Source organism: Methylobacterium brachiatum, from assembly GCF_900113845.1.
Taxonomy (GTDB): Bacteria; Pseudomonadota; Alphaproteobacteria; order Rhizobiales; family Beijerinckiaceae; genus Methylobacterium; species Methylobacterium brachiatum.
In genome coordinates, this window is sequence record NZ_FOQW01000007.1 from 168,516 (window position 1) to 336,787 (window position 168,272).

Here is a 168,272-nt window from a genome sequence, read left to right on the forward strand (position 1 = left end):
CGGATTCTCCTACGCCTTCGACATCACGCGGTCCCGGGAAGCCCAGGACGTGGCGATCGAGCGCGACGGCGCCACCGTGATCGTTGATCCGGTCTCGCTGGAATACATGTCCGGCTCGACCATCGACTTCGTGAACGACCTGATCGGCCAGTCCTTCAAGATCGAGAACCCGCTGGCGACCGCCTCCTGCGGCTGCGGCACGTCGTTCTCGCTCTGACCCGGGCGCGACGGCCCGCCGCCTCGGCGCGGCCGTTGCCCGTGTACGACACTGGAGCCGGCTCACGGCTCGTGCAGCCCATGCGCGATTGCCTCGACCGGTAAAACGCGGCACCCATGCGGCTAGCCAGCCTGAGCCGTGATCCGGACCCTCCCATGATCCATCCGAAGGTCCGATCCCGCCTGCGATCGGCTTTGGCCGCGAGCTGCGCCATCCTGTGCCTCGCCGGCGCGGCGGCGCCCGCGCCGCTGGCGGCCCAGGAAGGCGCTGCGGCGGTTCAGGACGTCACGATCACGGATGTCATGCTGCCGCTCGGCGGCACGCTGCTGCGGGCGCCGAAGCTGACGGCCAGCGGCACGCGCCTGTCCAAGGATGAGCTCGCGGCGATCCTGAAGTCGGATTCCTCCGAGCCCTGGGAGGCCCGGCTGGCCCGGCTCGATGCCGGGAGCCTGACCATCCCGGTTCTGAGTTCCGAGCACGCCGGCCCCGGCGACGACCGCCAGACCGTGACCTACCGGGACGTGGTCGCCCGCGACGTGAAAGCCGGCCGCGTCGGCGAGCTTACCGCCGCCGGCGCGACGGTCAGCGCCGTCACCGGCCCGAACCGCGGCTACGGCACCTATGGCCGGGTCCGGGCGACCGATCTCGACCTGGCGGCGCTCAACCGGCTCTACACCGTCCCGGGCGATGGCAAGGGACCGGTGCAGAAGGTCTACGGCACGATCCAGGTCTCGGACGTGACCTATTCCGACGCGCGCGGCACGACCGTGAAGATCGCGCACCTGAACGGGCGCGACCTCGGCGGCCGGCAGATCCCGGACGGCTGGAACGGCGCGTTCGAGATCGTGGCCGCAGGCTTCCAGGGGCCCAACGACCGGCGGACCTTCGCGGCCTCCGCCGCCGACCTCATCGAGGCGACGGCCCTGGGCAGCCTCGACATGCAGGGTCTGAGCGTCAGCAACACCGACCCGCAGGGCCCGGTACTGTTCGAGATCGAGCGCGCCACCTATGCCGCCGGGTCGGAATTCGGCACGGTCCTGGAGAACATGACCGTGTCGCGCGGCAGCCTGCGCGCGCATCTCGGACGTCTGGCCCTCTCGAACGTCTCGCTCGCACCGACGGTCGAGGCCCTGCGCAAGGCCGCCGCCGGATCCGAGAGCCGGCCCGGATTCAGCGACGCCGAGATGCGTAGCCTGACGCCGGCGCTGGGCGGGATGACGCTCACCGACCTGAGCATTGACCTGCCGCTGGACCCAGAGCCGCCCAAGGCGGCCCCGCAGGATCCGCGGCCGGCGACCCGTGGCCCCGCGCCGGGCAGGCCGGGCTCGGCCAAGCCCACGGAGGGCAAGATCGTGGAGGGCAAGGTCGCGGAAGCGAAGCCCGCGGAAGCCAAGGCGCCCGACGCGAAGCCCGGCGACCCGCTCGCGGTCACCATCACGCCGCCGCCCACCCGTCGCATCGCCCTGCGCGAGGCGGCCCTGTCCTTCGGCCCGCCGCAGGACGGCGTCCCGACCGCGAGCCGGCTGACCCTCACGGGCCTGAGCCTGCCGGCCGACCTGGTTGCCGGCGCCCCGATCATCGGTGCGCTGCCGGCCTACGGGTATCGCGAGCTCGACCTCGATGTCGTGGCCGACGCGGCGCTCGACGGGAAGGCCCGCGACCTGTCGCTGCGCGACGTCACCGTCACCGGCCGCGAGATCGGGACCGTCCGGCTGACCGGCACCCTGGGCGGCATCGGGCCCGAATTGTTCAACGGGACCCTGCCCGCCGCCACGATGCTGATGTTCTCCGGCAGCGCCAAGAGCCTCGACCTCACGATCGAGAATGCCGGGCTGTTCGAGCGTTTCCTGACGGCGCAATCCAAGGATTTGAGCCTCAAGCCCGACGAATTGCGCAAGGAATACGTCACCGCCAGCCTGCTCGGCGTCCCGGTGATCCTGGGCAACACCGCGGCCGCCAAGGGCATCGGCGCCGCGATGGGACAGTTCGTGATGAAGCCGGGCAAGCTCGTGCTCCACGCGAAGTCGAAGGAGCCGGCCGGCATCGGCTTCATCGATATCGGTGCGGCCCGCTCGCCGGCGGCCTTGCTCGACCGCCTCGACGTCGAGGCCAAGGCGAACTGAGCCCGGCCTAACCCTCTCGCGCGGCGGCGCCGTCTATTCCGCGATGATGCCGGGATGACGGGCGGCCAGGGCGGCCCGCGTCGCCTCGGCCCAGGCGCGGTCGCGCCGCCCGCGGGGACGGTCGAGCGGCACATCGGCCATCAGGGTGGCCGGTCGCTTGGACACCAGCAGCAGCCGGTCGGCGATGCCGATCGCCTCGGCGACGTTGTGGGTCACCATCAGGACGCTCATGCCGGCGGACTCGACCGTGTCGACCACCAGGCCGCGCAGCTCGGCGGCGGCATTGTCGTCCAGGGAGACGAAGGGCTCGTCGAGCACCAGCACCCGCGGCGCATCGGCGAGCGCGCGGGCGAGCGCCACCCGCCGCTGCATCCCGAGCGACAGCGCCTTCGGGTAGCTGCCGCGCCAGGGCGTGAGGCCGAGCTGGGCGAACAGGCCGTCGAGATCGCGTCCGCGCCGCGCCCGCGGCAGACCCAGCCGGACATTGTGCTCAACGCTGCGCCAGGGCAGCAGCCGCGGCTCCTGGAACACCATGCCGGCCTGATCGGCCCCGGAAACGCAGCCCTCGAAATCCGTGTCGAGGCCGAGCAGGATCCGCAGGGTCGTGGTCTTGCCGGCACCGGACGGGCCGATCAGGCAGACGATCTCGCCGGCGCCGACGCCGAAGCTGAGATCGCGGACCGCCTCCACCGGCTCGGCGCCCTTGGACCGATACCGCTTGGCGGCGATCGCGACCTGGAGAACGGGTTCAGCGCCAGCGGCGGACATGGGCTTCGAGCCGCTGCAGGAGGAGGACGTCGATGCCGATCATCACGGTCATGAACACGAGGCTGTAGCCGATGATGGCGGCGACATCGGTGCTCTGGACGAAGTAGTAGTTGATCGCGAATCCGACGCCGTCGGGACGGCCGAGCAGCTCGACCACCAGCACGATCTTCCAGGCGAGCGACAGGCCCGAGCGGGCCGCCGTGACCACGTAGGGCTGGAGCTGCGGCACCAGCACGTCCATCGCCCAGGTGCGCCGGTCGAACCGATAGGCGCGGGCCATCTCGTCGAGGCCCGGATCGAGGTTGCGCGCGCCCTCGCGCACGATCACCGCGACGTTCGGCAGCTTGTTGAGCACCACCGCCAGGATGGCGGCCGTCTCGGTCAGCCCGACCCAGACATAGGCCAGCACGGTGATCACCAGGGCCGGGGTGTTGAGCAGGACGAGGAGCGGCGTGTCGAGGGTCAGGTCGGCGGCCTTCGAGCGCCCGAGGGCGACGCCCAGCAGGATCCCCAGCACCATCGCCACCGCGAAGGAGATCGCCACCCGCAGCAGGGTGACCCCGACATTGTGCGCGAGGTCGCCGCGCTCGGCCTCCTCAAGGATGAAGCGCAGCACCGCCATCGGGGCCGGCAACAGCCGCGAGCCGGCCTCCAGCGCAGCGAACTGCCAGGCGGCGACAAGCACGGCGAGCGACGCGATGCGGGTCAGCGCGCCCATGCGGTCCCGGCGATCGCCATCCCGGATGCGGGGACCAGCCAGACGGGCCGCTCAGCCATTGCGGCCGGCGTCGTAGTAGAGATCCGGCGGCAGTCCGGCGCCCTTGCCGACCAGGCGGGGGCCGCCGAGGCGGGACATCACGGCGTAGAGCTTCTCGGCATCGGTGCGCTCGGCCGCCACCGGGCGGCGCGGGATGCCGGAGAGGAAATCGCGCTTGAGCGCCTCGAAGGTGGCGTCGTTCTCCGCCGCCATCAGCGGGCGCACGACCTCCCAGGTCGTGGGATCGGCCGCCAGCATCTCCTTGGCGGCGCGCGACGCCCGGGCGAATCCGGCCACCGCCTCGGGCTTCTCCTTCACGGTCGTGTCCTGGAACAGGTAGCCGATCAGGGAGACGTCGCCGGCGACGCCGAGCGCGTGCATGATGTCCTCGGCGCCGACCAGCCGGCGGAAGCCCTTGGCCTCGAGCCGCGCGCAATAGGTCCAGTAGGTCAGGGCCGCGTCCAGGGCGCCCTGTTCCAGCTTCAGGGTGATCAGCGGAGGGGCGCCGTAGGCGATCTCGGCGGCGTGCTCGAGATCGATCCCGGCGGCGTCCTTGGCCTGCGCCCGCAGCAGGAGCCAGTTCTTGTCGAGCGGCCCGCCGGCGACGCCGAAGCGCTTGCCGTCGAGGTCCTTCAGGCTCTTGATCGGGCTGTCGGCCGGCACCATCACGGCGCCCTCCGAGGTCGAGTACGGGATGAAGCGCACCGCCTGGCCGTCATTGCCGAGGCGAGCGGCCCACAGTAGGTCGCCGATGATCGTGTCGACCTGCCCGCCAATGAAGCTGATCCGCGCCGCGTCGTTGCCGGCGAGCTTGACCGCGTCGAGCTGGAAGCCGTTGGCGGTATCGAGGCCGCGGGCCTTGATCACCGCCGCCTCCCATGTGGAGGTGCCGAACGGCAGGCTCCCGAGGCGGATCACCGGCACGTCCGCCCGCGCCGCCCGCAGGCCGAGGCCGCCGAGCAGGCCGCCGGCGAGCATTGCGCGCCGTGACAGCATCACGCCTTCTCCCATCGTATTGCGCGGTCTTGAGAGATCGCAGACTTGGGCGTGGACTTGTCCTGCCGCCATTGGAAAAAGGTCATAGGGCTCGCATGGCACGCCGTCCACCGCGGCGAATTCCCTTGTGCGCTTGCGCGCCGCCGGTGCCGCGGGCACCCTTGCTCTCTAATACGAACCGAGAAGGACGAGGCGAATGAGCGAGCGGCGCGAGGGCGTTCTGGACGAGGCGACCATCGAGGCCCGGCTGAAGGCCGAGCTGCCGCATTGGCGGCTGGAGGACGGCTGGATCCGGCGGACCTACAAGACGGCGAGCTGGAAGGGCACGCTCATGGTCATCAACACCGTGGGCCACCTCGCCGAGGCCGCCTGGCACCACCCCGACCTGACGGCCTCCTATGCCTGGGTGGAGGTGCGGCTGATGAACCATGCGGCCAAGGGAATCACCGAGAAGGACTTCGCGCTCGCCAAGAAGATCGAGGAGGTCGTGTCCTGGCAGCCGGCCCTCGACGGACAGGGACTGGAGGGAACCCCGTCCGACCCGCGCTTCGCCTACATCAAGTACGACAAGTAGCCGGGCGCGCCCGGTCACTGCGGCTCCTTCACCCGGCGGCACGCGGTCTTGAGATAGGCGGACTTGCCGATCTCCTCGCGCCGCTCCGTGCGGGCGATGATCTCCTGCCAGCCCGTGGCGCAGCCGAGCTCGTTGGCGACCCGGACCTTGCGCACTTCCAGCGCCTCGGCATCGGTGCAGGCCTCCTGGGCGAGACCGTTGGCGCAGACCAGGACGACGGCGATGAAGGCGTTCATGCGGGCGGGGTTCCTCGGTTCTCGTCCCGCTTACGTGCGGGGACGGTCCGGAGTTTCCGCCTGCATCCTCTGAAACGAATCACGGTCGGCCCGCCCTGAGGGGGCGGAGGGGCGGGCCGACCGCTCACCGCAGCGTGGGGCCACGCTGCGATCGGTGTCGCCGGTCGCTCAGGCGGCTTGCGCCGGAGCCCGGTCGCGGCTCTCCGGTCGGATCCGGTAGCAGCCGACATAGAGGGCGGGCAGGAACAGCAGCGTCAGGAAGGTCGCCGCCAGGATGCCGCCGATCATCGCGAAGGCCATGGGCCCCCAGAACACCTCACGGGCGATCGGGATCAGGCCCAGGCTCGCCGCCGCGGCCGTCAGCAGGATCGGCCGCATCCGGTGGTGCGTGGCCTCGTAGACGGCATCCCAGGGCGCCATGCCCTCGGCCCGGAACTCCTCGATCTGGCTCACCAGGATCACGGCGTTGCGGATGATGATGCCGATCAGAGCCAGGATGCCCAGGATCGCCACGAAGCCCATCGGCTTGTCGAACAGCAGCAACGCCGGCACGACGCCGATCAGGCCGAGGGGCGCCACCGTGAAGACCAGCAGCATCCGGCCGACGCTCTGGAGCTGGACCATCAGCAGCAGCGCCATGGTGAGCAGCATCACCGGGACGACCGCCGCGATCGGGCCCTGGCCCTTGGCCGATTCCTCCACGGCGCCGCCGGTCTCCAGGCTGTAGCCCTCGGGCAGCGCCTTCGCGAAGGCGTCGATCCCGGGCTGCAACCCGGTGACGATGGTGGCGGGCTGCGTGGTGTCGCGGATCGTCGCCCGCACCGTCACGGTCGCCAGCCGGTTCCGACGCCAGACGATCGGCTGCTCGAGGTCGTAGCCGATCCGCGCGAAGGAGAGCAGCGGCACGACGGAGCCGTTGGCGAGGCCGACCTGAAGGGATTGCAGGGTGTCGAGCGAGGAGCGCTCGGCGGCCCGCGCCCGGCCGACCACGTTCACGAGGTAGATCGAATCGCGCACCTGCGTGATCGCCTGGCCGCCCTCGATGCCGTTGAGGATGCCGGCGATGTCCTGGCTGGTCACGCCGAGCTGGCGCGCCTTGTCCTGGAGGATCTCGACCCGCAGCACCTTGCCGGGCTCGTTCCAGTCGAAGGTCGGCACGTCGAGGCGGCGGTCGGCGGCGACGACGTTCCCGAGGTCGAGGGCGAGGCGGCGCACCGTCTCCATATCCGGCCCGCTGAGCCGGTACTGGACCGGGCGCCCGACCGGCGGCCCGAGGCTGAGCGGCTGGACGAGCACGTCGGTGCCGACGAAGTCGCGCCGCCCGATCGCCTGGAGCCGCGCCATCACTTGGTCGCGGGTCTCCAGGGATTTCGTGACGACCACGATCTGCCCGTAGAACGCGTTGGAGAGCTGCTGATCGAGGGGCAGGTAGAAGCGCACCGCGCCCTGGCCGACATAGGACGACCAGCTCGTCACGTCCGGATCGTCCTTCAGCTTCGCCTCGAACCGGTCCATCTGCGCCTTGGTCTCGGCGATGGTGGCGTTCTGCGGCAGGGTCAGGTCGACCAGCAATTCGGAGCGGTCGGAGGACGGGAAGAATTGCTGCTGGACATGGCCCATCCCGACGATCGCCACCGCCATCAGCCCCAGGCAGAGCACGACCGTGGTCCAGCGCCAGGCCATCGCGAGCCGGAGCATGGCCAGGAACAGCCGGGTCAGGAAACCGCGCTTCTCCGCATGGTGCTTCACGGTCTTCGGCAGCAGGGCGACGCCGATGAGCGGGGCAAACAGCACGGCCACCACCCATGAGACCAGCAGCGAGGCCGCCAGCACGACGAACAGGGAGTAGGTGTACTCGCCCGCCCCCGAGCCGTTGAAGCCGATCGGCAGGAAGCCCGCCACCGTCACCAGGGTACCGGTCAGCATCGGGAAGGCCGTGGAGGTGTAGGCGAAGGTCGCGGCCTTGCGCAGGGTGTCGCCCCGCTCCAGCCGGGCGACCATCATCTCGACCGTGATCATGGCGTCGTCGACCAGCAGGCCCAGCGCGATGATCAGCGCGCCGAGCGAGATGCGCTGCAGCGTCACGTCCATCATCTGCATGACGACGAAGACGATCGCGAGCACGAGCGGGATCGACACGGAGACCACCAGGCCGGCCCGCACGCCGAGGCTGACGAAGCTGACCGCCAGCACGATCACCACGGCCTCGACCAGCGCCTCGGTGAAGCCGCCGACCGCGTGCTCCACCTGCTTGGGCTGATCGGAGACCAGGTGGACGCCGACGCCCACCGGCAGCGTCGCCTCGATCCGGCGCATCTCGCCCTTCAGGGCCTCGCCGAAATGCAGAAGGTTGGCGCCGGGCCGCATGGCGATGGCGAGACCGATCGCCGGCTTGCCGTCGACCCGGAACATCGGCGCCGGCGGATCCTCGTAGCCGCGGCTGATCTCGGCGATGTCGGCGAGTCGGAAGAAGCGGTCGTTGACCCGCAGGTTCACGTCCTGGAGCGAGGCCTCCGAGGTGAAGGAGCCTGTGACCCGCAGCGACACGCGCTCCGGTCCGGCCTGAACCACGCCGGAGGCCGAGACCGCGTTCTGGGCCTGGAGCGCCTTGATCAGGGCCTGGAAATCGATGCCGTAGCCGGCGAGCTTGCGGGTCGAGAAGTCGAGATAGATCGTCTCGGCCTGGGTCCCGATCAGCTGGGTCTTGCCGATATCGGGCACCCGCAGGACCTCGGTGCGGATGCTCTCGACGTAGTCGCGCAGCTGCCGGTAGGTCAGGCCGTCGGCGGTGAACGCGTAGATGTTGCCGTAGACGTCGCCGAACTCGTCGTTGAAGAACGGCCCCTGCACGCCGTCCGGAAACTGGCCCTTGATGTCGCCGAGCCGCTTGCGGACCTGATAGAAGGCCGGCTGGACCTCGGACTTCTTCAGCGTGTCGCGGAACTGCACGAAGACCGTGGACGAGCCCGGCGTGGTGTAGCTGCGGACGTAATCCAGCGCGTTGAGCTGCTGCAATTCCTTCTCGACCCGGTCGGTGACCTGATCGAGCGTGTCCTTGATCGTCGCGCCCGGCCAGGTCGTCTGCACGACCATGGTCTTGATCGTGAATGGCGGATCCTCCTCGCGGCCGAGGCGGCTATAGGCCATCACGCCCGCGACGAGCGAGACCGCCATCAGGAACCAGACGAACGAGCGATGCCCGAGCGCCCAGTCGGAGAGGTTGAAATCCTTCACGGGAAACTCTCGTTCGACCGGCTCAACGGGCATCGTCGGTCAGGCGCACGGCCTGGCCCTCGCGTAGGGCATGGACCCCCGCGACGACGACCCGCTCGCCCGGCTCGATGCCGTCACGGATGGCGACGCGCCCGCCCTCGACCGTCTCCGGGGCGGAGGCCACAGTCACGTCGCGGCGCGTCACCGACTTGCCGTCCGGCGTCACGATCCAGACCGAACGGCGCTCACCCTCCACGAGCAAAGCGGATTCGGGCAGGAGGAAGCGGCGGGGGACCTTGCGCGTCAGCGACACGTCGATGGTCGCGCCGAGCCGGAAAGCGGGGCCCGGATTGTCCAGGGTGATCCGGATGCGCCGGGAGCGCGTCCCGGTCTCGGCGAGGGGCGCGATCTCGCGGACGCGGCCCCGGGCGGTCAATTCCGGCGCGCTCTGGAGCGAGACCGTGAACACGCCGTCGGCCGGCAGTGCGCCGACATATTGCTCCGGCACGTCCACGACGGCCTCGCGGATCTCCGGCCGGGCGACAGTGACGACGCCCTGTCCGGCGCTCAGCACCTGCCCGACTTCGGCCAGGCGTTGGGTGACGACCCCATCGAACTCGGCCTTGAGCTCGGTGTAGCCCATCTGATCCCGGGCCTTCTGGAGGCTCGCGGCGGCCTGATCGACACGCGCCCGGGCGGTGTCGCGCTTGGCGACCGCCTGATCGAGGGTCGCCTGCGAGACGTTGTTGCCCGACATCAGGCGGCGGCTGCGGGCCTCGGCGGCCTCCGCGTTCTCGGCCTGCGCGCGCGCATCGGCGAAATCGGCCTCGGCCCGCGTCAGGTCGAACCGCGTGACCACGGTGTCGAGGGCGGCCAGGCGCTGGCCCTTCTTGACGATGTCGCCGACGGTCACGTCCCGCGCGACCATGCGGCCGGGAATCTGGAACCCGAGCTGCGACTGGTAGCGCGGCTCGACCGTGCCGGCGAAGGGTCCGAACGTGATCGTGTCGCCCGGCACGGCGACCTGCGTGAGCACCGGCCGCACGGGCGCCGCGGCATCCTTGGGCTCGTCGTCGTGGCCGCCGCAGCCGCCGAGGATTGCCGCGCAGGCGGCCAGGATCAGAACCGCGCGCGTCTTCATGGGTTGCTCTCGACGAGGGCGGCCGCAACCTCCTGCCCGGGACGCAGAAATTGAATGCCCGCGATGACGACGCGCTCGCCCGGCTCGACGCCGCCCTTGAGGGCGATGACATCCGGCCCGTACCGGTCGATGTCCACGGGGCGGACCGCGACCGTCCGACGGCCGGTATCGTAGATCCAGACCGCCGGGTGCCCGTCGTAGCGATACAGCGCCGACCAGGGCAGGATCACCGCGTCGTGGGGGGCGAAGCGACCATGCCCGATGACCACGGCACCCAACCCCATGGCGGGCGGGGTGTTCTCCAGACCGATCTTCACCCGCACCGTTCCGCTCGACGCATCCACGGTCGGCGAGATCTCGCGCACGGTCCCGCGGACCGTGATCGCCGGATTCGCCTGCAGCGAGACCGTGATGGTCTTGTCCCCCGGCGGTCGCGCGGTCAGCGATTCGTAGACGTTGAACACCGCGTCCCGCGGTCCGTCCTGGGCGATGACCAGGACGGTCTGGCCGGACTGGACCACCTGGCCGACCTCGAAGCTCCGGCTCGTCACGATCCCCGCGACGCCGGCGCGCAGCTCCGTGTAGGAAAACTGCTCCTGGGCGGTGCCGAGCGCGGCCTTGGCGGAATCGACCGCGGCCTGCGTGGTCCGGACCTCCTGCTCGGCATTGTCGTAGCTCGGCCGCGTGGTGTAGCCGCCGGCCAGGAGCTGCTTCTGGCGCTCGTAAGCCATCTTGGCCTGGGTCAGCAGCGCTTCGGCCGACACCAGGGCGGCTTTGGCGTTGTCGAGATTGGCCCGCTGGGTGAGCGGCTCCAGCACCGCCAGCACCTGATCGGCCTCGACATGGTCGCCGACCTCGACCCGCCGCTCGGCGACCTTACCGTTCGTCCGGAACGAGACGTTGACCTGGGCCTGTGCCTGGATATCGCCGGTCAGGACGACCTCGGACGCGACGGAGGTGCGGCGCGCCTCGACGATTCGGACCCGGGCCAGGGACGAATCGGGCTCGTCCGCCGGTTCGGCGGCCCGGGCCGCCGACGCGAAGGTGATCGTCGCGAGCAGCAGGGCTGTGTATCGAAGAGCGATCATGAGAATCTTGCCGTCAGCCGTCGCGGCAAAATCGGGCCACCGGCGTGACGTCCTCCTACTTCATCGCTTACATACCGTCCAGTCGGTTTTTAATTTGGTGACCCATGCGCGTCAAACGACAGCGGCTGGCTGAACGGCCGGAGATCATCCTGGAGGCGGCCGACGCGGTGCTGCGCAAGGGCGGCGCGCGGGCGCTGACGATCGACGCCGTCGCGGCCGAGGCCGGGTTGAGCAAGGGCGGGGTGCTGCATCACTTCGCCTCGAAGGATGCGCTGATCCTGGCTCTCGTCGCCCGCAAGCTTGCCGCGATGCGCTTGGATATCGCCGCCTGCGAGGCGGCCATCCAGCCCGGACCGGCGCAGCTTCCGCTGGCCATGGTCGAGCATGTCCGGAAGCATTATTGCGACGAGGACGAATCCTCGCGTGCCCTGCTCCTCGCCTCGATCGAGTATCCCGAGGCCCTGAACGATTACCGTGCCTTCGTGACGGGCCAGCTCGAGCGGCTCGCCGGGATGAACAGCGCCTGCCCGGGCGAGGGTTCGGTCCTCTTCTTCGCGATCCTGGGCGTGATCATGGGCCGGACCCTCGGCTTCCACCAATTGGACAAAGCTGAGTTGGAGCCGATGTTCGAGGCGCTGGAGCGGATCGCCCGGAAGTCTGAAGGGTAAGTCCGAGCCACCGAAAGTCGCGTTGGCTCTCAAGACCCGATGGACCTTCCGCACCGGCAGCGGGATCGGCGAAGATGTCGCGATGGATCGACAGCGACCGGTGCGTAAAGCGTGCGACGGCGTCTTTACAGGATGGCCGGAACGACCGCGCACGGTAAGAGTCGTGCGTGTCGGATCGTCAGGCCATCGGACGAATGCATGGGCGTGACGATTGCCCCCGCCTCGATACCGGATCGTCATGCGCCCATGGCTCCTCCGGCTGCACAAGCGCGTTAATTGCCGTCCCGTTACTCGCCGCCAGCGTAGCGTCATGAATGAACACGTCGCGACTTCGCCTGCCGACGACCTGCGCCGTGCGGTGGCTCGGTCGCTCTACGAACATGACGGATCCGGGATCGCCGACCATCCGGCTTGGGATGGTCCGGCCCTGGACAGGGACCATCCGGGATTGCGCGAACGCTATCTCCGGCGTGCCGACGCCCTCGCGGACGGGCCCCTGGCGGGGCTGATCGCCGCCGCGGACGATCGCGCGGCGCGCGACGAGGAGCTGCGTGTCCTGCGGCGTCAGCGCATGGCGCCGGAGCGCGAGCGCGAGTTGCTCGAAGCCAACAATCGCCTCCTGGCACGCGCCCATGCGGCGGAGGCCGCCCAGGAGACTGCCGAGGCGGCTCTGGCCGTCGCGCAGCGGGAACGGGACGTCGCCCGGGAGGCGGAGGCGTTCTGGCAGCATTTCGCCTTCGACGCCGACGAACTGGCGACCCGGCGGCTGATCGAGCAGACCGATGCCCGGGCCGAGGCCGAACGCACCGCGATCCGCGAGCGGTGCCGGCGGGAGCGGGCCGAGAGCGCGCTTCGGCTATTCGCGGATCGGGCCGAGGTGATGCCGAAGGAGGGCTGGGCGTCGGAATTGACGAAGGCGAACCGCGACATCCCGCTCTGGTGGTTCCACGCCGCCCGGGTCGCGCTGGAAGCGATAGAGCCGCCGGCCAAGGCCGAACCGGACCGTTCCTGAATCAGCTCGCGATCGGTCGGCCCTCGAACACATGGCGGGACGCGCCCGACCCCTCCAGGCCGCCCACGCTTCAGGCGCGGCGCAACCGCCGCAAAACGGGAATCACGCCGCGGCCGGCCGCGCCGCATCCGCGGGCGGCTCCCGGAACAGGGCTGTGCAGCCCGAGCCGCGGTGCATGCTGAGAATCGAGGCTCGGTCGATCTCGGGATGCGCCTTCAGGACCTTCTGCACGCAGCACAGCACGCGATCGTACTGCGCGGCGTCGAAGTTCGGTTCCAGCGGGCTCACGGCGATGTAGGTCTCGACCACGAGCACGCGCTCCGCACGGTCGCGATCGACATCGACGGCGATCCAGGAGGACTTGATGAGGCTAGTGCTGGCGAGCATGGGCGTTCCTCGTTCAGCGTTGTTGCGCGGTCTTCCGCGTCGCGGAGTACCGATTTTGGCGGAATGATGGACTGCCTTGAGACGTATGCCAAGGGGGCGGGACCCGGTTCCCCCTGTGCTCTGGCCCATCCGCGTTGAGCCACAAAACTCTTGGGTCTAAGCTGATGCGCTGACCACAACCTTCGCGAGAGTTTCTTTGTACTCGCTTCCCGCTAATGGCATGTGGTATACAAACAGGAAGGCCCGCCTGACCGGGCCAAGGTGACGGAACCGCGATTCGACGGGGCCGCGTATCGGGAGGGAGTGTCGGCATGGTCCGTCCGCAAACACCAGACGCGCGTCCTCGGCCGAAGCGCCGCGCAGGCCCCAGGGTGGCGCGGCGCCCGTGAGACCGACCTGAATCGCCTCCCGACCCTGAATCCCGAAACCCGACCCGAGATCCGAGACCGACCATGAGCAAGGCCCTTGAAGGCGTCCGCATCCTGGACTTCACCCACGTTCAGTCCGGCCCGACCTGCACCCAGCTCCTGGCCTGGTTCGGAGCGGACGTGATCAAGGTCGAGCGGCCCGGGGTCGGCGACGCCACCCGCCAGCAGCTCCAGGACATTCCGGATGTGGACAGCCTCTATTTCACGATGCTGAACCACAACAAGCGCTCGCTGACGCTCGATTCGAAGAACCCGAAGGGCAAGGAGGTACTCTGGCGCCTGATCGAGGAATGCGACGTCCTCGTCGAGAACTTCGCCCCCGGGGCGCTGGCCCGGATGGGCCTGACCTGGGAGAAGATCCACGCCAAGAACCCCCGCATGATCCTGGCCTCCGTGAAGGGGTTCGGGCCCGGCCGCTACGAGGAGTGCAAGGTCTACGAGAACGTCGCGCAATGCGCCGGCGGCTCGGCCTCCACCACCGGTTTCCGGGACGGCATCCCGATGGTGACCGGCGCCCAGATCGGCGATTCCGGCACCGGCCTGCACCTGGCGCTCGGCATCGTGACGGCGCTCTACCACCGCACGCAGACCGGGCTCGGCCAGAAGGTCGACTGCGCGATGCAGGACGGCGTGCTCAACCTCTGCCGCGTGAAGCTGCGCGACCAGCAGCGCCTCGAGCACGGTCCGCTGAAGGAATACAGCCAGTTCGGCGAAGGGATCCCCTTCGGCGAGGCCGTGCCGCGCGCCGGCAACGATTCCGGCGGCGGACAGCCGGGCCGGATCCTGCGCTGCAAGGGCTGGGAGCAGGACCCGAACGCCTACATCTACGTGATCACGCAGGCCGCGGTCTGGGAGCCGATCTGCGACATCATCGGCGAGCCGGACTGGAAGACCGATCCGAACTACGCCTCCCCGAAGGCGCGCCTGCCGCATCTCAACGAGATCTTCACCCGCATCGAAGCCTGGACGATGAAGATGTCCAAGTTCGAGGCCATGGACATCCTCAACGGCCACGACATCCCGTGCGGCCCGATCCTGTCCATGAAGGAGATCGCCGCGGACGAGGCCCTGCGGGCGACCGGCACGATCGTCGAGGTCGATCACCCGACCCGCGGCCGCTACCTCTCGGTGGGCAACCCGATCAAGTTGTCGGCGAGCCCGACCGAGGTCGCGCGCTCGCCCCTGCTCGGCGAGCATAACGACGAAATCCTGCGCGACGTGCTCAAGTACTCGGCCGAGGAGGTCGAGGAAATCGCCGGGTCCGGCGCGATCGGCGCCGTCCAGAAGATCGCCGCCGAGTGAGGCCGACGGGCGATCCCGGGCCGCGCGTCCGGGATCGCCGTTACCGATCTGCACGACCACGCCGTCCAACCAGAACGAATCCGTCCCCGCTTCGGGGCCGGACGACGCCAGGGATTTCCCATGCGCATCGCCGTCATCGGTCAGCAGGATTTCGGCAAGGCCGTCCTGGACGCGTTCCTGACGCGCGGGGATACCGTGGCAGGGGTGTTCTGCGCGCCCGAGAAGGCCGGCGCCAAGCCGGACGTCCTGAAGACCGCCGCCCTTGAGAAGGGCCTCCCGGTCTTCCAGTTCCCGAGCCTGAAGAGCCCCGAGGCCGAGGCCGCGATGCGTGACCTGAATGCCGATCTCGGCATCATGGCCTACGTGCTGCAATTCGCCCCGCAGAGCTTCGTCACCATCCCGAAGCACGGGACGATCCAGTACCATCCGAGCCTGCTGCCGCGCTATCGTGGCCCGTCCTCGATCAACTGGCCGATCGCCAAGGGCGACCTGCAGACCGGGCTCACGATCTTCCGCCCCACGGACGGACTCGATGAGGGCCCGGTGATCCTGCAGAAGACCTGCGAGATCGGCGCCGACGCGACGCTGGGCGACATCTACTTCGACAACCTGTTCCCGATGGGCGTCGAGGCGATTCTGGAGGCGGCCGATCTGGTCGTCGCCGGTGAGCATATCGAGATCGACCAAGACGAGGACGCGGCGAGCTACGAGGGCTGGTTCCGGGCCGCGGAAGCCGAGATCCGCTGGTCGGCCCATGCCGACCAGATCTACAACCTGATCCGCGCGGCGAACCCGGCCCCCGGGGCCTGGACCACGCTCGACGGCAAGAAGCTCCAGATCTTCGACGCGCGCCTGCACCCGGTGCGCCGCCTCGGCGACGTGAAGGGCAAGCCCGGCGAGGTCATCGCCGTGGACGCGGACGGGTTCAGCGTCTGCGCGCAGGGCGGCCGGATCGAGATCCGCAAGGTCAAGCCGGAGGACGGCAAGAAGATCGCGGCCGCCGAGTTCGCGGCCTCCGGCGGCATCGCGCTCGGGCAGGTCCTCGGCCGCTAAGCGGGGCGGATTCGCGTTTTCCCCGCCCCATAAGGGCTACGGGCTACACGGGTCTGAAGCACAAGCGCTGTTGTAGGCTGCGACGTGCCCCCTCTCCCGTGCGGGAGAGGGTTGGGGTGAGGGACCCGGTCTTTCCGGAGAGGTCGCATCCCTCACCCTGTCCCTCTCCCGCACGGGAGAGGGGACCCGCGCCTTCTGCGCCCACGGGTTGATCACGGTTACGGTCGAAACCTGTGTAGCCCGTAGCCATAAGCGAGAGGAGAGCGCGTCACGCTTTGGACAGGCCGGCGCGTGAACGTTGCAGGTCGTCTGTGCGGCGGTTCAGCCTTTGTCGGCGGCGTTCAGCCCGTAGCAGCGGAAGCGCTCCACGGTGCTGTTGATCTCATGGTCGGACAGGATGTTCGGGGCGCCGACCTGGAGCGCCACGGCGTATTGCCAGCACAAAGTCTCGAGCTCGACGGCGAGCCACAGCGCCTTCTCCAGGCTCTCCCCGGCGGCGATCATGCCGTGATTGGCGAGCAGGCAGACATTCCGGTCCTTCAGCGCCACCAGAGCGAGTTCGGATAGCTCGGCCGTGCCGTAAGGCGCGTAGGGCGCGCAGCGCACGTTCGGGCCGCCGAAGGCCGCGATCATGTAATGCACCGCCGGGATCTCCCGCCCGCACAGGGCGAAGGCGGTACTATGGATCGGGTGGGCGTGGACGACGGCGCCCATCTCGGGTCGCGCCGCCAGGATATCCCGGTGGAAGCGCCATTCCGAGGACGGCTTGAGCCCGGCCGGGTGGGTCCCGTCGAAGGCCAGGGGCACGATGTCCTCCGGGCGCATGCGCGCCGTGGGCAGCCCCGAGGGCGTGATCAGGAGGCCGTCGCGGAACCGCACCGAGACGTTGCCCGAGGTCCCGCGGTTCAACCCCTGCGCGTCGAGATCCCGCGCCGCCGCCACGACGCTCGCGCGTGCGTTCCGCTCGTCCGTATCCATGCCCGATCCTCGGATGAACCCGGTACCGGGTACGCGCGAAGGCCCGGCGCCGTAAAGCCGGCGCCGGGCCTCCTGTCGATCGCTCGGATGCGCCTTACTGGGCGAGCACCGGCGCGAGGTTCGCCTGCGGCGCCTTGGTGTAGGCCGCCCGCATCGGCTTGAGCACGAACAAGGCCAGGAACGCCGCCAGGATGTTGAGCCCGGCCGCCACCAGGAACACCGTGTGCCAGCTGCCGGTCATGGTGGTGAGCACGCTGGTATAGGGCACGATGAGCGCCGCGGTCCCCTTGGCCGTGTAGAGCAGGCCGGCATTGGTCGCCGCGTATTTCGAGCCGAACGTGTCGCCGCAGGTCGCCGGGAACAGCGAGTAGATCTCACCCCAGGCGAAGAACACCAGGCCGGTGAGCAGCACGAAGGCGATCGGGTTCTCGCCGAACTGGCTCAGCGCGTAGATGCCCAGGCCTTCGATGGCGAAGGAGATGAACATCGTGTTCTCGCGGCCGATATGGTCCGAGACCCAGCCGAAGAACGGCCGCGTCACGCCGTTGAGCACCCGGTCCAGCGTCGCCGCGAAGGTGAGCGCCGGCAGCGTGATCCCGAGCAGCGAGACCGGGACGTCGGCGATCTTGAAGTCCTTGGCGATCGGCCCGAGCTGCGCAGTCGCCATCAGGCCGCCGGCGGCCATCATGACGAACATCGCGTACATCACCCAGAAGATCGGGGTGCGCACCATCTCGCCCGGCTTGAAGTCGCGCTTGGACTGGCTGACCCGGGCGACATCCGGGACCTGGCCCTTGACCGGCGAGCGCAGGAACAGGGCGATCAGCATCACGATCAGGCCCTGGCCGATGCCGAAGTAGAAGAACGCGGCCTCATAGCCCTGAGACTTGATCATCGCCTGGATCGGCACGACCGTAAGCGCCGAGCCGGCGCCGAAGCCCATCGCGGTGATGCCGGCCGCGAGACCGCGCCGGTCGGGGAACCACTTGAGGGAGTTGCCCACGCAGGTCCCGTAGACCGCGCCCGCGCCGGTGCCGCCGATGGCCGCGGCCACGTACAGCATCGTGAGCGACTCCGCGTAGGAGTTCATCACCCAGGCGATGCCGCAGAGCAGGCCGCCGAACAGGGTGACGATCCGCGGGCCGTACTTATCGACGAACCAGCCCTCGATCGGCACGAGCCAGGTCTCGGTGACCACGAACAGCGTGAAGGCGACCTGGATCGCGGCGCGGTCCCAGCCGTGCCGCTCCTGCATCGGGTTCACGAAGAACGTCCAGCCGTACTGCATGTTGGCGATCATGCACATGCAGACGACGCCGAATGTCAGCTGGAGCCATCGGCCCCGCCCAACCGGTTTGGTGGTCTCGGACATACGCTTCCCTCCAGATTGGATTTATTATTTTCTCTCGAACGCCGGCTGTGTTTATGGCCCGGCGGAGCCGCCCTTGGCAGTACAAAGCGCGCGACGTGCTTTGAAAAATTCTTGTCTGGCGGACAAATGAAGTCTCGGCGGTTCCGCCCTTCACCGCCGAAAGGTCTCTCTTGCACCCCGCTGGTCTACGGTATGCCAGCAGAATGGTGCTGAGGTCCGGCGAGTCTGTCAATCGATCCTGCACAAAAATACACGAATACGCCGCAGGATTACCGAGGCTTGTCAGACGTGGGCCGGATTTTCGGCATTACCGTTCCGGAAAGGGCCGATCATGGCCGGCGTGTCCGGGAACCTGCCGACGAGCGCTCTGTGGAGTCGCCGCGCATTTGGCTAGGATCGGGAAAAGGTTTGGGCTAGTTCGTTTTATGAGCGCACGACAGACAACACGTGCGAGAAATTATGGGCATGGGCCGACTGGACGAGGCATGTCGAACTCTGAACCGTTGAGCGTTAAACCGATCGTCGCCAGCTCCAGTTTACGGACCCTGGCTTATGAAGCGCTCAAGACTGCTATTACCAACATGGACATCTACGGGCGGCCCGACGAGGTCCGGCTCGACGAGCGGAAACTGTCGCAGGATCTCGGGGTCAGCCGCACGCCCGTGCGCGAGGCGCTCACCGTGTTGGAGCAGGAAGGGTTCGTCCGGTCGGAAGCGCGGCGCGGCGTCTTCGTCATCAAGAAGAACAAGCGCGAGATCGTCGGCATGATCCACGCCTGGACGGCGCTGGAAAGCATGGCGGCCCGCCTCGCCTGCACCCGCGCCACCGACGCGCAGCTGCGCGCCCTGCGCGAGTCGTTCCCCGAATTCTACGAGGGGCAGCCGGCCGAGCACATCGACGAGTATTCGGACGCCAATATCCGTTTCCATCAGCGGATCATCGCGCTGGGCCATTGCGAGCCGATCGCCGAGCTCACCAGCAACCTGCTGATGCATGTGCGGGGGATCCGCAGCACCGCGCTCCGCCAGGGCGATCGGGCCGAGCGGTCGATCCGCGAGCACGTGGCGATCATCGCGGCCCTGGAAGCGCGGGACGCCGACAAGGCTGAGCGGCTGGTGCGCGAACACGGCCTCGGCCTCGCTCAGCACGTGGACACCTACGGCGACTACTTGGACTGAGCACCACGCCCGGCCGGAGCCTTCTGCGTCGAACCCCGGATGCACCGCCGGCGACGCCGATACGACGCCTGCACGGCCGTGCTTGCAGCGCAACATAAGCCGGCGAGGCTACTAACCGTTTTGTGCAGGCGGCAAGCGGGTTTCCGGCCAGGCGTCAGGCACCGACGCTGAGCTTTCGCCCATGGATCCCGTCGCTTATGCGTCCGAAACATGAGTGGCATTCGGCATCTGGTATACCAGTTTGCGGTGCGAGATGGCATCTCTGGCGTCGCAACATCGCGTGGCCATTCGTGCCGCTCCGGAGCCTCACCATGATCGCCAGCTTCCTCGTCGTGTTCGTCGCCCTCGCCGCCTGCCAGGCCCTGCTGGCCGTCAAGCTGGCCGACGTCCTGAGCCCGGCCTCCGATGCCGGCAAGGTCGCCACGCAGCAGACCCGTCAGGACGGCGCCGTCAGCCTAGCCTGAAGACTGCTATTCCGGCGTCTATACGCTGGCAAACTGCGTAGGGTTAACGCTTTCCTCAAAGGTTCCCGCTAAGGTCAACGGATCGTTGACCATGCGGGCGAGGGAGCAACCGCGTTGGCCCTCGGCACCTCTTTGCGGACCACGAATGGTCCGTTCGTCCTGCTGATCTCGGATCGCCCCACGGAACGGGCCGCCCTGGAACGGGCCATCGCTCTGGTGATGGATTGCCGGGCCGTCCCGGCAAATGCGGCGCTTCCACACGGCCGGCCCCATCTCATCGTCCTGGATCTGCATCCGGCCCAGGCCGCAGCCCTCGAGCCGGCGCTGACCCATCGCGGGCTTCCGGTCCCGCGCCTCGTGCTCGTCCGCGGCGAGCCCGCCAAACCGGCCCCGCACCTGCGCCAGCTGCCCGCCGCGGCCCCGCGTCAGGTGGTGCTGGCCAACGTCTTCGCGATGATCGAGGCGGTCACACGCTCGGCGGAGACGCGCCGGCAGAAACTCGTCGGCCAGGTCTCGGACGCCACCGCGATCGTGTCCGAGCTGTTCGACAGCGCGGCCCTCGGCGCCGGTTTGCAGCGCGCCGATGTGGAGCGCGGAACCGCTCTGGTGCTCGCCGCCGTCTCCGAAGCCGGGATCACGGCGTGGCTCGCCGAAGTCTGGCGCCACGACGTCGGGGTCTACCAGCACACGCTCGGGGTCGCCGGCCACGCGGCGAGCTTCGGTGCGCAGATCGGGCTGGGCCGGGTCGATCTCGGACGGGTGGTCCGCGCCGCCCTCCTCCACGATATCGGCAAGTGCCGCATCCCGAGCGAGATCCTGAACAAGCCCGGCCATCTCGATCCCGAGGAGTTGCGGCTCATGCAGCGCCATCCCGTGATCGGGGCCGACCTGCTTCGGGCGCAGGGCACGTTCGAGGACGAGGTCATCGACGTCGTCCTGCATCATCACGAGCGTCTCGACGGGACCGGATACCCGGATCGGCTCTCCGGCCGGGCGATCTCCGATCTCGTGCGGATCGTGGCGATCTGCGACGTGTTCTCGGCTCTGACCGAGCGCCGCGCCTACCGGAAGCCCGCGAGCCCCGCCGAGGCCCTGGCGATCATGACCGACGGGGTGGGCCATCTCGACCCCGACCTCCTGCGGGTCTTCGCGCCGGTCATGCTCGGGGGCGACGCCCTGGCGGCATGAGGGCCGTGGCCGCGGCGCCACGGTCCGGCGTCGCGGCACCGGAGCCACCACCGGCGCCGCGGTTTCGCCGCAACCGAGCCGGAGGGAGACCCATCCCCTCCGGAATCCCTGTCCCCGTGTCGAAAATCCTCCCCGCCCTCGCCGCCGCCCTGTCGCTGTCGCTCGCCGGCTGCGGCGGCCTGTCCTTCACGCCCGAACCGACCGTGGAGAACGCGACCCATACCGCGATCCTCGACGAGGTCGCCGCCGCAGCCGCGATCTCGGCCTACCGGGTCCAGCACGGGCTGAGCCCGGTCATCGTCGACACCGGCCTGGTGAAGGCCGCCGCCTTCCAGGCCGGCAACAATGCCCGGCACGGACAGCTGAGCCACGATGTCGGCGGCAGCTTCACGTCACGCATGGCCTCGGCTGGCCTGGCGCGGTCCTACGCCGCCGAGAACCTCAGCGCCGGCTCGGAGACCTTCGAGCAGGTGCTTGCCCGCTGGAAGGCCAGCCCCGAGCACAACAAGAACATGCTGCTTCCGCAGATCCGGCGGATCGGCATCGCCCGGGTCGATGCCCCGAACACCCGCTACAAACGGTTCTGGGCGCTGGTGATGGCCGGCGGCTGAGCGGTCTCAGCCCTCGGCCGGCGCTAGATCGATGATCCGCAGCTGCGCCCGCTCGGCACCCCGCCAGCGGTCGCAGGACAGCGTGCCGGCCACATGCATCTCCTGGCCGATCCCTTTCAGCAGCGCCTGCCCGAGCGGCCGTTCGGCTGCCCGAAAGCAGATCGCGCCGACGGCCTGACCGTCGCGGCTGCGCAGCCGGGCGCGGACATGGCTCGACCCGACCACCGCGGCATCGACCAGCCGGTGCCGGCCTAGCGCAAAGACCGGCTCCGGCGCCCCCTGCCCGAACGGGCCGGCCCGCTGCAGCAGCCGGACGGTCTCGGCGGTGGCGCCGCCGGCGCTGAGGCCGCCGTCGATCATCAGGGCGTCGGCCGCCCGCGAGACCGCGACGCTGGCGCCGAGCAGAGCGGCGAGATGCGTCTCGAAACGCGGGATGTCGTCCGCCCGCAGGGTGACGCCCGCCGCCATGGCGTGGCCGCCGCCCTTGCTGGCGAGCCCGGCCTCGACGCAGGCACGGACGGCCAGGCCGAGATCGGCGCCGGGGATCGAGCGGCCCGAGCCGGTGGCGGTGCCATCCGGCCGGATCGCAAAAGCGAAGGCCGGCCGGTTGAAACGCTCCTTGAGCCGCGCCGCGATCAGCCCGACGATGCCGGGATGCCATTCGGCATTGCCGGTCACCAGCACGGCCCGGGCGGGATCGAGGGTCAGGGCGCGGTCCATCTCGGCCTCGGCCTCGGACACGGCATGGGCCTCGATCGCCTGGCGCTCGCGGTTGAGACGGTCGAGATCGGCCGCGATCCGGGTCGCCTCGACCGGATCCGCCGTGGTGAGCAGGCGCGCGCCGAGGGCCGAATCGCCGATCCGCCCGCCCGCATTGATCCGCGGCCCGAGCACGAAGCCCAGATGCCACGCCTCGGGGGGCTCGCTGAGCGAGGCGGCGTCGAGCAGGGCGGCCAGACCGGTGCGTCCGCGGTGACGCATCACCGTCAAGCCTTGAGTCACGAAGGCGCGGTTCAGGCCGATCAGCGGCACCACGTCGGCCACCGTCGCCAGGGCGACAAGGTCGAGGGCGTCGGTCAGGGGCGGCTCCGGGCGATCCGGCCCGAAAAAACCCTCCCGGCGCAAAGCGCGGTTGAGGGCGGCCAGCGTGAGGAACACGACGCCCGCGGCGCAGAGATGGCCGAGGCCCGACAGGTCGTCGAGCCGATTGGGATTCACCACGGCCCGGGCCGGAGGCAGGAGCTCGCCGGCCGCGTGGTGATCCAGGACGATCACGTCGAGGCCCAGTTTCTCGGCCTCTTCCAGCGGCCCGTGGCCGCTGGTGCCGCAATCGACGCAGACCAGCAGGGTCGCGCCCTCGGCCGCCAAAGCGGTGATCGCCGCGATGTTGGGGCCGTAGCCCTCGGTGATCCGATCCGGGATGTGGATCGGGGCCCGGAGGCCGAGCTGACGGAGATAGCCGGCGAGCATCGCGGCGCTGGCCGCGCCGTCGACGTCGTAATCGCCGAACACCGCGACCACCTCGCCGCGGCGGATCGCGCGGACCAGCCGGCGCACCGCCGCATCCATGTCGAGCAGCGTGTCCGGATCCGGCATCAGATCGCGCAGGCGCGGCGCCAGATGGCGGGCCGCCTCGTCCGGCGCCACCTGCCGGCCGGCCAGCACGCGCGCCAGCAATTCCGGCAGGCCGTGCGCCTGGACCATCTTGGCGATGTGATTCTGCACCGCCATGCCGGCGCAGCGCTCCTGCCAGCGCCGGCCGGTCACGGAGGCGGCGACGCCCAGGAACGGCGGCGGATCGGCGAGCAACGAGGCGGCGGCGGCGGACACGGGCGGCACTCTACACCGGGTCGGCGGCAGAATCGCGGGCGCCAGGGCAACAACGACGGCGCTCGACACGGGGCCGGCAAAACAAAAGGGCGGGCATCGCTGCCCGCCCCCTGCCCCATCCGATTTTCGGCTGGCCTCAGAACGCCTTGAGGATGTTGTCGACAACCTTCTTGGCATCGCCGAACAGCATCATGGTGTTGTCGCGGAAGAACACCTCGTTCTCGACGCCGGCATAGCCCGAGCCCATGCCGCGCTTGATGAACAGCACGGTCTTGGCCCGCTCCACGTCGAGGATCGGCATGCCGTAGATCGGCGAGGCCTTGTCGGTCTTGGCGGCCGGGTTGGTGACGTCGTTGGCGCCGATCACGAAGGCCACGTCGGCCTGCGGGAACTCGCCGTTGATGTCCTCCAGCTCGAACACCTCGTCGTAGGGCACGTTCGCTTCGGCGAGCAGGACGTTCATGTGGCCCGGCATGCGGCCCGCCACCGGGTGGATGGCGTATTTCACGTCGACGCCCTCCTTCTTCAGGAGGTCGGCCATCTCGCGCAGGCTGTGCTGCGCCTGCGCCACCGCCATGCCGTAGCCCGGGACGATGATCACGCGCTCGGCGTTCTTCATGATGTAGGCCGCGTCGTCGGCCGAGCCCTGCTTGACCGGGCGCGTCTCGACCTGGCCCGGGCCGGCCGCGGCGGCGTCGCCACCGAACCCGCCCAGGATCACCGAGACGAACGACCGGTTCATCGCGTGACACATGATGTAGGACAGGATCGCGCCCGAGGAGCCGACCAGGGCGCCGGTGATGATCAGCGCGAGGTTGCCGAGGGTGAAGCCGATGCCGGCCGCGGCCCAACCCGAATACGAGTTCAGCATCGACACGACGACGGGCATGTCGGCGCCGCCGATCGGGATGATCAGCAGGCCGCCCAGCGCGAAGGACAGCAGCACGATCAGCCAGAAGATCGCCTTGCTCTCGTTGCCGATGAACAGGACGAGCAGCAGCACCAGGGCGACCGCGAGGCCGATATTGATGAGGTGCCGCTGCGGCAGCATGATCGGTTTGCCGGACATCCGCCCGTCGAGCTTGGCGAAGGCGATGACCGAACCGGTGAAGGTGATCGCGCCGATGGCCGCGCCGAGCGCCATCTCGAACAGCGACTGCTTGTGGATGTGGCCGTTCTCGAGGATGCCCACCGCCTGCGGGGCGTAGAGCGTCGCCGCGGCGCCGGCCACGGCCGCGAGGCCGACCAGCGAGTGGAAGGCGGCCACGAGCTGGGGCATCGCCGTCATCGGCACGCGCTTGGCGATGACCGCACCGGCGCCGCCGCCGATCCCGATGCCGAGGATCACCAGGATCCAGGCACCGAACCCGGCGGGCGGATGGCCGACCAGGGTGGTGAGCACGGCCAGAGCCATGCCGATCATGCCGTAGAGGTTGCCCTGCCGCGACGTTGTCGGGTGCGACAGCCCCCGCAGCGCCATGATGAACAGGACGCCGGCGACGATGTAGAGAAGGGCGGAGACGTTCTGGGACATCGTCTCAGGCCTTCTTCTTGTACATGCCGAGCATGCGCTGGGTGACGAGGAAGCCCCCGAAGATGTTCACGCTTGCGAGCACGATGCCGAGGAAGCCGAAGGCGCGGGCCCAGCCGGTGCCCTTCTCCAGCAGCGGAACGCCGGCCGCCAGGAGCGCGCCCACGATGATCACCGACGAGATCGCGTTGGTCACCGACATCAGCGGGGTATGCAGGGCCGGGGTGACCGACCAGACCACGTAGTAGCCGACGAAGATCGCCAGCACGAAGATCGCCAGCTGGAAGACGAACGGGTCGACGGCGCCGCCGGTGGCGGCGCTCAGCCCGTGGCCCATGCCGGCGGCGATCGCCTGGGCCTGGTCGGCGGCGTTGCGTGCGACCTCGGCCGCGGCACGCGCGGCATCGGCCAGCACGCGGGTCTGATCAGCCGCCTGATCGGGAGGGACGACGACGTTTGCCATTCTGCTTCTCCTCTCGACCGATCTTCAGTGCGCGCCCGACGGGGCCGGGGCGGCCTCGGCCTTGCCGGTCTCCGACTTCGCCAAGCCGACCGCTGCGGCCTCCGAGGCCGGGCCATCGGTCTTCGACTGGAAGGAGGCGTGCACCACGGAGCCGTCGCGGGTCAGGTTGGTCGCCTTCACCAGCTCGTCGTCCCAGTTGATCGCCAGCGCCTTGGTCTCCTTGTCGATCAGCGTCTCGACGAAGGCGTAGAGGTTGCGCGCGTAGAGGCTCGACGCCGTGGCGGCGAGGCGCCCCGGGACGTTGGTGTGCCCGACGATCTTCACGCCGCGATCGGTCACCACGACCTCGCCCGGCTTGGCGCCGGCGACGTTGCCGCCGCGCTCGACCGCGAGATCGACCAGGACCGAGCCCGGCTTCATCGAGGCGACCATCTCCTCGGAGACGAGCTTGGGCGCCGGGCGGCCGGGGATCAGCGCCGTCGTGATGACGATGTCCTGCTTGGCGATGTGGCCCTTCACCAGCTCGGCCTGCTTGGCCTGATAGCCGGCGGACATCTCCTTGGCGTAGCCGCCCGCGGTCTCAGCCTGCTTGAACTCGTCATCCTCAACAGCGACGAACTTCGCGCCGAGCGATTCGACCTGTTCCTTGGTGGCGGGGCGCACGTCCGTAGCGGTCACGACCGCGCCGAGGCGCCGGGCGGTGGCGATGGCCTGGAGGCCGGCGACCCCGACGCCCATGATGAAGACGCGGGCGGCCGGTACGGTGCCGGCGGCGGTCATCATCATCGGCATGGCGCGGCCGTACTCGGCGGCGCCGTCGACGACGGCTCGATAGCCGGCCAGGTTCGCCTGCGAGGACAGCACGTCCATCACCTGGGCGCGGGTGATGCGCGGCATCAGCTCCATGGCGAAGCCCGAAACCCTGGCCTCGGCCATGGCCTTCAGCGCGGCCTCGTTGCCGTAGGGATCCATGATCGCGATCACGGTGGCGCCGCGCTTGAGCAGCGACAGCTCCTCGCCCGCCGGGCGGCGGACCTTGAGGACGAGATCGGCATCGCGCGCCGCATCGGCGGCGCTGCCGGCGATCTCGGCCCCGGCCGCTTCGTACTCGCTATCGAGGATCCCGGCTTTCAGCCCGGCGCCCGCCTGCACGGTGATGTCGGCGCCGAGCGCCTTGAACTTCTTGACGGTCTCCGGAACCGCAGCGACCCGCGATTCCGCAGAGTCCGTCTCGGACAGCACAGCGATGCGCATGCGAGGCTTCCCCTGAATAAGCTTGGCCTCCCGAATGCGCGAACCGGCACGGCTTTTCGAGACGCGAATGAAGGTTGCGCTGATGGAACCAGAGCGAATGTAACCCGTGGCACGTCGCTTGGACTGCCACGCTTCAATGCGTCATCGCACCGCTCGACCGCCGGGCGCCGCATCGCGCCCTGAAAGCCGGCAACCGCCTTTCAGGAGGAGGGCCCGGGGCGAGCGGCCGGTCCCGCGGCCTTAGGCGAAGGCGAGATAGAGGAAGAGCAGGATCCCGACCACGAGGGGGCCGCGCCAGCCAATGGCCGGGGCCAGGGCGCCGACGGCGCCGGCCGCACCCGATACGATCACGCTGAGAATCGCGAGCAGCCAGGCTTCGCGGATACCGCCCACGGCCAGCGCCAGGACCCAGCAAATGACGACGCCCGTGCCGATCTCGACGAAGCGAACGAAGCCGCGGTAGGTCTGCTCGTGGGTGTTGGCGTCCATCGCCGGGCTGTAGGTGTGCCCGGCCACCGTCTCACTGTCGGCCATCGTGCGCTCGTTTCCCTTGGATGCGACTTCTTGTGGTCACCCCGGGATGTAGCTCAAGCGTTTTCCTGCCGCAATCGGACGCACGCAAGTTGATCGCCCTCTCGGTGGACTTCCGGGGGGCGATTACGCCGGTTTCGGCAATCCGGCCTGGGCCAGGATCTGGCTTTGCCGCTCGCCCAGCGTCTCCAGCGAAAAATGCTCGATCTCGGCCTCGAACAGGCGGTGGTAGTTCAGCTCCGAGCGCAGATGCAGGAACACGGCGCCGAGGCCGACTGCGGCGCGATCCATGAACACGAATTCCTGCGGCACGGTCACCGGGCCGCGCTCCTTGAGCGCCTGGTGCACCTGGAACGCCTGGCGCCGGCCATATTCACCGGGCTTGACCCCGTCCGCCACGGTGCGGGTGCGATCCTCCAGGAGCGGCCCGTAGATGAAGCGCGCCCAGATGTTCAGGATCTCGATCTTCTCCTTGTCGAGATTCTTGAAGCCCCAGACCTCGTAGGCATGGACGATTCGGGCCGCATCTTCCTCCAGCAGGCCGCGATACAGGTCGACCACGCCGCCGACGAAGCGGGGATGGAAGATTCGCACGCAGCCATAATCCAGCAGGTTGATGCCGGCCGCCTCGCCGCCCTCCGAGAAGACGGTGTAGTTGCCGAGATGCGGGTCGCCGTGGATGACGGCGGCGCGGCTGAACGGGTGCCACCACGCCTTGAACATCGCCTGCGCGATGCGGTTGCGCACCTCCACCGGCTCCTCGGCGAAGCCCAAAATCTTATCGCCGTCGAGCCAGCCCAGCGTCAGCAGGCGCTTGGTCGACAGATCGGGAAAGACCCGCGGCACCCGCACCGCATCGATATCCTTGAGCACCTCGCCGTAGAGGCGCGCATGCTTGGCCTCGCGCTCGTAATCCAGCTCCTCGCGCACCCGCGCGCCGATCTCCTTGGCGATCTCACGGGTGTCGAGCCAGCTGTTCATCCGGCGATGAAGCGCGAAGGCGATCTCCAGCTGCTTGAGGTCGGCCTCCACGGCCGATTGCATGTCCGGGTACTGGAGCTTGCACGCCAGCCGCTCGCCCTCCTTGGTGGAGGCGCGATGGACCTGGCCGAGCGAGGCCGCGGCGGCGGGTTTCAGGTCGAAGCTGCCGAACCGCTCCTGCCAGCCCAGCCCCAGCTCGGATTGCATCCGCCGCTTGACGAAGGCCGCGCCCATGGGCGGCGCATCGGCCTGCAGCTTCTGGAGCTCGGCGGCATATTCGGGCGGCAGCAGATCCGGGATCGTGGCGAGCAGCTGCGCCACCTTCATGATCGGCCCTTTCAGGCCGCCGAGCGCCTGCGCCAGGGCGGCGGCGCTGGTGGTGCCCTCCTTGCCGAACAGCCGGGACATGGCCATGCGGGCGGCGACGCCGCCGACATTGGCGCCCACGCTGGCGTAGCGCCCCGCGCGCGCGGAGAAGCGATTGGCTTCGCGATCGGTCTCGGCCATTGTCCAGGATCTTCCTCGATGCTGGTCCGGACATAAGCGTCTGCGGTCGGCGTACCAGACCGCCGGGTCGCTGCGCCGCGGCGGCTCAGGCGGCGGGCCAGTTGTCCCGGATCCACCGGGTCAGGCCGGATTCGTCGATCTCGCCGGCGGCGAGGCCGCGTATCATCACAACGGCTTCAGCCTCGTCGACCACGAAATCGATATCGTTGAGCCCGAGAAACGTCACGAGCGCCAAGAGCGCAGCCCGTTTGTTACCGTCGATAAACGGATGGTTCTTGGCGATGCTGAAGGCATAGGCAGCCGCGAGTTCGGCAAGGTCAATATGAGCGCCGTCCTCGGCAGAGGCCGTGCGATTGACGAATCGGCCCAGCGCTGATTCGAGGACGCCTTCGTCGGGTAGGCTGGCCGGGCCGCCGAATTGCTTCAACTGCAGCGCATGAATCGCCGTCACGAGATCGCTCGTGAGCCAGACGATCCGACGATCGGCTGTCATTTGGCGAGTTCCGACAGGGCGTTACGATAGGTCTTCATCGCCTTCTCGGCGACCTTCATCCCCTTCTCGAAGGTCGGGTCGTAGGGCGACAACCGCACGGACCCATCGGCATTCTCGGTGACGTAGAGCCAATCGCCTTGCGCGAGATTGAGCTTCGCCAGGAAATCCTTCGGTAGGATCAGACCGGTCGAATTGCCGACGCGTTTGACCTCGAGCTTCATGGCCGCCTCCGTGATGTTATACGTTGTGTATAACATCACGGAGGCCAGCTCGGAAGTCGGTTAGCCCTGGCCTTCCATCCCCTCCAGCTCGACGATCATCCCCTCGATCATCCCGAGGCCGATCTGCCAGAAGCCCGGGTCCTTCGCATCGAGCCCGAACGGGGCGAGCAACTCCCCGTAGGGCTTCGAGCCGCCCGCCGCGAGCAGGGCGAAGTAGCGATCGACGAAGCCTGGCTCCGCCTGCGCGTAGACGCCGTAGAGCGAGTTCACCAGGCAATCGCCGAACGCGTAGGCGTAGACGTAGAACGGCGAGTGGATGAAGTGCGGGATATAGGCCCAGAACGGCTCGTAACCCGCATCCAGCGTGATGGCCGGCCCGAGGGATTCGGCCTGGACCGAGAGCCACAGGGCGTTGATCTGGTCGCTGGTCAACTCGCCCTTGGCGCGGGCCAGGTGGACCTTCCGTTCGAACGAGTAGAACGCGATCTGGCGCACCACCGTGTTGATCATGTCCTCGACCTTGGCGGCGAGCATGGCCCGGCGCTGGGTCGTGTCCGTGGTCGCCGCGAGCAGCTTGCGGAAGGTCAGCATCTCGCCGAACACGCTGGCGGTCTCGGCCAGGGTCAGGGGCGTCGGCGCCATCAGGGCGCCGTTCGGTCCGGCCAGCACCTGGTGGACGCCGTGGCCCAGCTCGTGGGCGAGCGTCATCACGTCCCGCGGCTTGCCCTGGTAATTGACCAGCACGTAGGGATGGACCGACGGCACGGTCGGGTGCGCGAAGGCGCCCGGCGCCTTGCCGGGCCGGGTCGGCGCGTCGATCCAGCTCTCGTCGAAGAAGCGCTTCGCGATTCCGGCCATCTTCGGCGAGAAGGCGTCGTAGGCCGACAGGACCGTATCGCGCGCCTCGGTCCAGGGAATGGTGCGCTGCTCGACCTTCGGCAGCGGCGCGTTCCGGTCCCAGTAGGGCAGCGCGTCCTGCCCGAACCATTTCGCCTTCAGCCGGTAATAGCGGTGCGAGAGCCGCGGATAGGCCTCCCGCACGGCATCGACCAGGGCCGCCACCACCTCCGGCTCGACCCGGTTGGCGAGATGGCGCGCGTCGGCGACATCCTTGAAGCCGCGCCAGCGGTCGGAGATCTCCTTATCCTTGGCCAGGGTGTTGGTGATCAGCGTGAACACGCGCAGATTGCTGCGCAGAACCTCGCTGATCGCCCCGGCCGCCTCCTTGCGGACGGCGCCGTCCGGGTCCTGCAGCTTGTTCAGGGTCGGCTCCAGGGGCATCTGCTCGCCCTGGACCGTGAAGCGCAGGCCCGCGATCGTCTCGTTGAACAGCCGGTCCCAGGCCGCGTTCGCGGTGACGGATTTTTCGAGGAACAGCTTCTCGGTGCGGTCGTCGAGCTGATGGGGCTTCTCGCGGCGCAGGTCCTCGATCCAGGGCGCGTAATGGGCAAGCGGCCTCTGGGCCATCGCCGCATCCATCACGGCGTCGTCGATCCGGTTCAGCTCGAGGGCGAAGAACAGCAGGTCGGCCGAGGCGTCGGTCAGGCGCTCGCGGGTGTCGCCGTAGAACTTGGCCCGGGCCTCGTCGGTGGTGTCCCCGGAATAGACCAGACCGGCAAACGACATCAGCTTGCCGAGCAGATCCTCGATCTCCTCATAGGCGCGGACCGCCTCGGCAAGACGCTCCGACGCGTCCGGCGCGGCGGCCAGCGCGGCGATGCGGCCGGCATAGGTCTCGGAGAAACGCCGGCATTCCTCCTCGGCGCGGGTCATGTCGGCGGCAAATTCCGGCGCCTCGATGCCGGGATAGAGGTCGGACAGATCCCATTCCGGAAGATGGCCGAGGTCGACGGCCTTGGCGGCGGCGCGTGCGGCGCTCACGCCCTCCGGCAGACGGACGTTCACCGGCGAAGCGGTGGTGCTCGGCATCATGTCTCGCGATCCTTTTGGGGGGTGTCAGACCCGTACCCTGATATCGAGCGCGCGGCCACGCGTTCAACGTGGCCGGTCGCCCGGACCCATCCGGCGCGGTGACGACACGGCGCAAACGTCGTTAAGCGCCACTTTACGTCTCTGGGTCACCCTACGGTTCGAAACGAAACACTCGCCGACTCAGGCGGTGCGGCGCGGGCCGGTCCCGCGCCGTATCCGGGCCTGACGCGCCGTGCAGGGAGCCGCCATGTCCACCACAATCCTCATCGTGGACGACGATCCGGTTCAGCGTCGCCTCGCCGAGGCGGCGGTGCGCCGGTTCGGCTTCAACGCGCGGGTAGTGGAGACCGGGGCGGAGGCCCTGACGGTGCTGAAGACCGAGGGCGCGGACGTGGTGCTTCTCGACCTGGTGATGCCGGGGCTCGACGGGCTCGGGGTGCTGGCGGAGATGCGCAGCGGCGGCCTCGACACCCCGGTGATCGTCCAGACCTCGAACGGCTCGATCGACGCCGTGGTCACCGCCATGCGGGCGGGGGCCGTCGATTTCGTGGTCAAGCCGGCCGGCGCCGAGCGCCTGCAGGTCTCGATCAAGAACGCGCTGCGGGTCGACGTGCTGGAGGAGGAGGTGCGCCGCATGCGCCGCCGCGCCTCCGGAGCGCTGACCTTCAAGGATCTGACCTCCAAGAGTCCGGACATGGAGCGCGTGATCCGCCTCGCCGAGCGGGCGGCCAAATCCAACATCCCGGTGCTGATCGAGGGCGAATCCGGCGTCGGCAAGGAGGTGCTGGCGCGCGCGATCCAGGGCTCGGGCGACCGGCGCGGCAAGCCGTTCGTCACGGTCAATTGCGGGGCGATCCCGGAGAACCTCGTCGAGTCGACCCTGTTCGGCCACGAGAAGGGGGCGTTCACCGGCGCCACCGAGAAACACGCGGGCAAGTTCGTCGAGGCCTCGGGCGGCACCCTGTTCCTCGACGAGATCGGCGAGCTGCCCCTCGACGCCCAGGTGAAGCTGCTGCGCGCGCTCCAGGAGGGCGAGGTCGATCCGGTCGGCGGCAAGCGCTCGGTCCGGGTCGATATCCGGCTGATCTCGGCCACGAACCGCTCGCTCCTCGACCTCGTGAAGGAAGGCAAGTTCCGCGAGGACCTGTATTATCGCCTCAACGTCTTCCCCATGACCCTGCCGCCCCTGCGCGCCCGCCGGGAGGACATCCCGGATCTGGTGCGCTCCTTCTGCGCCCGGTTCTCCGCCGAGGAAGGCAAGCGGGTGCGGGCGATCGCCCCGGAGGCGATGGCCCTGCTGACGCGCTATCCCTGGCCCGGCAATGTCCGCCAGCTGGAGAACGCCCTGTTCCGCGCCGTCGTGCTCGCCGATTGCGACGAGCTGACCGTGGCCGAGTTTCCGCAGATCGCCGCCCAGGTCGAAGGCTTCGATGTCCGCATTCCGGCGGCGCCCACCCAACCGCAGATGCCGGCCTACGCACCGGAGCCGGTGCGCGAGATCGTCCGCGTCGAGGTTCGCGATCCCCACGCCATGTCGCTGGTCACAGAGGAGACCGGCGAGATGAAGACCATGGATGTGCTGGAAGCGGAGATCATCCGCTTCGCGCTGCAATTCTACCGGCAGCGCATGTCGGAGGTGTCGCGCCGCCTCGGAATCGGCCGATCCACACTCTACCGCAAGCTGAAGGACCTCGGTCTGGAGGGCGACGAGAAGACCGAGGACGCCGCCTGAGCGGCCGGGTGTGCTAGCGCACCGTGCCGTTCGGGACGCGATGGCGTTCGGAACACCTCCACGGATCTGCCGATCTCGCGGACACGACCAATTCATTACGCTTCGTGTGGCATTTCCATCAGATGTCACATCACGAGAACTGAATTTAACCTGACGAAGACTGCAGTTGCTCAACGCCACGCTTGAGCGGATAATCACAATCTGAGCGTGCGGCTCTGCCGCCGCGTCCCGGGAGATCACGATGCGCGTCCCGCGCTCCAGCCTCGTCGCGCTGGCCGCCCTTATGACCGGAACGCTGGCCTCGGCAGGCGCGCTCAGCGCCGAAACGGCGGCGCTCGATCCGGCGACCCTCGGCACCCCGGCGAGCCCGCCCGAGCCCGCGCCTGTACCGGCCTCGCAGCCGGCTCCGCAGCCGGAGCCGGCCGGGGCCGATCCGGTCTCGACCGCGCTGCCCGATTACAAGCCCGAGGTTCCGAAGGCCGAGCCGGCCCCGGCCCCGGTGGCGACGACACCGGTCGTTCCCACCGATCCCCTGGCCGCGGCCATCTTGGCGCGGTTCGGCGAATCCGCGCCGCTGCTGCTGCGGCTCACCGGCAAGGACCGCGACGGGATCCGGGCCTTCTATGAGGCCCGCGCCTACAAGCCGCTCTGGATCGCCGACGGGGCCTGGACGGAGGCCGCCAAATCAGTTTCGGCGCGCCTGGCTGCCGCCGGCGAGGATGGGCTCGATGCCCGGGCCTACGCGGTCCCGAACCTCGCCGAGAAACCCGACGAGAAGGCCGTGGCCGATGCCGATCTCCGCTTCTCGGCGGCGGCCCTGGTCTACGCCCGGGACGCCCGCGGCGGCCGGGTCAACCTCGCGTCGATCTCCCGTCTCATAACCCCGCAGCTCGACCTGCCGAATGCCGACGCGGTGCTGACCAAGCTCTCCGATGCCGGCGCGAAGGCGGGCGACGCCTTGCAAGGCTACAACCCGGCCACGGCCGGCTATCTGGCCCTCAAGGCGCGGCTCGCGAGCTTGCGCGGGCCGGCGCCTGCCGCCGCCGTGAAGCCCCTGCGCCTGCCCCCGGGTCCCGCGCTGCGGGTGGGCATGCGCGATCCGCGCGTGCCGCTCCTGCGCACGCATTTCGGCCTCGAGACGCGCCCGGCCGGCACTCTCGACCGCCCGCCGGGCGAGCCGGAGGAGTACGATTCCGTCGTGTCCGACGCGGTCGCCAAGTTCCAGCGCGGCCGCGGTCTGCCCGGAAACGGCGTGCTCAACGTCCAGACCGTCCTGGCGCTCGCCGATGCCGGCCGCCCAGCGCGGGCGAGCGGCAGCGAGGCCGAGCTGATCGTCAACATGGAACGCTGGCGCTGGCTGCCGGGAGATCTCGGATCGGACTACATCCTGGTCAACGTCCCGGAATACCGCCTGCGCGCCTATCGCGGCGGCAGCCTGCGCGATGAGGCCCGGGTGATCGTCGGCAAGCCCGAATCGCGCACGCCGCTCTTCTCGGGGCTGATGGAATACGCGGTGGTCAACCCGTCCTGGTACGTGCCACCCTCCATCCTCAAGACCATGGCGCCGAAGCTCGCGGGCTACGGCGGCAAGACCTGGGGCGGCTACGAGGTGGTGCGCCGCGGCGGCCACGTCTCGCTGCGCCAGCCGCCGGGGGAGCGCAACGCGCTCGGCTTCATCAAGTTCATGTTCCCGAACCAGCACGCGGTCTATCTGCACGATACGCCGAACCGCTCGCTGTTCTCGGCGGCCAAGCGGGACTTCAGCCATGGCTGCGTCCGCGTCGACGATCCGTTCCGCCTCGCCGACGCGGTCCTGCCGGACTGGACCGAGGCGCGTCTGAAGAAGCTGATCGGCAAGGGCGAGCGCACGATCCGGCTGCCGGCCAAGCTGCCGGTGCACCTCGCTTATTTCACTGCCTACGTGGACGATGGCGGCACGTTCCGCACCCTGCCGGACCTCTACGGCTACGACGCCCCGATGCGCGCGGCGCTGGGCCTGCCCGGCGGTGGCGGACCGGCGATCGCCAAGCTCCCGGAGGAGAAGGCGCGCCGCAAGCCCGAGGCCGCGCCGGTGGCCCAGGCTCGTCCGGCGCCCCGCCGGGAGGCCGCACGTCCCCGCCGCTACGCCGAGCCGGAGCCGAGCGCGCGCTACGACGATTACGACTCGCCGGGTCGTCACGTCCGCCGGGCGGCCCGCGCCGACAGCGCGCCGGAATACGGCGAGCCGGGCCTGTGGACGCCCGCGCCGGCGCCGGTCTCGCGGGGCTGGTGGTAGGTTCACTCCAAGCCTGCGCCCTCAACTCTCGGGTGCGCAGGCGCACAGCCGGGCACGATTTCGCCACGGTCCAGCCTTAGCCGTTTCCCTCGCACATTCGGCGAAGGGACATGGCTTCGGCCCCGCGGGCCGACCGCCTCGACCGCATATCCGCCGCATGCCCTTCGCGGGTTCGGGAGAGGATCAGGACCATCGTGCCGAGCCTGCGCAGAACCGCCCGACACCTTGTCCTCGCCCTGTGCGGCGCGACGCTCGGCCTGATCGCCGGCGCGGCCGAGACCGAGAACGCGGTGGCCAACGGCGATACCCGCTCGCTCACGATCTTCCACACCCACACCAAGGAGAGTGCGACCATCACGTTCAAGCGCGATGGCCGCTACGACCGTGCGGCGCTCGAGCAGCTGAACTGGCTGCTGCGCGATTGGCGGGTGAACGAGCCGATCAAGATGGATCCGCGCCTGTTCGACACGGTCTGGGAAGCCTACCGGCAGGTCGGCGCGACCCAGCCGATCCACGTGGTCTCGGCCTATCGCTCGCCCGGCACGAACGCGATGCTGCGGCGGCGGTCGCGGATGGTCGCCGAGTTCAGCCAGCACATGCTCGGCAAGGCGATGGACTTCTATCTGCCGGAGGTCTCGATCGATCGGATCCGCGAGGTCGGGCTCCAGATGCAGCGCGGCGGCGTGGGCTGGTACCCGCATGCCGGCACGCCCTTCGTCCATCTCGACGTCGGCTCGGTGCGGATGTGGCCGCGCATGACCCACGACCAGCTCGCCCGCCTGTTCCCGGACGGCAAGACGGTCCACCTGGCGAGCGACAACCGCCCCTTCCCCCGCTACGAAGAGGCGAAGGCCGAGATCCTGGCCCGGGGCGGCACCGTGGCCGGCCTCACCACCCAGATGGCGAGCGGCGAGGAAGAGGACGGCCCCGGCCTGTTCGGCTTCCTGGCGAGCCTGTTCGGCGGCGGCTCCTCGGCACCCGAGCCGGCCGCGGCACCGCCGCCCGCGCCGGTGGCGAAGCGCGGCCGGCAGGCCCCCGTGGTCGCCGTGGCGAGCGCCGATCCGCAGGATCCGGTCGGCACCCGCGCCGCCCTGGCCTACGCGGCGCCGACCGCCGACGACACGCTGCGCAACACCCTCGCCCGCCCCGATCAGGCCAATGCCGGCGCGAGCCAGCCGGTCGACGCGCGCGCCCTGCTCACCGTCGAGAAGCCCGCCGTGGACGAGGTCGCGTCCGCCGTCCTGGCGCCCCTGCCGCCCCGTCGGCCCTCCGATTTCAGCGCGGTCGCGGCTGCCGCCATCACCATGCCGCTGCCGCCGCCGCGTCCGGTCCAGTTCGCCGCGCTCGATGGCGGGATGGCCAACCTAGCCGCGCCGAGCGCAGGCCGCGCGCTCATCCGCGACGTGCCTGCCGAGCCGGCGCCGCGGCGTCCGCTGGTGGCGGCCGACGCCGACGCGAAAGCACAGTTGCGCTCGCTGTTCGAGGCCGCGTCAGCCGGCCCTGTGGCGGCTCCGGCCGGCCGGGGCGTGCCGGTACGGGTCGCGGCCACCCGCATCCGCGAGGCGGCCCCGGACGCGGTCGTGGCGGCGAAGCCCGGACCGGTCGCGACCCGGTTCAGCGCGAAGAGCCCCGGCGACGAGCTCACCGCCGCGCGCTTCACCGGCTCGGCGACGCGCGGAACGCGCTGAAGCGTCGAAGGTGGGAAGGGGCCGCGCTTACCGAAGCGGCTTGGACAGGTTGATCGCCAGGGCGGAGACCAGGGTCGCGGCGTAGCCGTCATCCTGCGTGTCGGCGATGCGCTCGGCCTCGCCGCCGCTATTGGCCGCCACCGACATCATCAGCATCACGGCGGTCACCATCGCACCGAGGCCCGCGACCGTCGCGAGATAGGCCCGCACGGCGGCGCGGGGAGCGGGGGCCGCGTTGGCGGTGCCGGCATAGAGCGGAGCGGAGCTGCGTGGAATCATGGCCGGTGATTCTGGCGCCTGACGCTGGGCCCGGGACGGAGCGATGGGCACCGCACGCCGCCTGTCGGCTCGATCAATAAACGTGCAGCTGTGGACCGAGTTCAACTGTCGACAGCAATTATCAACGGCCTTTCGTCTGGGCTTGGTTGATCGCCGGTATCGGGGGCGGGAAACCGCCCCCGATACCCGTGCATCCGGTCGGCTCAGCCTTCCTTGCCGAGCACCTTGCCGAGCGCGGCCTGGGCCGCGGCGAGGCGGGCGATCGGCACGCGGTAGGGCGAGCAGGAGACGTAATCGAGCCCGACCTCCTGGCAGAACCCGATCGAGGCCGGGTCGCCGCCATGCTCACCGCAGATGCCGAGCTTGATGTCCGGACGCGTGGCGCGGCCGCGCTCGACGCCGATGCGGACCAGCTCACCCACGCCCTCCTGGTCGATGGTGATGAACGGGTCGGCCGCCAGGATGCCCTTCTGGGTGTAGGGACCCAGGAAGGTCGCGGCGTCGTCGCGGGAGATGCCGAGCGCCGTCTGCGTGAGGTCGTTGGTGCCGAACGAGAAGAACTCGGCGGTCTGCGCGATCTCGCCGGCCTTCAGCGCCGCCCGCGGCAGCTCGATCATGGTGCCGACCTGGTAATTCAGGGTGGCGCCCTTCTCCTCGGACACCGCCTTGGCCATGGCGTCGATCCGCGCCTTCACGATGTCGAACTCGGTGCGGGTGAAGACCAGCGGCACCATCACCTCGGGGGTGACCGGGCTGCCGGTATCGGCGGCGGCCTGGACGGCGGCCTCGAAGATCGCCCGGGCCTGCATCTCGGCGATCTCCGGGAAGGCGATCGCCAGGCGGCAGCCGCGGAAGCCGAGCATCGGGTTGTGCTCGGACAATTCCCGCATCCGGTGGCGGATCTTGTCCTCCGAGACGCCGGTGGCCTTCACGACCTCGGCCACCTCGGCATCGGTGTGCGGCAGGAACTCGTGCAGCGGCGGATCGAGCAGGCGGATCGTCACCGGCAGGCCGGACATGATCGTGAACAGCTCGACGAAGTCCTGCCGCTGATAGGGCAGGATCTTCGCCAGCGCCGCGCGGCGACCCTCGGCGTCGTCGGCCAGGATCATCTCGCGGACCGCGATGATGCGGTCACCCTCGAAGAACATGTGCTCGGTGCGGCACAGGCCGATGCCCTCGGCGCCGAAATTCCGCGCGGTGCGGGCGTCGGTCGGGGTGTCGGCGTTGGCCCGCACCTTCATGCCGCGGAACTGGTCGGCCCATTCCATCAGCGTCGCGAAGTCGCCCGACAGCTCGGGCTCGAGCATCTCCACCTCGCCCTGGATCACCTGACCGGTCGAGCCGTCGATGGTGATCCGGTCGCCGGCCTTCAGGGTGGCGTCGCCGACCTTCAGGGTCTGCGCCTTGTAGTCGATCCGGATCGAGCCGACGCCGGAGACGCAGGGCTTGCCCATGCCGCGGGCGACCACGGCCGCGTGGCTGGTCATGCCGCCGCGGGTGGTCAGGATGCCCTCGGCGGCGTGCATGCCGTGGATGTCCTCGGGCGAGGTCTCGATCCGCACCAGGATGCACTTGCGCTCGGCCTTGCGCAGCGCCTCGGCATCCTCGGAATTGAACACGATCTCGCCGGTCGCCGCCCCCGGGGAGGCCGGGAGTCCGGAGGCGATGACCTTGCGGTCCGCCTTCGGGTCGATCGTCGGGTGCAGGAGCTGGTCGAGGGCCGAGGGCTCGACCCGGCCGATCGCCTCCTCGCGGGAGATCAGCCCCTCGCCGGCCAGATCCACGGCGATGCGCAGGGCCGCCTTGGCCGTGCGCTTGCCGTTGCGGGTCTGGAGCATCCAGAGCTTACCCTTCTCAATGGTGAACTCCATGTCCTGCATGTCGCGGTAATGCGCTTCCAGGATCCCGTAGATCCGGGTCAGCTCCGCGTAGCTCTCGGGCATGGCCTTCTCCATGGAAGGCTTGTCGCTCTCGGCCTCGATCCGGGCCTTCTCGGTGATGTTCTGCGGCGTGCGGATACCCGCCACCACGTCCTCGCCCTGGGCGTTGATCAGGAACTCGCCGTAGAGCGCCTTCTCGCCGGTGGACGGGTTGCGGGTGAAGGCGACGCCGGTGGCCGACGTGTCGCCCATATTGCCGAACACCATGGCCTGGACGTTGACGGCCGTGCCCCAGCTCTCCGGGATGCTGTTCAACTCGCGGTACTTTTTGGCCCGCGGGATCATCCAGGAATTGAACACGGCGCTGATCGCGCCCCAGAGCTGGTCTTCGGCCCCTTGCGGGAAGTCCGAGCCGTGCTCGTCGCGGACGATCTTCTTGTAGGTCTGGATCAGGGTCTTCCAATCCTCGGCCCCGAGCTCGGTGTCGAGGTCGTAGCCCTTGCCTTCCTTGTAGTGCTCCAGCGCCTCCTCGAAGGCGTGGTGCTCAACGCCCAGCACCACGTTCGAGTACATGGTGATGAACCGGCGGTAGGAATCGTAGGCGAAGCGCTCGTCGTCGGCCTCCTTGGCCAGCGCCAGAACGGTCTGGTCGTTGAGGCCGAGGTTCAGCACCGTATCCATCATGCCCGGCATCGACGCCCGGGCGCCCGAGCGGACCGAGACCAGCAGCGGGTTCGACGCGTCGCCGAACTTGCGGCCAGTGAGGTTGCCGATCTGGGTCAGCGCGGCGGCGACCTGGTCCTTCAGCTCCGGCGGGTAGGCCTTGCCGTGATCGTAATAGTAGGTGCAGACCTCGGTGGTGATGGTGAAGCCGGGCGGCACCGGAAGGCCGAGGTTGCACATCTCGGCCAGGTTGGCCCCCTTGCCGCCGAGGAGGTCGCGCATCTGCGACTTGCCCTCCGCTTTGCCGTCGCCGAAGGCATAGACCCACTTCGCGCTGCCGGTCGCCATATCGAACCCGTCCGTATCTGATGCCCGGCACAGGCCGAGCTGATGGGCGCGGGTTGGACCATCCCGCAACGCAACGCAAGATGAACGCATTGCGGGCTTGTGCGCACGCGGCTGACGCGCAGCGCAGTCTGTCAGGATTCGCGCCGGTGAATCGACTTTAGGTAAGGCCGCGCAGCAGCCCGAGACCGATCACGCCGACCACGATCAGGTAGATCGCCACGATGTAGTTGAGCAGACGGGGGGCGATCAGGATCAGGATCCCGGCCAGGATCGCGATGAGCGGCTGCAGGTTCGAGATGGTGATGGTCACGGGCGCCTCCAGGGCCGAGCTCGGCCGTTGACGGTCGACGCCCGTAGCGTATCGCGGTTCCCTGTAGCTGGCGCATGACGAAGCGCCGGATCGCTCCGGCGCTTCGCAGAATCACCTCACGGCTTCGACGGCATCGACGGCTTGAGGGCCGGCATGGTGGTGCCGGGGATCGGATCCTTCGCCTCGCCGGTGGGCAGGCTCGCCTCGATGGTCGGGTGGGCGAGCTCCGGATAGGGGCCGATCACGTTGGCGCCGTTGAGCGGCTTGTTCGCGCCGTTGTGGCAGGTGGCGCAGTTGATCTTCGGCACGTCGCCCATCGCTCCGAGCCGGTTGCGCGGGAAGGTCGAGGTGAGCGGCTCCATGAAGTCCTGGTTCAGGTCCCGCACCATGCGGATGCCGTACCAGGCATGGACCCGGTTGGGCGTGCTGGTGTCCCATTGCGCCACCGACCGGGTGTTGTGGCAGAAGGTGCAGTTCACCCCGAGCGATTGCGACATGCTGATCATGATCGCGAAGGTCTTCTCCGCATCCTGGATCGGCTTGCCCTTGGTCTCGGGCAGCACCGTGGTCGCGTTGACCCGCACCGCGTCCTCCGGCGTGTCCTTGTGCTGATAGAAGGCCTGGTAGACGTCGTAGGGCAGCGAGGTGTTGCCGACTTCGGCGGACGCCACGTTCTGGCTGTTGTTGCGCGGGATGAACCGGCCCTCGCCCTGGATGGGCCGGTCGAACCAGATGTTGGCTGGCACCGGATTGCCCCGGTGGCAGGTGTAGCAGGTCACGCCCGCCTCGTGGACGTGGTTCTCCTTCCAGGACGCGTTGATCGTCTGGGTCATCTGCAGCATCCGCCGGGCGACCCGCTTCTGGTACAGCTCGTCGGAGGCCATGTTCTCGGTGCTGTGGCAGTAGGTGCAGCCCTGCTGGGGCGCCACCCACTCGGTGATCGACACCATCAGCCGGTTGAACTGCTCGGCCGAGAGGTCTCCCAGAACCTGCACGTTCTCGTAGACCGCCGAGGCCTTCTCGCCGCCGGCCTCGGCCGGGTCGGCTGGGGCCGGGGCGACGTTGGCCGCCGCCAGCGCCGCGTTGCCGGACCGGGTCCGGATCAGGTCCATGCCGGTGCCGCGGAAGCCGGTCTGCTTGGCCGCCATGGGGGGATGGGTCCAGCCCGCGCCCCCGAACATCGCGATGGTGAGGAACAGGGCGAGCGCCCCGCCGACCACCGCCAGAATCGTCTTCATGACGGCCTCCTCACGGCTTCATGCCGGGTGCGAGATGGGCGGGGTCGACGATCGGGCCGTAGACCTGCGGATAGGACGGGGCGACGCCGTGCTTGACCGCCCAGAGGTACCAGTTGTCGACCACGGTGCCGGTGAGCAGGATGCCGATGCCGCCGGTCAGCGTCGTGAGCACCGCGAACCACCAGGCCCAGCGGTGGATGGATTCCATCGTGGCGTTGAAGCCCATGGTCCAGCGCCAGAACAGGGCGGCGCGCTCGGTGGCGGTGCCGCGGTCGACGATCTGGTCGATCTCGCGGTCGGCGCCGTAGCGCGAGCAGGCCAGGATGGTGCCCCCGTGCATCGCGAACAGCAGCGTCGATCCGTACAGGAACGTGATCGAGAGCATGTGGAACGGGTTGTAGAACAGGTTGCCGTAGCGGAGGGAGAACGCCGCGGTCCAATCGAGATGCGGGAAGATGCCGAACGGCACGGCCTCCGACCACGAGCCCATCATCAGCGGCCGGATGAAGCCGAGGACGAGGTAGAGCCAGATCGCCGACGCGAAGGCCCACGGCACGTGGGTGCCCAGCCCTAGCGCCCGGGCCCGGCGGTAGAGGTGGACCCACCAGAGCAGGATCGACGCGGTGAGGAAGAAGCCGGCGATCAGCCACCAGCCGCCCTCGTTGAGCGGCGGCAGGACCTTCAGCCCGTATTTCGGCAGGGGCGGCTCCAGGGCGAGCCAGGGCAATTGCCGGGCGAACTGCACCGGATCCCAGTTCACCGAGGCCCACATGTTGAGCCCGATGATCTCGAAGGCGATCAGGCCGCAGACCATCGACAGGGCGGCGACGTAGCCAATGTAGATCGGGCCGACCTGGCTGTTGCCCAGCAGGCCGAACAGGTAGCTGTTGAACGGCCGGCCGACCCGGTCGTTCGAGCTCACCGGGATGCCGTGCTCCGGCTCCAGCGGGCGGACCTGAACCTGGGTGAAGATGTTCTGGTAATAGGCCATCGCCCGCCCTCCCCGCGGCGTGCCGCACGCGTCGTGCGGCGCCGGCTTGGATCATTGGTGTCGCTTCGCCCGATTCTCGGCGGGCGACGGGTGTCTCAGCGCCAGACCGGCAGGTTCAGCCACCAGCCCCACCATTGCGGCCAGCCCTGCGTCCAGAACGGCCCGCTGATCACGATGCAGACGGCGCTCCAGAAGCCCGCCGACAGGGCCAGGAACAGGCCGAGCCGGTGGATGCCGAGCGTGCCGATCGAGTAGCCGATCGTGTCGCGGAAGAAGGTGTCCTCGTGCTCGGGGGTCTTTACCGTCTCGCCCGGCTTCGGGTTGGTCGCCGACAGGATCAGGCCGCCGTGCATCGCCAGCGCCAGGGTCGTGGTGAAGAAGAACGTCACGGCCAGCATGTGCGCCGGATTGTAGTGGAAGTGGAGGTATTGGTATCCGGTGTTCGACACCCAATCGAGGTGGCTGAGGATGCCGTACGGGAACCCATAACCCCAGGCGCCCATCAGGAACGGCCGGATCACCACCAGGGTGAAATAGGCGAAGATCGCCACCCCGAAGGCGAAGGGCACGTGGTAGCCGATGCCGAGCTTCCGGCAGATCTCGACCTCGCGCATCATCCACGACAGGAACGAGCCGAGCGCGCACATCGTGATGATCTGCCAGAGCCCGCCCTCCTTGAGGGGCGCGAGCTTCAGCCCGTAGGTGATGTCGGGGGGCGCGATATTGATCTGCCAGATGTTCCAGGTCGGCCCGATCGCGGCCCCGTAGATCACCAGCGCGGTGCCGAGCACGGTGAAGAACAGCCCGGTGACGCCGAAGAATCCGACGAAGAACGGTCCGACCCAGAAGTCGAACAGGTCGCCGCCGAGCAGCGTGCCGCCGCGGATCCTGTACTTTCGCTCGAAGCTCAGCATCGCCATGGCGGACACTCCTCAGCCCGGCCGGAACGGTTTGTGATTTTTGGGACCGCGGCCGTCGCGTGCCGCGGTCCCGGCCAGCCTGGATCAGGCGGGCATGCTCGGCAGCGCGAGGGTGATGTTGCTCGCGGCCTTATTCTGCCGCGGACCTTCCAGCCAGTTGAACCGGTCGGTCGAGAGCAGGATGAAGTGGATCAGCAGCGCCAGGATGAAGAGGAAGGTGAACAGAGCCACCAGGGTGCGCCGCGGATCGAACAGTAACCAGACCTTGTGCATCCGATCCTCCTCAGCCGATCAGCGTGACGACGGCGCGGGCCGCATCGCCGACGCCCTCGAGGGAGGCGTAGCCCTGCGGTCCGGGAAGCCACGGACGCCACAGCCAGACGAGGATGTGGGCGACCACGGCGATCGCCGTGAAGATCAGGAAGCTCGTCAGGAAGATCGCGTGGAACTCCTTGGCTTCCGGTTCCGTCAGCCCGGACAGGCTGCTCGGTCTTTCTGTTGCAACGGGTCCACCGGCCATCGTTCAGACCTCCGTGTGTTGGCCGCGCCCCCGAAGGAAGCGCGACGGGTTCTGCCGTGGCGCGCGCGGCGGTCACGGCTTGACTTCCCCCGCGTCACCGGACGGAAGCGTCTCGATCAGGGCGTTCAGCCCATGAAGGCGAAGGGGATCGCCTGGACCGCCATGGCCCGGGCCTCGCCGAACACCGAGCGGCGCGCCGGCGCGAGTCCGGAGCGGGACGCATCCCGGGCCGGCTTGAACCGGGCGAAGGCGGCGGCGGCCAGGAAGCACGGGTAGGTGGCAGCCAGGATCAGCCGGAACTGAAGGGCTTCCTGGTGCAGGCGGGCGGTCGGGACCATCGTGCGCATCGGCAGGTCTCCTCTGGGGGGAACGGAAAGGCGGCTCATGCGGGGATTCCCCCGGCGAGATCGGCACGGGCGCGGGCCACATGGGCGGGGGCCACGGCGGCGGATTCGGCTGAGCGAGCAGCGCGCTCGGCGGCGTCGCGCAGGCGCTTGGCGCCGGAGATCCGGGCCAGCACCGGCTGCGCCTCGACCAGCTCGTGGAGGGCCGCGCGCGCGGCCTCGTCCCAGGGCAGCTCGCGGTGGTGGCGCGCCGGGGTGGCCTCGACCGCGTCCATATCGCGGGCGAGCGGCAGGATGTGGAAGAGCGTGTCGAACAGGGCGTTGCAGACTTCCTGGACCAGGTAGGTCGCGCCCGCGAACCCCATGAACGGCGTGCCGGTGTGGCGCCGGATGATCGCACCGGGGAACGAGGCCGGGATGTAGGTCGCCCGCGCCCCGCACTCGGCGAGGTACATCCGCTCGTTGAACGAGCCGAACAGGACCAGCGGCGGCTTCTCGGCGACGGCCTTGCGGACAGCGTCGTTGTCGGGCTTCTGCCCGGCCGACCGGCTGAACGCGAAGGTGCAGGGCAGGCCCATCTCGTCTTCGAGGAAGTGCCGGACGCCCCGGGCGTAGGTCTCGGTCGCGACGATCCCGAAGCTGGCGGTCCCGAAGAAATCCTGCGTGACCGAGCGCCAGAGGTCCCAGACCGGCTTGATCGTGGTGTGGCGCTCGCGCTCGATGAACGGCTCCGGATCGAGGCCGAGGATCTCGCCGAGCGTGCGCAGGAACTTCGTGGTCGAGAGCACGCCGATCGGCGCCTGCAGGTAGGGCCGCTCCAGGGACTCGCAGAGCAGGCGCCCGAACTCCCGATAGAGGCAGATATTGGCGTCGGCGTTGACGAGCTTGGGCACGTCCGCGAGGTGCGAGCCCAGCGGGAAGGTCAAGTTGACCTCGGCGCCGATCCCCTCGACCAGCCGCCGGATCTCGGCGAGGTCCGAGGGCATGTTGAAGGTGCCGTAGGCCGGCCCGATGATGTTGACCCGGGGCTTCTCGCCGGGCTTCTTCTCGGGCCGGGCCGGGATGCCTGTCTTGGCGAACTTTCGCGCCCCGTATTCCTGCCAGAGCCAGCGCATCGCGCGGTCGGCGGCTTGCCACTGATCCTCGTCGATGGTGCGCGGCAGGAAGCGCTGCAGGCCGGTGCCCTCGGGCGTCACGCCGCCGCCGATCATCTCGGCGATCGAGCCGGTCACCACCACGCTGGGCAGGCCCGGATCGAGGGTGGCATGGGCGCGCTTCATCGCGCCCTCGGTGCCGTGGCGGCCGAGTTCCTCCTCGGCCAGCCCGGTGACGACGATCGGCAGCTCGTGCGGCGGCAGCGCGTCGGTGTAGTGCAGCACCGAGGTGACCGGCAGGTTCTCGCAGCCGACCGGGCCGTCGATGACGACCTGCAGCCCCTTGATCGCCGTGAAGACGTAGACGGCGCCCCAGTAGCCCCCGGCCCTGTCGTGATCGAGGATCAGCATCACGCCATCTCCCCGATCGGCTTCTTCGGGCCCTCGATCTTCGGGCCCTGCCGCCGCTGCGGCGTGTCCTGCCAGACGCCGGCGGAGAAGCCGGTGCCGACACCCTCGAAGAAGTCGCGCATGGCGTCGAAGCGGGGCTTGTTGGCCAGCGCGCCGTTGATCACCCGCGCCAGGGAGCCGGCGCCGGCCGCGCCCATGAGCGGGCGCGCCGAGATCAGGTTGGTGAAGTAGAGGGCGGGCGTTCCGCGCTCCTTGGCCCGCTGCACCACCGGCGTCGTGCCGATGGCGAGATCCGGCTTCAGAGAATCCAGCGCGTAGAGGTCGTCCTCCAGCGAGGCGCGGTACTGCACCTGCGTCCCGCGGGCCTCGAGCCAGTCGCGGTCCGCCTCGGACCACGGCGTGCGCGGGCAGGCGGTGCCGACATAGGGCACCTCGGCGCCGCTCTCGACCAGCAGGCGAGCCACCAGCAATTCCGAGCCCTCGTAGCCCGAGAGCGTGATCCGGCCCTTGATCGGCATGGCGGCGAGCGCGCCCTGAATACCCGGCAGCAGCCGGTTCTTGGCCGCCTCGACGGTGGCCCGGGCGACGCCGCAGGCCTCGCCGATCCGGTCGAGCCAATCCGCTGTGCCGTCGACGCCCACCGGGGCGGAGCCCACCACGGGACGGCCCGCCGCCTCGAACTCACGGATCGACGCTGTGTAGAACGGGTGGATCGCGGCCACCGCGGCGCAATCCAGGGCGGCGTAGAGCTCGCGCCATTCGCGGGTCGGCACAACCGGCCCGGCAGCGAGGCCCAACGGCTCCAGCAGCGCGCCGATCACAACCGGGTCGGCCGGGAAGATCTCGCCGAGCAGCGCCACGCTCGGGCGCTCCGATCGGCCGCCGCGCGGGGTCGCGACCGGGCCCTGCTCGGCCTCGGTGCGGGCGACCTTGAGCATGGCGCCGGCCAGGACGTCCTTGGCCTCGGCATGGGTCGGCACGCCGAAGCCGGGCACGTCGATGCCGATCACCCGGACGCCGTCGATCTCCTTGGGTAGCAGGCGGAGCGGCACACCGGAGGCGGTCGGCACGCAGAGGTTGATGACGACGACGGCGTCGTAATCCTCCGGCTTCGCGGTGGCGTGGACCGCCTCGCGGATGTCCTCGAACAGCTTGCCGGTGACCAGCGTCTCCGAGTTGAACGGCACGTAGCCGACGCTGCGCCTTGCGCCGTAGAAATGCGAGGTGAAGGTCAGGCCGTAGACACAGCAGGCGCTGCCCGAGAGGATCGTGGCGGTCCGGCGCATGCGCAGGCCGACCCGGAGCGAGCCGAAGGCCGGGCACATGCTCTGCGGCTGGTCGTGGGGTCCCTGCGGATAGTCGCTGCGCAGCTGCGCCAGGGTCTCCGACATGCCGGCGGCCTCGGCGGCGGCCCGCATCGCGTCCTTGCCGGCGTGACAGCCGAGCCCGTCGCCCTTGGTGGCGGCGAGGTCGACGGGCGTGGCCGCCTGGCGGGCGCGCAGATCGGCGATGTCGAGGGAGACGGCCATGCCCTAGACCTCGTCGTAGACGACTTCGAGGGACGGCTTGGCCACGTGCGCGACGCCGCACATGTCCTCGTGGGTCGCCGGGACCAGGACCACGTCGCGGCCGGTCACGTCGCTGGAGAACAGGCCGAGCAGCCCGTCCTGCGTGAGCGGCGTCGGCCGGTGCGGGGCCGCCTCGGCGACGTTGGCCGCCAGGTCCGAGAACAGGCTGCCCCAGCGGCTCTCCGGCCGGCCGATGATCTCGTAATTCGCGCTCTTGCGGCGGATGTCGTCGTCGGCCGGGATCGAGGCCAGGACCGGGATGCCGGCGGCGGACGCGAAGGCCTGCGCCTCGCCGGTGCCGTCATCCTTGTTGATCACCAAGCCGCCGACGCCGACATTTCCGCCGAGCTTGCGGAAATACTCCACCGCCGAGCAGACGTTGTTGGCGACGTAGAGCGATTGCAGGTCGTTCGAGCCGACGACGATGACCTTCTGGCACATGTCCCGGGCGATCGGCAGGCCGAAGCCGCCGCAGACCACGTCGCCCAGGAAATCGAGCAGGACGAAGTCGAAGCCCCATTCGTGGAAGCCGAGCTTTTCCAGCAGCTCGAAGCCGTGAATGATGCCCCGCCCGCCGCAGCCGCGCCCGACCTCGGGCCCGCCGAGCTCCATGGCGTAGACGCCGTCGCGCTTGAAGCAGACATCGCCGATCGCCACCGGCTCGCCGGCGAGCTTCTTCCGGGTCGAGGTCTCGATGATGGTCGGGCAGGCCTTGCCGCCGAACAGCAGCGAGGTCGTGTCGCTCTTCGGGTCGCAGCCGATCAGCAGGACCTTCTTGCCCTGCTGGGCCATCATGTAGCTGAGATTGGCGAGCGTGAACGACTTGCCGATGCCGCCCTTGCCGTAGATCGCGATGATCTGCGTTTCTTTCTTCACCGGGGCGGTCGGGACCGCATCCGGCTCGATCGCCGCTTCGGCGCGGAGCTGGGTGGCCTGGTCGAGGGCGGCCTTGCTGAGCTGAACGTTCACGCGGCGTCCCTCCAGTCGAGAATCATCTTCAGGCAGGCGGGATCGGCGAAGGCGGTGCGGTAGGCGTCCTGGGCTTGCGCCGCCGGGACACGATGGGTGATCAGCCCGTCGAGGGAGAGCCGGCCGCCCTCGATCAGAGCCGTGACGGCGGCGAGATCTTCGGGGCGGAACTCGGCCGAGATCCGGATTCGCGCCTCGCGCATGAAGGCGGGCGGGAAGGCGAAGGACAGGGGCGCCTCGTAGAAGCCGGCGAGCACGATCTCGCCGCCGGGCGCCAGGCGGGCGATCAGGCCGTCGAGGCCGGAGGCGTCGCCGCTGACATCGGTGATCACCGTGTAGTCGCGCCGGGCATCCTCCTCGGGCGCCAGGACCGTGTAGCCGGGGCTACCCTCCCGCCGAGCGAAGTCCCGCTCCCAGACGGTCGGCTCGGCGCCGGCCGCCACGGTGAGGCGCGCGAGGAGCCGCCCGAGCACTCCATGCCCGACGATGAGCGGCGTCGCCCCGGGACGAAGGCCGCCGAGCGCCCGGTAGGCGGTGGCGGCAAGGGCGATCAAGCAGGCGCGGTCGCCGAGCGCGGCATCCACGGGCACGAGGCGGGCCGCCGGGGCGACGAGGTGCGAGGCGGCACCGCCGAACAGGCCGCGGACGGCGCCGAAGCAGCGCGCGCCGGGGACGAAGACAGTCTGGCCGACCCGAACCGCAGCATCGGCGCCGGCCTCGACCACCGTGCCGACGGACTCGTAGCCGGGGACCAACGGGTAGCCCATTCCGGGAAAGGGCGGCATGCGGCCGGACCAGAGGAGACGCTCGGTCCCGGTGCTGATCCCGCTCCAGGCAATCGCCACGACGGCGTCGTCGGCGGCGGGCGGCGTCAAGGGCAGGCGGTTGAGCGCCAAGCTTTCCGGACGTTCGAGGATGACGGCAAGAGCGTCCATGACTGGAATGTTCCGCCCTGTGTCTCGCGACTCTCGCCGCTCTGGAGCCGCCTTGTGTCATCCTAGATAGACACAAACCTGCGTCAAGTTATTCTTACACTAGCGGGCGTCTTTCTGCGCGACGATCAGGCGGGTCAGGAGCGGTCTGCGCGTCGGCCGCTCCTTGGACGCGGTGAAACCGGCCTGGCGCAGCATCCCGTGCAGCTCCTCGGCGCGACGCGGCCGGCCCGATCCCATGGCCAGGAGGTAGAAGCCGAAATAGGCGTCGCCGACCGGCTCGGCGCCGGGCGTGCCGGCCATCGGCTCGGCGAGGATCACCGTGCCGCCGGGGGGCAGTGCCGCGTGCGCGGCCGCGAGGAGGGCCTGGGCCGGGGCGTCGTCGTGATCGTGGAGGATGCGGATCAGCGTGATCGTGTCGGCGCCTGTGGGCAGGCCATCGTGGAAGCTTCCGCCGCGGCAGGCGATCCGCTCGGCCAGCCCGATCTGCGCGATTCGCTCGGCGGCGCGGTCCGCGACAGCAGGAAGATCGAAGAGCGTGAGGCCCAACGCGCCGTGACGGGCCGCGACGGCCTGCAGGAAGGCGCCTTCGCCGCCGCCGACATCCATGAGGTGCCGGCTGCGGGACAGGTCGCAGGCATCGAGCACGTCGTCCGCAATCAGCGCCTGCGAGGCGCCCATCAGGCCGCCATAGGGGGCGACCGACGCCGCATCGCCGATCGCGCCGGACGCGTAGGGCCAGTAGCCTGCCAGCCGGGTCGGTCCCGCTGCGCCGCGCAGCAGCGCGACCGGATCGGCGAGATCGGCATAGAGCAGCGCGTGGTGCTCGACCATCGCGGCGATCCCGGGATTGCCGGTGAGCGCGGCGCCGAGATCGGCGAGGCCGAAGCGGTCCCCGGGCAGCGTCCGGACGAGGTCGAGGGCGACGGCGGCGCGCAGCAGGCAGCGCGCGTTCTCGAGCGGGAGATCGAGCCGGCGCGCCAGCACCTCGAGGGGCAGCGGCCCCTCGGTGAGGATCCGGAACAAGTCGAGCCGCATGCAGGCCGTCAGCACCTGGGCGTAGACGAAGCCGGCGCAGAGATCGAACAAAGCCCGCGTGTTCTTCCGGGCGATGCCCCGGGTCAGCGGGAAGCCCGCCGCCCAGCGCTGGAAGCGCGGGCTCGCCACGAGGCGGTTGCGCCAGCCGAGCCAGCGGTCGCGCAGCGAGGCCGGCGCGGCCAAGGTCGCGCCGGGGCGGGGAACCGAGCCGGCGGTCAGGCCGCCACCGCGCGCAGGCTCGCCGGCAGGAACAGCCGCGCCTGCGCCTCGATCTCGGCCTTGAGCTGCGCCAGGCCCGGGCAGGCCGGGATCGCCGCCACCGCATCGCGGGTGAGCCGGGCCAGGCGGTCGAGGGCGCCGTCGGTGCCGAGCAGGGCGGCGGCGTTGGGGCGCCCGAGGGTGGCGTCGCGGCCGGCGGGCTTGCCGATCTCCTCCTGGCGGCAGGCGACGTCGCGCAGGTCGTCGGCGACCTGATAGGCCTCGCCCAGGCATTCGCCGAGGCGGCGCCAGGGCTCCGGATCGGATCCGGCGGCGGCGGCGCCCAGCACGGTCGCGGCGGCGAACAGGGCGCCGGTCTTGGCCTGCTGGTAGTCGCTGAGGCTGATATGGGCCTCCGATTCCCAGGCCTGCCCGGCCGCGATGCCGTTGGGCGAGCCGGCGGCGCGCCCCAGGAGTCCGACCAGCCGGCCGAGCCTGACCGGATAGGGTCCGGCGGCGCGGGCCAAAGTCTCGAAGGCCAGGACGATCAGGGCATCGCCGGCGAGCACCGCGATCGGCTCGCCGTAGGCGACGTGGACCGTCGGCTTCTGGCGGCGCAGGGGGGCGTCGTCGAAGCAGGGCAGGTCGTCGTGGACCAGGGACGCGCAGTGCAGCAGCTCGATCGCGGCGGCGGCGGCCTCGGAGGAGGCCGGGTCGTCGTCGCCGCAGGCCCGGGCGACCGATAGGCAGAGGCGGGGCCGGATACGGTGCCCGCCGGGGAAGACGGCGTAGCGCAGGGCCTCGGCCAGCAGGGGCGGCGCGCCCGGCGCCTCGGCATAGGCCACGGCGCGGTCCAGCGCCTGTTCGATCCGCCGGCCCGACTCCATGACGCGCCTCCCGTGTTATCATCGGTTGTCAGCGACAAGTGTCATTTCTTATTGACACTTGTCGGGCCGCAGATCAATCCCGATGGTGCGGTTGGAGGCGGGGTTCAGCGTGGCGCAGGAACGCGTCGTCGTGATCGGGGCCGGGATCGGCGGTCTGGCCGCCGCCTTACGGTTGGCCCATGCCGGGCTGGACGTAACGGTGGTTGAGCGGGCCGCGCGGCCGGGCGGCAAGATGGCGAGCGTCCGGGTGGGCGATTCCCGCGTCGAAACCGGTCCGACCGTGTTCACGATGCGCTGGGTCTTCGAGGAATTGTTCGCCGAATCCGGCGCTGCCTTCGACGAGCACGCAATGCTAGCGCCCGCCGGCCTCCTGGCCCGCCACGCCTGGACGCAGGACGAGCGTCTCGACCTGTCCGCCGATCTCGACACCTCGGCGGCCGCGATCGCGGCCTTTGCCGGTCCCCGGGAGGCCGAGGGATACCGCCGGTTCTGCGCCCGCTCGGCTGAGGTCTACCGGACCCTGGAGGGGCCGTTCATCCGCGAGGGTCGCACCAGTCCCACCGGGCTGGCCCAGCGAGTCGGGATCTCGGGGCTGGGCGATTTGTGGCGGATCCAGCCCTTCGCCACCCTGTGGTCGGCGTTGGGTACGTTCTTCCGCGATCCCCGGTTGCTGCAGCTGTTCGGGCGCTACGCCACCTATTGCGGCGCCTCGCCGTTTACCGCGCCGGCGACCCTGATGCTGGTGGCCCATGTCGAGCAGGCCGGAATCTGGACGGTGGCGGGCGGCATGAGCGCCCTCGCCAAGGCGGTGGCCGACCTGGCGGCGCAGCGCGGGGCGACGTTCCGCTACGGCGCACATGTGGACCGGATCGTCACCGCGGGCGGTCGGGTCTCGGGCGTGATCCTGGCGGATGGCGAGACGATCTCCGCCGACTGCGTCGTCTGCAACGCCGACGCGTCGGCTTTGGGCGCCGGTCTGTTCGGCCAGCAGGCGGCGCCGATGGGCGAGCGCCTGGCGCCCGCCGAGCGCTCGCTCTCCGCGCTGACCCTCGCGGCCGTCGCGAAGCCCGACGGCTTTCCGCTGGCCCATCACAACGTGTTCTTCTCGGGCGATTACCGGGCCGAGTTCGACACGATCCTGCGCCGGCGCCGCCTGCCCGACGACCCCACGGTCTACATCTGCGCCCAGGACCGGACCGAGTCCGGTGCGGAGCCCACCGGGCCGGAGCGCCTGCTCCTGCTCGTCAACGCCCCGGCCGACGGCCGGGACCGCCCGCCGACGCCCTCGGAGATCGAGACATGCGCGACGAATCTGAGCCGCCGCCTGGAAGCCTGCGGTCTGACCTTGGCGATGGCCTCGCCCCCGGTCCTGACCGATCCGGCGGGGTTCGAGAGCCGGTTTCCCGGGAGCGCGGGAGCGCTCTACGGGAGGGCGCCGCAGGGCTGGGCCTCGACCTTCAAGCGCGCGGGGGCCCGGACCGCCCTGCCCGGACTGTACCTGGCGGGGGGCTCGATCCATCCCGGCCCGGGCGTGCCGATGGCGGCGCAATCGGGCCGGCTGGCGGCGGCTGCGATCCTGCAGGACCGCGATTCGACGGCCCGGTCGCGCAGAACGGCTACGCGTGGTGGTACGTCGATGCGGTGAGCGACGACGGCCGCCAGGGGCTGACGATCATCGCCTTCATCGGCAGCGTGTTCTCGCCCTATTACGGCTGGAGCGCCGACAAGGACCCGTTCGCGCATTGCGCGATGAACGTCGTGCTCTACGGCGACCGGACACGCTTCGCCATGACCGAGCGCGGCGCCGCCAGCCTGTCCCGAAGCCGGCATTCCCTCGCCATCGGTCCGAGCGCCATGGCGTGGGACGGCACGACGCTGACGATCCAGATCGACGAGCGCGGCGCCCCCCTCCCCCGGCGGGTGCGCGGCACGGTGCGGCTCACCCCGCGCGGCTTCACCTCCGGCCCGTTCCAGCTCGACCCGAACGGCCGGCACCGCTGGTGGCCGATGGCGCCGTCCTCCCGCGTCGAAGTCGAGCTCGACCAGCCGAACCTCCGCTGGACCGGCAGCGGCTATTTCGACACCAATGACGGCGACGAGCCCCTGGCCTCGGCCTTCACCCGCTGGACCTGGTGCCGGGCCGACCTGCCGGACGGCGCGGCGATCCTGTACGACGTGCGCCACCGCGACGGCGGCGGCCAGAACCTGTCGCTGCGCTTCTCTCACGACGGCAGCCGCCGGGAGATCCGCCCGCCGCTGGCCGCCCCCCTGCCGTCCACGTCGTTCTGGCGCATGCCCCGGGAGACCCGCAGCGACGACGGCCGCGCCCGGGTGCTCACCACCTTCGAGGACACGCCGTTCTATTCCCGCTCCCTGCTCGCCTCGACGCTCGCCGGCGAGCCGGTGCGGGCGGTGCATGAGAGCCTGTCGCTCGATCGCTTCCGCAACCCGCTGGTGCAGTTGATGCTGCCGTTCCGCATGCCGCGGCCCTATGCGGGGTGAGGTTTTGGGTTTGGAACAGTGTGTCGCCGTCCCTGCGTCGTCCGGGTTCGTCGTCGATCAGGCGCAGCCCATCGACTTCGAACCTCCCACCCTCCACCTCATCCCCAGGTGCCGCGGCGACGCGAAGGCCTCGGGATGAGGGCGTGGGTTGGACTATGCGTTGAATTTCCGAGCAAGTTCGAAAATACAGCGGCTTACGATACTAACATCAGGCGCATCAAAAATTCACCGTAGTACCGGCCCGCGACTTTCAGCGCTCGCTCTTCCAGTCCATATTCTTCAAAGCCGGCACGCCTGTAGAGACTAGCTGCCTGGTCGTTAGACGTTCCAACCGCCAAGGTCAGTTCCTCCACAACACCACCGGCGTGCTCGATCACCCGGGCCACAAGCGCCGACCCGAGGCCCAAGCCGCGAGCTTCGGGCCGGACATATATGCCCCAGAGCACACCCTTGTGCCGGGTTTTGATCCCCTCCGGAATGAACAGCCCGGCGATGCCGTCGAGAGCGGGCAAGCCCTTTCGGCGCGCGCCGAAAACGATGCCGCTCTCCAAACGGCGCCGCGAATCGTTGAGCGTTTGACGCACCTCCTCCTCGTAAGACGCCCCGAAGGCTTCGGGATGCCTGCGCAGACCGTCCAGCCGAAGCTCACGAAAATCGGTCGCGTCTGAGCCACTCAGGCGCATCACGGCGAAAGGCGCGCCGGTCATGCCGCCAACGTGCGCCCCCGCGCCGCCGCCAGCACGGTGTCGGCCGGGACGTTCACCCAGATGTCCCCATCGGGCGCCGGACCCGCCGCGAGCCAATCCCCGACGATCCGGTATCCGAGCGTGTAGCCGAGCCAGCGCGGGTAGCGCCCGCCTGTCCCGTAGAACCACGCGGCATGATCGTAATCCGTCGCCGCCAGCGCAGCGGCATCGGGACGGTTGGCCGCGAGCACGGCGTCGGAGACGGCGCATTCCCACGGCTCGGGCGGCGTGCCGAACAGGTGGCTGGCGAACCGGCCGGCCAGGCCCTCGCTGACCAGGGTTTCGCCGAGCGTCGTGCCGTAACCCGGCCCGGTCATGCGCACGCAGTGATGCACCTCGTGCACCATCGTCCGGCGAATATCTCCCGTGGGCAGGGACGTCGCGAAGTTGGCATTGTCGGGATCCAGGGTCAGCCAGACGAGGGTCGGACGATGGGCCTGGGCCGTCGTGCCGAGCTCCGGGATGACCGCGTCGGGATTGCGATCCACTACGATGTCCAGGGCCGGCGGGGGCAGGACGCGGGCGATCGCGTCGCGGGCGATGGCGATCTCCGCCGCAATCGTCTCGCGCCAGGGCCGCAGATCGCCCGAGGCCTCAAGCCAATGTACTTGCCAGGACATCGCCACACACCGCTCGGCGTCGTCGCCTCATCCCAATCCCGTCACAGGTGACCCAGAACCTTCGCCTGCGGCTCGTGGAGGCTCTTCCACAGGGAGACGCCCTTCGACCAGGACGGCATGTCCTCGACACGGATCGATGCGCCGTCCTGGGCGTAGCGCTTCGCCTTCTCGGCCTCGCCGTAGGCTTTGACGAAGTGGTTGACGACGGGATTGTCGGTCTCGACGCTGAGGGCCGCCCGCCTTTGGTGCCGCTCCTTGGCGAGGCCCTGATACTGGACCTGCGCGGCGGCGCGTTTCTGTGCCCAATCCAGGGAGGCTTTCTCCTCCGGGCCGGCGCCGTCCAGCACGGTGATCGTCGCCTTGGCCGCCCCCGCCGCATCGGTGCCGCGCGGGTTGGCGGCCCGGGACGCGCGCGCCTCGATCGACGCCACCTCGGCCTTGGCCGCCTTGACCTCGGTTGCCGAGAACAGGCCGCCGTGATTGGTGGTGATGGCGTAGAGCGCCCGGCGGTCCAGCGTCTGGATCCGGATGACGCCGTGCCAATCCTGGTCGGAGGTGCCGGCATCGGCGACCTTTCCGAGCTTCTGATAGCCGGCATCCAGGAACTTCCGGGTGTCGACCGCCACCTGGGAGAACGACTTCTTATCCGCATCCGCGGTGGCGGCCGACCCCGTGGATGTCGCCCGGCCGGACCGATCCGAAATTGACGCGGCCGCCGATTTCGTCGCCTCCGCGTGGGAATGATAGGATCTGCCGACGAATTTCACGAATGCCGAGAACATGCCGATTCCCCGTCGATGATGTTTGGACTGAATATATTCCGGCGCCGAGATTATTTTGCGCTCGTATTCAACGAGTAATCTAAGATAAAATTTTTGATTGAAACGGATGCACGCCGATCTGTCCGCGTGAACTTGCTGACATCCGGCCATGACGTGGCGTCGGTGTCAAGCAAAGCGCCCCTCACCGCTTCACCGTGCTTGCTACGGGCAAAACAGGTCGGACCCTTCATCGCTTCCGGTCGCGGGAGGCCAACGCTTTGTGTGGAAGCGAGGGCAAGACCGATACGGGCACGCCCTGCTATCCCCGGGGTCGCGCAGCGGCGCCCGGGATCCAGAGCCGCCGACACGACAGGCTCGTCCACCGACGGCGTTCTCGGATTGCCGCCCCTGGCGGCCCCTTCGGGTCCGGGCTCAGCTGCGGCGCTCCGGGATGGCGGGGGCGTTCTGTGAGACTCAGCCTCACGCCGGGATCGATTGCCGCCGGCGACAAAATCCCAGGGGTTGGATCCGGTCGGCGATGCAGGCCAGGGTGGCGAGGCCCAGCATCAGCCCGAGCGGGAAACCCGTGAGGCCGGCGCCCTCGCGCAGGAGCGCGAACAGGGGTGTCGCCAGCAGAAGCGCGCGCTCGTGGCGGCGCAGGCCGCCGGCGCTTTGGGCCAAAAGCACCAGCAGCAGCGTCGCCGGGACGAGCGGGACGAGATCGTAGACCGGCAGGTAGGGCGAAAGCAGCGGCGCGGCGGTCAGCAGGGCTGCGGCGCGCAGGGCGGGCGCGGCGGGCCGCGTCCAGGCGCGGATGGCGACGGCGAGGGCCAGGGCGGCGACGAGGGCCTGAAGCGCCCAGGCCGCTGCGATCGGGCCGCCGAGCAGGCGCACGGCCCCGAAGGCGCTGGCATTGAGCTCGAGCCCGGCCGCGGCGTTCTCCAGGATGATCCGGTTGGTCTCGCCCAACGTGCCGAGAAAGCCGAGCCAGGGCGCGGTGCCGAACAGGACCAGCGAGGCCCCGCACAGGCCGAGAACGGTCGCGAGGCAGGAGGCCAGGCAGGCTCTGCGGCCGGTGATCAGCAGGAGCAGCGGCGCCAGGGCGGCGAAATGCGGCTTGTAGGCGAGCAGGCCGAAGCACAGGCCGGCGAGCCAGGGCCGGCGGTCGACCAGGAGCGCCCCGAACGTCAGGAGCGCGGCGGTGAAGAGGCCGTTCTGGCCGTAGGTCAGGTTGCAGAACACCAGCGGATGGGCGAGCGCGATCCAGGCCGCGTCGCCCCGGCCAGCGGCGAAGCGCATCGCCCCGGCGAAGACCGCGAGCGACAGGGCGGTCCAGAGCCAGAAGGCCGGCTGCGGCTCCAGGCTCGCGAAGGCGGCGGCCGGCATCAGGAAGACCGGCGGGTAGTGCCAGGCGAAGCGGCAATCCGGCCCGAAGGCGGCCTTCAGGTTCGCGAGATGGACGGGCAGGTCGTAGGGCTCGCCGCCGCGCCCTTCGAGCGCCGCCCGGCCAGCCACCCAGATCTGGCTGAAATCGTTGCCGAGCATGTCGCCGTACCAGTTCCGGCGCGGCTCCGGGCCGGTGCCGAACACCACCGCGACGACGGCGAGGGTCAGCGGCACCAGCACCCAGGCGGCCAGCTTGGCGAAGGCTAACAGGCGGGCATCGCTGCCGGCGAGGTCCTTCAGGTCCGCCCAGAGCGCGGTGGGGCGGGAGGCCGGCGCTTCGATCGGGATGGGCGCGGACATGGCGGCTTTCGGCGATGCGGTGCCGTTTCAGCCTAGGCGAGGCCGGTTCCGGCGCCGTTAACGTGGGGTTTGCCCAACGGCGCGGCTTGTGCGAGAGGGGCGCGGCTGCGACATTCGCGCCGTCAACGGGGGCGGCGATGACGATGCGAGCGGACGAGGCCTCCCCCGCGCCCCGTATCCTGATCTACAGCCACGACACGTTCGGGCTCGGCCATCTGCGCCGCTCGCGGGCGATCGCGAACGCGATCGTGGCCTGCAACCGCGGCGCGCGGGCGATGATCATCTCCGGTTCGCCGGTGATCGACCGCTACGCTTTCGCGCCCGGGGTCTACACCGTGCGGTTGCCGCCGGTGACCAAGTTCGCCGACGGCAATTATGCCAGCCTCGACGGCACCACGCCGCTGGCCCGCACGGTGGAGCGCCGGGCCGCGATCATCGCCCGGACCGATGCCAGCTTCGCCCCCGACCTGATCCTGGTCGACAAGGAGCCGGCGGGCTTCCATGGCGAGCTGATGCCGGTGCTCGAATCCGCCTCGGCCCGGGGCACACGCCTGGTGCTCGGCCTGCGCGACGTGCTCGACGATGCCGACCGGCTCGTGCCCGAATGGGAGCGCAAGGGCGCGGCCGAGACCATGGCGCGGTTCTACGACGAGATTTGGGTCTACGGTCTCAGCCGCATCCACGAGCCGCTCGCGGCCCTGCCGATGGAGCCCGAGATGGCGGCGCGGATCGCCGGGCGGCTGATCTATACCGGCTATCTCCGCCGGGAGGTGCCGGAGATGTGCGTCGGCCGCGAGGAGCCGGCCATCGCCCGGGGGCCGTTCGTGCTGGTCACGCCCGGCGGCGGCGGCGACGGCGCCGCCCTGATCGACTGGGTGATCGCCGCCTACGAGACCGATCCGGGCATTCCCCTGCCCTCCCTGATCGCCTTCGGGCCGTTCCTCGACGGGGCGACCCGGGACGGCTTCGCCGCGCGGATCGACCGGCTCGGCGGCAGGATCGCGGCGATCACCTTCGACAGCCAGATCGAGTTCCTGATGCGCAAGGCGGCCGGGGTCGTGGCGATGGGCGGCTACAACACCTTCTGCGAGATCCTGTCCTTCGACCTGCGGGCGATCCTGGTGCCGCGCACCGAGCCGCGCCGGGAGCAGGCGATCCGGGCCCTGGCGGCCGAGCAGCTGGGCCTCGCCCGGGTCCTGCTGGAGGCCGACGGGCGCGCGCCCGAGCGCATGGCGGCGGCGCTCCGCGCCCTGCCAGGCCAGAGCGAGCCATCCCGGGTGCTGGTGCCGGGGCTGCTCGACGGGCTCGACGCGGTCGGCCGCCGGGTGCGGGCGCTGTCCGCCGCGGGGACGATGGGCGCCCGCGCCCGGGCCTTCTCGTGACGGACATGCCCGTGACGGGCAAGCGGATCGCGGTGATGCTGAAGGGCTACCCGCGCCTGTCCGAGACCTTCATCGCCCAGGAGCTGCTGGCGCTCGAGCGGTGCGGCCTGCCCCTGGAGATCTGGTCCCTGCGCCGGCCCACCGACCGCGCCCGCCACCCGATGCACGCGGCGATCCGGGCGCCGGCCGCCTATCTGCCCGAATACCTGCACGAGGCGCCGCTGCGGGTGCTGCGCGGCCTGGCCGCCGCCCTGACGCGGCCGCGCCTGCCGGCGCTGCTCGCCCTGTTCGCCCGCGACCTCTGGCGCGATCCATCGGCCTCGCGCCTGCGCCGGCTGGGCCAGGCGCTGGTCCTCGCGCGCGAGCTGCCGGCCGAGGTCGCCCATATCCACGTGCATTTCCTGCACACGCCGGCCAGCGTCGCCCGCTACGCCGCGCTGCTGACCCGGCGGCGCTGGAGTTTCTCCGCCCACGCCAAGGACATCTGGACCACGCCCGCCTGGGAGCTCACCGAGAAGCTGCGCGACGCGGCCTGGGGGGTGACCTGCACCCGCGACGGGCTCGCCCGGCTCGAATCCCTGGCGCCGGGCCGGACGCGGCTCGCCTATCACGGCCTCGACCTCGCCCGTTTCCCGGCTCCGCCCCCGCCGCGCGAGCCCCGGGACGGGACCGATCCGAACGCACCGCTGCGGCTCGTCTGCGTCGGCCGGCTTGTCGCCAAGAAGGGCCATGACGACCTGATCGACGCCCTCGCCGCCTTGCCCCCAGGCCTACACTGGCGCCTCGAGCTGATCGGCGGCGGCGAGCTGCGCGGAGCCCTCGAAGCCCGGATCCGCGAGCGGGGCCTGTCCGAGCGCGTGGCGTTCCGGGGCGCCCTGGCGCAGCCGGCCGTGATCGCGGCGATGCGCGCGTCCGACCTGTTCGTGCTGCCGACCAAGCCCGCCCCGGGCGGTGACCGGGACGGGCTGCCCAACGTGCTGATGGAGGCGGCGAGCCAGGCCCTGCCGATCCTGGCCACCGCCTTCGCGGGCACGCCGGAATTCATCACCGACGGCACCCACGGCATCCTGGTCGCCCCGGGCGATCCGGCCGCGCTCGCGGCTGCGCTGGCCCGCCTCGCCGCCGATCCGGCCCTGCGCCTGCGCCTCGGCGCGGCGGCGCGGGTGCGGCTGGTCGAGGATTTTTCCGAAGTCGCCGCCGTCGCGCTGATCGCGGAGGCCTTGCGCGCCTCGGCCGGCCTTACCTCGCCGGTCGTGGCCACGGAACCGGAACTGGCCGCGTGCGCGTCCTGATCGCGGTCACGCATCTCCTCGGAGCCGGCCATCTCACCCGCGCCGCCGCCCTGGCGCGGGCTTTCGCGGCCGCGGGCCACGAGTCTCTGCTGGCCTCGGGCGGAAGGCCGGCCCCGATGGTGCGGGCGGAAGGCCTGCGCTGGGTGCAGCTGCCGTCGCTCCATGTCGCCGGCACCGATTTCGCGCGGCCGCTGGGACCGGACGGTGGCCCGGCCGATGCGGCTTTGCTCGCGCAGCGCCGCGCCCTGCTGCTGGACGCCCTGGCGGATTTCGCCCCCGACGCGGTGATCACCGAGCTGTTCCCGTTCGGCCGCCGGGCGCTGGCCGCCGAGTTCCTGGCCCTCGTCGAGGCGGCGCAAGCACGCGGTCCACGCCCGCTGGTCCTGGCCTCCGTGCGCGACATCCTGGTCGCGTCCGCCAAGCCGGAGCGGATCGCGCAGGCGCATGCGCGGGTGGCGCAGCTTTACGACGCCGTGCTCGTCCACGGCGACCCGGCCCTGGTGCCGCTGGACGCCTCCTGGCCGCTCGACGCCGGAACCGCACAAAAGCTCCGCTACACCGGCTATGTCGACGAGGGCATGGCGGCCGTTCCGGAGACGGCGCGAAGCGGCGTGCTGGTCGCTGCCGGGTCCGGGCCGGCGGGGCTCGGGCTGCTGCGGGCCGCAGCGGAGGCAGCCCGGCTCCAGCCGGGGCTCGGCTGGCGGATCCTGGCAGGGCACGGCGTGCCCGAGGCTGACCTGGCCGCCATCGGCCACGACCTGCCTGACGGCACGATCGAGCGGGCCCGCCCCGATTACCGCGCCCTGCTCGCCGGCGCGGCCCTGTCGGTGAGCCAATGCGGCTACAACACCGCCATCGATCTCCTGGCGAGCGCGACCCCGGCCGTGCTCGTGCCGTTCGAGGCCGGCGGCGAGACCGAGCAGCGGCTGCGCGCCGAATGCCTCGCCGGGCGCGGCCTCGCCCGGGTGCTTCCGGAGGCGGAGCTGACCGCGGCATCACTCCTGCAAGCGGTGGACGCCCAGCTCCAGGCTGCGCCGCCGGCGCCGCACGGGATCGACCTGGGCGGGGCAGCGCGGACGGTCGCGATCGTCGAGGATTTTTTCTTGCAGAGCCGCACGGCGCCGGATCGGGCGCGGGTGCCCTGTCCCGTGCGGGAGCGTGCGCATCCCGCTTTCGCCCTCCTTCGCAACGCCCTCGACGAAGCCGGCACCCGCTTCCAGCGCGTGCGGTTCTGGTGGCGGGACGACGATGCCGTCGCGGCGTCGCCGGCCCTCGACCGGCTGATCGGTCTCGCCGAGGCCCATCGCGTGCCGATCCTGCTCGCGGCGATCCCGGCCGGGATCGAGCCGTCCCTCGGCGCCCGCCTGGCGTCCGCAAAAGCCGTGCGCGTCGCCGTCCACGGCCTGGCCCACCACAACCACGCCCCGCCGGGCGAGAAACAGGCGGAGTTCGGCCCGCATCGCCCGCTCGACGCGCTGCGCGACGATGCCGCCGCGGGCCTGCGGATCGCCCGGGAGCGCCTGCCCGGATCAGCGCTGCTGCCGGTCTTCGTGCCGCCCTGGAACCGGCTCGCCCCGGATCTCGCCGCCGCCCTGCCGGGCCTCGGCTATCGCGGCCTGTCGTCGATGCCCGGGCCGGCGATCCCCGGCCTCGCGCGCGCCGACGCGACCCTCGACCCGATCGATTGGCGCGGCACCCGGTCGCTCCGTGATCCCGAAGTGCTGCTCCGGGATGTCGCCGCCGGCCTCGCGTCCGACCCCGCGCGCCCGATCGGGCTGCTGACCCACCACCGCGTCCACGACGACGCGATCTGGTCCTTCATCGGCGATCTGCTGTCGATCCTCGCCGCCCATCCGGCCGTGACGCTTGTCGATCCGCAAACTCTATTTTCCGCTGCCGCAGTGGACTCCGGCGCGGCGGCATCTACTCTTCCCGGCTCATCCGATGTGAGGAATGGTTGAGTTCCCTCCTGTCCATCCGCGACCTCGCGGTCGCGTTCCGCACGGAGACCGGACCGTTCGAGGCGTTGCACGGGTTGTCGCTCGACGTGATGCGCGGGCGGACCCTGGCGCTGGTCGGCGAATCCGGCTCGGGCAAGTCGGTCACCGCCCAGGCGATCATGGGCATCCTGCCGAAATCCGCCGCGATCACCCGCGGGCAGATCCTGTTCCGCGACGGCCCTGCCGAGACCGACATCGCCCGGCTGGATACCGAGGGCGCGGCCATGCGGGCGATCCGCGGCCAGCGGATCGCGATGATTTTCCAGGAGCCGATGACCTGCCTGTCGCCGCTCCACACGGTCGGCGACCAGATCGGCGAGGCCCTGCGGATCCATACCGGCGCCGACCGGAAGGAGGCCGATGCGCGCACCCAGGAGGCCCTGGCCCGGGTCGGGTTCCCCGATCCGAAGCGCGCCCTGAAGACCTACCCGTTCGAGCTCTCCGGCGGCCTGCGCCAGCGGGCCATGATCGCCATGGCGCTGATCCTGAAGCCGGCCCTGCTGGTCGCCGACGAGCCGACCACGGCGCTCGACGTGACCACCCAGGCGCAGATCCTCGCCCTGCTGGCCCGGCTCCAGGACGAAACCGGCATGGCGATCCTGCTGATCACCCACGATCTGGGCGTCGTCGCCAACATCGCCCACGACGTTGCGGTGCTCTACCGGGGCCGGCTGGTCGAGGCCGGGCCCCGCGATACGGTGATGCGCGCGCCCGGCCACGCCTATCTCCGGGCGCTGCTGCACGCGGTGCCGCGGTTCGACATGGCGCCGGGCGAGCGCCTGACGCCGATCCGCCCGGCCCGGGCCGAGATCCCGCCGGTCCAGCCCCAGGCGAAGCCCGCCGGGCCGCTGCTGCGGGTCGAGGGCGTCAGCAAGAGCTACACGCTCCGGTCCGGCCGCTTCTGGCAGAAGCCGCGGATCGTCCAAGCCGTCTCCGACGTGTCCCTGAGCCTCGCGGCCGGGGAAACGCTCGGCCTCGTCGGGGAATCCGGCTCGGGCAAGACCACGGTCTCGAAGATGGTGATGCGGGCGCTGGAGCCCGATTCCGGCCGGATCCTGTTCGACGACGGCAGCGGCCCGCGGGACGTCCACGGGCTCTCGGGCGACGCCCTGTTCGCCTACCGGCGCACCGTGCAGTTCGTGTTCCAAGACCCTTACGCGTCGCTCGATCCGCGCATGACCGTGCGCCAGATCCTGTCCGAGCCGATGGAGATCCACGGCGTGCCGGCGGCCGAGCGGCGCGCCCGCTGCCGGGAGCTGATGGCGATGGTCGGGCTGGAGGCCAGCGGGCTGGGGCGCTACCCGCACGCCTTCTCGGGCGGCCAGCGCCAGCGGATCGGCATCGCCCGGGCCCTGGCGCCGCGGCCGCGGCTGCTGGTGCTCGACGAGCCGGTCTCGGCGCTGGACGTCTCGGTGCAGGCGCAGATCCTGAACCTGCTCAAGGATTTGCAAGCGGCCCTCGGCCTGTCCTACCTGATCGTCTCCCACAACCTGGCAGTGATCGACTACATGGCGGATACGATCAGCGTGATGTGCCGGGGCCGGATCGTCGAGGAGGCGCCCCGCGCCGCCCTGTTCCGCCGCCCGGTCCATCCCTACACGCGCGCGCTGCTCGCCGCCGTGCCGGATCCGAGCCTCGACCACCCGCTCGATTTCGCCGCGATCACCGGCGACCAGAACGATCCGACCCGCTGGGCGGCACCCTACCGGCTCGGTCCCGACGAGGCCGGCGCCATGCGGGCGATCGAGCCGGGCCACCGGGTCCGGTTCTCCACCGCCCGGGACGCGGAGGCCGCCTGATGCAGCCGCGCCCGCCCGTGATGCTGGAACGCCTGCGCCGCAAGGTGCTGTCGCCCCTGTTCGACCGCCTCGGCTACGACCTCGTGCCGGCCGCGCCCGACTGGAGCCACCGCCCGACCTCGCCGCGGGAGGTCGCCACTCTGCTGGAGTCCGCCGCCGCGATCCTGGAGCGCGACTTCGCTGCGTCCGGCATCGTGCCGGATTGCGATCTCCTCGACAGCGTCCGGGCCTTCTGGGATTTGATCCCCACCGCCCCGGTCCGGCAGCGACGGGGCGGCAGCGGCTTCAACGGCGCGCTGCAGCTCTACGTGGCGATGCGGGCGTTGAAGCCGGATTTCGTGATCGAATCCGGTGTGTTCCGCGGGCTCACCACCTGGGTGATCCGCATGGCGCGGCCCTCAGCACAAATCTTCTGCCACGATCCGGACCTGTCCGGCCTGCACTACCGCGACCCTCAGGCGCGCTACAGCACCGCCGACTGGTCCACGGCCGACTGGTTCGGGATCGACCCGGCCCGAACCGTGGCGTTCTTCGACGACCACGTCGCGCAGGGGCGCCGGGTCGTGGAGGCCCATGCCCGCGGCCTGACCCGGCTGCTGTTCGACGACGACGCCGCCGGCCACCGGATCCACGCCCATGGCGGCCCGGCGCATCCGACCATCGCGATGATCACCGGCCCCGCGCACAGCCCGGAGCCGATCCGCTGGACCCGCAACGGCCGTCACTTCGAGCAGCCGGCCGACGACGCGCTGGTGCGGAAGGCCGCCGGACTGATCGCCCGCGCCCACGCCTTCGACGATCTCCACCGGGCCACCGGGTATTCGCCGGCGCGGCTGACCTATGTGGCACTGCATCCGGCGGGGGGCGGGTCGTGAGCGAATTCGAGACCCGCGGCGACTTGCCTTCGTTTCTGAGGCCGGGATCGCCGGAAAACCTCGACGAACGAGGCGCGGGTCCCCTCTCCGGTGCGGGAGAGGGACAGGGTGAGGGGCACGACTTTTCCGGAAGATCCTGGTCCCTCACCCCAACCCTCTCCCGCACGGGAGAGGGAGCCCGTCGCGGTCAGCTTTACCCGAATTGCGATCCCGATGTGGGGCGGGAAACCGGCATCTCCCGCCGCGCCCTGATCGCCGGCCTCGGCGCCGCCGCGCTGCTCTCCCGCCCGCGCCATGCCCGCGCCGACACGCCGCCCGCGGACGCCCCCGCCCCGCCCGAAAAACCGTTCGTGATTGACCTCGCCGCCCGGGGCCGCCGCACCGGCACCGCCGGCGGGACGATCCGCACGCTGATCGCCAAGGCCCGGGATGTCCGCTACCTCTCGGTCTACGGTTATACGCGGCTGGTCGGCTACGATGCCGATCTGCAATTGCGGCCGGACCTGCTCGAGCGGGTCGATGTCGAGGGCGGGCGCTTCACTTTCACGCTGCGCCAGGGCCACCGCTGGTCGGACGGGCACCCGTTCACGAGCGAGGATTTCCGCTACTACTGGGAGGACGTCGCCAACGAGAAGGCGCTGAGCCCCGAGGGACCGCCGGCCTTCTTCCTGGTGGATGGCAAGCCGCCTCAGGTCGAGTTCCTCGACCCGGTGACGATCCGCTACAGCTGGGACCGGCCGAACCCGATGTTCCTGCCGGCGCTGGCCGCGCCGCGCGATCCGCTGATCTACCGGCCGGCGCATTACCTGAAGACCGTCCACGCCCGCTATCTCGGCAAGGAGGCGGCGGACGCCAAGGCCAAGGCGCTGAAGCTGCGCGGCTGGGCGGCCCTGCACAACCGGCTCGACGACAATTACGAGTTGAACAACCCGGATTGCCCGACCCTCCAGGGCTGGGTGCCGCGCACCCGCTCGCCGGCGACGCGGTTCCGGTTCGAGCGCAACCGCAGCTACCACCGGGTCGACACCGCCGGCACGCAGCTGCCCTATGTCGACACGATCGTGATGGATGTCGCCTCGCAGGGCCTGCTGGTCGCCAAGACCAATGCCGGCGAGGCCGACCTGATGTTCCGTGGCCTGTCGATGCCCGACATCCCGAGCCTCAAGGAGGGCGAGAAGGCCCACCAGTACCGCACCAACCTGTGGCCCGTGGCCCGCGGCTCCGAGATCGCCCTCTACCCGAACCTGACCACGCAGGATTCCGGCTGGCGGGCGCTGAACCGGGACGTGCGCTACCGCCACGCCCTATCGCTCGCCATCGACCGGCGCACGCTCAACAACACGCTGCTCTTCGGCCTGGGCACCGAGGGCAACGACACGATCGTGTCCGACAGCCCGCTCTACACGCCGGAGCTGCGCACGCTCAACGCCGGCTACGATCCGGCCAAGGCCTCGCACCTGCTGGACGAGATCGGCCTGACCGGCCGCGACGGCTCCGGCATCCGCCTGATGCGCGACGGTCGCGCCATGGAGCTGGTGGTCGACAGCGACGGCGAGGCCGAGATGGTGCTCGACGCCCTGCTCCTGATCACCGAGTTCTGGCGCGAGATCGGCATCCGCCTGGTGACCAAGCCGCAGGAGCGGACCAACCTGCACCGCCGCTCGGTCGGTGGCATGACCGTGCTGGTCGCCGCGCAAGGCCTCGACCTCGCGGTGCCGACCGCGATCATGCCGCCGACCGAGCTGAGCCCGGCCCAGCCCGAGCACTACGCCTGGCCGCTCTGGAGCGCGAACGTCGAGAGCCGGGGCAAGTCGGGCGAACGCTGCGACATCCCGGAGGTCCAGCGCCTGCTCGACCTCGACCGTCAATGGCGCGACACCGACGATGCGGAGAAACAGGCGGCGATCTGGCGCGAGATGCTGATGAACCATGCGCAGAACACCTGGGTAATCGGCACGGTGGCGGGCGCGCTCCAGCCGGTGGTCGGAGCCGACCGCCTCGTCAACCTCCCCAAGCGCGCCCTGTATTCCTGGGATCCCACGGCGTTGATCGGCGTGCAGCGCCTCGACGAGGTGTTCTGGGACAAGGCCGCCGACGCGCGCGCGGAGGTCCGGTGATCGTCCAGATCCTCCGGCGCGTCGTCACCATGGCGCTGACGCTGCTCGTCATCTCGGCCTTGGTGTTCTTCATCATCAAGCTCCCGCCGGGCGACTACCTGACCAACCGGATCATGGAGCTGCGCGCCTCCGGCGAGGCGGGCTCGGTGGCGAAGGCCGAGCTGCTCATCCGCCAATACGGCCTCGACCGGCCGGTCTGGCAGCAATACCTGATGTGGATCGGCCTGATGCCCGGCCCGGTCGGGTTCTCGGGGCTTCTCCAGGGCGATTGGGGCTGGTCCTTCGAGTACGACAAGCCGGTGGCCGACGTGGTCGGCGACGCCCTATGGCTGACCCTGCTGATCAACCTCACGGCCGTGGTCTTCGTCCACGTGGTGGCGATCCCGGCGGCGATCTATTCGGCGACCCACCGGCACACGTTCGGGGACGCGGTGGTGACCCTGCTGGGCTATGTCGGCCTCGCCGTGCCCGGCTTCCTGCTGGCGCTGATCCTGCTGTTCTACGCCAATCGCTGGTTCGGCCTGTCGATCGGGGGCCTCTACGATTCGGCGCTCACCAACCAGCCCTGGGACTGGACCAAGATCCGCTCGCTGCTTGCGCATCTCGTGGTGCCGACCCTGGTGATCGGGCTCGGCGGCACCGCCGCCATGATCCGTCGGATGCGGGCGAACCTCCTCGACGAGCTGGCCAAGCCCTACACGGTCACCGCCCGGGCCAAGGGCCTGCCGCCGATGCGGGCACTGCTGAAATACCCGTTCCGGATGTCGTTGAACCCGTTCGTGGCCGATATCGGCAACCTTCTGCCGCACCTCGTCTCGGGCTCGGTTCTGGTCTCGCTCGTCCTCAGCCTGCCGACGGTCGGCCCGCTGCTGCTCGAGGCCCTGCGCAGCCAGGACCAGTTCATGGCCGGGTTCATCCTGATGTTCGTCGCCGGCCTCACGCTGGTCGGCATGCTGATCTCCGACCTGATCCTGGTCTGGCTCGATCCGCGCATCCGGCTGGGCGCGCGGTGACGGGACCGATCATGCCAGAGACGGCCCGCGGCCACTTCGTCGATCCGGCGCCGTTCGAGCCGCAGGCGCTCGGCGAGAACCCCGCCGGCAGCGCCTCGGCATGGCGGCTCATCGTTCGGAAATTCCTGCGCCACCGGATCGCCGTGGCCTCGGCGCTGATCCTGCTCGCGCTCTACGCCACGGTGCCGTTCGTCGAGATGCTCGCACCCTACGGGCAGGCGCGGCGCAACGGCGACTTCCTGCACGCACCGCCCCAGGGCGTGCACCTGTTCCACGATGGGCGCTTCCTCGGGCCGTTCGTCTATCCCTACCGGGCGCAGCTCGACCTCGACACGTTCCGGCGCGACTACGTGGTCGATGCAGGCAAGCCGCAGCCCCTGCGCTTCCTCTGCCGCGGCGACGGCTATGTCTGGCTCGGCCTGATCCCCACCGACCTGCACCTCGTCTGCCCGCCGAAGGACGGCACCCTGTTCCTGCTCGGCACCGACCGGCTCGGGCGCGACCTGTTCTCCCGGATGATCTACGGGGCGCGGGTCTCCCTCACCATCGGCCTGGTCGGCGTGGCGATCTCGTTCACGCTGGGCATGCTGTTCGGCGGGATCGCCGGCTATTTCGGCGGGATCGTCGATGCCGGCGTCCAGCGCCTGATCGAGGTGGTGCGCTCCCTGCCCGAGCTGCCGCTCTGGCTGGCGCTGTCGGCGGCTCTGCCGCCGAACTGGAGCCCGCTGCTGGTCTTCCTCGGCATCACTGTGATCCTCGGCCTGCTCGACTGGCCGGGGCTCGCCCGGGCGGTGCGCGGCAAGCTGTTGGCGCTGCGGGAGGAGGATTTCGTGCAGGCGGCCGAGCTGATGGGCGCCTCGCCGGCCCGGGTAATCGGCCGCCACCTGATCCCGAACTTCATGAGCCACCTGATCGCCTCGGCGACCCTGTCGATCCCGACCATGATCCTGGGCGAGACCGCCCTCTCCTTCCTCGGCCTGGGCCTGCGCCCGCCGGTGACGAGCTGGGGCGTGCTGCTCAACGAGGCGCAGAATTTGGCGGCGGTGCAGCTCTATCCCTGGCTGCTGCTGCCGGTCCTGCCGGTGCTGGTGACGGTGCTCGCCTTCAATTTCATGGGCGACGGCCTGCGGGACGCGGCGGATCCGTATCACTAGCGGGCGGGCGGTATCGGGTTTGGAGCGCCGATTCCATCCACGCCCTCATCCTGGCGTGCCGGGTGATTGAAAATCCCGGGGCCGCGAAACGTCCTCCCGGTTATTCCGGACCGGAAGGTCAGCGCCCGTCCAACGGACGCTGCCGAGGAAGACTGAACCCAACAAACAGACAATCCGTCAGATCCCATTCATGTTGCGGAGCCTTAAATCAATTCGAACGGCTGGGTATATCCGAGAGGGCCGAGCAAAATCTCGAGAACCTTTTGCCGTTCGACACTCCCAATGACTTCTGATTGACGCAGATCATTATAGAAGGGGGATTATCCATGCGCGCATTGGTTGTTGTGGCTCTTGCGGCCGTTTCGGGAACAGTTCCAGCGCTGGCATATGATTTTGACAGAGACCGTGAGTTGAATGTCTTGAAAGACATTGCGTCGAGCCAGCGGGAGCAGGTTGCGTTGGTGCGTGAGCAAGCACAGCGCGATCGCGAACGGGCGTGGCGCGAAGGCAATGCCCGTGTGAATGCCAGTCAAGCGGCGCAAAGCTCCCCCTGCGGCGACCGGCACTGATCGCCCCCCTCCGCGAATCCTGCTGCGGTTCGGTACGCTACCTGTGCGCAGCCCGAGGATGTCTTCCCATCGTCTCGCGCTGGGTCAGGACGGCCCCTCCGAAGCGATAGAGGGGATTCGCGCCACGCCGGTGGCGTGGTCGCGGGCCTACCCCGCCAGCGGCAGCGGCGCGATCCGGGCCGGCGCCGCGGCGCTCTTGCGCTCCAGCAGGCCCGGCGGCGGGACGGGCGCGTCGATCGTGCAGATCACGCCGGTCTCCTCGTAGGTCAGCGTCACCTCGCCGGCCAGCTCGCGGGCGAGGCTGCGCTCGATCAGGCGGGAGCCGAAGCCGGTACGGGTCGGCTTCTTGACCGGCGGGCCGCCGCGCTCGGCCCAGCGCAGGTACAGGCGGATCTCGGCTTCGCGCCGCACGGTCCAGGAGATCTCCACCGTCCCGCCCTCGATCGAGAGGGCGCCGTATTTCACCGCGTTGGTGCCGAGCTCATGCAGCGCCATGGCGATCGACAGAGCGAGCCGCGGCGGGAGCCGCAAGGCCGGGCCGACGACCGAGAAGCGCGATTCGTGGCCGTCGCCGGATTCGAGCGGCCGGATCGCGTCCGCCACAACGGCCGACAGCTCCGCCCCCTCCCAGCTCTCCCGGGTGAGCACGTCGTGGACCCGGGCGAGTGCCAGGAGCCGCGCCTCGAACGCCGCCCGGGCGGCGTCGGCCTCCGGGCCTTCGAGGTTGCGCAGGGACTGGCCGGCGATCGACTGGACCGTGGCCAGGGTGTTCTTCACCCGGTGGTTCAATTCGTGGATCAGGAGCAGCAGGTGCTCCTCGGCGAACTTCGCGTCGGTGATGTCGATGTTGCAGCCGGTATAGCCGAGGAAGTTCTGGTCGTCGTCGAGGCGCGGCACGCCCTCGCAGCGGAGCCAGCGCACGGCCCCGCCCCGGTCGATCACCCGGACCTCGGTGCGGAACGGCGCCCGTGCCTCGAATGCCTCGGCGAAGGCCGCGCGGAAGCTCTCGAGGTCGTCCGCATGGACGATCCGCTCCCAGCCCTCGTTGGTGAGATCCGCCGCCGGGATCCCGAACATGTGCTCGAAATGGAGGTTGGCGAAGCTGACGCCGCCGCTCTCGTCGGTCATCCAGATCAGTGCCGGCGCGGAATCGGCCATGTGCCGGAACCGGGCCTCGCTCTCGCTGAGCGCCGTGAGGCCGCGGCGGGTGTCGGCGAGCGCCCGGTCGCGCTCCGCCTCGCGGGTGCGCAGCCGCAGCGACGCGTCGGACAGAACCGCCCCGAGCCGCTGGATCTCGTGGACCGGCGACGGCACCCGGGGGATCGCCTCGCCCCGCGACAGCGCCGGCCCGGAGGCCGCCAGCAGCCGCAGCGGGCGCGAGACGCGGGACCAAAGGTTCACCGCCAGCACCGACGAGGTGGCAAGCACCAGCAGGCCGAAACCCGCGAAGGCCCAGACCCACCGGCGCACCCGGGCGTCGACCAGCGCCTGCGGGATGCTGGTGGCGACCATCCAGCCGGTCAGCCGCGAGCGCGCCTCGATCACCACGACCGGCTTGTGCTGGCGGTCCTGCCCCTCCCAGACCCCCGGCGTCGCCGTCTGGACCTGGCGCAGGCTCGCGAGCCGGGGCTTGCCGACCACGGAATCCGGGTCCGGCAGGCGGGCGAGGACGATCCCGTTCCGGTCCGAGATGCCGGTGGTCCAGCCGGGCACCACCTCCCGGGACAGGATGCCCTGGAGCCGCGACAGCGGCACGGTGAAGCTCAGAATATAGGCGACCTCGCCCTCGACCATCACGGGCACGCCGACCGCGTAGGTCGCCTCGGCCGGGGTCGGGCCCGGGATGTAGCCGCTGACCATGGCGCGCTGGGCACCCTTGGACAGGTCGGTGTCGAACGGCAGCGGCATCATCGGCATCGGCGCGCCGCGGGGCACGCCGGTATTGACCACCTCCTGCCCGTTCGGTCGCCGCAGCAGCACGTCGAGGTCGATCGACTCGCGCACCAGGCGGGCCTGCGCGTCGAACGCCTCGAAATCGCCCTGGCGGATCCGCGGTGAGGTCGCCAGCGTCTGCAGCACCGAGACCAGGCCGGCGGTGTCGCGATCCAGAGACAGGCCGATGCCGCGGACATTCTCGCGGGCATCCTGCTCGAAGCGGGCGCGCTCGGCCGAGGCGTACCGCATCAGCAGGATGCCGGTGAATAGCAGGCCCGGCCCGATCAGAGCGATCACCAGGGCGATCAGGTAGACCTGGGTCGAGAAGCCGTTGCGGCCGAACCGGTAGAGCCGGCGTGCCAGCCATGATCGGCGTGCGGGTTGGATCGCCGGGACGTTCACACCCTCGGCCTCCTGCTCCGGGCTCAAGCGGCGCCCGTCCCCGGCACGCGGTGCCCCGCGGGCTCCTCGCCGTTCCCTCGCTTCATGACCGGTCGATATGGCCGAGATCGCGCTCCGGGTCGAGGTGGTCGCGCACCCTCTGCTTGAGGGCCTTCACATCCGGAAACCCGCCGTCGCGGACCCGCTCCCACAGCAGCACGCCCGCGATCTCGATGCGGAACGCACCGCCGGTGGCGGGCACGAGGGCGACTTCGCCGAGGTCGTCGCGGAAGGTCGAGAGCAGCTCCTGCGCCATCCAGGCGGAGCGCAGCAGCCAGTTGCACTGGGTGCAGTAGGTGATCGCGACGCGCGGCCGTGCCGTGCGCGCCGCGCCCTCCCCCGTCACGTCGCTGTCGGGCCGCACGGCCGCGTGCTCCTCGTGCATGAGGCCACAGCGCATTGCGGCGCGGTTCTTGTCAACCTCGCAAGCAGTGCTTGACGTTTCGGGTCGGCACGCCCTAGAAGGCCCGGCATCCGGTCGCCGCCTGCTCCAGGCGTCGCCGACCGCGTTGGTTCCGCCCCCGGGTCTCGGCCCTTGGCGGCACGGACGGTTAGCACAGCGGTAGTGCGTTCCCTTCACACGGGAAAGGTCGCAGGTTCGATCCCTGCACCGTCCACCATTCTCCTCCCTCCCCCCGAAGGTCCGACGCGCGAGACATTTGCGTCGGTTTGCCACCCGAAACGCCCGTGCTAAGGCCGCGTGATCGGTGAACGCACAAGCTTCGACCCGGCATCAACCGGGCTAGGGCGGCACGAGCAGGGTAAGGGCGGGAACAGCCATGAAGGACATCCTCGACAAGCTCGCGGAGCGACGGGCCCAGGCGCGCCTGGGCGGCGGCGAGAAGCGCGTCGAGGCCCAGCACAAGCGCGGCAAGCTCACGGCCCGCGAGCGGATCGAACTCCTCCTCGACCACGGGTCGTTCGAGGAATTCGACATGTTCGTGCAGCATCGCTCCACCGATTTCGGCATGGAGAAGCAGAAGATCCCCGGCGACGGCGTTGTCACCGGCTGGGGCACGATCAACGGCCGCACGGTCTTCCTGTTCTCGAAGGACTTCACGGTGTTCGGCGGCTCCCTGTCGGAGGCCCACGCTCAGAAGATCGTGAAGGTCCAGGACATGGCGCTGAAGATGCGCGCCCCGATCATCGGCATCTTCGATGCCGGCGGCGCGCGCATCCAGGAGGGCGTCGCGGCGCTCGGCGGCTACGGCGAGGTCTTTCGCCGGAACGTGATGGCCTCGGGCGTGATCCCGCAGATCTCGGTGATCATGGGCCCCTGCGCGGGCGGCGACGTCTACTCGCCGGCCATGACGGACTTCATCTTCATGGTCCGCGACACGAGCTACATGTTCGTGACCGGCCCGGACGTGGTGAAGACCGTGACCAACGAGGTCGTGACCGCGGAGGAGCTCGGCGGCGCCAAGGTCCACACCACGAAATCCTCCATCGCCGACGGCTCGTTCGAGAACGACGTCGAGGCGATCCTCCAGATCCGTCGCCTGCTCGACTTCCTCCCGGCCAACAACATCGAGGGCGTGCCCGAGATCGAGAGCTTCGACGATGTCGACCGGCTCGACATGTCGCTCGACACCCTGATCCCCGACAACCCGAACAAGCCCTACGACATGGGCGAGCTGATCCGCCGGGTGGTCGACGAGGGCGATTTCTTCGAGATCCAGGCGGCCTATGCCCGCAACATCATGACCGGGTTCGGCCGGATCGAGGGCCGGACCGTCGGGTTCGTCGCCAACCAGCCGATGGTGCTGGCCGGGGTGCTCGATTCGGACGCCTCCCGCAAGGCCGCGCGGTTCGTGCGCTTCTGCGACGCCTTCGCGATCCCGATCGTCACCTTCGTGGACGTGCCGGGCTTCCTGCCGGGCACCGCGCAGGAATATGGCGGCCTGATCAAGCACGGCGCCAAGCTGCTCTTCGCCTATTCGCAGGCGACGGTCCCGCTGGTGACGATCATCACCCGCAAGGCCTTCGGCGGCGCCTACGACGTGATGGCCTCGAAGCATGTCGGCGCCGACCTCAACTACGCCTGGCCCACCGCCCAGATCGCCGTGATGGGCGCCAAGGGCGCCGTGGAGATCATTTTCCGCAGCGAGCTCAGCGACCCGGAGAAGATCGCGGCGCGGACCGGCGAGTACGAGGACCGGTTCCTGTCCCCCTTCGTGGCGGCCGAGCGCGGCTACATCGACGAGGTGATCATGCCGCACTCGACCCGCCGCCGGATCGCCCGGGCGCTCGGCATGCTCCGCACCAAGGAGATGGAGCAGCCCTGGAAGAAGCACGACAACATCCCGCTCTGAGGCGGGGATACGGGCGGACCTCAACGGGTCCGCGCATGTCCCGACCGAGCGCGCGCCCTCTCCCGTGCGCGAGAGGGCGCGCGTCGCGTCTGAGCCAGCCTTGTGGAGGACCCGTCGCGCTTCAGCTCCGGTCGCTGTGCTCGATCACAGCACAGAGGGTCAGCGGCCCCTTGTCGGGCGAGACCATCGCCGAGCAGGTGATCCGGGCGCCGCCGAGATCGACGTTGCTGTGCCGCAGCCGGACAGCCGCGGCCTGGGCCTTGCGCGCCGCCTCCGTGATGGTCGCCGCATCGATGCCGGTCACGGCGTGCCCGGCCCGGCCGAAGGTCTCGTAATAGACGTCCGGCGGGCTGGCGCCGCGATACTGGGCCCCCACCGAGGACAGGTCCGGCGCGCCGCAGGCGAGGCTCAGGGTCATGTCGGGGCCGGCGGTGAAGTTGGCGTAATCGCTGCGCCGCTCGGTCGCCTTCGCGGCCGTCTCCGCGGTGACCTTGTCGATCAACGTGTCGCAGGATTGCGCCCAGGCGGAATGTGATCCGGCGCTGAGGACGACCAGGGCGAGGACGGGGAGGAGTGCACGCATACGGGCGAGGTAGCGCCGGGCGACGCGAAAACGAGCGGCGCGGCGTTCAGGCGCGGGGCGGTTCGCGGGGGATATTGATCGCGGATGGCCGGACTGCCATCGTCCCGGAATCAGACGGAGGGAAGGACCATGGCGTCGATCACCATCCGCAATATCCCCGACGCCGTTCATCGTGCCGTGAAGGTCAGAGCGGCGCGGCATGGCCGCAGTGCCGAAGCCGAGATTCGCGCCATCCTGGAACAGGCCGCGCAGCCTGAAGGCCGCGTGGCGCTGGGTTCGCTCCTGACATCCATCGCACGCGATGCGGGCGAGCTGAGCGATGCCGAAGTAGAGCAGATCAACGATCTGCGCGACACGCGTGCGGCGGAACCGATCCGCTTCGAATGATCCTCCTCGACACCAACGTCATCTCGGAGCTGTGGAGGCGCGATCCTGAACCGAAGGTGCTCGTCTGGACCGATGCTCAAGCCATCGAGATGCTCTATCTATCGGTCGTGACGATTGCGGAACTGCGGCTTGGCCTGGCGATCATGCCAAAAGGTCGGCGGCGTACGACCTATCAAGAGCGCTTGGAAAACGAGGTCGTGCCGGCCTTCGCAGGTCGCATCCTGGCATTCGATCTGAACGCGTCAGAGGCTTATGCGGAGCTGATGGCGCGCCAAGACGCAAGGACCCGCGATCGGCATGGCGGACGGTTATATCGCCGCCACCGCCGCGTCTCGGAACATGATGGTCGCAACGCGGGACCTCAGTCCATTCGAGGCCGCCGGTTTTCAAACGATTAATCCGTGGAACGGCCGCGCTTAGCGGATCGCCGACGGATGAGGCCGGACAGACGGATCACTGGCCGCTCAGGCGGCGGCGCCGTCCGGCCCCGATCCGCCCAGTTCCAACAGAACGATCTCCGGCGGCACGCCGAACCGCACCGGGATCCGGCTCATGCCGAAGCCGCCTGACACGATCAGGTGGCGGCCGTCTTGGATAACGTGGCCGTAGGCGTAATCGTGGCCGCGCACCCGCCGGATCGCGGGCGAGTGCCCGAACAGGCGGACCTGCCCGCCATGGGTATGGCCGGCGAGCGTCAGGGAGACCCGGTCGGGCACGTCGGCGAAGATGTCGGGCTCGTGGGCCATGAGGATCACCGGCGCCTCGTCGGTGATCGTGCCGAGGGTCGCGGGCAGGTCGTCGAGCCCCTGGTCCCAGCTGTTGAAATAGGGCTGCTGGTCGGCGAGGCCGGCGAGCCAGAACGGACGCCCGTCCTTCACCAGCCGCACCGCCTCGTTCTGCATCACCGGGATGCCCCGGGCCTCCAGCAGGTGCTTGACCGCCGGCGAGCCGCGCCGGGAGCGCTGGACGGCATGGTCGTCCCACCAATCGTGGTTGCCCAGGATCGCGTGGGTGCCGAGCGGCGCCTTCAGGCCCTCGACCATCCGGGCGAATTGCTCGAGGGGCAGCTTGCGCCAGGCGATCTTGCCGGCCGGATAATCGCCGAGCATCAGCACGAGGTCGGGCTTCAAGGCGTTGGTGGCGTCGATGATCTCGGCCACCCGGTCGAACGGCATGTACGGCTCGCAGATGTGGAAATCGGCGAGCACCGCCACGCGCAGCCGGAGCGCCGGGTCCCAGCGCGGCAGGGTCGGCGCGTAATGCGTCACCACCAGCCGGTGCAGTGGCTCGACATCGACCGCGTAGACCCCCGTCGCCGCCAAGAGGCCGGCGCCGGCCCCGAGTCCGGTGAGGAACTGCCGTCGGCTCGGCACGATCAGCATGGGGCGTCCAGAAGCTCTCGAAGTGACTTGCACGCCGCTAAGCGCGCAGTCCGGCGAAACCGGGGCGGCACCAGCCTGACACGCGGACGCTTCAGCGAGTCTGAATCCCGCACCCGGCGATGGCCTGCGGCCGCGGGCGGGCTATAACGCTCGGACAACGCCGCAAGAAACGTTCGGACCCCCATGTTGAACCGCCCCCTGCGCATCGGCACCCGCGGCAGCCCGATGGCGCTCGCCCAGACCGGGATGGTGCGCGACAAGATCGTGGCGGCCAATCCGGGGCTCGAGACCGAGCTGGTGGTGGTGACCACGGTGGCCGACAAGATCCTCGATCGCCCGCTCTCGGAGATCGGCGGCAAGGGCCTGTTCACCAAGGAACTCGAGCAGGCGCTGTTTTCCGACGAGGTCGATGTCGCGGTCCATTCCATGAAGGACGTGGAGACCTGGCTGCCGGACGGGTTGGCCATCGCCTGCATCCTGGAGCGCGACGACCCGCGCGACGCCTTCCTGTCGCCGCACGCGGACGGGCTCGCGGGCCTGCCGGAAGGCGCGCGGGTCGGGACCTCGTCGCTCCGGCGGGGGGCGCAGGTGCTGATGCACCGGCCGGACCTGAAGGTCGTGCCCCTGCGCGGCAACGCCAACACGCGGATGCGCAAGCTTGAATCCGGCGAGTGCGACGCGACCCTGCTGGCGCTCGCCGGGTTGCAGCGCCTTGGCCTGCAGGACATGGCCCGCAGCATCCTGTCGGTGGACGAGATGCTGCCCGCGGTGGCGCAGGGCGCGCTCGGGATCGAGTGCCGGGCCGACGACGGGGCGATCCGCGACCTGCTGGCGCCGATCGCCTGCGCCCGCACCACCACTGCGATCGCGGCGGAACGCGCGCTGCTCGCCGAGCTCGACGGCTCCTGCCGGACGCCGATCGCCGCCCTGGCGCAGATCGACGGCGACCAGCTCAAGCTCGACGGGCTGCTGTTCCTGCCCGACGGCAGCCGGCACTGGGCCGTCTCCCGGCAGGGCCCGGCGGCGGAGGCCGAGCGCATCGGCCGCGAGGCCGGCGCCGTGCTGAAGGAGGCGGCCGGAGAGACCTACACGCGTCATCTGCAGTGAGGAGCGGCTGATGCCGGCGGTGACCCTGGTCGACGTGTTCACGCATGACGGACGGGGCGGGAATCCCTGCCCGGTGGTCGCGGATGCGCGGGATCTCGATGCCGACGCCATGCGGGCGGTGGCCGGGCGCTACGGCCACGAATCCGGCTTCGCGCTCCCGGTGGAGGATGCCGCGCACGATCTGCGCTTGCGCTTCTTCGTACCGAACCACGAGATGGAGATGTGTGCGCACGCGACGATCGGCGCGCTCTGGGTGCTGGCCCGGGAGGGCCGCTTATCGGGCGAGACCGTGCGGATCGCCACCGGCAGCGGCTCGGTTACCGGCTTCGTCGCGCCGCGTGCGGACGGCCAATGGACGGTGGAGATCACCCAGCCGGCGGGGCGGGTGACCCCGCTCGCCCCCGAGCCGGAAGCGGCGGTGCTGGCGGCGTTTGGCCTGAATCGGAACGCCCTCGCCGACCGGCCGATCCACAACGCCGTGACATCCCGGGTGAAGACCCTGGTGCCGATGCGCGATCAAACCGCGCTGAACGCCCTGGTACCGGACCAAGCCGCGGTGGAGGCCGCGTGCACGCGGATCGGATCCACCGGCCTCTACCCCTACGCAGTGCTCGACCGCGATGCCCGAACGTTCGAGGCGCGGCAATTCCCCCGTTCCTCCGGCTACCCCGAGGATGCCGCAACCGGCATCGCGGCGGCCGCCCTGGCTTTCGGGCTGCTGCAGGATGGGCTGATTGCACCGGACGACCGGCCGATCCGGATCTTCCAGGGCCGGGCCATGGGCCGCCTGTCCGAGATCCGGGTGCGCCTGGGCTTCGCGAACGGCCGCGCTATCGGGTGCCTGCTCGCCGGCGACGTGGCGCTAGCAGAGGTGCACCAGGCCCAGGCCTGAATGCGTGGGCCAATCGCGACCGTCCCGCTATCGCGACGAGAAGCAAGATCACTCCCGCTCGTCACCCCGCGCGCGATCCCGGCGGATGCTGCGGCGGACGGCGATGAGCTGCCAGAGGCCGATCCCGAAGGCCAGGGCGAAGACCAGCCCGATATCGAAAGCCGCGAACAGGCCGTCGCTCACGTGCCGGCCTCAGGACGGTGCGGAGCGGCCGAAGGCCTCGCGCTCGCGCATCCGCTCGATCAGGTCCAGCACGTGCACCACCCGGCCGCCCACGTCCCACCAGGGCCGGAGCGCCGCCCGCCTGCGGTCGGGAACCGGCACATGCGCCATCACCGCGTCGATCAGGAACGCGACTTCCGGCAGGGGCGGTGCCGCGAGGCCCGGCGTCGCAGCACCGGAGCGCAGGGCGCGGGCGATCAGGGCGAGCTTGCGGGTGGTCCGGACCCGGGCGCGGTTCGAGACGGAATCGTGGTCCTGCCCGGCCACGACCCGGCCGATCTCGGCATAGATCAGCGCCGCCGCGCGGATCGCCGGGCGGCAGGGCGCCGGCAGCGCCGCGATGCCCGCCTCCGCTTGCCGATACAGCCCATCCGCCTCGGCGAGCAGCCGGGCGACAACGCCCGCCAGCGCCGGGCTCGGCCGCGGATCGGCGAGGAACGCGTCAGGGTCGAGCCCGGCCGCGACCATCCAGTCGAGGGGCAGGTAGAGCCGGCCCATCCTTGCATCCTCACCGACATCGCGGGCGATGTTGGTGAGCTGCATGGCGGCGCCGAGATCGCAGGCGCGGGCGAGCGCATCCGGGGCGCGCGCGCCCATGATCAGCGCCATCATGGCCCCGACCGAGCCCGCGACCCGGGCGGCGTAGCCGTGCAGCGCGGCCAGGTCCGCGTAGCGCCGTCCCTCCGCGTCCCAGGCGAACCCCTCGATCAAAGCGTAGGGCAGCGCTTCGGGGATCGCATATTGGCCGACGATCTCCGAGAAGGCCCGGTCGGCCGGCGTATCGGCGGGCGCGCCCGCATAGGCCAGTGCGACCCGGCGGCCGAGACGCGCGACCGCGTCGCGTCGGTCGGAGGCGTTGGGCGCCTCGTCGACGAGATCGTCGGAAAGGCGGCAGAAGGCGTAGAGCCCGTAGGCCGCCTCGCGTACCTCGCCGGGCAGCAGCTTCCCGGCAGCGAAGAAGCTCTTCGAGCCGGCGCGGATCGCAACCCGACAGGCGGTGCGATCCGCGGCTCTGGCGAATTCAGGCGGAAACGCGGGCATCCGGAACCACCAGATCGAGGATTCGGGCGGAGGAGAGCACGCCGGGCAGACCGGCCCCGGGATGCGTGCCGGCCCCGACGAGGTACAGGTTGCGCACGTCGCTCGACCGGTTGTGCGGCCGGAACCACGCGGATTGGGTCAGCACCGGTTCGAGGCCGAAGCCCGACCCGCGATAGCTCTGGAAATCGTCCTGGAATTCCCGAGGCGTCGTCACCTTCGAGGTGACGATGGCGTCCGACAGGCCGGGGAGGACGCTCGATTCGAGCATCTCGGCGATCCGGCGCCGGTACGGCTCGGCGAGGGCGCGCCAATCCTGGCCGCCGGCCAGGTTCGGCACCGGGGCCAGCACGTAGAAGGCGTCGCAACCCGGCGGCGCGAGGCTCGGATCCGTAGCGGTCGGCCGGTGCAGGTAGAGGCTCGCATCCTCGGCCAGGACCTTGCGGTCGAAGATGTCCGCGAGCAGCCCGCGATAGCGCGGCCCGAGCAGGATCATGTGGTGGGCGACATCCGGGTAGCGCCGCTTCGTGCCGAAATACCAGACGAACAAGCCCATCGAGGAGCGCGCCCGCCGGAGCCGCCCGGGGCTCCAGCGCCGGGGCTTCGGCAGCAGCCGCGCATGGGTCACCGCCGAATCGGCGTTCGAGACCACGAGGTCGGCCGCGATCGTCTCGCCGCCCGCGAGCTCGACCCCGGTCGCGCTCCCGTCCTCGACCCGGATGCGGGCGACGTCGACGCCCAGCCGGACCCGTCCGTTCAGGCTGCGGATCAGCCGGACCAGCCCCTCGACCAGTTTCCCGGTCCCGCCCATGGCGAAATGGACGCCCCAGCGCCGCTCGAGATCCGCGATCAGGCAGTAGATCGCGCTCGCCCGGAACGGGTTGCCGCCGATCAGGAGCGGGTGGAAGCTGAACACGGTGCGCAGCCGCTCGTCGCGGATGAAGCGCGCCACCACGGCATGGACCGAGCGGTGGCCCGACAGGCGCAGCAGGTCCGGGGCGATCTTCAGCATCGAGCCGACGCTGCCGAACGGGACGTGGCCGAGCTGCTCGAAGCCGATCCGGCAGACCGCGCGGCTATGCGCCATGAACCGGTCGTAGCCGGCGACGTCGTCGGGGGCGAAGCGCGCCACCTCGGCGCGCATCCGCTCGGGATCGCCGCTATACTCGAAGGTTGCGCCGTTGGCGAAGCGGATCCGGTAGAAGGGATCGATCGGGACCAGCGTGACGTCGTCGGACAGGCGGCGGCCGGCGAGCTGCCACAGCTCCTCGAAGAGCTGCGGCGCGGTGACGATGGTCGGCCCTGCGTCAAACGTGAAGCCGTCCTGCCGGTGCACCCTGGCGCGGCCGCCCGGCTGCTCCAAACGCTCCAGCACGGTGACCCGGTAGCCCCGGGCCCCGAGCCGAACGGCAGCGGCCAAGCCGCCGAAGCCGGAGCCGACGACGACCGCGTGGGGCCGCCGATCCGTCTCCTGCCGTTCCGACTGCTCGACCGCAAGTGTCAACATAACTTGACACTATGCCGGGGTTTTCTCCGTAAGCAAGGGCGAAACGTCGATCCGCCCCCGCCGATGTCTCGGCCTCAGAACTCGCCGGCCAGACCGGCCCGGACGCCGACATTGCTCTCGCCGGCATAGGCGACACCGGCGGTCACGGCGATCGGGACGCAGCAAGTCGGCAGCCGGTGCGCGACGGCGACACCGCCGGCCCATTCCCCGCGATAGGTCGCGCCGTTGGTCGCCCAGGTGGTCTTGCCGGGGGCTGACGGCATCGGTGCAGTCGCCATCGCGATCGCCATGGCCACGCCCTGGCGGGCTTCCTTGCGGGTCTGGACCGCGTAGCGCTGCATCGTGTCGGTCTTGGCCTCCAGGTTGTTGACCTGGGACTGGACCGAATCGATCCGGTTGCCGAGGCCCGCGATGGTGGAGGGGCCATAGGCCGAGGCGGCGAGATTGCCGGCGGCGTCGGTGGTCACGAAGTTCGTCGCGCCGCTCTGGGCCGCCGCACTCGCCTGGGAGGCGACGCCCGCCAGGGTGTAGGTGTTGGCGGCATTGCCGATCGCCACCTGGTTGGCCTGGGTCGTCTTGACGTTGGCGCCGATGGCGATGGTGTTCGCCTGGTTGGCCGCCGCGCCATTGCCGAGCGCCACGCTGTTGTTGCCGGCGGCCGAGGCCGCCGCACCGATCGCCGTGGATCCCGTGCCCGTGGCGCCCGCGACGAAGCCGAGCGCCGTGCTGCCGGCTCCCGACGCTGCTGACGCAGTGCCGACCGCCGTGCCGCCGAGCCCCTGGGCGCTCGCCGCGTAGCCGACGGCGACGCTGCCGGTATTGACCGCTGCCGCGCCGGTGCCGACGGCGGTCGAGGCCGTTCCGGCTGCGCTCGATCCGAAGCCCACCGCGAGGGCGTCGGCCCCCACGGCGCTCGGTGCGGCCTGACCGCTGGTGTTGTTGGCAGCGACACCCGTGGCGCTGGAGAGTTGGGAAAGCCGCAGATCGGCGACGATGGTCTGGCCCTGGGACTGTGTGACGTTGCCGGTAACGATGTAGATGCCCGGACCGGAACCACCGACGATCGAAGTGCCGCCGGTTCCACCGGTCCCACCGCCCGTAGCGCTACCGCCGCCGCCGGTGCCGCCCCCGCTGCCCCCAACGGCGCCCCCGCCGCCGCCAACGGTGCCCCCGCCGCCCCCAACGGTGCCCCCGCCGCCCCCAACGGTACCCCCGCCGCCAACGGTACCTCCGCCGCCGCCAGCCGTACCGCCCGCCGTGCCGAGGACGAGTCCGGTCCCGAGCAGTCCATCGCCTGGACCAGTCGTCCCGACCAAAACGCCTGTCCCGAGAATTCCGCCGCTGGTGGTACCGACGTTCAAGCCGGTACCGAGGACACCGGTACCAAGATTCGTGGTGCCAACCGTCACGCCGGTCCCGAGGACGCCGCCACTGGAGGTACCGACGTTCAGGCCGGTGCCGAGGATGCCCGTCCCGGGATTGGTGGTGCCGACTGAGATCCCGGTTCCCAGAATACCGCCTGCGGTTGTATCGAGGGCGCCTCGGAGAAGTTGTGCTTGTGCCGGCGCAACCATCGGAAGTGCGAACAGAGTGCTGGCGAGAAGGGGCGCGATGCCGCCGGCCGGCCGGCGCAGGGCAGCATTCGAGATCCGCTGCCCCGCTAGGGCGTCGGTCAGTTTACGCATCTGAGACTCCATTGCCGTGCGGCCCTGCAGATCCCGCCGCGGTCCTGAAGTCCGGCGGGCGCTAGGCTGGTACAGACACAGCTTCTGGTAGAATGCTTAACACCAACTTTCGGTTGTATTTGTAATCGCAATTTCGCGTCTCGCGCGGCATCCCCTGCCGCGCTGCGGCGGCGGGTCCGCCCGCCTCAGAAAACCCGCCTTTTCGCAGCGATATCGGCTCCGACCGGGGGTATAGGGGCCGAGCGAGCGCTGGCCGGAGAGAATGGACGCGTGATGGACGGGCGGGACAGGACCATCTTCGTTGCGGGGCACCGCGGGATGGTGGGATCGGCGATCGTGCGCCGGCTGCGCGAGCTGGGCTACGGGCGGATCCTCACGGCGGACCGGCAGGCGTTGGATCTGCTCGATCAGGCCGCGGTCCGGGCCTTCTTCGCCCAGAACCGGATCGACCAGGTCTACCTCGCTGCCGCCAAGGTCGGCGGCATCCACGCCAACAACACCTACCCGGCCGAGTTCATCCACGAGAACCTGCTGATCCAGTCGAACCTCATCCACGCCGCACACACGAGCGATGTCGACCGGCTGCTGTTCCTGGGCTCCTCCTGCATCTACCCGAAGCACGCGGAGCAGCCGATGCGCGAGGACGCGCTGCTGACCGGGCTGCTGGAGCCGACCAACGAGCCCTACGCGATCGCCAAAATCGCCGGAATCAAGATGTGCGAGAGCTACAACCGGCAGTACGGCCGGCGCTACCGCAGCGTGATGCCGACCAACCTGTACGGGCCCAACGACAACTTCCACCCGCAGAACGCCCACGTCCTGCCGGCGCTGATGCGGCGCCTGCACGAGGCGAGGCAGGAGGGCCGTCCCTCCGTCACGGTCTGGGGCACGGGTCGGGCGATGCGCGAGTTCCTGCATGTCGACGACATGGCCCGTGCCAGCGTGTTCGTGATGGAGCTGGACGACGCGGTCTACGCCGCCAACACCCGGCCGGACCTGTCGCACATCAATGTCGGCACCGGCGCGGATTGCACCATCCGCGAGCTGGCCGAGGCCCTGGCGCGGGTGATCGGCTACGAGGGCCGGCTCGAGTTCGACGCGACCAAGCCCGACGGGACGCCGCGCAAGCTGATGGACGTGTCGCGCCTGCGCAGTATGGGCTGGCAGCCGGAGATCGGCCTGGAACAGGGGCTGCGCCAGACCTATGGCTGGTTCCTCGAGAACCACGCGACGCTGCGCGGCTGATCACGGCCGCGGCGCGACATCCCAATCGGGCAGGAGAACCAGCATGGCCCCGCGGGCCTCTGACGAAGCCGAGCAGGCGCGACGGCGCAAGTTCCTGCGCGACTTCCACACGTTCGATTCGAACATCCGCTTCCCGGCGCCCTACACCCAGTTCGCCGGCAAGCCGCTCGCGTCGGCGGCGGGACAGGGCTGGCGCTACGACGCGCTCGGCTACCGGAACGACAGCCATCCCGAGGCGCGCCCCGCCTCCGAGACCCTGCGCGTCTTCGTGGTCGGCGACAGCACGCTGGTCGACGGCCAGGTCTTCGCCGACACCATCCCGGGCCGCCTGGAGACCGGGCTGAAGCGCCTCCACGGCGAGGGCGCACGCGTCTACAATTTCGGCGCGACCTCGGCCTGCCTGAACCAGATGATCGCGCTGATCACCACCCGGCTGATGGACCTTCAGCCGGACGTGATCTTCGTGCTGGGCGGCGCCACGGACATCTTCCAGCCGTGGAGCTTCGATCCGCGTGCCGGCTATCCGTACAATCACTTCGCCCAGGAAACCCTGTACGACTACTTCTTCAACACGACGAAGGTGAATGCGGAGGCCGAGGATCTGTCCTACGACAGCCTGCACGCGCTGATCTTCGGCCGGCTCGACAACCTGCGGGTGCTGACGAACTGGCAGTCGGACATCTGGGAATGGGAGGTGGTGCGTCAGTTCGAGCTGGCGCTGAAGCGCCTCGCCCGCCTCTCCGGCGGCATCGGCGCGCCGGTGCGGTTCCTCCTGCAGCCGGCGGTCGTCCGCAAGACCGAGCGGATCGGTGACGAGCAGAGCGCCGCCTCGGGGGAATTCCTCGCCTATCTCGACCGACAATACACCCGGATCGAGCAGGTGCTCGGCCGGCTCCAGGCCGATGGCCTGACGCAGGGATTGTTCACGACACGGGACCTCAGCCGGATCTTCGAAGCCGACAGCCGCTTCCTGTTCACCGACATCGTGCACGTCACCTCCGAGGGCCGCCAGATGATGGCCGACCGCTTGGCCGCGGAGGTCGCGGACGTGCTCGGCCTTCCGTCCGAGGTATAGGCCGTGGCGACGCCGATCGTGTTCATCGGGGACTCGATCACCGAGGCCTGGGGCTTCCACCGCGCGGCGACCTTCGCGGCCCACGGCCTGATCCCGCGGGGCGGGTCCGGCCAGACGGCGCGCTGGATCACCATGCGGTTCCGCCGCGACCTCGAGGAGACCGGCGCGCAGGGGGTTCATCTCCTGTGTGGGGTCAACGATATCGGTCGCAACGAGGGCTTCTTCGTCCCCGCCGACGAGATCGCACGGGCGCTGGCCGGCATGCTCGACGAGGCCCGGGCGATGGGCGTGAAAGCCTGGGTCGGCTCGATCATGCCGGCCGCCCGGATCCCCTGGAACCCGGAGGTCCCGGACGCCCCGGCCATGATCGCCGCCGTGAACGCGTGGCTGCGGGACCACGCCCACGAGCACGGCGCGACCTTCATCGACTATCACGCGGTGCTGGCCGACGAATCCGGGGCGCTACGCCGGGCCTACACCACGGACGGCCTGCATCTCAGCCCGGCCGGCTACAAGGCGATCGAGCCGCTGATGCTGGCGGCTCTGGGGCGGGTGGCAGCGCCCGCTCAGGACTTCACCGCTGCGGCGCCACCGAGATTCGGAGGACGACGCCTCGCCGCCGCCTTGGCAGCGACCGTTTTGGTGGTCGCCGGCTTCGCCCTCCTGCTGACCCTCCGCTGACAACCAACCGTGCACTGATTGTCCCGCACCGTCATCGCGAGCGTAGCGAAGCGACCCAGTGCGACGCTATCATCAGCAGCCTAGAGCCGCCCTAGGTTGCTTCGCTCCGCTCGCAATGACAGTGCAGGCCACACAACCCCCTGATCGCAGATCGCAGCGGGCTAGGGTCGAGCATCCACCAGCCCGACCCGCAACAGGCGCAATCACACCCGTCGCACCGCCCCGTGGGCCGCGCTGGTGGTCAGCATCGCGTAGGCGCGCAGCGCCGTGCTGACCTTGCGCTTGCGCGGGCTCGCCGGCTGCCATCCGGCGGAATCCTGCTCGGCGCGCCGCCGCTCCAGCTCGGCGGGCTCGACGTCGAGGCGGATGCTGCGGGCCGGGATGTCGATGGCGATGGTGTCGCCGTCGCGCACGAGACCGATCAGGCCGCCCTCCGCGGCTTCGGGAGAGACGTGGCCGATCGACAGGCCGGAGGAGCCGCCGGAAAAGCGCCCGTCGGTGACCAGCGCGCAGGCTTTGCCGAGGCCCTTCGATTTCAGGTAGCTCGTCGGATAGAGCATCTCCTGCATGCCGGGGCCGCCGCGCGGGCCCTCGTAGCGGATCAGCACGACCTCGCCGGCCGTGACCTTGCCGTTGAGGATGCCGTCCACCGCCGCGTCCTGGCTCTCGAACACTTGGGCCCGTCCCTCGAAGGTGAGGATCGAGGCGTCCACGCCCGCGGTCTTCACGATGCAGCCCTGCTCGGCGAGGTTGCCGTAGAGCACCGCCAAGCCGCCATCCTGCGAATAGGCATGGGCGGCGTCGCGGATCACCCCGCCCTCCCGGTCGAGATCGAGTTCGTCGAAGCGGGATTCCTGGCTGAACGCCACCTGGGTCGGCACGCCGCCGGGCGCGGCGCGGTAGAAGTTTTGGACCGAGGCACTGGTCGATCTGCGCACGTCCCAGCGAGCGAGCGCTTCACGAAGCGTCCCGGCAGCGACGTTGCCGGTCCCCGTGTCGATCAGCCCGGCCCGGTCGAGCTCGCCCAGGATGCCCATGATCCCGCCGGCCCGATGGACATCCTCCATGTGGACGTTGGCCACCGCCGGAGCGACCTTGCACAGGACCGGCACCCGCCGGGACAGCCGGTCGATATCGGCCATGGTGAACGGCACCTCGCCCTCGTGGGCGGCGGCCAGCAGGTGCAGCACCGTGTTGGTCGAACCGCCCATGGCGATGTCGAGCGTCATGGCGTTCTCGAAGGCCGTGAAGCTCGCCACCGCGCGGGGCAGCACGCTCGCATCGTCCTGCTCGTAGTGGCGGCGGGCGAGGTCCACGATCAGGTGGCCGGCCTCGACGAACAGGCGCTTGCGGTCGGCATGGGTCGCCAGCACTGAGCCGTTGCCCGGCAGCGCCAGCCCGAGGGCTTCGGTCAGGCAGTTCATCGAATTCGCGGTGAACATGCCCGAGCAGGAGCCGCAGGTCGGGCAGGCCGAGCGCTCGATCACCTCGACATCGGCGTCCGAGATCCGGTCGTCGGCGGCCGCGATCATCGCGTCGACCAGATCGACCTTCTTGGCGATGCCGGGCAGCTGGACCTTGCCGGCCTCCATCGGGCCGCCCGAGACGAACACCGTCGGGATGTTCAGCCGCAGGCAGGCCATCAGCATGCCGGGGGTGATCTTGTCGCAATTCGAGATGCACACCATCGCGTCGGCGCAATGCGCGTTGACCATGTACTCGACGGAATCGGCGATCAGCTCCCGGGAGGGCAGCGAGTAGAGCATGCCGTCATGGCCCATCGCGATGCCGTCATCGACCGCGATGGTGTTGAACTCCTTGGCGACGCCCCCGGCCTTCTCGATCTCCCGGGCCACCAACTGGCCGAGATCCTTCAGATGGACGTGACCGGGCACGAACTGGGTGAACGAGTTGACCACGGCGATGATCGGCTTGCCGAAATCGCCGTCCTTCATGCCGGTGGCGCGCCAGAGGCCGCGGGCGCCGGCCATGTTGCGGCCATGGGTCGTGGTGCGGGAACGATAGGCAGGCATCGCGCGGTTCAATCGGTTCAGAAGCGAATCTTTCAAAGGTAGGGGCTTCTGCGCCCGCCGCGCCGCCGCTGCAAGCGTCGCGCAAGCGGGTGCGACCGTGTCATGCTCCCGGCGGATACCGGGACGCGAGAGAGGCGAATCGTAGGATGAACCGAGTGGATTTCCTGCGGCGGGCCATCGACCAGGGTCAGGGCCGGACCGAGGCGGATCTCGTCCTCAAGGGCGGGCGCTTCCTCGACCTCGTCACCGGCGACCTCATCGCCTCCGACATCGCCATCTGCGGCGACCGGATCGTCGGCACCTTCGGCCGCTATCGCGGCCGGCGCGAGGTGGACGTGTCCGGCAAGGTCGTGGTGCCAGGCTTCATCGACACCCACTTCCACGTCGAATCGTCACTGATGCCGCCGCAGGAATTCGAGCGCTGCGTCCTACCCCACGGCGTCACCACCGGTCTGTGCGACCCGCACGAGATGGCCAACGTGCTCGGCACCGACGCCTTCCGGTGGTTCCTGGCCTCGTCCGAGACCCTGGCGATGGATTTGCGGGTCCAGCTCTCCTCCTGCGTGCCGGCCACCGACCACCTCGAGACCTCGGGCGCGCGGATCGGCGCAGCGGACCTGCTGCCCTTCGCCGACCATCCGAAGGTGATCGGGCTCGCCGAATTCATGAACTTTCCGGGCGTGCTCGCCGGGGACCCGGGCGCTCTGGAAAAACTCGCGGCGTTCCAGGGCCACCTGATCGACGGCCACGCGCCGCTGCTGCGCGGCACCGCGCTTAACGGCTACATCGCGGCCGGTATCCGCACCGAGCACGAGGCGACCACGCCCGAAGAGGCGATGGAGAAGCTCTCGAAGGGCATGACCGTGCTGATCCGCGAGGGCTCGGTCTCCAAGGACCTGCACGCCCTGGCGCCGATCCTGACCGAGCGCACGGCGCCGTTCCTGGCCTTCTGCACCGACGACCGGAACCCCCTCGACATCGCCGAGGAGGGGCATCTCGACTACGTCATCCGCACGGCGATCGCGCTGGGCGCGCCGCCGCTGGCGGCCTACCGGACAGCGTCGTGGTCGGCGGCCCGGGCGATCGGGCTGCACGATCGCGGCCTCGTGGCGCCGGGCCAGCGCGCCGACCTCGTCGTGCTCGACGATCTTTTGGAGTGCCGGGTCGCGCAGGTGTTCAGCGCCGGGCGGCTCGTGGAGGATGCGTTGTTCGCGAATCGGCCGGCCATCCAGCCGATCGGCCGGAGCAGCCTGCGGGCGCGCCGGGTGACGGCGGCCGATTTCGCGGCCCCCGGCTCCGGGCCGTCGACGCCGGTGATCGGCGTGATGCCGGGCAAGATCATCACCCTGCGGCACGACCTGTCGCTGCCCTATGCGAACGGCGAGCGCCGGATCGACCTCGACCAGGACGTGATCAAGGTCGCGGTGGTCGAGCGCCACGGGAAGACCCCGCCGGGCGAGCGCGGCATCGGCGTCGCCTTCGTGAAGGGGTTCGGCCTCAAGCGCGGGGCGATCGCCTCCTCGGTCGGGCATGACAGCCACAACGTCACCGTGGTCGGAGCCGACGATGCCGACATGGCCGTGGCGGTGAACCGGCTCGGCGAGATCGAGGGCGGCTTCGTCGTGGTCGAGGGCGGCCGGGTGCTCGCCGAGATCGCCCTGCCGGTCGCCGGGCTGATGAGCCTGCTGCCGTTCGATTCGATCCGCGCCGCGCTCGTGACCCTGCGGGCGGCGGCGCGGGGCCTCGGCGTGGTCCTGCCCGAGCCGTTCCTGCAGGTGGCGTTCCTGCCGCTGCCGGTGATCCCGCACCTGAAGATCACCGACAAGGGCCTTGTGGATGTCGACCGTTTTGCGCTGATCGACCCATGAAATAGATTGCGCACAATCTATTTCGGGACTATGCGTTGGTTGCGCCGGCCCTAGATGCCGACTCTCTTCCTGTAACCGGAGATCGCCATGTCCGTAGACGTGAAGTACCGCACCACCGCGACGGCCACCGGTGGCCGCGATGGCGCTGCCAAGACCGCTGACGGCAGCTTCGAGGTGAAGCTCGCGACCCCGAAGGAGCTCGGCGGCGCCGGCGGCCCGGGCGCGAACCCGGAGCAGCTCTTCGCCTCCGGCTACTCGGCCTGCTTCCTGGGTGCCATGAAGGCGGTCGCCCCCTCGCTGCAGCTGAAGGTTCCGGCCGACACCAGCGTGACCGCCGATGTTGGCATCGGCCCGCGCTCCGAGGGCGGCTTCGGCATCACCGCCGACCTGACGATCAGCCTTCCGGGCCTCGACCGCGCCGACGCGCAGAAGCTCGTGGACGCCGCCCACCAGGTCTGCCCGTACTCGAACGCCACCCGCGGCAACGTCGATGTCGGCCTGAAGCTCGCCTGAGCCGGGCCGTCTTTCGGCCCTTCTCCAACCCTCCCTCTTCATCCTGAAGCGCGCGCCTCGAAGGAGCCCTCCTTCGAGGGCGCCGCCAGGCGGCGCTACCTCAGGATGAGGTCGTGAGTGGGTTATCTTTGGGTCGGCAGCGCCCTTCCCGTCATTGCGAGCGCAGCGAAGCAACCGAGGAAGGCACTACCGTCTGAGAGCGCGCGCTGCACTGGGTCGCTTCGCGACGCTCGCGGTGACGACGCGATTCGTCCCCAAAAGTGGACGGTCAGAAAAGCTTTCAAGCCGCCTGCGCTCGCATGCAGACATGGCCGGCTTCATCCAGGGTCACGCCCTCGAACCCCTCCCCTGTCCGCCGCCCGCAGACCCGAAAGATCTGGTTGGCGGTCATCGGCGAGACGCCGCGATACGTGAAGCGCCGCGGCACCTGCCCCTGCAGGGTCGCGGCGAGGTTCATCAGCAACGTCGCCTGGATCGGGCCGTGAACCACGAGGTCGGCGTAGCCCTCCACCTGGGTCGCGTAGGGCTGGTCGTAGTGGAATCGGTGGCCGTTGAAGGTCATGGCCGAGTAGCGGAACAGCAGCGTCGGCGTCGCCGGCACGGCCCAGACCTGCTCGTAGCCGGCCGCGTCGTCGCGCTCGGCCACCGACCCCGCGCCGCTCTGCGCCCCGGCGGCCTCCCGGTAGACGATGTCCTGCCGTTCCCGGATCGCCGGCCCGCACGCCGTGGCAACCGCGTGCTCGACGGTGACGAAGCAGAGCCGGCCGCTGCGCCCCTCCTTGAAGGCCACGTCGCGCACGGTCTCGGTGCGGGTGACGAGGTCGCCCTCGCGCAACTCCGACAGGGTCTCGACCTGCCCCCCGGCCCACATCCGTCGCGGCAGCGGCACCGGCGGCAGGAACCCACCCTTGGCGGCGTGGCCGTCCGGCCCGAGGGCGTCGGCGGGCGGCGTCTCCGGGGCGAGGCACCAGTGCAGGGCCGGCGGCGCCGTGCCCCCGGGGCTCGGCGCGAGATGCGGCGCGAAGGTCGCGCGGAACTCGGCCAAGAGACGCGGCGTGACGAAGTCCGAGGTCTCGCGGCTGCGGCCGATCCAGTCGGTGAGCTCGGTCATGTCAGTACGACCGCGGCAGGCCGAGGACGTGCTCGGACAGGTAGGCGAGGATCAGGTTCGTGGAGATCGGCGCGACCTGATAGAGCCGCGTCTCGCGGAACTTGCGCTCGATGTCGTATTCCTCGGCGAAGCCGAACCCGCCATGGGTCTGGATGCAGGCATTGGCCGCCTCGAACGAAGCGTCGGCGGCGAGCATCTTGGCCATGTTGGCCTCCGCGCCCGGATTGGCGCCGGATTCGTAAAGGGTCAGCGCCTCGCGGACCATCAGCTCGGCGGCGCGCATGTTGGCGTAGGCTTTGGCGATCGGGAATTGCACGCCCTGGTTGGCGCCGATCGGCCGGCCGAACACTGAGCGGTCCGACGCGTAGGCCCTCGCCTTGTCGATGAACCACTTGGCGTCGCCGACGCATTCCGCGGCGATCAGGATGCGCTCGGCATTCATGCCGGACAGGATGTAGCGGAAGCCCCTACCCTCCTCGCCGATCAGGTTCGCGGCCGGGACGCGGAGGTTGTCGAAGAACACCTCGGTGGTGGCGTGGTTCATCATGGTGCGGATCGGCCGGATGGTCAGGCCGTTACCGATCGCCTCCCGCATGTCCACGAGCAGCACCGACAGGCCGTCGGTGCGCTTCATGCCCTCGGCCCTGGGCGTCGTGCGGGCCAGGAGCAGCATCAGGTCCGAATGCTCGGCGCGACTGGTCCAGATCTTCTGGCCGTTGACGACGTACTGGTCGCCCTCGCGCCGGGCGGTGGTCTTCAGGCTGCCGGTATCGGTGCCGGAGGTCGGCTCGGTCACCCCGAAGGCCTGGAGGCGCAGGCGGCCCTCGGCGATGGCCGGCAGGTAGGCGGCCTTCTGGGCCTCCGAACCGTGCCGGAGCAGCGTGCCCATCGTGTACATCTGCGCGTGGCAGGCCCCGCCGTTGCAGCCCGCCCGCTGGACCTCCTCCAGGATCGCGGCGGCGGCCGAGAGCGGCAGGCCGGAGCCGCCATATTCCTCCGGGATCAGGACGGAGAGGTATCCGCTCGCGGTGAGCGCGTTCACGAACTCGGTCGGGTAGGCCATCTCCCGGTCGAGCGCCCGCCAGTACGGGCCGGGGAACCCGGCGCAAAGTTTGGCGACCGCCTCGCGGATCTCGGTATAGGCTTCCATCGCGCGCCTCAGGCCGTGCGGCCGCCATCGACCGGCAGGTCGACGCCGGTGATGAATTCGGCCTCGTCGGAGGCCAGGAACAGCGCCGCGGCGGCGATGTCCTCGGCCCGCGACATCCGCCCGAGGGGGATCGTCGCGATGAATCTCTCCCGGTTCTCCGGCGTGTCGGGCACGCCCATGAAATGCTCGAGCAGGGCGGTCGCGCCCATCACCGGGCAGAGCGCGTTCACCCGGATCTTCCAGGGCGCCAGTTCGAGGGCCAGCGACTTCGAGGCGAGGCTCGCCGCCCCCTTGGAGGCGTTGTACCAGGTCAGCCCCGGGCGCGGCCGGAGCGCCGCCGTCGAGCTGACATTGAGGATCACGCCCCCGCCCTGGTCACGCATCAGCGGGGCAATCGTCCGGACGTAGTGGAAGATCGACTTCACGTTCACCCGGAACACCCGGTCGAACTCGCCCTCGGTCACCTCCAGCAGCGGCTTGTTGCGGTGCGTGGTGCCGGCATTGTTGACGAGGATGTTCGGGATGCCGAACCGCTCCCGGGTCTCGGCGACGCTGGCCTCGACATCGGCGGCCGACCCGACATCCGCGGCGATCGCGATGGCGTTCGGACCGATGCCCGCAGCAACCCGCTCGGCCGCCGCCCGGTCGATATCTACGCAGGCGACCCGCGCCCCCTCGGTGGCGAACCGCTCGGCGATACCCGCGCCGAACCCGCTCCCGGCGCCCGTCACGAGCGCGATCTTTCCGTCGAGTCTCATGGCTTCCTCCCGAATTTTTGTTTCAATTGATGAACAACGCCAGACAAGATCAGTCGATATGACCTGTAAGACCATCCACGACAGATAGATCGATCAGTCGGCATCGCAACGTCAGGCCTATAAGGCACGGTGTCATTCCGGGGCGCCGCAGGCGAACCCGGAATCCAGAGCCGCCGCCTGTGCAGAACCATAAGCTGTCGGTGTTTATCGATCCCGGGCTCCGCTGCGCGGCCCCGTGATGACAAGACGGGTGTTTGGACGGCGGCAGAACGCCGAAGCTGAGACGGGAAACATCCTCGGGACGCTATTGCCCTCACTCCCGAGCCCCGAACTCCCGGCAGATCCGCGCGCTGTGCTCGCCGATATCCGGCACCCGGCCGAGCGTGCGGACCTCGCCGTCGATCAGGACCGGCGGTGCGACGATGCGGGCCGTCCCCGCCGAAGTCTCGACCTCAGCGCGGACCAGGGCCGGATGGGTGGCGAGGTCGGCCAGGGTATTGACGAAGCCGTAGGCGGTGCCGGCGGCCTTGAGCCGGGCGGCGGCCTCGCCGCGGCTCAGCCGCACCAAGGCGGCGCCGACCCGCAAATCGACCTCGGCGCGGTTGGCCACCCGGTCGTTGTTCGACGCGAAATTATCCGCCCGGGCGAGATCCGGCTCACCCAGGACCGAATCGCAGAAGCGCGCCCATTCGCGCTCGTTCTGGATCGAGATCAGCACGAGGCTGCCGTCGGCAGTCGGATAGGCGCCGTAGGGCGAGATCGACGGATGGGCCAGGCCAACCCGCTTCGGCTCCCGGCCGGTGCCCTCGAAGTAGAGGAGCGGCACGTTCATCCAGTCGGCCGCGCCGCTGAATAGGCTGACCTCCAGGGCGCAGCCTTCGCCGGAGATGGAACGGGCGATCAGCCCCTCCAGCACAGCCGCATGGGCGTTCATCCCGCAGGCGATATCGCAGACCGAGACGCCGACGCGGCCCGGGCCGGCCGGGTGTCCGGTGATGCCGGCCATGCCGCTCTCGGCCTGCACCAGCAGATCGTAGGCTTTCATGTCGCTGTAGGCGTTGCCTGCACCGTAGCCCGAGATATCGACCGTGATCAGGCGCGGGTAGCGCGTCCGCAGGTCCCCCGAGCCGAAGCCGGCGCGGGCGGCCGCGCCCGGGGCGAGGTTCTGCACGAACACGTCGGCCTCCTCGAGGATGGCGTGCAGCAGCCGAGCATCGTCCGGGTCCTTGATGTCGGCGACCAGGCTTTCCTTGCCGCGGTTGAGCCAGACGAAGTAGCTCGCCAGCCCGTTGACGGCGGAATCGTAGCCGCGGGCGAAATCCCCCTCCGGCCGCTCGATCTTGATGACCCGGGCGCCGGCATCGGCCAGCCGAGAGGTGCAGTAGGGCGCGGCGACCGCCTGCTCCAGGGCGAGAACGGTCAGCCCCTGCAACGGCCGGTTCACGCGCATCCCGGTTCCTCAGCATCCCGAACGCCCCGCTGGGCGGGACCGGAGCGGGGAAACTGGGTCGGCCGGGCGCCGCGCCAAGCGGGTACGGCTGACATCCGGCGTCGAACCGCCCCTACTCGGCGGCCCGCAAGGTCTGCTGTCCGTGGGCTTCCGGACCCGGCTCGGCCAGCAGCGCGTCCACCGCCTCAGGCTTGTCGCGGAAGGAGAAGCGGTGCGCCAGCCGGTCGAGGTAGACGTAGATCACCGGCGTCGTGAACAGGGTGAGGATCTGGCTCACCGCGAGGCCGCCGACCATGGCGTAGCCCAGCGGCTGCCGGATCTCGGAACCGGTGCCGGTGGCGAGCATCAGCGGGATGCCGCCGAGCAGAGCCGCCATGGTGGTCATCAGGATCGGGCGGAACCGGAGCAGGGCCGCCTTGCGGATCGCCGCCTCCGGGTCAAGCCCCTCCTCGCGCTCGGCCACGATGGCGAAGTCGATCAGCATGATGCCGTTCTTCTTTACGATGCCGATCAACAGAATGATGCCGATCAGCGCGATCAGGCTGAAATCGAACCCCGCCCACATCAGCACCGCCAGGGCGCCGACACCGGCCGAGGGCAGGGTCGAGAGGATCGTGATCGGGTGGATGAAGCTCTCGTAGAGGATGCCGAGGATCAGGTAGACCACGAACAGCGCGGCCAGGATCAGCAGCGGCACCGTCGAGAGCGATTGCTGGAACGCCTGCGCGGTGCCCTGGAAGCCGGTGACCACCGTGGGCGGCACCGCGAGTTCCTTCATCGCCCGGCCGATCGCCTCGGTCGCCTGGCCCAGCGCGACGTTGGGGCCGAGGTTGAAGCTGATCGTCACCGCCGGGAACTGGCCCTGGTGGTTGACCGCCAGCGCCGCCACCGGGTCGGTGGTCCAGCGCGCGAAGGCCGCGAGCGGCACCTGCCCGCCGCCGATCGGGGCCTTGATGTAGATCTTGTCGAGGCTCTCGACAGAACCCTGCAGGGCCGGGAGCACTTCCAGGATCACGTGGTAGCTGTTGAGCTGCGTGAAGTACTGGGCGATCTGCCGCTGGCCGAAGGCGTCATACAGCGTGTCGTCGATGAGCTGGGGCGTGATGCCGTAGCGGGAGGCGGCATCGCGGTCGATCGCGAGCGTCAGGGTGGTGCCGCGGTTTTGCTGGTCGGTGGCGACGTCGCGCAGCTCCGGCAGGGTCTTCATTGTGTCGAGGATGCGCGGCGCCCAGGCGTTCAGCTCGGCGAGATCCGGGTCCTGCAGGGTGTATTCGAACTGCGTCCGGGAGGTCCGGCCGCCGGTGCGCACATCCTGCGTCGCCTGGATGTAGGTGCGGATCCCCTCGACCCGCTCCAGCTTCGGGCGCAGGCGGCCGATGATCTGGAACGCGTCGGCCTCGCGCTCCTCGCGGGGCTTGAGCGTGATGTACATGCGCCCGGAATTCAGCGCCTGGCCGTTGCCGCCGAGCGACATGCCCACCGTCGCCACGTCCGGATCGGCCTGGACGATGGCGCCGACCTTCTCCTGAAGGGTCTTCATCGCCGAGAACGAGATGTCCTGCCCCGCCTCGGTGACGCCGATCATGAAGCCGGTGTCCTGCTGCGGGAAGAAGCCCTTCGGGATGACGATGAACAGGTGGATCGTCAGCGCGAGCGTCGCGAAGAAGGTCAGCAGCGTGATGAACCGGAAGCGCAGGGCGAGGTCGAGACCCTTCGCGTAGGACGACAGCAGCCCGTCGAACACCGCCTCGCTCGCCCGGTACAGGCGGCCGTGATGGCCGGTGCCGTGGGGCTTGAGCAGGCGCGCCGCCATCATCGGCGTGAGCGTCAGCGCCACGAAGGCCGAGACCGCGATGGTCATCGACAGGACGACAGCGAATTCCCGGAACAGGCGGCCGATGATGCCGCCCATCAGCAGCAGCGGGATCAGCACGGCGATCAGCGACACCGAGATCGACACGATGGTGAAGCCGATCTCACCCGCGCCCTTGAACGCGGCCTCCATGGGCCGCATCCCCTCCTCGACGTAGCGGCTTATATTCTCCAGCACGACGATGGCGTCGTCGACCACGAAGCCCACAGAGATGGTCAGCGCCATCAGGGACAGGTTGTCGAGGGTATAGCCGGCGAGCCACATCAGCGCGCAGGCCCCGAGCAAAGCGAGCGGCACGGTCACGCTCGGGATCACGGTCGCCCAGAAGCTGCGCAGGAAGACAAAGATCACCGCGACCACCAGCACGATGGTGATCAGCAGGGTGAACTGCACGTCCTCCACGGAGGCGCGGATCGTCTGGGTGCGGTCGCTGAGGATGCCGATCTTGATGCCGGCCGGCAGGGTCGCGGTCAGGCGCGGCAGCTGCGCCTTGATGCTGTCCACCGTGTCGATGACGTTGGCGCCGGGCTGCTTGAAGATCACCAGGAACACGCCGCGCTGGCCGTTGGTCCAGCCCGCCTGCTTGGTGTCCTCCGGGCCGGCGATTGCGGTGCCGATGTCGCGCACCCGCAAGGGGGCGCCGTCGCGATAGGCGACGATCACGTCGTTCCAGTTCTGCGCCGTGGTGAGCTGGTCGTTGGCGTAGATCGTGTAGCTGTGGCTCGTCCCGTCGATGCTGCCCTTCGGGTTGTTCACCGTGGTGAGCGACAGCGGCGCGCGGATATCCTCGAGCGACAGGCCCTTGGCCACCAGCTTGGCCGGATCGACTTGAATCCGCACCGCGGGCTTCTGCTGGCCGCCGATGAACACCTGCGCGACGCCCGAGATCTGGCTGATGCGCTGGGCGAGCTGCACGTCCACCGCGTCGTCCACCTCGATCAGCGGCATGCTGTCGGAGGTGGCCGAGAGCAGCAGGATCGGCGAATCGGCCGGGTTCACCTTGCGGTAGGTCGGCGGGCTTGGCAGGTTCTTCGGTAGCTGGCCACTCGCGGCGTTGATCGCCGCCTGGATGTCACTGGCCGCGCCGTCGATGTTGCGGTTGAGGTCGAACTGGACCGTGACCGTCGAGATCCCCAGCGAGCTGGTCGAGGTCATCTGGGCGACGCCCGGGATCTGCGAGAATTGCCGCTCCAGGGGCTGGGCCACCGAGGAGGCCATGGTCTCCGGGCTGGCGCCGGGCAATTGCGCGGTGACCTGGATCGTCGGGAAATCCACCTGGGGCAGCGGCGCCACGCCGAGCAGCGGATAGGCCACCATCCCGAGGAACAGGATGCCGACCATGATCAGCGTGGTCGCCACCGGGAAACGGATGAAGGGCGCCGAGATGCCAGCCTTCATTGCAGCCCCTCACGCGGCATCGCGGCCGCCCCGGCGACGCGCATGTTCATCACGGTTCGGCCCTGGCCGACCGGCCCGGGGCCGCCGTCTCGGCCTGCGCCGTATGGGCGGCGTGCGGGTCGGCCACGAGGCTGCCGTCCTGGACCTTGTACTGCCCGGCGGTGATCACCCGATCGCCCGGCTTGAGATCGCCCGTCAGCACCTGCGTCCGCCCGGAATCGGAGCGCCCGGCCTTCAGGGCCCGCTGATGCGCGTGGCCGGACTCGTCGATCACGAAGGCGAACAACCCGTCCGGCCCGTGCTGGACGGCGTCGTCCGGCACCGTCGTGGCCGCCGCGACCGTGCCGACCCGCATCTTGGTCGAGACCGACAGGCCGGGCCACAAGGCGTGGTTCTGGTTCTGGAACACCGCCTTCAGGCGGATCGTGCCGGTGGCGGTATCGACCTGGTTGTTGAACAGGGCGAGCTTGCCGTCGGCCAACTTGGTCAGCCCGTCCGTGGTCCAGGCCGAGACCGGCACGTCGCCGGTCCGCAGGGCCGCGCCGATGGCGGGCAGCTGGTCCTCCGGCGCGGTGAACACCACGAAGATCGGCTCGACCTGCGTGATCGTCACGATCGGCGATTGGCCCGCCGCGGTGACGATGTTGCCGATATCGACCTGCCGGAAGCCGGTGACGCCGTCGATCGGCGCCCGGACGGTGGCGTAGCCGAGCTGGGTCGTGGCGTTGTCGATGGAGGCCTGGTCGGAGGCGACCTGCGCGGTCAGCTGGGCGACCAGCGCCGTCTGCGTCTCGGTCTGCTGGCGGGACGCGTAGGCGCCGAGACCGGTGTAGCGCACCAGATCCGCCTTGGCGTTGTTGAGGTTGGCGGTGTCCTGGTCCTTCTTGGCCTTCGCCTGGTCCAGGGTCGCCTGGTAGGGGCGCGGATCGATCTGGACCAGGACGTCGCCCTTGCGGACGTTCTGCCCCTCGCGGAACGCGACCTGCTGGATCTCGCCGTCGACGCGGGTCCGCACCTGGACCGTGTTGTAGGCCTGGACCGTGCCGAGCCCGTTCAGCAGCAAGGCGAACGGGCCCTGATCGACGGTCCCGAGGGTCACCGGCACGGGCGCCGCCGCGGTCACCTTCGCCTTGGCCACCGGCCGCTGGGTCGTGCGCACGTAGCCGTAGGCGCCGCCGCCCAGCAGGGCGAGGACCACGATCGTCGTCACCAACCCGCGGGACCGCCGCGGCTTCTGCTCACCCTTCATCGACCGCGGCCCCTCCGCCGTGGAACGCGCCCGTCTCGTCCGATCGAGCCGCGTCGCGCTGGCTGTCATCCTCGCCCGGCATGCCTAACTGGCCCTTGCGCGATCAGGGCGCAAAGCGCTCCGCACGCTTCCACCCGCGCGCATCGCGGAGCCCCGTCGACGGATATTGCATTCCCTAGCATACAATCGACGCGGCAACATCAAGGCAGCGCCTCCGGTGACCGCCGCGAGCGCTCGGCAAACGGTCCCGCCAGCCGCCGATCGTGCCCGTGGCAAAGGCTTCGCACATGGGCCACAAGCCGGTGTGACGGCGCGTGGCGAAGCGCGGCGAGGCGAAACCAGAACACCGGGACCCCGCATGGCCGAGACTGTGGAACTGGACGGCTTGAACGAGCTGCGAGCGGCCCTTCTCGAAGAGCGGCAGACGATCGTGGCGTCGGTGCGGAAGCTGCGCGACACGCGGCGGCAGAAGGGCACCTTCGTGCTCGGCGACGGCGCCGCCGCGGGACCGCGGCTGGTCGCGGTGCAACACCAGATCGACGTCGTCGAATCCATCATCGCCACGCTGACGAAGGTTTGAGAGCGGCCCGGCCCGCCGCGCCAACGCGCCGCCGAGCCATTCGGACAGGTGCCACGTCTCCGTGTCCGTTATGTTTCTGCAGTTCGTGACATGGCCGTTCAGCGGGACGATCGCTTAGGGGTAAACGATCCGCTGGCAACGCTGGACAATCGCCATGCCCAACCCGGAAAATACCAATGTTGTCGGCTTAAATATGCTCACGCGACATTCGATCATCCGGAATGTAGGTTGATATGACTGCGCATCATCTTTCAGACCGGCTTTTGCCGGTTTAACGCACTGCGATCCGCCCCCGGGCAATATCATCCCGGCACAGGACCAGCCTACCTTGGACGGTGCGGCCAAAGCCGAGCACCGCGGCGAGCACGGCCATAGGCATTCCGACGCGCTCCCCTCCCGACGCTTCGAGGACGGCACCCGTGGCCCCATATTGCCTGCTGCAATCGCCACGGAGATCAGACTTCGGCGCGCGGTCGCCGCATCGCTCAGTCCGGGCGCAAGCATCGGTCGGTCGCATCACGCAGCGAACATCTGAACCGGCGTGACGAAGCCGGCCGGTTGTACAGGACATGCCTGTATTTGAGGCTGGACTGCCGAACGGATGTGCTGATACCGGACCGCAGCTCAAGGCGCGGGACGGCACGACATGGACGCCTTCGATCAGACCCATACCGAAACCGACACAGCGGCCGCGTTTCCGGACAGCGCGGAGGCGGCAACGCTCTGGGCCGCCATCCAGGCCGATCTCCGGGCGCGTGACGAGCGCACGGCCCGCCTGCGGGCCATGCGTCTCATCGCCGGGGACGACGAGACGGCCTGACAGCCTGCGACCGATTCAGGGCTTCCCGGTCAGATCGAAGGCCGGGAGGCGGGACGCGAGGGCGAATCCGACCGCCATCGCCATGGCCTCGGCCTGGGCGATCAGGCTCGGATCGCCGCTATCCCGGGCCGCCTGAAGCAACCCGACGGCGTGCTGGCCGAGCCTGCGGTCGATCGTGTCATCGACGCGGGTGCTACGGTGCGTCTGACGTTCGTGCGGGCCGGGATTGGTCATTGGCGTGCCGCGGGTCTCGACGGAACGGGCATGGGCTTGAACGGCGCGGACGCCGTGATCCAGGATTGCGTGTCCATGACATCCGCGAAGACGCGCATGACCGCGCTCACCGAGCGATGGATGTCGTCGGCCGCGATGCCTTCGAGATCGTGGCTCGCGGAGGCGTCGGACAGGAACGTCACCTCCTGGCCCCGGTGGAAGCCGTCGATTGCGGTGGCAAGGCAGGCGGCCTCGCCGGCAAAGCCCGCGATGACCAATTGCGCGCCGCCGCGCTCCATCGCGTCCGCGAAGGCGGGGCTGGCGTAGCAGGACGGCCGGTCCCGATCGAAGATCATGTCGCAGCCATGCGGCTCGAACCCCTCGATCCAGCGCGCGAAGCGCGTTCCGGGCTGGAACAGCGGCGCACCGATCCAGCGCACATAGGCCACCGGAATGCCGCTCTCCCGGGCGTGATCCAGGGCGAGCCGGCACTTGGCGAGGGCGGGCGCAATGCCCGCGAGGGCCAGAGGCCGTCCGACGATCTCGTATTCCTGCTGCATGTCGACCAGCACCAGAACTGGGACGCTGCTCGGCCGGCGGTAGAGCGCCGGGTTCACGTGCCGGGTCATCGCGCCGCCTGCTGATCGACGGAGGGCCGGGTGACGGCGCGACCGCGCGACCGGTCCAGGGCGCCGGCCTTGTGCCATCGGCCCTCGGGTCGGATGATCACGTAGGGGTCGATGCCGATGCCGATCGCCTCCGGATGCGGCTCCGCCTCCATCAGCATCTCGACATAGTCGAAATCCGAGAACACGAGTTCCTGCGCGCCCTCGAACACCCGGAACCCGAACCGGCTCCAGAACCCGACGAGGCGCTTCTGCGCGTGCCCGTAGAGGCGGCGATAGCCCTTGACCCGGGCCAGCTCGATCCCGGCCCGGACCAGCGCGAAGGCCAAGCGGGTGTTGCGGTACTCGGCCCGCACCGCCAGCCGCTCGATCTTGGCGAAATCGGCGAAGAAGCGGATCCGCAGGCACCCCGCCGGCTCGTCGCCGACATAGCCGATCAGGTGGGTGGCCGAGAGGTCGTTGCCGTCGAACTCCTCTTCGTACGGGCAGGCCTGCTCGGCCATGTACACCGCGGCCCGCAGGGCGATGACGCGGGAGAGATCCTCGAAGCTGCGCGCCACGGCGACGCTGACGCCGGTGAGCCCGGGGCGATGGCTGTCGTAGGGGGGCAGGCGTTCGGCCGCCTCGGACCGGACGAACATATGCAGACTCGGGGCGCGCAGTCCCCGCCACGCGGCACCTTTGGTGAAGCCGATCCCTTCCAAATAATCAGCCCCCTCCGGCGTCGCCGCGCGCGCATAAAGGTCGACGTCGCGGCACAGCGGCGTCGAGATCCGCTGCAGCATCAGGGCGACGGCGGCTGCGAGCCGGCGACGGGCGTGGATCACCCAAAGATAGATTCCGGCCGGGCGCTCATGCTGCCGGGCGATGAAATGGGACGCCGGATTGGTCGGGTCGAACTCGCCCGAAAGGAGGGCCGTCATCCCGGCGTCGTTCAAAGGTAGGACTGCCGTGAGGCCCTCGCCGCGCGGGGATTGCGCGTCGTAATCCCCGCGTTTGGCGATCGCGAAGACAGTATCGGGATTGATGGTCATCACCCGACGCACCACGGCGATGTCGGCCAGACCGGGCAGAACGCTCCGTGTCTCCTCCAACAGACGTTCGAGATCGGCCGGCGTCGGGGTAAACAGCACGAGATGCCGGGCGAGGCGGGCAGCCCTCAAATCGATGATGTCGTGGCGTGCCTCTGATGCGGCCGCATGAGGATGCCGCGCGTAATCGGGCGGCGAAACGTGGACGGTCATCGCGTCGGCTTTCGCGGGTGATTGGTAACGACCATCGGCATCGCATGGTGAACTTCCCGCGTCTGTGCAAAAATTGAAGTATGGGAGGTCCACAGATGGAACACGACGCCGTTGTGGCTGCCGCCATGCCCGATTGGCAGGATCTGCGGCTGTTCCTGGAGCTCGAGCGGCGGGGCAGCTTTCGCGCCGCCGCCGCGACGGTCGGCCTGTCGATCAACACGCTTCGTCGCCGCATCGAGGACCTCGAGGCTCAACTCGGCGTGACGCTGCTGACCCGCCACACCGACGGAATCCGCCTGACTGCGGAAGGCGAGAAGATCCTGTCGGCGACACGAACGATGGAGAGTGCGGCGTACTCGGTCCTGCGCGCGCGGGACGCGGCTTCGTCGACACCGGACGGCGAGGTGCGCATCGCGGTCACCGAAGGTCTCGGGACGTTCTGGCTGGCCCCGCGGCTCGTCGAGTTCCAGCGCTCGAATCCGCGCCTCGTCGTGGACTTACGCTGCACCATGGACCCGGCGGACGTCGCCCGCCTGGAAGCCGACGTGGCGGTCCAGCTCGTGCGGCCGGTCAATCCGGATCTCAAGCTGGTGAAGCTCGGGCGGCTGCATGTGATGGCCTTCGCAGCACGCAGCTATCTCGACATCTACGGGATGCCTGGCGGCGTCGAAGACGCGATCCGTCATCGGCTGGTCCTCCAAGTCTCCAGTCAGACGGTCAGCATGGCCGAATATGCCCGCCACACGCCCGGGCTCCCGCAATCCGGCTATGTGACGCTGAAGACCAACGTCAGCAGCGCCCATTACTGGGCGGTGGCCAACGGCGCCGGTATCGGCTGGCTCCCGACCTACGCGAGCGCGATCGGCGCCCGCGTCGTCCCGATCGACGGCCTCGTCCAGGTCGGGCTCGACATCTGGCTGACCTATCACCCCGATGCCGAGCGGATCGAGCGGGTCCGGCGGTCGATCGACTGGATCCGCGCCAGCTTCGATCCCGGACGATATCCCTGGTTTCGGGATGACTTCATCCATCCCCGCGACCTTCCAGCCAAGCTGAAGGGCTCGACCGTGCCGGAGATGTTCGCGGGGTTCGCCGGGATGGAACGGTAGAGGGCACCACGGATCCGTCTTGACCCCACGCCGAGCATGATCCTTGCTCCCGTCGCCGCGACGACGAGGTATCCCGTGCTGCTGACGCCCCGCGAGAAGGATAAGCTGCTGATCGCCATGGCGGCGCAGGTGGCGCGCAACCGTCTGGCGCGTGGGGTCAAGCTCAACCATCCCGAGGCGATCGCGCTGATCACCGATTTCGTGGTCGAGGGGGCCCGCGACGGGCGCAGCGTCGCCGAGCTGATGCAGGCGGGGGCCAACGTGCTCACGGCCGACCAGGTGATGCCCGGCATCGCCGAGATGATCCCCGACATCCAGGTGGAGGCGACGTTCCCGGACGGGACCAAGCTCGTGACCGTGCATCACCCGATCCGGGGGGCGGCATCCGCGGACGTGCCCGGCACGGTCACCACCGTGCCGGGCGAGATCGTGTTCAATGCCGGCGCGGACCGGACGGTGATCGAGGTCGCCAATACGGGCGATCGACCGATCCAGGTCGGTTCCCATTACCACTTCTTCGAGGTGAACCCGGGCCTGGTCTTCGAGCGCGAGAAGGCGCGCGGCCGGCGCCTCGACATCGCGCCCGGCACGGCGGTGCGGTTCGAGCCGGGCTCGACCCGGGAGGTCGTGCTCGTGCCGCTCTCGGGCGGACGCACCGTGTACGGGTTCCGCGGTGACGTGATGGGCAAGCTTTGACCCCGTTTCGCAGCGACGCGCCCCGTTGGTTCAGGCTTGCGGACGCTTCGGACACCTCCTTACTCATGAGCGATGTAGTAAGGAGGCGGACATGAAAGCGGCGGAAGCCAAGATCACGTCGAAGGGTCAGGTGACGGTGCCGGCCGCGCTTCGCAAAGCCCTCGGCGTGAAGACAGGCGACAAGCTGGTCTTCACGCAGGATGCGCAGGGGCGCTTTCTCGTCGAGGCGCGGACCGACGCGCTGGCCGCATTGCGCGGCATCGTCGGCCGTCAGGATTGCGATCCGATCGAACCGGTCGACAGGGCGCGCATTTCGAATTGGATCGCAACAAGCCGCAGTGCCCGCTGGAATCGCACCGACGACGCGCCCGAGGATGACGAGGCGTGATCGGGCTGGACACGAACGTCCTGCTGCGCTGGCTCGTGGATGAAACGGTTTGGCCGGACGACACGCCGGAGCAGACTGTGCTCGCCACGGAGGCCCTGAGCCGGCGCGACGCCCAATTCTTCGTCAACGCGGTGGTGCTCGCGGAAACCGTCTGGATTCTGGCGCGGCCCTTGCGCCAGAAGAAGCCCGCCCTTGTCTCGGTGATCCGTCGCTTGCTCAACGCATCGAATGTCGTTGTCGATCATCGCGAAGCGGCCGAGGTAGCCTTGTCGGCCTGGGCCGGCGGCCGCGGTGACTTCGCCGATCACTTGATTGGCGCCATCAACCGTTCGGCCGGCTGCAAGACCACGCTGACCTTCGACCGGAAAGCCGAACCCGCGGACGCTTTTACCCAATTGCGCCGGGAGCCCTGACCGTCATGGCCAACATGCCCAAGCCCGCCGCCCTTCCCCGCGCCGCCTATGCCGACATGTTCGGCCCGACCACCGGCGACCGGATCCGCCTCGCGGATACGTGCCTCGAGATCACGGTGGAGCGCGACTTCACCACCTACGGTGAGGAGGTGAAGTTCGGCGGCGGCAAGGTCATCCGCGACGGGATGGGCCAGAGCCAGGTGACCAACGCGGCCGGCGCCGTCGACACGGTGATCACCAACGCGGTGGTGCTCGACCATTGGGGCATCGTGAAATGCGATGTCGGCATCGTGCGCGGGCGGATCTTCAGGCTCGGCAAGGCCGGCAACCCCGACGTGCAGCCCGGTGTCGACATCGTGGTCGGTCCCGGCACCGAGGTGATCGCCGGCGAGGGTAAGATCCTCACGGCCGGCGGGTTCGACAGCCACATCCACTTCATCTGCCCGCAGCAGATCGAGCAGGCCCTGTGCTCGGGCGTGACCACGATGCTGGGCGGCGGCACCGGGCCGGCGCACGGCACCTTCGCCACCACCTGCACGCCGGGCCCCTGGCACATCGCCCGGATGATCGAGGCGGCCGACAGCTTCCCGATGAACCTGGCATTCGCCGGCAAGGGCAACGCCTCGCGGCCGGAGAGCCTGGTGGAGATGGTCCGGGCCGGGGCCTGCGCGCTCAAGCTCCACGAGGATTGGGGCACGACGCCGGCGGCGATCGACACCTGCCTGTCGGTGGCGGATGCCCACGACATCCAGGTCATGATCCACACCGACACGCTCAACGAGTCGGGCTTCGTCGAGGACACGATCGCGGCCTTCAAGGGCCGGACGATTCACGCCTTCCACACCGAGGGGGCGGGCGGCGGCCACGCGCCGGACATCATCAAGGTCGCCGGGCTGCCCAACGTCCTGCCGTCCTCCACGAACCCGACGCGGCCCTACACGAAGAACACGATCGACGAGCATCTCGACATGCTCATGGTCTGCCACCACCTCGACCCGTCGATCCCCGAGGATCTCGCCTTCGCGGAGAGCCGGATCCGGCGCGAGACGATCGCGGCCGAGGACATCCTCCACGATATCGGCGCGCTCTCGATGATGTCGTCGGACAGCCAGGCCATGGGCCGGGTCGGCGAGGTCGTGATCCGCACCTGGCAAACCGCCGACAAGATGAAGCGCCAGCGCGGCGCGCTCGCGGGCGACACTTCCGGCACCGACAACCTGCGCGCCCGGCGCTACGTCGCCAAGTACACGATCAACCCGGCCATCGCGCACGGCGTCTCACGGCATATCGGCTCGGTGGAGCCCGGCAAGCTCGCCGACCTCGTGCTCTGGACCCCGGCCTTCTTCGGGGTGAAGCCGGATCTCGTGCTGAAGGGCGGCAGCATCGCGGCCGCCCCGATGGGCGACCCCAACGCCTCCATCCCGACGCCGCAGCCGGTCCATTACCGCCCGATGTTCGGGGCCTGCGGGCGCGTGCCCTACGCCACGGCCCTGACCTTCGTGTCCCGGGCGGCGGTGGAGGACGGGTTGCGGGAGCGGCTCGGGGTGCAGAAGCAGCTGGTGGCGGTGGAGAATGTCCGCGGCGGCATCTCCAAGAAGGACATGGTTCTGAACGACGCCACCCCGGTGATCGAGGTCGATCCCGAGACCTACGACGTCCGGGCCGACGGCGAACTCCTGGTCTGCGAACCCGCCGAGGTGCTGCCGATGGCGCAGCGCTATTTCCTGTTCTGAGCTATCCTGGCGCGGACGGACAGGAGGCCGGGCATGGCGAAGGTCGCGTTGAAACCACCCCCGAAGGACGATCTCTACGAGACCGATTTCTTCCTCTGGACCCAGGCTCAGGCCGATCTGCTGCGCGCCCGCCGTTTCGACGAGCTCGACCTGGACCATCTGATCGACGAGGTGGCGAGCGTGGGCGCCAGCGACAAGCGCGAGATCCGCAACCGCCTGACCGTTCTGATCGCCCACCTGCTCAAGTGGAAGTATCAGCCCGGGTTCCGATCCAGCAGCTGGAAAGGAACGATCGCCGAGCAGCGCGCCGGCCTCGCAGAGCTTCTGGACGCCAGCCCGAGCCTGCGCCGCTATCCCAGCGACGTCTTCGCAATGTGTTACCTGTCCGGCCGCCGCAAAGCCTCGGAGCAGACGGGGATCGATTTCACCCTCTTCCCCGAACACCCTCCGTTCACGCTGGAAAACGCGCTGTCCGATGGCTTCCTGCCGAAGGAGCCCGATCTCATTGACCAATCCTAACGTCATGATCCGCGCCACCCGCATCCTGCGCCGCGAGCACCTGTCCAGCGGCGAGATCGTCGACCGGGTCGTGCTGGAGTCCGGCGAGCGCCATCGCCGCCGCATCGCCCTGCGCGGCGCCGGGGGCTTGGGCTTCCTGCTGGATCTGCCGGAGGCGGCCGTGCTGGACGACGGCGACGCTCTGGTGCTGGAGGATGGCCGGCTGATCTGGGTCGAGGCCGCGCCCGAGCGGCTGCTGGAGATTCGCGCCGCGAGCGACCACGCCCTCAAGCGGCTGATCTGGCATATCGGCAACCGGCACATCCCGGCCGAGATCGGCGCGGAGGCGGTCTGGATCGCCGACGACCATGTGCTCGCCGACATGGTCCGGGGGCTGGGCGGCACCGCGGAGCCGGTGGAGCGCCCGTTCCGGCCGGAGGGCGGGGCCTATTCCGGCGGTCACGGTCATGATCACCCGCATGGCGGGCACCATCACCACCACGCCGATGGGTGAGAGCCTCGAGGCGTTGCGGCTGATGGCATGGCTGTCGCCGGGTTATCCGGTGGGCGCCTATGCCTATTCGCACGGGTTGGAATGGGCGGCCGAAACCGGTGACGTGCGCGACGAGGCGAGCCTCGCCGCCTGGCTCGCCGATGTCTGCGCCCATGGCGCCCTGCGCAACGACCTGATCCTGGCCGCCCACGCGCAGCGAGCAGTGTCGTCCGCCGAACCGGCGCGGATCATCGCGATCAACGATCTCGCCCTGGCCCTGGCGCCGTCGCGCGAACTGCATCTCGAGACCAGTCAGCAGGGGCGCAGCTTCCTCGACGCGACGCTCGGCGCCTGGCCCTGCGACGCCCTGACGGCATTGGCCGCTCAGCTGTCAGGACCGGTCGCGTATCCCGTGGCGGTCGGTGCGGCCGCGGGCGCGCACGGGATGGCATTGTCGCCCCTGCTCGCCGCCTACGGCCTCGCCTTCGTCCAGAACCTCGTCTCGGCGGCGTTGCGGGCGGCGCCCGTGGGACAGGCCGCCGGCACGCGGGTGATCGCCGCCCTGATCCCCCGGCTGACGCGGCTGGCCGAGGCGGCCGGCGCGGCCGATCTCGACGCGATCGGCTCGGCCACCTTCCGCCTCGATCTCGGCTCGTTCCGGCACGAGACGCAATATTCCCGCATCTTCCGATCCTGAGGCTGAAGCATGACCTCCTCGAACGGCCCGCTCCGCGTCGGCATCGGCGGCCCCGTCGGCTCCGGCAAGACGGCCCTCATGGAGCAGCTCTGCAAGCGCTTCCGTGACCGCTACGAGATCTGCGCGATCACCAACGACATCTACACGAAGGAGGACGCCCGGATCCTGACGGTGGCCGGTGCCCTGCCGGAGGAGCGCATCCTCGGCGTCGAGACCGGCGGCTGCCCGCACACGGCGATCCGCGAGGATGCCTCGATCAACCTCGCCGCAGTGGCCGAGATGAGCCGGCGCTTCCCGAAGCTCGACCTCGTGCTGATCGAATCCGGCGGGGACAATCTCGCGGCGACCTTCTCGCCGGAACTCGCCGATATCACGCTCTACGTCATCGACGTGGCCGGCGGCGAGAAGATCCCCCGCAAGGGCGGCCCCGGTATCACGCGGTCGGACCTGCTGATCGTCAACAAGACCGATCTGGCACCCTTGGTCGGCGCCGACCTCTCGGTCATGGAGGCCGATACGCAGCGGATGCGCGGCACGCGGCCCTACGTGTTCGCGTCCCTCCGGGGCGGCGACGGCGCCGATGCCGTCGCCCGCTTCATCGAGGAAGCCGGGGGCCTCGGCCGCTGATTCCCACAGTTCGCTCCTCGATCAGAACGACCTCAGCGCCCGGCTTCGGCCGAGCGCGACCGCGGGGACGCTTTCGGCGATAGGCCCATCAGCGCATCGAGGCGGCTCATCCGGGCGTCGAAATCTCTCAGCACCGATTCGCGTGCCTTGATGGCGGGATTGGGTTGCGGTTTGGCGTGGATTCGGGCCGAGCGGGCCTCCGCCGCAGATGCGCTGAGGAGAGCGGCCAGGGATAGCAATGTCAGAGCACGAATCATGACGAGACTCCCTCACGACGTCGCTGCGCTGGGCAGCGGGTTCGTCACGAGGGTATGATCACCCGAAGCGTGACTGCGTGCGCGAGCGCACGTCGCGTGTGCGGGATCACGGCGCCGGCCGGATGAACGGCGCTCAGGCACGGGAACGCCGGGCCGTGAGCCACGAGGCCAGCAGCACGAAGACGCTGACCAGCACCACGAGCAGCGTCGAGGCGGCATTGATCTCTGGGTTCACCCCGAGCCGAACCTGGCCGTAGAGCCGCATCGGCAGGGTGGTCGAGCCCGGCCCCGAGACGAAGCTCGCGATGACGAGGTCGTCCAGCGACAGGGTGAAGGCCAGGAGCGCCCCGGCCAGCACGGCGGGCGCCAGCAGCGGCAGCGTGATGGTCAGGAAGACCCGCATCGGCCCGGCGCCGAGATCGGCGGCCGCCTCTTCAAGACCGCGGTCGAGCCCGCGCAGGCGCGCCGCCACGACCACGGCGACGAAGCCGGTGCAGAAGGTCGCGTGCGCGATCACGAGGGTGACGATGCCCCGGTCGACGCCGATGCCGATGAACATCAGCAGGAGCGACAGGCCGATCATCACCTCGGGCATCACCATCGGCCCGAAGATCAGACCGGTGAAGAATGATCGTCCGCGGAAACGGCCGTGGCGCTCCAGGGCGAGCGCCGCGAGCGTGCCGAGAATCGTGGCGATCGTGCTCGCGAGCAGCGCCACCTGCAGGGAGACCCAGGCCGCCGCCATCAACGGCCCGTCGGCGAAGAGTGCGCCGTACCATCTGGTGGAGAAGCCGCCCCAGACGGTGACGAGCGCCGAGGCGTTGAACGAGTAGGCGATCAGCACCAGGATCGGCGCGTAGAGGAAGCCGAGCCCGAGCATCAGGGCGGCACGGGTCACCCAGGTCACGGGCGGCCCTCCTCGCCGGCGCGCAGGCTGTCGCGGAACAGCACCACCGGGCCGATGATGAGGGCGAGGATCAGCACCGCCACCGCGGAAGCGAGCGGCCAGTCGCGGTTCGAGAAGAACTCGCTCCACAGCACGCGGCCGAGCATCAGGGTCTCTGAGCCGCCGAGCAGGTCCGGGATCACGAACTCGCCGACCATGGGGATGAAGCAGAGGCCGGCGCCGGCCGCGATCCCGGGCAGGCTGAGCGGCAGGGTGACGGTCCAGAACACCCGGGTCGGCGAGGCGCCGAGATCCGCCGCGGCCTCGCGCAGCGCCGGGTCGAGACGGTTCATCACCGCGTAGAGCGGCAGGACCATGAAGGGCAGGTAGGCGTAGACCAGCCCGACGATCACCGCCGCGTCGGTGTTGAGGATGATCACCGGCTTCGCGATCAGGCCCGACCGGAGCAGGACGAGGTTCAGCAGGCCCTCCGGCTTGAGGATCGCGATCCAGGCGTAGACCCGGATCAGGAAGCTCGTCCAGAACGGGACGACCACGAGGGCGACGAGGAGCGGCTGCCAGCGGGCCGGAGCCCGGGCCAGCGCGTAGGCGAGTGGCGTACCGAGGGCCACCAGGATCAGGCTGGCGGCCGCCGCGTAGGCGAGCGAGCCGAGGGCCGCGTCGCGGTAGAGCGCGTCGGAGGCCAGCGTCGCGTAGTTGTCGAAGTTCAGCGCCTCGAGAAAGGCCGACCAGCCCTCGAGGCCGCCCTGCCAATCGAGCACCGGCAGGTAGGGCGGGATTGCGGTCGCCGGCTCCGACAGGCTGATCTTCAGGGTGATCGCGAAAGGCAGCAGGAAGAAGGCCGCCAGCCAGAGCAGCGGCGGCAGGCGCACGAGCCGGTCGAACAGGCGCCCCGGCGCCCCTGCCCTCATGGCCGCCGCCCATCGGAGCCGGCCATGACGCGATCCGTGCGTGCCGGCCGCGTCATGCCGGCAGGATCACGGCGTCGGCGGGGGCGAAGCCGAGGCGGATGTCCGAGCCCGCGGGATCCTGCGCGTCACCCGGTCGTCCGCTCGACCGCAGCACGGTGCCGTCGGGCAGGCGCAGGGTCCGACGCAATCGGTCCCCGAGGAACACCGAATCGGCGATCGTGACCGGAAGGCCTTCGGTGCCGAGGACGATGTCGTCCGGGCGCACCGCGACGACGACCGCGGTGCCCTCCGGCAGCCCCGTCGCGGAACCGCGGACGATCCCGTGCGCGGTCTGCACCGCGCGGGTTTCGCCGGCCTCGGCCGAACCGAGGCGGCCGGCAATGAGGTTCACGTCGCCGAGCAGGCCCGCCACGAACCGGCTGGCCGGGCGGCGGTACAGGTCGGCGGGCGTCCCGACCTGCGCGAGGCGGCCGCCCTCCATGACGCCGATGCGGTCGGCCAGCATCATCGCCTCGTCGGGGTCGTGGGTCACGACCACGAAGGCGGTACCGAGGCGGCGCTGGACGGCGCGCAACTCGGCCTGGGTCTCCTCGCGGAGGCCGCGGTCGAGGGCGCCGAGGGGCTCGTCCAGCAGGAGCAGCTTCGGCTCGCGGGCGAGCGCCCGGGCGAGCGCCACCCGCTGGCGCTGCCCGCCCGAAAGCGTGTCGGGCCGACGATCCCCGAAGCCCTCGAGCTGGACGAGGCGCAGAAGATCGGTCACCCGGGCGGATGCGGCGGCCCGGCCCAGACCCTTCAGGCCGTAGCCGACATTCCCGGCCACGCTCATATGCGGGAACAGGGCGTAGGACTGGAACATCATGTTCACCGGCCGCCGATGGGGCGGCAGGGCGGTGAGGTCCTGCTCACCGAGGCGGACATGGCCCGAGCTGGGCGTCTCGAAGCCGGCGATCATGCGCAGCAGCGTGCTCTTCCCGCAGCCGGACGGCCCGAGCAGGCAGAAGAACTCCCCCGGCTTCAGCGCGAGCGTCACCGCATCGACGGCGACATGGGTGCCGAAGCGTTTGGCGAGGTTGTCCAGGCGCAGCGCGGGTGCGTCCGGCAAGACGTCAGGAATCCTCGCGCAGCGCCTCGGCCACGCGGGCCTCGAGCAGGTCGGGCCGGCGCAGGACCAGGGCCCCACGGGTGCGGTCGACCAGCCCCTCAGCCGCCATGGCGGTGAATTCGCGGGTGACCTGCTCGCGGCGGCAGCCGATCCGGGCGGCCAGGACGTGGTGATAGGGCGGCGGCGACACGACCCGCTCGCCGGACGTGCCCGACCGCGGCACCGAGAGGCGCAGCAGCTCGGCGTAGAGCCGGTGCTTCAGGTCGAGCAGCGCGTGCTCCATCAGCCGGGTGTTGAGTTCGCGCACGCGCTTGGCGAGCAGCCGGAACAGCCGGTCGGCGATCGCCTCGGAGGCGAACACCATCTGCCGGAACACCGCGGCCGGGACGACGCAGACCTCGCCGCGGGTCAGGGCCGTGACGTTGGCCGAACGGCCGATCCCGTCGATGGCGGCGAGCTCGCCGAAGAAGGCCCCGCCGCGCATCTCGCCGAGGATCACCTCCTTGCCGGACTGGGTCCGGTTGAGGATGCGCACTTCGCCCGACGCGATGAAGTAGACGTCCGTGGAGATGTCGTCGAAGTCGACCAACACCTCGTTCTCGTCGAAGCGGCGCCAATGGCAGCGGGTCTCGAACGGACCGAGCTCAATGCCCGGATCCTTGAAGAAGGGTATCGTCCCCAACCGCGCCATCGATCCTGTCCCTTCGGCCCCGGCCTCCGTCCCTGCCCTGACGGGGGCCGACCAGCAACTCTGGGGACGGGAGTCACCCGCATCTCGGAGCAGCGCACCGATCCGGCCGCGCTCGATCGATGAGGCGGATTTGATCGTGACGGTCACGCGCGGGCCGGTCAAGCCGCGCTTGGCTGAACAGGAGTTTATTAGCGTGGATCGGTGAAGAGGGATAATTTCCCGCGCTGCGGCGCCCGACGATTCCCGATGCACCAAGATTTCACCATCACAGGTTTGAACTTCGGCACGGTCACGCCGATCGGCCGGTGCCAGGCGACATTGGCCGATGCGTTCGAGCGCTCGGGCCACAGCCTGCACTCGGGCCGCTATGCCACCGTTCGGGTCTGCCCGGCGCCGGCCGGCCACGGTATCGTCTTCCGTCGTCGCCTGAAGACTGGGCAAACGATCGACGTGCCGGCCCTCTGGCCCTATCGGGTCTCGCAGCCGCTCTCCGCCGCGATCCAGCGCGAGGGGGCGCTGGTCCGCACGATCGAGCACCTAATGGCGTCCCTGCACGCGCTGAAGGTCGACAACGTGCTGGCCGAGATCGACGCCGACGAGCTGCCGATCTTCGACGGCAGCGCGATCCCCTGGTGCGACGCGATCCGAGGGGTCGGCCGCGTCGAGCAACCCGCCCCCTGCCGGGTGCTGCGGATCCGCCGCATGGTGGCGGTCGAGGATGGGCGACGCCGGCTCCAGATCGAACCGGGCACGGGCCTGCACGTCACCGGGCATGTCTCGCTCGCCCATTTCGGCTCGCTCGACTGGTCCGGCGCGATCACGCCCGAGAGCTTCGCGCGGGAGATCGCGCCCTCGCGCAGCTTCGGCCGGTATGTCCGGGCCATGGCCGGTCGCGCCTACGGCTGCGCCACGGGACGCGACTTCCTGCAGGGGGTCTCGCCGCGCTCGGCGGCGCTCCTCTGGCGCGGGCGCGTGCTCGGCGGGATGCGCGTTCCGGAAGAGCCGGTCCGTCACCGGATCCTCGACCTGGTCGGCGACCTGCTGCTGGCGGGGCATCCGGTCGAAGGCCGCGTGTCCGCCTTCCACACCGGGCACGAGCTGAATCACGCGCTGGTCGGGGCGCTGATGCGCGAGCGCAGCGCCTGGGAGCTGGTCTGACGGCGCCGGTTCAGGCCGGAACGCGAAGGTTCGGCTGCTCGCACGCGACGGCGACCTGCCGGAACGCGCGGACGAGATCGGCATCGAGCTTGGGGCCCATCTTCTCGAGGATCGCGTAGGCCTCGCGGATCGGCTTCGGCGCCTTGTAGGGGCGGGCCTCGATCAGCGCCGCGAAGATATCGCAGATCGTTATCAGCCGGACGAGGTCCGGGATCTCGGCGCCCCGCAGCCCGTCCGGATAGCCGGACCCGTCGAGATATTCGTGGTGCGAGCGCACGACCGCGAGGGTTCCGGCCTCGTAGCCGCCGTCGAGCAGCATGGCGTGGCCGATCGCCGGATGTCGGTCCATCTCCACGCGCTCCGCGGGGGTGAGCGGCGCCGGCTTGTTCAGGATTGCGAGCGGGATCCGCGCCTTGCCGATGTCGTGCAGGAGCGCGCCCTTGGTGAGGTGATGGGCGTCGGCGTCGTTGAGGCCGAGGCTCCGGGCGAAGGCCGCGGCCAAGCCGGCGACCGCCAAACAATGCCGATGGGTCACGTCGTCGAAGCCCGCAACGACGTTCAGCCAGTCGCGGACCTTCGATTCGCGGATCGCCCGGTTGACGATGGTGGTGCCGGCATCGACGATTTCGGGCGGGGGCGCCGCGTCGGCACGAAAGATCGCCGCGAAGGCGGACCGGGCCTCGTCGGCGCAGCGCCGCAGGTCGACGGATTCGTCGGGTTCGCGGAGGGGCGTGCTCAACGCGGCGATCGCCTTGGCGAGCATCGCGGTCGCCGTCGCCGCCGGCATCACGCGCGTGGCCCCGAGGGCGGTCGCCTGGATCTCGCCGCGGCCCAGATTGCCGTGGATCAGCGCGAGGAACGGCGTCGCGCTCTTGCGCGTGACGGCCAGCGTCCGGCGCAGACGGAGCATGGCGTCGGAGGTCAGCGCGCCGACGTCGCTGATCACCAGTTCGACGTCCCCAGGCGGCTCGGCATCGCCGTAGAGATCGTGGAGGACGAGGCTCGGACCGCCCCCGAGATTGCGCACCAGGCGCTCGCCGCGGCCGAGATCGTCGGTCAGGATCACGGTCCGACCCAAAACGCCTCTCCCATCACACGTCCTCCGTGGGGCGTACCAACCGGCGAACCAGCCTTGGCTGCGATGCCCGGCACCTGCGAACGTCGAATTTTCCGGAGCCCGTCATCGCGCGGCACGACCAGTGTCCGCCGCACAGGCGTCAGAGACAAGCCGAACAATCGACCCGGAGTGATGCGATTCCGTTAAAGCGACTGTCGGCGCATCGGCATTTTAGCGCGGTAATAAAGATACCGGCCCTGGGCCGATTGCCGAACGGGTGCCGGGATGACGGGCCCGACACGGCGCTTGCCTCCCCGCGCCTGGACCGCCAGAACGCCGCCATGCTGCGCGTCCATGACCTCACCTACCGCATCGGCGATCGCCTGATCCTCGATTCCGCGAATTTCTCGATTCCCGAGGGCGCGCGGGTGGGCCTCGTCGGGCGCAACGGGGCCGGCAAGACCACGCTGTTCAAGGCGATCCTCGGCGACCTGCCGGTCGACGCGAAATCCGTTTCCCTGCCCAAGGGCATGCGGATCGGCGCGGTCGCCCAGGAAGCGCCGGCCGGCCCGGAAACCCTGCACGCCGTGGTCCTCGCGGCCGATACCGAGCGGTCCCGGCTGATGGCGGAGGCCGAGCACGCCGACGGCCTGCGGCGCGCCGAAATCGAGACCCGGCTCGTCGATATCGGCGCGCATTCGGCGCCGGCGCGCGCCGCCGCGATCCTGCACGGTCTGGGCTTCGACGCGGCCGCGCAGGCCCGGCCCTGCTCGGACTTCTCCGGCGGCTGGCGGATGCGCGTGGCGCTCGCCGCCGTGCTGTTCTCCGAGCCCGACCTGCTGCTCCTCGACGAGCCGACCAACTACCTCGACATCGAGGGGACGCTCTGGCTCTACGATTATCTCGAGCGCTACCCGCGCACCGCGATCATCATCAGCCACGACCGCGACCTGCTCGACACCAGCGTCGACCACATCCTGCATCTCGACCGGGGCAAGCTCACGATCTACCGCGGCGGCTATACCAGCTTCGCCAAGCAGCTCTCCGAGAAGCGCATGCTGCTCGCCAAGGCCAAGGTGAAGCAGGATGCCGAGCGGGCGCATCTTCAGAGCTTCATCGACCGGTTCAAGGCGAAGGCGACCAAGGCCCGTCAGGCCCAGTCGCGCGTGAAGCGGCTGGCCAAGATGGAGCCGATCGCGGCGCTGATCGAGGACGACGTGCCGGTGATCCACCTGCCGAGCCCGGAAAAGCCGCTGTCGCCGCCGATCGTCTCGATGGAGCGGGTCAAGGCCGGCTACGGCGACCGGGTCGTGCTGACCGGTCTCGACCTCAGCTTGGCGCCCGACGACCGGGTGGCGCTGCTCGGCGCCAACGGCAACGGCAAGTCGACCTTCTGCAAGCTGATCGGCGGCCGCCTCGGTCCGATCGCCGGCGAGGTCCGGCGGTCCTCCAAGATGGAGGTGGCGTATTTCGCCCAGCACCAGCTCGACGAATTGCGCCCCGCCGAGAGCGCCTACGCGCATGTCCGCACCCTGATGCCGGACGTGCCGGAGGCGAAGGTGCGCTCCGCCACCGCTCGGCTCGGGTTCGGCGCCAACAAGGCCGACACGCCGGTGGAGAAGCTTTCGGGTGGTGAGAAGGCACGGCTGCTCATGGGTCTTGCGGCCTTCCACGGCCCGCACCTGCTGATCCTCGACGAGCCGACCAACCACCTCGACATCGAGAGCCGCCAGGCCCTGGTGGAGGCGATCAACGACTACGAGGGCGCCGTCATCCTGGTGAGCCACGACCGGTTCCTGGTCGAGGCCTGCGCGGACCGGCTCTGGCTGGTGGCCGACGGCACCGTGAAAACCTTCGACGGCGACATGGACGATTACCGACGGTTCGTCCTGTCCGGCCCCGACCGCGAGGACGAGCGGGACGCCGAACCCGCGGGCGGCCAGAAGGCCGAGGCGCGCCGCGCCGGGGTCGAGCGCCGGGCGGCCCTCGCACCGCTGCGCAAGCGCCTGGAGGCGATCGAGGCGCGGATGGCCAAGCTCACCGCGGCGATCCAGAAGATCGACGCCGCGCTGGAGGACGGCACGGCCTTCCGGGAGAACGCCGCCAAGGCCGGCGAGATCGCCAAGATGCGTGCGGACGCCGCCAGCGCGCTGGCCGCCGCCGAGGAGGAATGGCTGAATGTGAGCGCCGAGATCGAGGCGGCTTAACCTGAGCGCATGCTTCGCGGACGCGCCGGGACGTCCGCTCCCGGACTGATCTCAGAACAGTCAGGGCCGAGGCCGCGCCATGCATGCGGGAACAGGCGCCCGCGCGCATGGCAAAGATCCGCGATCTCAACCGCGGCGAAGCGGATCGCGGGCGCCCATGGCGGTTGGCGCCGGGCAACCCGGCCGGCCACCGCTCACGGATCAAGCTCCGAAAGCCATCGCCTCAATCCGCCGACGCCGCTCGCGACAGGCCCGACCCGCGCCGACAGCGGGTCTTACCGCGGCGCGAACCACTGATCCGTTATCTTGGGCCAAACCGAAACAATCTTCTTGTTGTCGACGTTGATCCAGTGAATGTCCATACTCGGATGCGCGGACTTGAAGTCCTGATAATGCGTGTTGTTGCACATCAGATAGAAGCTGATCGCGCTCATCAGGCTGCTGTCGGCATGGGTGATGCTGTAGAGATACGCATCCCACTTCGCCGCCTCCTCGACGCAGCGGATCGCCTTGGTCTCGAGAGCTGCGGCGTTCGGGTCCGACGGACCCGCAGCATTCGCCCCACCGCCCTGCCCCTGCGAACTCGCAGCGACCGCCTCGTCCGCACTGACAACCGCGCCTGAATCGCCGGCGAGCGCGGGCGGCAGGGGAGCTGGGCCGCTCCCGACCTGCGTGCGCTCCCCCCAGCGCGGGAACGGCGCCATCATCTCCGGGGCGGGCGCACTCGTCTGGATGAGGGACAGGACGGCATCCGCCGTCTGCGTCGAGAGGGCGTGGGTCGACCGGGGATCCAGCGCAGCGGGCGCGGGGAGCGCACTGGCCATTACCGCAGCGACCCGCTCCGGCGTATCAACCTGTTGCGCCGTAACTACAGCCACAGGGGACGGCGCTACAGGACTCACAGCGAACATCTTACGCACTCCGCTCGATTGGCTCCACGCCATTCCACATCAGTTCGAACCTCGACGAATTCCATCCGTCCATCTGGTCTTCGTCAGATGCCGCTTCCGGCAATCATCGCTACGACATGCCGAATCCACAGACTGACGGCGTGGCGTTATCTTCCTCCCGGACTTCGAGCACGACTCATTCAGAGCTTTGGATAGGCTTGCCACGCTGCCAGCCACATCGGCTGGCAGCGCTCCAGTTCGACATCCGAAATACTGCGCACACGTCAACACATGGAGCCAAAGCGGCGAACATGCATCGGTATTTGCAATGCAGCAGACTTACAAAGCCGACTTTATCAATTTTGAAAATTTAGCGCCCACGCAACGTGAGCCGTCTCTTCCGAAGGCTATCATGGCCGGGAAGAGCTTGACCCGGCGTGTCATACTCCGGGCTTCGGAATAAACCCATTATGGCCTTGATCTGTCAACACGCTTGGCGGCCAAGCAACTGACACGAAAACTTACTGACAGGTGAGGCCGATATTCTGCCCGTTGGTTAGAAGGAACGCTGACGGCGCTTCATCATTGGGCAGATCGGACGATATTGATCACATCGGGCAATTGGCGCGGCATCTCCACTGTGTCGTAAAGTGCCGCGATGCCACAAGAATTTCACACTGCGGCGAGTCGCCGGCCCCGTGGGAGCGGCGAATCGCGATCGGACGGAGCTTTTTCGGGGGTTGACGCCGACGCAGCGGCGGCCCCGCTAGCGAATCGCCGACGGCCTCACGCGCGCGCCGGCGCGGCGGCCTGGGCGCGGCCCCGCCCGAGGCCGATAACCAGAAGGCAGCCCAACCCCGAGAGGATCACGAGCGGCAGCAAGCCCAGCGGGTAGCTACCGGTCGCGTCCTTGATCACACCGAGCAGGTAGGTGCCGACGAATCCGCCGATGTTGCCGATGGCGTTGATCTGCGCGATCCCGGCGGCCGCCGCGCCGGCCGAGAGCCATTCGGTCGAGAGCGCCCAGAACGGGCCCTTCACGGTGTAGGTCGCGGTAACGGCGAGGCACAGGATCAGGATCGTCGGCAGCAGCTGCGCGGTGGCGATCGAGGCCGCAAGGCTCAGCGCCAGCAGGCCGAGGGGTAGCGCCGTGTGCCAGACCCGCTCGCGCTTCCGGTCCGAGGAGCGGCCCCAGAGGATCATCAGCACCGAGGCGATCCCGAACGGGACCGAGTTCAGCAACCCAGTCTCCAGGTTCGTCAGCCCGAAGGATTTGATGATCTGCGGCTGCCAGAGCGACAGGCACTGGCTGGCGCCCGAGGCACCTGCATAGATGAGCGAGGCGGCCAGCACGTAGCGGTTGCGCATCACCTGCCAGACCGAGAGGTGCCGGGCCGGCGCCGCCTGGCCGTCGACCACCGAGGCGCGCTCGGCGGACAGACGATCCTGAAGCCAGGCGCGCTGCTGCGGGGCGAGCCAGCGTGCCTGAGCGGGCTCGTCGGGCAGGATCGCGAACGCGATGACGCCGAGCAGCACGGCCGGGAGCGCTTCGAGGATGAACAGCCACTGCCAGCCGCGGAAGCCGAGCATCCCGTCGGTGTTGAGGATCGCGGCCGAGATCGGCGAGCCGAGGAAGCTCGAGATCGGGATCGCCACCATGAACACGGCCACGATCCGCCCCCGATAGGCGCGGGGGAACCAGTAGGTCAGATAGAGGATCACGCCGGGAAAGAAGCCCGCCTCGGCAGCGCCGAGCAGCAACCGCACCGCGTAGAACGAGACGGGCCCGACCACGAAGGCCATGGCGGCCGAGACAAGGCCCCAGGTGATCATGATCCGGGCGATCCAGATCCGGGCGCCGAACCGCTCCATGGCGAGGTTGCTGGGCACCTCGCACAGCACGTAGGACACGTAGAACAGGCCGCCGCCCAGCCCGAACTGCGCTGCCGACAGGCCGATATCGTGGTTCATCTGCAACGCGGCGAAGCCGGCATTCACCCGGTCCACGAACGCGATGAAGTAAGCGAGCATCAGGAACGGCAGGATCCGCCAGGTGACCCTGCGCAACGTCGCCCGCTCGATCTCCGGCACCGCATCCGGCACGTTCGTGGGGGCCATCGTAATCCTCCGGGCTCGATCGATTCCGGCATGGAGGAGCGGCGCCCCAGTCACCAGTCCTGAAACACGACAACTTCGCTCGACTGTCATAGTCGGTCATCGCACTGGGTCGGCGGCGGGCGATACGCGCCAATAGCGGCCTGATCCCTGCCGGCGCGGTTTGCCCGCGGATCGCGGACATGCGAGAGAAGCCGCATGTTGACGGTCGATAGCCTTTGGCGCGTGCGGCACCGGCTCGCGCAGATCGGGAAGAAGCGGACGGGCTCGCCCCGCATCCTGGTGGTCGGAGTCTGCCAGGCGGGCTCCATGGCGAAGGTGCTGCGATACCTTCTGCCGGACGCGCAGGTGGATTTCGTCTCGGCCTTCACGGCGAACCGCCGCTTCCCGAAGCTCGTCGACCTGATGGCGCATGCCGACGGCTACGATCACGTCTATTCCAGCATCTACCTGCCGCGGTTCAAGGACGGCGGCACGATCGACCGTTTCCGGACCCACCCGAAGGTCCGGCTGATCCCGACCATCGTGTTCGGCGCCTACCATCCCGACCTGATCCATGTCGGCGTGCAGGATGCCGTCTCGCTCAACGGCCTCATCTCGGGGCCGATGGGGCATTCCCACTCGGCGATCACGCTCTACGCCTATCTGGCGGGCTTCTCGCAGGCGCAGGCTCTGCGCCTGTTCGCGGAGCCGGTCTTCGAGCGCCTGGGCTATTTCGACCTCTGGAACGAGTCGGTCTCCTACCTGCGCGGGCTCGGCGCCCAGGCGCAGTACGATCTCGACACGCACCTGACGCGCTGGGCGCGGCGGGGCTGCTTCATGCACTCGATCAACCACACGAAGCTGTACGTGGTGGCCGATCTCGCCCGCGGGCTCCTGACCAAGTCCGGCGTGCCCTATCCCGAATGCGACCTCGACGCGTTCGTGCCCGACGATCTCGGCGGCCAGGGCAGCTGGCCGGTCTATCCCGAGATCGCCGCGCATTACGGCGTTCCCGGAAGCGCCCTGTTCTTCAAGGCCGAGACGCGCCGCTCGGGCCCCGCACGCACCATGACCCGGGCGGAATTCGTGGCCGCGGCCTATGCGAATTACGACCGGCGCCCGCGCGAGGCCCTGGTTTCGCAGCGGGTCCAGGGCTGGCGCAACGATCCGGCCACGGTGGAGTTCTTCCGCGAGGCGGCGGGTCGAGAGATCAGCCCGATCCGCCCGGCCGAACGGGTACCCGCCCTGGCTTCGGGCAGCCTGGCCGGCCATACATCCTGATACGACGGCACATTCTCCCCTCTTCGGGCGCCTCGCGCTGTCCGGGCCGGGATCTACCGAGGTTTGGAGCCCGATGAGCCGTCAACCCCGCGAGAAGGGTCGCGCCGGTTCCTACGGGATCGCGGCTTTCCTGACCTTCCTCGGCTCGGCCGCCGGCCTGGTCGGGTGGAGCCGGTTCGCCGTGAACCGCCGCATGGACCTGCCCCCCGCCCTGCCCGGCCGGCTCGAGACGCTCGCGACCGAGCGTGCCGGCGCAATCGCGCTCTACGGTTCGCGCGAGCAGGAGGGCGTGCCGCTGCTCCTGATCCACTCGATCAACGCGGCTGCGAACGCCTATGAGGTCCGCCCGCTCTACAAGCATTATCGAGAGTCGCGTCCAGCCTATGCCCTCGACCTGCCGGGCTTCGGCTTCTCCGAACGCTCGCGCCGGCGCTACACGCCGCGCCTGATGGTCGAGGCGATCCATGCGGCTGTCGCCGAGATCCGCAGCCGGCATCGAGGCAGCGCGATCGACGCCATGGCGCTGTCGCTGTCGTGCTCCTACCTGGCTCGTGCCGCCGTGGAGCGGCCGGACGACTACCGCAGCCTCGGCCTGATCAGCCCGACGGGTTTCGACGCGCGGCTGTCCGGCGAGGGGCCGCCGGACAGTCACCGCGGCCGCGACGCCCTCCGCAATCTGCTCGACCGGCCGCCCTTCGGCCGGCCGCTGTTCGACGCCCTGGCCTCGCGGCCGAGCATGCGCTTCTTCCTGCAGAAGACGTTCGGCTCAAAGGACATCGACGAAGGCCTGTTCGCCTACGACCATGCCTCGGCGCACCAGCCCGGCGCCGAGCATGCCCCCTATTGCTTCATCGCCGGCCACCTGTTCCCGACGGATACGACGCGGCTCTACGAAGAGCTGCGCCTGCTGGTCTGGATGGTGCACGGACGCCGCGGCGACTTCGTTGATTACCGGTTGGCGCCCCGAGTCGCCGGCCGGCCGAACTGGCGCGTCTTCAGCCTGCCGACGGGCGCGTTTCCGCATTTCGAGCGGCTGGACGACGTCACCGCGGATTACGACGCGTTCCTGGAGGGCCTGAGCCCGGTCACGCCCCGGCCACAGGCGTGATCCGGTAGCGTAGCCACACGACGCCCCCCGGCAAGGGCTCGCAGGACGTCAGAGCGAGCTTGCACCGGCCACCCATGGAATCGGCCTCCTCCCCGGGGAAGTCGAACAGGGCCGGCGTGCCGGAGACGCCGTCGACGGCAGGCGCGAGCAGCAGGCTCAGTTCGTCGATGACGCCGGCCCTCAGCATCGAGCCGTTGATGCGGCCGCCGCCCTCGACCAGAAGCCGCTCGATCCCGAACAGCGCGCGCAGCTTGGCCAGCGCCAGCGCGAAATCGACCGTCTTCTCGCCCGCGAACAGGTAGGATTGGCCGCCGGCTCGGAGCGCCCGCAGATGCGCGTCCGGCACGGATTCCGTGAGCACGACCACGACGTGATCGCCCTCGATGTCGTTTCGCGCGCCCCAATCCAGGCGCCCCTGCGCGTCGAGGGCCACGGCGTAGCCTGACGCATCGCTCTTCGCGACGTGGTCATTCCGCGGAACCGGGTTCGCGTCGTCACCGACCGGCTCCGGCAGCGGAGCAGCGCTGTCGGCATAGCCCTGCATGGTGACCCGCCCGCACATCCAGGCGTCGCCGTTCAGTTCGCCGTGGACGCGTTCGTAGGGGCTGTCAGCGACGAGGGTCTTCCAGCGGCGGACCTTGATCCGGCCGTCGACTGAGGTGGTCATGTGGCAGATGACGTAGGGGCGCTGTGCGTCGGCCATGATTAATTCCGGATGGTGGGTCCGGCCGAAACGATAGGGGCGAGACGCCGTCCGGCAACGCGCGAGGGTGGATCCGGAATGTCACCGCAGCCACAGGCGGGCGCGCAGCCGGTCGATGAGGGTGGGGTTCAATTCCCGCCGCACCCGACGCTCGGCGAAGGCATCGACGGAGAACCGGTCGGTCGGCACGCGCCGCAGGAAGCGCTCGGCGATCTCGTAGACGACGAGGTCGGGCTTCACGGCGGCGACGTAGGCCCAGTCGATCTCCGCGGACCAGATCGCGTGGACCTCGCGAAAGCTCTCGGCCAGCATCGCGGTGAGGCGCGGTCCCTGGTCGAACACGTAGGAATCGCCGAACAGGACCACGCGCCTTGGATCCGCAGCCTCGGGGTTGCGCATCACGGCGCGCGACCCGACGAAGAAGCCGCCTCGGCCGGCGACGCGGCCGGTCTCGCGCAGCTGGACCAGCGCGTTGGCCTCGCTGCGCTGCGCGCGGCGTTGAAAGGCGTGGGCGAAATACGCTTCGTCCACCGGCGGCTTGAGCTTGCCGCCGAGGTCGAACACGAAGCGCGCGGTCTCGCCGGTCGCCGCGAGAACATGCTCGGCCGGGGTGACGCCGAGCGCGGCACAGAGCGCCCGATAGGCGGCGATGTAGCCCCGATGGTTCCAGTGCGTGTCGGTCTGCAGATAGACCGGCCCCTCGGCGCGCGCCGCCTGCAGGGGCCCGTAGAGATCGACCAGCCGGGCTTCCGTTCCGGATGCGAGGAGCCGGCCGAGCCGCAGGCCGGGCGGGTCGGCCAGGTTCGGGAACGGCCGGTCCAGCGTGTCCGCATGGATCGCGATCTTCTCCGGCACGATCGCGTGGACGTAGGTCGCGCCGAGCGCGCGCGTCCGCCGGACGCGGGTTTCGACCAGCCTTACCCAGCGGCGCAGCAGGCGGCGAGAGGCCGGGGAATCCGCATACAGATCGACCAGCTCATTGGTCCGGCCGACCCAGAAGAGCCATCCGTCCCGCCCGACCGCGATACCGCGCGCGCCTGTCTGCGACAAAGGTCCGCCATCTCCCGTGAACGCCTTGCGGCGGCGTCGAGACATGCCGCCCGCCGGGGCCGGACACAAGCGGGAAACACGGCGCTGCGGCGGCTTGGCGGTCTCTTCGGGGACGCGGGCGGGACCGGGACCCGAGATTCCCTACACGAGGTGGAGAAGGATGCCCCAGCACAAGACGGTGATCGTCGAGATCGCCGTCGAGAGCGCGACGATGAGGGATGCCGCCGCCACGTCGCTGCGCAATTGGGCCGCGAAGACCACGACATTGCCCGCGACCGGCAGGAGGCCGAGGAGGCGCACGGTGTTGAGGTTGTCCGGCGCGACGGGGGCTCCCAGAGCGGCGAACAGGCCGATGACGGCGATGATCGCGAAGACTGACGCGATGTGGCGCCAGATCACCAGCTGCAGCGTTCCGCGGATCGCGGCGGCGGTGAAGCGGACCTGACTGGCCCCCAGCCCGACCACCATCATGCCGCAACCCGACATCAGCAGGGTCACCACACGGAACGGTGCATCGGCGCCCGGCGGCAGCAGGTCGCGCAATCCGAGCGCCTGACCGGCAAGCCCGGCCCCGAACGCATACAGGGCCGGAGTCGTCGCGACCTTCCAGAGGCTCGTCGAAACCGAGAACCGGTCGCGCGCCACGAAGTAGAAGCCCACCGTGTTGCCGAAGATCAGCCCGCCGACATAGGCCATCACCAGGATCGGAAGGCTGTCGGCGCCGAACAGGGCCAGCCCGGTCGGGATCCCGAACCAGCCGATATTGGTGTAGCTGAAGGCGCAGAACGCCAGGCGGCGGGGAACGTCGGTCTTGCAGCGCGGCACGATCAGAGCCGCGCACAGCACCATGAGAGTGCTGAAGGCCATCGACAGGGCGACATTGCCGATCGCCGCGCCGACGTTCAGCGCCAAGGCGTTCTTGAACACGACCAGCGGGATCAGGACGTACATCAGCAGGCTGGAGAGGTGCCGGATCCAGTCGCGGCCCGACAGGCGGCCGACGCAGAACCCGGCGGCGATGGCGCCGTAGGCCGGGAGCATTCGCGAGATAAGATCACCGGTCAAATGTGCAGCTGCGTACATTTTCTATCGCTCTAATTTTTTGCGGTTTGCTGTATTTTTGACGGCTACGACCGAATATTATCGGTATTATCGGCTATTCAAATCGATGCGCGCAGTTCGACATCGTCGTTCACCGCGAATCGCTAGCAACAAGATCAGAGACCTATGCATCACGTCGAGGCCTGACCGCGTGACACGCCGTGTCGCGACTTTGCGCCCCCGCAGGCTCCCAGCCTGCCGTCGGCTCTCAGCCCGAAGATCGGCGATCACCGCCCAGACCGGGCCGTTTCACGCGACGGCCGGAGGTCCGCGACGGCGGTCCGCTCAAAGCCGGGTGCCGCCCGCATGGTGGACCGGCCCCATCCCGATCCTCTAAACGTGAGCGTGCCGCCCGGAGCGGCGACAGACTGTGGAATCCGATGATCGACCTGACGCTCGAGGCCGCCCGCAGCATCGTGGACACCGCCCTGCGCGAAGCCCGGACCCGCGGCCTGAAGCCGATGGCCGTCGTGGTCTACGACGCCCGGGGCGCGCTCAAATCCGTCGCCGTCGAGGACGGCACATCGCTGCGCCGGGCCGAGATCGCCAGCGGCAAGGCCAACGGCGCCCTGGCTTTGGGCCTCGGCTCCCGGGCGATCCATGCTCGGGCCGAAGCGCAGCCCTATTTCGTCGCCGCGGTGAGCCACGTCGCCGGCCCGGCCGCGCTCGTGCCGGTCCCCGGCGGCGTGCTGATCCGCTCCCGCGAAGGTCGGCTGCTCGGCGCAGTCGGGATTTCCGGCGACACCTCCGACAACGACGAGATCTGCGCGGTGGCGGGGATCGAGGCGGCCGGCCTGGTGCCCGAGACCGGCGCCTGAGGATGGCGATCCGCCGGCGCGCGTGGCTGGCCGGCGCCGCCGCCCTCGCGGCCGTGCGGCCCGCTCATGCCGGCGAAGCCGGGCTCTACCGGCGCGGCAACGACGCCGATCCCGAGACCCTCGACCCGCACCGCTCGTCCACGGTGGCGGAGGCGCATATCCTCCGGGACTTGTTCGACGGACTGGTCACGTACGACAATCACGGGACGATCATCCCGGGCGCCGCGCGATCCTGGACCGTCTCCGAGGACGGCCTGACCTTCCGGTTCGACCTGCGCCCCGACGGGCGCTGGTCGACCGGCGAACCGGTGACCGCCGACGATTTCGTCTACGCGTTCCGCCGCATCCTCGCCCCGGCCACGGGGGCGAAGTACGCCGAGATCCTGTTCCCGATCCGCGGGGCGGCGGGGGTCAATCGCGGGCAGACCGGAGACGACGCTCTCGGGGCCATCGCGGAGGGGCCGCTCCGGCTCTTGATCACCCTCGAACAGCCGACGCCCTACTTCCTCGAGCTTCTGACCCACCAGACCGCCGTGCCGGTGCACCGGGCCTCGGTCGAGCGCTACGGCGACGCCTTCACCCGGCCGGGCAACTTCGTGACCAACGGCCCCTATCGGTTGGTCGACCGGGTGCCGGGCGGCGGCATCACCCTGGAGATCAATCCGCACCATCCCGACGCGGGCGCGATCGCAATCCGGCGCGTCGCCTTCCTGCCCATGTCGGACATGGCGAGCGCCGTCCGGCGCTTCGCAGCGGGGGAGCTCGACTCGCTGTCCGATCTGCCGGTCGACCAGATCGCCGACCTGCGCCGCCGCTTCGGGACCCAGGTGGTTCTCGGCCCGTCGCTCGGCCTCGAAGTCCTGGTCGTCAACACCCACAAGGCCCCCTTTTCGGACCGGAGGGTTCGCCGGGCCCTGTCGTTGCTCATCGACCGCGAATACCTGGCCGACGGGCTCTACGGCGGCACCATGAGCCCGGCCTACTCCATCTGCCCGCCGGGCATCGACAATTACCGCACGCCCCCCGAGACGGAGGGTCGGCAGGGCCTGCCGATCGATCACGAGGCCGAGGCGCGCCGCCTGCTGGCGGAGGCGGGCTTCGGCCCGGGACGGCCGCTGCGTGTGGAGTACCGGTTCAACGTCAGCGACAACAACCGCAACACCGCCGTGGCAATCGCCGAGATGTGGCGCGACCTCGGGATCGAGACCCGGTTCGTCTACACCGATGCCAAGACCCATTTCGCGTATCTGCGCGACGGCGGCGCCTTCGATGTCGCCCGCTACGCCTGGATCGCCGACTATTCGGACCCGCAGAATTTCCTGTTCCTGCTCCAGACGGGCAATGACGGGCTGAATGCCGGCCGCTGGTCGAACACGGACTATGACGCGTTGCTGGCCAGGGCCGGCTCGGAACGCGATCTCGGGCACCGTGCCGACCTGATGTACGAAGCCGAGACGATCGCGTTGCGTGAACTCCCCTGGATCCCGCTGATGCATTACCGGTCGAAGGCGCTGATCGCGCCGCGGCTGCACGGCTACACACCGAACGTCCGCAACGCCGCGCCGACCCGCTTCCTGAGGCTCGACGCGTGATCCGCTTCATCCTGCGGCGGCTCGCGCAATCGGTACCGACGCTGTTCGCGGTCGTGGCCGTCAGCTTCTTCCTGATGCGGCTCGCGCCCGGCGGCCCGTTCGATCTGGAACGTCCCCTGGCGCCGGCCGCCATGGAGAACCTGCGCCGGGTCTACGGCCTGGACCAGCCGCTGATCGTGCAGTTCGGCCGCTATCTCGCGGCTTTGGCGCGGGGCGATCTCGGGCCGTCCTTCTCGTTCCGCGACATGAGCGTCCTCGACCTGATCGCCCGGGGCCTGCCGGTTTCGGCGACGCTGGGGGCGCTGGCCCTGGCGTTGGCCGCCTGTCTAGGTGTCGGGCTCGGGACCGTGGCGGCGCTCCGGCGGGGCGGTGCCCTCGACCGGCTGCTCGGCCTCGGGGCGGCGCTGACCCTGTCGCTGCCGAGCTTCGTCGTGGCGCCGCTCCTGCAAATCGTCTTCGGGCTGACCCTGCGCTGGTTGCCGCTCAGCGGCTGGGAGGGCGGCGCGCCGAGCCACCTGGTCCTGCCGGTGGTGACCCTGGCGCTGCCGCAGGTCGGCGCGCTGGCCCGGCTGACGCGGGCCTCCCTCGGGGAAGTCCTGCGCACCCAGCCGGTGCGGACCATGCGCAGCCTCGGCCTGCCGCCGGCGCGCATCACCCGGCACGCCCTGCGCGGCGCGCTCCTGCCGGTGGTGGCCTACCTGGCGCCCCTGGCGGCGGCGCTGCTGACCGGATCCGTGGTGGTCGAGACGATCTTCGGCCTGCCCGGGATCGGGCGCTACTTCGTCGAGGGCGCGCTCAACCGCGACTACACGCTGGTGATGGGCACCGTCCTGCTGGTGGCGGCCCTGGTGATCGCCCTCAACCTGATCGCCGACCTCGCCTGCGCCTGGCTCGATCCGCGCCTGCGGCGTGCCGCATGAGGGCTGGCGATTTCATGGCCGGGCCGGCTGCCCGGACTTTGTCCCGCCTCGCCCGCCAGCGCGTCGCGATGGCCTCCCTGGCCGTGCTGATCGTGATTGCCCTGGCCTGCCTGTTCGGTCCGGGGCTGACCGGACACGATCCGACGCGCGCCTATCCGGATCTGCGCCAGCTCCCGGCCGGCCTGGCGGCGCAGCCCGATCCCGACCGTCTGCGCCAGGCCCTGGAACGCCTCGCCTTCCGGATGCGCGCCCGCCTCGACGACGTCGCCCGCGATGGCGACGCGCTGCGGCTCACGCTGAGCGCCGAGGCGGGGGTGGACCGGCGCAGCCTCGTCTACCTGCCGCGCTCCGACCTGTTCGGGGAGCCGCAGGTGATCGCCGACCCGGAGGGCGGCCACCGTCTCGTCGTGGCGGTGCCGGTGCGGCACCTGTATTTTCCGCTCGGCACCGACGTGCATGGGCGCGACCTGCTCACCCGCTGCCTCGTGGCCGGACGGGTCTCGCTGCTGATCGGGCTCACCGCCACGCTTGTCGCGCTGCTCATCGGCGTCGGCTACGGCGCCACTGCCGGCTTCATCGGCGGCGCCGTGGACGCCGTGATGATGCGGCTGGTCGACGTGCTCTACGCCCTGCCCTTCGTGTTCTTCGTCATCCTGCTGCTGGTGTTCTTCCGGGCGAGCCTCACGCTGATGCTGGTGGTAATCGGCGCCGTTGAATGGCTCGACATGGCCCGCATCGTCCGGGCGCAGACCCTGTCGTTGCGCGAGCGCGACTTCGTCCGCTCCGCCCGCGCCCTCGGGCTCGGCACGCCCCGCATCATCCTGCGCCACATCGTGCCGAACACGTTCGGGCCGGTGGCGGTGGCCGCCACTCTGCTGGTGCCGCAGGTGATCCTGCTGGAGAGCTTTCTCTCCTTCCTCGGGCTCGGCGTTCAGGAGCCGCAGACGAGCTGGGGCGTCCTCATCGCCGAGGGCGCCCGATCGATCGAGTCGGCCCCGCATATGCTGGCCGGCCCGGCCGCCTTCCTGATCGCCACCCTGGTCGCGCTGACGCTGCTCGGCGACGGCCTCGCCGATGCCCTCGACCCGCGGTCCGACTAGAATCAGCCCAGCACCCGGATCGGGGAACCGGCGAGATACGCCTCGATATCCTCCACGGCCTGGGTGAAGAACGTGCGGTAATTGTCGCGCGTGACGTAGCCGACATGCGGCAGCGCCAGGACGTTCGGCAGGCGCCGGAACGGGCTGTCGGCCGGCAGCGGCTCGGTCTCGAACACGTCGAGCCCCGCCCCAGCGATCCGGCCCTCCTCCAGGGCCCGGACCAGGGCGGATTGATCGACGATCGGCGCGCGTGACGTGTTCACCAGGATGGCGCTCGACCGCATTCGGCGCAGCTCCGCATCGCCGAGAAGCCCGCGCGTCCGGTCGCCGAGCACCAGATGGATGGAGACGACGTCGCTAGCTTCCAGCAAGTCCTCCTTGGTTTCGGCACGTTCGACCCCGGCGGCGGCGGCCCGGGCGTCGTCCAGGTTCGGGCTCCAGGCGATCACCCGCATGCCGAAAGCCCGGCCGATCCCGGCGACCCGCGTGCCGATCTTGCCCAACCCGAGGAGGCCGAGCGTCGCCCCGGCGAGATCGGTCCCGACCGTGCTCTGCCACGGTCCTCCGTCCCGCAGGTTCCTGTTCTCGAGCGGCAGATGGCGGGCAAGGCCGAGGATCAACGCCCAGGTCAGCTCGGTCGGCGGGGTCGGGCTCGATTCCGTGCCGCAGACCGTGACGCCGCGCGCCAGCGCCGCCGCCACGTCGATCGCGAGGTTGCGCATGCCGCTGGTGACCAGCAGCTTCAGCCGCGGCAGCCGCTTCAGCAGAGCCTCCGGGAAGGGCGTGCGCTCGCGCATGATCACCAGGATCTCGGCCTGATCGATCCTGGAAACCAGGGCGTCCCGATCCGCGATGTGATCGGTCATGGACGAGACCGCGACCCGGTCGGACAGGCGCGCCCAGTCGGCGAGGCTGAGCGCGGCGTCCTGGTAATCGTCGAGGATCAGGCAGGTTTGCACGGCGGTCTCGCTTGAGGGCTACGGCTCGCAACGCTCTTGACGAGCGCCGTGTTCGTTGAGGTTCGGCCTCAAGTCCGCGAGGCAAAAAACGCGCTGGGTCGGTCGCCTCCCGGCACGGACGACGCTGCGTGCGTGTGGTGAATCCTCACCCGACCGCCGCCAGCGCCTCGAACGCCGCCGTGACCCCGGCCGCGCCCGGATCCTCCACGCCGGCGAGATCCGCAGCCGCGAGGTAGCTCGACCGGCCGGTCGCGGCCCGGTCCATCCGGGCCGTGGCGGCGGCACCCGCGCGGGCCGCTGCGGCGGCGGCGGCGAGCCCGCCGGATTTCAAGGCGTCGAGCGCGGGGATCAGAGCGTCGAGCATCGTGCGGTCGCCGGGGCCGGCGCCGCCGTAATCCCGCACCCGGGCCACACCCTGGGCCAGGGCATCGGGCCAGGCGGCCCCGCCCGAGAGCGATGCCGCGGTGGCGGCGAAGAAGATCGAGGCGAGCACGCCGCTCGAACCGCCGACCGCGCGGCCGATCCGTTCGGCGAGCGCGCGGCACAGGGCGGGCGGATCGGCCTGCGGCAGCCGGTCGAGATCCGCCTCGACCGCCCGGGCCGCGCCCGCGAAGGTCGTGCCGGTGTCGCCGTCGCCGACCTTCGCGTCGAGGGCGTTGAGCGCGCCCTCGGCGGCGATGAGCGCCCGCGCCACGGCGGCGATCCGGGCGCCCGCCACGGCATCGCGCGACGGCGCGAAGGTCTCGCCAGCCAGCCCTTCGGGAAGCGGGCGCAGGACCGGCGGCGCGATGCGCGTTGCGCCGGGCCAAGCCGGCATGGGTACCGGGGCGAGCAACGCCGCTTCGAGCGCGTCGTCCAGCGGCAGGATCGATAGCGAGGCGCCGTGCATGTCGAGGGCGGTCATCAGCGGCGCCGGGCCGAGGAGGAGGCGCACCCGGCGTCCAAGCTCCGTGGCCATGACAGCCTGGGTCAGGACCTGCATCTCCAGGGCCGTGGCCGAGCCGAGATTGTTGACCAGCAAGGCCAGCGGCCCGGCGCCCGAAAGGCGCTCGGTCATCAGCCGTGCCAGATCGCCCGCCTTGGGAAGCGCGATCCGCTCGACCCCCGGTTCGCCATGGATGCCGAGGCCGAGCTCGGCCTGACCCTCGGCAAGGCGCTCGCTGCGCGGCGAGCCCGGGATCGTGGCGGTCGAGACTGCGATGCCGAGCGACTGGGCCGAGGCCGCGACCCGCCGGGCCAGGGCCGCCACCGTCTCCAGCGGCGCGCCCGCCTCCGCGGCATGGCCCGCGATCTTGTGTACGAACAGGGTGCCGGCCACGCCCCGGGGCTGCTTGGCCTCCGGCAGGGCGATGTCGTCGGCCACGATCACGGTCTCGACCTTCTTGCCGAGCGCCCGGGCGCGTTCGGCCGCGAGGCCGAAATTCAGCCGATCGCCCGCGTAGTTCTTGATGATCAGCAGGCACCCGGCCGGCCCGGTCACCGCCAGGATGCCGGCCAGCACCGCATCGACGCTGGGCGAGGCGAAGACGTCGCCGCAGACCGCCGCGCTCAGCATGCCCGGCCCGACGAAGCCCGCATGGGCCGGCTCGTGGCCGGACCCGCCGCCCGAGATCACCGCGACCTTGCCGGGATCCAGTTCGGACCGCAGCACGACGCGGATTCCCGGATCGCCGTCGAGCCGCGCGAGGTGACCGCCGCCGGCGGCCAGAAGCCCCGCGATGGCGTCCGTGACCAGGCTGGCGCGGGTCTCGATGAAATGGGCCATGGCGTGACCTTCTGCGATCTCCGTTGGCAGCGCTCGCTGCGCGGTCTCACAGCGGATTGTCTGGGCAATCGTGGCCGGCGGCGCAACGGCCGCCGCCGGGTTTCCCACGCCCCGAAGCCGCGCGGGCTATTCCTTCACGGCGCCGGTGAGCGCGGAGACGTAATACTCGACGAAGAACGAGTAGAGGATCACCAGCGGCAGGGAGCCGAGCAGGGCGCCGGCCATGAGCGAGCCCCACTTGTAGACGTCGCCGTCCACGAACTCGCTGACCACCGCGATCGGCACGGTCTTGTTCTGGGTCGAGGACAGGAAGGTCAGCGCGTAGATGAACTCGTTCCAGCACAGCGTCAGCGAGAAGATCCCGGCCGAGATCAGGCCCGGGAAGGCCAGCGGCAGGATGATCTTGGTCAGGATCTGCCAGCGGCTCGCGCCGTCCATCAGCGCGCATTCCTCCAGCTCGTAGGGAATCGTCTTGAAGTAACCCATCAGGAGCCAGGTCGAGAACGGGATCAGGATCGTCGGATAGGCCAGGATCAGGGCGATCGGCGAGTCGAACAGGCCGTAGGCCTGGACGATCGTGGCAAGCGGGATGAACAGGATCGAGGGCGGCACGAGGTAGGCGAGGAAGATCGCGGCGCCGACCCAGCCCGCACCGTTGAAGCGGATCCGCACGCAGGCATAGGCGGCCAGAACGCTGGCAAACAGCGAGAGCACGGTGGCGGCCACGGACACGTACATCGTGTTCCAGAGCCAACGCGGATACTGCGTCTCGAACAGCAGCTTGTTGATGTGCTTGAACGTCGGCTCGACCACCCAGAACGGGTTGAACCGCTCCATGTCGATCAGCTGCTCGTCCGGTTTGATCGCCGTCAGCGCCATCCAGTAGAACGGGAACAGCAGCACCACGAGGATGATCAGGAGCGGCAGGTAGGTGGTCACGAGCCGCCGCGGCAGACGCTCGAGATAGGCCATCCCCTCGCTGTCGTCGGTGAGCCCGGCCGGGCGCGCGGCGATGACGGGCGCGAGGCGCGGGTCGGCATGGGCGGGTGGAGCGGGCGCGCTCATCGGTCGGTTCCCCCGGATTGCCAGGCCCGGCGCTGCAGGCCGAACCACGAGATGCCGATCGCGGCGAGCAGGAACGGCACCATCGCGGTGGCGATCGCCGCGCCCTCGCCCAGCGTCCCGGAGAGGATGCCGCGCTGATACGACAGGGTCGCCATCAGGTGCGTGGCGTTGACCGGGCCGCCCCGGGTCATCGCCCAGATCAGCTGGAAGTCGGTGAAGGTGAACAGCACCGAGAAGGTCATCACCACGGCAATGATCGGCGTCAGCAGCGGCAGGGTGATGCGCGAGAAGATCTGCCAGTTCGAGGCGCCGTCCAGCGTCGCGGCCTCGTAGAGCGAGGGCGAGACCGTCTGCAGACCGGCGAGCAGCGTGATCGCGATGAACGGCACGCCGCGCCAGATATTGGCGAAGATCACGCAGGCCCGCGCCATGCTGGGCTCACCGAGGAAGTCGATGTTGCCGTCGATGATGCCGAGATGGCGCAGCGACCACGAGATGATCGAGAACTGGCTGTCGAAGATCCACCAGAACGCGATCGCCGACAGGACGGTGGGCACGACGAACGGGATCAGCACGATCGACCGGATGATCGACTTGAACGGCATGTTCTTGTTCAGCAGCAGCGCCAGGTAGAGGCCGACGCCGAACTTCACCACCGAGGCCACCACCGTGTACAGGCAGGTGTTGAACACCGAGAGCCAGAACACGTCGTCGTCCCAGAGCCAAGTGTAGTTCTCCAGGCCGATGAAGACGCCCTCCCGGCCGATCCGGGTGTTGGTGAAGGACAGCCAGATGCCCTTCAGCAGCGGATAGGCGAGGAACAGGCCGAGGATCAGCGCGGTCGGCAGCATGAACCAGAAGCCCGCCCAGCCGCGGCTCGCGCGCAGGCGCTGCCAGGCCGAGCGGGTCGGCATCGCCAGCGGGGCGGGCTGTGTCAGGGCCGTATGCGCCATGGATTCGCCTCGGGGTCATGGCCGCGGGCAAGCCCCGCGGCCCACCGCGTTCAGGTGTTGCGGAAGATGCGCTGGGCGGCGCGCTCGGCGTTGCGGATCGCGGTCTTCACGTCCTCGCGGCCGGTACAGTGGCTGGCGAACATGTCGACCACCACGAAGTCGGCCAGGACCGCGGCGACGCGCTCGCTGACGGGCGCCAGGCCGCCGGCCGCCCGCGAACGCCGTCCGGCTTCGGCGAAGACCGCGTTCTTCGGATCGCTCGTCCAGATCGGGTTCTTCGGGTAGTTCGACAGCGGCTCGCACAGGTAGCCCTGCGCGGCTTCCAGCCAGGGATTGTAGTTCGACGCCTCCATCATGAAACTGATGAAGGCCTTACAGGCATTGGGCGCCTTCGAGTATTTGAACGCCAGGATCGGGAAGGCGAGCTGGAACTCGGTCGGCTTGCCGGCCGGGCCGATCGGCCAGACCGCGTGGTCCATATCCTCGGCGAGCTTCGGGTTGTCCTTCTTGGCGGCGGCGTAGATCGAGATGCCGTTATGCGTCAGGTAGAGGTCGCCCGCCAGGAACGCCTTGTTGTTGGAGGAATCGTTCCAGGACACGGTGCCCGGCACGAAGGTCTCGTACATCGCCTTGACGTATTCCAGCGCCTTGGCGGTCTCCGGCGAGTTGATGACGATCTTCTCGTTGGCGTCGACCAGGTTGGCGCCGTGGGACCAGAGCGCCCAGTGGCACCAGGTGTTGGCGTCGCCGGTGGCGTGCCCGAGGGCGAAGCCCGCGGGCGTGTTGTTCTTCTTGAGCGCCCGGCACAGTTCGAGGAAGCCGGCGGTATCCTCGGGGAACTTGCTGAACCCGGCCTTCTGCATCGCCGAGATGCGGTAGTTCGGATAGCCGCCGTTGAAGCCGACCGGGATCGCGATCCACTTGCCCTTGACCTTGCCGTAGGCCTCCGCCGACGGGAACCAGGGGCCGTATTTCTTGGCCAGCGACTCCGCGACATCCTCCAGCGGCAGGCACTTGTCGGGGAAGAGAGCCGGGAACGAGAACAGGCCCCAGACCATGTCGGGCCCCTGCCCGGTATTGGCGGCGACGGAGGCCTTGGGCTGGATGTCGTCGAAGGATTCGTTGGTCACCGACACCTTGACGCCGGTCGCCTTGGTGAAGGCGTCGACCATCCGCAGGAACGCCTCGTCCTCGCTGGGGATGAAGCGCTTCCAGCGCAGGATCGACAGGCTGGCGCCGGGCTCCGGTTTCCACTCGGCGGTCTGGGCCCAGGCCCGGGCGAAGCCGAGAAGGTCGGCGCCGGCGGCGAGGCCGGTCGCGGCGGCCCCCGTCAGGAGGGAACGGCGGTCGAGTTTGGGCATCGTGGCGTCACTCCCTGGATGGATCGGCCCGCCGGGAACGAAGCGGGTCCGGCTCGGCGACGGGGATCGGGTGCGGTCAGGTCGGCAGGCGCCGGCCCGTCTCGGCATCGAAGAAGTGCACGCGGTTCGGCCGCAGGTGGACGGTCTCGCCCGGCCCCTCGCTCACGCGCTCGCGCAGCACGCAGGTGAAGTCCTGGCCCTGGGCCCGCACCGCCAGCATCGTCTCGGAGCCCGTCGGCTCGACCACGACGACCTCGGCGGCGATCCCATCGGGTGCCAGGTCGAAATGCTCCGGCCGCATCCCGAGGACCAGCTTGCGGCCCTCGACGCCCGCCGGTGCTTGAATCAGGGGAATGATCAGCCCCGTGTCGGCGGCGAAGACCAAGTGGCCGTTCCGCCGGACCGTCCCGCTCACGAAATTCATCGCCGGGGACCCGATGAAGCCGGCCACGAACAGGTTGTCGGGCCGGTCGTAGAGTTCCAGCGGCGGGCCGATCTGCTCGACCACGCCGTCATGCATCACCACGATCCGGTCGGCCATGGTCATGGCCTCGATCTGGTCGTGGGTGACGTAGATGGTCGTGGTTTTCAGGCGCTGGTGCAGCTCCTTGATCTCGGTGCGCATCGCCACGCGCAGCTTCGCGTCGAGATTCGAGAGCGGCTCGTCGAACAGGAAGACCTGCGGGTCGCGCACGATCGCCCGGCCCATGGCCACGCGCTGGCGTTGCCCGCCGGAGAGCTGCCGCGGATAGCGGTCGAGGAGATGGGTCAGCCCGAGGATCTGCGCCGCCTTGCTGACGCGCTCGTCGATCTCGGCGGCCCGCGCCTTCCGGATCCGCATCGAGAACGCCATGTTCTCGCGCACCGTGAGGTGCGGATAGAGGGCGTAGTTCTGGAACACCATGGCGATGTCCCGCTCCTTGGGCGGAACATCATTGACGACGCGCTCGCCGATACGGATCTCGCCGCCGGAGATATTCTCCAAGCCGGCAATCATCCGGAGCAAGGTCGATTTTCCGCAGCCCGAAGGCCCGACCAGGATCACGAACTCCCCGTCCCGGATGTCCACGGACACGCCGTGCAGGACGTTCGTCGACCCGAAAGCCTTGCGGACCTCGCGGATTCCCACCGAGGCCATGCTTCCTCCCAATCAGGGACGCTCTGACGGCGACTCCTGTCCAAACAGTACAATAGAGCCCCTGCCGGAAAGCAAGTCGGCAGGACCTGAATTTTGAATCATATCGTGCTTCTGTCAGCCGCTTTCCCGTGTGAAGCTGGAGGGCGGGGACGACGGGTGACGACACCGCCGGCATGAAACATCCTGCCGGGGCCCGAATCGACAGCGGGTGCTAAAGCGGCCCGTATCGGCCCCGCTGAGCCGGGCCTTCCGGCAGGGACCGGCGGGACGTGGCGCAGCGATAAGCCCTGACGCATGAGGACAGCATGGCATTATCCGGACTGACCGCCCGCGAGATCCTGCCCGACGATGCCGGTCGCGGGGCGCTGGTCGGGCGGGTGTGGCGCCCGGATGTTGGGGGTCCGAGCGTGGTGGCGATCCGCGCGGCTTCGGACGGCGATCTGCGGGCGATCGACGTCACCGCCCGGTTCGCGACGGTCAGCGACCTGTGCGAGACACCGGACGCGGCCGCCGCGCTGCGGGCCGCCGAGGGCGCGGATCTCGGAAGCCTCGACGCGATCGTGGCCAACACCCCGCCGGACGGCCGCGATCCCGGGCGGCCGTGGCTGCTCGCCCCGGTGGATCTCCAGGCGCTGAAGGCCGCCGGCGTCACCTTCGCGACCTCCATGCTGGAGCGCGTCATCGAGGAGCGGGCCCGGGGCGATCTCGCGGCCGCCGCAGCGATCCGTGCCGAGGTCGAGCGCCTGGTTGGCCGCGACCTGCGCCGGCTGAAACCCGGCTCGCCCGAGGCGATGGCACTGAAGGACGTGCTGGTCGCCCAGGGCGCCTGGAGCCAGTATCTCGAAGTCGGGATCGGGCCGGACGCTGAGATCTTCACCAAGGCGCAGCCGCTCTCGGCGGTGGGTTGCGGCGCCGATGCCGGGCTTCATCCGGATTCGCACTGGAACAACCCGGAGCCCGAAGTCGCCCTGGCGGTGTCGTCCAAGCAAGCGATCGTCGGGGCGACGCTCGCCAACGACGTGAACCTGCGCGATTTCGAGGGCCGGTCGGCGCTGCTCCTCGGCAAGGCGAAGGACAACAACGCCTCCTGCGCCCTGGGCCCGTTCCTGCGGCTGTTCGACGAGACCTTCACCCTGGACGATATCCGGCGCACCACCGTGACCCTTGAAGTGACCGGCACCGACGGGTTCCGGATGGAGGGCACCTCGCCGCTCGCCGAGATCAGCCGCGACCCGGAGGAGCTGGTCGGCGCCCTGATGGGGCGCACGCACGATTATCCGGACGGGGCGATCCTGCTGCTCGGCACGATGTTCGCGCCGATCCAGGACCGGCACGGGCCGGGGCTCGGCTTCACCCATGTCGAGAACGACCGTGTCGTCGTGGCGAGCCCGGAACTCGGCCGGCTGGTCAACCGGATGCGCCCCTGCGATGCCTGCGAGCCCTGGACGTTCGGCGCCCGCGCGCTGATGCGCAACCTCGCGGCCCGCGGGCTTTTGTGACAGAGGCTCGCGTTAAAACCGCCTGCCCGACGTGGCGCCCGCCGCAGAGACCGAGCCGATGACAGCCGCCGATTCCCTCCTCGCGCGTCTCACCGACATCGTCGGGCCGTCCGGCCTGGTCACCGGCGAGGAGCTGCGCGGCCGGTCCGCGAACTGGACCCGGCCGACCGAGCCCTGCGCGGCGCGCGCCCTCGTCCGGCCGCGCGATACCGCGGAGACCAGCGCCGTGATGGCGGCCTGCCACGCGGCGGGGGTCGCCATCGTGCCGCGCGGCGGCGCCACCGGGCTTGTCGACGGGACCCTGTGCTCTCCGGACGAGATCACGCTCTCCACCGAGCGGATGACCGCGATCGAGTCGGTCGATCCGCTGGGCATGACCGTCGTGGTCGGCACCGGCGCAACCATCGAGAGCGTGCAGAACGCCGCCACGGAGAGCGGCCTGTTCTTCCCCCTCGATCTCGGCGCCCGCGGCTCGGCCACGATCGGCGGCGCGATCTCGACCAATGCCGGCGGGCTGCGGGTGCTGCGCTACGGCATGATGCGCGAGATGGTTCTGGGGCTGGAAGCGGTGCTGGCCGACGGCACGGTGGTCTCGTCCATGCGGCCGCTGATCAAGAACAACACCGGGCTCGACCTGAAGCAGATCTTCATCGGCACCGAGGGGACGCTCGGGATCGTCACCCGCGCGGTCCTGCGCCTGCGCCCGGAGCCGGCCGGCTACGCCACCGCGCTGATCGCCTGCCCGGGGGTCGATGACGGGGCCCGGGTCCTGCGCGCCGCCCAGAGCGCGTTCCAGGGGCGGGTCTCGTCCTTCGAGGGCCTGTGGCCGGACTTCTACCGGCTGATGACCGCCCCCGGGCGGGCGACGCCGCCGCTGGGCTACGATTACCCGTTCTACGCGATCATCGAGGTCGAGTGCGTGCCCGAGGAATCCGACCGGTTCCTCGGCCTGCTCGAAGGCCTGATGGGCGAGGGCACGATCCTCGACGCGGCCGTGGCCTCGTCGGAGGAGCAGCGCCGGGGGATGTGGCGCATCCGCGACCGGGTCGAGCACCTGAACGCCGACGGGATCGAGCGCGCCTTCGACGTCAGCGTGCCGCTCTCGAAGATGGATGGCTACGTTCGCGGGGCGCTGGACGGTCTCGCGGCGATCCCCGGCTGCCGGGCCGTCGTCTACGGGCATATCGGCGACAACAATTTGCACTGGAACACCACCCGCCTCGACGCCGCCGGCAACGCCGCCATCGACGCCGCGATCTACGCGCCGCTCGCCGAGCTGAACGGCTCGGTCTCGGCCGAGCACGGCATCGGCCTGGAGAAGCGCGGCAAGCTGCCCCTGTCACGCTCCCCGGAGGAGATCGGCGCCATGCGTCTGGTCAAGCGCGCGCTCGACCCGCACAACCGGCTGAACCCGGGCAAGATTTTCTGAAAGCCAGTTCGATGGCGGCGATTCGGCTGGCGGTCCGCCTCACGCCGCGCGGCGGACGCGATGCGGCGGATGGCTGGTCGCGAGACGAGAAAGGCCAGCCCTACCTCAAGGCGCGGGTTTCCGCGCCGCCGGTCGATGGCGCCGCCAATGCGGCGCTGGAAAAGTTGATCGCCAAAGCGCTCAAGATCGGCCGCAGCTCGGTTCGGATCGCCGCCGGCGACCAGAGCCGGCTGAAGATTCTGGAGATCGACGGTATCACCCAGGCCGATCTTGACCGTGTATTCGGCTCACCCGATTAAAAGACGGGCCGGGATGGATCCTCTCGGCCCGAACGCGCTCAGAACGCGACCTTGTCCCCGCCCTTCAGCGCCAGCATCTCCCGCGCCTCGTCGGGCGACGCGATGGCGAGGCCGAGGCCCTCGATGATCGAGCGGACGCGGCGGACCTGCGCGGCGTTGGTCTCGGCGAGCTTGCCGGGGCCGTCCCACAGGCTGTCCTCCAGGCCGACGCGGACGTTGCCGCCCATCGCGGCCGCCATGGCGGCGATGTTCATCTGGTTGCGGCCGGCGCCCAGCACCGACCAGCGGTACTGATCGCCGAACAGCCGGTCGGCGGTGCGCTTCATGTGCATCACGTCGTCCGGATGGGCGCCGATGCCGCCCTGCAGGCCGAACACCGTCTGGATGAACAGAGGCGCCTTCACCAGCCCGCGGTCGAAGAAGTACTTGAGATTGTAGAGGTGGGCGGTGTCGTAGCACTCGAACTCGAACTTCGTCCCGTTCGGCGCGCAGGTGGTGAGGATGTGCTCGATCTGGCCGAACGAGTTGCGGAAGATGATGTCCTTGTTGCCGAGATAGTCGCGCTCCCACTGGTGCTTCAGGTCCTTGAAGCGATCGAGCATGCCGAACAGGCCGAAATTCATCGAGCCGAGATTGAGCGAGGCGACCTCGGGCTGGAAGGTCGCGGCCGGGCGCACCCGCTCCTCGATCGACATGGTCGGCGCGCCGCCGGTGGTGAGGTTCACCACGCAGCCCGAGCGCTGCTTGATCACCGGCAGGAACTTGGCGAAGGCCTCGGGCGACTGGTCGGGCTGCCCGGTCTCGGGGTCGCGGGCGTGCAGATGGATGATCGCCGCCCCGGCCTCGGCGGCGCCGATTGCGGCGTCGGCGATCTCCTCCGGCGTCACCGGCAGATGCGGCGACATGCTGGGCGTGTGGATCGCGCCCGTGACGGCGCAGGTGATGATGACTTTCCGCTGGGGGGCCATGCTCAGTCCTTCTGTGAACGCTTGTGGGCCCGCAGGGCTGCGAGCCTGTCATCCCGGCGGCGCATGCGGGCGGGCAGATCCACGGGCGCCCGCCACTGCGCCAGGATCGCCTCGGTGGCCGGCGCCTCGTAGACCGTGGGCGGGGCGGGATCGGCGGCGAGGCTCTTGTAGAAGCCGGTGTAGCGCGCGCAGTAATCGGCGATGCCGCCGGGGGCGTTGAGCTCGATCGTCTCGAACGGCCCCATGAAGCTCCAGCGCAGGCCGAGCCCGTCCGCAACGGTCTTGTCGAGATCCTGCGGCGTCACGTAGCCCTCCGCGGCGAGGCGGAACGCCTCCGCCAGCAGCGCGCCCTGGAGCCGGTTGAGAATGAAGCCCTCGATCTCCTTCAGCACCGTGATCGGCACCTGCCCGATGGCTTCGTAGGTCGCTCGGGCGCGCTCCAGGGTTGCCGTATCCGTCCACGGCGCGCCGGAGATCTCCACCAGCGGGATCAGGTGCGGCGGGTTCACCGGATGCCCGATCAGGCAGCGCCCGCGGCCGGGCAGGCCTTCCGTGAACAGCGAGCAGCGGATCGCCGAGGAGGACGAGGCGATGATCGCGTCCGGTGGCGCCAGCGCGTCGAGCTCGGCGAAAAGAGCCTGCTTCACGTCGAGCCGTTCCGGCCCGTTCTCCTGCACGAAGCCGACACCGTCGAGGCAAGCGGCGAGGCCTTCCGGTGCGCGGATGCGGCCCGCGGCCCCTTCTGGATCGGGGCAGAGCCCGTGCTCGGCCAGTGTCCGAAGGCCCTCGGTGCAGAGCGGGATCGCGGCCTCGGCGATCCCGTCGGCGGCATCGAACAGGCGCACGTCCCAGCCGGCGCGGGCGAAAATCATCGCCCAGGCCCGGCCGATCAGGCCGGAGCCGATGATCGCGACGCTGTCGGTCATAGCCATAAAACCTTTCGCCGCAGATCCTGATCCTCGCGCAGCAGGCGCGATTCGCCGGTCCATTGGACGCTGCCGCGCTCCAGCGCGACCGTACGGTCCGAGAGCGCCAGCGCGAGGTCGAGGTGGTGGTCGACGAGGATGATCGCGATCTCCTGGCGCAGACGGTCGAACGCCTCGAACAGTTCCTCGGTCACCGCCGGCGACAGGCCCTCGAACGGCTCGTCGAGGAGCAGGAGGCGGGTGTCGCCCGACAGGGCCCGGGCCACCGCCACCATCTGCTGCTCGCCGCCCGACAGGCGCGCGGCGTCGACGGTCCAGCGCTGCTTGAGCCGCGGGAAGAACTCCAGGACCTTGTCCTCGTCCCAGTGGATGCCGGCGCCGGTGAGCCGCCGCAGCCGGCCGAGTCCGAGATTCTCCGCGACGCTCATCCCGGAGAACAGCGCCCGGCCCTGCGGCACGTAGCCGATGCCGAGGCGGGCGATCCGGTCGGGCGTCAGCCCGGCGATGTCCTGGCCGGCCAGCACGATCCGGCCGGCGGCCGGGGGCGCGGTGCCGATCAGCGTCTTCAGCAGGGTCGACTTGCCGGCGCCGTTGCGGCCGAGCAGGGCCACGACCTCGCCCTTGTGCACGGTGAGGTCGACACCGTTGAGGATGTGCGACTTGCCGTAGAAGGTATCGACGCCGGCCATGGAAAGCAGCGTCTCGGGCGCCGCCGCGCTCGCCCGGGGCTTGGCGGCGATCGCCTCCGTGCCCGAGCCGAGATAGACCGCCTGGACCCGTTCGTCGTCCCGGGCATCGGCCACGGAACCGTCCACGAGCACGGCCCCGTCGGCCATGACGGTGACCCGGTCGGCGAGGCGGAAGACCCGATCGATGTCGTGCTCGACCAGCAGCACCGGGATGTCGGCCGAGAGCGCCTTGATCAGGTCGCCGACGCGCTCGCGCTCGGCGGCGGCGAGGCCGGCCAGCGGCTCGTCGAGCAGCAGCACCCGGGGCCGCGTGGCCAAAGCCAAACCCATATCGAGGAGGCGCTGCCCTCCGTAGGAGAGGCTGCCGGCCTCCGCCTTCTCGATCCCGGCGAGCCCGGTCCAGCGCAGCAGCTCGGCCGTGTCGTCGGCGATCTCCCGGACGCCGAGGGCGTCGCGCCAGGGGCTCATATGGGCCGGATGGCGCGCCTGGACCGCGAGCCGGACATTCTCCTCGACGGACAGGCCCGGGAACAGGTTGGTGATCTGAAACGAGCGGCCGAGCCCGGCCCGGGTGATGGCGTGCGGCTCGAGCCCGGCGATCTCGCGCCCGTCGAGGAGGATCCGGCCGGCATTCGGCCGGAACAGGCCGGAGAGCAGGTTGAACGCCGTGGTCTTGCCGGCGCCGTTCGGCCCGATCAGCGCGTGCAGGGTCCGGTCGGCCACCGCGAAGGACACGCCGCGCACCGCCGCCACCGGCCCGAAGCTCTTCCGGATGTCCTCGGCGACCAGGACCGGCCCGTCGGCGCGGCCCTCCGCGATAAACCGCGCGGGCACCCGGCCGGAGGCGCCGGCCCGGCGGGCCGACATGGCGGCGCCCTCGCTCGGCACGCGCCGGAACGGCCGCATCAGCCGCGCCGCGATGCCGACGAGCCCGTCCGGCGAGAACACGATAAAGGCGACGAACAGCAGCCCGAAATACAGTAGCCAGTCGGCTGTGTAGATCGACAGGAATTCCCGGAACAGGATGTAGAACAGGGCGCCGAGCGCCGGTCCGAGGAACGAGCGCATCCCGCCGATCACCACCATGGCGAGCAACTCGCCCGAGAACGCGATGGAGATCGGGTCGGCCGAGGTGAAGCGGTGGCTGTAGGCGGAGAGCGCCCCGGCGAGCCCGGTGATCGAGGCCGAGATCACGAAGGCGGCGAGCTTGTAGCGGTTGGTCGCGTAGCCGAGGAAGCCGGCGCGCTGCTCGTTCTCCCGGATCGCGACAAGCACCGTCCCCATGGGGGAACGGCGGAACCGCCAGAGCCCGACGAGGACGAGGAACGCGATGGCGGAGACGGCCGCGTAATAGGCGCCGGGCTGCTGCAGCGCCTCCCAGCGGTGCAAATTGCCGATGCCGTTCTCGCCGCCGGTGAGGTCGGTCCAGCGGAACGCGATGGCGTAGAGCATCGCGGTGAATGCCAGGGTCAGCAGCGAGAAGTAGACGCCCCGCCGCCGCAGGATCAGCGCGCCGCCGGCCAAGGCGGCAAGGCCGGTAATCGCCAGCGCGCCGACGAGCGGCAGGGCCATGTCGCCGGGCGCCAGGCGGGTCTGCAGGATCGCCACCGCGTAGGCGCCGATCCCGAACCACGCCCCGTGGCCGAAGGAGACGAGGCCGGTCCAGCCGACCAGGATGTTGAGCCCGAGGACGGCCAGCGCGAAGATCACCACATCGGTGGCGGTGATGAGCGTCAGACCGATCGCATCCAGCGCGAAGGGCAGGACGATCAGGGCGGCGAGCGCGGCCCAGAGCTGGCGGCTCTCGCGCAGGATCAGGCCGCGCTGGGGCATGGCGAGCGGCAGCGGTTCGGCGGTTCCGGACATGGGGCTGCTCCCGCTCACTCGAATCGGGCGATCTGCTCGCCGAACAGGCCGCGCGGACGCAGCAGCAGGACGAGCACCATCAGGCCGTAGACCGCGGCCTCCGTGGCCGGCGGGTAGGCGTAGGCCGTCAAACCCCGGACGACGCCGACGATCAGCGCCGCGAAGACGACGCCCCAGAACGAGCCGAGCCCGCCGATCACCACGACGACGAAGGCGAAGGTCAGGATCTCGGCGCCCATGGCGGGATGCACGCCGGTCACCGGCGCCATCATGGTGCCGGCGAGGGCGGCGAGACCGACGGCGATCGTCACGACGGCGGTCATGTAGGGCCGCAGCGAGATGCCCAGCGCCGCGACCATATCGGGGTTCTGGACGCCGGCCCGGACCACGCGCCCGAAGCTCGTGCGGGTCAGGAGCAGCCACAGGCCGCCGACGCAGGCCAATGCCACCACCAGGATGGACAGCCGGTAGCGCGAATAGATCAGGTCGCCGATGAACACCTGGCCGCGCAGCCAGCTCGGGATCCCGTAGGGCAGCGGCGCCGCCCCGAAGGCCATGCGCAGGGCCTGCTCGGCGACCATGGCGAGGCCGAAGGTCAGGAGCAGCCCCAGCGTCGGATCGCCCCGGTAGAACCGCCGGAGCAGGAACCGCTCGATCACGAGGCCGAGCACCGCGACGAGCAGCGGCGAGGCGACGAGGGCGCCACCGAACCCGATCGTCGGCGTCAGCATCACCGTCAGGTAGGCGCCGATGGCGTAGAAGGCGCCGTGGGCGAGATTCACGATCCCGCCGAGGCTGAAGATCAGCGACAGGCCCAGCGCAATCAGCAAGTACTGGACGCCGATCAGCAGGCCGTTGAGCACCTGCTCCAGGATGAAGACGAGCTGCATGGCCGCCTCACGCCGGGAAGGTGCAGGCGTTCTCGTCGCGGGTCGTCGCGAGGACCTCGAGGTTCTCGCCGGCCCCGGGCAGCGGCCCGGTCGCGGTGAAGATGTCGTAGGGGTTCTTCACCTGATCCGACGGCAGGGCGGTGATCGCGTACATCTCCTGCATCAGCTCGTGATCCCAGGGACGGAAGTAGCCCTCCCGGGTCTTGGCGATGTCGAAGGTCGCGCCCTTCTCCAGATGCTCCACGATCTTGGTGGAATCGGTCGATTTGAGCTCGTTCATGGACTGGGCGACGATCTTCATCGCCGTGTAGTCGCCCCAACCCTGGTTCTCCGGGAGCTTCTTGTACTTGGCCCGGAACGCCGCCACGAATTTCTGGGCCGAGGGCGAGTCGATCCGGTGATGCCAGATCACCGGCCAGGTGCCGAGGAAGTTGCCGGGTCCGGCGCCCCAGGCGAGCGCCGTATCGAACCCGAAGCCCGCGACCGGGAACGGCAGGCCGAACTCGCTGTATTGCTTGAGGAAGTTGGTGATCTGGGCGCCCGCGAGGTTGCAGATCACCAGGTCGGGCCGACCCTGGCGCAGCTTGAGCAGGAAGGGCGAGAAGTCGGTCAGCTCGGTGGGGATCAGGTCCTCGCCCGCGATGGTCGCCTCGTTGGCGATGAAGAACTTCTTGGCCTGCTTCAGCAGGTCGTGGCCGAAGGCGTAGTCGGCGGTGAGCGCGTAGACCCTCTTGCCCTTGATCAGGCCCTTCTCGACCAGGGCGCGGCCGGCCGCGCGGACCATCATCGTGTTCTGCGCCTCGACATGGAACAGGTAGCGCTTGCAATCCGCGCCGCGCAGCGCGTCCGAGTTCGCGCCGGTGTTGATGAACAGCACCTTCTCCCGCTGCGCCACCTGGCTGATCGCGAGCGCCGAGGCCGAGTTGATCTCGCCGACCAGGCAGGCGACGCGGTCGCGCTGGACCATGCGCTCGGCCTTCGCCGAGGCGGTCTGCGGATTGACGCTGTCCTCCGACAGGAGCTCGACCTTGCGGCCGGCGATGCCGCCGCTCGCGTTGATCTCCTCCACGGCGAGCTGGGCTGCCTGCACGGCGAACTCGCCCAGCGGCCCGAGGAACCCGGTGCGCGGGGTCAGGTGGCCGATCCGGATGACGTCGGACTGTCCCTGGGACAGGGCTGGGCTCCCGAGCGCCGGGGCGATGAGGGCCGCGCCGCCGGCCCGCAGAAGGCTGCGGCGTGAGAGAGAATCCCCGAACCGATCCGTCATCGTTCCGCTCCCGTGCGTTTCCTCCAGCCGGGCATTTTTGGTGGGCTCTGGCGGCCCGCACCCGAACTGTGATCACAGATCACTAGCGCGATAGTGCCACATTCGTCTAGTGTCGGCACATGAGTTCCATGTCGGCCCTGGCCGAACTGCCCCAGCTCGAACGGCGCACCCTCGCCGACACCGCCTACGAGGCCCTGGCCGACCTGCTCGCCTCCGGGCGGCTGGCGCCCGGCGACCGGCTGTCCCTGCGCCAGAGCGCGGCGGCGCTCGGCGTCTCCGTGATGCCGGTGCGCGAGGCCGTGAGCCGCCTCGTGGCCGACGGCGTCCTCGAAGTCGCGGCGACCCGGGCGATCCGGGTGCCGATCATGACGGCGCAGGATTTCCGGGCGCTCGCCGAGACCCGCATGGCGATCGAAGGCATGGCCGCCGCACGCACCGCCGAGCGCCGGAGCGAGGCGGACCTCGCCGCGATCCGCCGGGCCGAGGCGGCGTTCCGCGCCGAGGCCGAATCGGCGCGGCCCGACAGCGCCCAGGCCGTACGGCTCAACCGCGACCTGCATTTCGCGATCTACGCAGGCTGCGGGCTGGCGCCCCTGCACGAGATCATTGCCCGGCTGTGGCTGAAAGCGGGTCCGGTCATCAACCTCGACCTGCGCGCCCATCCGGAGCGGCTGCTCCAAGGTTTCGCGCTGCGGCGGCACGCCGAGGCGCTGGCGGCGATCGAAGCCGGCGACGGGCCGGCGGCAGCCGCCGCGCTGGCAGCCGATATCCGCGAGGCGGCCGACTTCATCATGTCCCGCGGCGGCCTTCGGGACACGTAGCTTTGGGTGCGCATCGTCCCGAAACCCGGCAACCGCCGTTCGGGACGATGCCGAGATAGGAGGGACGATATGGATCTGGGAATCGCCGGCCTGCGCGTGCTCGTGACGGCAGGCGCGGCCGGCATCGGTCGCGGCATCGTCGATGCGTTTCTCGAGGAAGGCGCGCGGGTCTTCGCCTGCGACATCGACGAGGCGGCGCTCGCGACGCTGACCGCCGAGGTCGGCCGCAGCCGGACCGATGTCGCGGACCGTGAGCAGGTCGCCGCCATGATGGATCAGGCGGTCGATCATCTCGGCGGCCTCGACGTCTTGGTCAACAATGCCGGCATCGCCGGGCCGACCGGGCGGGTCGAGGAGATCGCCCCCGAGGAATGGGACCGCTGCCTGACGGTCTGCCTCACCAGCCAGTTCAACTGCGCCCGGCTCGCGGTGCCGCATCTGCGCGCGAGCGGCAACGGCTCGATCGTCAACCTGTCCTCGGCGGCCGGCAAGTTCGGCTTCGGCCTGCGCAGCCCCTACGCGGCCGCGAAATGGGGGGTGATCGGCTTCACCAAGTCCCTGGCGATCGAGCTCGGCGAGGCGGGCATCCGGGTGAACGCGATCCTGCCCGGCCTGGTGGCCGGCGACCGGCAGCGCCGGGTCCTGGAGGCCAAGGCGCAGCAGCAGGGCACGAGCTTTGCCGAGATGGAGGCCCGCGCCTTCTCGTTCGTCTCGGTCAAGGATTACGTCACCGCCCGCCAGCTGGCCGACCAGATCCTGCTGCTCTGCTCACCCCGGGGCCGGACCATCTCGGGGCAGGCGATCTCCATCGACGGCGATACCCGGATGCTGTCCTGATCGGCCGCGCGACACGTGACGCCGCGGTGCGGATCGCGGCAGATTGAGACCGGAGCGGCACCACGACCGCGAGACTGGGAGGATCGGGAGATGCGTCTTTCGGGCAAGACTGCCTTGGTCACGGCCGCCGGCCAGGGCATCGGCCGAGCGAGCGTCCTGGCGATGGCGCGCGAGGGCGCTCGGGTGCTGGCCACCGACGTCCGGGCGGAGGCGCTGCGGACCTTCGACGGCGTGGAGAACGTCACCACCGCGCCCCTCGACGTGCTCGACCGGGCGCAAATCGAGGCGGTGGCCGGCACGCTCGACCGGATCGACGTGCTGTTCAACTGCGCCGGCTACGTCCATGCCGGCACGGTGCTCGACGCCAGCGATGCCGATTTCGACTTCGCGGTGAACCTCAACGTCCGGTCGCAGTTCTGGACGATCCGCGCGGTCCTGCCACGGATGCTTGAGGCGGGCGCCGGGAGTATCGTCAACATGGCGAGCGTCGCCGGCTCGCTGCGCGGCCTGCCGAACCGCTTCGTCTACGGGCTGACCAAGGCCGCGGTGATCGGCCTGACCAAGTCGGTGGCGGCGGATTACGTGGGCCGCGGGATCCGCTGCAACTGCGTCTGCCCGGGCACGGTCGACACGCCCTCCCTCGCCGACCGGATCAACGCGTTCGACGACCCCGTGGAGGCCCGCAAGGCCTTCATCGCCCGCCAGCCCATGGGCCGGCTGGCCAAGGCCGAGGAGATCGCCCCGCTGGTGGTGTTCCTGGCGAGCGACGAGGCCGCCTTCGTGACCGGCCAGAGCTATTCCATCGACGGTGGCATGACGATCTGAGGATTTCGACCATGAGCGAGAAGCGCCGCGTGACCCCCGCCGACCTGCGCTCGAAGGCGTGGTTCGACAATCCCCACAACCCCGGCATGACCGCGCTCTATCTCGAGCGCTACCTGAATTTCGGGCTCACGCCCGCCGAGCTGCGGTCCGGCAAGCCGCTGATCGGCATCGCCCAGACCGGCTCCGACCTGTCCCCGTGCAACCGGCACCATCTGGAGTTGGCCAAGCGCGTCCGCGACGGCATCACGGCGGCCGGCGGCGTCGCCTTCGAGTTCCCGTGCCACCCGATCCAGGAGACCGGCAAGCGGCCCACCGCCTCCCTGGACCGGAACCTCGCCTACCTGTCGCTGGTCGAGGTCCTGTACGGCTATCCCCTCGACGGGGTCGTGCTGCTCACCGGCTGCGACAAGACCATGCCGGCCTGCCTGATGGCGGCCGCCACCGTGAACATCCCGGCGATCTCACTCAATGTCGGGCCGATGCTCAACGGCTATTTCCAGAAGGAGCTGACCGGCTCCGGCACGATCGTCTGGAAGACCCGCGAGCGTCATGCGGCCGGCGATATCGACTTCCAGCAATTCATGGACATCGTCGGCTCCTCGGCGCCGTCCACGGGCCATTGCAACACGATGGGCACGGCCTCGACCATGAATGCGCTCGCCGAGGCGCTCGGCTTGGCGCTTCCCGGCTCCTCGGCGATCCCCGCGCCCTATCGCGAGCGCGGCCAGGCGGCCTACGCCACCGGCCTGCGCATCGTCGACATGGTCTGGGAGGACCTGAAGCCGTCCGACATCCTGACCCGGGAGGCGTTCGAGAACGCGATCGTGGCCAATGCCGCTATCGGCGGCTCGACCAACGCGCCGATCCACATCAACGCCATCGCCAAGCATATCGGCGTGCCGCTGACCTGCGACGACTGGGAGCGGGTCGGCTTCGAGATCCCGCTGCTGGTCGACATGCAGCCCGCGGGCCGCTGGCTTGGCGAGGAGTATTTCCGCGCGGGCGGCCTGCCGGCCGTCTTCGCCGAGCTGATCGAGGCCGGGAAGGTCCACACCGAGGCGCCGACCTGCAACGGGCTGACCGTCGGCGAGAATTATCGCGGCCGGCACAGCTGGAACCGCGAGGTGATCCGGGCCTACGAGACGCCGCTGATGGAGCGGGCGGGCTTCCTCAACCTCAAGGGCAGCCTGTTCGATTCGGCGATCATGAAGACCTGCGTGATCTCGGAGGAATTCGCCGCCCGCTACCTGCGCAACCCCGAGGACCCGATGGCGTTCGAGGGCCCCGTGGTCGTGTTCGACGGGCCGGAGGATTACCACCACCGCATCGACGATCCGGCGCTCGGGATCGACGAGAACACCGTCCTGATCATGCGCGGCGCCGGCCCGGTCGGCTATCCCGGCGCGGCCGAGGTGGTGAACATGCAGCCGCCGGGCGAGCTGATCCGCCGCGGCGTGACCTCCCTGCCCTGCATCGGCGACGGTCGCCAATCCGGCACCTCGGGCACGCCCGCGATCCTCAACGCCTCGCCGGAGGCGGCGGTGGGCGGCGGCCTGGCGCTGCTTCAATCCGGTGACCGGGTCCGCATCGACCTCAACACCCGCCGTGCCGACATCCTGCTCCCGCCCGAGGAGCTGGAGCGCCGTCGGTCCGACCTGGCGAGCCGGGGCGGCTTCCCCTACCCGGCGACCCAGACGCCCTGGCAGGAGATCTACCGGGATCAGGTGGCTCAGCTCAACGAGGGCATGGTGCTGAAGGGGGCGGTGAAGTTCCAGAAGGTGGCGCAGACGTCGGGCGTGCCACGGGACAATCACTGAGGCAGGCTTGCGGCTGAAGGACGTTCGGCGACAGCAGGGACGACTACGCTGCTGCGCAACCCGGGCATTTCCCAGCTCTTTACGGGCTGAGATTTTGTATCCGCGGCAGGAGCGATCACTGTGTCATCCCGGGGCGCCGCAGGCGCCCCGGGATGACAGGGTGGATCGCTTGGGCGTCGAGACAAGCCGCACGCGGCGACATCGACAGGGTGTGCCCAAAGGTCTCTCCTTCAACCGCCCGTTCCCTCCTCGGTGAATTTTGAATACAATTCTCTCGACGGGCGGGGACGCGCCCTCGGGAGGGATCGGCCGTGACGCAAGCCAAGGCTCGAAGTGCGGCCTCGCCGCGCGCGGCGGCGCGTCTGGACGGGGGATTGGCCCGCAAGCTCGCGGAGCAGTTGCAGGGGGAGGCGCGGTTCGACGCGTTCACCCGCGGCCGCTACAGCACCGATGCCTCGATCTACCAGATCATGCCGGCCGGGGTGGTGCTGCCGCGCTCAGCCGCCGACATCGCCGCGACCCTGCGGATCGCCGCCGATCACGGCGCGCCGGTGATCCTGCGCGGCGGCGGCACCTCGCAGAACGGCCAGCCGATCGGCTCCGGCCTCGTGGTCGATTGCTCGCGCCACTTCAACGGCATCCGCGCCTACGATCCGGAAGGCGGCACGATCACGGTCGAGCCCGGCATGGTGCTGGAGCGGCTGAACAGCCGCGTGAAGGCCGATGGCTGGTTCTTCCCGGTGGAACCCTCGACCGCCACCCGCTGCACCATCGGCGGCATGGCCGGCAACAATTCCTGCGGCGCCCGCTCGCTGCGCTACGGCAAGATGAGCGACAACGTCCTGGCGATGGAGGCGCTGCTGCCAGGCGGTGAGGCCTTCGGCTTCGGCCTGATCGGCAATGCGAGTTCCGGGGTGAGCGGCTCGGCGCACGCGGAATCCTTGGCCGAGCGCATGCGCGCCCTCGCCGTGCTTCACCGCGACGAGATCGAGGCCCGCTACCCGAAGGTGCAGCGGCGCGTGGGTGGCTACAATCTCGACGCCCTGGTCGAGCCGCGCCCGAATCTCGCGCATCTCCTCGTCGGCTCTGAGGGGACGCTCGCCGCCACGACCTCGGTGACCCTCAAGCTGTCGCGCCTGCCGGCCCACCGGGTCATGGGTGTCTGCCACTTCCCGTCGTTCCGGGCCGCCATGGAGACGACGCAGCATATCGTCGCCCTCGACCCCGTGGCGGTGGAGCTGGTGGACAACAACGTGCTGGTGCTGGGCGCCGACATCCCGCTGTTCCGGACCACGCTCGCCGACATCACCCGCGGCAAGCCGAACTGCCTGCTGTTGGCGGAGTTCGCCGGGGACGACCTTGCCGTTCTAAAGCGCGACCTGAAGCGCCTCGATGCCTGCATGGCCGATCACGGCTTCCCGGACGCCGTCGTCGAGATCCTGGAGCCGGCGCGCCAGCGCTCCGTCTGGGAGGTACGCGAGGCCTGCCTCAACATCATGATGTCGATGAAGGGCGACGCGAAGCCTGTCTCGTTCATCGAGGATTGCGCGGTGCCGCTGGAGCATCTGGCCGATTACACGGATGCGGTGACGGACGTGTTCACCAGGCACGGCACCCGCGGCACCTGGTACGCCCACGCCTCCGTCGGCTGCCTCCATGTCCGCCCGATCCTCGACATGAAGGACGGAGGCGACGTGAAGCGGATGCGCGCCATCGCGGAGGAGACCTCCGAGCTGGTGCGCCGCTACAAGGGCTCCTATTCCGGCGAGCACGGCGACGGCATCTCGCGCTCGGAATACATCGCGCCGCTCTTCGGCCCAGTCCTGACCGGCGCCTTCGAGACCGTGAAGGACGCGTTCGACCCGGAGAACAGGCTCAATCCCGGCAAGATCGTCCGGCCGCTGACCATGGACGACCGGAGCCTGTTCCGGTTCAAGCCCGACTACGCCGTGACCCAGCCGCTCAAGCCCGCCCTCGACTGGTCGGATTGGGGCGGCTTCGGCGCGGCGGTCGAGATGTGCAATAACAACGGCACCTGCCGGAAGCTCGCCGGCGGCGCGATGTGCCCATCCTACCGGGCGACCCGGGAGGAGGAGCACCTCACCCGCGGCCGGGCCAATTCCCTGCGCCTCGCGATCTCGGGCCAGCTCGGACCGGATGCCTTCACCAGCAAGGCGATGAAGCGCACCCTCGACCTCTGCGTCTCCTGCAAGGCCTGCCGCCGGGAATGCCCGACGGGCGTCGACATGGCCAAGATGAAGGTCGAGTTCCTGCACCACTACCATGCCCGCCACGGGCTACCCCTGCGCGACCGGATCATCGGCCTGATGCCGCATTACGCAGGGATCGCCGCCAAGCTCGCGCCGCTCCTCAACCTGCGCGACCGGCACCCGGCGCTGGCCGCCCTGTCGGAGCGGATGGTCGGGCTCTCGGCCAAGCGCTCGCTGCCGCGCTGGCGGCGGCCGTGGAGCGAGCAGGGCGAGGCGGCCCATCCCGGCGACGTGACCGGGGATTTCCGCGACGTCATCCTGTTCGGCGACACGTTCAACCGCGCCTTCGAGCGGGAGAACCTGGAAGCCGCCGAGCGGGTTCTTCGCGCTGCCGGCTACCGCATCCACCGGGCCTACCCGTCGCGCGGGCGGCGGCCGCTCTGCTGCGGCCGGACCTGGCTGGCCTCGGGCCAGACCGACCGGGCCCGCGCCGAGGCGCGGCGGACCCTCGACACGCTGCTGCCCTTCGTCCGGGCCGGCGCCCGGGTGGTCGGCCTGGAGCCGTCCTGCCTGCTGACCTTCCGGGACGAGTTTTCCGCCTTGCTGCCGGGCGAGGACACGGCGCTGCTGGCCAGGCAGTCGCTGCTGTTCGAGGAATTGCTGGCCGGCGACCTCGCGGCCGGCCGGATCGCGCTGCCGCTGGCGGACCAGGGCGGCCGGGTCGCGCATCTGCACGGGCATTGTCACCAGAAATCGTTCGGCGTGATGGGCTCGGTGGAGACCGTGCTGCGGTCGGTGCCGGGCCTCGACGTGCGGGTCATCGAGTCGAGCTGCTGCGGCATGGCCGGCGCCTTCGGCTACGGAGCCGAGACGATCGAGACCTCCTTCGCCATGGCGGAGCTGTCGCTGTTCCCGGCGCTGCGCGCGGCCGGGCCGGACGACCTTGTCGTGGCCGACGGGACCAGCTGTCGCCACCAGATCCATGACGGCTTGGGGCTGGAGGCTCAACACGTGGCGCGCGTTCTCGATGACGCTCTCGTGCACGCCCCCCTGCCTCGACACTGAATTGTCGTGCACCTACACATGCCGGACGGGTTGCTTTGACCTTGCGTGCACCGTCGGCTCATGAACAAAATCGACACCGGCATCGGAATCAGCCGCCGCTATCTCCATGACGAGGTGGCGGACCGGATGCGGGAACTGATCCGCTCCGGGGAGATGGAGCCCAAGGCGCGCATCAACGAGGGCGAGCTGACCGAGCGCTTCGGCATCTCGCGCACGCCGCTGCGGGAGGCGATCAAGATCCTGGCGACCGAGGGGCTCCTCGAGCTGCTGCCGAACCGCGGGGCGCGGGTCGCCAGCATCTCCGAGACGGAGCTCGAGGAGATGATGGAGGTGATCGCCGGGCTCGAGGCCACCGCCGGCGACCTGGCCTGCCGGACGATCTCCGAGGCCGAGATCGACGCGATCGAGGTCGATCACAACGCGATGGTGGCGGCCTGGAAGAGCGGCGACGAGGCCGGGTATTTCAGCTACAACCGGCGGATCCACGAAGGCATCATGGCGGCCAGCCGCAACGGCGTGCTGGCCAACATCTACGAGAGCCTGTCGGGCCGGATCCAGCGGTCGCGCTACTCTGCCCGGCAGACCCCGGACCAATGGGCCCGGGCCGTGTCGGAGCACGAGCGCATGATCGCGCTGCTGCGCGCCCGGGACGGGGCCGCCCTGGCGGTGCTGATGCGCGAGCACATCCGCGGGAAGAAGTCCGTCATCGCCGCCAATTACGGGGTTGCAGAGGCCGGCTGAGCGGTCATCTCGAACCAGAACGAGGCGCCCGGCGTGCGGGAATCGTTCGGGTAGAGGAACGGGATGTCGGGGCCGGCCCCGCGGGCGGCGAAGACCGCCGTGACCCGGGCGCGCATCGCCGGATCCTGGCAGAGATACATCACCGGGGCGGTCACCCGGAACGGCGGGGCGCCGCATAACAGCATGGCGGCCAGCAGGTACTGCTCGTTGTAGAGGCGGCAGTTCCACGCAGCCGGGTAGTCGTCCGGGATGAAGATGTCGTGGATCTGGACGATCACGCCCGGCGCGAGCCGCGGCATCACTTCGAAGAAGAACACCGTCACGTCGGAATTCGCGAAGGAGCGGTGCGATCCGTCGAAGAAGACGATGTCCCCGGCCCGCAGCTCTTCGAAGAGTGTGAGGTCGCAGCCCTCGAGGGGCGCGCGAAGGGTCCGGTCGCAGATCGCGTCGATCTCCCGCCGGGGCATCGGGTCGATCGAGGTGATCGTGGTCGGCAGGTTCAGCGCGTGGATCGTGTAGCGGGCAAAGCAGGTCGAGCAGCCGGAGCCGATCTCGAGGTAGCGGGCAGGCCGTTTCCAGGCCAGCATCGTCATCAAGGCGGCCGCGTCGAGCGCGGTGAACCAGGTGTTGTCCCAGTGCGGCGTCACCGGGTCGGCGAGGCGGGATTCGTGCGGGACGCTGTGGAGCAGGTCGGCCTGGCCCTCCAGCGCGTCGAGGAAGGCTTCGTAGGCCGCGCTCTCCCGGGCGAGGACCGAGCGCAGCTGGCCGTGCGGCGGGCTGCCGGGCGTCCAGCGGGAGGACGGCACCACCGGGTGGTAATCGTGGACCGTGTGGCTCCAGCGGAACGGCTCCGTGCTCGCCCGGAAGATATCGACGCCGGCCCGGCGCCCCGCGCTTCTCACGATGTCCTTCAGCATGCCCGTCCTCGTTCTCACGAGGCGACCTTGCTCAAGCTGCAACTTCTAGTCGAGTCAGAACGCGGGGCTACGCAATCGTCTCGGTGCGCACGATAGGGCGCGCCTTCGCCCGCTCAGGCGGCGTTCGGCGCCCAGAGGCCGGCCACCAGATCGGTGAAGCGGTCGCCCTGGACGATGACGTGGCTGCGCAGGGCCTCGGCCGCGCGGATCTCGTCGCCGGCGACGATCGCGGCGACGATCGCCTCGTGCTCGGCGAGCGATTGCGGGAGTCGTTGGCGGACCCGCAGCTGCAACCTGCGGTAGGGCGCCAGGCGGCGATGCAGCGACAATGCCTGCTCGGCCAGGAAGGCGTTGCGGCTCGCCCGGTAGACCACCGTGTGGAACACATAATTCTCGGCGTAGTAGCTCTCGGTATCCTCCTGGGCCATCGCCGCCTTGCAGCCGGCGAGCGCGGCCTGCAGGGCCTCCGAATCCTCCGGAACCAGGCGGCGGGCGGCGAGCCGGCCGCAGGCGGCTTCCATCTCCGCCATGGCCTCGAACATGGCGAGCAGCAGGTGCGGTTCCGGCGCGCTCACGATGGCGCCGCGCCGCGGCTTGGCCTGGACGAGGCCGGTGGCCGCGAGCTGGAGCAACGCCTCCCGGATCGGGGTGCGTGAGACCCCGAAGCGCGCCGCGAGCTGGTTCTCGTCGAGCCGCGACCCGAGGGCGAGCTCGCCCGAGACGATCTCGTCCTCGATCCGCTGCCGCAGCCGCTGGGCGTGACTCATCCCTCCGGTCCCTCCGCGCCGACAGGCCGGCGCCGCATCTGCCCGGTTCCTGGCTGACCGCCGGGCTTGATGCCAATCACATATGCTCCACCGTTGACAAAATATACAAGACGGTTTTTCTTGCATACAAGCACTGCAAGACAATATTGCGGCGCACAAAATCATTGCCGCCAAGAGTGCGGCGCGGGAGAGAGCAATGACGCCGACACGTCGCACGCTGGTCGCGGCCGCCCTCACGGCGCCCGCCATCCTGAGATTCGGCCTCGGCGCCGCCCAGGCCGCCACGACCCTGAAGCTGTCGCACCAGTTCCCGGGCGGGACGATCGACGAGGGCGATTTCCGCGACCGCATGTGCCGGAAATTCGCGAAGGCGATCAACGAGCGCTCGCAGGGCGCCCTGGAGGTCCAGGTCTATCCCGGCTCGTCGCTGATGAAGACGAACGCCCAGTTCGGCGCCATGCGCAAGGGCGCCCTGGACATGTCGCTCTACCCCAGCCCGTACGCGGGCGGCGAGGTGGCGGAGCTGAATATCGGCCTGATGCCGGCGCTGGTGACCTCCTACGCCCAGGCGGTGGCGTGGAAGTCGGCGCCCGTGGGCCGGAAGCTGACCGAGCTGCTGGAATCGAAGGGCATCGTCCTGGTCTCGTGGGTCTGGCAGGCCGGCGGCGTCGCCAGCCGCGAGCGGCCGCTGGTCGCCCCGTCCGACGCCAAGGGCATGAAGGTCCGCGGCGGCTCCCGTGAGATGGACCTGATGATGAAGCAGGCCGGCGCCGCGACGCTCTCGATCCCGTCGAACGAATCCTACGCGGCCATGCAGACCGGCGCCTGCGACGCGGTGATCACCTCGTCCACCAGCCTGATCTCGTTCCGGCTGGAAGAGCTCTCGAAGGCGCTGACCTCGGGCCGGGAGCGCTCCTACTGGTTCATGCTCGAGCCGATCATGATGTCCAAGACCGTGTTCTCCGGCCTGCCGAAGGACCAGCAGGACCTGATCATGGCGGTGGGCGCGGAGCTCGAAGCCTTCGGCCAGACCGGGGCCAAGGAGGACGACACCCGGGTCGAGCAGATCTTCTCCAAGGCCGGCGCCAAGGTCTCGCAGCTCGACGAGCAGGTGCTCGGCCAGTGGCGCGAACTCGCCCGCGAGACCGCCTGGAAGGACTATGCCGGCCGCAACGCGAGCTGCGCGGAACTGCTGAAGCTCGCGGAGCAGGTCGCGTGAGCCACGGCTTCGACGCGGCCACCGCGATTCCGGATGCGAAAGGCGCGGAGGAGCCCGGGCTCCCCGGCCTCCTCGGCCTGTTCGACCGGGCCCTGCGCGGCATCAACCGCGTGATCCTCGGGCTGGGCGGGCTCTGCCTCGTCGCGGCCTGCCTGGTGCTGAGCCACAGCGTCGTCGTCCGCTACCTGTTGAAGGAGCCGACCGACTGGCAGGACGAGATGGCGGTCTTCCTGATCGTCGGGGCGACCTTCTTCTCGGCCGCCGGGGTCCAGGCCAAGCGCGGCCACGTCGCGATCGAGGCGTTGACCGGCCTGCTGCCGCCGGCGGTCAACCGGATGCGGCTGATCTTCGTCGACGTGGTCAGCCTCGCCTTCTGCGCGTTCTTCGCCTGGAAGAGCTGGACGCTGGACCACGAGGCCTGGATCGACGGCCAGACCTCGCAATCGACCTGGGGGCCGCCGCTCTGGATCCCCTACACGCTGATGGCCGCCGGCATGAGCCTGCTGTGCCTCCAGTTCATCCTGCAGATCGCCGAGGCGCTGCTCTACGGGCCTCGGGCGGCCGGCTGGGCCAAGCCGAAGATCGGCATCGGCGCCGACGTCAACAAGGACATGCACGGCGCGCCCGGGGTCACGCCCCGGGGGCCCGATCCGATGGGCCAGACGATCGACGCGAGGGTGAAGTGATGAGCACGGCGGCGATCGGCTTCCTCTACGCGGGGGCCACCCTCGGGGCGATGCTGTCGGGCATCCCCATCGCGTTCGCGCTCGGCGCCGTGGCCCTGGCCTTCATGGTCGTGTTCATGCCGGGTGCCTCCCTCGATACGGTGGCCCAGAACGTCTACGAGGAGATGGCCTCGATCACCCTGCTGTCGATCCCGCTGTTCATCCTGAAGGGCGCGGCGATCGGGCGGTCCCGGGCCGGCCAGGACCTCTACTCGGCGATGCATGCCTGGATGCACCGCATTCCCGGCGGGCTCGGCATCGCCAACGTCTTCGCCTGCGCGCTGTTCGCCGCCATGGCGGGTTCCAGCCCGGCGACCTGCTCGGCGATCGGCTCGGCCGGCATTCCGGAGATGCGCAAGCGCGGCTACTCGCCGGGCTTCGCCGCCGGGATCATCGCGGCCGGCGGCACGCTCGGCATCCTGCTGCCGCCCTCGATCACCATGATCCTGTACGCGGTCGCCTCCGAGCAATCGCTCGGGCGCCTGTTCCTGGCCGGGATCGGGCCGGGGCTGCTGCTGGTCGCCCTGTTCGCCGCCTGGGCGATGTACCGGTTCCGCTCGGAATTCTCCGCCGCCAAGGCGGTGGTGGAGCGCGGCGGCCCGGCCTCGCCGATCCTGGCCGACGAGCAGTACAGCATGGCCCAGCGCTTCTCGACGCTGCCGCGGGTGCTGCCCTTCGTGATCCTGCTCACCGGCGTGATGGTGGCGCTCTACGGCGGCTACGCGACCCCCTCGGAGACCGCCGGCCTCGGCGGCCTGCTGGCGCTCGGCCTGATCGCGGCGATCTACGGCGTGTGGCGGTTCCGGGACGTCAGCCCGATCCTGGTCGCGACCCTGCGGGAATCGACCATGCTGATGCTGATCATCGGCATGTCGCTGCTCTACGCCTACGTGATGAGCTACCTGCACCTGTCGCAATCGGCCGCGGCCGCGATCGTGGCGATGCAGCTCTCGCCCTGGGTGCTGCTTGTGACGATCCTCGCCCTGGTGATCGTGCTCGGCTTCTTCCTGCCGCCGGTTTCGATCATCCTGATGACCGCGCCGATCATCCTGCCGCCGCTCAAGGCCGCGGGCTTCGATCTGGTGTGGTTCGGCGTGGTGATGACCATCACCATGGAGATGGGCCTGATCCATCCGCCGGTGGGCCTGAACATCTTCGTCATCAAGAACATCGCCCCCGACATCCCGCTCTCGGACATCATCTGGGGCACCCTGCCCTTCGTGATGCTGATGGCGGTGGCGATCCTGATCCTGTGCCTGGTCCCGAGCATCGCCATGTGGCTGCCGGACCTGCTGCTGGCGACGACGCGGTAGGAAAGGCTTCCCCGCGAACGGCGGCGCCGGTAACCTTGGCTGCGTGACCGGCGCCGCCGCCCTATCTATCGACGATGACCGACCTTCAGACCATCCAAATGCTGCACACGGCGAACGTGATCGCCGAGGACGAGATCGACGCCAGCGTCGAGGCGTTCCTGAGCGGGGCGGTGTCCGAGCCCTACCGCTTCCGCAGCGGCCACCGCCTCAACTTGGTCAAGGCGGTGCGCAGCCATCCCGGGGCGCAGGAATTCGTCGGCCGGGCGAATGTCGGCACCCTGTTGAAGCGGCCGTTCGTGCGGGCGGCGATTTTGCAGGCGCGGCCGATGAAGGGGTGAGCGCGCGTCGCCCGCGCACGCTCTCATCCTGAGATGCGCCCGCAAAGTAGGCGCCACCTCAGGACGAGGAGAGCATCTCGGATCTCGCCCGCTTCGACAGCGCCAATCCCGTCATTGCGAGCGCAGCGAAGCAACCCGGGGCCGCGGGTGTTCTTGGACCGCAACGGCGCCCCGGGCTGCGATCCGGCTCAGCGCCCCTCGGACCGCTTCACAACCGATGCGACGGTGTTCTTCTGGGACGGGGCCGCGGCATTCATCTTCGGCACCGGCTTCTTCGGCTTCTTCGTCTCGCGGTTGCCGCGTTGCTTCTCGATGCTCATGGGGCCGTCCTCCGGAGCGTGACGGCGGCTTTTCGCGTCGGGCCGACCCGTACGGCCGCCCGTCACAGGCGGGGACCTCCGATCCGCAGTCACCGGAGCCTGAAGCCGCCGTTCCGGTAATGCGGCGAGCCTGCGCCCGAACGACCGCAAAAGATAGTGTCCTCACCACGCGAAGCCTGTTCGGCCGCAACCCTTCCGAACGGCCCTGGCGCACGGCACAAGCTTTGCCATAATGCGTGGCTGATCTGGCGCGCATCGCCGCTCGGGCCGCCTCTATTCCAGGGACACTTGCATGAGCCTCGAATCCGTCAGGGCGTTCTTCGCCGAGAGGGCGCCCGACATCGCGGTGATCGAGCTGACCACCAGCACCGCCACCGTGGCCGAGGCCGCTGCCGGCCACGGCGTCGCCCCCGCGCAGATCGCCAAGACGCTGTCGATCCGGATCGGCGACCAGGTCGCCCTCGTGGTCACCCGGGGCGACGCGCGGCTCGACAACAGGAAGGCCAAGGCCGTGTTCGGCGGCAAGGTCCGGATGCTCGACCTCGCCGAGGTCGAGGCGGCGACCGGCCACCCGGTCGGCGGGGTCTGCCCGTTCGGGCTGATCGCGCCGCTGCCGATCTATTGCGACGTGTCGCTCAAGACCTTCGACGAGGTCGTCCCCGCGGCCGGCAGCACCCATAGCGCGGTCCGCATCGCACCGGACCGCATGGCAACGCTGACCGGAGCCGCCTGGGTCGATGTCTGCCAGGAGCCGGGGTGAGCGGGCATTTCCCGGCGAGGGAGGTCAGGGATAGCGCTGGCGCAACCATGCCGGCGTCGGCCGGAAGCCGCTTTCGAGCCAGGTGACGGCATCGATCGGGTGCGCCACGACGAGCGAGATCCCGTCAGCCCGCTCGTGCAGCAGGGTGAAGAGCTGGCGGATCGTGCCGTTCGAGCGGCGGACGCGCTGCGTCTCGCGGCGTTCGGAATCGTTCGTGGCAAAATCCGCGAGGTTGTCGGTGACCAACAGATCGACTCGATCGGCGATACAGAAGGCCAGCACGCCCGCATCCTCGCGGTCGTTCATGGCGAGTTGGTCCCGTCCTGCTGTCAGTACAGGCGGATTGAGCTTCTCGGGACCGACACGCATCAGACCGTCGACAACCCGGGGAAACGCGTCGGCGAGGCGATGCGGAAGGCCTTGCCGCCGAAGCACGGTTTCGAGGGTTCCGAGCATCTCCTGCGACACCGTCAGCTGAAGAGGGATCTCCCCGGCTGCAAAGGCCTGTACCATCGCGACCAAGCGCATCGGCGCCGTGCCTGTGCGCCCATGCTGCAGGGCGAGTAGGTAGGCGATCCAGACATTCACATCGAGGCAGATGCGCAGCACCGACCGGGACGGCGCTTGGCCGTCGGCGGTCTCGATGCCCGCACTCACCTCTTCGGTGTGCTGAGAGCGGTGGCAGTCTCGAGCAGGTCGAGGTCGCTCACATCTTCCGTCCGGGGGGCGAGCGGGCGCGCCTTCGCGATCAGGCTTGCCACGCGGTCGAAATTCCGGCGCGCGATTTCAACCCGTGCTGCATCCTCCCGCGCACGCCTCTGTGCGTCGGTCTCCATCGGTCGAGTGCGGGGAAGATCGGACAGCGCCATCGCCGAAGGGCCGTGTCTCTCTGGTCAACTCAACCCATGTAACGCCGCGCCGTCAGGCCTTCAACGCCCGCTCCAGGCCGGGGTGCGCTTGCCCAGGAACGCCTCCATGCCCTCGCGGAAATCCTGGCTCATGTAGCACATCAGGATCAGGTCATCGCCGGGATGCGGGGCGCCGTCGGCGGTCGGCTCCTCCTCGGCGAGGCGGCGCAAGCCTTCCTTGGTGGCCTGCATGGTCAGCGGCGCGTGGCCGGCCAGGAGCTGCGCCAGGGCGTCGACCCGGACGGTCAGCGCCGCGCAATCGTCCACGACCTCGCCGACGAGGCCGATGGCCAGCGCCTCCTCGGCGCCCACGAGCCGGGCGGTGAAGATGATGTCCTTGACCCGGGCCGGGCCGATCAGCCCGGAGAGCCGCTTGAGATTGCCCTGGCTCAGGCAATTGCCGAGCGTCCGGGCGATGGGGAAGCCGAACCGGGCGTCGCGGGTCGCGACCCGCAGGTCGCAGGCCGCCGCGATGGCCGCACCGCCGCCCGTGCAGGCACCCGCGATCGCCGCGATGGTCGGCACCCGCAGCCGCTCCAGGGCGCCGAGCACCCGGTCCATGAAGCGCTCGTAGCCCAGCGCGTCGTCGGCGGTCGCGAAGCCGCGGAACTGGGCGATGTCGGTGCCGGCCGCGAAGGCCTTGTCGCCGGCGCCGGTGATGATCAGCGCCTTCACGGCCGGGTCGGCGGCGATCGCCTCGCAGCAGGTGATCAGCCCCTGGTACATCGCGAAGGTGAGCGCGTTGCGGGCCTGCGGCCGGTTGAGGACGATCCGGGCGATCCCGGCCTCGTCGGTGGTGAACAGCAGCTCGTCGGTGGCGGGCGTGGCACTCATCGCAGGTCCTCTGGGGTTCAGGCCACGGTCTCGCGGACCACGCCCCGGTCGATCAGGCCGTCGATCTCGGAGGCGGTGTAGCCGGCTTCCGCCAGGATCGCCCGGGAATGCTCGCCGAGCAACGGCGCCGGGCCGTGGACCCGGCCGGGCGTGTCCGAGAACTTCACCGGCAGGCCCAGCGTCTTCATCCGGCCGACCCGGCTGTGCTCGACCTCCACCACCATCGCGCGGGCGAGCGTCTGCGGATCGCGGTGCATGGCGTTGACGTCGAGCACCGGCCCCGCCGGGACGCCGCCAGCTTCGAGGCGGGCGAGCCAGGCCTCGGACGTCTCCGCCCTGAAGATCGGCGCCAGGGTGGCGGCGAGGTCGTGGCGGTTGGCCATGCGGTCGCGGTTGAGCGCGAAGCGCGGATCCTCGGCGAGCGCCTCCGAGCCGATCGCCTTGAGCAACCGCAGCCAGTTGGTCTGGTTGGCCGCCCCGATGGTGATCCAGCCGTCCGCCGTCTCGAACGCCTCGTAGGGCGCGTTCAGCGGATGGGCCGAGCCCATCGGACCCGGGGCGATGCCGGTCGCCATGGCGATGGCCGATTGCCAGTAGGTGTGGGTGATCCCGGCCTCGAACAGCGAGGTGTCCACCGCCTGGCCCTGGCCGGTCCGGAGCCGGTGGGCATAGGCGGCGAGCACGCCCATGGCGGCCAGGATCCCGGCGGTGATGTCGGTTACGGGCGGCCCGCATTTCATCGGCGGCCGGCCGGGCCCCTCCCCGGTCACCGACATGAGCCCGCTCATGCCCTGCGCGACCAGGTCGAACCCAGCCCGGTCGGCATAGGGCCCGGTGCGGCCGAAGCCCGAGAGCGAGCAATAGACCAGCGCCGGGAATTCCTGCCGCAGGGTCTCGTAGCCGATGCCCAGCCGCTCCATGGTGCCGCCGCGGTAATTCTCGATGAGCGCGTCGGCGTTGGCGAGCAGGCGGCGCAGCACCGCGACGCCGTCCGGGTTCTTGAGGTCGAGGCTGAGGCCGCGCTTGCCGCGGTTCATCATCATATAGGCGGCGCTCTCACCCTCGAGCGCCGGCGGGACGGTGCGACGGGTGTCGTCGCCCTCCATCTTCTCGACCTTGATCACCTCCGCGCCCATGTCGGCGAGCATCAGCCCGCAGACCGGGCCGGCCATGATGTGGGCCAGCTCGATCACCCGCATGCCGGCGAGCGGCCCCGAACGTCCCATCTGTTCCGCCATCGCGGCGCTACTCCCCGGCCGGCACGGTCGCCACGGGGCCGACCGGCCCAGTGACGGGATCCACGAATTCGCGCTCGGGATGCATCGTGAAGGCCAGGGCGGCGCCGAGCAGGCAGAGCCCGACCGAGCCGACGAAGGGCAAGGTCCAGCTGCCGGTTAGGTCGACGATCAGCCCGAACACGATCGGCGAGACGATCGCCGCCACCGCCGAGCCAGTATTCATCAGCCCGCTGGCGGTGCCGGCATATTTCGGGGCGATATCCATCGGCACCGACCAGATCGGCCCGATCACCAGCTCGGCGAAGAAGAAGCCGGAGGAGAGCAGCAAAGCCACCAGGGTCAGGTCGCGGGTGAGGAAGACCCCGGCCAGGCTCGCGGCCGCGCCGAGGAAGCCCACCACGATCACCGAGAGGCGGGCGAGCTTCACGTTGCCGGTGCGATGGAGGATCGAGTCGCTCAGCATGCCGCCGACCGTATCGCCGACGACGCCGGCAAAGAAGACCCCGGAGGCGAACAGGGCCGAGTTCTTGAGATCGAGGCCGTAATTCTCCTTGAAGAAGCTCGGCAGCCAGCCGAGGAACAGCCACAGGGTCCAGCCGTAGCAGAAATACGTGATGGTCACCGGCAGCATGCGCCGGGTCAGCGCGCCCCACGGCACCGATTGCTTGGCCCCGACCTTCTTGGGCGGCGGCAGGGCCTCGAGCTCCTTGGCCGTGATGGTCGGGTGATCGGACGGGTCGTCGCGGAAATACAGGTACCAGATCGCGACCCAGACGAAGCTGACCCCGCCCAGGATCACGAAGCTGGTGCGCCAGCCGAAATGGTACATCAGGAAGGCCACGATCGGCGGCGCCACCGCGTTGCCGAGCCGGGCGAAGGCGTGGGTGATGCCCTGGGCGAAGCCGCGCTTGCCCGGCGCCGTCCAGTTCTGCATCGCCCGGGTGGCGGTCGGGAAGGTCGCGCCCTCGCCGAAGCCCAGCAGCACCCGGGCCAGGAACAGGCTGATCAGCCCGCCGACCAGGCCGGTAAGGATCGTGGCCGAGGCCCAGATCATGCCGCAGACGAGGAGCGTGCGCCGGGCGCCGAACTTGTCGCCGACCGAGCCGCCGATGACCTGGAAGATCGCGTAGGGATAGGCGAAGGCCGAGAGGATCAGGCCGAAATCGGTCTTCGACATGCCGAATTCGCGAATGATCTCGGCGCCGGCGGTCGCGATGTTCACCCGGTCCAGATAGGTGATGAAATACATCACGCAGAGCAGGCCGAGCACGCCATTGGTGGCGCTCATGCGCTTGAGCATCGACGGTTCCTCCGCTCTGACGGCGCCGGGTTTTCCGGTCGCCCGGCGCCTCGTCACGGGGACGGGCGCTCTTTGGTATTCGTTATTCAAACGCCTCTTGCACCGGAAGGCAACCGTGCGTCGAGGGGGGTGGGCACGAATTCAATCTGTCGGCGGAAACGCGAAACGGGAGCCGTGGGGCTCCCGTTTCGGTTTATCGATCGAGGAAGTGCAGATGCTCGGAGCGGGTCCGAGCGCGGCCTCTCTCACCGACGATTTTGTCGTGCGGCGCCGCATCCAGCGACCCCTCCAGCCAGCCGTGCGATGTGTGGACGCTCTGCTCGTTGGGGTGTCTGCCTTAGGCTGTCGGCCTACACCAAGCCCTCGCAGAGGCAGCTCAAGCGCCACCCTGTCATCAACTCAGTTGGCGGCGGCTTGAGCGTATGCGTCGCGCAGGCGTGCGTTTGCGGTGACGATGAGGCGTCGCATGAGGGCTGTGATGGCGACGATGGGCTTCTTTCCGGCGTCGCGCAGGCGCCGGTAGGCGTCCCGGAGGATGGGGTTGTGGCGGCTGGCCGCCATCGCGGCCATGAACAGGGTGCGCTTGACCTCGGGCCTGCCGACGCGGGTTCGGCGATAGGCGTCGGTGGCACCGCTCTGGTTGCGGTGGGGGGCGACGCCGGCCAGGGCGGCGGCCTGACGGCGGTCGATGCGGCCGAGTTCGGGCATGAGACCAATCAGGGCGGCGGTGGTGGCGCCGATGCCCGGGATGGCGCGCAGGACCCGCTCGGCGCGGACGAGTTCGGCGGCGGCGCGCACCAGCGCGGCGATGGCGGCGCCGAGGGCCTGGATCTGGGTGTCGAGGCAGGTTCGCAGCGCCTCCAGGCAGGTCCGCACCGGCTCGGCGCCGGGGGCGGCCAG

At 69.6% G+C, this 168,272-nt stretch carries 154 protein-coding genes, 1 tRNA gene and 1 pseudogene (1 of these 156 only partly in view); 70 read left to right on the top strand and 86 right to left on the bottom strand.

Annotated elements, in window-relative coordinates; genetic code table 11:
• Positions 1-217, top strand: the 3' portion of a protein-coding gene (locus BMZ47_RS10705) for a HesB/IscA family protein (protein WP_007563746.1). Its footprint begins 110 nt before the window's first position; 217 of the gene's 327 nt are visible here — the last part of the coding sequence; the start codon falls outside the window, past its left edge; it ends in the stop codon at positions 215-217.
• A 155-nt stretch (positions 218-372) separates the two neighbouring features.
• A complete protein-coding gene (locus tag BMZ47_RS10710) occupies positions 373-2,340 on the top strand; it encodes an aq_1923 C-terminal domain (protein WP_091861728.1) in 1,968 nt (655 codons plus the stop codon).
• 33 nt (positions 2,341-2,373) lie between these two features.
• On the opposite strand, the gene BMZ47_RS10715 is transcribed toward BMZ47_RS10710, so the two are convergent.
• From BMZ47_RS10715 to BMZ47_RS10725, 3 genes are read right to left on the bottom strand one after another with little or no spacing between them, the layout of a single operon-like run.
• Entirely contained in the window at positions 2,374-3,108 is a 735-nt protein-coding gene (locus BMZ47_RS10715; protein ID WP_091861731.1) for an ABC transporter ATP-binding protein, read from the bottom strand.
• A complete protein-coding gene (locus tag BMZ47_RS10720) occupies positions 3,089-3,826 on the bottom strand; it encodes an ABC transporter permease (protein ID WP_007563740.1) in 738 nt (245 codons plus the stop codon). Before BMZ47_RS10720 ends, BMZ47_RS10715 begins: the two co-directional genes overlap by 20 nt.
• A 51-nt stretch (positions 3,827-3,877) precedes the next feature.
• Positions 3,878-4,861 (bottom strand): ABC transporter substrate-binding protein, encoded by a 984-nt coding sequence (locus BMZ47_RS10725; protein ID WP_007563738.1) that lies wholly within the window; start codon positions 4,859-4,861, stop codon positions 3,878-3,880.
• Between the two features lie 196 nt (positions 4,862-5,057).
• Between BMZ47_RS10725 and BMZ47_RS10730 the strand changes: the two genes are divergently transcribed.
• Positions 5,058-5,435 (top strand): 4a-hydroxytetrahydrobiopterin dehydratase, encoded by a 378-nt coding sequence (locus BMZ47_RS10730; RefSeq protein ID WP_091861734.1) that lies wholly within the window; start codon positions 5,058-5,060, stop codon positions 5,433-5,435.
• 14 nt (positions 5,436-5,449) lie between these two features.
• Here BMZ47_RS10730 and BMZ47_RS10735 read toward each other — a convergent pair whose 3' ends face one another.
• From BMZ47_RS10735 to BMZ47_RS10750, 4 genes are all read right to left on the bottom strand, one after another.
• A complete protein-coding gene (locus BMZ47_RS10735) occupies positions 5,450-5,671 on the bottom strand; it encodes a hypothetical protein (protein ID WP_007563733.1) in 222 nt (73 codons plus the stop codon).
• 168 nt (positions 5,672-5,839) lie between these two features.
• The gene (locus BMZ47_RS10740; protein ID WP_091861737.1) at positions 5,840-8,905 is read right to left on the bottom strand and encodes an efflux RND transporter permease subunit; all 3,066 of its coding nucleotides are present in this window, start codon (positions 8,903-8,905) and stop codon (positions 5,840-5,842) included.
• 22 nt (positions 8,906-8,927) lie between these two features.
• Positions 8,928-10,025 carry an efflux RND transporter periplasmic adaptor subunit gene (locus BMZ47_RS10745; RefSeq protein ID WP_091861741.1) on the bottom strand — a complete coding sequence of 366 codons (1,098 nt, stop codon included), beginning with the start codon at positions 10,023-10,025 and terminating at the stop codon, positions 8,928-8,930.
• Positions 10,022-11,113: an efflux RND transporter periplasmic adaptor subunit gene (locus tag BMZ47_RS10750; RefSeq protein ID WP_091861745.1), complete on the bottom strand. Its 1,092-nt coding sequence runs from the start codon at positions 11,111-11,113 to the stop codon at positions 10,022-10,024. The genes BMZ47_RS10745 and BMZ47_RS10750 overlap by 4 nt, the downstream gene beginning before the upstream one ends.
• A gap of 104 nt (positions 11,114-11,217) precedes the next feature.
• On the opposite strand from BMZ47_RS10750, the gene BMZ47_RS10755 reads away from it, so the two are divergent.
• A complete protein-coding gene (locus tag BMZ47_RS10755) occupies positions 11,218-11,781 on the top strand; it encodes a TetR/AcrR family transcriptional regulator (protein ID WP_091861747.1) in 564 nt (187 codons plus the stop codon).
• 310 nt (positions 11,782-12,091) lie between these two features.
• Positions 12,092-12,793: a hypothetical protein gene (locus BMZ47_RS10760; protein ID WP_167369029.1), complete on the top strand. Its 702-nt coding sequence runs from the start codon at positions 12,092-12,094 to the stop codon at positions 12,791-12,793.
• 102 nt (positions 12,794-12,895) lie between these two features.
• Here the strand turns inward: BMZ47_RS10760 and BMZ47_RS10765 are convergent, their stop codons facing one another.
• The gene (locus tag BMZ47_RS10765) at positions 12,896-13,180 is read right to left on the bottom strand and encodes a hypothetical protein (RefSeq protein ID WP_007563721.1); all 285 of its coding nucleotides are present in this window, start codon (positions 13,178-13,180) and stop codon (positions 12,896-12,898) included.
• A gap of 452 nt (positions 13,181-13,632) precedes the next feature.
• On the opposite strand from BMZ47_RS10765, the gene frc reads away from it, so the two are divergent.
• Together frc and BMZ47_RS10775 are read left to right on the top strand one after the other, a co-directional pair.
• Positions 13,633-14,910, top strand: coding sequence for a formyl-CoA transferase (gene frc / locus BMZ47_RS10770; protein ID WP_007563720.1), 1,278 nt, complete (start codon positions 13,633-13,635; stop codon positions 14,908-14,910).
• A 120-nt stretch (positions 14,911-15,030) separates the two neighbouring features.
• On the top strand, positions 15,031-15,963 hold the full coding sequence (locus BMZ47_RS10775) for a methionyl-tRNA formyltransferase (protein ID WP_091861754.1): 933 nt from the start codon (positions 15,031-15,033) through the stop codon (positions 15,961-15,963).
• Positions 15,964-16,284: 321 nt separating this feature from the next.
• Here the strand turns inward: BMZ47_RS10775 and BMZ47_RS10785 are convergent, their stop codons facing one another.
• Both BMZ47_RS10785 and oxlT read right to left on the bottom strand, forming a co-directional pair.
• Complete coding sequence (locus BMZ47_RS10785) at positions 16,285-16,941, bottom strand: class II aldolase/adducin family protein (protein WP_091861760.1); 657 nt, start codon at positions 16,939-16,941, stop codon at positions 16,285-16,287.
• A 94-nt stretch (positions 16,942-17,035) separates the two neighbouring features.
• Positions 17,036-18,313, bottom strand: coding sequence for an oxalate/formate MFS antiporter (oxlT, locus tag BMZ47_RS10790; protein WP_091861763.1), 1,278 nt, complete (start codon positions 18,311-18,313; stop codon positions 17,036-17,038).
• A gap of 485 nt (positions 18,314-18,798) precedes the next feature.
• On the opposite strand from oxlT, the gene BMZ47_RS10795 reads away from it, so the two are divergent.
• The 4 genes from BMZ47_RS10795 (at position 18,799) to BMZ47_RS10805 (ending at position 21,754) form a co-directional block, all read left to right on the top strand.
• Positions 18,799-19,491, top strand: coding sequence for a GntR family transcriptional regulator (locus tag BMZ47_RS10795; protein WP_007563709.1), 693 nt, complete (start codon positions 18,799-18,801; stop codon positions 19,489-19,491).
• A 311-nt stretch (positions 19,492-19,802) separates the two neighbouring features.
• Positions 19,803-19,955: a hypothetical protein gene (locus BMZ47_RS28525; protein WP_007563707.1), complete on the top strand. Its 153-nt coding sequence runs from the start codon at positions 19,803-19,805 to the stop codon at positions 19,953-19,955.
• 114 nt (positions 19,956-20,069) lie between these two features.
• Complete coding sequence (locus BMZ47_RS10800; protein WP_091861766.1) at positions 20,070-21,143, top strand: HD-GYP domain-containing protein; 1,074 nt, start codon at positions 20,070-20,072, stop codon at positions 21,141-21,143.
• Between the two features lie 116 nt (positions 21,144-21,259).
• Complete coding sequence (locus BMZ47_RS10805; protein WP_050733414.1) at positions 21,260-21,754, top strand: CAP domain-containing protein; 495 nt, start codon at positions 21,260-21,262, stop codon at positions 21,752-21,754.
• A 6-nt stretch (positions 21,755-21,760) separates the two neighbouring features.
• On the opposite strand, the gene recJ is transcribed toward BMZ47_RS10805, so the two are convergent.
• From recJ to BMZ47_RS10850, 9 genes are all read right to left on the bottom strand, one after another.
• Positions 21,761-23,485, bottom strand: coding sequence for a single-stranded-DNA-specific exonuclease RecJ (recJ, locus tag BMZ47_RS10810; RefSeq protein WP_244536796.1), 1,725 nt, complete (start codon positions 23,483-23,485; stop codon positions 21,761-21,763).
• 235 nt (positions 23,486-23,720) lie between these two features.
• On the bottom strand, positions 23,721-25,118 hold the full coding sequence (locus tag BMZ47_RS10815) for an NAD(P)(+) transhydrogenase (Re/Si-specific) subunit beta (protein ID WP_007563699.1): 1,398 nt from the start codon (positions 25,116-25,118) through the stop codon (positions 23,721-23,723).
• 4 nt (positions 25,119-25,122) lie between these two features.
• The gene (locus BMZ47_RS10820; RefSeq protein ID WP_007563697.1) at positions 25,123-25,578 is read right to left on the bottom strand and encodes an NAD(P) transhydrogenase subunit alpha part 2; all 456 of its coding nucleotides are present in this window, start codon (positions 25,576-25,578) and stop codon (positions 25,123-25,125) included.
• 24 nt (positions 25,579-25,602) lie between these two features.
• Entirely contained in the window at positions 25,603-26,832 is a 1,230-nt protein-coding gene (locus tag BMZ47_RS10825; RefSeq protein WP_091861773.1) for a Re/Si-specific NAD(P)(+) transhydrogenase subunit alpha, read from the bottom strand.
• Positions 26,833-27,072: 240 nt separating this feature from the next.
• Entirely contained in the window at positions 27,073-27,366 is a 294-nt protein-coding gene (locus BMZ47_RS10830) for an aa3-type cytochrome c oxidase subunit IV (protein ID WP_007563693.1), read from the bottom strand.
• A gap of 123 nt (positions 27,367-27,489) precedes the next feature.
• The gene (locus BMZ47_RS10835) at positions 27,490-28,851 is read right to left on the bottom strand and encodes an ABC1 kinase family protein (protein ID WP_091861776.1); all 1,362 of its coding nucleotides are present in this window, start codon (positions 28,849-28,851) and stop codon (positions 27,490-27,492) included.
• Between the two features lie 85 nt (positions 28,852-28,936).
• Entirely contained in the window at positions 28,937-29,344 is a 408-nt protein-coding gene (locus BMZ47_RS10840) for a type II toxin-antitoxin system death-on-curing family toxin (RefSeq protein ID WP_091861779.1), read from the bottom strand.
• Positions 29,341-29,565, bottom strand: a complete 225-nt coding sequence (locus tag BMZ47_RS10845) for an AbrB/MazE/SpoVT family DNA-binding domain-containing protein (RefSeq protein WP_039902970.1) — start codon at positions 29,563-29,565, stop codon at positions 29,341-29,343. Before BMZ47_RS10845 ends, BMZ47_RS10840 begins: the two co-directional genes overlap by 4 nt.
• 60 nt (positions 29,566-29,625) lie before the next feature.
• The gene (locus BMZ47_RS10850) at positions 29,626-31,497 is read right to left on the bottom strand and encodes a M3 family oligoendopeptidase (RefSeq protein WP_091861781.1); all 1,872 of its coding nucleotides are present in this window, start codon (positions 31,495-31,497) and stop codon (positions 29,626-29,628) included.
• Positions 31,498-31,744: 247 nt separating this feature from the next.
• On the opposite strand from BMZ47_RS10850, the gene BMZ47_RS10855 reads away from it, so the two are divergent.
• The 3 genes from BMZ47_RS10855 (at position 31,745) to BMZ47_RS10865 (ending at position 37,192) form a co-directional block, all read left to right on the top strand.
• Positions 31,745-33,229 carry a sigma-54-dependent transcriptional regulator gene (locus BMZ47_RS10855; RefSeq protein ID WP_007563681.1) on the top strand — a complete coding sequence of 495 codons (1,485 nt, stop codon included), beginning with the start codon at positions 31,745-31,747 and terminating at the stop codon, positions 33,227-33,229.
• Between the two features lie 241 nt (positions 33,230-33,470).
• The gene (locus BMZ47_RS10860) at positions 33,471-35,504 is read left to right on the top strand and encodes a L,D-transpeptidase scaffold domain-containing protein (protein ID WP_091861783.1); all 2,034 of its coding nucleotides are present in this window, start codon (positions 33,471-33,473) and stop codon (positions 35,502-35,504) included.
• A gap of 194 nt (positions 35,505-35,698) precedes the next feature.
• The gene (locus tag BMZ47_RS10865) at positions 35,699-37,192 is read left to right on the top strand and encodes a peptidoglycan L,D-endopeptidase MepK (RefSeq protein WP_091861786.1); all 1,494 of its coding nucleotides are present in this window, start codon (positions 35,699-35,701) and stop codon (positions 37,190-37,192) included.
• Between the two features lie 27 nt (positions 37,193-37,219).
• Here BMZ47_RS10865 and BMZ47_RS10870 read toward each other — a convergent pair whose 3' ends face one another.
• From BMZ47_RS10870 to BMZ47_RS10940, 15 genes are all read right to left on the bottom strand, one after another.
• Positions 37,220-37,471, bottom strand: coding sequence for a hypothetical protein (locus BMZ47_RS10870; RefSeq protein WP_091861790.1), 252 nt, complete (start codon positions 37,469-37,471; stop codon positions 37,220-37,222).
• 203 nt (positions 37,472-37,674) lie between these two features.
• Entirely contained in the window at positions 37,675-40,365 is a 2,691-nt protein-coding gene (ppdK, locus tag BMZ47_RS10875; protein ID WP_091861793.1) for a pyruvate, phosphate dikinase, read from the bottom strand.
• 157 nt (positions 40,366-40,522) lie between these two features.
• Complete coding sequence (locus BMZ47_RS10880) at positions 40,523-40,675, bottom strand: DUF3096 domain-containing protein (protein WP_007563670.1); 153 nt, start codon at positions 40,673-40,675, stop codon at positions 40,523-40,525.
• Positions 40,676-40,791: 116 nt separating this feature from the next.
• Positions 40,792-41,913 carry a photosynthetic reaction center cytochrome PufC gene (gene pufC, locus BMZ47_RS10885; RefSeq protein WP_091861796.1) on the bottom strand — a complete coding sequence of 374 codons (1,122 nt, stop codon included), beginning with the start codon at positions 41,911-41,913 and terminating at the stop codon, positions 40,792-40,794.
• Between the two features lie 10 nt (positions 41,914-41,923).
• Entirely contained in the window at positions 41,924-42,904 is a 981-nt protein-coding gene (gene pufM, locus BMZ47_RS10890) for a photosynthetic reaction center subunit M (RefSeq protein WP_007563666.1), read from the bottom strand.
• A 95-nt stretch (positions 42,905-42,999) separates the two neighbouring features.
• Positions 43,000-43,824: a photosynthetic reaction center subunit L gene (gene pufL / locus BMZ47_RS10895; RefSeq protein WP_007563664.1), complete on the bottom strand. Its 825-nt coding sequence runs from the start codon at positions 43,822-43,824 to the stop codon at positions 43,000-43,002.
• A gap of 84 nt (positions 43,825-43,908) precedes the next feature.
• Positions 43,909-44,097 carry a light-harvesting antenna LH1, alpha subunit gene (gene pufA / locus BMZ47_RS10900; RefSeq protein WP_007563662.1) on the bottom strand — a complete coding sequence of 63 codons (189 nt, stop codon included), beginning with the start codon at positions 44,095-44,097 and terminating at the stop codon, positions 43,909-43,911.
• A 10-nt stretch (positions 44,098-44,107) separates the two neighbouring features.
• Positions 44,108-44,344 carry a light-harvesting antenna LH1, beta subunit gene (gene pufB / locus BMZ47_RS10905; RefSeq protein WP_091861799.1) on the bottom strand — a complete coding sequence of 79 codons (237 nt, stop codon included), beginning with the start codon at positions 44,342-44,344 and terminating at the stop codon, positions 44,108-44,110.
• A gap of 125 nt (positions 44,345-44,469) precedes the next feature.
• Positions 44,470-44,691, bottom strand: a complete 222-nt coding sequence (locus tag BMZ47_RS10910) for a hypothetical protein (protein WP_200905612.1) — start codon at positions 44,689-44,691, stop codon at positions 44,470-44,472.
• A gap of 35 nt (positions 44,692-44,726) precedes the next feature.
• On the bottom strand, positions 44,727-46,193 hold the full coding sequence (bchZ, locus tag BMZ47_RS10915; protein ID WP_091861802.1) for a chlorophyllide a reductase subunit Z: 1,467 nt from the start codon (positions 46,191-46,193) through the stop codon (positions 44,727-44,729).
• Positions 46,193-47,722: a chlorophyllide a reductase subunit Y gene (gene bchY, locus BMZ47_RS10920; protein WP_091861805.1), complete on the bottom strand. Its 1,530-nt coding sequence runs from the start codon at positions 47,720-47,722 to the stop codon at positions 46,193-46,195. The genes bchZ and bchY overlap by 1 nt, the downstream gene beginning before the upstream one ends.
• Positions 47,723-47,725: 3 nt before the next feature.
• Positions 47,726-48,730, bottom strand: a complete 1,005-nt coding sequence (locus BMZ47_RS10925) for a chlorophyllide a reductase iron protein subunit X (RefSeq protein WP_091861808.1) — start codon at positions 48,728-48,730, stop codon at positions 47,726-47,728.
• Positions 48,727-49,665, bottom strand: coding sequence for a chlorophyll synthesis pathway protein BchC (bchC, locus tag BMZ47_RS10930; protein WP_091861811.1), 939 nt, complete (start codon positions 49,663-49,665; stop codon positions 48,727-48,729). The genes BMZ47_RS10925 and bchC overlap by 4 nt, the downstream gene beginning before the upstream one ends.
• Before the next feature lie 99 nt (positions 49,666-49,764).
• Positions 49,765-50,883, bottom strand: a complete 1,119-nt coding sequence (locus tag BMZ47_RS10935) for a methyltransferase (protein ID WP_091861813.1) — start codon at positions 50,881-50,883, stop codon at positions 49,765-49,767.
• 32 nt (positions 50,884-50,915) lie between these two features.
• The gene (locus BMZ47_RS10940) at positions 50,916-51,785 is read right to left on the bottom strand and encodes a polyprenyl synthetase family protein (protein WP_091861816.1); all 870 of its coding nucleotides are present in this window, start codon (positions 51,783-51,785) and stop codon (positions 50,916-50,918) included.
• Between the two features lie 82 nt (positions 51,786-51,867).
• Between BMZ47_RS10940 and crtD the strand changes: the two genes are divergently transcribed.
• Positions 51,868-53,430, top strand: a complete 1,563-nt coding sequence (crtD, locus tag BMZ47_RS10945; RefSeq protein WP_208601036.1) for a 1-hydroxycarotenoid 3,4-desaturase CrtD — start codon at positions 51,868-51,870, stop codon at positions 53,428-53,430.
• Positions 53,427-54,287, top strand: a complete 861-nt coding sequence (locus tag BMZ47_RS10950; protein WP_091861819.1) for a carotenoid 1,2-hydratase family protein — start codon at positions 53,427-53,429, stop codon at positions 54,285-54,287. The genes crtD and BMZ47_RS10950 overlap by 4 nt, the downstream gene beginning before the upstream one ends.
• Before the next feature lie 194 nt (positions 54,288-54,481).
• Here the strand turns inward: BMZ47_RS10950 and BMZ47_RS10955 are convergent, their stop codons facing one another.
• The 3 genes from BMZ47_RS10955 to BMZ47_RS10965 are packed head-to-tail and all read right to left on the bottom strand — an operon-like array spanning position 54,482 to position 56,279.
• Complete coding sequence (locus tag BMZ47_RS10955) at positions 54,482-54,994, bottom strand: GNAT family N-acetyltransferase (RefSeq protein WP_091861822.1); 513 nt, start codon at positions 54,992-54,994, stop codon at positions 54,482-54,484.
• Positions 54,991-55,653, bottom strand: coding sequence for a DUF2268 domain-containing putative Zn-dependent protease (locus BMZ47_RS10960; RefSeq protein WP_091861825.1), 663 nt, complete (start codon positions 55,651-55,653; stop codon positions 54,991-54,993). Before BMZ47_RS10960 ends, BMZ47_RS10955 begins: the two co-directional genes overlap by 4 nt.
• Positions 55,654-55,694: 41 nt before the next feature.
• Positions 55,695-56,279, bottom strand: coding sequence for a hypothetical protein (locus BMZ47_RS10965; protein WP_139220967.1), 585 nt, complete (start codon positions 56,277-56,279; stop codon positions 55,695-55,697).
• Between BMZ47_RS10965 and BMZ47_RS29130 the strand changes: the two genes are divergently transcribed.
• A complete protein-coding gene (locus BMZ47_RS29130; protein ID WP_280142721.1) occupies positions 56,266-56,397 on the top strand; it encodes a hypothetical protein in 132 nt (43 codons plus the stop codon). The genes BMZ47_RS10965 and BMZ47_RS29130 overlap by 14 nt on opposite strands.
• Positions 56,398-56,894: 497 nt before the next feature.
• Here the strand turns inward: BMZ47_RS29130 and BMZ47_RS10970 are convergent, their stop codons facing one another.
• Positions 56,895-58,160 carry a glycosyltransferase family 87 protein gene (locus BMZ47_RS10970; RefSeq protein WP_091861831.1) on the bottom strand — a complete coding sequence of 422 codons (1,266 nt, stop codon included), beginning with the start codon at positions 58,158-58,160 and terminating at the stop codon, positions 56,895-56,897.
• Between the two features lie 143 nt (positions 58,161-58,303).
• Between BMZ47_RS10970 and BMZ47_RS10975 the strand changes: the two genes are divergently transcribed.
• The 9 genes from BMZ47_RS10975 to BMZ47_RS27925 all read left to right on the top strand — a co-directional run bounded on the left by BMZ47_RS10975 (position 58,304) and on the right by BMZ47_RS27925 (position 70,361).
• Positions 58,304-59,542 carry a glycosyltransferase gene (locus BMZ47_RS10975; RefSeq protein WP_091862089.1) on the top strand — a complete coding sequence of 413 codons (1,239 nt, stop codon included), beginning with the start codon at positions 58,304-58,306 and terminating at the stop codon, positions 59,540-59,542.
• 5 nt (positions 59,543-59,547) lie between these two features.
• Positions 59,548-60,834: a glycosyltransferase gene (locus BMZ47_RS10980; RefSeq protein ID WP_208601037.1), complete on the top strand. Its 1,287-nt coding sequence runs from the start codon at positions 59,548-59,550 to the stop codon at positions 60,832-60,834.
• Entirely contained in the window at positions 60,822-62,795 is a 1,974-nt protein-coding gene (locus tag BMZ47_RS10985; RefSeq protein WP_091861834.1) for a glycosyltransferase, read from the top strand. The genes BMZ47_RS10980 and BMZ47_RS10985 overlap by 13 nt, the downstream gene beginning before the upstream one ends.
• Complete coding sequence (locus tag BMZ47_RS10990) at positions 62,792-64,633, top strand: ABC transporter ATP-binding protein (RefSeq protein ID WP_091861835.1); 1,842 nt, start codon at positions 62,792-62,794, stop codon at positions 64,631-64,633. The genes BMZ47_RS10985 and BMZ47_RS10990 overlap by 4 nt, the downstream gene beginning before the upstream one ends.
• Positions 64,633-65,508: a hypothetical protein gene (locus BMZ47_RS10995; protein ID WP_091861838.1), complete on the top strand. Its 876-nt coding sequence runs from the start codon at positions 64,633-64,635 to the stop codon at positions 65,506-65,508. The genes BMZ47_RS10990 and BMZ47_RS10995 overlap by 1 nt, the downstream gene beginning before the upstream one ends.
• On the top strand, positions 65,505-67,625 hold the full coding sequence (locus BMZ47_RS11000) for an ABC transporter substrate-binding protein (protein WP_091861841.1): 2,121 nt from the start codon (positions 65,505-65,507) through the stop codon (positions 67,623-67,625). Before BMZ47_RS10995 ends, BMZ47_RS11000 begins: the two co-directional genes overlap by 4 nt.
• On the top strand, positions 67,622-68,638 hold the full coding sequence (locus BMZ47_RS11005) for an ABC transporter permease (RefSeq protein WP_091861844.1): 1,017 nt from the start codon (positions 67,622-67,624) through the stop codon (positions 68,636-68,638). Before BMZ47_RS11000 ends, BMZ47_RS11005 begins: the two co-directional genes overlap by 4 nt.
• Before the next feature lie 11 nt (positions 68,639-68,649).
• On the top strand, positions 68,650-69,792 hold the full coding sequence (locus BMZ47_RS11010) for an ABC transporter permease (protein ID WP_007563618.1): 1,143 nt from the start codon (positions 68,650-68,652) through the stop codon (positions 69,790-69,792).
• A gap of 293 nt (positions 69,793-70,085) precedes the next feature.
• The gene (locus BMZ47_RS27925; protein WP_139220968.1) at positions 70,086-70,361 is read left to right on the top strand and encodes a hypothetical protein; all 276 of its coding nucleotides are present in this window, start codon (positions 70,086-70,088) and stop codon (positions 70,359-70,361) included.
• 147 nt (positions 70,362-70,508) lie between these two features.
• Here BMZ47_RS27925 and BMZ47_RS11015 read toward each other — a convergent pair whose 3' ends face one another.
• Positions 70,509-72,725: a sensor histidine kinase gene (locus BMZ47_RS11015; RefSeq protein WP_081496980.1), complete on the bottom strand. Its 2,217-nt coding sequence runs from the start codon at positions 72,723-72,725 to the stop codon at positions 70,509-70,511.
• A 55-nt stretch (positions 72,726-72,780) separates the two neighbouring features.
• On the bottom strand, positions 72,781-73,122 hold the full coding sequence (locus BMZ47_RS11020) for an Rdx family protein (protein WP_007563614.1): 342 nt from the start codon (positions 73,120-73,122) through the stop codon (positions 72,781-72,783).
• 160 nt (positions 73,123-73,282) lie between these two features.
• Here BMZ47_RS11020 and BMZ47_RS11025 point away from each other — a divergent pair.
• Positions 73,283-73,357: transfer RNA gene (locus tag BMZ47_RS11025), tRNA-Val, on the top strand.
• Positions 73,358-73,516: 159 nt separating this feature from the next.
• Positions 73,517-75,049: an acyl-CoA carboxylase subunit beta gene (locus BMZ47_RS11030; protein WP_091861847.1), complete on the top strand. Its 1,533-nt coding sequence runs from the start codon at positions 73,517-73,519 to the stop codon at positions 75,047-75,049.
• 121 nt (positions 75,050-75,170) lie between these two features.
• Here the strand turns inward: BMZ47_RS11030 and BMZ47_RS11035 are convergent, their stop codons facing one another.
• Positions 75,171-75,632, bottom strand: a complete 462-nt coding sequence (locus BMZ47_RS11035; protein ID WP_091861850.1) for an ABC transporter ATPase — start codon at positions 75,630-75,632, stop codon at positions 75,171-75,173.
• Between the two features lie 129 nt (positions 75,633-75,761).
• Between BMZ47_RS11035 and BMZ47_RS11040 the strand changes: the two genes are divergently transcribed.
• Positions 75,762-76,019 (top strand): FitA-like ribbon-helix-helix domain-containing protein, encoded by a 258-nt coding sequence (locus BMZ47_RS11040; RefSeq protein ID WP_091861852.1) that lies wholly within the window; start codon positions 75,762-75,764, stop codon positions 76,017-76,019.
• Positions 76,016-76,439: pseudogene (locus tag BMZ47_RS11045) on the top strand (PIN domain-containing protein). Before BMZ47_RS11040 ends, BMZ47_RS11045 begins: the two are co-directional and overlap by 4 nt.
• Positions 76,440-76,483: 44 nt before the next feature.
• Here the strand turns inward: BMZ47_RS11045 and BMZ47_RS11050 are convergent.
• A complete protein-coding gene (locus tag BMZ47_RS11050) occupies positions 76,484-77,401 on the bottom strand; it encodes a metallophosphoesterase (protein WP_091861855.1) in 918 nt (305 codons plus the stop codon).
• Between the two features lie 183 nt (positions 77,402-77,584).
• On the opposite strand from BMZ47_RS11050, the gene hemC reads away from it, so the two are divergent.
• Positions 77,585-78,508 carry a hydroxymethylbilane synthase gene (hemC, locus tag BMZ47_RS11055; protein WP_091861858.1) on the top strand — a complete coding sequence of 308 codons (924 nt, stop codon included), beginning with the start codon at positions 77,585-77,587 and terminating at the stop codon, positions 78,506-78,508.
• A gap of 10 nt (positions 78,509-78,518) precedes the next feature.
• Positions 78,519-79,400 carry a PhzF family phenazine biosynthesis protein gene (locus BMZ47_RS11060; protein ID WP_091861861.1) on the top strand — a complete coding sequence of 294 codons (882 nt, stop codon included), beginning with the start codon at positions 78,519-78,521 and terminating at the stop codon, positions 79,398-79,400.
• Between the two features lie 48 nt (positions 79,401-79,448).
• Here BMZ47_RS11060 and BMZ47_RS29135 read toward each other — a convergent pair whose 3' ends face one another.
• The 4 genes from BMZ47_RS29135 to BMZ47_RS28935 all read right to left on the bottom strand — a co-directional run bounded on the left by BMZ47_RS29135 (position 79,449) and on the right by BMZ47_RS28935 (position 83,075).
• On the bottom strand, positions 79,449-79,583 hold the full coding sequence (locus tag BMZ47_RS29135) for a hypothetical protein (RefSeq protein WP_280142722.1): 135 nt from the start codon (positions 79,581-79,583) through the stop codon (positions 79,449-79,451).
• 9 nt (positions 79,584-79,592) lie between these two features.
• Positions 79,593-80,663, bottom strand: a complete 1,071-nt coding sequence (locus BMZ47_RS11065) for a phytoene/squalene synthase family protein (RefSeq protein ID WP_091861864.1) — start codon at positions 80,661-80,663, stop codon at positions 79,593-79,595.
• A complete protein-coding gene (locus BMZ47_RS11070) occupies positions 80,644-82,167 on the bottom strand; it encodes a phytoene desaturase (RefSeq protein ID WP_091861866.1) in 1,524 nt (507 codons plus the stop codon). Before BMZ47_RS11070 ends, BMZ47_RS11065 begins: the two co-directional genes overlap by 20 nt.
• Positions 82,168-82,241: 74 nt before the next feature.
• Positions 82,242-83,075 (bottom strand): hypothetical protein, encoded by an 834-nt coding sequence (locus BMZ47_RS28935; RefSeq protein WP_244536791.1) that lies wholly within the window; start codon positions 83,073-83,075, stop codon positions 82,242-82,244.
• A gap of 1,050 nt (positions 83,076-84,125) precedes the next feature.
• Here BMZ47_RS28935 and fcl point away from each other — a divergent pair.
• The 3 genes from fcl to BMZ47_RS11090 are packed head-to-tail and all read left to right on the top strand — an operon-like array spanning position 84,126 to position 86,853.
• Positions 84,126-85,097, top strand: coding sequence for a GDP-L-fucose synthase (gene fcl / locus BMZ47_RS11080; protein ID WP_091861872.1), 972 nt, complete (start codon positions 84,126-84,128; stop codon positions 85,095-85,097).
• Positions 85,098-85,140: 43 nt separating this feature from the next.
• Positions 85,141-86,172 carry an SGNH/GDSL hydrolase family protein gene (locus BMZ47_RS11085; protein WP_091861876.1) on the top strand — a complete coding sequence of 344 codons (1,032 nt, stop codon included), beginning with the start codon at positions 85,141-85,143 and terminating at the stop codon, positions 86,170-86,172.
• Positions 86,173-86,175: 3 nt separating this feature from the next.
• On the top strand, positions 86,176-86,853 hold the full coding sequence (locus tag BMZ47_RS11090; RefSeq protein WP_091861879.1) for a GDSL-type esterase/lipase family protein: 678 nt from the start codon (positions 86,176-86,178) through the stop codon (positions 86,851-86,853).
• A 203-nt stretch (positions 86,854-87,056) separates the two neighbouring features.
• Here BMZ47_RS11090 and ilvD read toward each other — a convergent pair whose 3' ends face one another.
• Positions 87,057-88,886: a dihydroxy-acid dehydratase gene (gene ilvD / locus BMZ47_RS11095; RefSeq protein WP_091862093.1), complete on the bottom strand. Its 1,830-nt coding sequence runs from the start codon at positions 88,884-88,886 to the stop codon at positions 87,057-87,059.
• A gap of 146 nt (positions 88,887-89,032) precedes the next feature.
• On the opposite strand from ilvD, the gene ade reads away from it, so the two are divergent.
• Both ade and BMZ47_RS11105 read left to right on the top strand, forming a co-directional pair.
• Entirely contained in the window at positions 89,033-90,754 is a 1,722-nt protein-coding gene (gene ade / locus BMZ47_RS11100; RefSeq protein WP_091861882.1) for an adenine deaminase, read from the top strand.
• 87 nt (positions 90,755-90,841) lie between these two features.
• Complete coding sequence (locus tag BMZ47_RS11105) at positions 90,842-91,267, top strand: organic hydroperoxide resistance protein (protein WP_091861885.1); 426 nt, start codon at positions 90,842-90,844, stop codon at positions 91,265-91,267.
• 280 nt (positions 91,268-91,547) lie between these two features.
• Here BMZ47_RS11105 and BMZ47_RS11110 read toward each other — a convergent pair whose 3' ends face one another.
• The 6 genes from BMZ47_RS11110 to BMZ47_RS11135 all read right to left on the bottom strand — a co-directional run bounded on the left by BMZ47_RS11110 (position 91,548) and on the right by BMZ47_RS11135 (position 100,256).
• Positions 91,548-92,378, bottom strand: coding sequence for an HTD2 family dehydratase (locus BMZ47_RS11110; RefSeq protein ID WP_091861888.1), 831 nt, complete (start codon positions 92,376-92,378; stop codon positions 91,548-91,550).
• Position 92,379: 1 nt separating this feature from the next.
• Positions 92,380-93,528, bottom strand: a complete 1,149-nt coding sequence (locus BMZ47_RS11115) for an acyl-CoA dehydrogenase family protein (RefSeq protein WP_091861891.1) — start codon at positions 93,526-93,528, stop codon at positions 92,380-92,382.
• A gap of 8 nt (positions 93,529-93,536) precedes the next feature.
• On the bottom strand, positions 93,537-94,286 hold the full coding sequence (locus BMZ47_RS11120) for a glucose 1-dehydrogenase (RefSeq protein WP_091861894.1): 750 nt from the start codon (positions 94,284-94,286) through the stop codon (positions 93,537-93,539).
• A 313-nt stretch (positions 94,287-94,599) separates the two neighbouring features.
• On the bottom strand, positions 94,600-95,736 hold the full coding sequence (locus tag BMZ47_RS11125) for a CaiB/BaiF CoA transferase family protein (protein WP_091861897.1): 1,137 nt from the start codon (positions 95,734-95,736) through the stop codon (positions 94,600-94,602).
• A gap of 112 nt (positions 95,737-95,848) precedes the next feature.
• The gene (locus tag BMZ47_RS11130) at positions 95,849-99,007 is read right to left on the bottom strand and encodes an efflux RND transporter permease subunit (RefSeq protein WP_091861900.1); all 3,159 of its coding nucleotides are present in this window, start codon (positions 99,005-99,007) and stop codon (positions 95,849-95,851) included.
• Positions 99,008-99,056: 49 nt separating this feature from the next.
• Positions 99,057-100,256 (bottom strand): efflux RND transporter periplasmic adaptor subunit, encoded by a 1,200-nt coding sequence (locus BMZ47_RS11135; RefSeq protein ID WP_091861903.1) that lies wholly within the window; start codon positions 100,254-100,256, stop codon positions 99,057-99,059.
• A gap of 358 nt (positions 100,257-100,614) precedes the next feature.
• Between BMZ47_RS11135 and BMZ47_RS11140 the strand changes: the two genes are divergently transcribed.
• The gene (locus BMZ47_RS11140) at positions 100,615-100,836 is read left to right on the top strand and encodes a hypothetical protein (RefSeq protein WP_007562173.1); all 222 of its coding nucleotides are present in this window, start codon (positions 100,615-100,617) and stop codon (positions 100,834-100,836) included.
• Positions 100,837-101,482: 646 nt separating this feature from the next.
• A complete protein-coding gene (locus BMZ47_RS28530) occupies positions 101,483-101,656 on the top strand; it encodes a hypothetical protein (RefSeq protein ID WP_007562171.1) in 174 nt (57 codons plus the stop codon).
• Positions 101,657-101,671: 15 nt separating this feature from the next.
• Here the strand turns inward: BMZ47_RS28530 and BMZ47_RS11145 are convergent, their stop codons facing one another.
• Genes BMZ47_RS11145 through BMZ47_RS29260 form a run of 3 tightly spaced genes read right to left on the bottom strand, consistent with a single transcriptional unit; the run spans position 101,672 to position 103,658 of the window.
• Positions 101,672-101,890, bottom strand: coding sequence for a hypothetical protein (locus tag BMZ47_RS11145; protein WP_007562169.1), 219 nt, complete (start codon positions 101,888-101,890; stop codon positions 101,672-101,674).
• Positions 101,887-102,498 carry a cysteine hydrolase family protein gene (locus BMZ47_RS11150; RefSeq protein WP_007562167.1) on the bottom strand — a complete coding sequence of 204 codons (612 nt, stop codon included), beginning with the start codon at positions 102,496-102,498 and terminating at the stop codon, positions 101,887-101,889. The genes BMZ47_RS11145 and BMZ47_RS11150 overlap by 4 nt, the downstream gene beginning before the upstream one ends.
• Positions 102,495-103,658, bottom strand: a complete 1,164-nt coding sequence (locus tag BMZ47_RS29260; protein ID WP_342029064.1) for a GNAT family N-acetyltransferase — start codon at positions 103,656-103,658, stop codon at positions 102,495-102,497. The genes BMZ47_RS11150 and BMZ47_RS29260 overlap by 4 nt, the downstream gene beginning before the upstream one ends.
• 176 nt (positions 103,659-103,834) lie before the next feature.
• Here BMZ47_RS29260 and BMZ47_RS11160 point away from each other — a divergent pair, with 176 nt between their 5' ends.
• From BMZ47_RS11160 to ureG, 9 genes are all read left to right on the top strand, one after another.
• On the top strand, positions 103,835-104,848 hold the full coding sequence (locus tag BMZ47_RS11160; RefSeq protein WP_091861909.1) for a LysR family transcriptional regulator: 1,014 nt from the start codon (positions 103,835-103,837) through the stop codon (positions 104,846-104,848).
• Between the two features lie 75 nt (positions 104,849-104,923).
• Complete coding sequence (locus BMZ47_RS11165) at positions 104,924-105,544, top strand: urease subunit gamma (RefSeq protein ID WP_091861911.1); 621 nt, start codon at positions 104,924-104,926, stop codon at positions 105,542-105,544.
• A 91-nt stretch (positions 105,545-105,635) separates the two neighbouring features.
• Entirely contained in the window at positions 105,636-105,932 is a 297-nt protein-coding gene (locus BMZ47_RS11170) for an AbrB/MazE/SpoVT family DNA-binding domain-containing protein (RefSeq protein ID WP_091861914.1), read from the top strand.
• Positions 105,929-106,345 carry a type II toxin-antitoxin system VapC family toxin gene (locus tag BMZ47_RS11175; protein ID WP_091861917.1) on the top strand — a complete coding sequence of 139 codons (417 nt, stop codon included), beginning with the start codon at positions 105,929-105,931 and terminating at the stop codon, positions 106,343-106,345. The genes BMZ47_RS11170 and BMZ47_RS11175 overlap by 4 nt, the downstream gene beginning before the upstream one ends.
• A 5-nt stretch (positions 106,346-106,350) precedes the next feature.
• Complete coding sequence (gene ureC, locus BMZ47_RS11180) at positions 106,351-108,078, top strand: urease subunit alpha (protein WP_091861919.1); 1,728 nt, start codon at positions 106,351-106,353, stop codon at positions 108,076-108,078.
• A 33-nt stretch (positions 108,079-108,111) separates the two neighbouring features.
• Entirely contained in the window at positions 108,112-108,597 is a 486-nt protein-coding gene (locus BMZ47_RS11185) for a DUF29 domain-containing protein (protein WP_091861922.1), read from the top strand.
• 4 nt (positions 108,598-108,601) lie between these two features.
• Entirely contained in the window at positions 108,602-109,090 is a 489-nt protein-coding gene (locus tag BMZ47_RS11190) for an urease accessory protein UreE (RefSeq protein WP_091861925.1), read from the top strand.
• A complete protein-coding gene (locus tag BMZ47_RS11195) occupies positions 109,056-109,766 on the top strand; it encodes an urease accessory protein UreF (protein WP_039902696.1) in 711 nt (236 codons plus the stop codon). The genes BMZ47_RS11190 and BMZ47_RS11195 overlap by 35 nt, the downstream gene beginning before the upstream one ends.
• Positions 109,767-109,775: 9 nt before the next feature.
• Positions 109,776-110,393, top strand: coding sequence for an urease accessory protein UreG (ureG, locus tag BMZ47_RS11200; protein WP_091861928.1), 618 nt, complete (start codon positions 109,776-109,778; stop codon positions 110,391-110,393).
• Between the two features lie 390 nt (positions 110,394-110,783).
• Here ureG and BMZ47_RS11210 read toward each other — a convergent pair whose 3' ends face one another.
• From BMZ47_RS11210 to BMZ47_RS11225, 4 genes are read right to left on the bottom strand one after another with little or no spacing between them, the layout of a single operon-like run.
• The gene (locus tag BMZ47_RS11210) at positions 110,784-111,530 is read right to left on the bottom strand and encodes an ABC transporter permease (RefSeq protein WP_425285058.1); all 747 of its coding nucleotides are present in this window, start codon (positions 111,528-111,530) and stop codon (positions 110,784-110,786) included.
• A 23-nt stretch (positions 111,531-111,553) separates the two neighbouring features.
• On the bottom strand, positions 111,554-112,468 hold the full coding sequence (locus BMZ47_RS11215; RefSeq protein WP_091861936.1) for an ABC transporter permease: 915 nt from the start codon (positions 112,466-112,468) through the stop codon (positions 111,554-111,556).
• A 52-nt stretch (positions 112,469-112,520) separates the two neighbouring features.
• Positions 112,521-113,570, bottom strand: coding sequence for an ABC transporter ATP-binding protein (locus BMZ47_RS11220; RefSeq protein WP_091861939.1), 1,050 nt, complete (start codon positions 113,568-113,570; stop codon positions 112,521-112,523).
• A 4-nt stretch (positions 113,571-113,574) separates the two neighbouring features.
• Positions 113,575-114,261 carry a Crp/Fnr family transcriptional regulator gene (locus tag BMZ47_RS11225; RefSeq protein WP_007562140.1) on the bottom strand — a complete coding sequence of 229 codons (687 nt, stop codon included), beginning with the start codon at positions 114,259-114,261 and terminating at the stop codon, positions 113,575-113,577.
• 246 nt (positions 114,262-114,507) lie between these two features.
• Here BMZ47_RS11225 and BMZ47_RS11230 point away from each other — a divergent pair, with 246 nt between their 5' ends.
• Positions 114,508-115,419: a UDP-3-O-acyl-N-acetylglucosamine deacetylase gene (locus tag BMZ47_RS11230; RefSeq protein ID WP_091861942.1), complete on the top strand. Its 912-nt coding sequence runs from the start codon at positions 114,508-114,510 to the stop codon at positions 115,417-115,419.
• A gap of 10 nt (positions 115,420-115,429) precedes the next feature.
• On the opposite strand, the gene BMZ47_RS11235 is transcribed toward BMZ47_RS11230, so the two are convergent.
• The gene (locus BMZ47_RS11235; protein ID WP_091861945.1) at positions 115,430-116,497 is read right to left on the bottom strand and encodes an HD-GYP domain-containing protein; all 1,068 of its coding nucleotides are present in this window, start codon (positions 116,495-116,497) and stop codon (positions 115,430-115,432) included.
• A 320-nt stretch (positions 116,498-116,817) separates the two neighbouring features.
• Here BMZ47_RS11235 and BMZ47_RS11240 point away from each other — a divergent pair, with 320 nt between their 5' ends.
• Positions 116,818-118,683, top strand: coding sequence for an ABC-F family ATP-binding cassette domain-containing protein (locus BMZ47_RS11240; RefSeq protein WP_091862096.1), 1,866 nt, complete (start codon positions 116,818-116,820; stop codon positions 118,681-118,683).
• Between the two features lie 275 nt (positions 118,684-118,958).
• On the opposite strand, the gene BMZ47_RS11245 is transcribed toward BMZ47_RS11240, so the two are convergent.
• Together BMZ47_RS11245 and BMZ47_RS11250 are read right to left on the bottom strand one after the other, a co-directional pair.
• The gene (locus BMZ47_RS11245; protein ID WP_091861948.1) at positions 118,959-119,507 is read right to left on the bottom strand and encodes a hypothetical protein; all 549 of its coding nucleotides are present in this window, start codon (positions 119,505-119,507) and stop codon (positions 118,959-118,961) included.
• Positions 119,508-120,359: 852 nt separating this feature from the next.
• The gene (locus BMZ47_RS11250) at positions 120,360-121,691 is read right to left on the bottom strand and encodes an MFS transporter (protein WP_091861951.1); all 1,332 of its coding nucleotides are present in this window, start codon (positions 121,689-121,691) and stop codon (positions 120,360-120,362) included.
• A 195-nt stretch (positions 121,692-121,886) separates the two neighbouring features.
• Between BMZ47_RS11250 and BMZ47_RS11255 the strand changes: the two genes are divergently transcribed.
• Both BMZ47_RS11255 and BMZ47_RS11260 read left to right on the top strand, forming a co-directional pair.
• The gene (locus BMZ47_RS11255) at positions 121,887-122,951 is read left to right on the top strand and encodes a WcbI family polysaccharide biosynthesis putative acetyltransferase (protein WP_007562129.1); all 1,065 of its coding nucleotides are present in this window, start codon (positions 121,887-121,889) and stop codon (positions 122,949-122,951) included.
• 73 nt (positions 122,952-123,024) lie between these two features.
• Positions 123,025-124,059 carry an alpha/beta fold hydrolase gene (locus BMZ47_RS11260; RefSeq protein ID WP_091861954.1) on the top strand — a complete coding sequence of 345 codons (1,035 nt, stop codon included), beginning with the start codon at positions 123,025-123,027 and terminating at the stop codon, positions 124,057-124,059.
• Here the strand turns inward: BMZ47_RS11260 and BMZ47_RS11265 are convergent.
• From BMZ47_RS11265 to BMZ47_RS11275, 3 genes are all read right to left on the bottom strand, one after another.
• On the bottom strand, positions 124,037-124,762 hold the full coding sequence (locus BMZ47_RS11265) for a dihydrofolate reductase family protein (RefSeq protein ID WP_091861957.1): 726 nt from the start codon (positions 124,760-124,762) through the stop codon (positions 124,037-124,039). The two genes, BMZ47_RS11260 and BMZ47_RS11265, sit on opposite strands and share 23 nt — an antisense overlap.
• An 81-nt stretch (positions 124,763-124,843) precedes the next feature.
• A complete protein-coding gene (locus tag BMZ47_RS11270) occupies positions 124,844-125,812 on the bottom strand; it encodes an alginate O-acetyltransferase AlgX-related protein (RefSeq protein ID WP_244536792.1) in 969 nt (322 codons plus the stop codon).
• Between the two features lie 141 nt (positions 125,813-125,953).
• Entirely contained in the window at positions 125,954-126,853 is a 900-nt protein-coding gene (locus tag BMZ47_RS11275; RefSeq protein ID WP_091861959.1) for an AEC family transporter, read from the bottom strand.
• A gap of 440 nt (positions 126,854-127,293) precedes the next feature.
• Between BMZ47_RS11275 and BMZ47_RS11280 the strand changes: the two genes are divergently transcribed.
• The 4 genes from BMZ47_RS11280 to BMZ47_RS11295 are packed head-to-tail and all read left to right on the top strand — an operon-like array spanning position 127,294 to position 131,343.
• The gene (locus BMZ47_RS11280) at positions 127,294-127,731 is read left to right on the top strand and encodes a GlcG/HbpS family heme-binding protein (RefSeq protein ID WP_091861962.1); all 438 of its coding nucleotides are present in this window, start codon (positions 127,294-127,296) and stop codon (positions 127,729-127,731) included.
• A 2-nt stretch (positions 127,732-127,733) separates the two neighbouring features.
• Positions 127,734-129,323 carry a peptide ABC transporter substrate-binding protein gene (locus tag BMZ47_RS11285; protein ID WP_091861966.1) on the top strand — a complete coding sequence of 530 codons (1,590 nt, stop codon included), beginning with the start codon at positions 127,734-127,736 and terminating at the stop codon, positions 129,321-129,323.
• Positions 129,320-130,243: an ABC transporter permease gene (locus BMZ47_RS11290; RefSeq protein ID WP_091861969.1), complete on the top strand. Its 924-nt coding sequence runs from the start codon at positions 129,320-129,322 to the stop codon at positions 130,241-130,243. Before BMZ47_RS11285 ends, BMZ47_RS11290 begins: the two co-directional genes overlap by 4 nt.
• Positions 130,240-131,343, top strand: a complete 1,104-nt coding sequence (locus BMZ47_RS11295) for an ABC transporter permease (protein ID WP_244536793.1) — start codon at positions 130,240-130,242, stop codon at positions 131,341-131,343. Before BMZ47_RS11290 ends, BMZ47_RS11295 begins: the two co-directional genes overlap by 4 nt.
• Before the next feature lie 2 nt (positions 131,344-131,345).
• On the opposite strand, the gene BMZ47_RS11300 is transcribed toward BMZ47_RS11295, so the two are convergent.
• The 6 genes from BMZ47_RS11300 to BMZ47_RS11325 form a co-directional block, all read right to left on the bottom strand.
• Positions 131,346-132,302 carry a D-2-hydroxyacid dehydrogenase family protein gene (locus BMZ47_RS11300; RefSeq protein WP_208601038.1) on the bottom strand — a complete coding sequence of 319 codons (957 nt, stop codon included), beginning with the start codon at positions 132,300-132,302 and terminating at the stop codon, positions 131,346-131,348.
• Positions 132,303-132,447: 145 nt separating this feature from the next.
• Positions 132,448-134,067: a dihydroxyacetone kinase subunit DhaK gene (locus BMZ47_RS11305; protein WP_091861976.1), complete on the bottom strand. Its 1,620-nt coding sequence runs from the start codon at positions 134,065-134,067 to the stop codon at positions 132,448-132,450.
• 126 nt (positions 134,068-134,193) lie between these two features.
• Positions 134,194-135,132, bottom strand: a complete 939-nt coding sequence (locus BMZ47_RS11310; RefSeq protein WP_050734497.1) for a carbohydrate ABC transporter permease — start codon at positions 135,130-135,132, stop codon at positions 134,194-134,196.
• Positions 135,129-136,085, bottom strand: coding sequence for a carbohydrate ABC transporter permease (locus tag BMZ47_RS11315; protein WP_050734498.1), 957 nt, complete (start codon positions 136,083-136,085; stop codon positions 135,129-135,131). Before BMZ47_RS11315 ends, BMZ47_RS11310 begins: the two co-directional genes overlap by 4 nt.
• A gap of 50 nt (positions 136,086-136,135) precedes the next feature.
• Entirely contained in the window at positions 136,136-137,446 is a 1,311-nt protein-coding gene (locus BMZ47_RS11320) for an ABC transporter substrate-binding protein (RefSeq protein WP_007562102.1), read from the bottom strand.
• A 76-nt stretch (positions 137,447-137,522) separates the two neighbouring features.
• The gene (locus BMZ47_RS11325) at positions 137,523-138,584 is read right to left on the bottom strand and encodes an ABC transporter ATP-binding protein (protein ID WP_091861980.1); all 1,062 of its coding nucleotides are present in this window, start codon (positions 138,582-138,584) and stop codon (positions 137,523-137,525) included.
• Between the two features lie 305 nt (positions 138,585-138,889).
• Between BMZ47_RS11325 and BMZ47_RS11330 the strand changes: the two genes are divergently transcribed.
• Genes BMZ47_RS11330 through BMZ47_RS11340 form a run of 3 tightly spaced genes read left to right on the top strand, consistent with a single transcriptional unit; the run spans position 138,890 to position 141,811 of the window.
• The gene (locus BMZ47_RS11330) at positions 138,890-140,083 is read left to right on the top strand and encodes a fumarylacetoacetate hydrolase family protein (protein WP_091861983.1); all 1,194 of its coding nucleotides are present in this window, start codon (positions 138,890-138,892) and stop codon (positions 140,081-140,083) included.
• Between the two features lie 58 nt (positions 140,084-140,141).
• Positions 140,142-141,512: an FAD-binding oxidoreductase gene (locus BMZ47_RS11335; protein WP_091861986.1), complete on the top strand. Its 1,371-nt coding sequence runs from the start codon at positions 140,142-140,144 to the stop codon at positions 141,510-141,512.
• Between the two features lie 11 nt (positions 141,513-141,523).
• A complete protein-coding gene (locus BMZ47_RS11340) occupies positions 141,524-141,811 on the top strand; it encodes a DUF167 family protein (protein ID WP_091861989.1) in 288 nt (95 codons plus the stop codon).
• A 38-nt stretch (positions 141,812-141,849) separates the two neighbouring features.
• On the opposite strand, the gene kce is transcribed toward BMZ47_RS11340, so the two are convergent.
• Genes kce through BMZ47_RS11365 form a run of 5 tightly spaced genes read right to left on the bottom strand, consistent with a single transcriptional unit; the run spans position 141,850 to position 148,417 of the window.
• Complete coding sequence (gene kce / locus BMZ47_RS11345) at positions 141,850-142,779, bottom strand: 3,5-dioxohexanoate:acetyl-CoA acetone transferase (protein WP_091861992.1); 930 nt, start codon at positions 142,777-142,779, stop codon at positions 141,850-141,852.
• A gap of 2 nt (positions 142,780-142,781) precedes the next feature.
• Positions 142,782-143,705 (bottom strand): 3-hydroxyacyl-CoA dehydrogenase, encoded by a 924-nt coding sequence (locus tag BMZ47_RS11350; protein WP_091861996.1) that lies wholly within the window; start codon positions 143,703-143,705, stop codon positions 142,782-142,784.
• The gene (locus tag BMZ47_RS11355) at positions 143,702-146,260 is read right to left on the bottom strand and encodes a branched-chain amino acid ABC transporter ATP-binding protein/permease (RefSeq protein WP_091861998.1); all 2,559 of its coding nucleotides are present in this window, start codon (positions 146,258-146,260) and stop codon (positions 143,702-143,704) included. The genes BMZ47_RS11350 and BMZ47_RS11355 overlap by 4 nt, the downstream gene beginning before the upstream one ends.
• Before the next feature lie 14 nt (positions 146,261-146,274).
• The gene (locus BMZ47_RS11360) at positions 146,275-147,150 is read right to left on the bottom strand and encodes a branched-chain amino acid ABC transporter permease (protein ID WP_091862001.1); all 876 of its coding nucleotides are present in this window, start codon (positions 147,148-147,150) and stop codon (positions 146,275-146,277) included.
• Between the two features lie 7 nt (positions 147,151-147,157).
• Positions 147,158-148,417, bottom strand: a complete 1,260-nt coding sequence (locus BMZ47_RS11365) for an ABC transporter substrate-binding protein (RefSeq protein ID WP_091862004.1) — start codon at positions 148,415-148,417, stop codon at positions 147,158-147,160.
• Positions 148,418-148,536: 119 nt separating this feature from the next.
• Here BMZ47_RS11365 and BMZ47_RS11370 point away from each other — a divergent pair, with 119 nt between their 5' ends.
• From BMZ47_RS11370 to BMZ47_RS11395, 6 genes are all read left to right on the top strand, one after another.
• Positions 148,537-149,238, top strand: a complete 702-nt coding sequence (locus BMZ47_RS11370) for a GntR family transcriptional regulator (RefSeq protein ID WP_091862009.1) — start codon at positions 148,537-148,539, stop codon at positions 149,236-149,238.
• 69 nt (positions 149,239-149,307) lie between these two features.
• Entirely contained in the window at positions 149,308-150,075 is a 768-nt protein-coding gene (locus BMZ47_RS11375; RefSeq protein ID WP_091862012.1) for an SDR family oxidoreductase, read from the top strand.
• Between the two features lie 90 nt (positions 150,076-150,165).
• The gene (locus BMZ47_RS11380; RefSeq protein ID WP_007562076.1) at positions 150,166-150,900 is read left to right on the top strand and encodes an SDR family oxidoreductase; all 735 of its coding nucleotides are present in this window, start codon (positions 150,166-150,168) and stop codon (positions 150,898-150,900) included.
• An 11-nt stretch (positions 150,901-150,911) separates the two neighbouring features.
• Positions 150,912-152,717 (top strand): IlvD/Edd family dehydratase, encoded by a 1,806-nt coding sequence (locus BMZ47_RS11385; protein ID WP_007562073.1) that lies wholly within the window; start codon positions 150,912-150,914, stop codon positions 152,715-152,717.
• 311 nt (positions 152,718-153,028) lie between these two features.
• On the top strand, positions 153,029-155,992 hold the full coding sequence (locus BMZ47_RS11390) for an FAD-binding and (Fe-S)-binding domain-containing protein (protein ID WP_091862015.1): 2,964 nt from the start codon (positions 153,029-153,031) through the stop codon (positions 155,990-155,992).
• Between the two features lie 60 nt (positions 155,993-156,052).
• On the top strand, positions 156,053-156,733 hold the full coding sequence (locus BMZ47_RS11395) for a GntR family transcriptional regulator (RefSeq protein ID WP_007562069.1): 681 nt from the start codon (positions 156,053-156,055) through the stop codon (positions 156,731-156,733).
• On the opposite strand, the gene BMZ47_RS11400 is transcribed toward BMZ47_RS11395, so the two are convergent.
• A complete protein-coding gene (locus tag BMZ47_RS11400; protein ID WP_091862019.1) occupies positions 156,709-157,650 on the bottom strand; it encodes a class I SAM-dependent methyltransferase in 942 nt (313 codons plus the stop codon). The two genes, BMZ47_RS11395 and BMZ47_RS11400, sit on opposite strands and share 25 nt — an antisense overlap.
• 113 nt (positions 157,651-157,763) lie before the next feature.
• Positions 157,764-158,417, bottom strand: a complete 654-nt coding sequence (locus tag BMZ47_RS11405; RefSeq protein WP_091862022.1) for a GntR family transcriptional regulator — start codon at positions 158,415-158,417, stop codon at positions 157,764-157,766.
• A gap of 196 nt (positions 158,418-158,613) precedes the next feature.
• On the opposite strand from BMZ47_RS11405, the gene dctP reads away from it, so the two are divergent.
• The 4 genes from dctP to BMZ47_RS11425 all read left to right on the top strand — a co-directional run bounded on the left by dctP (position 158,614) and on the right by BMZ47_RS11425 (position 162,012).
• Positions 158,614-159,636 carry a TRAP transporter substrate-binding protein DctP gene (dctP, locus tag BMZ47_RS11410; RefSeq protein WP_091862025.1) on the top strand — a complete coding sequence of 341 codons (1,023 nt, stop codon included), beginning with the start codon at positions 158,614-158,616 and terminating at the stop codon, positions 159,634-159,636.
• Positions 159,633-160,322, top strand: a complete 690-nt coding sequence (locus tag BMZ47_RS11415) for a TRAP transporter small permease (protein ID WP_091862029.1) — start codon at positions 159,633-159,635, stop codon at positions 160,320-160,322. Before dctP ends, BMZ47_RS11415 begins: the two co-directional genes overlap by 4 nt.
• Complete coding sequence (locus tag BMZ47_RS11420) at positions 160,322-161,674, top strand: TRAP transporter large permease (RefSeq protein ID WP_091862032.1); 1,353 nt, start codon at positions 160,322-160,324, stop codon at positions 161,672-161,674. Before BMZ47_RS11415 ends, BMZ47_RS11420 begins: the two co-directional genes overlap by 1 nt.
• Positions 161,675-161,772: 98 nt before the next feature.
• Positions 161,773-162,012, top strand: coding sequence for a hypothetical protein (locus BMZ47_RS11425; protein ID WP_244471642.1), 240 nt, complete (start codon positions 161,773-161,775; stop codon positions 162,010-162,012).
• Between the two features lie 188 nt (positions 162,013-162,200).
• On the opposite strand, the gene BMZ47_RS29140 is transcribed toward BMZ47_RS11425, so the two are convergent.
• Positions 162,201-162,332, bottom strand: coding sequence for a hypothetical protein (locus BMZ47_RS29140; RefSeq protein ID WP_007562055.1), 132 nt, complete (start codon positions 162,330-162,332; stop codon positions 162,201-162,203).
• 292 nt (positions 162,333-162,624) lie between these two features.
• Here BMZ47_RS29140 and BMZ47_RS11430 point away from each other — a divergent pair, with 292 nt between their 5' ends.
• Positions 162,625-163,092: a YbaK/EbsC family protein gene (locus BMZ47_RS11430; RefSeq protein WP_091862035.1), complete on the top strand. Its 468-nt coding sequence runs from the start codon at positions 162,625-162,627 to the stop codon at positions 163,090-163,092.
• A 24-nt stretch (positions 163,093-163,116) separates the two neighbouring features.
• Here the strand turns inward: BMZ47_RS11430 and BMZ47_RS11435 are convergent, their stop codons facing one another.
• The 6 genes from BMZ47_RS11435 to BMZ47_RS11460 form a co-directional block, all read right to left on the bottom strand.
• Entirely contained in the window at positions 163,117-163,749 is a 633-nt protein-coding gene (locus tag BMZ47_RS11435) for a PIN domain-containing protein (RefSeq protein WP_091862036.1), read from the bottom strand.
• Positions 163,746-163,961 (bottom strand): hypothetical protein, encoded by a 216-nt coding sequence (locus BMZ47_RS11440; protein WP_139220969.1) that lies wholly within the window; start codon positions 163,959-163,961, stop codon positions 163,746-163,748. Before BMZ47_RS11440 ends, BMZ47_RS11435 begins: the two co-directional genes overlap by 4 nt.
• A gap of 60 nt (positions 163,962-164,021) precedes the next feature.
• On the bottom strand, positions 164,022-164,834 hold the full coding sequence (locus BMZ47_RS11445; protein ID WP_007562051.1) for an enoyl-CoA hydratase/isomerase family protein: 813 nt from the start codon (positions 164,832-164,834) through the stop codon (positions 164,022-164,024).
• Between the two features lie 17 nt (positions 164,835-164,851).
• On the bottom strand, positions 164,852-166,072 hold the full coding sequence (locus tag BMZ47_RS11450) for a CaiB/BaiF CoA transferase family protein (protein WP_208601039.1): 1,221 nt from the start codon (positions 166,070-166,072) through the stop codon (positions 164,852-164,854).
• Between the two features lie 7 nt (positions 166,073-166,079).
• Positions 166,080-167,372 (bottom strand): MFS transporter, encoded by a 1,293-nt coding sequence (locus BMZ47_RS11455; RefSeq protein ID WP_007562046.1) that lies wholly within the window; start codon positions 167,370-167,372, stop codon positions 166,080-166,082.
• Positions 167,373-167,771: 399 nt separating this feature from the next.
• A partial coding sequence (locus BMZ47_RS11460) for a transposase (RefSeq protein WP_167369031.1) occupies positions 167,772-168,272 on the bottom strand: 501 nt, incomplete at its 5' end.

Coding starts and splice junctions, on each gene's coding strand:
- BMZ47_RS10710 (WP_091861728.1), top strand. CDS start 373: ATGATCCATCCGAAGGTCCGATCCCGCCTGCGATCGGCTTTGGCCGCG.
- BMZ47_RS10715 (WP_091861731.1), bottom strand. CDS start 3,108: ATGTCCGCCGCTGGCGCTGAACCCGTTCTCCAGGTCGCGATCGCCGCC.
- BMZ47_RS10720 (WP_007563740.1), bottom strand. CDS start 3,826: ATGGGCGCGCTGACCCGCATCGCGTCGCTCGCCGTGCTTGTCGCCGCC.
- BMZ47_RS10725 (WP_007563738.1), bottom strand. CDS start 4,861: ATGCTGTCACGGCGCGCAATGCTCGCCGGCGGCCTGCTCGGCGGCCTC.
- BMZ47_RS10730 (WP_091861734.1), top strand. CDS start 5,058: ATGAGCGAGCGGCGCGAGGGCGTTCTGGACGAGGCGACCATCGAGGCC.
- BMZ47_RS10735 (WP_007563733.1), bottom strand. CDS start 5,671: ATGAACGCCTTCATCGCCGTCGTCCTGGTCTGCGCCAACGGTCTCGCC.
- BMZ47_RS10745 (WP_091861741.1), bottom strand. CDS start 10,025: ATGAAGACGCGCGCGGTTCTGATCCTGGCCGCCTGCGCGGCAATCCTC.
- BMZ47_RS10750 (WP_091861745.1), bottom strand. CDS start 11,113: ATGATCGCTCTTCGATACACAGCCCTGCTGCTCGCGACGATCACCTTC.
- BMZ47_RS10755 (WP_091861747.1), top strand. CDS start 11,218: ATGCGCGTCAAACGACAGCGGCTGGCTGAACGGCCGGAGATCATCCTG.
- BMZ47_RS10760 (WP_167369029.1), top strand. CDS start 12,092: ATGAATGAACACGTCGCGACTTCGCCTGCCGACGACCTGCGCCGTGCG.
- BMZ47_RS10765 (WP_007563721.1), bottom strand. CDS start 13,180: ATGCTCGCCAGCACTAGCCTCATCAAGTCCTCCTGGATCGCCGTCGAT.
- frc (WP_007563720.1), top strand. CDS start 13,633: ATGAGCAAGGCCCTTGAAGGCGTCCGCATCCTGGACTTCACCCACGTT.
- BMZ47_RS10775 (WP_091861754.1), top strand. CDS start 15,031: ATGCGCATCGCCGTCATCGGTCAGCAGGATTTCGGCAAGGCCGTCCTG.
- BMZ47_RS10785 (WP_091861760.1), bottom strand. CDS start 16,941: ATGGATACGGACGAGCGGAACGCACGCGCGAGCGTCGTGGCGGCGGCG.
- oxlT (WP_091861763.1), bottom strand. CDS start 18,313: ATGTCCGAGACCACCAAACCGGTTGGGCGGGGCCGATGGCTCCAGCTG.
- BMZ47_RS10795 (WP_007563709.1), top strand. CDS start 18,799: ATGTCGAACTCTGAACCGTTGAGCGTTAAACCGATCGTCGCCAGCTCC.
- BMZ47_RS28525 (WP_007563707.1), top strand. CDS start 19,803: ATGATCGCCAGCTTCCTCGTCGTGTTCGTCGCCCTCGCCGCCTGCCAG.
- recJ (WP_244536796.1), bottom strand. CDS start 23,485: ATGGCGGTGCAGAATCACATCGCCAAGATGGTCCAGGCGCACGGCCTG.
- BMZ47_RS10815 (WP_007563699.1), bottom strand. CDS start 25,118: ATGTCCCAGAACGTCTCCGCCCTTCTCTACATCGTCGCCGGCGTCCTG.
- BMZ47_RS10820 (WP_007563697.1), bottom strand. CDS start 25,578: ATGGCAAACGTCGTCGTCCCTCCCGATCAGGCGGCTGATCAGACCCGC.
- BMZ47_RS10825 (WP_091861773.1), bottom strand. CDS start 26,832: ATGCGCATCGCTGTGCTGTCCGAGACGGACTCTGCGGAATCGCGGGTC.
- BMZ47_RS10830 (WP_007563693.1), bottom strand. CDS start 27,366: ATGGCCGACAGTGAGACGGTGGCCGGGCACACCTACAGCCCGGCGATG.
- BMZ47_RS10835 (WP_091861776.1), bottom strand. CDS start 28,851: ATGGCCGAGACCGATCGCGAAGCCAATCGCTTCTCCGCGCGCGCGGGG.
- BMZ47_RS10840 (WP_091861779.1), bottom strand. CDS start 29,344: ATGACAGCCGATCGTCGGATCGTCTGGCTCACGAGCGATCTCGTGACG.
- BMZ47_RS10845 (WP_039902970.1), bottom strand. CDS start 29,565: ATGAAGCTCGAGGTCAAACGCGTCGGCAATTCGACCGGTCTGATCCTA.
- BMZ47_RS10850 (WP_091861781.1), bottom strand. CDS start 31,497: ATGATGCCGAGCACCACCGCTTCGCCGGTGAACGTCCGTCTGCCGGAG.
- BMZ47_RS10855 (WP_007563681.1), top strand. CDS start 31,745: ATGTCCACCACAATCCTCATCGTGGACGACGATCCGGTTCAGCGTCGC.
- BMZ47_RS10860 (WP_091861783.1), top strand. CDS start 33,471: ATGCGCGTCCCGCGCTCCAGCCTCGTCGCGCTGGCCGCCCTTATGACC.
- BMZ47_RS10870 (WP_091861790.1), bottom strand. CDS start 37,471: ATGATTCCACGCAGCTCCGCTCCGCTCTATGCCGGCACCGCCAACGCG.
- ppdK (WP_091861793.1), bottom strand. CDS start 40,365: ATGGCGACCGGCAGCGCGAAGTGGGTCTATGCCTTCGGCGACGGCAAA.
- pufC (WP_091861796.1), bottom strand. CDS start 41,913: ATGAAGACGATTCTGGCGGTGGTCGGCGGGGCGCTCGCCCTGTTCCTC.
- pufM (WP_007563666.1), bottom strand. CDS start 42,904: ATGGCCTATTACCAGAACATCTTCACCCAGGTTCAGGTCCGCCCGCTG.
- pufL (WP_007563664.1), bottom strand. CDS start 43,824: ATGGCGATGCTGAGCTTCGAGCGAAAGTACAGGATCCGCGGCGGCACG.
- pufA (WP_007563662.1), bottom strand. CDS start 44,097: ATGCACAAGGTCTGGTTACTGTTCGATCCGCGGCGCACCCTGGTGGCT.
- pufB (WP_091861799.1), bottom strand. CDS start 44,344: ATGGCCGGTGGACCCGTTGCAACAGAAAGACCGAGCAGCCTGTCCGGG.
- BMZ47_RS10910 (WP_200905612.1), bottom strand. CDS start 44,691: ATGCGCACGATGGTCCCGACCGCCCGCCTGCACCAGGAAGCCCTTCAG.
- bchZ (WP_091861802.1), bottom strand. CDS start 46,193: ATGCTGATCCTCGATCACGACAGGGCCGGGGGCTACTGGGGCGCCGTC.
- bchY (WP_091861805.1), bottom strand. CDS start 47,722: ATGGCCGTCTCCCTCGACATCGCCGATCTGCGCGCCCGCCAGGCGGCC.
- bchC (WP_091861811.1), bottom strand. CDS start 49,665: ATGGACGCTCTTGCCGTCATCCTCGAACGTCCGGAAAGCTTGGCGCTC.
- BMZ47_RS10940 (WP_091861816.1), bottom strand. CDS start 51,785: ATGGAGTCGGGCCGGCGGATCGAACAGGCGCTGGACCGCGCCGTGGCC.
- crtD (WP_208601036.1), top strand. CDS start 51,868: ATGGTGCGGTTGGAGGCGGGGTTCAGCGTGGCGCAGGAACGCGTCGTC.
- BMZ47_RS10955 (WP_091861822.1), bottom strand. CDS start 54,994: ATGACCGGCGCGCCTTTCGCCGTGATGCGCCTGAGTGGCTCAGACGCG.
- BMZ47_RS10960 (WP_091861825.1), bottom strand. CDS start 55,653: ATGTCCTGGCAAGTACATTGGCTTGAGGCCTCGGGCGATCTGCGGCCC.
- BMZ47_RS10970 (WP_091861831.1), bottom strand. CDS start 58,160: ATGTCCGCGCCCATCCCGATCGAAGCGCCGGCCTCCCGCCCCACCGCG.
- BMZ47_RS10975 (WP_091862089.1), top strand. CDS start 58,304: ATGCGAGCGGACGAGGCCTCCCCCGCGCCCCGTATCCTGATCTACAGC.
- BMZ47_RS10980 (WP_208601037.1), top strand. CDS start 59,548: ATGCCCGTGACGGGCAAGCGGATCGCGGTGATGCTGAAGGGCTACCCG.
- BMZ47_RS10995 (WP_091861838.1), top strand. CDS start 64,633: ATGCAGCCGCGCCCGCCCGTGATGCTGGAACGCCTGCGCCGCAAGGTG.
- BMZ47_RS11010 (WP_007563618.1), top strand. CDS start 68,650: ATGCCAGAGACGGCCCGCGGCCACTTCGTCGATCCGGCGCCGTTCGAG.
- BMZ47_RS11020 (WP_007563614.1), bottom strand. CDS start 73,122: ATGCACGAGGAGCACGCGGCCGTGCGGCCCGACAGCGACGTGACGGGG.
- BMZ47_RS11030 (WP_091861847.1), top strand. CDS start 73,517: ATGAAGGACATCCTCGACAAGCTCGCGGAGCGACGGGCCCAGGCGCGC.
- BMZ47_RS11035 (WP_091861850.1), bottom strand. CDS start 75,632: ATGCGTGCACTCCTCCCCGTCCTCGCCCTGGTCGTCCTCAGCGCCGGA.
- BMZ47_RS11040 (WP_091861852.1), top strand. CDS start 75,762: ATGGCGTCGATCACCATCCGCAATATCCCCGACGCCGTTCATCGTGCC.
- BMZ47_RS11050 (WP_091861855.1), bottom strand. CDS start 77,401: ATGCTGATCGTGCCGAGCCGACGGCAGTTCCTCACCGGACTCGGGGCC.
- hemC (WP_091861858.1), top strand. CDS start 77,585: ATGTTGAACCGCCCCCTGCGCATCGGCACCCGCGGCAGCCCGATGGCG.
- BMZ47_RS11060 (WP_091861861.1), top strand. CDS start 78,519: ATGCCGGCGGTGACCCTGGTCGACGTGTTCACGCATGACGGACGGGGC.
- BMZ47_RS11065 (WP_091861864.1), bottom strand. CDS start 80,663: ATGCCCGCGTTTCCGCCTGAATTCGCCAGAGCCGCGGATCGCACCGCC.
- BMZ47_RS11070 (WP_091861866.1), bottom strand. CDS start 82,167: ATGTTGACACTTGCGGTCGAGCAGTCGGAACGGCAGGAGACGGATCGG.
- fcl (WP_091861872.1), top strand. CDS start 84,126: ATGGACGGGCGGGACAGGACCATCTTCGTTGCGGGGCACCGCGGGATG.
- BMZ47_RS11085 (WP_091861876.1), top strand. CDS start 85,141: ATGGCCCCGCGGGCCTCTGACGAAGCCGAGCAGGCGCGACGGCGCAAG.
- ilvD (WP_091862093.1), bottom strand. CDS start 88,886: ATGCCTGCCTATCGTTCCCGCACCACGACCCATGGCCGCAACATGGCC.
- ade (WP_091861882.1), top strand. CDS start 89,033: ATGAACCGAGTGGATTTCCTGCGGCGGGCCATCGACCAGGGTCAGGGC.
- BMZ47_RS11105 (WP_091861885.1), top strand. CDS start 90,842: ATGTCCGTAGACGTGAAGTACCGCACCACCGCGACGGCCACCGGTGGC.
- BMZ47_RS11110 (WP_091861888.1), bottom strand. CDS start 92,378: ATGACCGAGCTCACCGACTGGATCGGCCGCAGCCGCGAGACCTCGGAC.
- BMZ47_RS11115 (WP_091861891.1), bottom strand. CDS start 93,528: ATGGAAGCCTATACCGAGATCCGCGAGGCGGTCGCCAAACTTTGCGCC.
- BMZ47_RS11120 (WP_091861894.1), bottom strand. CDS start 94,286: ATGAGACTCGACGGAAAGATCGCGCTCGTGACGGGCGCCGGGAGCGGG.
- BMZ47_RS11125 (WP_091861897.1), bottom strand. CDS start 95,736: ATGCGCGTGAACCGGCCGTTGCAGGGGCTGACCGTTCTCGCCCTGGAG.
- BMZ47_RS11130 (WP_091861900.1), bottom strand. CDS start 99,007: ATGAAGGCTGGCATCTCGGCGCCCTTCATCCGTTTCCCGGTGGCGACC.
- BMZ47_RS11135 (WP_091861903.1), bottom strand. CDS start 100,256: ATGAAGGGTGAGCAGAAGCCGCGGCGGTCCCGCGGGTTGGTGACGACG.
- BMZ47_RS11140 (WP_007562173.1), top strand. CDS start 100,615: ATGGCCGAGACTGTGGAACTGGACGGCTTGAACGAGCTGCGAGCGGCC.
- BMZ47_RS28530 (WP_007562171.1), top strand. CDS start 101,483: ATGGACGCCTTCGATCAGACCCATACCGAAACCGACACAGCGGCCGCG.
- BMZ47_RS11145 (WP_007562169.1), bottom strand. CDS start 101,890: ATGACCAATCCCGGCCCGCACGAACGTCAGACGCACCGTAGCACCCGC.
- BMZ47_RS11150 (WP_007562167.1), bottom strand. CDS start 102,498: ATGACCCGGCACGTGAACCCGGCGCTCTACCGCCGGCCGAGCAGCGTC.
- BMZ47_RS11160 (WP_091861909.1), top strand. CDS start 103,835: ATGGAACACGACGCCGTTGTGGCTGCCGCCATGCCCGATTGGCAGGAT.
- BMZ47_RS11170 (WP_091861914.1), top strand. CDS start 105,636: ATGAAAGCGGCGGAAGCCAAGATCACGTCGAAGGGTCAGGTGACGGTG.
- ureC (WP_091861919.1), top strand. CDS start 106,351: ATGGCCAACATGCCCAAGCCCGCCGCCCTTCCCCGCGCCGCCTATGCC.
- BMZ47_RS11185 (WP_091861922.1), top strand. CDS start 108,112: ATGGCGAAGGTCGCGTTGAAACCACCCCCGAAGGACGATCTCTACGAG.
- BMZ47_RS11190 (WP_091861925.1), top strand. CDS start 108,602: ATGATCCGCGCCACCCGCATCCTGCGCCGCGAGCACCTGTCCAGCGGC.
- BMZ47_RS11195 (WP_039902696.1), top strand. CDS start 109,056: ATGGCGGGCACCATCACCACCACGCCGATGGGTGAGAGCCTCGAGGCG.
- ureG (WP_091861928.1), top strand. CDS start 109,776: ATGACCTCCTCGAACGGCCCGCTCCGCGTCGGCATCGGCGGCCCCGTC.
- BMZ47_RS11210 (WP_425285058.1), bottom strand. CDS start 111,530: ATGCTCGGGCTCGGCTTCCTCTACGCGCCGATCCTGGTGCTGATCGCC.
- BMZ47_RS11215 (WP_091861936.1), bottom strand. CDS start 112,468: ATGAGGGCAGGGGCGCCGGGGCGCCTGTTCGACCGGCTCGTGCGCCTG.
- BMZ47_RS11225 (WP_007562140.1), bottom strand. CDS start 114,261: ATGGCGCGGTTGGGGACGATACCCTTCTTCAAGGATCCGGGCATTGAG.
- BMZ47_RS11230 (WP_091861942.1), top strand. CDS start 114,508: ATGCACCAAGATTTCACCATCACAGGTTTGAACTTCGGCACGGTCACG.
- BMZ47_RS11240 (WP_091862096.1), top strand. CDS start 116,818: ATGCTGCGCGTCCATGACCTCACCTACCGCATCGGCGATCGCCTGATC.
- BMZ47_RS11245 (WP_091861948.1), bottom strand. CDS start 119,507: ATGGCCAGTGCGCTCCCCGCGCCCGCTGCGCTGGATCCCCGGTCGACC.
- BMZ47_RS11250 (WP_091861951.1), bottom strand. CDS start 121,691: ATGGCCCCCACGAACGTGCCGGATGCGGTGCCGGAGATCGAGCGGGCG.
- BMZ47_RS11255 (WP_007562129.1), top strand. CDS start 121,887: ATGTTGACGGTCGATAGCCTTTGGCGCGTGCGGCACCGGCTCGCGCAG.
- BMZ47_RS11260 (WP_091861954.1), top strand. CDS start 123,025: ATGAGCCGTCAACCCCGCGAGAAGGGTCGCGCCGGTTCCTACGGGATC.
- BMZ47_RS11265 (WP_091861957.1), bottom strand. CDS start 124,762: ATGGCCGACGCACAGCGCCCCTACGTCATCTGCCACATGACCACCTCA.
- BMZ47_RS11275 (WP_091861959.1), bottom strand. CDS start 126,853: ATGCTCCCGGCCTACGGCGCCATCGCCGCCGGGTTCTGCGTCGGCCGC.
- BMZ47_RS11280 (WP_091861962.1), top strand. CDS start 127,294: ATGATCGACCTGACGCTCGAGGCCGCCCGCAGCATCGTGGACACCGCC.
- BMZ47_RS11285 (WP_091861966.1), top strand. CDS start 127,734: ATGGCGATCCGCCGGCGCGCGTGGCTGGCCGGCGCCGCCGCCCTCGCG.
- BMZ47_RS11295 (WP_244536793.1), top strand. CDS start 130,240: ATGAGGGCTGGCGATTTCATGGCCGGGCCGGCTGCCCGGACTTTGTCC.
- BMZ47_RS11305 (WP_091861976.1), bottom strand. CDS start 134,067: ATGGCCCATTTCATCGAGACCCGCGCCAGCCTGGTCACGGACGCCATC.
- BMZ47_RS11310 (WP_050734497.1), bottom strand. CDS start 135,132: ATGAGCGCGCCCGCTCCACCCGCCCATGCCGACCCGCGCCTCGCGCCC.
- BMZ47_RS11315 (WP_050734498.1), bottom strand. CDS start 136,085: ATGGCGCATACGGCCCTGACACAGCCCGCCCCGCTGGCGATGCCGACC.
- BMZ47_RS11320 (WP_007562102.1), bottom strand. CDS start 137,446: ATGCCCAAACTCGACCGCCGTTCCCTCCTGACGGGGGCCGCCGCGACC.
- BMZ47_RS11325 (WP_091861980.1), bottom strand. CDS start 138,584: ATGGCCTCGGTGGGAATCCGCGAGGTCCGCAAGGCTTTCGGGTCGACG.
- BMZ47_RS11330 (WP_091861983.1), top strand. CDS start 138,890: ATGGCATTATCCGGACTGACCGCCCGCGAGATCCTGCCCGACGATGCC.
- BMZ47_RS11335 (WP_091861986.1), top strand. CDS start 140,142: ATGACAGCCGCCGATTCCCTCCTCGCGCGTCTCACCGACATCGTCGGG.
- BMZ47_RS11340 (WP_091861989.1), top strand. CDS start 141,524: ATGGCGGCGATTCGGCTGGCGGTCCGCCTCACGCCGCGCGGCGGACGC.
- kce (WP_091861992.1), bottom strand. CDS start 142,779: ATGGCCCCCCAGCGGAAAGTCATCATCACCTGCGCCGTCACGGGCGCG.
- BMZ47_RS11350 (WP_091861996.1), bottom strand. CDS start 143,705: ATGACCGACAGCGTCGCGATCATCGGCTCCGGCCTGATCGGCCGGGCC.
- BMZ47_RS11355 (WP_091861998.1), bottom strand. CDS start 146,260: ATGTCCGGAACCGCCGAACCGCTGCCGCTCGCCATGCCCCAGCGCGGC.
- BMZ47_RS11360 (WP_091862001.1), bottom strand. CDS start 147,150: ATGCAGCTCGTCTTCATCCTGGAGCAGGTGCTCAACGGCCTGCTGATC.
- BMZ47_RS11365 (WP_091862004.1), bottom strand. CDS start 148,417: ATGACGGATCGGTTCGGGGATTCTCTCTCACGCCGCAGCCTTCTGCGG.
- BMZ47_RS11370 (WP_091862009.1), top strand. CDS start 148,537: ATGAGTTCCATGTCGGCCCTGGCCGAACTGCCCCAGCTCGAACGGCGC.
- BMZ47_RS11375 (WP_091862012.1), top strand. CDS start 149,308: ATGGATCTGGGAATCGCCGGCCTGCGCGTGCTCGTGACGGCAGGCGCG.
- BMZ47_RS11380 (WP_007562076.1), top strand. CDS start 150,166: ATGCGTCTTTCGGGCAAGACTGCCTTGGTCACGGCCGCCGGCCAGGGC.
- BMZ47_RS11385 (WP_007562073.1), top strand. CDS start 150,912: ATGAGCGAGAAGCGCCGCGTGACCCCCGCCGACCTGCGCTCGAAGGCG.
- BMZ47_RS11395 (WP_007562069.1), top strand. CDS start 156,053: ATGAACAAAATCGACACCGGCATCGGAATCAGCCGCCGCTATCTCCAT.
- BMZ47_RS11400 (WP_091862019.1), bottom strand. CDS start 157,650: ATGCTGAAGGACATCGTGAGAAGCGCGGGGCGCCGGGCCGGCGTCGAT.
- BMZ47_RS11405 (WP_091862022.1), bottom strand. CDS start 158,417: ATGAGTCACGCCCAGCGGCTGCGGCAGCGGATCGAGGACGAGATCGTC.
- dctP (WP_091862025.1), top strand. CDS start 158,614: ATGACGCCGACACGTCGCACGCTGGTCGCGGCCGCCCTCACGGCGCCC.
- BMZ47_RS11420 (WP_091862032.1), top strand. CDS start 160,322: ATGAGCACGGCGGCGATCGGCTTCCTCTACGCGGGGGCCACCCTCGGG.
- BMZ47_RS11425 (WP_244471642.1), top strand. CDS start 161,773: ATGCTGCACACGGCGAACGTGATCGCCGAGGACGAGATCGACGCCAGC.
- BMZ47_RS29140 (WP_007562055.1), bottom strand. CDS start 162,332: ATGAGCATCGAGAAGCAACGCGGCAACCGCGAGACGAAGAAGCCGAAG.
- BMZ47_RS11430 (WP_091862035.1), top strand. CDS start 162,625: ATGAGCCTCGAATCCGTCAGGGCGTTCTTCGCCGAGAGGGCGCCCGAC.
- BMZ47_RS11440 (WP_139220969.1), bottom strand. CDS start 163,961: ATGGCGCTGTCCGATCTTCCCCGCACTCGACCGATGGAGACCGACGCA.
- BMZ47_RS11445 (WP_007562051.1), bottom strand. CDS start 164,834: ATGAGTGCCACGCCCGCCACCGACGAGCTGCTGTTCACCACCGACGAG.
- BMZ47_RS11450 (WP_208601039.1), bottom strand. CDS start 166,072: ATGGCGGAACAGATGGGACGTTCGGGGCCGCTCGCCGGCATGCGGGTG.
- BMZ47_RS11455 (WP_007562046.1), bottom strand. CDS start 167,372: ATGCTCAAGCGCATGAGCGCCACCAATGGCGTGCTCGGCCTGCTCTGC.